The organism is Rhodoferax sp. (assembly GCF_044236835.1).
Classification (GTDB): domain Bacteria; phylum Pseudomonadota; class Gammaproteobacteria; order Burkholderiales; family Burkholderiaceae_C; genus Allorhodoferax.
Genome location: NZ_JBIIGC010000006.1, coordinates 1 through 162,790 on the forward strand (window position 1 = coordinate 1; position 162,790 = coordinate 162,790).

The following is a 162,790-nucleotide window of genomic DNA, read 5'->3' on the forward strand; positions in this document are numbered from 1 at the left end:
ACTGCTAGGGTGTCCGCCTTCAAAATGGAATGCTGTCCGCCATCATCGTGGAAGGGTGTCCGCGATGACGGTGGAACGCTGTCCGCCATCAGCATGGAATCGTGTCCGCCATCGCGTGGAATACGCACCATGCCCATCCCCGAGACCTGTCCTTGCCAGCCGACCAACCCCTATGGTCGCAGCAAGCTCAGGGTGGAGGACCTGCTGCGCGATCTGTGTGCCTCTGACCCGCGCTGGAGTGTTGCGCTACTGCGCTACTTCAATGCCGTGGGCGCGCACGAAAGTGGCCTGATCGGCGAGGACCCGACCGGCGCCCCCAACAATCTTTTGCCCTACATCGCCCAAGTGGCAGTGGGCAGGCGGGTGGAGCTTTCGGTGTTTGGCGACGACTACCCGACGCCCGATGGCACCGGCGTGCGGGACTACATCCATGTGATGGACTTGGCCGAGGGCCATTTGCGTGCCTTGGGCGCACTGTACGACCGCGTTGGTGCGCGCGTGTGGAACCTGGGCACCGGCAAAGGCCACAGCGTGCTCGAGATGATCCAGGCCTTCGAGGCTGCCAGTGGCAAGCCTATTGCGTACCGCATATCGCCCCGGCGCCCCGGCGACATCGCCACCAGCTTCGCCGACCCCGCCAAGGCGCAACGCGATTTGGACTGGAAGACCATCCGCGGGTTGCAGGAGATGGTGCGCGATGCATGGCGCTGGCAGTCCTTGAACCCGAATGGGTTCAAGGGGTAGGGCGGCGCGGCGTGCGCACGGGGGCAGGGCTTGCCTCAAAGCGTGAGCCCTCATAAACTCCTTACCTCAAAGTAAGGAAATGGAGTGTTAGATGTCAACTGCCACAATCACATCCAAAGGTCAGATAACCATTCCCGTGAGCGTCCGTGACGACCTCAAGCTCGATGCGGGCGATAAGGTGGAGTTTGTGCACATCGCGCCAGGCCGCTACGAGCTGGTGGCATCAACCCATGAGGTCACCGCCTTGAAAGGCATGTTCGGGCGGACCAGCAAGCCAGTTTCTATTGAGGACATGAACGCGGCCATCGCTCTGCGTGCGGGGGCGGCAAGGTGATTGGCCTCGATACCAACGTCCTGGTGCGCTACATCATGCAGGACGACCCCGAGCAGTCCGCAAAGGCCAGTCTGCTCATTGAATCGCTGGATCGAGACCGGCCTGGTTTTATCTCGACGGTTGCCGTGGTGGAGTTGTACTGGGTGCTTACCGCGTCGTACGCACTGACTGGCCAGCAGGTGGCGCAGGCCTTGGACGCCATTTTGCGAACCAAGCAATTCGTGGTGGAGCGGGCTGATCAGGTCACGCGCGCTTTGCGGCTGTTTAACCAAGGCGGAGCAGATTTCGCGGATTGCTTGATTGGCAGCGCCGCCACCGCCGCTGGGTGCGACAGCACGATGACCTTTGATGTCAAGGCGTCCAAGCACGCCGGCATGACGCTCATCTCCTGACTTGGTTCTGCCACATACCTGGGGCACACTGCCGATTTTTCTCAGGCTCAATTTCACGGAGATGACATGAAGGTTTTTCACACAGTAGCGCGCCGCACGGTGCTCTTGGGTGCTGTACTGGCTGCGGCGGGTCACGGTTTGGCGTGGGCGCAGGCGGGTGCAGCGGCGTATCCGGAGCGGCCGGTCAAGATCGTGGTGCCGTTTGCGCCCGGCGCTGGCACCGATGCCATGGGGCGGCTGATGGCGCAGAAGCTGGGCGAGGCGCTGGGTGCCAGCTTCGTGGTGGAGAACCGCACCGGCGCCTCGGGCGCGATTGGCACACAGCACGTGGCGCAGCAGCCCGCCGATGGCTACACCCTGCTGTTGGTCGCGTCGCCGTTCACCACCGTGGCGGCGTCCTTGCCAAATGCGGGCTATGACCCGCTCAAAAGCTTCACCCCGGTGGGCATGATCGCCAGCGGTCCACTGGTGTGGGCCGCAAACAAAGACCTGCCCGCCAACACCATGCAAGAGTTGGTGGCCCTGGCCCGCCAAAAGCCCGGCGCGCTCAACTACGGCTCCGCCGGCGCGGGTGGCGTCAACCACTTGGTGTTGGAGTTGCTCAAGGTGAAAACCGGCACCTTCATCACCCACATTCCCTACCGCGGCGTGGCTCCGGCGGCGGTCGACATGGTGGCCGGCCAGGTGCAGTTGGTCACCGGCACCATCCCCGCGCTGCTGCCGCTGATCAAAGATGGCCGCATCAAACCTTTGGCCGTCACCAGCGCGCGGCGCTCACCAGCCTTGCCCGAGGTGCCCAGCATGTCGGAGGCGGGCTTCCAGGGCTTTGACGTACTCAACTACTTTGCACTCGCCGCACCTGCAGGCACGCCGCCCGCTGTCATCGAGAAACTCAACGCAGCGCTCAACAAAGTGGTGGCGCTGCCTGATGTGGTGGCGCGCTTCAAGGTCGACGCTGTCGAGGCCATGCCTGGCACACCTGCCACACAAGCCCGCTTTATCGAGGCCGACTACCAAGCTTGGCGTGAGGTGGTGCGCACCCAAAAGTTGGTGCTGGAGTAAAGCAGCGCCGCGACACTGGGCCAATGCGTGGCCCATGCAGCACGCGCGGCACAAAGCAGTACCGCGGGAGTGGCAAAAAAGCGACGGCGGGCGCAGATTCTTGCGGCAAAATGCCCGCAAACGAACGAGCTACGAGGTAGACGCACCGCTTGTAGTGTTCCGACCAGCTCGTATTGGCTTTTGCGTACTGCACCGGATGTGGGATAGGGATTGAACAGATGAAAACCTGTGTTGTTCGACTGGCTCTTGCTTTGCCAGCGCTCTTGTGGTGTGGAGCGACATTTGCACAAGTTCCAACAGATACGAACGTGGTTGTTCCGGATGTATGGGACTTGGTATCCACAACAGGTCCCGACGCCTCCGATTTCGCTGCGAGGTGCACGGGCATGCCTCCAGCTGAATTGCAGAAAATGATCAAAGAAGCGGGAAGCGATTCAAACGTTACACACCGGGGGGCAAATCGCATCAACCCCTATTTGATTATCAACTCAAAAAGTATAGTGTGTGTGAAAACGTCAGCCAAAGGTTTTCCAATTCTTCCCATTGAAGTTTTTCGAAATACGGTTCGATTCAATGACATGACCCCTGACCAAGAAAAGGGCTTGTGGACATTTATATCGACCGAACTCTCGCTAAAGGGAGCTGCAGTTGCTTTGGTAAAGAACAGCGCCGGAAATGCTGTGCAGGTTGTTTATCTTTTTTCTAGCCATAACCCATCGCGCGTCTATTATCAAGGGACATTCCTTCGTGCCACGGAGTTCAATGAGTCAAACTACCAAGCCGTTTTCTATTCACCCGGCAATGTGACCACAACATCTCGCGGTAGGTATTCTGAGAATTACAAGTTTATTCACGACATCGATTAATTTTTCACTCGGAGATACTGATGCCTTCAATTCAAAGATTTGTTTCCATTGTCCTCGCAGCGGTGGCTTTAGGTGCATTGGTTGGCTGCGCTAACGATGTCAAGAAGCGTACTGACGGGTACATTCGGCCTGCGTCCAGTGCAAGCGTAAAGTTTTACGTTCCGGCGACTTTGCCTCTTTCTATCAGGAGTTCTAGCCCAATCAATGAACTCGATCGTGTGCTTGCAAGAGAGCAAACTCGTTCGATGCTCAGGCTGATCGAAACTGAGTTGAATTCGCGGTTTGCTGCAGCTGTGAGTCAAGGAGGTATCAAGTCCGGCGATGACTTGGTTATTGCCGTTGACGTCGAAAGCCTGGAATATCGCTTTGGACCGGGTGGAGTATTCAATGTGCGGGCCATATACAAGAATCCACCTGCTGGTTCCGCGGTGTGGTCATTTGAGCTCACGCCGGGCGTCTTTCCATCGCCTCAGCAGGCCGCATCGGAGATTTCTAGCAGGATCATGCGCGAGATCCAATCCACCAGCATGATCGGCCCGCCAGTAAAGAAGTGACTTTTTATTCCTCGCATTTGTGCGCCAGCCGAGCTGCAACCGCGGGAACAGCGTGGTGCGCTGAAGGTGCTCGCAGGCGTATTGGCTTTGCAGTCGCTGCCCTGGATGGAAGCTGTTCAGGGGCGCTAAAGCTGATCGATGCCGTTACCCGCCGCAGCCGATCCACCAGCCTCGCTGGGAAGTGAAAACCGGTCGGTCGTGCGGGTATAGAAGCTGGCACCAAAGCGTGCCACTGGTGCGTATTCGCGCAGGTTGACGCGCCAGGCATGGGTGTCGATCAAGCCATCGCGTGCAACCAGCCAGCGCACACGCCCAATGAAGACGTAGCGGCTTTCGGTTGCCAGGGTTTCATGCAACACACATTCAAAGGCGACCGGCGCCTCCTGGATGCGCGGTGGCGCCACCGTGCGCGAGGGCACTGGCGTTAAGCCCACGGCGCTGAGTTCGCTCACATTGGATGGAAACGCATGTCCGCAGGCATGCATTTTTTCTGCCATGGGCTCGTCCGACATATGCACCACAAACTCTTGGTTGTGCAAGATGTTGGCGGCGGTGTCTTTCATCCGGCCATCGCTGAGCCGGTTGATGCTGATCATCAGGATGGGCGGGTCTTCCCCCACCATGTTGAACATGGAAAACGGTGCGGCGTTGGCCACGCCGTTTTCCCCGATCGTGGTGACCAAAGCAATCGGTCTGGGGACGATCAGACTGGCCATCAGCTTGTAGCGCTGGTAGCCGGTGATTTCCTCAAAGTTAACTTCGGTCATGGTGCTTGGCGACTATACGATCACCTCCACCTTGGCGCGCTTGGCCACTGCAGTCCAGGTCGAAATTTGTGACCGAATGAGTTTGACGAACTCGTCGCCCGTCACAGGGTCTTTGCGTGGCAGGGTTTGCAAGTCCGACAAGCGGGCAGCGATGTCGGGCTTGGCCAGTATCTCTGGCACCAAGGCGGTCAGGCGTTGCACGATGGGCGCAGGCAGGCCGCTGGGCCCCGACAGACCCAGCCATTGCGAGCCAGCCAGCGAAGGAAAGCCTTGCTCCGCAAACGTAGGAATGTTGGGGAATGCTGGCAAGCGCGCTGGCGTCGACACACCCAAGGCGCGCAGGGAGCCTGCTTTGAGCTGCGTCACGTTGGTGGTTACGGGGTCGAACACGCTGTCGATCAGGCCGCCCATCAAGTCTTGCATGGCGGGTGCACTGCCTTGGTAGGGCACGTGGTCGTGCTCTTTGGCCTGACCATCAATCTTGAGCAACTCGCCAAACAAGTGGTTGGCCGAACCGATGCCAGACGAGCCATAGCGCACCGGTTTGGTCTTGGCCGCTTCGACATACTGCGCCAGCGTTTGGTAGGGCGAGTTGCCGCGCACGATGAGCATCATCGGTGCCTCGACCAGCATGGCCATGTGGGTGAAATCGTCTACTGGATTGAACGGCATGGTTTTGCGCGTGGCCGTCGCGTAGATGTGGACCGAGGCGTGGCTGACCAGCAGCGTGTAGCCATCTGCGGGCTGCTTGGATGCCCAGTCGGTGCCAATCAATCCACCGGCACCGGCGCGGTTGTCGACCACCACCGATTGGCCCAGGGCCTGCTGTAGATGCGGGGCCATCAATCGCGCCACCGTATCGACCAGACCGCCCGGCGGGTACTGCACAGCCAAGCGGATCGGGCCGCGGGTGGGCCACGCGGGGCTTTGGGCCGCAACCCAAGAAGGCACGGCGAGGCTGCTGGCAGCGGCACTGGCGATCAGTAAATCGCGACGTTTCATACAACACTCCAAATAAGTTGAATACACTGATTCATGCTTGCGCGTTGGCGACATGCCCACGCAAGTTGCACAGAGCAATATCAATGCCAGATCTGGTCGCAGCAAGTTGGTTCGAGTTGCACCTGCATTTGTACCCAAGACGCCGCTTGGCTTGACGACGATGGAAACCACACAAAAGCGCCTGCTCCTCATCAACCCGAACACCACGGTCGCGGTGACACAACGCCTGACTGCGTTCCTGCAAGATGCATTCCCCAATTCGATGCATCTGGATGCGGTGACGGCCAACTTTGGTGCCCGCTACATTGCCTGTGAAGCCAGCCACGCGGTGGCGGCGCATGCCGCGCTCGACAGTTGGGCGCAATACGTGGCCAGCGCCGGCGCGCCCGATGGCGTGCTGATTGGGTGCTTTGGCGACCCGGGCCTCTTTGCGCTGAGGCAATCGAGCGCCTGCCCAGTCACTGGCTTGGCCGAGGCGTCATTCATGGAGGCTGCTGCCCATGGAGCGTTTGCAGTGGTGACCGGTGGGCAGCGCTGGAAGCCCATGCTCAGCCGCCTGGCGCACAACCTGGGCTTTGGACAGCAGCTCCACCACATTGAAATCGTGCAGCCCACTGGCGCACAGCTGATGGCCGACCCCACGATGGCCTTGGCATGCCTGGGCGCTGCCTGTGATGCTGCTCAGGCGAAGGGCGTGCAGGCCATCATCATCGGCGGGGCAGGCCTGGCAGGTTACGCGCAATTACTGCAAGCCCGCAGCGCGGTGCCCTTGATCGACAGCGCGGCAGCGGGCGTGCGCGTCTTGCTAGGCGGTGGTCTGCCAGAGGCTACGGGCCGCAACGGCTTCGATGCGGACTGGGGTACGGTGTCAGCGCCTATGCAGGCGCTGAAAATTCGCTGATTCGCCGCACCGCCAGCGCGTATTGCGCAAGGCGGCACAAGGCGTCGCAAGGTCAGGCCTTCGGGTCCTGCTCCAACGGCACCTCGGGCGTGAGCACCGGACCGGTTCCGCTGAAGCGGTCTAGCAGCAGGTAGAGCACCGGGGTGATGAACAAGGTGATGGCCTGCGAAAACACCAGTCCACCCACCACCGCCAGGCCCAAGGGCTGACGCAGTTCGGCGCCAGCGCCGATGCCCATCGCAATGGGAAGCGCACCCATCAGCGCGGCCATGCTGGTCATCATGATGGGGCGAAAGCGCAGCACGCAGGCTTCGCGGATAGCTTCGCGCGGCGTCATGCCGTGGTGGCGCTGGGCGTCCAGCGCAAAGTCGATCATCATGATGGCGTTCTTCTTGACGATGCCGATGAGCAGCACAATGCCGATGGTGGCAATCAGCGTCAGGTCCTGGCCAAACAGCATCAGCGTGGCCAGCGCGCCCACCGCCGCCGAGGGCAGGCCGGCAAGAATCGTCAGCGGGTGGATGTAGCTTTCGTACAAAACCCCCAGCAGCACATAGATGACCAAAATGGCCGAGATGATCAAGATGGCCTGGCTGCCTTGTGAGTCTTTGAACACCGCCGCGTCACCGCCGTAGCTGGTGATGACCGAGGCGGGCAAGCCGATGGCGTCCCGCGCGGCGTCGATGCGGGCGGTGGCATCGCCCAGGGCTGCGCCGGGTGCGAGGTTGAAGGACACGGTGACCGCCTGCAGCTGCCCCACGTGGTTGATGGCGGTGGGGCCCACGCTGCGCTCCACCGTGGTGAAGGCAGACAAGGGAACCAGCGTGCCGGTGGAGGAGCGCACATAAACAGACCCCAAAGCAGCTTCGTCTTGCTTGGCGTCCGGTGCGACTTCCATGATCACTTGGTAGCTGTCGATGGGCAGGTAGATGGTGGACACCTGGCGCTCGCCAAACGCGCTAAACAGGGCGCTGCGAATCGCCTCGATGGACACGCCCAGCGCATTGGCGCGGTCGCGGTCGATCTTGAGCTGGGCTTGCAGACCGCGCAGCTGGGCGTCGCTGGTCACGTCCCTGAAGAGCGGGTCGGCGCGCAGCTGTTCTTGCAACTTGGTGGCCCAGACGTTGAGCTCATCGGCTTTGACGCTTTGCAAGATGTACTGAAACTGCGCCTTGCTCTGGCGCCCGCCGAGCTGCAGGTTTTGGGTGGCACGCATGAACACGTTGAGGCCGACGATGCCACGCAGTTTTTTGCGCAGGCCTTCAATCACTTTTTTGGCCGGTTCGCGCTCGCTGGCGGGCTTGAGGGTGACGAACATGCGGCCGGTGTTTTGGCTGCTGCCACCCACCGCAGCGACCACCGTGGCCACATTGGGATCGGCGCGAATGACGTTGGCCGCGAGCTCTTGCAGGCGCACCATTTCGGTAAACGACACGTCTTCGGCGGCCTCGGTTTGCACCTGGATCTGGCCAATGTCTTCCTCGGGGAAAAAGCCCTTGGGAATGACGATAAACAACCAGGCGGTGGCCACAAAAGTCGCTGCGGCTACGGCCAGCACGGTGTTGCGGTGGCGCAAGGCCCAGTCGAGCATGTGGGTGTAGCCCGCCAGCAATGCGTTGAAGCCCGTCTCAAAACTGCGCACCACGGCACCGGGCGGCTTTTTGTGGCCTTCATCGGTCAAAAACTTGCTGGCCAGCATGGGCACCAAGGTGAGCGACACAAAGGCCGACACCACAATCGCCAGCCCCACCACTACCGCGAACTCATGGAACAGCAGTCCGATGACGCCGGGCATGAAAAAGATGGGGATGAAGACCGCAATCAGCGAGGTCGAAATCGAGATGATGGTGAAGCTCACCTCGCGCGCGCCACGCAGCGCCGCCTGGAACGGCGGCTCACCGCGCTCCACGTGGCGGATGATGTTTTCCAGCACCACGATCGCATCGTCCACCACCAAGCCGACCGCCAGCGTCAGGCCCAGAAGCGAGATGTTGTCCAGGCTGTAGGACAGTCCCCACAGCAGCGCCACCGCCCCCACCAGCGACACCGGCAGCGACAGCGCCGGAATGACGGTGGCCACAAATCGGCGCAAAAACAAAAAGATGACCAGCACTACCAGCACGATGGTGCCAATCAGCGTCAGGCCCACGTCGTGCAGCGCCTCACGGATGGACAGCGAGCGGTCGTTCAAAGGAGTGAGCGACACCGATTGCGGCAACTGGCTTTGCAAAGCGGGCAGGGCGGCGCGGATCAGGTCCACCACCTGCACCGTGTTGGCGCCAGGCTGGCGCAGCACCGCCAGGGTGATGGAGGGTTCACCGTTGAAGGTGGCCCAGCTCTTGAGCGACTCCACACTGTCTTCCACCTTGGCCACATCGCGCAGCCGCACCGGGTTGCCGCCCCGGTTGCTGATGATGAGGCCCTCAAACTCTTCTGCATTGCGCAGTTGCCGGTTGGCTTGCAGCACCAGCGTTTGGCGGGGGCCCTCGAGCGTACCCACCGGGGTGTTGACGTTGGCCGCGCGCAGGGCTGCAGACACTTCGTCCAGCCCAATGTTGCGCACCGCCAGCGCTTGTGGGTCGATGCGCACCCGCACCGCATAGCGCCGCGAGCCAAAGGTGGTGACTTGGGCCACGCCCGTCACGGTGGACAGCGTGGGTGCAATCAGGTGGTCCGCATATTCCTGTAGGTCGGAGGGTGACAGCGAGGGCGAGCGCAGCGAGATCAACAGAATGGGTGCATCGGCCGGATTGACCTTGCGGTAGGACGGCGGGTTGGTCATGTCCTGCGGCAGCGCGCGCTGGGCCCGCAACAAGGCGGCCTGCACATCGACCGCCGCAGCGTCGATGCTGCGCGACTCTTCGAACTCCAGCGTCAGCGAGGTGCTGCCCAGCGTGCTGGTGGAGCTGATGGTTTTGAGCCCGGGCACCGTCTGGAACTGCTTTTCTAGCGGCAGCGCCACCGAGCTGGCCATGGTCTCCGGGCTGGCACCGGCCAGCGAGGCCGAGACGTTGATGACGGGCGTGTCGTAACTGGGAAGCGCCGCCACCGGGATGTTCAAGTAGCCGATGACGCCCGCGGCCACGATGGCCAGGTTGAGCAGCACCGTCATCACCGGACGGCGGATAAACAGTTCGGAGATGTTCATGGCGCGCTGGCCTTGCTGGCGGTGCCAGTTGCAGCCGCTGGCGCTGCGCCAGAGGAGGGCGATGCAGCACCTGTCGAACTGCCGCTCGGGGCACCGGCCGGTGCATCCGCCGAGGCGCCCGGCGACGGGGCAGACGCTCCCGCCGCAGGTTTGCCGCCTTTGCCGTCTTGCGCCTCACGCGGGCGCTCTACCACGGGCGAGTTAGGCCGCAGGTTTTGCTTGCCTTCCAGCACAACAACCTCTCCCGGCTTGAGGCCCGTGACGGCTGCATTGCCGCCCTCCGAATACACCACTTTGATGGGGCGCAGCACCGCCTTGCCGTCTTGCACCGCGTACACGATGGTGCCACGCGCGCTCTGAATGACCGCCGTTTGGGGCAGCACCACCGCGTCTTTGAGCAGGCCCACCGTCTGGCTGACCTGCACGAAGGCGCCGGGCCACAGCGCGAAGTTTTTGTTGGCGAACTCCGCCTTGGCCTTGACGGTGCCGGAGTTCGGGTCCACTTGGTTGTCCACAAACTGCAGCCGGCCCTTGAAGCTGCCGCCGTTGTCGGCCAGCGTGGCGTTCACCTCAGAGCCACCGCCCTTAAGGGCGGACAGCGCGTCGGGTAGGTTGCGCTGGGGAATGCTGTAGGCCACTGCGATCGGATCGAGCTGGGTGATGGTGACCAGCGGCGTGGTGTTGGCCTGCACCGCGCTGCCCGCCGACACATTGACGGCACCTGCGCGACCCGATTGCGGCGCGTTGATACGGCCATAGGACAACGTCACCCGCACTGCATCGATGGCCGCCTGGTCGGCTGCCACGGTCGCGGTCTGGGCATCCACCTGCGCTTGGGCGGTGTCGACCGCGCCTTGCGAGACAAAGTTCTGGGCAAACAATTGGCGCGCGCGCTCGAGCTGGCGCCGGGCATCGGCCAGCGCGGCGCTGTCTTTGGCAAGCTGGGCGCGGGCTTTGGCGAGGTTGGCTTCGTCCACCCGGGTGTCCAAGGTGAATAGCAATTGGCCCGACTTGACGAACTGGCCTTCAGTGAAATGCACTTTGCTGACGGTGCTGCTGAGCTGAGCCCGCACGTCCACGCTGCGGATGGGGGCCACCGTGCCGCTCGCTTTGAGGGTCACGGGCATATCGCGCTTTTGCGCCTTGACGGTAGTAATGGACACCGGTGGCTGGGGTGCCGAAGCGCCAGCGGCGGGTGCGCTAGCGGCAGCGCCGCTCGATGCGCCGCCGGGAGCGCTGGCTGAAGCTGCGGGGCCCGCCGATGCATTCGGTTTGTCTGAGCAAGCCGCCAGCAGGGTGGCGATGAGAAGGGTCCAGGGTAACAAGCGGCGTGCAGTGGTCATGGTGCTCCAGCGATGTGGGGGGTCTAGTCTTTGGCGCCCAGTGCCAACGCCCGTTCGCGTGAGGCAGTCCGAGCGGTGTCGTCGGGTGGTTGGGTGGGCCAACCTTGCAAGTGGTTCTGGCTGATGGCCCCCAGTGCGGCTATCCAATCCGGCGCGTCGTTGAGGCAGGCGATGTAGTGAAACGCTTTGCCACCGGCGTTCAGAAACGCGTGGCGGCCTTCCATGTTGATTTCTTCCAAGGTTTCCAGGCAGTCGCTGGTAAAGCCAGGGCAAACCACATCCACCCGCGCGACACCGGCTTGACCTAAGGCGATCAGCGTGGGTTCGGTGTAGGGTTCGAGCCACTTGGCGCGGCCCAGGCGCGATTGGAAGGTCACCTTGAACTGGTCGGCAGCCAGGCCGAGCTGCTGCGCCAACAGCCGCGCGGTTTTGAAGCACTCGCAGTGGTAGGGGTCGCCCAGGTGCAGGGTGCGCTCAGGCACGCCATGGAAACTCATCACCAACTGGTCGGGGCGCCCGTGCTCCTGCCAGTGCGCCTGGATGCGCCCGGCCAATGCGGCGATGTAGCCTGCATCGTCGTGGTAGTGGTTGACGAACCGCAGCTCCGGGATGGTGCGGGTGCGCTTGGCCCAGTCGTACACCGCGTCGAACACGCTGGCGGTGGTGGTGGCCGAGTACTGCGGGTAGGCCGGCACCACCAGAATGCGGGTGACGCCGTCGGCCTTCATGGCGTCAAGCTGGGTGGAAATTGCGTTGCTGCCGTAGCGCATGGCCGATCGCACCCGCACCGCGTGGCCTTGCGCCTGCAGCCGGTCTTGCAGCAGCGCGGCCTGCTTGTCGGTCCATAGTCGTAGCGGGGAACCCTCGGGGGTCCAGATGCTGGCGTACTTGGCAGCCGACTTGGCCGGTCGCACCCGCAAGATGATGCCGTGCAGGATGGCCAGCCACACCAGCCGGGGAATCTCGACCACCCGGTCGTCGCTCAAGAACTCGGCCAGATAGCGCCGCACCGCCTTCGGCGTGGGCTCGTCCGGCGTGCCCAGATTGCACAGCAGCACCTCGGTGCGCGCTGGCTGGCCGTGGGAGTAGGGGGGCTCTTTGGAAACGGGCATGCGGTATTCTCCCGCACATATGCTGGATATTTCGCGAATCAGGGCGATTAGCCTGGACCTGGATGACACCCTGTGGCCGATTTGGCCCACCATCGCCCGGGCCGAAGAGCGTCTGCAACAGTGGCTGAGCCAGCATGCACCCCCTACCGCCACCTTGTTTGCCGACCCGGATCTGCGACTTGGTCTGCGCGAGGTGGCTTTAGAGCGTCTGCCGCACTTGGCGCACGATCTCAGCGCCATTCGCCAGGAGATGATTCGTCTTGGGCTAGAACGCAGCGGCGCCGACCCCAGCTTGGCCTGCGACGCATTTGCGGTGTTTTTTGCAGCCCGTATGGAAGTGGACTTGTTCGACGACGCACTGCCCGCGCTGGCGTGGCTGAGCCAGCGCTACCCCGTGGTAGCCCTAACCAATGGCAACGCGGATGTACACCGGGTGGGTATTGGCCACTTCTTTACAGCCAGCCTCAGCGCACGTGAGGTGGGTGTGGGCAAGCCCGATGCACAGATTTTTTTGGCTGCAGCCCAAAGATTGGGACTCTTGCCCGAGCAGATATTGCATGTGGGCGACGACGCGGTGCTCGATGTGGTGGGTGCCCAAGGCGTCGGCATGCAAACGGTGTGGATCAACCGCGACGAAGCCCCTTGGGGCCAGCACCCGCCACCGGACGCCACCGTCAGCAGCATGTCTGTGTTGTGCGATTTGCTTTCCGACCCTGGCCGCGGACCGGCGCTATAGATCGGCGGGTTGCAGCGGCTCTTTACAGCGGTGGCTGCAGTGTGAGCGTGCTTCGGGTGTGTTTGGAAATGTCTTGCGGCGCCAGCCACATGGGTGCATAGCCGCCCGTCAGGTAGCGTTTGGACTGGTCTGCGTGGTGCCGGTCCATGGGCACACCGCTTTGTCCCAGCGGTCCCATGGCCTCGCCTTGGCCGGGGTTGCCAAAGTCGACGAGTTTGCGGGCTGCGGGCCCGGCCGTGGCGGCCCAAGGACCGGGCCCCAGCGGGCCCCACACGGTGTTCGGGGCCTCGCGCCCGCCGGGCAGCGCAAAGGGTCCCACATTCAGCATCCAAGCCAGCGGCGTCTGTCGACCTAAGGGGTGGCGGTGGGTCAAGCTGTGGTTGTGGCCCCAGGTCCACTCCGTCAGGTGGGTTCCGTACAGCGCTTGCAGGTGGCTAAAGGTGCGCGACCAAGCGATGCGCACGATCTCGAACCGGTTTTCTTGCTGGGGCGTGCGCACATCGTCCCACCACGCCGACTGGACTTGCGTTAGAAGGGCAGGTAGCGCGTGGTCCAGCGCTGGGCTGGCCAGCAGGTTGGCAAACTGCATCGCACCAAGCTCATCGGCGAACGCAGCATTTGCCAGCTCGAAACTGAACTGCCTAAACAGCGTGGGCGCGATGCCGTTGGTGGTGTAGCAACCATCCCACTTTTGTAGCGGCTCCAAGAAAGCTCGCTCGTTGTCATCGGTCACTACGGCCTCCAACAACGGCAAGGCCGAACGCAGTACGCGCTCGGGGTAGCCTGTGCACACGTCGAGCTGCAACTTCTTTGCGGTGTCGAGGGTCCAGACGGTGGCGGGGTCGCTAAGAAGCTGATCGAGCCATGCAAAGCGGTCACCCAGTAGGTAGTCGCCTGGCACTGGCACGCCCGTGCCGCTTTGCGGCAGGTTGTCGGCTGCCACCAGGTAGCCGCGGGCGGGGTTCTCCTCGTGCGGGTTGAAGCTGAAGTGGTAGTCACCCGCCTTCTCCGCCTCGCCTCGGCCTGCATCCAGCACAAACATCGGGTTGACGCCGCCTGGGCGCTGGGTAATGCGGCCCACCGCCCACCAAGCGATGTCGCCTTTGGCGCCGGCCCAGACAAGGTTCATGCCCGGTGAATGCATCTGGCTGGCGGCGTCGCGGGCGCGTTCCAAGGTGTTGGCCCGGTTGAGCGCATACCAAGCACTAAAGAGGGTGTCGGACTGGTAGAAGTTCCACCACAGCGCCAGCGGCGTGCGTCCTGCGGCATCTTGAAACGCGTCGCTGATGACCGGCCCGTGCGGCGCGGTGCGCAAGCGCAAGTGGATGCTAGGCGCATTCTTGACCGCAATCGTTTCGTTGCGCACCTTCAGGTCCACCCATTGCTCTTGGTGCCAGACCTGGTTGGGGTTGCTGGGGTTGGGCTTTTCCGCGACAAGGTCGATCTCGTCGTTGTGCAACATGGTCAGTGTCCAGCCGAAGTCCTGGTTGTGGCCCAACAGGGCAAAAGGCATCAGCGCCTGAAAATGCCCGTACAGCGTAAATCCCGGCGCGCTGAGGTGGGCTTCGTACAGCGAGGCAGGCACCGAGAAGCCCATGTGCGGGTCGCCTGCCAGCAGCGGTTTACCGCTCGCGGTACGTCGACCAGAGACCGCCCAGGCGTTGCCGCTCTGAAAGCGCGGCGCACCCCAGACGGTGCTGGCTTCGCGATTGACCCGCGCCCACTGGTTGAGGCTGCGCCAGTCGCCTTCTGTTAGCGCCACACCTGGGTGCGCGCCTGCTGCGCTGGCTGCAAGGCGGGGTGCCGCCGCGATGCCCTGCGAGCTCCAGTCGGTGCTGAACGCTTCCAGATAACGCACACCGAGTTGGTCGCGAATAAAGGTCATGACCGGTTCGGTCTGAAACGCCGAGCTTGCGCTGTAGGCCCAGTAGCCTGCTATGGCCAAGCTGTCTTCGGGTGTGAAGGGTCGCGGGGCGATGCGCAGCAGGTTGAACTCGACCGGTAGTGGCTGGGTGGCCTGGTATTGATTGACACCGTCTAAGTAGGCCAGCAGCGCCAAGGTCTCTGGGCTGCGCGGGTCCATGGCGGTTGCCATGCGCTTTGCGTGGTGGCGCAGCCCGAGGGCGCGCATCAGGCGGTCGGTGGGGAGTAGGTCGGCACCGAAAATCTCCGCCAGCTCGCCGTTGGCTAAGCGGCGCATCGCCTCCATTTGAAACAAGCGGTCTTGCGCATGCACATAGCCCAAGGCGCGGTAGAGGTCTGCCTCATAGCGGGCTTCGATGTGGGGCACGCCGCGGGCGTCGTACTGTACGGTGACTGGCGCTTGGAGTCTGACCAGTTCGAAGGCGCCATCGCGCACCGGCTGCTTTTTGTGCAGCGTCCAAGCTAAAGACGCCACCATAAACAGCAGCAGCAGGGCCAGCAAACCGACCAAAAGCTTGAGTGTTGTCTTCATGGCGAAGCGGGGTTGCGGCGCAGCGGCGCGCCGTGGGCGCAGTCTAGCTGCGCCGCGGCCACGCCCGCGCGCACCGCACCCTCCAGCGTCGCGGGATAGGGGCCAGCGGTGTAGTCGCCGCAGGCCACCAGGCCAGGTGCGACGGCTTGCATCGGGCGGCGCAGTGCGGGCGTGCAGGCAAATGTGGCCTGCTTTTCCACCACGGTTTGCACTGGCATGAGCGTGTTGCCGTTCAAATGATCCGCAAGCTGCGCCTGGGCTTGCGCCAAAACCTGCTGTTGCACCGTAGCGCGGTCGGCCCGGCTGGCGCTGACTACCAAGGCCAGCAGACCCTCTGGGCCACCGAGTTGGCCGCGGTCGAATACGAACTGGGCCGGGTGCTCTGCGTTGCAGCGCAGTGCCAGCATCGGGGCGGGCAGGCGTACGCCGTTGGCGTGGGCGTACACCGTGGTGATGGCCTCGTACTGCAAAGCCTGGGTGCAGGTGGCCCAGTCGCCCAGTGCGGCTGCCAGCGCAGAGGGGCTGCGGGCTGCGGCAACGGCCAAGGCTTGCGCTGCCGACCTGGGGCCAGTGGCCCAAATGACCGCATCAAATGGCGCACCATCAACCTGCCAGCCCGGCGTGCTGGGCCTGGGCCAGTCTGGCGCGCTGGGCTTTGTGGCGGCATCTGCGTGGGTGGCCGCGGGGGGCAACGCCCATCGAAGATCCGAAACACGGTGCCCTAGGTGCAGCACCGCACCCCGGTGCAACAACCAGCGGGAAGCTGCGTCTGGGAACAACGCACACAGGTCGACTTGAGGCAGCAACAGATTCGAGCTTGCGGGGCCGCCCAGTAGCGCGTCTCGGAGCACCCGGAGAAACACGGCACCACTGGCTTGGTGACTGGGCGTGTTCAGCGCCGAAACGCACAGAGGTTCGATCAGCGTCTCCATGGCACGTGGGCTTACCGTTTGGCAAAGCAGGGCCACGGTGTGTGTGGGGGGGCAGGAAAAACCTTGCAGTTGCCAGCGGGTGGCCGCGCGCAGAAGTGTCCATTTGTCGTATGCCGACCAGCCTGGCAGGGTAAGTAGACCCCACAGCAGGTTGAGTGGATACCCCCGCGCTCCCAGGCGCAGGCCCTGGCCGTCTGGGAATTGCATTCTCAGCGGCATGCGGTACAGCGCCTGCGCGAGGTCCACGCCGACCAAGCGCAGCAGCGCCAGCGTCTGCGTGTAGGCGCCGATCAGAATGTGCTGGCCGTTGTCCAGCACGACAGGGCTGCCATCGGGCAATTGGCAGTGCAAGGCCCGGGCGCGTCCACCCAAGGTGCGCGCGGACTCAAAGACATGGACTTGGTGGCCGGCTTGCGTGGCAGTGACCGCCGCCGCCAGCCCGGCCCAGCCAGCCCCGATTACCGCGACCCGCACGGTGCAAGGGCTTTCACATGCGCCCCAGCGCCTGGACTTTCCAAGCGAGCCAGAGTTTGCGCAGCGGTGTCAGGCGCACCCGTTGGTGTAGCACCTGGAAGTCGTCGGCTTCGATCTCGCGCAACAGAGTGCGGTAGATGCTGGCCATCATCAGCCCGGGCTTTTGGGCACGGCGGTCCTCGGCGGGCAGCAAGGCCAGTGCCTGGTCGTATAAGCCGTGCGCCCGGCGGGCCTGGAACTGCATCAGCGCGCTGAACTCGGCGCTGTGGCGACGCTGTAGCAGGTCGTTGGCCTTCACTCCGAACTGTTGCAGTTCATTGACTGGCAGGTAGATGCGGCCACGCATGGCATCCTCCCCGACGTCGCGAATGATGTTGGTGAGTTGCAGTGCCTGGCCCAGGGTGTGCGCGTAGGCCGTGGTTTGGGGCTGGGTCTGGCCAAAAATTTGGGCAGCCACCTCGCCAACCACGCCGGCCACTAAGTGGCAGTAGCGGCTCAGATTGGGATAGTCGAGGTAGCGTGTCTGGGTCAAGTCCATTTGGCAGCCTTCAATGACGGCGTGCAGATGCCCGGCGGAGATTCCAAACGGCGCGGCATGGGGCATGAGCGCCAGCAGAACCGGGTGGCTGGCTTGGCCCGCGAAGGCCTTGGTGACTTCGCTGTGCCACCAGGCAAGCTTGGTGGCGGCAACTCCAGCGTCGACCATGTCGTCCACTACATCGTCGACCTCGCGGCAGAAGGCATAAAACGCGGTGATGGCGGCGCGGCGCGGTGGCGGCAAAAACAGAAACGCGTAGTAAAAGCTGCTACCCGAGGAGGCCGCTTTTTGCTGAACATAGTCTTGTGGCGTCATGCCCGGATTGTCACATCCACAAAGCGCGCCACAGCATCGTGGGGTAGTCGCTAGCGTGCAGGCGCGGGCGCTGGCGCAGGGTGTCAAAGCCTAGAGCTTCTATCTTTTCGAGGATGCGCAGCCCGCCTTGCACCACCAGCCGCAACTCCCAGCCTGCGCGCCCGCCAATGTGGTGCACCAGCGGCGCACCTTGGAGCATGGTGCTGCGCGCCTGCTGTACGCAATGGGCCACCATGCCCCGCACAGTTTTTTGGGTGGGAGGGTTCCGCAAATGGTCGGGCCGCACCCCAAACCGGTCCTGCAGTTCACGGGGGAAGTAGTTGCGTCCGCGCGCCAAGTCGATGCGGGCGTCCTGCAAGAAGTTAATCAACTGCAACGCGGTGCAAATAGCGTCGCTCTGCGCCAGTGCTTGCGGGCTACTGACGCCGTACAGGGCCAGCAGAAGTCGGCCCACCGGGTTGGCAGAGCGGCGGCAGTAGTCCAGCAGCTCGGCGTGAGTCGCATAGTCGCTGGCTTCGTAGGTCTTGCGAACATCTTGCTCAAATGCGTCCAGTAGGTCGTGCAGCAGTGCCGGCTCCAGGGGCCAGCGCGCGAGCGTCTGTCGCAAGGCTTGCATCTGCGGTGCCCAACGCGGATCCCATTCGGCGCCATCGGGGCTTTGGGGCTGGCAGGCCAGATGCAGCTGCGCCCGGTAGTCGGAGAGTTGTGCAAGCCGCCGGGCTGGCGTGGCGTCGCCCTCGTCGGCGATATCGTCGGCGGTGCGGGCGAAGTGGTACAGCGCGGCAATGGGTGGTCGCAAGTGCGCTGGACACAGCAGCGACGCTACCGGAAAGTTCTCGTAGTGGCCGATGGTGGTGGTGCTGGAGATCTGCGGGCTTGGCTTCATGGGCTGGGATTCTGCCTGCCTGCGGGCCCGGCTTGACAGTCAGAATCGATTCTTCTAAATTACTAACCCGTCGGTCATTAATAAAATGCGAGGCCGAGCACATTCCCCTTGTTTTACAGGCCTGACCATGCCCAAGACCCTACCCGCCGCGATTGCGCTTGCTGTTTCTGTTGTGCTGCTTGCAGCATGTTCCAAACCCGCGCCAGCGCCCGAACCGGTGCGCGCGGTGAAGTTGCTCACTGTCGGTGTGGGTGCGCTGCAAGGCGGCGGCGAGTTCGCCGGCGAGGTGCGGGCCCGTGTGGAGTCGCGGCTGGCATTTCGAGTCGCTGGCAAGGTGGTGCAGCGTCAAGTGGAGCTGGGCCAACGGGTTCGCGCCGGGCAGGTGTTGGCTCAGTTGGACGCCCAGGACTACCGCCTGTCGGTCGACGCCTCTCGCGCTCAGCTCGCTGGCGCTGCAACCAACCGCGACTTGGCGCAGGCGGACTTCAAGCGCTTCAAGGAGCTGCGTGAGCAAAACTTCATCAGCAGCGCCGAGTTAGAGCGCCGTGAGGCCACGCTGAAGTCAGCACAAGCACAGTTCGATGCCGCACAGGCGCAGCTTGCCGGATTGAGTAACCAAGCTGCTTACACCAGTCTGGTGGCCGATGTCGCCGGGGTGGTGACCGCTGTGGAAGTCGAGGTAGGCCAAGTGGTGGCTGCGGGCACTCCAGTGTTTCGCATTGCCAAGGACGGTCCGCGCGACGTGATGTTTTCGGTCCCTGAAGACAAGGTAGCGATGATCCGCGTTGGCTCTGGCGCCAGCGTGATGCCTTGGTCTAGCGCCGAGAGCTTGCCCGCCACGGTGCGGGAGGTGGCGTCCAGTGCTGACCCAGTGACACGTACCTTCGCGGTCAAGTTGGCCATGGACCCCAAATACAGTCTGCCTTTGGGCACCACCGTGACCGTGCGTGCCAATAATTTTGACCATAGTGGTACCCAGGCAATACGCATTCCAACCAGCGCGCTACTTCGCGAGGCCGATTCCACCGCTGTGTGGGTGCTTGACGCCGCCTCGATGGTCGTGAATTTGCAGCGCATCGAGGTGCTGACCGCTGACGGCAATATGGCGGTGGTGGGTGCCGGGTTGAAGCCGGGCATGCAAATTGTGGCTGCCGGAGTGCATGTGCTCTCACCGGGCCAAAAAGTGACTGTGTACCAGGACCAAAATACAGCCGCCACGCCGGCAGCCCAGGCAGGTAAGTGATATGAACGAGACGCAAGAGGCGCACAGCGCAGCCAAGGGCTTTAACCTTTCGAAGTGGGCCCTCGACCACGGTCCCTTGACCCGCTACCTGATGGTGGTGTTGATGGTCTTGGGATGCACAGCCTATTTTCAGCTAGGGCAAGACGAAGATCCGCCATTTACCTTTCGAGCGATGGTGGTGCGCACCTACTGGCCTGGTGCTACCGCGCAGCAGGTGGCCGAGCAGGTGACCGACAAGCTCGAGCGCACCCTGCAAGAGGTGCCCTATGCCGACAAGATTCGCAGCTATTCCAAGCCGGGTGAGTCGCAGATTTTTCTGGAGCTTCGAGACAACTCTACGCCCAGTGAGGTGTCCAACGTTTGGTATACGGTGCGCAAAAAAGTGGGCGATATGCGCACGCAACTTCCGCAAGGTGTAGTGGGTCCGTTTTTCAATGACGATTTCGGCGATGTCTATGGCGTGATTTACGCCATGGAGTCCGACGGCTACAGCTACGCCGAGCTCAAGGTTTTTGCCGACCGAGTGCGCCAAGCACTTTTGAGGGTGCCCAACGTGGCCAAGGTGGAGCTATTTGGCGCCCAGGATGAGAAGGTCTACATCGAGATTTCTCAAAAGCGGCTGTCGCAAATGGGGCTGGACATGGGCCAGGTGTTGTCCCAGCTTAACCAGCAAAACGCGGTGGAAAGCGCGGGCGTGGTGCAGACGCCACTGGACGTTTTTCAAGTGCGGGTGGCGGGGCAGTTCAAGGGCTTGGATGCGTTGCGGGCCATGCCGATTCGCGGCGCGTCGGGCAATCAGTTGCGCTTGGGTGATATTGCAGAGATCAAGCAAGGCTACCTTGATCCCCCTGCGGTGAAGGTGCGCCATCAAGGCCAAGAGGTGATTGGCCTGGGCGTTTCAATGGCTAAGGGCGGGGACATTATTGCCTTGGGAAAAGCGCTCAACGCAGCTTCCTCACGTTTGGAAAGTGAGCTGCCCGCAGGCATTCGTCTGGTGAAGGTGCAAGACCAGCCAAAAGCGGTGTCGACCTCGGTGGGTGAGTTCGTTACCACCCTGATCGAAGCGGTGGTGATTGTTTTGGGCGTGAGCTTTGTGGCGCTGGGATTCCACCGTCGGCATGGCGAACACCCACTGTGGAGGCGTTACTACATCGACATGCGCCCAGGCTTGGTGGTGGGGATCACGATTCCTTTGGTGTTGGCAGTAACGTTTTTGGCGATGTACTACTTTGGCATCGGGCTGCACAAGATTTCGCTGGGATCGCTCATCATTGCGTTGGGCCTGCTGGTGGACGACGCGATCATTGCGGTGGAGATGATGGTGCACAAGATGGAGCAGGGCTATGACAAGGTCCGCGCTGCCACCTTCGCCTACGAGCTCACAGCCATGCCAATGCTGACCGGAACACTGATCACGGCGGTCGGCTTTTTGCCGATCGGCATTGCCAAGTCGGTGACCGGCGAATACACCTTTGCTATCTTTGCGGTCACTGTGATCGCCTTGGTGCTCAGTTGGATAGTTTCGGTGTACTTTGTGCCCTACCTCGGCACCGTGCTTTTGAAAACCAAGCCGCGCCACGCAGTGGAACCGGGTGACGGGATCGATGCTGACGCCCGCGAGCCCAACGAGGGCTACAACTCGGCGTTTTACGTGGGCTTTCGGCGGGTGCTCAACTGGTGTCTGGAGCACCGCTGGACCACGATCGGCGCAACTCTGCTGGTGTTTGCCTTAGGCATTGTGGGCATGGGCAAGGTGCAGCAGCAGTTTTTCCCCGACTCCAGTCGTCTGGAAATTTTGGTCGACATCTGGTTCCCGGAGGGCACCTCTTTTGCTGCCAATGAGGAGGTCACCAAGCGGGTGGAGCAACGCCTGCTCAAGGAGGAGGGCGTGCAGGCAGTGACCACTTGGGTGGGTTCGGGCTTGCCACGCTTTTACCTGAGTTTGGACCAGGTGTTCCCGCAAACCAACGTGTCGCAGTTCATGATCATGTCCAAGGACTTGAAGGTGCGCGAGACCTTGCGAGTGCGGCTGCCCGCCTTGCTGGCCACCGAATTTCCCGAGATTCGCGGGCGCGTGAAGCTGCTGCCCAATGGGCCACCTGTGCCTTACCCAGTGCAGTTTCGGGTGATGGGCCCCGATCCGGTGGTACTGCGTGGCTATGCGGATAGCGTCAAGTCCGCCATGCGTGAGAACCCCAGCACGCGTGGGGTGAACGACAACTGGAACGAGTCGGTGAAGGTGATTCGGCTTGAAGTTGACCAGGCCAAGGCACGTGCCCTGGGTGTGACCAGCCAGTCGATTGCACAAGCGTCCAAGGCCATTTTGTCTGGCACCACCGTGGGCCAGTACCAGGAGGGCGACAAGCTCATCGACATCGTGTTGCGCCAGCCGCTCGAAGAGCGTGATGCGATCACCGATATTGCCAACGCCTACCTGCCCACGGCCTCCGGCAAGTCCATTCCGTTAACCCAGATCGCCAAGCCGGTGTTCAGTTGGGAGCCGGGCGTGATGTGGCGCGAAAACCGCGATTACGCGATGACGGTTCAAAGCGATATCGTCGAAGGCAAGCAGGGCGCAACCGTGAGCGCCGAGCTAATGCCGCGGTTAACAGAAATCAGCAGCCAGTGGCGTCCGGGCTACCGGGTTGAAGTGGCCGGCGCTGTGGAGCAAAGTTCCAAGGGCTCGAGTTCGATCGTGGCGGGGGTGCCCATCATGTTGTTCATCACCTTCACTTTGTTGATGCTTCAGCTGCAAAGCTTTAGCCGGGCGCTCTTGGTCTTTCTTACCGGGCCGCTGGGCATTGCGGGCGTGGCCGGTGCCTTGCTGGTGCTGGATCGACCCTTTGGTTTTGTGGCCTTGCTGGGGGTGATTGCACTGATGGGAATGATCCAGCGCAACTCGGTGATCTTGATTGACCAAATCGAGCATGACCGCAAGGCTGGCATACCGGCCTGGGAGGCCATCGTCGGCTCCACCGTGCGTCGCTTGCGGCCGATTGTGTTGACGGCCGCAGCGGCGGTGTTGGCCATGATCCCGCTTTCGCGCTCGGTGTTTTGGGGGCCGATGGCGGTGGCCATTATGGGCGGCCTGATCGTCGCCACTGTGCTGACGCTGCTGGCCTTGCCAGCCATGTACGCGGCTTGGTTTCGGGTGCGCAAGGACACGCCGGCCGCAGGGTAAACTGCAGCAGTGCGAGCGCGGGTGGCGAAATTGGTAGACGCACCAGGTTTAGGTCCTGACGGTGGCAACACTGTGGGGGTTCGAGTCCCCCCCCGCGCACCACCTTAGTGTGGTCTGACCCAGTGCCTCTATGCAATTCAAGCCACCCAACGCAGACCAGCCGAAGCGAACATCCACCACCGACCGGATTGCGCGGGTTTACTTGAACGCGCTGGGGGACACAGTGGCAGACACGGTGGGCCACAGCAACCGGGAGCGACTGGTGTGGTTAGGTTTGCTGGCAACACCTTTGCTTTTTCCGGTGGCATTGCCTGGTATGGCGTCTGCCGTTGGCCTGTTGTGTGTCGTCGTGTCTGTTGGTGTGTGCCTGGGGCACCCGATAGACCTTCCCGCATGGTTGGGCCAACGTGCCTTGCATCCTCGCGCCAAGAGCTTGCTTACCAGCGCGAGCCGAAAGGCGTTGCACCTGGTGGGCCGGTTTGCTCGACCTCGATTGCTCAGGCTAAGTGACCGCCCCATGCGGTTGGTCAACGGCTTGGTGCTTGCCACAGCCGGCCTGTCGATGGCAGTTCCGGTGCCAATGATCACTTTCGACAACGTGCTGCCAGCCTTGGGCATTGTCCTGATGGCCTGGGGTTTGCGTCTGCGCGATGGCCTGATGGTGCTGGCGGCTTACTTGGCAACTTTGGCCGCGGTGGCGTCTATTGTGTTGTTTTGGTGGGGCGGGACGGTACTGGTCGGCGCCCTGATTGCGTGGGTCACCCGCTGACTGCGTTGGGGAAGTCCAGTGGGCCTTTTTCAAAGCAGGCCTCAGATACAATGCCGGGTTGCTTTGACCAGCTACTTTGCCCAACTGGGCGCGGGCCGAGTCACCGCCATACACCACCCCATTTGTGTGAAATTCTCTGTGTCCGGCGCCCGTGTGCTGGTGCCTAACCCATAACTTCTTTAGGAGACTGACCGTGGCTGTAACTGTTGAAACATTGGAAAAACTAGAACGCAAAATCAAGTTAACGCTCCCAGCCACCGCCATTCAGTCCGAGGTCGAATCGCGCCTGCGCAAGCTCGCCCGAACGGTCAAGATGGACGGTTTTCGCCCAGGCAAAGTGCCGATGAATGTGGTGGCACAGCGCTACGGCTATTCGGTGCACTACGAAGTCATGAATGACAAAGTGGGACAGGCCTTTGCCAGCGCTGCCAACGAAGCCAAATTGCGTGTAGCAGGCCAGCCACGCATCACAGAGAGCGACGCATCGCCCGAGGGGCACATGGCTTTTGACGCGGTGTTTGAGGTGTTTCCCGAGGTAAAGATCGGCGACCTTAGCACCGCTGAAATCGAGAAGGTTTCCACCGAAGTGACAGACGCAGCGATTGACAAGACAGTAGAAATTCTGCGCAAGCAGCGCCGCTCGTTTGCACAGCGCGCCCAGGACGCAGCCGTCCAAGATGGCGACCGTGTGACAGTGGACTTTGAAGGCAAGGTCGATGGCGAGCCCTTCGAAGGCGGGAAGGCGTCGGACTTCCAGTTCATCGTTGGCGACGGCCAGATGCTTAAGGAATTTGAAGATGCGACTCGCGGCATGAAAGCGGGTGAGAGCAAGACTTTCCCTCTCGCGTTCCCCGCCGAGTACCACGGCAAAGACGTCGCAGGAAAGACGGCAGACTTCATGGTGACTTTGAAGAAGGTCGAGGCGGCCCATCTGCCCGAAGTCGACGGCGCTTTGGCCAAGTCGCTGGGCATTGCAGATTCGAGTGTCGACGGCTTGCGCGCCGACATTCGCAAGAACCTGGAGCGCGAGGTCAAGTACCGTTTGCTCAGTCGCAACAAGCAGGCGGTCATGGACGCGTTGGTTTCTAAGGCTGAACTCGAACTGCCCAAGTCCAGTGTGCAGGCGGAGGTCGAGCGTTTGGTTGAGGGCGCCCGCGCAGACCTAAAGCAGCGCGGTATCAAAGACGCCGAAAAGGCACCTATTCCCGAGGACATCTTCCGCCCCCAAGCTGAGCGGCGTGTGCGTTTGGGGCTGGTGGTGGCCGAACTGGTACGTGCCAACAACTTGTCCGCCAAGCCCGAGCAGATCAAGGCCCACGTTGACGAACTGTCTGCCAGCTACGAAAAGCCCGCCGAAGTGGTGCGTTGGTATTACAGCGACAACCGCCGCATGGCCGAGGTGGAGGCTATCGTTGTTGAAAACAACGTCACCGAGTTTGTCTTGGCACAAGCCAAGGTCAGCGAAAAGTCGGTGTCCTTTGACGAGTTGATGGCGCAGAACTGATTTTGATGCGTCGGTTCCGGGTTGGCCGATTGGCCGCCAACAGTGGGGCTTGCAGCAGACTTGCAGTCTGATGCATTGGCCCCACTTGCGTTTTCGGCTGATGGTTTTTGGGTAAAGTCGGCCTTAACCGGCCCTTTTTGGAGTTGCTATGAACTTGAATAATGGTGCGCTTGGCGCAATGGAAATCCAAGCATTGGGCATGGTGCCGATGGTGATTGAGCAGTCCGGTCGCGGCGAGCGGTCGTACGACATCTACTCTCGTTTGCTCAAAGAGCGCGTCATTTTTTTGGTCGGCCCGGTCAATGACCAGACTGCCAACTTGGTAGTCGCCCAGCTCTTGTTTCTGGAGAGCGAGAACCCGGACAAGGACGTTTCATTTTACATCAACTCGCCTGGCGGTTCAGTCAGTGCTGGCATGGCGATTTTCGACACCATGAACTTCATCAAACCGGATGTGTCCACACTGTGTGCTGGAATGGCTGCCAGCATGGGTGCGTTCTTGCTTGCCGCGGGCGCGAAGGGCAAGCGGTTTTCTTTGCCCAATTCCAAGGTCATGATCCACCAGCCCTCTGGCGGTAGTCAGGGGCAGGCCACAGAGATCGAGATCGCCGCCCGGGAAATTCTGAAGACCAGAGAGCAGCTCAACAAGATACTGGCAGAGCGCACAGGGCAATCGTTAGAGCGTATTGCCCGTGATACCGAGCGCGATTACTACATGTCGGCCGAAGAGGCCAAAGAGTATGGTGTGGTCGACCAAGTGATCTCTAAGCGCCCCTGAGTCTCTGGCTGTTCGGCACCTGGCCACAGGTGCCCGTGCGCAAGCTGCGAAGTTGCCGCTCGCGTTTGGTTATCATCAAACTCCCATCTGGATAGAGGCACCGAAGACATGGCCGAAAAAAAAGGCGCGACTGGCGAGAAGACTCTGTACTGCTCGTTTTGCGGCAAGAGCCAGCATGAGGTCAAGAAGCTAATAGCGGGCCCTTCGGTGTTCGTTTGCGACGAATGTATTGAGCTGTGTAACGAGATCATTCGCGATGAGTTGCCTGCGTCGACCATGGGCAAGGAAGGCAAGAGTGACTTGCCAACGCCTGCCGACATCAAGGCCAACCTGGACAACTACGTTATCGGGCAGGAGCCTGCAAAGCGCAGTTTGGCGGTGGCGGTCTATAACCATTACAAACGACTGCGCCACAAAGAGAAAGCCAAAAAAGACGATGTTGAGTTGTCCAAGAGCAATATCTTGCTGATTGGCCCCACTGGCTCTGGCAAAACTCTATTGGCGCAAACCCTGGCGCGCATGCTGGATGTGCCGTTTGTCATGGCCGATGCGACCACGCTGACCGAAGCGGGCTACGTCGGGGAGGATGTAGAAAACATCGTTCTCAAGCTCTTGCAAAGCTGCAATTACGATGTTGAACGCGCCCAACGTGGCATCGTTTACATTGACGAAATTGACAAGATTTCCCGCAAGTCAGACAACCCTTCCATTACCAGGGACGTATCCGGGGAGGGTGTGCAACAGGCCTTGCTGAAGCTAATCGAGGGCACCATGGCGAGCGTGCCGCCACAGGGCGGGCGCAAGCACCCCAATCAAGACTTTGTGCAAATTGACACCACCAACATTTTGTTCATTTGCGGTGGCGCGTTTGCCGGCCTTGAAAAAGTGATTGAAAGCCGCACCCAGTCCTCGGGCATCGGCTTCGGTGCGGTGGTTCAAAGCAAGCAGCAACGCAGCCTCACCGAGGTGTTCAAAGAGGTCGAGCCTGAAGACCTGATTAAGTTCGGGCTGATTCCCGAATTGGTAGGCCGCATGCCTGTGGTGGCCACCTTGGCTGAACTCACCGAGGATGCGCTGGTGCAGATCTTGACCGAACCCAAGAACGCCTTGGTCAAACAGTACGCCAAGTTGCTGGCAATGGAGGGCGCGGAGTTGGAGATTCGGCCCAATGCGCTTAAGGCGATTGCCCGACGCGCCTTGGCCCGAAAGACCGGTGCGCGCGGGTTGCGGTCCATTCTTGAGCAGTCTTTGATTGACACCATGTTCGATCTTCCAAACGCCACCAACATCGAACGCGTGGTGGTCGATGAGTCGACGATCGAAGAAAACAAAGCGCCTCTGCTCGTTTACCGCGAAGCAGCAAGAAAGGCTTGATGCACGCTGTTCGAGTCGTTCGAATTGCGGGGTCTTTCTCTCGATTTACGCCATTTGTGTGGCCTGTGCATCGCGTGACAATGGCCTCGCACTTGAATTTCATGATTAGTCATCCATCTCCCTTGGGTCCATAAAGGTTACGTATGTCCGGTCAAACACCACTTCCCGCAGTCCCGATTGATTTGCCCTTGCTGCCCTTGCGTGATGTGGTGGTGTTTCCCCACATGGTGATTCCCTTGTTTGTCGGGCGGCCCAAAAGCATCAAGGCGCTTGAGGCGGCCATGGAGGCCGAACGCCGAATCATGTTGGTGGCGCAAAAGGCTGCCGCCAAGGACGATCCGGTGGTATCAGACATGTTTGACGTTGGATGTGTCTCGACCATCTTGCAAATGCTCAAGCTACCAGACGGCACCGTGAAAGTTTTGGTGGAGGGCCACCAGCGTGCAACGGTCAACAAGATTGAGGAGGGCAGTTCGCACTTCTTGGCCAGTGTGACGCCCATCGTGACCGCGCTCGAACAACCGGATGCAGTTCGAACCAAAAGCAGTGAGGTTGAGGCATTGCGCCGCGCGGTCATGCAGCAGTTTGACCAGTACGTGAAGCTCAACAAAAAGATACCGCCCGAAATCCTTACGTCCATTTCCAGTATCGATGACGCAGGTCGGTTGGCAGACACCATTGCCGCACACCTTCCATTGAAGCTGGACGCAAAGCAGATGGTACTGACACTCTCGGTGGTGCGTGAGCGACTCGAGAACCTGTTCGAGCAGATTGAGCGCGAGGTCGATATTCTCAATGTCGACAAGAAAATTCGTGGTCGTGTGAAGCGACAGATGGAGAAGAACCAGCGCGACTTTTACCTGAACGAGCAAGTCAAGGCGATTCAAAAGGAGCTTGGCGAAGGCGAGGACGGCGCTGACATCGAAGAGATCGAGAAGAAGATCAAGTCGGCAAAGATGCCCAAAGAGGCATTCAAGAAGGCCGAAGCCGAACTCAAAAAACTCAAGCTGATGTCGCCGATGTCGGCAGAGGCTACAGTGGTTCGCAACTATATCGACGTGCTGTCTGGTCTTCCGTGGGCCACCAAGACCAAGATCAAGCACAACCTCACCAATGCTGAGAACGTGCTCAACCAAGACCACTATGGCTTGGACAAAGTGAAGGACCGCATCCTAGAGTACTTGGCTGTGCAGCAGCGGGTGGACAAGGTAAAGGCACCCATTCTTTGCTTGGTTGGGCCACCCGGTGTGGGAAAAACCTCCCTTGGGCAGTCGATTGCCAAGGCCACGGGTCGAAAGTACGTACGCATGGCCTTGGGTGGGATGCGCGATGAGGCGGAGATTCGTGGCCACCGGCGTACCTACATCGGAGCCATGCCCGGTAAGGTGCTGCAGAGCTTGTCAAAAGTCGGTACCCGCAATCCCCTGTTCTTGCTTGACGAGATTGACAAGCTCGGCACCGACTTCCGTGGCGACCCCAGCAGTGCGTTGCTGGAGGTGCTCGACCCTGAGCAAAACCACAAGTTCGGTGACCACTACGTGGAGGTGGATTTCGATTTGAGCGATGTCATGTTCGTTGCAACGTCCAACTCCATGAACATCCCGCCGGCCTTGCTAGACCGCATGGAGGTGATTCGTCTGTCGGGCTATACCGAAGACGAGAAGACGAATATCGCCACCACTTATCTGCTACCTAAGCAAATGAAGAACAACGGCGTCAAAGAGTCTGAGTTGGCGGTGTCCGAAGATGCGGTGCGCGATATCGTGCGCTACTACACACGCGAGGCCGGCGTGCGTTCCTTGGAGCGCGAGCTGTCCAAGATCTGCAGAAAAGTGGTGAAGGGACTTTTGCTCAAAAAGATGGAGCCCCAAGTGCAGGTGACCGCAGACACCTTGAAGGACTACCTCGGTGTTCGCAAATACACGTATGGACGCGCGGAGCAGCAAAACCAAGTGGGACAGGTGGTTGGCTTGGCATGGACTGAAGTCGGCGGTGACTTGCTCACAATCGAGGCGGCGCTGACGCCTGGAAAAGGTGTTATCACACGCACGGGTTCGCTCGGAGATGTGATGAAGGAGTCAGTGGAGGCAGCCAGAACTGTGGTGCGCAGCCGCTCCCGCCGATTGGGTATCAAAGATGAAGTGTTCGAGAAAAAGGACATTCACATTCATGTGCCCGACGGTGCGACCCCTAAAGACGGTCCGAGCGCTGGAGCAGCCATGGCCACCGCGTTTGTGTCTGCTCTGACTGGGATTGCGGTTCGTGGTGATGTTGCAATGACCGGTGAAATCACCCTGCGAGGAGAGATAACCGCCATCGGCGGCCTTAAGGAAAAGCTATTGGCTGCTTTGCGGGGCGGCATCAAGACGGTGTTGATACCCGAAGAAAATGCCAAGGATCTGCAAGACATTCCGGAAAACGTGAAGAACGGGCTGGAAATCGTTCCTGTGAAGTGGATCGACAAAGTGCTGGAGTTGGCGCTGGAGTCGTTGCCTGTTCCCCTGCCGGAGGATGACATTTTGGCGCCCGTGGAACCCGTGCCCGCAACCGTTCAGCCCCAGGATGCCCCGGGCTCGATCAAGCACTGATGGTCAGGCACCAAAAAAAGCTTCAACAAGCGCGGAGATGCAAAAATCCGCGCTATACTACAGGGCTTGAAACGCGGGAATAGCTCAGTTGGTAGAGCGCAACCTTGCCAAGGTTGAGGTCGAGAGTTCGAGACTCTTTTCCCGCTCCAGATTCCATAAGAAGGGAAGCAACCGCTTCCCTTTTTCGTTGGGTTCTGCGGCGCGGTAGCAAAGCGGTTATGCCCCGGATTGCAAATCCGGTTAGTCCGGTTCGACTCCGGACCGCGCCTCCAAGATTTCTGGTCATCCAAGCCCTGTTCTCATGCAAGTGCAGGGCTTTTTTGTTTGACAATCTAAGCGACAGCCTGAGTGGTGAAATAGGTAGACACATCGGACTTAAAATCCGCCGCTTCGTGAATAACGGGCGTACCGGTTCGATTCCGGTCTCAGGCACCAAACTACACCACCTCCGACCTCAAGCCACCATGACACGATATAACGCACCCTATGAAATTCATGTCCATGGTCAGGTGCAGTTACGCTCGGATGTCAATTTAGACCAGTTGCAGGATGCGCTAAGGCCTCTGTGGCGCTACGCCGGTTCCACCTCTATGGCCGAAGGTGCTGCCAGCACGTACGAGGACGAGCCGGGCATTCAGTTCGACGCGCAAGACCACACGCTGCAGATCTGCTGGACCGTTCATGGCGACGATGACTTTCGACAGACCTTGGACGAGGTGTGTATGAATCTCAACGACATCGCCGACACAGGCGCTGCGGTTGAGGTGACCTTCTACGACGCAGAGTTCGACGAAGAAGCCGAGAGCAGCACAGCGCAATCGCGCGATGACTTTTTGATGTTGTTTGTTGGTCCGAATCCAGCCGCCATCATGCAAGTACAAAGGGATTTGCTGGTGCAGGACTTAGTGAATTTGATGGAGCGTCACTTTGACGGATCTGAGCTTGGCGGCGTGGTTGCAGAGGTTGATCGCTTGTTCTCCCAGCGCTTCGATGCCTTGGTAAGCTCCCTCGAGATTGGTAAGCCTCCCAGAGGTTTTGGCGGAGGCTCTGGCGGGCATGGCGGAGGCAGAAAACCGCGACATTTGCACTGAAGCCGGCGTTGGCCGCCAGCGTCAGCTGGTCTATACTGGTCCGGCCGTTCGGGGCCAAAGGCAATACACATGGATAGCGACCGTTCCGGTCCAATGCACTAGCAAACATGCTAAAGAAAATCAACGTGAGCCAGATCACGGTAGGCATGTACCTCAAGGAGTTCTGTGGCTCTTGGATGGAGCATCCGTTTTGGCGCAGCAGCTTTGTCATCACGGACCCCAAAGACATCGAGTCCATCTTTTCTAGCAGCATCAAGGAAGTATGGATTGATACATCCAAAGGTTTGGATGTTCCGACTGGTGGGTCGGCCATTTCCGAAGCCGAAGCAGATGCGCAAATTGATGCAGAGCTTGAGCGTGCCGCCGAGCAGACGCGCGATGTGGCGCCAGTGTCGGCTGCTGAGGAGTTTGAGCGCGCTGCCAGGATTTGCGCTCAGTCCAAGCGTGCGGTCATTTCGATGTTCGAAGAGGCTCGGATGGGCAACGCGGTGGACGCCGGCAATGCGATGCAAGTCGTGGAAGAGATATCGGATTCGGTTGCCCGCAATCCGGGAGCGCTCATCAGTCTGGCCCGACTCAAGACTGCCGACGATTACACCTACATGCACTCGGTCGCGGTGTGCGCCATGATGGTTGCCTTGGCCAAGCAACTCGGATTGGACGAAAAGCAGACCCGGTTGGCCGGGATCGCCGGCCTGATGCACGACTTGGGTAAGGCGGCAATGCCCAACGATGTTTTGAATAAGCCTGGCAAGTTGACCGATGGGGAGTTCGCCATCATCAAGGGGCATCCCCAGGCTGGCTACGAACTGTTGTTGACCGGGACCAATGTTGATCCCGTCACCTTGGATGTGTGTTTGCATCACCATGAGAAGGTCGATGGTTCTGGCTATCCAAAGGGCCTCAAGGGTGATCAGATCAGCTTGATGGCGAAAATGGGTGCCGTATGCGATGTGTACGACGCCATCACATCCAACCGTCCTTACAAGGCAGGTTGGGATCCCGCGGAGTCTATGCGGCGTATGGCAGAGTGGACCAACGGGCATTTCGACGCGCGAGTTTTTCAAGCCTTCGTCAAGAGCTTGGGTATCTACCCAATCGGCTCACTGGTGAAGCTAAGCTCGGGATACTTGGCCGTGGTGGTCGAGCAAACTGGCAAGTCGCTAACAATGCCCTTGGTCAAGGTGTTCTACTCGACCCAGTCGGAACTCAGGATCACCCCGCGTATCGTGGACCTGTCACTTGCAGGAACCAACGAGAAGATACTCAGTCGCGAAGATCCCAGCAAATGGAACTTTCCCGACCTGAAGGAGTTGTGGTCGGGATTGTTGGGCTCCTAGGCTGCGTTCCTGGTCACCGCGTCGCTAGCAGCCCCGAGTAATCGGCATGTTCACTGGCTTCGAGTCGGTTGAGTACTTTCCCAACTCAAGTTTGGCAACCGCATTGCGGTGCACCTCGTCCGGTCCATCGGCAAACCGCAGCGTTCTGGCGCAAGCATAGCTGTATGCCAGAGGAAAGTCCTCGCACATACCGCCGCCACCGTGGGCCTGCATGGCCCAATCGATGACGTCGCACGCCATGTTGGGCGCCACCACCTTGATCATCGCGATTTCGTTGCGGGCAAACTTGTTGCCGGCTACATCCATCATCCAGGCCGCCTTCAGGGTCAGCAGGCGCGCCATATCGATCTTGCACCGCGCCTCTGCAATGCGTTCTTGGGTCACTGTCTGTGCAGCCACTGATTTGCCGAAGGCGATGCGCGCGGATGCGCGGCGGCACATGAGCTCTAGAGCGCGCTCAGCCAGCCCGATCAAGCGCATGCAATGGTGGATGCGGCCGGGTCCCAATCGGCCTTGTGCGATCTCGAAACCCCGGCCCTCGCCAAGCAGAATATTCTCGAAAGGTATTCGGACGTTGTCGAAGAGGACCTCCATGTGGCCGTGTGGCGCGTCGTCGTAGCCAAACACGCTGAGAGGCCGCACCACCGTTAAGCCTGGCGTATCCGCTGGCACCAACACCATGCTTTGCTGCGCATGACGTGCCGCTTCGGGGTCGGTTTTTCCCATGGTGATGTAGATGGCGCAGCGCGGATCCCCCGCGCCGGAAATCCACCACTTGCGGCCGTTGATCAGGTACCCGTCGGCTTGGCGCTCGATGCGGGTGGAAATATTGGTAGCGTCGCTCGACGCCACTGCAGGCTCGGTCATGGCAAATGCTGACCTGATCGTGCCTTCTAGAAGGGGCTTGAGCCACTGGGTTTTGCTCTCGGGCGACCCGTAGCGAGCGATGGTTTCCATGTTCCCGGTGTCGGGGGCTGAGCAGTTGAACACCTCACTGGACCACGGTACCCGCCCCATGATTTCTGCCAGGGGAGCGTACTCTTGGTTGGTCAGACCGGCTCCGGGAAAACCCGCCGCTTGCGCACTGTCGACTGGCAAAAACAGGTTCCACAGCGCCTCGGATTGTGCTCTGCGCTTGAGGTCTTCGATGAGATTGAGTGGGGTCCAGCGCTTGCCAGCCGCAGTGTTGGTCGCAATTTCTGCGTGGTACGCAGCCTCAGCGGGGTAGATGTGGTCCTCCATGAAACGCTGCAGCTTGCTCTGTAGTGCTTTGGTTTTTGGAGAGTAGTCAAAATCCATGGTGTGTCCTTATGGGGTGGTTTGGGGCGGTGCGCGCGTCGCAACGATGCGCCGTATGCAGGTTCGCGGGTCAGGCCCTTTGTGCCAATTGCCAGGCCATCCATGCCAACGGCCTTGCACCGGCCGCTGACTCGATCGCCTGGGCACTGGATGCGGTACCCGTTTCCACGCGTTTGGCGATGCCTTGCAAAATCGCCGCCAGCCGGAAAAGGTTGTAGGCGAGAAAAAAGTTCCAGTCGGTCTTCAGGTCCTGGGGCTGAGCCAAGCCACTTAGGTCACAGTATTGGCGAATGTACGTGTCCTCGCTGGGGATGCCTAAGTCCGCCAGGTTCAAGCCTCCAATGCCCCGAAATGCCCCCGGTGCGATGTGCCAGGTCATGCAGTGGTAGCTGAAGTCCGCAAATGGGTGGCCCAAGGTGGAGAGTTCCCAGTCCAGTACCGCGCACACTTTTGGGGCCTCGTGTTCGAACATCAGATTGTCCATGCGGTAGTCGCCATGCACGATGCCCACCAGCCGATCGTCCCGCGCCAGGCTGGGGATGTGGGCCGGCAGCCACTCCATGAGACGTTCCATCTCCTCGATTGGTTGGGTCATGGACGCCAGGTATTGTTGGCTCCAGCGCTTGATTTGACGCTCGAAGTAATTGCCGGGCTTGCCATAGTTCACTAGGCCCTGCCGGACATAGTCGACTGTATGCAACGCGGCAATGACGCGGTTCATTTCTTGGTAGATGGCAGTGCGTTCCTGGGGCGACATGCCTGGCAAGGCTTGGTTCCACAGCACCCGGCCCTCACGGTATTCCATGATGTAGAAGGCGCGGCCCAGTACCGACTCGTCCTCGCATAAAGCGAGCATTTCTGGCACCGGGACTGCGGTCGAACGCAGAGCGCGCATGACGGCAAACTCACGCTCAATGGCGTGAGCGGATGGCAGCAATTGGGCTATGGGGCCGGGCTTCATGCGCATGACATAGCGTGCGCTTGGCGTGACCAGTTTGTATGTAGGGTTGGACTGCCCCCCTTTGAAAATCTCAACCGTCACCGGTCCCCGAAAGTTTTCTATATGGGCTTGCAGCCAAGCTTGCAGCGCCTCGAGGTTCAGGGCATGTTTGCCCAACGCAGCCTGGGTGCCAATGAAGTGATCAAAGTCGGTCATGGTCGATCTCATTAGGGCGAGCGGTCGGATTCTGCAATTCTCATGAGCGCGTGGCGGTCACGCACGACCAGACCGCCCGGCTCGATACGGATGATCTCTTCGCGTTCGATCGACTTGAGCTCTTGGTTCACGCGTTGCCTAGATGCGCCAAGCAGTTGCGCGAGTTCTTCTTGTGCCAAATGCAGACCAATGCGGATGTCCGCGCCCTCGCTCAATGAGGGAACCCCGTAGGAACGCACCAAGTGGAGCAGCTGTTTGGCCAGGCGAGCGCGCAGTGGCAGCGTGTTGAGATCTTCCACCAGTCCATAGAGCTGGCGGATGCGCCGCGCGTGCAAGCGCAGCAGCGCCTCATACAGTTCCACATGGTTCGCCAGAATTTTTCGGAAGTCCGCTTTGGCCACGCACAGTACCGTGCTTTCTCCATGCGCATAGGCATCATGCGTGCGCCGGTCGCCATCAAAAATGGAAACATCGCCGAACCAGATGCCAGGTTCAACGTAGGTCAGCGTAATGAGTTTGCCCGAAATGGAAGTAGAACTCACCCGTACTGCGCCTTTAGCGCAGGCGATCCATTCCTCTGGAGGTTCGCCCCGGGCTGCGATCAGTTCGCCATCGCGGTAACGCTTTGCATAAGCACAGCGCAAGATGTCATGGCGCAGCGAAGGCGATAGCGTGCTAAACCAGCGACCTGCGTTGATCGCCGATCTCTCATCAACGGTGAGTATGGGTTCATCCATCGCTGGGGTAACTGCAACAACACGTAGGTCCGAACATCAGTAGCCTATTGTCACTGCCGAGTCCCGGTGGGTATCCGCTGCATGTCGCCAGGGTGTCAGGGGCGAGCTGCTGCGGCCTGGGACTGCTGACACTGTCGTCCACCCGAAGGCCTGTGCAGGTAAGCCAAGCGCCACCCGCAAGCCTGCACCACAGGCCGGGCCTATAAATGTTCGAATGCAATCAATGTACGCTGGCGTGTGCCAGAATGTTGACACCTTATGAGCCGATTTTGCAATCTTGGCAAGCCAATCGCAGCCGCTGCTGTGTTGTTCGCGGCACTGGATGCTTCGTCTTTGACCTTGGGGCGGATGCAGGGCGCAGCAGTTCTGGGCCGGCCGCTTGACGTGTCCGTGGTGGTGCAGCCGGGCTCCTCGGGTGACGCCGCTGTTGCGTGTTTGGATGCCACCGTGAGCTATGGTGACGCAAGACAGCCCGCTAGCACCATCAGCCTGGGAGTGGACCCACGGCCGGACCAGAGCCTACTCGTTAACGTCTATGCGCATACATCGGTGAGCGAGCCGGTGGTGACCGTGGAGCTGCATGCAGGTTGTGGGACCAAGATCAGCCGCCAGTACATTCTCTTTGCCGACCCGGTGGGTACCGCATCTGTGCCGGTCACCCCATTGACCCAGGCGCCAATACCGGGGGCGAGGTTGGGGTTTGAGGTCACGGCCAGCACACCGACGGTAGCAACAGGCAAGCCGCAACCGACGCAATGGCCAGCTAGCGTGGCTTCGTCAGTGCCACCGCCTGCATCCAAGGTGCAGACACCAGCTGTCGTGAAGGCGCCCGCACCGAAAGCTGAGCGCGCACCGGCCGTTGCAGCCAAAGCGTCAGTAGACAGTGTTTCTGCCGTGGTGGAAGATCTGCGACGTCGATTGGATGCCTTGGAGCAATCGAGCAACCCTTCAAGCACTGTTCCCGAGCCCAGTGGCCCCGCATTGCAAGCGCTGGAGACCAATTTGAAGGCGCTGCAGGTTGCCACCGCCAAGAATCAGGAGAATGTTCAGCGCCTGAAAGATTCCATCGGCACGGCGGATCCCCCAGCCCACACAAGCCAACTTATTGCCTTGGCGGTTGGTGGCCTGGCGATTGCAGCTTTGCTGGCGCTGCGGTGGCGAAAGCAGCGTGCTACCTCGCCCCCGTGGTGGGAGCCAGCCGAGGCCCCGTCAGAGGAACAGGTGCTGTTGCACGGCTTAGCCGATACGCCGGTGAACGCACCTGCTGCAGAGTCTGTGCCTGCTGCGCCCGCGCAAATCTCTTCCCACCGCGACAGTCCGACAGGCTTGGAAGTGGATATCGTGTTGGGGGACTCAGATTTTCAAGGCTTGGTCGTATCGACGCCGCAGACAACCCAAGGCCCTGCAGCCGCTGCAACCTCCGATGCAGGACTCTTTGGTGAGCGCGATGCGCCGCCGACGGACGCCCGTTCTGGCCAGATGAAAGAAATGCCTGACGTTCGCCAACAAGCCGAGTTTTTTGTCGCCCTGGGGCAGCATGAGGAAGCCACCAAAGTGCTAGAGGCGGGGATCAAGGAAAGCAAAGACCCGATCCCCGTGGTGTACCTCGACTTGCTCAGCTTGTTGCACACCCTCAGCCGCCGCGAGGAGTTCGAACGCTACCGTCATCAGTTCCAGCAGCAGTTCACCGGCTTGCTACCGGACTACAGCAACTTCTTGGCGGAAGGCAATGGTTTGGAGGTCTACACAGAGACTTGCGGACAGATTGAGTCTCTGTGGCCTTCCCGCGATGCGCTTGTCTACATTGAATCTTGCCTACTACGTCAACCTGATGACCAGCCCGAACAAGGGTTTGATTTGCAGGCATTCAGAGATTTATTGATGTTGCATGGCGTGCTACGCCATCTCGGTTCGGCTCCCGATTCACAACCTGTTGCAATTACTACATCTGACCGAAAGGGGTCGATGCCAAAAGGCACTGAGCTGGAGCGGGACTCTCAGTTAAACCTCACCGAACCGTTTCCGCCAATTGGAGATACTGAACAAGTTGCTCCTAGCACGTCAGACTTTGAGCTGACTGCACCGCCCAACAACTTGATCGAATTCGACATGGGCGAGTTGGGTAACGCCAAAAAAACCAGCGGCCCACAGAGTTAATGCTCTCGGTCAGCGGCGCACCTGCAGTGCCCCAGGGTTGATGATGTTTGTGGGAGTTCCCTTAATGAAGTTCACCACGTTATCAAAGGCTGCGCTGAACAGCAGTTCATAGTTGTTTTGCTCAACGTAGCCAATGTGGGGTGTGCAAATGCAGTTCTCGAGTCGCAACAGCGCGTGCCCTTGCAATATGGGTTCGTTCTCAAACACATCCACTGCGGCCATGCCTGGTCGACCACGGTTAAGCCCTGCAATCAGGGCTTCGGGTTGTATCAGCTCCGCGCGCGACGTGTTGATCAAGATTGCAGTGGGTTGCATCAGTGCCAAGTCTTCTGCAGTCACTATGTGCAAGGTCTCGGGGCACAACCTCAGGTGCAGGCTGAGTACATCGGATTGCGCGAAAAAATCAGCACGGTTGGGTGCCGAAACGTGGCCATCCTGGGTTGCCGCAGCGCGGGACGACTCGCTGCCCCAAACAATGACCTGCATTCCGAATGCCTTGCCGTAGTTGGCGACCCGCTTGCCGACCCGGCCGTATCCCCACACACCCAAGGTCTTGCCTTCAAGCACACTGCCGAGCCCGAAGTTGGAAGGCATAGCACTTGCCTTCAGCCCCGATTGCTGCCAAGCGCCATGCTTTAAGTGGCCGATGTAGTGGGGCAAACGCCGCATGCTTGCCATTACCAGCGCCCACGTCAACTCGGCAGGTGCTACTGGGGAACTGGTACCTTCAGACACCGCAATGCCGCGCGCTGTACAAGCTTGCAGGTCAATATGGCTACCGACTCTGCCGGTTTGAGAAATCAACTTCAGCTTAGGCAGCTTCTCGATCAACTGCCGTGTCATCTGGCTGCGCTCACGAATCAGGACCACGATATCCGCGTCCTTGAGGCGCACGGAGAGTTGCCCTTGTCCCTTGACTGTGTTGGTGTACACCTTGGCTTGGTACGCTTCAAGCTTGCCAGCGCATTGGAGCTTGCGCACCGCATCCTGGTAGTCATCTAGGATCACAATGTTCATGCCCACGATTGTGCCCTGAGACCTGACTGCGGCGGCGGCCCTGCCATGCGCTCACTAAGTCACTGGACGGAGCTCACCCATGACTGACGCCGCTGGCCCTTCGCCGATGCCTAGCGCAGCGAAGCCTCGTGAGCGACTAGCCGGTCAAGTTCTGCGCACACATCTGCCATGCGGCCTGAAATCACCATTCTGCCGACGCTGCAGCGTGTTTGCCCAGACTCTACAACCCGAACCACGCGCAATGGTCTGATCGGGACTCTTGGGCGAAAGTTGCATGGATTGGGCCGCACAATCGCGACCTGTTGTACAGCCAGTGGCATGGTGTGACCCCTGCCATCAGAGAAAAAAGTAGGGGGATGTGAGCGGACGCTTGGCAACTTTGCAGCGAAGGCTAGGCGGGCAGAGGTGTACAACTTGTGCAGGATAAGCATGGTCGGGTGCATTGAAGGGGGCTCCTTGTTGGACTTACATCAACATCGTGTTGCGAATCAGGCCAACTGCCAGTCCTTCTACCTCAAATGCTTCACCAGGCTCTACAACGATGGTCTGGAAGTCTGGGTTTTCGGGGTGCAGTTCGATTAGATGTTTGTTGCGGCGAAATCGCTTGACAGTGACCTCGTCCCCCAGCCGCGCAACGATGATTTGCCCGTTTTTTGCGTCCTTGGTGGCTTGCACCGCTAACAAGTCCCCGTCCATGATGCCAGCGTCTCGCATCGACATGCCGCGCACCTTCAGCAGGTAATCAGGTTTGCGCTGAAACAAACTGCTTTCAACGTAGTAGGTTTGGTCAATGTGTTCTTGGGCCAAAATCGGTGAGCCAGCAGCCACACGCCCTACCAGGGGCAACGAGAGCTGTGCCAAACCTGGCAAAGGCAAGGAAAACTGCTTGTTTCTTGACTCATTGATGGAGCGTAGTGCATCGCTACGGAGCCTGATGCCGCGCGATGTGCCGCTGACCAGTTCAATAACGCCTTTGCGGGCTAGCGCTTGCAGGTGCTCTTCAGCAGCGTTGGCTGACTTGAAACCCAACTCGTTGGCGATTTCTGCGCGGGTTGGCGGCGCCCCGGTGCGGGCGATTGCGCTTTGGATGAGATCCAAAATTTGTTGCTGTCGTGCAGTAAGTTTGGGGCTTTCGAGCATGGCGTCTCCTGGTGGGAATATGGGAAACTAACTGGTGCTATCAACATACTGGTTTCTTAACCAGTAACTGTATTTTCAGACAGTTTTTGTCTTTTTGCAAGCAAAGGATTCGCATGTCGAAGAAAGTGGTGTTTTTGGGGACGGGTGGAACGATTGCGGGGTCTGCTGCGTCGTCCAGCGACAACGTGAGCTACAAGGCGGCCCAGCTTGGGATTCAAGATTTGCTGGATACCTCTCAAGACTTGCAGCGCTCACTTGTCGGCTGTATTGCGCAGGCCGAGCAGGTCTTTCAGATCAATAGCAAAGACCTAGGATTTGGGCATTGGTCGCTGCTGCTGGGGCGTTTGCAGTTCCATTTGGTGCGCCCCGATGTCGTCGGTGTCGTCGTCACGCACGGGACCGACACACTGGAGGAGACAGCTTACTTTCTTCACCGGGTCCTACCGATGGAGCAGCTGACGCACAAGCCGATTGTGCTGACTTGCGCGATGCGCCCGGCGAGTTCCAGCCAGGCCGATGGGCCGGCCAATTTGGCCGATGCTACTGCCGTGGCGACCTCTGGTAAGGTCAGCGGCGTGGTGGTCGTTTGCGCAGGAAAAGTTCACGCTGGCGCTCTTGTACGCAAAGTGCAGCCATACCGAGTAGATGCTTTTGACTCGGGTGAGGCTGCTCCAGTTGCGTACGTCGAGGAAGGACGGGTGCGGTTGGTGTCGCAATCCGAGCCACTTGGGCTGCAACCAATCCCGGGGGCTGCCTTGCATGGCACATTGATACCTCGCGTTGAAATTGTCACCAGCCACAGCGGTGCAGGCGGCGCTATGGTGCTTGATATGGTCCGAGCGATGGATACGTCAACAGATCCTTTGCGCGGCATTGTGGTTGCAGGCACCGGCAACGGCAGCATTCATTTTGAGATGGAACGGGCTTTGCGTGTGGCCGTTGGACGCGGTGTTTGGGTCTGGCGCACCAGCCGCTGCGCTGGCGGCGTGGTGGTGGATGCGTCCGCCGGTATCCCTGAGGAGTTTCCGTCGGTGGGCTTATCTCCGGTCAAGGCGCGCATTGAGATGCAGCTTCAGCTTATGTCAACGGCGCCATGAGCACCGTGCCAATCTCGGGAGTATCCGGGCGCAGTCTCAGGAGGTGAGCGCCTTAAATACCCGCTCAGTGATTGCGTCCACCGATCCTTCTCCGCTGATTGAGCGGTACTTTGGCGCGGCCGCCGAATTTTTGCGGGCCCATTCAGAATAGTAGGCCACCAAGGGTCGGGTAAGTGCGCTGTAAACCTCTAGTCGCTTTTTGACGGTTTCCTCTTTGTCGTCCTCGCGCTGAAGGAGCGGCTCGCCGGTAATGTCATCGATGCCTTCTATTTTGGGCGGATTGAATTTGATGTGGTAGGTGCGACCTGAAATCGGGTGAGATCGGCGGCCACTCATGCGTTCGATGATGGCGTCAAAAGGAACATCAATTTCAAGCACATAGTCCAAACGCACACCGGCAGCTTTCATCGCATCGGCCTGCGGTATGGTGCGCGGAAACCCGTCAAACAAGAAGCCGTTGGCGCAGTCGGCCTGTGCAAGGCGCTCCTTGACGAGGTTGATGATCAAATCATCGCTTACGAGTCCCCCAGCGTCCATCACGGCCTTTGCCTGTACACCCAGCGGGGTTCCTGCCTTGACGGCTGCACGCAGCATGTCCCCCGTCGAGATCTGGGGGATACCATATTTGCGGCAAATAAAGGTGGCCTGTGTACCCTTACCAGCGCCAGGTGCGCCCAACAAAATCAGTTTCATGGAGACCCTCGAATTGAACCTAAGCCCGGCCAGTCAGTTGACAAGATTGACGGTGCAAGTTGACCGGCAAATGCTTGCGAGAATAGCACGCCCAGACTGTGGGCAACCTTACAGCACGCCAGCTTGTGCTGCGTAGATTTGTCGCACCCGCACCAGGTCTTCGGGCGTGTCCACACCGCCCTCTGGCGCCTGTTCGCAAAGGTGCACCGCAATTCGGTGACCGTGCCAAAGTGCTCGCAGTTGTTCAAGCGCCTCCGTGGTCTCAATGGGCGCTGGAGCCAATGCCGTGAATGTGCGAAGAAAGCCTACCCGATAGGCATATATTCCGATATGGCGCAAGGGCGCAGGTACGGGTAGCGCATCCTCACTTCGGGCGAATAGGTCGCGTGGCCAAGCAATCGGTGCCCGGCTGAAATACAGTGCAAAACCCTTTGCGTCGGTGACCACCTTGACGATGTTTGGGTTGACAAAGTCTCGTGCTGACACGATGGGGTGCGCAGCGGTGCCCATGCTGGGCGCGTGCACTCCCCAGACCAACTGCGCCACTGCGCTCACCAGTTGGGGGTCAATCAGGGGCTCATCGCCTTGGACATTGACAACAACTTGCTCGTCTTGCAGACCGAGCAATTCGCAGGCCTGAGCCAGCCTATCGGTTCCGCACACATGGTCTATGGCGGTGACCACCGACTCGATACCGTGCCGGGCACAGGCTTGCACAATGCTGGTGTGGTCTGCGGCAACCACGACACGGGTGCCTTGCGGCACGCCGCTTTGCACCCTTTGCGCCACGCGCACCACCATCGGAATGCCGCCAATGTCGGCCAAAGGCTTGTTGGGTAACCGGGTGGATGCCAGCCGCGCGGGGATCAAAACCGTGTACTGCATCAAGCGCCTACTGTTCCAGCTCGGCGTCGGTGAGCGTGCGTGCCTCTTCTTCAAGCAAGATGGGTATACCGTCCCGAACGGGATAGGCCAAACGCGCGCTGCGCGACACCAGCTCGGCGCGTTCGCTGTGGTATTCCAAACGGCCCTTGGTTACCGGGCAAACGATCAACTCAAGCAGTTTTTTGTCCATGCTGTGATGATAACTTTGCAGCCCATAGCGGTTCCAGCAGCCGATCCAAGTCGTCCCAAAACGGGGGGTCCATCGTCTGCTGTAGTGGCACTGCCCATGCGTGGGGTGCGACCTGCCAGAGTTTTGCGGCGTCCTTCTCGGTACACAGCAGTGTGAAGCTTTGCGCAAGCTGCACATCGAATCCGGAAAAGTCAGCATGGTCACGTAGACCCAGCGTACCTGCCAGCGGAAGTTGGAGCGCCCGAAGCATCGAAAAAAAGGCCTCTGGCTGGGCAATACCTGCGACTGCGAAGAGCGGTTTCTCAATCTGCAAGGCAAGTTCCTGCAAGGCGCGTTGGGCGCCGCTTGCACCCACGGCGTACGGACCCAAGCCGCGGTGCGCACGGTGGCCGTTGAACACGGGGCGCGTGCCGGTATGAAGCACCAAGGTGGTTTGTGGCGACTGGCCAGCCGCGGCCAGCAGCGTACGCGGCCAGGGCTCGCGCAAGGGGCCGGCAGGCAAAAGCTTACCGTTGCCACAACCTCGGTTGTCAAACACGCAGATCTCTGCGTCCCGGTACAGGCCGTAATGCTGCAGCCCGTCGTCACAAATCACGAGTTCAACATCCGGATGCATTTGCAGCAGGTGCTTCGCTGCAAGATAGCGGCTTGGACCTACCCACACTGGTGCTTGGGTCGCCCGAAAAACCAGCAAAGGCTCGTCGCCGACATCTTGCACTCTGGATGCGGCATCCACCCGGGCATAGCGTCGCGTGCCACGCCCGTGCCCCCGCGACACCACGCCAACACGCCTGCCTTGGCCTTGCAGGTGTTGGACGATGGCAATGGTCGTGGGTGTTTTTCCAGCGCCACCGACGATGACGTTGCCCACCACCAACACCGGCACGGCTGCCTTGTGGCAGTGAACCATTCCCGTGCGGTAAAGCATCTGTCGCAACCCAAAGACGGCACGGTACAGCCATGCCAAAGGCAACAGAGCCAGGGAAAGCCTGCCGTCGTGCTGCCAGCTGGTTTCCAGCCAGAGGGCGATTGCATCGGTCCAGCGTTTGCTGAGGAAATTCGCAAACCTAATCTGCTTAGGAGCCGGCTGCGGCATGACCTTCAACGCGCTGTTCCACCTTGGGCGGACTGGGTTGCGAAGGTGATCTGGTGGAGTCCGGCGCTGCGGGCAGCTTCCATCACTGTTACCACGGACTGGTGCTTCGCCTGTGCATCCGCGCTGATCACCAAAACAGTGTCCTTGCCCGCTGTGGCAGCTTGGGATATCGCTGCTGCTAGCGACTGCACGCCACGGCCCAAAACAGGCTTGTTATCCACGCTGATGGCGCCCTCAGCACCCACTGCAACCACGAGCTCATTGGGGCGTTGGCGCATGGGCTCGACATCGGCAGTTGGCACGCGCACCTGCAACTGTGTGAATCGGCTGTAGGTGGTCGAGAGCATCAAGAAAATCAAGATCACGAGCAACACGTCGATGAACGCGATCAAGTTGATCTCTGGTTCCTCTATGCGGCGCCGTCGGAAATTCATGGTCTTGGAGAGCTTATCGACGGGGTTGCCGCAGGTGACGAGCCAAATGCTGCGCTGCGAGCTCGAGGGTCAACACATAGGCGTCCACCCGGGCGCGAAAGTAGCGCCAAAAAATCAAGGAAGGAATGGCCACTACCAGACCGAATGCGGTGTTGTAGAGCGCAATTGAAATGCCCTGTGCCAGCTGCGCAGGATTGCCGCCACTTAAATCGCCAGGCGTCTGCGAGCCAAAGATTTCGATCATTCCCACTAAGGTACCAAACAAGCCCATCAAGGGCGCTGCCGATGCAATTGTGGCCAAGGCGGTGAGGTGCAATTCAAGCCGTTGCACTACTGCGCGACCAGTCGACTCCATCTGTTCGCGCAGTTCTTCCGAACTGCAAAGTGGGTCGGCTTTAAGGGCACGAAAGCCGCTGGCCAGCACCTCTCCCAATGCCGAATCATTCTCCAGTTGTGCGACGACTTCGGGGCTAGGCAGTCCATTGCGCGCCACACCCAAGACCTCGCTTAGCAGATGCGGCGGCGCAACTTTGCTGGTCTTGAGGCTGATGAAGCGCTCAAAAATGATCGCCATTGCCAGCACGGAGCTCGCAATCAGGGGCCAGATCGGCCAACCAGCGGCTTGTATGATGGAAAGCAAAAGTGGGCTCCGAGCAAAGATGGGCTTACGAATTATGGCCCACTGCACATCGCGCGCTTGTTCCGTTTTATTGGCAACCTACAAGCGGTGTGGACGACGTATATGGGCGCACTAAAGAAGTCTGTCAATCGATCTATGGCGTGTTCCATTGAACTCCAATGCTGCAAATGCGGCCCTCTATGAGCAGACCGGAACCCTCTGAATCCGGCACGTTGCCGCGCATTTGGCAGGTGGGCGCTCTGTGTCGCGCGATTGCAGATGCGTTGAACAGCCGCTTCAATCCGGTGCGCGTGGTCGGCGAGGTGTCTGGTTTCGCGCGTGCAGTCAGTGGCCACTGCTACTTCTCCCTGAAGGATTCATCCGGGCAACTGCGCTGCGCAATGTTTCGTCGCGCCGCCGAACGCATGGCCTGGGTACCGCGTGATGGGGACTTGGTTGAAGTGACTGGTACCGTAGGTGTATACGAGCCGAGAGGCGAACTTCAACTGGTGGTGGATAGCTTGGCACGGGCTGGGCAAGGAACTTTTTTCGAGCGCTTTGCCCAACTCAAGGAGCAGCTGAGCAAAGAGGGTTTGTTCGATGCCCGGCGCAAGCGTTCGTTGCCCCCCATGCCGCGCGGCATCGGTGTGGTCACATCGACCGGGGCTGCGGCGTGGCACGACTTGGTGACCGCTCTGCAGCGTCGCGTGCCCCATATTCCGGTGGTGCTCGTCCCCTCTTTGGTGCAGGGCGCGGGTGCCGCCCAAGACATCATCCGCGCCTTAGAAAGTTTGTATCTTCTAAGCCAAGGTGGAAGAGCTCCTGAGGTGGACCTGATACTGCTGGTGCGGGGCGGCGGATCACTGGAGGATCTGTGGGCATTCAACGATGAGCAACTGGCCCGCGCCATTGCGCGCAGCCCGGTGCCGCTGGTGTCTGGCATCGGGCATGAAACCGACTTCACGATTGCGGACTTCGTGGCCGATTTGCGCGCACCTACGCCCACTGCCGCGGCAGAGTTGGCCAGTTTGCCCACTGCGGCCATACTGGCCGACCTTGGCGAGTTCCAGCGCCGATTGCAATCCGTCATGCAGCATGGGGTAGACCGCGAAGCGCAGCATGCCGATCGCCTGGCCGCCCGCTTGGGCCGCCCCTCCGGCTTCATTGCTCGCCAGGCGGTGTTTCTGACTGGCTACGCGCATCGGCTGCGTTCGGGCCTGCAAGCGCAAATGCATTCGCTGATGACCAAGCCGCAGCAGCACAGGCGGACGCTACCTGCAGCCGCTTTGCAGGCGACGCGCCTGCGGCGTGAGGCACTTGGTGCTTTGGCTGTGCGCTTGGAAGCGCAGAACCCATTGCGCGTTCTAGAGCGAGGCTACGCCTGGATCGTTCAAGAGGATGGGAGGTCCGTCACCACGGTCCGTCAGGCTCAGGTGGGCTTGCGCTTGATGGCAACCCTGGCAGACGGAGCGGTTGATCTGGAGGTGCTGCGTGTGCACTCAGATTAGTTTCTACAATCGGCGCATTTGCAACCAACTTTGAGGCTCCCAATGGAACATACCCTGCCTGCATTGCCATACGCCATTGACGCATTGGCTCCCGCCTACTCCAAGGAAACCCTGGAGTTCCACCACGGCAAGCACCACAACGCCTATGTGGTCAACCTGAACAACCTGCAAAAGGGAACCGAGTTTGAGAGCATGGCGTTAGAAGACATCATCAAGAAGTCCAGCGGCGGCATCTACAACAACGCGGCGCAGATTTGGAACCACACCTTTTTCTGGAGCTGCATGAAGCCCCAGGGTGGTGGTGAGCCGACGGGCGCACTGGCTGCGGCCATTGCCGCAAAGTGGGGAAGCTATTCGGCTTTCAAGGAAGCGTTTGTCAAGTCAGCAGTGGGTAATTTCGGGTCGGGTTGGACCTGGCTTGTGAAGAAACCTGACGGTTCGGTAGATATCGTCAACACCGGTGCTGCCGGAACACCTTTGACATCCGCAGACAAGGCGTTGTTGACGGTGGATGTCTGGGAGCATGCCTACTACATCGACTATCGGAATATGCGCCCGAAGTTTGTCGAGACTTTCCTTGACAAACTGGTCAACTGGGAGTTTGCCCAGGCCAACTTCGCGTAAGTGCGCAGAGCCCCTCCAGAGCCGACGCTTGCGTCGGCTTTTTTGTTGAAGCGCTACTTTTTGAAGGGCGCGCCGGATATCTTTGAGCCCACCTGCAGGCCCTTTTTACCAAACCATCCTTGGTTCATTTCCAGCACAAAACGCACTGGCCGCGCAGAGCAATGAGATTCAGTGGTTTGCGGTTTCATATTCGCCAAGTTCACGATGGTGCCGTCGTCTGCCAAAAAGGCGGCGGTCAGCGCAATGAATGTGTTTTTCATCCAAAAGCACTGCGTGCTCGCTTGAGGAAAAACAAAAAGCATGCCCTCATGCGGCGGCATGTCTTGACGGTGCATCAGCCCAATGGCCCGTTGCTCAGGGGTGACAGCCAGTTGTGCATCGATCTGGTGGAACCCGGCAAGCAGCGTCGTTCGCTCAAGCGCAAGCTGGGGTTTGTCCTGGGCGATGGCCGAGAACGCCAGGAACAAAAACACCACGCATGTGGAACGGAGGAAGATTTTCATGGGCGCATTGTCTAACAAGAGGTATCCAGCGCAAGTCGGTGGGTCCCGAATGACTTCTGTGTCCACCCACCGACTGGTTTGCTGGATATCGATGTCCTCGCTTGACGGGACTAAAATTTAACTGCCTAAGCGCACCTTGCGGGTGAACTCAACGCTGCAATGTCGGCAATTGACCCTTGATCTTTTCTTCCCATGTCCGAATACCAACACATCAAGATCCCTTCCGAGGGGCAGCCCATTACCGTGAATGCGGACATGTCGCTGAACGTGCCTAGTAACCCTGTCGTTGCCTACATCGAAGGCGATGGCGTCGGTTTGGATGTGACCCCAGTCATGCTCAAAGTGGTCGACGCTGCGGTCCATAAGGTGTATCTGGGTCAACGAAAGATCCACTGGATGGAGGTGTTTGCTGGTGATAAGGCCACCCGGGTCTATGGACCAGATGTCTGGTTGCCTGACGAAACGCTGCATGCCTTGCGGAGGTACATCGTGTCCATCAAGGGGCCATTGGCGGCCCCCGCCCGCGGTGACATCCGGTCGCTGAACGTTGCGTTGCGGCAGGAACTGGATTTGTATGTGTGCTTGCGACCAGTGCAATACGTCCAGGGCGTTCCCTCACCGCTCAAAGAGCCAGAAAAAACCAATATGGTTGTTTTCCGGGAGAACTCGGAAGACATTTACGCGGGCATTGAGTTTGAAGCGGGTAGCACAAGGGCCCAGCGAGTTATCGCGTTCTTGCATGATGAGATGGGGGTCAAAAAGATTCGATTTCCCCAGACCTCTGGCATCGGCATTAAGCCGATGTCAATAGAGGGCACTGAGCGGCTGGTGCGCCGTGCGATTTTGTATGCGATCGACAATGACAAGCCCAATGTGACCATCGTCCACAAGGGCAACATCATGAAGTTCACCGAGGGCGGTTTTCGGGATTGGTCCTACCAACTGGCCCAGCGCGAGTTCGGTGCGCAGTTGATCGATGGTGGACCTTGGTGTGTGTTGAAGAACCCCAAGAGCGGCAAAAAGATCATCGTCAAGGACGTGATTGCAGATGCGTTTTTGCAGCAAATTTTGCTGCGCCCGGCCGAGTACTCAGTGGTTGTCGCGCCCAACCTGAACGGAGACTACATCTCCGATGCCTTAGCCGCGCAGGTGGGCGGTATCGGCATCGCTCCCGGCGCTAACTTGTCGGACACAGTGGCATGCTTCGAGGCCACCCATGGCACAGCGTCAAAGTACGCTGGCAAGGACTACGTGAACCCAGGGTCCCTGATTTTGTCCGCCGAGATGATGCTGCGCCACATGGGCTGGCGAGAAGCTGCCGATTGCATTTTGAGGTCTATGGAAAAGGCGATTCTGAGCAAAAAGGTCACCTACGACTTCGCCCGCCTCATGGATGGCGCCACCCAGGTGAGCTGCTCAGGCTTCGGCCAAGTGATGATTGACCAAATGTAATCACTCCAAGTCGCTGGGGTGGCTACTATGCGGGGGCGCTGCCACGAAGAACGGCCAAGCCGGAGTCGCCAAAGCGGTTCAAGACTAGGAATTGGCTTGATTCCCAGACTTGTGTCTCCACATCGCGTGGGTGAGTCACCATTGTGCAGTGACCGATAGAATCGTTTGCATGGCCTCAGACAAACCGAAAGCCCCTCCCACCGTTCCCCTGCGCGAGCCGGACCGCGAAGGCGGATTTTCGGTCGTTTTGGAGCGCCGCACCGAGAAAGTCAAGCCGCCGCACATGTACCAAGTGGTGATGCTCAACGATGACTACACCCCTATGGAATTCGTGGTGGTAGTGATCCAAGAGTTTTTTGGCAAGGACCTGGAGCAGGCAACCCAGATCATGCTGAAGATTCACCTCGATGGGAAAGGGGTGTGTGGTGTCTATTCCAAGGATGTGGCGGCCACCAAGGTGGACCAAGTGCTTGAGGCCGCCCACAAAGCAGGGCACCCATTGAAATGTGTTAGCGAACCCGTGGAATTTTGAACACAGATCCGCCCCTTGCGCCTCCATGCTTCGAAAACGGATTACAGTCAATTACCAACGCTAGGCAGAAGGAACTCACATGATTGCCCAAGAACTCGAAGTCAGCTTGCATATGGCGTTCGTCGAGGCGCGCCAGCAACGCCACGAATTCATCACAGTTGAGCACCTGCTACTGGCGTTGTTGGACAACCCCAGCGCCGCCGAGGTACTGCGTGCATGTTCGGCCAACATGGACGATCTGCGCAAGTCGCTCTCGAACTTCATCAAGGACAACACCCCCCAGGTTGCGGGTACTGAAGATGTGGATACGCAGCCCACCTTGGGTTTTCAGCGAGTGATCCAACGCGCCATCATGCATGTGCAGTCCACCGGAAGCGGCAAGAAAGAAGTGACCGGTGCTAATGTGTTGGTTGCCATTTTTGGCGAGAAGGATTCGCACGCGGTCTACTACTTGCACCAGCAGGGCGTCACTCGCTTGGATGTCGTTAACTTCATCGCGCACGGCATCAAAAAGAGCGACCCGCCCGAGGCCTCCAAGTCGTCCGAGTCACCCCCTGAAGCGGAGGAGGGTGGTGCGGAAAAGGGCGAAAAGACATCCCCGCTGGAGCAATACACCGTCAACCTCAACCAGCTGGCCAAAGACGGCAAGATGGACCCCTTGATTGGCCGCGAGTATGAGGTAGAGCGCGTCATTCAAATTCTGTGCCGCCGCCGCAAGAACAACCCCCTGTTGGTTGGCGAAGCCGGTGTGGGCAAAACGGCCATTGCGGAAGGATTGGCCTGGCGCATCACGCAGAGCGATGTGCCCGAGATATTGGCAGAGGCGGTGGTGTACTCCCTTGATATGGGCGCGCTTCTCGCTGGCACCAAATATCGTGGTGATTTTGAGCAGCGTCTAAAAGGCGTTTTGAAGGCACTCAAGGACCGGCCCAATGCGGTTCTCTTCATCGATGAAATTCACACCCTGATCGGCGCCGGGGCCGCCTCTGGCGGGACGCTAGATGCATCGAACTTGCTCAAGCCGGGCCTGAGTTCCGGGCAGCTCAAGTGCATCGGCGCGACCACCTTCACCGAGTACCGCGGTATCTTTGAGAAGGACGCCGCACTGTCTCGACGGTTCCAAAAGGTGGATGTGGTCGAGCCTTCGGTTGAGCAAACTGTGGAGATTCTCAAGGGCCTCAAATCGCGGTTTGAAGAGCACCATAACGTTAAGTACGCGGTAGCGGCTCTACAGGCTGCTGCCGAATTGAGCGCCAAATACATCAACGATCGTCATCTGCCCGACAAGGCGATTGACGTCATCGACGAGGCAGGCGCCGCGCAGCGCATCTTGCCGCCTAGCCGGCGCAAGAAAACCATCAGCAAATCCGAGGTGGAGGAGATCGTCGCGAAGATCGCCCGCATCCCCCCGGCTAACGTGTCCAACGACGACCGAGACAAGCTCAAGACCTTGGAGCGCGATCTCAAGAGCGTGGTGTTCGGACAGGACAAAGCGCTCGATGTGTTGGCCTCAGCGGTCAAGATGGCTCGCTCAGGTCTGGGTCGGGCCGACAAACCCATCGGGTCTTTTTTGTTCTCGGGTCCCACAGGCGTGGGCAAGACCGAGGCAGCTAAGCAGTTGGCGTACATCATGGGTATTGACCTGATTCGCTTTGATATGAGCGAGTACATGGAGCGCCATGCAGTGAGTCGTCTGATTGGCGCCCCCCCGGGCTACGTGGGATTTGACCAAGGTGGTTTGTTGACCGAGGCGGTGACCAAAAAGCCTCACTGCGTTTTGCTGCTTGATGAAATTGAAAAGGCCCATCCGGACATCTTCAATGTGCTGCTGCAGGTGATGGACCACGGCACCTTGACCGATAACAACGGGCGCAAGGCAGACTTTCGCAATGTCATCATCATCATGACAACCAATGCGGGCGCCGAGACCATGAACAAGGCCACCATCGGCTTTACCAACCCACGTGAGGCGGGTGACGAAATGGCGGACATCAAACGCCTTTTCACACCCGAATTCCGCAACCGGTTGGATGCGACAGTGAGCTTCAAGGCGCTTGACGAAAACGTCATCCTGCGGGTGGTGGACAAGTTCTTGTTGCAGCTAGAGACCCAGCTTGCCGAGAAGAAGGTGGACGTGACTTTCACCGATGCCTTGCGCAAGCACCTTGGCAAGAAGGGTTTCGATCCGCTGATGGGTGCCCGGCCAATGCAACGCCTGATTCAAGACACCATTCGCCGCGCTTTGGCGGACGAACTTTTGTTTGGTCGGCTCACGGACGGTGGCAGATTGACCGTCGACTTGGACGGTACTGATGAGAGCAAAACCGAGGTCTTGCTCGACATCCAGCCGCTACCCAAGAAAGAAGGCAAGTCCAAGCCGGAAGAAGCTACTGCGAGTTGAGGCGCTGTGGTTATTCATCGGCTTGATCGCTGAAAGTGTCCAGTGAAATGAGTCTGCTTAAGGGATCAGGTACGCCGCCCGTATCTGCTCCACCCGCTTGCGGTTGACGCCAAAGTCACGCCGGCCTAGGCGGCTGGCCGAGCGAACGTGGATGGTATTGCTGGCACGGTCAAGCCAAAATTCCACATCGTCTGTGAAGCGCAGTAGCGGCGTTTGGCACTGTGCGTAGAAATAGTCGGTTTGGCGCTCCACGATGCGCACCCCGTCCATGGATTGCAAAATCTGCTCAATTTTTTTGACTGACGCCTGTGCGTCCTGGCCAGCCTCGAAGGAGGCGATGCTTGCGTAGCGTTGTTGGGGGTGGTCCGGGTACAGATCCGCTTGGCTGCTCACACTGTTGGGCGACAATGACGGCGGCTTAAGGCGGCCCTCCTTGACACCTAGATTACGGGGCGGTTTGCCCTCGAGCAGCCCAAACCGGCCTGCGATGACGGTGACCATGCTGGCACCCAAAATGACCAATACAACGATCCCAATGACATTCATCGTGCTTGCTCCTGATGTAGAACCGACGCCCGAAATGTCGGGCCATCGCTCCACGCAGAATACCGCATGCCCACACCCGGCCTCTGTTCGCTGGATGCTACGTGGGGTGGCTGTGATTCTCGCTCTAGTTCTCTCCGCTTGCTCGACTACGCCGGTTACAGAACCTGCGCCACCCACGACTGCCGTGCCTGTGCCAGCGGCCAAAGTACCTCCACGTATTGGATTGGCGCTCGGCGGCGGCGCCGCCCGTGGTTTTGCCCACGTGGGCGTCATTCAGGTGCTGGAGGAGGCCGGCATCAAGCCTGTGGTGGTGTCTGGAACCTCTGCCGGTAGCTTGGTTGCCGCCCTGTACGCCAGTGGCAAGTCTGGTGGGCAATTGCAGCAAGTTGCCGAGGCCATGGAGGAGGCTACGTTTGCTGACTGGACGTTGCCCATCTTCAACCGCGGCGTCCTGCGCGGCGACGCCTTGGCCCGCTATGTCAACGCACAAGTTGGATCGCGGCTCATTGAGGACATGGTGATACCGTTGGGCATTGTGGCGACCGACCTGCAGTCCGGTCAGGACGCTGTCTTCCAGCGGGGCGACACCGGAACTGCAGTACGCGCTTCGAGCGCGGTGCCGGCTCTTTTTCAGCCGGTGCGAATATCGGGGCGAGAGTACGTGGATGGTGGCCTCGTGTCGCCAGTGCCAGTCCGCGCGGCCCGACGGATGGGCGCCGAGTTGGTGATTGCGGTCGACATTTCCAGCGCACCAGAAGGCAATCTGGCAAGCGGCACCTTGGAGATTTTGCTGCAGACCTTTGCCATCATGGGGAAAAGCATCAACACATTCGAGCTGCGAGACGCCGACATCGTTGTTCGACCCTTGTTAGTCGGTGTATCCAGCGCAGATTTTGGCGCCCGCAAGCGCTCGATCGAAGCGGGGCGACAGGCCATGCTGCAGGCGCTACCTCAACTGCGCGCCGCCATCCTCGCCAAGACTCGTTAGCGCCGGCTTGAGGACCGGGGGAATGACAAGGCTACTGGCGCCGCAGGTCCCGTGTGAAGGGGAATTCTTTGCTGGCCGCCACATGGATCGTTGCAGGTGGCACCACCAGCTCGCCGGGCGTGTGCCCCATTGGCAAGAACCGCGACAGTCGGCGGCTCTCGGCTTCGTAGGCATTGACGGGAAAGCTCGCGTAATTCACTCCGCCGGGGTGTGACACACAGTACTGGCAGCCGCCCAATGAGCGATTCATCCAAGTGTCTACGATGTCGAAGGTCAATGGCGCGTGGATGCCGATGCTGGGATGCAGGCTGCTGGGCGGGTTCCAAGCCTTGTAACGCACACCGGCGACAAACTCGCCTACGGTGCCGCTGTTTTGCATCGGTAATGCGGCGCCGTTGCAGGTGATGGCGTAGCGGCTCTCGTTGAGGCCGGTCACCCGCACCTCGATGCGCTCCAGCGACGAGTCCACATAGCGCGCTGTGCCACCACCGCCACTTTCCTCGCCCATAACGTGCCAAGGTTCCAGCGCGTTGCGCAGCGTCATTTCGATACCGGCGGTTTGCACTGTACCCACTACGGGGAAGCGGAACTCGTAGTGCGGCGCAAACCAGTGCGCATCGAAGGCATAGCCCGCCAAATTCATTTCGGAAATGACGTCTTCAAAGTCCATCTTGATGAAAGTCGGCAGCATGAAGCGGTCGTGCAGTTCGGTGCCCCAGCGGGTGGCTGGAGCCTTGTAGGGCGTCTTCCAAAAGCGTGCCACCAAAGCGCGCAGCAGAAGCTGCTGCGCACTGCTCATGTGCGGGTGCGGCGGCATTTCAAAGGCGCGCAACTCCAGCAGACCCAAGCGGCCGGTGGCGGAGTCGGGCGAATACATCTTGTCAATCGAAAACTCGCTGCGGTGTGTGTTGCCGGTGGCGTCGATCAGGATGTTGCGCAGCGTGCGGTCCACCAACCACGGGGGCATGCTTTGGCCGTACAGCGCGCGGTTCTTATAGATTTGCTCAACGGCGATCTCCAACTCGTACAGCTGGTCATTGCGGGCTTCGTCCACGCGCGGTGCCTGGCTGGTTGGGCCGACAAACATGCCACTGAACAGGTAGCTCAGTGAAGGGTGGTTGTGCCAGTAGAGCAGCAGGCTGGCTAGCAGCTCCGGTCTGCGCAGAAACGGGCTGTCGGCGGGTGTCGCACCGCCCATCACGAAGTGGTTGCCTCCACCGGTTCCGGTGTGGCGGCCATCGGTCATGAACTTTTCGGCAGACAGCCGGCATTCGAAGGCAGCGTTATAAAGAAACTCGGTGTTGTAGACCAGATCTTTCCAGCTGCTCACCGGATGGATGTTGACCTCGATCACGCCCGGGTCAGGGGTGACCTGCAGGAGTTTGAGGCGTGGGTCGCGCGGCGGTGGGTAGCCCTCGAGCACGATCTTGACCTTGAGTTCGGTCGCCGTGGCTTCAATGGCGGCGAGCAAATCGAGGTAGTCCTCCAGCAACTCCAGCGGTGGCATGAAAACGTACAACACGCCGGACTTGCTGCCCACGGCTTCGGCCTTGGGACCGTTGGCGCGCCGCGGGTCGCGCACTTCAACACAAAGCGCAGTGCGGGTGATCCAGTGGGCGCTCTCCCCTAGTTGCGGTGCGCGCGCAAAGTTTGCAGGCTCAGGCTGGCTGCCACTGCGGGCGTTGGCCGCCACGCTGCTACCCGTGCCGCCCGCATTGCCGGCATTCTTAGCGCCTATGCTGCTTTGCATTTTTCGCACCGCTTCGCTTGGTGCTGCGTGACCAGCCAAGTACGGCGTAGCACGTGTTGTAGACGCCGCAGCAATTGCGCTGGCCGGTGACGCAGCGGGTCCGTTTGCCGCCGAACCCTCACCAGCGGCGCCGCCCGCAGCTTGTGTCCTCTGGGCGCCCATGGCACCGGGCGCATAGCGTGCCGCGAAGCTGGAATGCGTCGGCAATGCGCCTCGCTCGGTGGCCGGGTCGCGCTCAATCAGGTACGGGTAGTCGCCCTCGCTGACCCACGGAAGCGAGTCCAGCGGCAGACGCAGTCCCATCGGCGAATCACCGGGCACCAAGTACATGCGCTCGTCCCTGAAGAACCAGGGACCGGTAGTCCACTCGGGGCCGGTCAGGCGTGGGCCTGCGCTTGGCTTGACCGGCAGCACATAACCGACCACCGAATCGAGCTTTTGCTCGAACACTCGGCGCAGGCGCGAGCGCTCCATCTCATCCTCGAGTTTGGAGTTAAAGGGGTCGACGTTTACCGGCAAGCGGCGTTCGCGCCAAAGGTAGTACCAAGTGTCTTCGTAGGCCGGTTGCACGTACTGGTCAGTAAGACCGAGCTTCGATGCCAGTGTACGGACGAAGCGCCCCGCTTCTTCGCTGCGGTATTGGGTGGGGTCCCGCTCGTCGGTGAACAGATCGGGATTCTTCCAAACCGGTTGTTTGTCGGTACGCCAATAAATGTTAAGCGCCCAGCGGGGCAGTTGTTCGCCGGGGTACCACTTGCCTTGGCCGAAGTGCAAAAAGCCGCCTTGACCGTACTCGTCGCGCAGCTTGTGTACCAGGCTGGTGGCGTAGCCACGCTTGGTGGGGCCCAGTGCGTCGGTGTTCCATTCGGCGGCGTCACGGTCGGCCATGGCCACGAACGTGGGCTCGCCTCCCATGGTCAATCGCACATCCCCTGCGACCAGGTCTTGATCGACCGTGTCGCCCAGCGCCATGATGGCCTGCCACTGCTCGGGCGTGTAGGGTTTGGTGACCCGGGGCGATTCGAAAATGCGGGTGACCTGCATGTGGTGGCCAAACTCCACCTCGCACTCGTCAACACCGCCTTCAATCGGCGCAGCGCCTGAAGGCAGTGGTGTGCACGCCAGCGGAATGTGGCCTTCGCCTGCCAAAAGACCAGAGGTCGCATCCAGACCGACCCAGCCCGCGCCGGGCAGGTAGACCTCGCACCAGGCGTGCAGGTCGGTGAAGTCCACTTGGGTTCCGCTGGGGCCATCCAGCGATTTGACATCCGGGGTGAGCTGAATGAGGTAGCCCGACACAAAACGCGCCGCCAGCCCGCAGTTACGCAAGAGCTGCACCATCAGCCAAGCCGAGTCCCGGCAGGAGCCCGAACCCTTGGCCAGCGTTTCTTCCGGGGTTTGCACGCCAGGCTCCATGCGGATGGTGTAGGCGATGTCGGTGTGCACCATCTGGTTGAGGTCCACCAGAAACAGCACGCTGCGGCGCTTGGTGGTGTCGATCTTCTTAAGGCAGTTGGCTACCAACGGGGTGAGCGGATCGGCGTGCAAGTAAGGCCCAAGCTCTTGCTTGAGTTTGGCCTCGTACTGGAATGGAAACTCCTCGGCATCAGGCTCCAGAAAAAAGTCGAACGGGTTGTACACCGCCATTTCGACGACCAAGTCCACCGTGACCTTGAACTCCTTGGTTTTTTGTGGGAACACCAAGCGCGCTTGGTAGTTGGCAAACGGGTCTTGCTGCCAGTTCATGAAGTGGGTCGTAGGCTCGATCTTGAGTGAGTACGACAAAACCTTGCTGCGGCAGTGCGGCGCTGGACGCAGGCGCACGACCTGGGGCCCCAGTTGAACCAGCCGGTCGTAGCGGTAGTGGGTGACGTGGTTGAGTGCGACGTGAGTGGACATGTGCGGGGCTCGGTGGGTAGTGCCAAAGGCTGACGGCTTGCGGTCGATGGTAGCAACAGTGCGTGTTCGGGCGTCTGCTGGGCCTGGGTTGAATTAGCAAGAGCCGCGCCACGCCGCAGGGCAGCCGCCCGAGTTCGATTGCGAATGCGGAGCATTTGCCCAAGGGGCGTGCTGTTGCCAACGCTACATTGCCGCGGCCGCAGTGATGCCGGTGTGCCTTCCACGCCGGCGCTCGCTGCGCTCCAACCGAAAGCCCACCGCGTGCCTGATCGAGCGACTTCTGCGATCTCTGACCGTGCGGCCACCCCGCGCCATCTGCCCTTGTTCGCCGCTGGCTTGGCCTGGCTATTGGGCGTTGCGCTGCAGTTGCAACAAACTGCACTCTGGGCCACTTGGGCTTATGGCGCCATGCTGTTTGGCGCAGCGACGGCCTGGGGACTGGGCACGCAGCGCCAGCTGCACGGTGCTCTGCGAAACGTGCTCATCTTGTTGGCGTGGCTGACGGTGGGCTTTGCAGCCACAGGTGTGCGCGCTGGGTGGTACGCATGGGGTGCATTGGACCCGGCGCTGGAGGGGCGCGATCTGCTGGTCACTGGCGTAGTCGAAGACCTGCCCCAACGCAGTGACGTGGGCTTGCGTTTTCGCCTGCGGGTGCTGCAGGCCACACTCCAAGGCGAAGCTGTACAGCTGCCTAACAAGCTGGATTTGGGCTGGTACGCAGGGGTCTACGCGCGGGGCAGCGATTCGGTGGGGCTGCAGCGCCAGCCTTTGCCGCTGCAGCCGGGTGAACGGTGGCGCATGGTGGTGCGGATCAAGGCGCCGCACGGCGGGGCAAATCCGCACGGTTTTGACTACGAGCTGTGGCTGTGGGAACAAGGCGTGGGCGCAACCGGCTATGTGCGCGCCGGGCCTGCAGATCCAGCGCCACAGCGCATGGCGCAGACCTGGCGGCAACCTGTGGACCAGTTACGCCAGCGCGTGCGAGAGGCGATTTTTGCATCCGTTGAGCCAGCGTCCACTGCGGGGCTGTTGGCGGCGCTGGTCGTGGGTGACCAGCGTTCGGTTGAGCCGCAGGATTGGGACGTGTTTCGCAGCACGGGCATTACCCATCTGATGAGCATTTCAGGCCTGCACATCACCATGTTTGCCTGGGCAGCCGCGCTGTTGGTGGGCTCCCTCTGGCGGCGCTCCGTCACGCTGTGCGGCTGGTTCCCCGCGCCCAGCGCGGCGGTACTGGGTGGCATGGCGCTGGCGGTGGCGTACGCCGTGTTTTCAGGCTGGGGTTTGCCCGCACAACGAACTTGCCTGATGTTGGCCATGTTCGGCGCGTTGCGTTTGCGGGGGCTGCGCTGGCCCTGGCCCCACGTGTGGTTGCTGGCGGGTGTGGTGGTCGTGGCGTGGGACCCGTGGGCTTTGCTGCAGCCCGGTTTTTGGCTGAGTTTCGTGGCGGTGGGTGTTCTGTTTGCGAGCAGCGCGCCCGTGGTGGCGTTGGAGGCAGCACCGCAGCGGGTGGCGCTGCGGATTGCGGCTTGGTTGGCGGAGCTGGCGCGGGTGCAGGGGCGACTGACGGTGGCCTTGGCTCCGCTGACCTTGTTGTTTTTTGGTCAGGCATCGGTGGTCGGCTTATTGGCCAATCTGTTTGCCATTCCATGGGTAACGCTGGTTGTGACGCCGTTGGCCCTGCTTGGGGTGGCGGTGCCCGGCGTGTGGGGTGTGGCCGCGGTGGCGATGGACCTATTGGTTACGGTGCTGCGCGGGATGGCGACTTGGCCATTGGCCAGCGTCGTGCTGGCCATCGCACCTGCCTGGGCAGGCGGCTTGGGCACACTGGGCGCGGTGATTTTGGTGCTGGCCTTGCCCTGGCATCTGCGGGTGTGTGGCCTGGCGATGTTGCTGCCCCTGCTGCTTTGGCAATGGCCCGCGCCCGCGCCTAGCCACTTTGCGTTGTTGGCAGCGGATGTGGGGCAGGGTAATGCGGTGCTGGTGCGTACTGCTCGGCATGCGCTGCTGTACGACGCCGGCCCCCGCTACAGCTTGGAAAGCGATGCGGGCGACCGGGTGCTGGTGCCCTTGCTGCAGGCGCTGCAAGTTCCGTTGGATGTACTGCTGCTCAGCCACCGTGACGCTGACCACACCGGCGGCGCGGCGGCGGTGTTGGCCGTGCAGCCCGATGCCCGCGTGCTGAGTTCCATCGAGCGGGACCACCCGTTGCAGGCTGTGCGCACCGTGCAGCGCTGCGAGGCGGGCCTGGCTTGGAGGTGGGACGGTGTGCTTTTTGAAATCTTGCACCCGCGCTCCCAAGACTACCCCGGGCCTGGCGCAGCGCTGCCGCGACCGAACACCTTGTCGTGCGTGTTGCGCATTTCAGGTGGACAGCATGCTGCCCTGCTGGTGGGCGACATTGAAGCTGCCCAGGAGGCCGCCCTGGTACACCGTGGTGCACCGCTGCGCGCCGATGTGCTGTTGGTGCCGCATCACGGAAGCAAAACTTCCAGCACGGCGGCGTTTCTGGATGCGGTGCAGCCCCGGTTTGCTTGGGTGCAAGCGGGCTACAGAAACCGCTTCGGACACCCGGCAGCGTCGGTTCTTGGCCGCTACACCGAGCGTGGCATTGCGGTGCACGACTCGCCCCACTGCGGGGCTATGGCGTGGTCCACGGAGGTGCCTGCAGAGGTGTTATGCACCCGCTTGGTGCAACAACGCTATTGGAACCACAGGGTGCCGTGATGCCGTGGCCGCGCGGCCCTGACCTCGTGCCGGTGGGGTTTGGTATGCTGGTGTAAAGCTTGCTTGACCCAGCGCAGCGACCGAGGAAACTGAGGCCCTATGCATAAATTCGACGAGATGTACACCCAGCTCCCCTACGAGTTTTTTACGAAAGGGGCACAGATTCGGGACCACTACAAGATCTACGACGAATGGCTCGCGAGGCAGCCTGGCGACATGATGGCCAAGCGACGCGAAGAGGCAGAGATGATCTTCCGTCGCGTCGGAATCACCTTTGCGGTATACGGCGAGAAGGACGAAAGCGGCGCCGGCACCGAGCGCTTGATCCCGTTTGACCTCATCCCACGCATCATTCCCGCTCACGAATGGCAGACCATGGAGCGTGGACTGGTACAGCGTGTCAATGCACTCAACCGGTTCATTCACGACATCTACCACGACCAGGAGATCATCAAGGCGGGTATCGTGCCGCGCGAGCAGATCGAAGGCAACGCCCAGTTTCGCCCGGAGATGGTCGGCGTGGATGTGCCGCACGGCATCTATTCCCACATCTCCGGCATCGACATCGTGCGTGCACCCGACGCGCAGGGCAAGGGCGAGTACTACGTGCTGGAGGACAACCTGCGGGTGCCCAGCGGCGTCAGCTACATGCTGGAAAACCGCAAGATGATGATGCGTCTGTTTCCCGACCTCTTCAGTGCCCACCGCGTCGCTCCAGTGGCGCACTACCCGGACTTGCTGCTGGAGACTTTGCGCGCCAGCAGCCCGGCGACCACCGCCGAGCCCACCGTGGTGGTGCTGACGCCGGGCATGTACAACAGCGCCTACTTTGAACACGCGTTCTTGGCCCAACAAATGGGCGTGGAGCTGGTGGAAGGCCAGGATTTGTTTGTCAAAGACAACTTTGTCTATATGCGTACCACCCGTGGTCCACGCCGCGTCGATGTGATTTACCGCCGGGTCGACGACGACTTCCTCGACCCGACGGTGTTTCGCCCCACTTCCACGCTGGGCTGCGCTGGTCTGATTGGTGCGTACAGGGCGGGTAACGTGAGCATTTGCAACGCGGTGGGCACGGGCATTGCGGATGACAAATCCATCTACCCCTACGTGCCGCGCATGATTGATTTCTACCTGGGCGAGAAGCCCATTTTGAACAACGTGCCCACTTACATGTGCCGTAATCCGGACGATTTGGCATACACCTTGGACAACTTAAAGGACTTGGTGGTCAAGGAGGTGCATGGCGCCGGCGGCTACGGCATGCTGGTGGGGCCTGCGGCCACTCGGGCCGAGATTGAGGACTTTCGCAAGGCCGTGCAGGCCAATCCCAGCGGCTACATTGCACAACCCACTTTGAGTCTGTCGAGCTGCCCCACCTTCGTGGAGACTGGCATCGCACCGCGCCACATCGATTTGCGGCCTTATGTGCTCTCTGGAAAAACCGTGCAGATGGTCCCCGGCGGGTTGACCCGCGTGGCCTTGAAGGACGGCTCATTGGTAGTCAACTCCTCCCAAGGAGGAGGTACCAAAGACACATGGATCTTGGAGGCAGATGCGTCGCCCGCGGTTGCCTCTGCTTCATCCGCTTCGCAGTCCCAAAAGCAATAAATCTCAGGCGCAAGGAACTTCGTATGCTGTCAAGAACCGCTGACCACCTCTTTTGGATGTCCCGCTACACCGAGCGGGCTGAAAACACCGCACGCATGTTGGATGTCAACTATCAGACCTCCCTGCTGCCACAGTCGGACGCGGTGGCCCAGGTGGGCTGGCAGGGCCTGCTCTCTATCAGCGAGCTGACTGGCGCCTACACCGAGCGCTATGGCGCAGTGACCGCCCGTAACGTCATGAACTTCATGGTCAAGGACGAGCAAAACCCCTCGTCTATCGTGTCGTGCCTGGGTGCCGCGCGTGAGAACGCGCGTGCCGTGCGCGGGGCTCTCACTACCGAGGTTTGGGAGACACAGAACCAGACTTGGCTGGAGGTCAAACGCATGATCAACAGCGATGTGTTTGCCGCCGACCCGTCGCAGTTTTTTGAGTGGGTTAAGTTTCGCTCTCACCTATCGCGCGGTGTAACGGTGGGCACCATGCTCATGGACGAGGCGCTGCATTTCATGCGCTTGGGTACTTTTTTGGAACGTGCCGACAACACCGCGCGTTTGGTGGATGTGAAGTTTCACGCGGTTCAGAGCGATTTCTATGGCGCGGCCAACGAGCGCGACCAAGAGTATGACTTCTACCACTGGAGCGCGATACTGCGCAGCGTCTCGGCCTTCGAGGTGTACCGCAAGGTGTACCGCGATGTCATTCGCCCTGAGCGGGTGGCCGAGCTGCTGATGCTCAAATCCGACATGCCGCGCTCGCTGCATGCCAGCCTCAACGAGGTGGTCAACAACCTCGTGCTGGTCAGCAGCAATCCTGAGGGTGAAACGCTGCGCCGTGCCGGCAAGCTGCGCGCTGAACTCAAGTACGGTCGTATCGATGAAATCCTGGCCACCGGACTCCATGCTTACCTGACCCAGTTTCTCGACCGGGTCAATGACCTAGGTTCTCACATTAGTCGCGAGTTTCTGGTCTCTAACGACGGCTAAGCTCAGGACAAGGTGCAAATCCCGAGATAATGCGGCCCCACAGGAGCCCCAATGTCTGTCGCACAAATCGACCAAGAGCTTGAGCTCGCACGAACCCACGGCCCGGTCAAGGACATCGTTATCCCGCCGTGCCCGGATTTGCTGCTGGAGTTGCGCAAGGAGTTCGATCAAAAGGACCCCAACCCCGTTGAGATCGCCCGTATTGCGAACAGCGACGTGGCCATGGCAGCCGCGTTGATTCGGGTCGCCAACAGCCCGATCTACGCGCGGTCCCGCGGCGCTGCCACCGTGGGCGAAGCTGTTGCCATGCTCGGTGTCTCGCGGACCGTGCAAATCCTCACCGGTTTTTTGCTGCGCAACACGATTCGCACCAATTCGCCGTTGATTGAGCATTTTTGGGAAACTTCCACGCGGCGCGCGTTGGCCATGGGGTTCATTGCCCGCCAGCTGTACGGCGTAGACGCCGATGTGGCCCACACCTGCGGCTTGTTTTGCCACGTCGGAATTCCGATTCTCTTGCAGGGCCTCAAGGGCTACTCAGGAACCCTGGCTGAGGCGATGGCGCGGCAAGACCGATCCTTCACCCAGACGGAGAACGCATCCCATCGCACCGACCACGCGGTCGTTGGAGCCATCGTAGCCAAGACCTGGCGCTTACCGCCAGTCATCGCCATGGCGGTGCGCCTGCACCATGACTTCACGATCTTTGCCAATGGGCAACTCCCATTGCAAGCGCGCACTTTGGTGGCTATTGCCTTGGTCGCTGAGCACTTGGTGGTGGGCCACGAGGGTGTTCCTGCCTTGCAAGAGTGGGAGCAACACGGCGCAAGCTGCCTGGAATTCATCAATGTCACCCAAGCGGAGGTGGAGTCCTGGGTTGACGCCCTGCACCCACTTTTTGAAAGCGTGGCACTCGCCTAAGCCGGAGTTGCTCTCGCTAGGGCAACACCTGCGGCACCACCACCGCGTCGAGTTCAAGCGAACGAATGGTTTGCGCTGCCTTGTCGGCCTGCGCCTGCGAGTTGAACGGACCGACACGAACGCGGTTGAGCAAGCCCTTGCTGGAACGAACCTTGTCACGCAGCACTGGTTGCCCGGCTTTGCGTAGAACATCGGCGGCCCGACGCGCGTTTTTCTCGTCCGCAAATAAGCCTATATTGACCAAGTAGCGCGTCTCTGGCACCACGGCGCGCTGCGACGCCGGCGCTGCCGGTGCGTCACTTTGGAGCGGCACAGTGGATGGCAAAGTAATCGGTGCCGGTGGTGGTGTTGCGTACGGAGATGGCTTTACGGGAACAGGTGGCGGCTCGGATGGCGTGGTTGGTGGTGGCGGCTCTGGTGATGGCTGCGCCGCGGCGGCGATGGGTGGCACGGTGGAGTCGCGCACCGCACCAGCGCTCGCATTGCCGCTGCTGGTTGGTTCCACCGTGCTGGGTTTTGCGTTCGTCCCCTCGACCGCGCTGTGGGGTAGGGCCAGATAGATCGCCAGCAAGGCACCCACCAAGACCAGGTTGCCAGCAATCACTGACAGCAATCGGCGGCGCGCAGTGCCTTCGCGGCGCAGCATGTCACATGCGTCCTCCAAACGGTCATGACGTTCCAACGCCAGCCCAATCTTTCTAAAGCAATACTGGTATAGCAGAGCATTACCGTAGAGCCCGGGAACACCTACTGCAATGGCCGCCACCACCGCCAGTAGGCCAAGTTGCTCCGCCATCGACAGCTTGAGCACAAGCTGCCCCAAGCCGACCGCCAGCAGCACCAGCGCAACCAAGCCACCCGTGTAGGCGAGTGCAGCGCCCCAAAGCTGGCGCAGCACCATCCAGTTCACCGTGCACAGACCGGCCGCCCAGTTCCAGCGGGGGCCGGTGCGACCCGCCGCATCAAAACTTGCGAAGGCACGCAAGTAGTAGTCTGTGTTCAGTGGGCCCAGTGCCGCGCGGTACAACTCGAGCGTCGCGCTCTTGTCGGACTGGTCCAAGGTGGTGGCGTTCGGGGCGTCGGCAAGCGGTGGCATGACAGCGACCTATTTTTGCATGGCCTGCGCCACTTCCTGACCCAGAGTAATCACCGCCATGGCGTAGTAGCTGCTCCAGTTGTAGCGAGTGATGGCGTAAAAGTTGTCGGTGCCCGCAACATAGTCGGGTGCCTGCGCTCCATTCTGTAGTTCTATCAAGGCCAACTTGCCAGCGTGCTGCAGGCCCACACCCAAGGGGGTTGTGCCTTTGGCGACCATCTCGGCGGGTGTCCAAGTGGGGCGGATGTCAGGCTCAAGCAGTGTCGGCAGGTCCAACTGGGGCGGGTGAAACTCCACCGGGTAGTGTGTGGGCATGCCTGCTTGCCAATGGAAGGCTTTGAGGTAATTGGCTACCGAGCCGATCACATCGGCGGGGCTGTGGAACAGGTCGACGCGGCCGTCGCTGTCGAAATCGATCGCATATTGGGTCCAGCTCGAGGGCATGAATTGGGGCATACCCAATGCGCCGGCGTAGCTGCCGCGCAGCGCCTGGGGGTCGGTTTGGGTGCGGTGGGCCAGTACCAAAAAGGCTTCCAGTTCGGCCTTGAAAAACGCGGTGCGTGCAGCCGCTCTGGGGTGGGCCGTAGGAAAGTCGAGCGCCAAGGTAGTGAGCGCGTCCATCACACGGTGGGTGCCCGTGTGGCGCCCATAAATGGACTCCACTCCCACAATACCCACCACGATGGCAGGCGGAACACCAGTGACTGCTTCGGCACGCTCCAGGCTTTCGCGGTTGGCTTGCCAAAAGCGCACGCCTGCTTGGATGCGGATGGGTTCGATGAACCGGCTTCGGTACAGGTTCCAGTTTTTGGGGGTGCCCACTGCAGGCGCGGCAATTGCTCGGACCACACTGGCGGAGAAGCGTGCTTGCCCGATATGGTGTTGTACCCAGGCGCTGTCGAGGCCGCGTCGCTGTGCAATCTCGTTGGCCAAGGCCATGGCGTCTGCGCGATCTGCGTAGCTCGGCCCAAGCGCTTGCCCTTGGGCAGCTGTCTGCGATGTCTTTTTGGCGGCGGGCTGACCCTTTGCATTAGCTGCCAGCGAGGCGGTGTACAGGCTGGCCGCCAGCACCAATGTGCTCGCACGCAGTACGAAAGTGAGAGTGAGATTCAGCAGCATGGCGGTGGTTTCATCGGGGTGCTGGGTAGGGTGGCCACTCCAGTTGCTTGAATTCTCGCCGCAAGCGGGCCAAAGCCGAGCCGCTGGGCTGGACCGTGCCGTTTTGCGATGCCATGGGCGCAGCGTCCGGACCGTATCGGCTTGCCTCCATGCGCAGGCACCAGGCGCTTACCGCTGCAACGCGAAGTGCGATCGGGTCGGCCGCGCCGCTGGTGGCTGGGGTGGCATGCACCCCTTGCACGATCTCGGCGAGTGTGCGCGGCGTGGGCTGTGCTGGCACCGGATAGCCAGCTTGGCGCATGCGTTGGTGTGCCGCATGCAGCAAACGCAACCACGGGTCCTGGGTACGTTGGGACATCCGTGCCCACACCAAACCTGCCAGGCTGCTGGCCACCATTACCGAGAGCAAGAGGTACGCCAGGTCTTCCCAGGTGGGGGACGCAAACCCGAACTGGCGCAGAAGCTGCAATTGCTGGGACTGGGTGTAGTTCAGCACCCATTGGTTCCAGCGGCTGTTAGCCGCATCCCACAGATTGCGCAGGTTCAGCGCGAACGCAGGGTTCACGTTGACGAGTGCTTCTGCCAGCACGCCCCGGTTGGCCTCGAGGCGCTGTGCAGTGCCAGTTCGTCCGGGGGCGACGGCGGCAGTGGGGTCTACACGTACCCAACCCTGTGTGGCAATCCACACCTCGGCCCAGGCGTGGGCATCGCTTTGGCGCACGGTCCATAGTCCGTCGACGGGGTTGACCTCGCCGCCCTGGTAGCCGGTGACCACCCGCGCTGGCACATCGAGTGCGCGCATCAGGACCACGAAGGCCGACGCGATGTGCTCACAAAAGCCCTGTTTGCGGTCAAACCAAAACTCGTCAGCGGTATGTTCGCCAAACACACCAGGCTCTAAGGTGTACTGGTAACCGCCGCTGCGCAGCCGCGCCAGCACCGCCTCCACCAGCACCGCGCCGGTGGCCTGCGTATAGCGCGGATCGCGCCGCAGGTCGGCGGCCAGCTGCAGGGTGCGCGGGTTGTACCCCGGGGGGAGCGTGAGTTCGTCTTGCAGCGCTGTCACCGCCTGCATGGGCCCGTACTGAAACTCCACATGGCTGCTTGCCCGGTAACGCACCACGCCGGCCAAGGGCTGTTCAGTACTCCACTGCAAGGCGGGCGACATGCGCACGCTTTGTCCGCGCAACTGAGGCGCTTGTGGCGTAGCGTCCAGCGTGAGCAACCAGGGGCGGTTGTTGCCCTCCAGTGTGACTTCATAGTCCACCGGAGCACCGCGCGCCTGCAAGTTGGTTGCAGGTTGCATGGAGGCGGCAAACGCAGAACGCAGGGGCCGCCACTGGCGTCCGTCAAAGTCCGACAGCACCGGCCCGCGAAAATACAGGTCTTTGCGCTGTGGTGGCGCACCATCAAACTGGATGCGCATGGCCACGCTGCTGTCGAGCGCCAAGCTGGCGACACTGCCCACCTGCATGCTGCCTGACAAGCCGCTGCGCCCCTGCATGGCGTCTTCGGGCATGCCCCACAGCGGCGCAATGCGCGGAAAAAGCAGGAACAGCACCAGCATGATGGGTGCGCCTAGTAGCGTCATGCGCGCCGCCATGCTGGCAGCTTGCCGCAAGGGTGGTTTGCCCACCGGCATGTGGCTGTTGACCAGAGCCGTCAACAGCCCAAGCAGGCCGACCACCATGCTCACTGCGATCGGCAAGCTCTGCGAATAAAAGAAGTTCGAGAGCAGGGTGAAGAAGCCCAAAAAAAACACCACAAAGGCGTCGCGCTGCGCGCGCAGCTCCAGGGTTTTGAGCGCCAGCAGCACCACCACAAAGGTGGTTCCAGCATCGCGGCCCAAAAGGGTGCGGTGGCTGACGTAAGTGGCTGCGGCGGTGCCAACCAGCAGGCACAGCAACCACCAGCGCGAGGGCAGGGGCTGGCCCTGCCACGCGATCATGCCGCGCCACAACAGAATCAGCGCGGCCAGCGTGCTGCACCACATGGGCAAATGGCCGGCGTGCGGCGCGATGACCCAGGCGATGACCGCAAGCAGAAACAAGGTGTCGCGGGCTTCCCGTGGCAGATTGTGGAGGCGCTGCATTCACTTGCCCCTGGTTCCCTTGGGGTAGAGCGCCAGCGTCCTCAGACAGGTCCTCAGGTGCTCTTCGCCGCTGCCCGGTGCAACTTCTTGGAGGCCCAGCCGCAACCCGAAGTTGCGTTGCTGGGCATGCGCCGCCAATGTCCACGCACACAGTCTGGCCAGGCGCTGCTCAAGGCCACCCGGCAGTCCGGCAAAGCTACCGGTGTGCGCCATGTCCAGCCACAAAATCCCACCGTGCAGTGGTTCACGGTCCCTGCTCACCAGCGTGTCTGACTTGGCAGCCTTTTTCCAAAGAATGGTCTTGGGTGGATCGCCGCGGCGGTAGGCGCGTACGCCGTCGAAATCTCCATCCTGTTGCAGGGGGCTGCGCGCTGTGGGGGTGTCCTTTGCTTTGTCCAGCGGCAGCGCAGGGGCATGCGGCTCCGGCTCCGGATAGACCAGCACCTGGGCGGCGGGTCGCCACACCGTCCACACTCGAAACGTACCCAGCGGGAACCGGGTTTCGATACACAGCGGCGGCAGCGCCTGCAGGCCACGCCGTTCGGTGCGAAAGCTGATCTGCGCGGTGGCCGAGCCCTGTGCCGGCACATCGTTCCAGCTCCAGTGCGTCGTGCCCCATACGGCAGCGCCCACGCCGTAGCGCATTCGTTTGCCTTGGCTGATCAACTGGACCTGCAATGTGACGGAGCGTCCGGCATACGTGGCCGGCGGTGCAAGCAGGTTCAAGCGCAGCCCACGCAGGTTGGAATGGCCTAAGTGCATGCCTACCAAGGCGCTGCCTGCCAGCAGGAACGTCAACAGGTAGCCTAGGTTGAGCTGGTAGTTGATGCTAGCAACCAGCAAAACCAGCAACGTCAATCCCAACGCCCAGCCCGGGCCGCTGGGAACGATGTAAACATTGCGCTGTGTGAGCGTGACAGTGTCGCGCGGCGCGATGCGGCGCAATAAAAAGCGCCGCATGCGGCCTCGGACCCCTGACGTCAGCAGGTCTCTGAAAAGCGGCACGTGAACCTGGGCGTCCATGACGAGGTGGGCGTTCTAGCGGGTGTGCAGTTGGGCGCGCAAACTCATGTGCAATCAAGTGCGAGTGGGCGGTGGCAAATGCGCTTATCTGGATGTGCTGCAGGGCATGCAGTGGGGTGAGCGTCGCGGCTAGGGAAGCGGCACCGCGCGCAGCATGGCCTGAACTTGCGCCAGCGCACCCAGCCCAGCATCCACGGTGGGGATGAGGCGGTGGCCCATCGTTTGCGGCGCGATGGCCAGTACGTCGTCGGGGGCGACGTAGTCGCGCCCACACAGCAAAGCCTGCGCCTTGGCGGCACGCAACAAGGCAATGCCGGCGCGCGGGCTCAAGCCCTGCACGAACCATTGCCCATTGCGGGTGGCAGCCACCAGGTCTTGTAGGTAGTCCAAGAAGGGCTCCGCGACGTGCACCTGCGCCACCAGGGCCTGCAGTTGTGCCAGCGCGCTTTGGTCGAGCAGATTGGGTAGACGCTCGACCATGTGGCGGCGGTCCAGGCCCGCCAGCAGCTCGCGCTCTGCGCGACGCTCGGGGTAGCCCAGTGATATGCGCATCAAGAAGCGGTCAAGCTGGGACTCCGGCAGCGGGTGTGTGCCGACCTGGTCCAGCGGATTTTGGGTGGCGATGACAAAGAACGGGCTGGGGAGCAGTCGGGTTTGCCCCTCCGTGCTGACTTGCCTTTCTTCCATAGCTTCGAGCAGCGCGCTTTGGGTTTTGGGGCTGGCGCGGTTGATCTCGTCGGCCAGCAGCACCTGGGAAAAAATCGGCCCAGGATGGAAAACAAATGCCTCTTTGGCGCGCTCGTATACCGACACACCCGACAAGTCGCTGGGCAACAGGTCCGATGTGAATTGCACCCGCGAAAACTGCAATCCAAAGGTGCGTGCCAAGGCATGCGCCAAGGTGGTTTTGCCTACACCCGGAACATCCTCAATAAGAAGGTGTCCACCGGCAAGTAAACAGACCATGCAGCCCTGAATCTGCGCCTGTTTGCCAACAATCACCGTGTTAAGCTGATCGCGTATTTTCTTTAGCGTAAGTGGAGCGTCCATTGCATGACCTTACCCGAAAATCCATCGCCACCAATCGAAACTGTGAACAAGACCGGCTACTTCTACCACCCCGCGTGCCGCAAACACGAGATGGGGCAAGGGCACCCGGAGTGCCCTCAGCGGCTTGACGCCATCGAAGATCGTTTGCTGGTGAGCGGCGTGGGTGATTTCCTGGACCGACGCGAGGCTCCGCCAGCGCCTATCGCAGATTTGGAGCTCGCACATGGGCGCATGCACATTGCAGCACTGCGGGGCTTGACCGACCAGCTTCGCGAGGACGCAATGGCTGGCGGGCCTACCCATTCGCAAATCGATCCGGATACCTCAATCAATGCATTCACTTGGGACGCCGCCCTACGTTCCGCTGGTGCCGCCATTGCAGCAACCGACGCGGTGATCGCCGGTGAGATGGAGAACGCCTTTTGTGCGGTGCGCCCCCCGGGTCACCATGCGTGCCGGGACCGGGCCATGGGTTTTTGCTTCTTTAACAACGTAGCCGTCGCTGCCCGCTACGCGTTAGAACGCCATGGCCTGCAGCGCGTGGCCATCGTGGACTTTGATGTGCACCATGGCAACGGTACCGAAGACATCGTCGCTGGTGATTCGCGCATTTTGATGGTGGGCTTTTTTCAGCACCCGCTCTATCCGTACGAGGGTGCAGAGTCATCGGCAGCGAACGTGCTCAATGTACCGGTGCCCGCCTACACCCGGGGCGACGCGGTGCGTGCGCTTGTCAATGCGCAGTGGCTCCCCAGACTGGACGACTTTGCGCCAGAAATGGTTTTTGTCAGTGCCGGTTTCGATGCCCATCGCGAGGACGACCTAGGGCAACTGGGTTTGGTCGAAGCGGATTACGCGTGGATTACCCAACGTCTCAAAGAGGTCGCCCATCGGCACAGCAAGGGGCGCCTGGTGTCTTGCTTGGAGGGTGGGTACCACCTGGGCGCGCTGGCACGCAGTGTCGAAGCCCACATTCGTGTGTTGGCAGATATTTGATTTTTTATGGCACTGGTTCAGAAGGTTCCGGCACCGCAGCCGATCGACGATTTCGAAGGTTGGTTGGCCGCGTTCTCGCAGCCCACTGTGCTGCTCGAGTTGCTGTTATTGGGTTTAGCCGCCTTGCTTGCTTGGGGTGCTGTTGCAGGGCTGCGCCGGGCGTTGGGCGCAATGGATCCGCGTTCGATTTGGTTGGGTCGCAACAACGTAGATGGCGTGTTGTTCCCCTTGTTGTGGCTTTTGCTCGCCTTTTTCGTGCGCCATGTGTTGGGGCATTTTGTCTCGGTGGCGCTGCTAAAAGTCGCAATTCCCGTGTTGCTCTCGTTGTTGGCGATTCGCTTGGGTGTCAAGGTGTTGCAGGCGGCGTTTTCAGACAAACCCTGGGTGCGTTTGTTGGAGCAGACCATCTCTTGGGCGGCCTGGCTAACGATGGTGCTGTGGGTGACCGGCCTGCTGCCAATAGCGCTCAATGAGCTCGACCAAATCAGCTGGAAGGTGGGCGACTCCTCCTTGTCCGTTCGCAGCATGCTGGAGGGCTTGCTCACAGCCAGTGTGGTCCTGATCGCAACCTTGTGGCTGTCCGCGGGCATTGAGACACGCCTGCTGCGCAATGCCAGCGGCGGCGAGCTCTCCTTGCGCAAAGCGGTGAGCAACGCCACGCGTGCCCTGCTCATGTTTGTCGGGCTTTTGGTTGCGCTCTCGGTGGTGGGCATTGACCTCACAGCGCTGTCGGTGCTAGGCGGCGCCATCGGTGTTGGCATTGGCTTTGGTTTGCAAAAGCTCGCCGCCAACTACGTCAGCGGCTTTGTGATCCTTGCCGAGCGAAGTATGCGTATCGGCGACAACGTGCGGGTGGATCAGTTTGAGGGCGTGATCACCGAGATCAATGCACGCTACACGGTTGTGCGCTCCCTCACCGGACGCGAGTCGATTGTTCCCAATGAGATGCTGATCACGAGCCGGGTGGAGAACCTCTCGTTAGCCGACACCAAGGTGTATCAAAGCACCTCTGTGTCAGTGGGTTATGAAAGCGATGTGGCACAGGTATCTGAATTGCTGCTGCAAGCCGCCTTGGCCCAGGCCCGGGTGCTGCGCGATCCGGGCCCGGTGGTGCAGCTGTCGAACTTCGGCACCGATGGCCTGGAGTTCACGGTGGGCTACTGGATTAACGACCCGCAAGCCGGTCAGGGGAATTTGCGTTCCGACATCAACGTCGCAGTTCTTGCGGCCTTGCGCGCCCACGGCGTCACCATCCCGTATCCGCAGCGGGTGGTGCACCAGCGCTGAGCGTGCGCGAGTCTATGCCCGGTGCCGGGCCTGCTCGGTGGCTGCAGACCGCTCGCTATAATAAAAAGCACGGTCGTTCTTTTTTCTGGTTTGGGCCTTGTGCGCGCTGGGCGCCGAGTTGCAGACCGACAGCGACCTCTAGAATCAGTCGATTGACGTAAACGTCAATTCAGTGTCCCTTTTTAACGTCTGGAGCGGTATTCATGAAAGTCCTGGTCAGCGTCAAACGCGTGGTTGACTACAACGTCAAAGTGCGAGTCAAGTCCGATGGCAGCGGCGTCGACACCGCCAACGTCAAGATGAGCATGAACCCCTTTGACGAAATCGCGGTGGAAGAGGCGGTGCGCCTCAAAGAAAAAGGCGTGGTCACCGAAATCGTTGCCATCTCCTGCGGCCCCGCAGCCTGCGCCGAAACCTTGCGCACTGCGCTGGCCATCGGCGCCGACCGCGCCATCTTGGTCGAGAGTTCTGAAGAACTCCAACCCCTGGCCGTGGCCAAGCTCCTCCAGGCCCTGGTCGCCAAAGAACAACCCGGCCTGGTCATCCTGGGCAAGCAAGCCATCGACGACGACTGCAACCAAACCGGCCAAATGCTCGCCGCCCTGGGCGACTGGCCCCAGGCCACCTTTGCCAGCAAAGTCGAAGTGGCTGACGGAAAACTCCTGGCCACCCGCGAAGTCGATGGCGGCTCCGAAACCCTGAGCTTGAGCCTGCCCGCCATCATCACCACCGATTTGCGCTTGAACGAGCCCCGGTATGTGACCCTGCCCAACATCATGAAGGCCAAGAAGAAGCAGCTCGACACCGTCAAGCCCGAAGATTTGGGTGTAGACGTCGCCCCGCGCATCAAAACCCTCAAAGTCTCTGAGCCGCCCCAGCGCAGCGCCGGTATCAAGGTGGCCGATGTGGCCGCTTTGGTAGACAAACTCAAGAACGAAGCAAAGGTGATCTAAATGGCATCCCTCGTCATCGCCGAACACGACAACGCCACCCTCAAAGGCGCCACCCTCAACACCGTGACCGCTGCCCTGCAGTGCGGTGGGGACGTGCACCTGCTGGTAGCAGGCCACCAGGCCCAAGGCGCTGCCGCCCAGGGCGCGCAGATCGCTGGTGTGGCCAAAGTCATCCACATCGACGACGCCGGCTTGGCGCACGGCCTGGCCGAGAACGTCGCAGCCCAGGTGCTGGCCTTGGCTGGCAACTACAGCCACATCGTCTTTGCTGCCACCGCTTCGGGCAAGAACATCGCACCACGCGTGGCCGCCAAGCTCGATGTGGGCCAAGTCTCGGACATCACCAAAGTGGTCAGCCCCGACACCTTTGAGCGCCCCATCTATGCGGGCAACGCCATCGCCACGGTACAAGCCAGCGACGCCACCAAGGTGCTCACCGTGCGCACCACCGGCTTTGACCCGGCAGCCGCCAGCGGTGGCAGTGCCACCGTCGAGGTGCAAGCGGCCGCAGCGGCTGCCAGCAGCGTGCAGTTTGTGCGCAGCGAGATCGCCAAGATGGACCGCCCCGAACTCACTGCGGCCAAGATCATCGTCTCGGGCGGGCGCGCACTGGGCTCCAACGAGAAGTTCATGGAGGTGATGACGCCGCTGGCCGACAAGCTCGGTGCGGCCATGGGTGCGAGCCGCGCTGCGGTGGATGCGGGCTACGCGCCCAACGACTGGCAGGTGGGCCAGACCGGCAAGATCGTGGCGCCCCAGCTGTACGTGGCTTGCGGCATCAGCGGTGCGATCCAGCACCTGGCGGGCATGAAAGACAGCAAGGTGATTGTGGCCATCAACAAGGATGGCGAGGCCCCGATCTTCAGCGTGGCCGACTACGGGCTGGAGGCGGACTTGTTTACCGCGGTGCCGGCTTTGGTGGCGGCGTTGTAAGCCTAGACCATCTTCAAGAAGCGCATCCGCAACGGTGCCCTTTTTTTCAAGCAGACAGGAGACACCCATGAGCTACACCGCACCCGTCAAAGACATGCTGTTCAACATGGCGCACATCGCGCAGTTGGACCAGATCGCGCAGATTCCCGGGTTTGAAGATGCAGGGTTGGATACAGCCCAAGCCGTGCTGGAAGAATGCGCCAAATTCAACCAAGACGTCTTGTCGCCGCTGAATTGGGAAGGCGACAAAAACCCCTCCAGCTGGAAAGACGGTGTAGTCACCGCCACCCCCGGTTTCAAGCAAGCGTTTAAGCAGTTTGTGGATGGGGGCTGGCAGGGTTTGCAGCACCCGGCAGATTTTGGCGGACAAGGTTTGCCCAAGACGATTGGCGCGGCGTGCATCGAAATGGTCAACAGCGCCAACCTCAGTTTTGCTTTGTGCCCCTTGCTCAGCGATGGGGCCATTGAAGCCTTGTTGACTGCCGGGTCGGACGCACTCAAATCGGTGTATCTGGAAAAACTGGTGAGCGGGCAATGGACCGGCACAATGAACCTCACCGAACCCCAGGCCGGCAGCGACCTGGCTCTGGTGCGCACCCGCGCTGAGCCGCAGGCCGATGGCACGTACAAGGTGTTTGGCACCAAGATTTACATCACCTGGGGCGAGCACGACATGGCCGAGAACATCGTCCATCTGGTGCTGGCGCGGGTCCAGGGCGCGCCCGAGGGTGTCAAAGGAATTTCACTGTTTGTGGTGCCCAAGTTTTTGGTTCAGGCCGATGGCTCTGTGGGCGCGCGCAACGATGTGCAGTGCGTGAGTATTGAACACAAGATGGGCATCAAGGCCAGCCCGACCGCGGTGTTGCAGTACGGCGATGCTTTGGCTGGCAGCGTTGCCGACCAGCAGGGCGCGGGCGCCATAGGTTATCTGGTGGGCCAGGAGAATCGGGGCCTGGAGTACATGTTCATCATGATGAACGCGGCCCGCTATGCCGTGGGCGTGCAGGGCATTGCGATTGCCGAACGCGCCTACCAAAAGGCAGTGCAGTTCGCCAAAGACCGCGTGCAAAGCCGCCCGGTGGATGGTTCGGTAGCAGGCAGCGCACCCATCATTTACCACCCCGATGTGCGCCGCATGCTGATGACCATGCGCGCCTACACCGAGGGCTGCCGCGCGATGGCCAGCGCCGCCGCCAGCGCGTTCGACGCCGCGCACCACCACCCGGATGCCGAGGTGCGCAAGGTCAACCAATCGTTCTACGAGTTCATGGTGCCGCTGGTCAAAGGCTTTAGCACCGAGATGAGCCTGGAGGTCACCTCCTTGGCGGTGCAGGTGCACGGCGGCATGGGCTTTATCGAAGAAACCGGTGTGGCGCAGTACTACCGCGACGCCAAAATTTTGACCATTTACGAAGGCACCACCGCCATCCAGGCCAACGATTTGGTGGGTCGCAAAACCGCCCGCGACGGTGGCCAGACCGCGCGCGGTATCGCTTCTCAGATCGAGGCGACCGAAGCTGCCCTGGCCGCAAGTGGCACACCGCACGCGCTGGCCCTGCTGCGTCGCCTCAAGGCTGCGCGTGAGGCCTTTTTGGACGTTGTCGGCTTTGTCGCCGGAAATACCAAAGCCAGCCCGAACGCGGTGTTTGCCGGCAGCGTGCCCTACCTTATGCTCTCGGGCAACCTGGTGGCGGGCTGGCAGATGGCGCGTGGTTTGCTCGCCGCCCAGACCCAGCGCGAAGCGGGGCAGGACGCCGCCTTCATGCAGGCCAAAGTGGAGACGGCGCGCTTTTACGCCGACCACATTTTGAGCAAGGTGCCCGGTCTGCGTGACAGCATCGTTGAAGGTGCGGACAGCGTCACGGCCTTGGCGCTTGACGCGTTTTGAGGCCCTGGCTGGCCGCACTGATTTCTACCAACCCTGGAGCCCGCATGTCGAAACTTCCCGCCGCATTGGCCAACCTGCCGTTCCCGGTGATCGGCTCGCCGCTGTTCATCATCAGCAACCCCAAGCTCGTGATCGCCCAGTGCGTTGCCGGCGTGGTGGGCTCCATGCCCGCGCTCAATGCGCGCCCGGCCGAGCAGTTGGAGGAGTGGTTGATTGAAATCACCGAGGCCTTGGCCGCCCACGATGCGGCCCATCCCGAATCGCCCGCGGCGCCGTTTGCGGTTAACCAGATCGTGCACAAAAGCAACGAGCGCTTGCAGCACGATATGGAGCTGTGCGTGAAGTACAAGGTGCCCATCATCATCACCTCGCTGGGCGCGCGCGAAGACATCAATGCCGCCGCCCACAGCTACGGCGGCGTGGTCCTGCATGACATCATCAACAACAAGCATGCGCATAAAGCCATCGAAAAGGGCGCCGATGGCCTGATCGCAGTGGCCGCAGGTGCCGGCGGCCATGCCGGTGTGAAGAGCCCATTTGCTTTGGTGCAGGAAATTCGCCAGTGGTTTGATGGCCCTCTGGCCTTGAGCGGCTCCATTGCCACCGGTGATGCGGTGCTGGCGGCGCTGGCCATGGGCGCGGACTTTGCGTACATCGGTTCAGCCTTTATTGCCACCGACGAGGCCCGCGCTGCACCGGCTTACAAGGAGTGCATTGTTGCCAGCGACTCCGACGATATCGTCTACAGCAACCTGTTCACCGGCGTGCACGGCAACTACCTCGCGCCGAGCATCCGCAATGTCGGTATGGACCCGGACAACCTGCCAGTGAGCGACCCCAGTGCGATGAACTTTGCGGGTGACAAGACCAAGGCTTGGAAAGACATCTGGGGCTGCGGCCAGGGCATTGGCGCGGTAAGCAAAGTGCAACCGGCCGCCGACTACATCGCCCAACTCAAGCGCGAGTTCGCTGCCGCCAAGGCGCGCATCCTCTAGCGCGCTTTGCCAAGTTCCCATTGCCGTTGTCGCTCGCGTGCGCCGTTTTTCTGCGCGTCGCTGGTCGTGGCGTAACAGCGCGGGCAGCTGACGCCAACCTCAAAGTAGGGCGAGCTTTGCGCACCCTCTGGCAAGGGTTGGCGGCAGGCCCGGCACAGCTGGTGCGGGCCGGGCACCAGGCCGTGTTTTACAGACACCCGCTCGTCAAACACGAAGCACGCGCCTTGCCACAGGCTTTGCTCCGCCGGAACCTGCTCCAGGTATTTCAGAATGCCGCCCTCCAAGTGGTACACCGACTCGTAGCCCAGGCTGCGCAGGTAGGCGGTGGACTTCTCGCAGCGGATGCCGCCGGTGCAAAACATCGCCACTTTGGGCTGGGATGGCGGATCGGCAGCGGTGCTGCGCCGCTGCGCTTGCCAACGCGCGATCCAGGCTGGAAGGTCAGAAAAGGTGTTGATCTGGGGATTGATGGCGCCTGCAAAGGTGCCAAGCTCGACCTCGTAGTGATTGCGGGTGTCGATCACCACCACATCGGGGTCCGAGATCAGTGCGTTCCAGGCCTCGGGTTTCACATAGGTACCGGCCATGCGGCTGGGGCTGATGCCGGGTACCTGCATGGTCACGATCTCCTTTTTGAGTCGCACCTTCATGCGGTGGAAGGGCGCCCGTTCGGAAAACGACTCTTTGTGCTGCAGGTCGGCCAAAGGTGGGTGGTCGCGCAGGCGCGCGAGCACCGCATGCACGTCGTCTGGACGGCCTGCGATCGTGCCGTTGATGCCTTCTGGTGCCAGCAGCACCAAGCCCTTGACGGCCCGGGCTTCACAGGTTGCGAGCACCGGTGCACGCAGTTCCTGACAGTGGGGCAGGTCGACAAACTTGTAGAACGCTGCGGTCAGGAACGCATCCATGGTGGGTGTCCTGTCAAGGGTTGTCGGTCTGCCACCGCTTGGATTGCGCGCCAACAACCCTTTGCCGCCTAGCTAAAAAAGCTCCGAAGCCGGTCGGTCCAACTGTCACCCGTGGGCGAATGTTTGCTTCCGCCGCGCTTGAAGGACTCGTCGAGCTCTCGCAGCAGCTTGCGCTGGTGTTCGCTAAGTTTGACCGGTGTTTCCACCACGATGTGGCAATACAGATCCCCGGGGTAGCTCGCACGCACACCCTTGATGCCTTTGCCGCGCAGGCGGAATTGTTTGCCGGTTTGGGTGCCTTCCGGAATGTCGATGGCTGCTTTACCAGCCAGGGTAGGCACATCGATTTCACCGCCCAAGGTCGCGGTGATCATGCTGATGGGCACAGAGCAATGGATGTCGTCGCCATCGCGCTCGAAGATGTCGTGCTTCTTGAGCCGGATTTCGATGTACAGGTCACCGGGCGGGCCGCCGTTGGTGCCTGGCTCGCCGTTGCCCGCGCTGCGGATGCGCATGCCGCCGTCAATGCCAGCGGGGATTTTCACCTCGAGTGTTTTCTGGCGTTTGACCCGGCCCTGGCCTTGGCAGGCGATGCAAGGCTCTGGAATGACTTTGCCCACGCCGCGGCAGGTGGGGCAAGTTTGCTGCACGCTGAAAAAGCCCTGGCGCATTTGGACCGAACCTGAGCCACTGCAGGTGCCGCAGGTTTTGACCTGGGTGCCGGGCTTGGCGCCGGTGCCTTTGCACACCTCACAGTGGTCCCAGCTGGGGATGCGAATTTGGGCGTCTTTGCCGCGCGCAGCCTCTTCCAGGGTGATTTCCATGGCGTAGCTGAGATCGCTACCGCGGTAGACCTGGCGGCCACCGGCGCGTCCTCGCTGCTGCCCAAACATGTCGCCAAAGATGTCACCAAAGGCCTCGGCAAAACCACCGTAGCCTTCAGCGCCACCGCCAGCTCCCCGGTTGGGGTCCACGCCCGCATGGCCGTACTGGTCGTAGGCGGCGCGCTTTTGGGCATCCGATAGCATCTCATAGGCTTCTTTTGCCTCCTTGAAGCGCTCCTCCGCCACCTTGGACGCGTCGCCCTGGTTGCGGTCCGGGTGGTGCTTCATGGCCAGCTTGCGGTAGGCCTTTTTGATGTCTTCTTCCGAGGCGTTTTTGGCGACGCCCAGAATCTCGTAATAGTCTCGTTTCGCCATGTTTTTCTTGCGCCCATCTACAACACAAAAGCCGCGTTGAGCCACCCAAGGTGTTCAACGCGGCGCGCTTTGGCGGGCCTCGCCAGGAGGCAAATCAGCCTTTTTTGACTTCCTTGACTTCCGCGTCCACAACGTTGTCATCGTTGGGCTTGGACGACTGCGACGCCTGCTCGGGGCCAGCATCTTGCGTGCCAGCCTCTGCGTCTTGCTTGGCCTGCATGTCGGCGTACATTTTTTCACCCAACTTTTGGCTGGCGGCCATGAGCGCAGAACTTTTTTCTTGAATAGAAGTTTTGTCCTCGCTCTTGAGGGCGTCTTCCAAGTCTTTGATGGCGGCCTCGATCTTTTCCTTTTCGCCAGCGTCGAGCTTGTCACCGTACTCGGTCAGGCTCTTTCGCACGCTGTGTACGTTGGCGTCCGCTTCGTTTTTGGCCTGAACCAGTTCGAGCTTCTTCTTGTCGTCTGCGGCATTGAGTTCGGCATCTTTCACCATTTGCTGGATCTCGGCCTCAGACAGCCCAGAGTTGGCTTTGATGGTGATCTTGTTTTCCTTGCCGGTTCCCTTGTCCTTGGCGCCCACATGCAAGATGCCGTTGGCGTCGATGTCAAACGACACTTCGATTTGCGGCGTGCCGCGCGCGGACGGCGGGATGCCTTCGAGGTTGAACTCGCCCAGCATTTTGTTGGCGCTAGCGATTTCGCGCTCGCCCTGGAACACCTTGATGGTCACGGCGGGCTGGTTGTCTTCGGCGGTAGAGAAGGTCTGCGCGAACTTAGTCGGAATCGTGGTGTTTTTCGTGATCATCTTGGTCATCACGCCACCAAGCGTTTCGATGCCCAGTGACAGCGGCGTCACATCCAGCAGCAGCACGTCCTTGCGGTCGCCCGACAGCACCTGGCCTTGGATAGCTGCGCCCACTGCCACCGCTTCATCGGGGTTCACATCTTTGCGCGGTTCGCGACCAAAGAGTTCCTTGACCTTTTCTTGCACCTTGGGCATGCGCGTCATGCCACCGACCAGAATCACGTCGTGGATATCGGCCACCGAAACGCCTGCGTCCTTGATGGCGGTGCGGCAGGGCGCGATAGTGCGTTCGATTAGCTCTTCGACCAGGCTCTCGAGCTTGGCGCGGGTGAGCTTGATGTTGAGGTGCTTCGGTCCGGTCGCATCGGCAGTGATGTAGGGCAGGTTCACATCGGTTTGCGAGCTGCTGGACAGCTCTATTTTGGCCTTCTCAGCCGCTTCTTTGAGGCGCTGCAATGCCAGAACGTCCTTACCCAGGTCCACGCCTTGCTCTTTCTTGAACTCAGCAATGATGAAGTCGATGATGCGTTGGTCGAAATCTTCGCCGCCCAAGAACGTGTCGCCGTTGGTCGACAACACTTCGAACTGCTTCTCACCGTCTACATCAGCGATTTCAATGATAGACACGTCAAAAGTGCCGCCGCCCAGGTCATACACCGCGATCTTGCGGTCGCCTTTTTCACTCTTGTCCAAGCCGAAGGCCAGCGCTGCCGCAGTGGGTTCGTTGATGATGCGTTTGACATCCAGGCCAGCGATGCGACCAGCGTCTTTGGTGGCCTGGCGTTGCGCGTCGTTGAAGTACGCTGGAACGGTGATGACTGCTTCAGTGACGGCTTCACCCAAGTAATCCTCGGCGGTCTTTTTCATCTTGCGCAGCACATCGGCGCTCACCTGCTGGGGGGCCATGCGGTTGCCGCGCACCTCCACCCAGGCGTCGCCGTTGTCGGCGGCGGCGATGGTGTAAGGCATCAGGTCGATGTCTTTCTGCACTTCCTTCTCGGAAAATTTGCGTCCGATGAGACGCTTGACGGCATACAAGGTGTTCTTGGGGTTGGTCACCGACTGGCGTTTGGCAGAGGCGCCGACCAGCACCTCGCCGTCTTCTTGGTAGGCGATGATGGACGGCGTGGTGCGCGCGCCCTCGGCGTTTTCGATCACTTTGGGGGTGTTCCCTTCCATGATGGCCACGCAGCTGTTGGTGGTGCCGAGGTCAATTCCGATGATTCTTCCCATGGGGTACTCCTGCATTTATTGAATTCAGATGAAAGGGATGTGCGGGCGAATTTGCGGGTTTCAAGTTGTATTTGTCCCTGAAATCCGCAGCGCCCGCACCCGCAAGCGACGGTGCGAGCCGCTATTTGGGCGCTGACACCGTGACCAAGGCGGGTCGCAAGGTGCGCTCGGCGATGGAATAGCCTTTTTGGAGCACACCCACCACCGTGTTGGCCTCCAGCTCGGATGGCACAACGCTGATAGCTTGGTGCAGCCGCGGGTCAAACCTGGTTCCCGGGGCAGGCGCAATCGCGACGACTTTGTTGCGCTCCAGCGCTGCGATCAGTTGGCGCAGCGTGGCCTGCGCGCCCTCGCGAATTTGCTCAGCCGTGGCGTCCTTCACGACCAGCCCGGCTTCCAAGCTGTCTGCTACGGGCAGCAGACTTTCAGCAAAGCTTTCGAGTGCGAACTTGCGGGCTTTGGAAATCTCGTCTTCGGCACGGCGGCGTGCGTTTTCGACGTCTGCTTTGGCCCTCAGGTATTGATCGGCGAGCTCGGCACTTTTGGCTTGTAGGTTGGCCAACTCGGCCTGTACTTTGGCGAGGGTGTCTGCTTCGTGCATGGCCATGGCGGCGGCGAGATCCTGCGCACTGGGAGCGATAGATGCGGTGGCTTCAGATTGTTGCTGGGGGGTGGGTTCGGTCATACGCTGCGATGGCTGTTGATCGGTTGGGCACATCTGGGGTCCATGCGCCCGAATTCAAGAGGGCATCCGCCGGGGAGGTAGCAGACGCCATATCGTCTGGCTTAGTCGGACAAGCCCAGCAGTTCAACCTCAAATTTGAGAGTGGCGTTGGGTGGGATCACGCCACCGGCGCCACGGGCGCCGTAGCCTAGGTCGGCAGGGATGAGCAAGGTACGTGTGCCCCCCACTTTCATACCTGCCACGCCCTCGTCCCAGCCGCGGATCACCATGCCCGCGCCTAAACTGAATACAAAGGGGTCGTTGCGGTCTTTGCTGGAGTCGAACTTGGCGCCTTGCAGGCCTTGGTTGTAAAGCCAACCGGTGTAGTGCACCGTCACGTCGTGGCCAGGCGCCGCAACCGGGCCGCTGCCCTCAGTGGTGTCTTCGTATTGGAGTCCGCTGGCAGTGGTGTGCATTTTTTGTGTGAAATTGGAGTGGCTTGGAAGGGTGCTGTGCGGATTGCACGGCAACGGTCAGGACCAGCGTTCATTGGAAGGCTGGCGCGGGAATTATGCCGCAGCGCTTAGGGCGTATCGTGGTGCGCAATTGGAGCTGACCCGCAGGGCGACCAAGGTGTGTGTTGGGTGTGAGCCAACTCGGGTTTTCGCCTTGTCAGGTGCACGGTCCGGTGATAAGGTGGATCACCCCTACAAAGCACGCTGCGGAGAACTTCATGGAATACAACTTTGACCAAGTTCACAACTACTACGAACGGCTTGTGTTCGAGGAGGTTGCACGCTGGTCGCAGGCGCCGGTGTACCACGCGTTCAGTGCTGACATGTTGGCCGATGTGGCCTGTTTGGCGCTCAACCGCCTGCCGGTGCGCTACGTGCGCCACGATGTGGACATGATGTTCTACCTAACAGAGCAGGAGCGTCAGGTGATCGAAGACTCGATGCAAAAGGTGCTGACATTTGCTTTTGCATTTGTGCAAGAGCGATCGGCCAGATCCTCACGCTTGGGAGAGTGAACGCAGTTGGGGTTAGGGTAGCCCCAGCGGATGCGCCGTCAACAATCCGCGCAGCGAGTTGCAAACCACTAGCTGCTCCGCCCGCGCCACGTCATCGACACCCAGAACCGTCTGCGCAACCGACGAAAACCGATGCAGCACCCGTTGGCGCATCACGCCCGGCAGCACGCCACAGGCCAGTGCCGGTGTACACCAGCGCCCATCGATACGCACCAGCAGATTGCTGCGCGCGCCTTCGGTAACCTGCCCGGCAGAGTTCACAAACACTGCATCAAACGCACCTTTCGCCATTGCAGCCGCCATGGCGCGGTCATAGCTGCCGCGCAAAGAGGTCTTGTGCTGTAACAAGGCGACCTCGGTTGGATCAACCGGGTGGTCGGCCCACACCAGCCGCACCGGCACATTGGGCAGGGGATCGAGCGCTGCGTGGGCGATGCGCATGCTGCCGTCGTGCGACAGATCGACCCGAACCCGGTGGTCGGTGTTTGCGCATAGCAGGCCGGCATATTGGATCAGCTGATGCGCGAACTGCGCTGGGTCCAATCGAAAGCCCAGGGCACGTGCGCTGGCGGCGATACGGGCTTGGTGCAATGCCAACTTGCATGGTTTGCCTTTGCGCACCAGCACCGTCTCGAAAAGCGTGAAGCCTGGATCGACTTGGGTCAGAAAGCGCGCTTTCACTCGGGTCTCATCGAACTCGCTGTGCTGCTCAGAGTCCAGCACAATGCCGCCGCCTACGCCCAAGGTGGCGGGGCGGGTGGCGTGGTCGAGATTGCCCAGCGTCAGCGTTCTGATTGCAACCGAGAGACAAAAGTCTCCGCAGTGCGCTCCGGCCGCGGGGGCGTTGACCCAGCCGATCGCTCCGCAGTACAGGCCACGTGGAGTGGACTCGAGCGCGGCGATGCAGTTCATGGTGTGGATCTTGGGAGTGCCTGTGATCGAGCCGCAGGGAAACAGCGCACGCAGAACGTCGGGGAACCGCAGATCGGCGCGCAACTCGGACTCCACGGTGGAGGTCATCTGGTGCACGGTGGCGTATGTTTCCACTGAGAACAGACGCGGTACCCGCACCGAGCCCGTGGTGGATATGCGCCCCAAGTCGTTACGCAACAGGTCCACAATCATCACGTTCTCGGCCCGGTTCTTCGGGTCGGTGCCCAGCCAGTAGCTCATCTGCGCATCGGCCGGCGCCGTGGCAGCCCGTGGCGCGGTGCCTTTCATCGGGCGGGTGGTCAAGTGGCCTTGGTCATTACGCACAAACAGCTCTGGCGAGCACGACAGCACCCAGCGCAGATTGGCGCTTGAGGTTCCGAAATCCGAAACAGGTAGTGCCGCCAGGGCACCAAACGCAACAGGCTGCAGCGCGCGCAACCGCCGGTACAGACCGATGGGGCTGCCGTATTGGGCGCCGTGCATGCGATAGCTGTAATTCACCTGGTAGGTCTCGCCTGCACGGATGAGGTCGAGAATCTTTGCGACACCGCAGTCGAACTCGGTTTGGGTCACGCTGGGCATCCAATCGACGACACCGGCGCAGCTCGGCGCCCCACCGCCGTCCTGCTCGGCGAGCCAGTCGTCCACCGCCGCAGCCGCCAGTTGCGTGCATTGGTTGAACAGCAGCACTCGCAAGGCGCTGGAATCTCCCTCAGTCAAACTGCGGGTTCCCGCGCCCAACAGTTTTGCGCCCCACTCGTAGTCCACAAGTACCGCAGCATGTAGCCCTTGGGCCTGGTCAGTCTCCACCTGGCTCCAAAACGCGTCTAAGGTCGTGGGGTCGGTGCACATGTGCTGCTTTACCAAGCCGGTAAAGAGCCTGCTGCTGGGGCGCGACTCCGTCGCATGACAGTCGTCCAGCAGCACGAAGCAGTTGTCCAAACAAGCCCCCTGTGTCATGCACATGTGCGGCGCGTGCCCCCCGACAAGATGGCTGGCGGCATGCACCTGCGTGCAAATTACAGCGTGTCGGTGAAGCTGCGCAGTTTGTCCGAGCGGCTGGGGTGCTTCAATTTGCGAAGGGCTTTGGCCTCAATCTGGCGGATTCGCTCGCGTGTCACATCAAACTGCTTGCCCACCTCTTCAAGGGTGTGGTCGCTGGTCATCTCGATTCCGAAGCGCATGCGCAAGACCTTGGCTTCGCGCGGGGTCAGGCTGTCCAAGATGTCTTTGACCACGTCGCGCAAACCGGCTTGCATGGCGGCTTCCATGGGCGCGGTGTTGGCGCTGTCCTCGATGAAGTCGCCCAGGTGGCTGTCGTCGTCATCGCCGATGGGTGTTTCCATCGAGATCGGCTCCTTGGCAATCTTCATAATTTTTCGGATCTTGTCTTCCGGAATTTCCATGCGTTCGGCAAGCACCGAGGCGTCTGGCTCGAAACCGAACTCTTGAAGGTGCTGGCGGCTGATGCGGTTCATCTTGTTGATGGTTTCGATCATGTGTACCGGAATGCGAATCGTGCGTGCCTGGTCCGCAATGGAGCGGGTGATCGCCTGGCGGATCCACCAGGTGGCATAGGTCGAGAACTTGTAGCCCCGGCGGTATTCGAACTTGTCCACCGCCTTCATCAATCCAATATTGCCTTCCTGGATCAGGTCCAGGAACTGCAGGCCGCGGTTGGTGTACTTTTTGGCAATCGAAATCACCAGCCGTAGGTTGGCCTCGATCATTTCCTTCTTGGCCGCGCGGCTGGAGGACTCGCCCTCGTTCATGCGTTTGTTGATGTCTTTGAGCTGGTCCAAAGGCACCACCACCCGCGCTTGCAGGTCGGTGAGCTTTTGCTGCAAGTCCTGCACTGGTGGGATGTTGCGCGCCATGATGGCGCTCCAAGGTTTGCCGCTGGCGGCCTGCTTTTCAATCCACTTGAGGTTGAGCAGTTGGCTGGGCACCTTATTGCCGTTTTTGTCGCGGCCACTGAAGTCGGCGATGAAGCTCTCTTGCGGGTAGCCACATTTGTCCACAATGATGCGGCGCAGCTCGCGTTCCTTTTTACGCACATCGTCGACTTGGGCGCGCACCATGTCACATAACTTTTCGATGGCCTTGGCGGTGAAACGAATCGTCATGAGTTCGTCGCTCAGCGCCCTTTGCGCCTTTACGTAGGCGGGTGTGCCGTAGCCCTCTTTGTCATAGATTTTGTGCACCTTTTCGAACAGCTCGCGCATGCGGTCGAAGCGTTCGAGGGCTTGTTTTTTGAGTTCTTCCAGTTTTTTGGTGAGCGCTTTGGAGCCGCCCTTGCCGTCGTCGTCATCAGCCTCGTCAAACTCGTCAAAGTCTTCCTCGGCCACATAGTCGTCGGCTTCGTTGGGGTTGGAGAAGCCGTCCACGATGGTGGTGATCACCACCTTGTCTTCCCGGATTTCCTCCCCCAAGCGCAAGATTTCTGCAATCGTTGCTGGTGAGGCACTGATGGCTTCCATCATCGCCATCAGACCGCCCTCAATGCGCTTGGCAATTTCGATCTCGCCTTCGCGGGTGAGCAGCTCGACGGTGCCCATTTCGCGCATATACATGCGCACCGGGTCGGTGGTACGGCCGAACTCGCTGTCCACGGTGGACAGGGCCGCCTCGGCCTCTTCTTCGGCCTCCTCGACGGTGGCGGCGGTGGATACGTTGTTGTTGAGAAGAAGCGTTTCTGCGTCCGGGGTTTGCTCGTAAACCGCCACGCCCATGTCGTTGAGCATGGAAATCACCACTTCGAGGGTCTCTGCGTCCACCAGCTTGTCGGGTAGGTGGTCGGAGATTTCGCCGTGCGTCAGGTAGCCACGGGTTTTGCCGAGTGTGATCAGCGCCTTGAGCCGCGCCCGACGCTTTGCCATGTCCTCCTCGGAAAGCACCGTCTCATCCAAGCCAAACTCTTTCATCAAGGCTCGCTCTTTGGCCTTGCTGATCTTCATGCGCAGCGGCTTAGCCTTCTCGTCGCCAGTGACGACTTCAGGTTCACCCACCAAGTCGGCTTCAATGTCAGACAGGTCTTCATCATCGGCCGACGGCGCCGCCGCAGTCGCAGCCTTGGGCTTACGGCCACGCTTGGCGCCAGTTTGCGGTGGTGGGCTGGACTCCGCCGCAACGGTTTTTGCAGGACGTGCTGGTGTCTTTTTGGCAAGCTGTTCCTGCGCTGCAACGGCAGTGGCGGCCTTGGTTCTCGCAGCGCTTGGCTTGGCTTTGGATTCCGGCACGGCGGCTGGCAACGGCTTTTTGGTGGCTTTGGCCGCGGTGGTCTTGGGGCTGGCTTTGGTATTGGTATTGGCTTTGGGGCTAGCTTTGGGGCTGGACTTGGCGGGCTTTTGGGCGGGCATGCGAAAACCTTAAGACAAAAAACGGTACGAGGGCTGGGTCCGACACAGCACCCAAAGGGGCGGGTCAGGTTGCGGGGAAATCGACATTTCCTGACGGCAAGATGGGCGGGCGATCATTTGGTGTGCAGTCCTTGCGGAAGGGTGGCCGGTGCGACATGTGGTCGGTGCGTGGCCTGGCCCGGAGGTGCTGCTGTCGCTCTTGCGCGAGTCAGCCGAGGATTATACGTTCGGATTGGGCTTGGATGAGTTGGAGGCGGCGGTCGCGCAGCATGCGGTAGCGTTGCAGGGCCTGTGGATCCGTGTTTGCAGCGTCAATCGCCTCGGTTTCTTGCGTTTTGAGTCGGTCGATCAGCATGCGATTGAGCAGATCGCGCAACTCTTGCGCCGATTCGTGCCCTTGCGAAGCGGCGTCAGCGCCTTGCGCCATCAGCCGCAACGCCATCGACTTGTGCGCGTGGCCTTCTAACTCGACTTGCAATGCGTCCCAAACCAAAGGACCATGTTCGTGCAGTTGGCTATCGAGCCAGGACAGCAGCGGCCCATGAGGCTCGGGCAAGCTGCACAGCAGGCTGTGGTCCTCGTTGGTCAGCGTCGCCCAAAGTGCAGAATTGCCCAGCAAGATACGTACGGCGTGGTCGGCGCGACTTGCCGGCGCCACTCTGCCGCCCAACCGCAGTCGCGCGCCCACTGTGCCGTTGCTGTCGTTGCCCCTGGCGTAGCTGCTTGCGGCGCCGAATCGGGCCTCGCCTTGGCCGGCGCGCGGCGGGCCACCGCCGCGCGCGCCGGCCGACGCTGGCAACCACAGCGCCGATAGTTCAGCAGTGCTGAGTTGCACCCGTTCGGCGATCTCGGCGAGCAGCTGCAGCTTGAGGGCACCTTCGGGCAATTGCATCCACATGGGCTTGGCATTGCTTGCCACGTGCGCACGTCCCTCGGCCGTGTGCAAGTCGCAGGCCTCGCTGGCCGACTCGACCAAGAATCGGCTCAACGGCATTGCATCTGCCACGTACTTGGCGAACGCGTCTGCACCGTGTGCGCGGATGAAGCTGTCTGGATCGTGCTCTGGCGGCAAGAACAAGAACTTGATGCTGCGCACATCACTGGCGTAAGGCAGCGACACCTCCAAGGCCTTTCGAGCAGCGCGCCGTCCTGCCGCATCACCGTCGAAGCCAAACACCACTGCGTCGGTGAACCGAAAAAGTTTCATCACATGGTCTGGCGTACAGGCCGTGCCCAAGGTGGCTACGCTGTTGGGAAAGCCGAGTTGTGCCAGGGCCACCACATCCATGTAGCCCTCGGTGACCAGCACAAAGCCAAACTCGCGCAGTGCGCCGCGCGCCTCAAACAAACCGTAGAGTTCGCGGCCTTTGCTAAACACTGGCGTCTCGGGGGAGTTGAGGTACTTGGGCTTTTCGTCGCCCAGCACCCGGCCACCAAAACCTATGCATTCGCCCTTGATGTTGCGAATCGGGAACATGATTCGGTCGCGGAAGCGGTCGTAGCGTTTTTCTTCGCCGCCGGTGTCTTCGGTGTTGCTGATGACCAGCCCGCTGTCCACCAGCAGCGGATCGTCGTAGTGGGGAAACACGCCCGCCAGGGTGCGCCAGCCCTCGGGCGCAAAGCCCAGTGCATAGCGCTTGGCCACGTCGCCGGAGAGGCCGCGGCTCTTGAGGTAGGCCACTGGACGCGGCGCGTCCTTGAGAAACCTGCGGTAAGCGTCGCTGGCTTGCTGCAGCACCGAGTTCAAGGTGGTCTGGCGCTCGCGCAGCGCCTGCTCGCGGGCGCGGTCTTGTGGCGACACATCGTCTTGGGGTACTTGCATGCCAACATCTTTCGCTAGGTCGTGCACCGCCTCGACAAAGGTCATCCCCGCGTAGTCCATCAAGAAGCTGATCACGTTGCCGTTCTTGCCGCAGCCAAAGCAATGGTAGAACTGCTTGGTAGGGCTGACCGAGAAAGAGGGTGACTTCTCACCATGAAACGGGCACAGGCCCATCAGGTTGGCGCCACCTTTTTTCAGCTGCACCGAGCGACCCACGACATCCACGATGTCGGCGCGGGCAATCAGGTCTTGCAAGAAGGTGGTGGGAATGGCCATGGGACGTGGCCGCTGTCAGGCTTTGGCTTTAGGGGTACGGCCCAGGCTGTAGAACTCGGGGTTAGGCTCCATGCCAGTGACATTGGCCACCCGGTTGGAGAGGCCAAAAAACGCGGTGATGCCGGCGATGTCCCAGATGTCTTCGTCGTCAAAGCCGTGCGCATGCAGGGCCAGGAAATCGTCGTCGTCAACGGTGTGGCTGGCCTGGCACACCTTCATGGCGAAATCCAGCATCGCCCGCTGGCGGGGGGGGATGTCGGCTTTTCGGTAGTTGATGGCGACTTGGTCAGCCACCAGCGGCTTCTTTTCGTAGATGCGCAAGATCGCTCCGTGGGCTACGACGCAGTACAAGCAATGGTTTGCCGCACTGGTGACGGTGACAACCATCTCGCGCTCACCGGCCGTGAGGCTGGAGCCTTCGCGCAGCATGAGTGCGTCGTGGTAGGCAAAAAAAGCCCGCCATTCAGCAGGCCGGCGCGCCAAAGTAAGAAACACATTGGGAATGAAGCCCGCCTTGTGCTGCACCTCCAGAATCTTGGCCTGGATGTCTTCGGGCAGGGTGTTGAGGTCCGGTAGGGGGTAGCGCACAAAGCTCTCCAGTGGTGGGCGCTGATTATGCGGTGCTGTCCCCGGGCAGCGGGCTTGGTATCGCGCCAGGCCCAGCGGTTGCTGGCGTCGTTGGGGGGTGCAGGTACATGGATTCAAACTCGGCCGCTGACATCGGGCGCGCAAAGCAGAAGCCTTGCCCGAAGTCGCAACCTGCAGCCCGTAGCAGGTCGCGCTGCTCTTCGGTCTCCACGCCCTCGGCAACGACGCGCATGCCGAGTTCGTGCGCCATGACGATGATGGCTTTGCACAGCGCAAAGTTAGTCGATCCCTCGACCAAGTGCCGTACGAACGACTGGTCAATTTTGATGTAGTCGATGTCGAACTTTTGCAAATAGGCCAATGAAGAGTAGCCGGTACCAAAGTCATCTAGCGAAACTTGGATGCCTGCAAGGCTGAGCTCCAGCAGCTTGTCGCCCACGGTGGGGCTGCTGTCGAGCAGCAAGCCTTCGGTGATCTCCACCACCAGGCAATTGCCGGGCAAGCCCATCGCTTGCAATTGCATCGCCCAAGACGCTTGGCCTGTGTGGTGCTGTTGAAACTGAACCGGCGAGCGGTTGATGCTGATCTGAAAGTCGGGATGCAAGCGCTCGCGCCACCGCTGTACCTGCCGTGCTGCTTGCTGGAACACCCATTCGCCAATGTCGACAATGAGTCCGCTCGACTCGGCAATCGGTATGAAGTGGCTGGGGCTGACCGGCCCGCGTTGGGGATGCTCCCAGCGTATGAGCGCCTCGGCTTTGTGGATGTTGCCAGTGGCGAGTTCCACAATGGGTTGGAACACCACCTGGAATTGGGATTGCGCGAGCGCGATGCGCAAATCGCTGGCCAGACGTACCCGGGTTTGGGCCGCCTGTTGGAGCGCCGGGGTAAAAAAACTGAAACGGTTTCGACCTTCGCCCTTGGCGACATAGAGCGCTTGGTCCGCATTCTTAAACAGGTTTTCAATTTCGGTGGCGTCCAGCGGGTACAGCGTGACGCCGACACTGGCCGAAACAAAGACCTGCTCGACCCCCAGCTGGAACATGCCGTTCATCGCGATCAGAATCTTTTGCAGCAGGGGCTCCAGGTGTTCGGGGCTGCTGATGTCGCTGAGGATCACTGTGAACTCGTCGCCGCCCATGCGCGCGACCGTGTCCGAACCTCGCACACACTGCTGGAGGCGGCGCGCAGCTTCCACCAGCAAGCGGTCGCCGTGGTCGTGCCCCAGGCTGTCGTTGACTTCCTTGAAATGATCCAGGTCGATGAACAGGATGGCAAGCTGCTGATTGTCCCGTTTGCACTTCTTGATTTCCTGCTCTAAGCGGTCACGAAACATGCGACGGTTGGGCAGGCCGGTCAGCGTGTCAAAAAAGGCCTGCTGCCGGATCAGCGCTTCGGTGTTTTTGCGTTCGGTGATGTCGGTGTGGGTGCCGATCATTCGCAAGGGACGCCCTTGCGCGTCGCGGCTGATCACCATGCCACGGGTCAGCACCCATTTCCAGCTTCCATCCTTGCACTGGATGCGATGCTCGTTGGAATAAGTCGGGGCGCGGCCGTCAAAGTGGGCACGCCGATCGGCCTCCATTTGCTCAAGATCGTCCGGGTGCGTTCGATTGTCGAGCTCAATGGCCTGATTGGGCACTTCTCCTTCTCTGTAGCCGTACATCTCAAGCAGGCGGCGGGAATAGAACTCCACACCGGTAGGGATATGCCAGTCCCACACGCCATCGCCGGTACTCTCCAACGCCAGCTTCCAGCGGTTTTCAGTGTCTTGCAGCACCGCATGGGCTTGCTTGCGCTCGGTGATGTTCTGGAGCACAGAGGTTCTTGACAATAAACGGCCGTCGCTCCAGCGGGACTCACCCACTGCATGCAACCAAATGCGTCTGCCGGTCGCGGTGATCGCTTCAAGCTCCAGGTCGTGTGCGCTGGGCCTTTCTCGGTCGAGAATGTGGGACGCCACCAGTTTGCGCATGGAATCCGGGGTGAAGAATCGCCCGGCTGTGGCCAAGGCCCCAGTAGGTTGGTAGGCGTCGGGACTGACTTCCAAAATTCGGTAGACGCCTTCGGTCCAGAAAACCTGGTCATGTGCGACATCGACCTCCCATCCACCAATTTGGCCCAATGCCTGGGTGGACGCCAGCAAGCGGTCCAAGCGCTCCCGCGCCGCCTGGGTCTGCACATGCTCAGAAACGTCGGCAAAGGTGCGCACGGCGCCACCATGCGGTAGCAGGTGGGTCTTGACTTCCAAGGTCCGGCCATCGCGCGTGGTGCGCACGTACTGCCCGGGGGCGGTGCTCACGCCCATGGTCAGCGCGTGGGGGCGGGCGCCTTTTTCCACCCACTGCGCCTGGGGTCCAAAGTCGCCGCGCTCCAACTGCAGTTGCACAATGTCTTGCAGCACAGGGCGGCGCCCCAGGTAGTCGGCGGACAGATCGAGTAACTCACAAGCCCGTGGGTTGAACGACACCAGTTGCATATGCGCATCGAACACAAAAATGCCTTGGCTGATGTTGCCCAGGGTGTCATGCAGCAGCTGGGCCTGCTCGGTGATTTTGGCCTCGACCAGCTTTCGGTCGTTGATGTCGGTGTGGGTCCCGATCATGGTGACCGGTGTGTTCTGGGCATCGCGTTCCACCACCATGCCTTGGGTCAATATCCAAGTCCAATGCCCGTTCTTGTGCTGCATCCGGATATCGGCTGAGAAGCTCGTTGCACCGTGCCGCAGATGTTGCTCGACCGCGGCCCTGTGGATCTCTCGGTCGTCGGGATGGATGCGGTCGCTGAAGTCTTGGTAGCTCTTGCAAAGTTCGCCAGGCTCGTAGCCCAGGAGCTTCTCCCATTGGGCCGAGTGGGTCTGCCGATTAGAGGGGATATGCCATTCCCAGACACCAGCGCCCGTGGCCTCAAGCGCAAGCTGCCACAGCGGGCCGCTTGCATCCGACTTCCGGAGCTCGGTTGCCTCAGTCAGCGGGGTGCTTGGGGCCGACATCGGTCGCAGCTACGAGGGGCATTGTCGCGTTCGGATGGGCGGCTTCGGTTGCGCGCTTACTCCGTCGAAACAGGCGCAACATCCACTGCGAAAAGTCATCCACGTAGGTGAACACTGCAGGGATGACCAGCAGACTCAGGAATGTGGACGTGATCAGTCCTCCGATCACCGCAATCGCCATGGGCGAGCGAAAGCTCGAGTCCGCCGCGCCAAAGCCGATGGCAATCGGCACCATCCCCGCACCCATGGCCACCGTGGTCATGATGATGGGCCGGGCGCGCTTGTGGCAGGCGTCCATCAAGGCATCCCAACGGCTCATGCCGGGGACGGCTGGATGTCCCTCTTTTGCAGGGCTGCCGCGCCGCGCGAGGATCGCGTACTCCACCAGCAAGATCGAGTTTTTGGTGGCTACGCCCATGAGCATGATCAGGCCGATCAACGAAGGCATGGAGAAGCTCTTGTCCGCCAGCAGTAGCCCGACAAAGGCCCCGCCCAGCGACAGCGGCAGCGCCGCCAAAATCGTGATGGGGTGCAGCACACTCTTGAACAGCAGCACCAGCACCACATAGATGCACAGCACGCCAGTGAGCATAGCCAGCCCGAAGCTGGCAAACAACTCGCCCATGACCTCGGCATCACCGATTTCGAGTACCGACACGCCTGCGGGCAGGTTCTTGATGGAGGGTAGTTCCTGCACCTTGGCCGTCACCTCACCCAAGGGAACGCCAGAGAGTTCGATCTCAAAGTTGATGTTGCGCGAGCGGTCGTAGCGGTCGATCACGGCGGGGCCACCCGCAACCTCCAAGGTGGCTACTTGGCTGAGCAGCACAGGCCCATGCGTGCCGGGCACGGTGAGTCGACCCAGCAACTCCAGGTCGGTACGGGCCGCGCTATCGAGCTTGACCACAATCGGAACCTGGCGCTGGCCGAGGTTGAGTTTGGAAAGCGCTTCGTCAAAGTCCCCCACCGTGGCGATGCGCAGCGTGTCGCCGATGGCCTGGCTGCTGACACCCAAGTCGGCAGCGGCGGCAAAGTTGGGCCGCACAGCAATTTCCGGCCGCACCAGGCTGGCGCTGGAGGCCACGCTACCCAAACCCGGTATGGTGCGCAAGTCGCGTTCCACCGCCTGCGCTGCAGCACCCAAGGCGTTGGCATCTTCGCCGGTCAGCACCAACACATACTTCTCGCCCGAACCACCCAAGCCCACCTTGCTGCGCACGCCGGGGATCGGCTCCATCGCGGCACGCATTTGTTGTTCGATGCCTTGTTTGCGAGGGCGCTCGCCCCGCGGCTCTAGTAGCACGGTCAGCGTGGCTTTGCGAGCTTCTGCGGCACCTTGTGGCGCAAATGGATCGCTGCCAGCCGCGCCGCCGCCAATCGTGGTGTAGATGCTCTGAACATGGGGCACCTGCATCAGCCGCAAGCGGGCGTCTTCGGCGACCGCCATGGTTTGCTTCAACGTGGCGCCAGGAGGCAACTCCAAGTACACCTGGGTTTGCGAGTTGTCGTCGGGCGGTATGAAGCCTTTGGGTAAGTAGGGGATCAGCGCCAGCGAGCCCGAAAAAAACGCCGCCGCCGCGAGCGCTGTGAGCCCTCGGTGCTTGACGCACCAGGCGGCCCAGCGCATGTACACCCGCATCCAACCCGGCTCGCGCTCGGCAGTGACCAGCGGCTTGAGCATGTAGGCCGCCATCATTGGCGTCAGCGCCCGCGCCACCAGCAGTGAGGCGGCCACTGCCAGAGCCGCAGTCCAGCCGAATTGTTTGAAGAACTTGCCAGGGATGCCCGCCATGAACGCGGTGGGCAAGAACACGGCGATTAGCGTGAAGGTGGTGGCGATCACGGCCAGCCCGATCTCGTCGGCCGCCTCCATCGCTGCTTGGTATGGCGTTTTGCCCATGCGCAAATGGCGCACGATGTTTTCTACCTCGACGATGGCGTCATCCACCAAAATGCCGATCACCAAGGACAGCGCCAGCAGCGTCACCACATTGAGCGTGAACCCCAGATAGTGCATGCCAATAAAGGCGGGAATGGCAGACAGCGGCAAGGCCACGGCCGACACAAACGTGGCGCGCCAGTCCCGCAGGAAAAACCACACCACCAGCACCGCCAGCGCCGCGCCTTCGTAGAGCAGGTGCATCGAGCCGTCGTACTCCTCCTGCACCGGCGTCACGAAGTCAAAGGCCTCGTTGAGCACGATGTCCGGGTGCTGTGCGCGAAGCTCGTCGAGTGCCTTTCGTACACCGGCACCCACCTCGGTTTCGCCCGCGCCCTTGCTGCGCGCCACTTCAAAGCCCACGACGGACTTGCCGTTGAGCAAAGCGGCCGATCGGGGCTCGGCCACGGTATCGCGGATGGTCGCCACTTCATCGAGGCGGATGCGCCGGCCGTCGGCCAACGAGATTTGCAGTGACTCAAGCTCGCGCGCTGAAGCCACGGTAGCCAGCATGCGCACAGGCTGTTCGGTGCCGCCCAAGTCGGTGCGGCCGCCCGCAGACTCCATTTGCACCGTCTTGAGTTGGCGCGAGATCTCGGATGCGCTGGCCCCCAGTGCCTGGAGTCGGGCTGGGTCCAGTGCCACTTCGATCTGCCGATCGGCACCACCTACCCGGTTGATGGCGCCCACGCCCCGCACGGAGAGCAATTGGCGGGCGATGGTGTTGTCTACAAACCAGCTCAGTGCCTCCACGTCCATGTTGGGCGAGCTCACCGTGTAAGCCAGCACCGGCGAGCCCGCCAGATTCACTTTGTTGATCACGGGGTCGCGCACATCGGCCGGCAGGCTTGAGCGCACTTGCGTCACGGCAGAGCGCACATCGTCGAGCGCCTCCTGGCCCGACTTCTCCAGGCGGAATTCGGCGGTGATGGTGACGCCGCCGTCTTGCACCCGGGTGGTGATGTGCTTGAGTCCCTGGGTGGTCGCGATGGCGTTTTCCAGCTTGCGCGCTACTTCGGTTTCGAGTTGCGCAGGCGCAGCGCCTGGCAAGGAAGCGCTGACGGTAATGGTGGGAAGGTCCAGGTCAGGAAAGTTCTGCACCTTCATGGCGTTGAAGGACAGTAAGCCCGCGAACGTGAGCATCACGAACAGCATCAAAGACGCCACCGGATTTTTGATGGACCAAGCCGAGACATTCATGGACTTGACTCCTTACTTCGGGCTGGCTGCGTTATTGACCCGCACCGTGTCACCGTCATTCAAGAATCCGGCCCCTGTCACGGCAATCGTTGCGTCAGGGCCAATGCCGTCAGTGATTTCCACTGACTCGTTGATGCGCCGGCCAATCTGCACTTTTCGCTGTGCCACTTTGTTGCTGGCATCGATCCTGAACAGGTAGTTGAAGCCATCCCGCACCACCACCGCCTGCTGTGGTACCACCAAGGCGTTGGAGTTGCCCAACTCGAACTCGCCCCGCGCAAACATACCCGCCTTGACGCCGGAAAGCGCCCGCACTGGGGTGCTGAGGTCCACATACACCAGCGCCGCGCGGGTCTGCGGGTCCACCGTCGGTCCGACTTTGCGCACCTTGCCAGCGACGGCGGTGCCGGCCGCTGTGGTAACGCTCACTTTGCCCCCGGTTTGGATGCGCGCCAGCTCGGTGGCAGTCACCTCGGCGCGCCACTCTAGGCGGCCCTGGCGGATCAGTCGAAACAACTCGCTGCCGGGGTTGGCCACCGCGCCGACGGTGGCGCTGCGTGCCACCACCATGCCGCTGTCCGGGGCCAGCACCTGGGTCTGCTGCAGCCGCAGCTCTTGCTGCTGAAGGTTGGCACGGGCGCTCTCCAGCCGCGCTTGCGCGGTGAGTTCGCCGGTGAGGTATTGGCCGGTCTGCTGGCCACTGAGCGCACCAGTGTTCGCTAGTGAGCGGGCGCGTTCGGCGTTGGCGCTGGCGTCGGCAAGGTTGGCCGATGCCTCGGCTGCGGCTGCGCGGGCCTGCGCCAAATCAGCACGTACGCTCTCCGATGCGAACACGGCCAGCACCTGGCCCTTGGTCACCCAATCGCCCACATCGACACGCACGTCGGCCAGGCGCAGGCCGCCCACCTCAGCGGCGACACTGGCCTCCTGCCATGCGGCAACGTTGCCATTGGCGGACAACTTCAACGGCCAGTTGGTCTGCGCTGGCCGGGCGGTTGTCACTGTCAAAGAGGGTCTGGCCTGGGCCTGTGCTGCTGGCGCATTTTGCGCTTGGCTCGTCGAGTGCAGCGCCAGGCTCACGCCGGCAGCCGCTAGGGCCAGGGTGGCTGCGCCTGCTACGGCGGTGCGGTGAAGTGCAATAGTTTTCATAGTCTCGTGGAAACAGATCGATGGGTATGAACAGAGGTGGGGGGCTGGGTTGTGGCGGTCTAAGTTAGGGCGTGGTTGGCGCCAGATCGGCGCCCAGTGTCCAGCCCCCGCCCAAGGCGCGGTACAGGCCAATCCATGCCTCGGTGCGTTCGAACGCCAAGGCGTGCCATGCCGATTGGGCAGCTAGGGTCGCACGGCGTGATTCCTCCAAGTCCAGCAGGCTCAAAGCGCCTGCGCGGTAGCCTGCCTCGTTGGCTTGCAAAGCGGTGGCATACGCGGCACTCGCCCGCTGGGCATCGGTCATGCGGCTTTCGGTGCTGGCGAGCGCAAGGAGCGCGTCTTCCACCTCACGCACCGCTTGCCGGGCTTTGGCACGGTACAGCGCAGCGGCCTCGTCGTAGCGGGCCTGCGCAGCGGCTTGGTTGGCGCTACGGCGGCCGCCATCAAGCAAGGGGATGGTCAAGCTGACCGGCCCGACGGACCAGGTGCTGAGATCCGAATCGCCCAGCGCGCTGCGGCTGCTGGCCGAGCCCACCGAGCCGGTGAGCACCAAACGTGGGTAGCGTGCGGCGAGCGCTGCGCCCACTTCGGCACTGGCTGCAGCGACTTCGCGTTGGGCTGCGTATACGTCGGGCCGCTGGGTCAGTACCTCAGCGGGCACGCGGGCCACGCTGATCATGGCGTTTTGTGAGGTTTGGGCCCGCGCTGCGTGGAGCTTCGTCTGCAATGCTTCTTCGGACATGGCGGTAAGTGCCACCAGCCCCTTGCGTGTGCTCTCGCATATTGCTTGCTGGTGGGTGGCGCGGGTGTTGCTTTCGGCTGCGCTGGCCTGTGCCAAGGCGGCTGCGCCACTGGCCATCAACCCAGCGCGGGAAGCCAGCTCCTGCAGCCTGGCGGTCTGGGCGCGCGAGGCGGCATCGCTGCGCAGTGTTGCCAGAATTTGCTGACAGGTGGTCCAGTTGAAGTACAGGGTGGCCACTTCGGCCGCAACGGATACTCGTGCCTCATGCCATTGTGCATGGGCGCCTTGCAGCCTGGCGCCGGCTGCAGCACTGGCCTGGCGGTTGCCGCCAAACAGGTCCACCTCCCAAGAGGCTTGCAGTGCCGCTTGGGCGGTGGTCGCGGGCGCGGGGTTGGCAGCAGACACACCACGCAGCCCAGTCAGCGAAGCCTCGAGATTGGGTTGGCTGGCTGCGTCGGTGCCACGCACCGTCGAGCGCGCCTGCAGCACACGGGATTGCGCGCTGGCCACCGAGGGGCTGGCAGCCTGGGCCGCTGTGATGAGCTCAACCAACACGGGGTCGCCCAAGCTTTGCCACCAGTTGCGCAAGTCGGTGACGCTGGCGCCGTGCGGCAGCGTCGCGTGCCATTGCGCCGGCGTGGGCAGGGAGGCGGCCGATGCCGCCGTGTCAGCGTTGGGTGCCGTTGCGCAGCCGGTCAGTGCGCACACGGCAAGCAGTGAAACGAGGCGAGTGGGGAGTTTCATCGGTCAATGGTGCGGGCAAAAAACGGCGCGGTCACCACGCTTGGGCATCGAGCGGGCGGACAGTGATGCATCCAGAGTGGGCGCAGTTGCTTTAGCAAGTTCGAAAGCCGGGTACGACGGGTCCGCAATGGTTTGCATCGGTTGAGTGTACAAAACGTGACATTTTGGATTGGCGTAGCAGGCGGTATCCGAAGAGGCGTGCAATTCCCGTGCATGGTGCACGGTTGGCCCGGGGATTGCTTGGGGTTCTCTTGGGCTTGGGGCCCCGCAGGATTTTGTACCGGTTCGGCCAGTGCCAAGCCCCATGGCTAGGGTGCGGCATGGCTTGGGTAGTATGGGTGGCCGCGGGCGAGAAGGTACAGTTGGTTTTTTTGGAGCACCACGCAGTGAACAAAATTTATCCCAGCGCCGCAGAGGCGCTTAAAGGCATCGTGCGAGACGGTCAGTTGCTGGCGGTAGGCGGCTTTGGCTTGTGTGGCATTCCAGAGGCCTTGATCGACGCGCTGCGCGACAGCGGCGCCAAGAACCTGACCGCGATCTCCAACAACGCTGGGGTGGACGGCTTCGGGTTGGGCAAGCTGCTGGAGACGCGCCAGATCAAGAAGATGATTTCCAGCTACGTGGGCGAGAACAAGGAGTTCGAGCGCCAGTACCTGGCCGGTGAGTTGGAGCTGGAGTTCACACCGCAGGGCACCTTGGCCGAGAAGCTGCGGGCTGGCGGCGCGGGCATTCCGGCGTTTTTCACCAAGACCGGAGTGGGCACCATCGTGGCCGAGGGCAAAGAGTTGCGTGAGTTCGATGGGGAAACCTATGTGATGGAGCGCTCGCTGGTGCCCGATGTGGCCCTGGTCAAGGCCTTTCGCGCCGATCAATCGGGCAACTTGCAGTTCCGCTATACCGCGCGCAATTTCAACCCGGCAGCGGCCATGGCCGGCAAGGTGACGGTGGTCGAGGTCGAAGAGATTGTGGAGACCGGTGCCATTGAGCCTGACCAAGTGCATCTCCCTGGCATTTATGTCCACCGTATCGTGCTCAACGCCCGGCCTGAAAAGCGCATCGAGAAGCGCACGATATCTGAAAAAGCAGCCGCGTAGTGCGCGTGCTAACCCCCCAAACAGGAGTCTGATATGAGCTGGAGCCAAGACCAAATGGCCGCGCGCGCTGCCCAAGAGCTGGAAGATGGTTTTTACGTCAACCTGGGCATCGGTATCCCCACCTTGGTGGCCAACCACGTGCCATCCGACAAGGAGGTGTGGTTGCAGAGTGAAAACGGCATGCTGGGCATTGGCCCGTTTCCAACCGAGGACGCCGTCGACGCCGACCTCATCAACGCCGGCAAACAGACGGTCACCACCATCAAGGGATCGAGCATTTTTGGCTCAGACCAAAGCTTTGCCATGATCCGTGGCGGCAAGATCAACCTGAGCATTCTGGGCGCAATGCAGGTCAGCGAGAAGGGCGATCTGGCCAACTGGATGATCCCAGGCAAGATGGTCAAGGGCATGGGCGGCGCGATGGATTTGGTCGCCGGCGTCAAGCGTGTAATCGTTCTGATGGAGCACGTCGCCAAGAAGAAAGACGGCACCGAGGACCTCAAAATCTTGCCCCAATGCAACCTGCCGCTTACTGGAGTCGGTGTGGTGGACCGCATCATCACCGACCTGGCTGTGATGGACGTCAGCCCCCAAGGCCTCAAGCTTGTCGAGCTTGCTCCGGGAGTCAGCAGGGATCAGGTGCAGGCCAAAACCGGAGTGACGTTGCTGTAGCAGCCTACGGACGCACGAATCGGGGCTGGTCTCGCCATGTCCTGGCCTGAACCACGTGTGAGGGCGTGTTCGGCGGGTAAGATGCCACAGCGCCCGCGGAGCGCTACCGGGTACGAAACCACCCATCCAACAACTGCACGCAAGTCATGTCCAAATCTTTGAAGTTGCTGTCTTTTTTGTACCTGATCGCGTTTTTGGGCACCGGCTCGCTGATGGTGGTGATCGTCAACGCAGACGAGTCGTCCGCGCCCTGGATTGCCACGCTGGTACGCAACCATGGCATTGTGTTTGCCTGGCATCTGGTGTGCTGGATGATTCTTGGGATGTTCACCAACTACTACTGGGACCTGTTCAACATCGGTAAGGGCGTTGCCGCCATGCAGGCGCCGCGCATCCTGTTGCCGCTGATGGTTTCGCCATTCGTTTTTTTGCCGACCTACCACCTTTGGTTGGCCTCAAGCTCCCAAAGCTATTTGTTGTTCGCGGTAATCGCCATCCAGAGTGGATTTTTCTGGCAAGCCTTGTTTACCAAGCTGTCGCCCTTGGAGCGTGCGACGAACATCCCATGGACTGCGGGAGGTGGCGGCCGCTCGGCCGCCAAAGCAACGGCGGCGTCAGCCCAGGACGCAGGCTAACAAGCGCGGGGCTTGCAAACTTTCGAGGAAGTGGTCGGGGTGCGGGCTTGTGGGCTTCCAGCAGCCGGATAGCTGTGTCGGCCGCTGTGGGAGTTGACGAGCCTTGACCCCGGCACTGGCTCCACAGTTAGGGCTGCTTGGTTCCCCACCTGACCCGGTTGGCCGCTTCACCATGCGGGAAGGCCCGTCGTCGCGGATTGTAGCCCCCTTAGAATCCAACCATGTCCTACCTCGTGCTCGCCCGCAAGTACCGCCCGCGTGGCTTTCCCGAAATGGTGGGGCAAGACCATGTGGTGCAGGCGCTGGTCAATGCATTGACTACGCAGCGGTTGCACCATGCCTACCTTTTCACCGGCACCCGGGGCGTTGGCAAGACCACGGTTTCGCGGATATTGGCGAAGTCGCTCAATTGCCAGGGCACAGATGGCACCGGTGGCATTACCGCCAACCCCTGCGGCGTGTGCCAGGCCTGTACCGATATCGACGCGGGGCGCTTCGTGGACTACACCGAGTTGGACGCGGCCTCCAACCGCGGCGTCGACGAAGTGCAAGCCCTGCTGGAGCAAGCTGTCTACAAGCCAGTGCAGGGGCGCTTCAAGGTGTTCATGATCGATGAGGTTCATATGCTCACGAACACGGCGTTCAATGCCATGTTGAAAACCTTGGAAGAGCCTCCTGAGTACCTGAAGTTCGTTCTTGCGACCACCGACCCGCAAAAGGTGCCGGTCACTGTTCTTTCGCGTTGCCTGCAATTCAACCTGCGTCCTATGGCGCCCGAAACCATTTCTGAGCACTTGCAGCGGGTGCTCAGCTTAGAGCAGGTGGCGTGCGAGTCCGTAGCGTTGCGCTTGCTCGCCCGAGCCGCTCGCGGTTCCATGCGTGACGCACTGAGTCTGACCGACCAGGCGATTGCTTTTGGCTCCGGGCGCATCGACGAAGTGACGGTGCGCCAGATGCTAGGCAGCGTGGACTCGACGTTTGTTTTTCAGCTGATTGGCGCGTTGGCCGATGGGGATGGCAAGGCAGTGGTGGATGTCTGCGAGTCGGTGCGTCTGCACGGCTTGAGCGCTGCAACGACTTTGGAGGAAATGTGTACGGTGTTGCAGCGCATGGCGGTGCTACAGGTCCTGGGGGAGTCGGCCAGCCAGATTACTGATCCTGAGTTCTCCGAAGTGGCGGGCCTAGCTGATCGCATGCCGGCCGATGAAACCCAGTTGCTCTACAGCATGTGCCTGCAGGGGCGTGCCGAGCTCGGACTCGCCCCCGATGAGTACGCCGCCCTGACCATGGTCTTGCTGCGGCTACTGGCCTTTAAACCTCGGGCGGCTCAAAAAAAAACTCTAGCGAATCCTGAAGTTACTGCCAATGTGCGTTTACCCGTTGGCCAACGACTGCCGGTTCGTGACAGCGGCAACGCTGCAGCCGCAGCTGCGGATGTTGATATGGATGTTGGTGTGGCCACTGGCATGCGTGTGGGTAGGGGTGACACAGCCCATATTGCAACCCCCAAAGCCAAGGTTGCCGCACCATTGGATGCGGCGTCCAGTGTGGTCGCGGTGCCGGTACGGGTGCAGACCGAAGGCCGCGCAGCTGTCCTACTAGCGCACCAGCCTCCTGCTTTTGTGCCCACCGAGGAGGGTGACTTCTGGTTCTGCAGCGTGCAGCAGCTGGTGGCCCAAGGCGCGGTTTCGGCCATGGTGCGGGAGTTGGCCTTGCAGTCCCAACTCGTTGCCCGGGACACGGACCAATGGGTGCTGCGGGTAGAACGTGAATCGCTGAACCAGCCGGTGGCCCGAGAGCGGTTGACAAGCGCCTTGCGCAGCATCGGTTTTGAGGTGGCCCTTGCTGTGGAAGTGGGGCGTGTGACCGACTGTCCGGCGCGCCGGATCTCGGATGCATCGGCTGAGCGCCAACTGGCCGCCGAAAAAATCATCATTGAAGACCCCTTCGTCCAAGGCATGATGCGCGACTTTGGCGCGAAAATCGTGCCCGGCTCCATTAAGCCGCTCTAGTACCACCACTATCCAAGGAAATCCATGTTCAACAAAGGACAACTCGCTGGCCTCATGAAGCAGGCACAGGCCATGCAAGACAACATGAAAAAGGCCCAAGATGAGCTCGGCAGTATGGAGGTCACTGGCGAGTCGGGTGCCGGTCTGGTAAAGGTCACCATGACCTGCAAACACGACGTCAAACGTGTCGCAATCGACCCTAGCCTTTTGGCCGACGACAAAGACATGTTGGAAGACCTCGTTGCAGCCGCATTCAATGCCGCGGTGCGCAAGGCCGAGGAAGTCTCTGCCGAGAAGCTGGGCAAGGTCACCGCAGGCATGCCTGGGTTGCCAGGCGGTATGAAGCTCCCCTTTTGATTCCCCTGAGCACTGCCCCTGGGCTGTATGTCTGACTCCAACGCCGTCGAGGCACTGGTGCAGGCGCTCAAGCGCTTGCCGGGGGTGGGTATCCGTTCGGCCCAGCGCATGGCGTTTCATTTGCTGCAGCACGACCGTGCTGGCGCACAAGTGTTGGCAACTGCTCTGCAGGCGGCAGCGACCGAGGTACAACATTGCGAACGCTGCCACACCTTCACTGAGCATGCGATATGCGCCATTTGCAGTGACCCTAGGCGGGATTCCGGATTGTTGTGTGTGGTGGAAACTCCGGCAGATCAGTCCGCGATGGAGCGCACGGGCGCTTATCGAGGTCTGTACTTTGTACTGATGGGCAAGCTCAGCCCGCTAGATGGTCTGGGTCCGGCGGAGCTGGGCCTGAACAAGTTGTTTGACCGCGCGGCGGATGGCCTTGTTCGGGAAGTCATTCTTGCTACCAATTTCACCGCCGAAGGCGAAGCTACCGCACATGTCATCAGCGAAGGCTTGCGCCAGCGCGGCATCAAACCGACGCGCCTCGCGCGCGGCGTTCCCGTTGGCAGCGAGCTGGAATATGTGGACTTGGGCACCATCGCGCACGCGCTGGTAGACCGGCGTTAGCGCTGCGAGTGCAGCCCACTGCGGTTTTCTCTTTGTTTGAAAGGTTCTGTTGCTATGCCCGCCTACTTCACTCTCGCCCATTGGTGCATTTTTGCAATCGCCATGTTGCCCATTGCATGTGCTGGCATTGCCAAAAGCGGCACGTTTGGCAAGCCGCGCAGCCAAGGCGGTTATGACAACAACAACCCTCGAGCTTGGTTGGCCAACCAGGTCGACTGGCGTGCCCGGGCCAACGCGGCGCAGGCCAACACCTTTGAGGCGATGCCGTTTTTCTTTGGCGCCGTACTGGTGGCCCATCAACTCGGTGCGCACCAAGGCCGGCTCGATCTGCTAGCCTTTGTATTCGTGGTACTGCGAGTTGTCTATGTCGCGATGTACATCGCCGGCTATGCCAATGTGCGCAGCCTGGTCTGGACGGCTGGGATGGTGGTCAACATCGCGATCCTTTTTGTGGGTTATCGCTAGGGCTTTTTCAGCGGCTGTTTGGGCTTGGCCTGGGCCTTGACTTTGGGCTTCGCCTTTGCCCTTGCCTGGGCCTTGGCAGTTGGCGCCTTCTTTCTTGCCGAGGGCGCTGTCACATAAACCACCACCGCTTGCTTGGGTTTGAATACGGTGGTGCTGGCGACTTGGTTCCACTGCGCGACATTGGCAGGCGTGGTTTTGTAGCGGCGTGCAATGGAGGCGACCGTATCGCCCTTGGCCGCCCGTACTGTGATGCGCTTGAGGCTGACCTCGGGAGCCAATGAGAGTTGGCCATTGTCCGCGACGTGGCCCGACACGTCCTGGTCCAAGTGGGCGGCTCTGGGGACCAGCAGGCTCGATCCGGGTCGAATCAACATGCGTGCAGGGATGTTGTTCACTGCCCGAAACTCAGCCTCGCCCATGCCAAACTTTTTGGCGACATCGGCGGCACGCAAGGTGCTCGGCGCCACCCAAACTGTCCAACTTGCCAAGCGTCCACCGGCATAAGCATCGAGGTTGGTTTGAAAGATGGCGGCGTTGTCCCAGGGGAGCAAGATTAGCGGCGTGCCCGAGGCCAAGATGACAGGCTTGTTCACAGAAGGGTTCAGGGCCCTGAAATCATCCAAAGGCACCTCAGCGAGCTTGGCGGCTAAATTGACGTCAATGTCCCTGCGGATCGTCACGGTTTGAAAGTAGGGGTGGTTCTCAATCAGCGGAAGGGTGGAGTTGAACGCTGCGGGGTTGGCCACGATGTTCTTGATCGCCTGCAACTTGGGCACATAAAACCGGGTCTCCATGGGCATGTTGATGTCGGTGTAGCCCGTGGGCAGGCCAGCCTTTTTGTTTTTGCCGATGGCCCGGCCCACGCTGCCTTCGCCCCAGTTATAGGCGGCCAGCGCCAAGTGCCAGTCACCAAACATGCCGTAGAGCCGCTGCAGGTAGTCCAGCGCCGCGCGTGTGGAAGCCAGCACATCGCGCCGGTCATCCCGAAATGCGTTTTGCTTGAGCTCAAAGTGCTTGCCGGTGGCCGGCATGAACTGCCACATCCCAGCCGCTTTGGCACTGGACACCGCTTGCGGATTGAAGGCACTCTCCACGAAAGGCAGGAGCGCAAGCTCCGTTGGCATGCCGCGCAGTTCCAACTCTTCAACGATGTGGAATAGATATTTGCGCGAGCGCTCGGTCATGCGAAACAAGTAGTCGGGTCGGGCGCTGTACCACTGCTCCCGATCCCGTACCAAGTTGCTCTCTAGGTCGGGCATGGCATAGCCACGCCGAATGCGATCCCACAGATCCACCGGTGGGGACATGGCAGTTACGCTATCCGACGTGGTCCGAAACTCCGACATGGCAGTAAGCGGACCGGTGTAGCGGCGCTCCGGCAAGGGCGCTGCGCTGGGGCGTGCTGTCAGATTGGGAGTTGTTGGTGATGCTGCACTTGCGCTGCGAGCCAAAGGCCCCACCGTGCGCTCCTGAGGGGGGGGTGCAGGGCTTGGGCTCTGGCTTGCGCAAGCTGTCAGCAGCAGGACGGCCAAGAGGGCAAAAAGTTTGAAGGGGTTCATGCGTCAGCAAGGGTGGTGAGCGCGGGCTCCCTGACTACAATCCAGCCGCCCCAATACAAGGACCGTCGCCGACATGTTTGCCTTGTATTGGATGGCCAACTTCCCCGCGATTGCCAACTTTTTTTGTTGCAGGGCTGCGGGATCTTCGGAACAGAGCTAGCAGCACATTGGACATCATGGGCGCTGTGATTATAGGTTTGCACGACTGGTACCAGACGCCTGCCGGACGCTATATGCATGCATGGGAGAGCCGCCAAGTCGATCACTTGGTTGCCGACATCTTTGGCTACCACGCGCTGCAAATTGGTGCGCCCGAGCTGCATGCGTTGCGGGCGAATCGCATGCCCCACCAGTGGTTGGCCTGTGGCCAGTATCCGGAGCCCGACTTGGTAGAGGTATCCGACGCTCCAGGCAGCGCACAACGCGCGGCGCTGGTGACGGACTGCACCGCCTTGCCGTTTGCCGCCAGCAGCCTGGACCTGGTGGTTTTACCCCACACGCTGGAGTTCAGCCGCGATCCCCACGCCACGTTGCGCGAGGCGCAGCGGGTCTTGGTGCCAGAAGGGAAAGTCGTCATTGTCGGTCTGAACCCCACTAGCCTGTGGGGCGCCAAGCAGAGTCGTCAGCGCTTGTGGAGGCGCTTCGGAATGGGCGCAGACTTTTTGCCCGAGCAGGGCGAGCGCATCGGTTACTGGCGTTTGCGCGATTGGTTGCGGCTGCTGGACTTCGAGCTGGAGCGCGCCGAGTTCGGTTGTTACCGCCCCGGCTGCACGTCCGACCGGTGGTTGCAGCGCTTTGCCTGGATGGACCGTGCCGGTGCCCGCTGGTGGCCTATTCTTGGTGCGGTGTACTGCGTGGTGGCGGTCAAGCGTGTGCGAGGCATGCGCTTGCTGGAGCCAGCCTGGAAGTCCCAACCTGCAGGCGCGCGCAAGCGCGTACCGGTGGCCAACCGCGCAACCGATTTCCGTGGCCAAGAGCAATGCAAATGAACCAGGTGGTGATTTACACCGACGGTGCCTGCAAGGGCAACCCGGGTCCGGGCGGTTGGGGCGTCGTATTGCGCGCACCTGATGGCTCCGAAAAGGAGTTGTTTGGTGGCGAACTGAACACCACCAACAACCGTATGGAGATGACCGCAGTCATCGAGGCCCTGGCTGCCCTCAGGTACCCCTGCGCAGTTACCTTGCATCTGGACAGCCAGTACGTGCTCAAGGGCGTGACCGAGTGGTTGGAGGGCTGGAAGGCCAAAGGCTGGAGAACGGCAAGCAAGCAGCCGGTCAAGAATGTGGACCTGTGGCAGGCGCTGGATACGTTGGTGTCTACATCCGGTCACCGTATCGACTGGCGGTGGGTCCGCGGCCACTCGGGCGACCCGGGCAACGAGCGTGCCGACGCCTTGGCTAACCGGGGTGTTGAGTCGGCGCTGAGTGGGCGCTAGCGCCTTGTGCACAGCGCTGGGTGGCAACTGAATTGAACTAGAGATATCCCTCGAACATCATCACGCGGACCGTTTCACCAACGGCCACATTGCCCTGGTGGTGCTCCAGCACGATCAAACCGTTGGCCTGTGCCATGGAGCTCAATACGCCAGAGCCTTGCTGGCCGGTGGTTTGTACCTGCAGGATTCCGTCTGGGCCAGTGCTTACCCAGGCTCGCTGGAACTCGGTGCGGCCTGGCTTTTTGCGAATTGGCTCTACGGTGCGAGCTTGCAGCAACGGCAGTGGTTCGGCCTTGCAGCCCATCATTCGTAGCAGGGCAGGGCGCACAAAGGCGAGGAAGGTCACCATCACTGCCACCGGGTTGCCAGGCAGGCCAAACAGTACTGCGTTTCCAATGCGTCCCACCGCCATCGGACGGCCCGGGCGCATGGCAATCTTCCAGAATACGACACCGGCATCGCCACCTGCCAGCAGCCGCATGACGGCCTTGGTATGGTCAGCCTCGCCTACGCTGACGCCGCCGCTGGTGATGATCGCGTCGGCCTGCTGCGCCGCTGATTCAAAGGCCGCGCGCAAGGCGTTGGGTTCGTCTTTAACCACGCCCATGTCCAAAAAGTCGACGCCACCAAGACCAGACAGTAATCCGAAAAGCGTGTATCGGTTGCTGTCGTACACCGCGCCCTCGCGCTGCGCTTCGCCTAGGCTCAGTATCTCGTCGCCAGTAGAAAAGTAGGCAACCTTGGGCCGGCGCACGACCGTCACTTCGGCGATGCCTAGGCTTGCGATCAAGCCCAGATCTGCTGGACCCAGGTGCCGCCCGGCCGACAATGCGACACGGCCTTTCGGTAGGTCTTCCCCACGCAGCCGGCGGTTGTCCCCTTGTTTAACTGTGCCTGCGGCGATATGGATACAACCGTTGGCGGTTTCCACCAGCTCCTGCGGCACCACGGTGTCAACGCCGGCAGGCAGAACTGCCCCCGTCATGATCTTGAGGCACTGGCCCGGTCCGAGATGGGCGCTCCAAGCAGTGCCCGCCAAGGCGGTTCCCACCACAGTCAGTCGCAGGGTGCCGCCGCGTAGTTGGGCACCATCGAAGGCGTAACCGTCCATGGCGGAGTTGTTGTGCGCTGGCACATCGATGGGCGAGACCAGGTCGACGGCGAGTACGCGCCCCAGGGCGGATTTGATAGTGACCTGTTCGCAAGCCTGCACAGGCTGAACCAGCGCCGCTAAGAACTGCAGAGCCGCGTCGGCATGCAGTGCGTGGGGGTCGTAGCCTTGCAGTGCGGCTGCGATGTCGGAGATCGATTTCATGGTTGGTGGGTTGGTACACCGGGTGCGGTGTCCAGTGCGTGCAGCTCGTCGAGTGAGTTTGCGTTGGCAAAGGCCTCTTCTTGGTCGTGCGGCTGGTCAAAGCGCACTTGGGCGCAGGCATGGCTTGCCAGCCAGGCGCCGATTTTGCGACCACCAGCTTCCAGAAACGCCTGCAGGCTGTCGCCCACCTGCGGCAAGGTTCGCATGAGGCAAAACACTGGCTGGGGGCGCAGCGCAGTGCTGCTGCCCGCGGGGGCGCCGGCCTGCGCCTGCGGCCCAATAGCCACGGCCAGGGTGGCACCTTGGTCCTCCAGCGCCGCTCGCATGCGCGCTAGCAGGTCCAGCGGGAAAAACGGCGAGTCGCACGGCACGGTCAGCAACAGTTCATGCGAGCCCTGCGCTTGGCGCAGGCCCGCCAGAAAGCCCAACAAGGGGCCAGCAAATGCTGGCAGCCCCACGCCGGTCTGGTCGGGCCACAACGGCAGGCCCCATGCGGCGTAGAGGCTGGTGTTGCGGTTGGCATTGATGGCGATCTGGTCCGGCGCAACAGGCACTTGCTGGCGCAGCCGTTGGACTGCGTGCTGCGCCAGCGGCAGGCCACGAAATGGTTGCAAACCCTTGTCTGCGCCACCCATGCGGCTACCGAGTCCGCCGGCCACGACGAGGGCACACACGCTGCCTTGCAAAAGTGCAACTTTCCGCATGGGTCAGCCGCCGATATAACTCATTTCAACCCGCCGTGGTCCGCTCGCTGATCCCTGTGCAGGCTGCGCAGCGCGCAACTCGGAGTAACGGTCGTTGCGAGCGGCCCAAATGTGGCCGATTGCGGATGCCAAGTCGGCGTCAGAGCCGCCGCTGCGCAGGATGCTGCGCAGGTCGTGGCCTTGGTTGGCAAATAGACAAAGGTACAACTGCCCCTCGGTGGACAGGCGGGCGCGGTTGCAGTCCGAACAAAACGCCTGGGTCACGCTGCTGATGAAGCCAACTTCGCCGGCGTGCACGTCGTGCTGGCCCGAGCCATCTGCATGGCCCCAACGCTGCGCGGTTTCGCCAGCGGTGGTGGGCGCCAGCGCCACCAAGGGAAACTCGGTTTGCAAACGCGAGAGCAGGTCAGCCGAAGGAACGACATCACCCATGCGCCAGCCGTTGGTCGTGCCCACATCCATGTACTCGATGAACCGCAGAACCACGCCGCTGCCCTTGAAGTGCCGCGCCATGGGGATCACTTCGTGGTCGTTGGTGCCGCGCTTGACCACCATGTTGACTTTGATGGGCCCCAGCCCCGCAGCGCGCGCAGCCTCGATGCCTTCGAGCACCTTGGCTACTGGAAAATCCACATCGTTCATTGTGCGAAAAACGGTGTCATCGAGCCCGTCCAAACTGACAGTGAGCCGTTGCAAGCCGGCTGCCTTGAGCACCTTGGCCTTGTGCTTGAGCAGGGCACCGTTCGTGGTCAATGTGAGATCTACCGTCGTGCCGTCTGGCGTGCGCAGGGCCGCCAGTTGTTCAATCAACACTTCGATGTCTTTGCGCAGCAGGGGTTCGCCTCCAGTGAGGCGGATCTTGCGCACGCCGTGGGCCACGCATTGACGGGCAATGCGGGTGATTTCCTCGAAACTCAGCAGCGATCGCTGTGGCAAGTACGGATAGTCCTTGTCAAACACTTCCTTGGGCATGCAATAGCTGCAGCGGAAGTTGCAGCGGTCGGTCACGCTAATTCGCAAATCCCGCAGAGGTCGACCCCGGGCGTCCTGCAACAGGCCGTTTGTCGCCATTGGGTTGGCGCGTATCCAGGCCACGGCGGGCGGGGGCGGCACTTGGAGCCGCTGGTCAATCAACGCAATCGTGCGGGGAGGAATTATTTCTGCCATCGCATGATTGTCTACGCGCCAGCGACTAAGCGGAGCCACTGCGGGTGCAAAATCCTAAGGATTTCCACCATGTAATGCCCCGTGCCCACCCCCTCAAACGGCGATGAAGCGACTGTTGCTGCCCAAAGCGCATTTGTGCTGCGTGCGGTAGGCCGGTCCGACTTCGGTTGCGCTCGGCGTTGGCATGGTTGTTACGCCGCAGCACAGATGATCTGCCGGCTGCTTGTGGCTCTATGCGTGGGATTTGGCGGCAGCGTCTATGCGATGCACACGGTATATCTGGTGCAAAGTGACCGTGGCGAAGCAGTCGGCTTGGCTGCTCAGGCTTTGGTGAGCCACTTGGTAGAAAAGGGTACGGCTGCCTCGGAAATCCGCAGTGTGTTTGCTGACGACCCGGAGTTGTCTGTTCTGCCACACGAGGGTGTGCGGGTGGTGGTTACCGTGGGCAGTGCGGCGTTGCGCGCGGTGTTGGCGCGGCCGGGACGCACCCCAGTGGTAATCGCAACCCTTGTTCCTAAGCATACCTACGAGCGGGAGCTGGCCCTGTCTCCTAGACGAGGGGTCTTTTCCTCGGCGGCGCTGTACCTGGACCAACCCATAGGCCGCCAGCTTGATTTGCTCGCCTTGGCGCTGCCCAAAGCGCGCCGCGTCGGTGTGGTGTGGGGCGAGGAGTCAATGTCACAGCAGCAGGTCTTTGCGGTGACTGCCCAGCAGCGTGGTTTGGAGCCAGTGGTTGGCATGGCGACGGGTGCCACCGCGCTAGGCGCCGCGCTTCGAACAGCGCTGCAAGACGCCGATGCCTTTGTCGCGCTACCAGATGGGCAGGTCTTTAACGCCAGCACGGTGGCCAGCGTGTTGATCACCAGCTATCGCAGTCGTGTGCCGGTGCTCGCCTTTTCGCCTGCGTGGGTCCGCTCGGGTGCATTGTTGTCCTTGCACACCAGTGCACCACAGGCGGGTACGCTGGCCGCTAGCATGGTGCGCGCCTACTTGCAAAGTGGTGTGCTGCCGCCCAGCCAATACCCCCAAGAGTTCGAGGTTACCGTCAACGATTTGGTGGCCCGCTCCTTGGGTTTATCGCTCAACGCAGCTGACTTGCACGCACGTTTGCGTGCACTGGAGAAGCGCCCATGATCGCGCACCGCATCCGCTGGCGCATGGTCTGGGTGGCTGTCCTGCCGATCGCCCTGGTGGTGGTGTGCATCGCCGTTGCATTTTGGTTGGGGCGATCCAAAGATCTGAACGATGCGCACCGCCAGCGCATTGATCTGCTCGTGCGCCAAGTGGCGCTCTTTGGCGGCTATGGTTTGTTTTCGGGCGACCGTGCCAGTCTGCAAAGCGTGGTCAACGCGGTTCAGAGCGAGCCTGACGTCGTGGCGGTGCATGTGTATGGAATCGATGGCCAACTGGTTGCAAGCGCAGGCACACCGCCTGTGGACTCTTTGGCAGCCATGGGCCTGCCAAGTTACCAGCGGCAGCGCCAGGCAGAGGGCATTGACAGCCTGCGCGAGCTGATCTTTGCCGCGCGGCTTCCAGTGGATGACTTTTTTCTCGGTGATATGTCCAAGTCATCCACCGAGCCCTTGGTGTTGGGTTCGGTGGTACTGGAGGTCTCGCGCGCCAGTCTGCAGTCGCGCAAGTCCGATGCACTGCTTACCACCACCTGGCTTGGGCTGTTGGCGATCTTGCTGGGAACCTTGCTGGCGGTCCGCCTGGGCAATGGCGTGGTCGGACCTATTGTGCGCGTTTCGCACATGGTTCGCCGCATCGCGCACGGGGACTTTGCGGTCCATGGCGACGTGCCCGGGTCTGACCCCTTGCATGAACTCCAGAGCTCACTCAACCAGATGGCGATTCGCCTCGCCTGGGGCCGCGACGAACTTGAGCATCGTGTGGCGGTGGTGACTGAGGCCCTGCGCATCAAAAAGGAGCAGGCCGAAAAGGCCACTTTGGCCAAGTCGCGCTTTCTGGCCAGCGCCAGCCATGACTTGCGCCAGCCCACACACGCGCTGGGGCTGTTTGTTGCCCGGTTGCAGCAGTTCCCCATGGAGCCCGAGCAGCGGAATGTGGTTGATAGCCTAGATGCTTCGGTGCGCTCTCTGCAGGATTTGTTGGACGGCTTTTTGGACTTGTCCCGTCTGGAGTCCGGCAGCGTTTCGGCACTCTTCAAGCCCGTGTCAGTAGGTGCTTTGCTGGAGTCTTTGCGGCCGATTCTGGAGCCGATCGCACGGGCCAAGGGTCTGCGCTTGCGCATCCGACCTTGTCCATGGTGGGTGCGAAGCGACCCGGTGCTGTTGCATCGGATGGTCATGAATCTGGCGCTCAACGCGGTGCGGTATACCGAACGCGGAACGGTGTTGATTGCCGGTCGACTTGCCGCCGGTGGCCTCGGCGTTCGTGTGGAGGTTTGGGACAGCGGCATCGGGATTGCCCCAGACCACCAACAAGACATCTTTCGGGAGTTTTTTCAGGTCGACGCCAAGCCCGCGGGTCGCGGCCGCGCTGTGGGGTTGGGTCTGGGGCTGGGGCTCAGCATCGTGGAGCGCACCGCCAAACTGCTGGGCTGCCACATGGAGTTGCGATCAGCCGCCGGCTGTGGCACCCGTTTTTCGATCGTACTTGAGCAGCGCATTGCCGCGGTGCAGGAGCAAGTTGGACCAGTAGAACGCAGGGCAGAGGTCTTTGCTGATCTGGCCGATGTGCGTGTGCTGCTCCTCGAAGATGACAGCGCTGCGCGCTTGGCTGCGGTGACGCTGTTGGAGTCCTGGGGATGTGCAGTGTTTTCCGCCTCGACGACCCAACAGGCCTGTGCGGTGGTGCATACCGAGGGGGTTCCAGACATTATCGTGAGCGACTACCACCTCGGCGGTGGTGACAGCGGATTGCAGGCGATCGCTGCGGTACGCGGGTTGGCCCAGCGCCGCGTGCATGCCTGTCTCATGAGCGGCGACACCGACATCGTGTTGCAGCAAAACGCAAAAAGTGCGGGCCTCACGCTGTTGCAAAAGCCGGTACGACCTGCCAAGTTGCGCAGTCTGCTGCGGCGCTTTGCGGCCTCACCAAGTCCGGGTGGTTCAGCTGCTTCCGAATAGACATTTCTCAGACGACCGGGTCGTATCCCATTCGGGCAGCAGCGACCACCGCTTGCGTTCGGTTTTGAACGTCGAAGTAGCGAAGAATCGCCGCAACGTGGCTCTTGACGGTTTCCTCGGACAGGTGGAGGAGTTCGGCGATTTCGCGGTTGGAAAGACCATCAAGGAGGCCGCGTAGCACCCGCTCCTGGCGTTGGGTGAGTGGCGTCCGTGTGCCTCCCAGAGCAGGTGGCAGGCTACGCAAGTTGCCTTGGAGCTCGTAAGGAAAGTAGATCTCGCCACGTAGCACCTGCTGCACCGCGGAAAGCAACTCTTCGCAAAGGCTGGACTTGCTAACAAAGCCTGCCGCGCCAGCATCTAGCGAGCGGCGCACATTTTGCGCACTGGCAATGCCAGACATCACGATCACTGGCACCTCGGGGTGGCGCTGGCCTAAAGCTACCATCGCATCAAGCCCCTGACAGTCGGGCAAATGGTAGTCCAGCAATATGAGGTCAAGGTCGGGTTCAGAATTGAGCTGCTCCAGCGCTTGCCCACAGCTGGCCGCCTGCAATACATCGATGCCTTCGCCGAGGCCCTTGAGAACTTGGCGCAGTCCCTCGCGCACCAGGGCGTGGTCGTCTACTACAAGGATTTTCACGGCGGAGGGGGCAGTGCTCGCTGCTTGCTTAAGTGGCGCAATGGTAGTGCAAATTGTGGCTGCTTGGCGCGAGATAAGTCGGGTCAATTAGATTCAAGAAGTCGCTTCGCAATTCTTCAAAAAACCCCTACAAAAAAGCCCGCATGAGCGGGCCTTTAGAGAGCGCTTGGTGTGCGTTAGCCGCCGTGCACCTTCATCATCAGCGGCACGATCAGCAAGGCCACGATGTTGATGATTTTAATCAGCGGGTTCACCGCAGGCCCGGCCGTGTCTTTGTACGGGTCGCCCACGGTATCGCCGGTCACGGCGGCCTTGTGGGTCTCGGAGCCCTTGCCGCCATGGTGGCCGTCTTCGATGTACTTCTTGGCGTTATCCCAAGCGCCACCGCCGGTGCACATCGATATTGCGACGAACAAGCCGGTCACGATGGTACCCATCAACAAGCCGCCCAAGGCCTGTGGACCCAGGGCCAAGCCCACCACAATGGGTACCACCACCGGCAGGAGGCTGGGCACCAGCATTTCCTTGATGGCCGCAGTGGTGAGCATGTCCACGGCGGTGTCGTACTCGGGCTTGCCGGTTCCGTCCATGATGCCCTTGATGTCGCGGAACTGGCGCCGTACCTCAACCACCACCGCTCCCGCAGCGCGGCCCACGGCCTCCATCGCCATGGCGCCAAACAGGTAGGGAATCAGGCCACCAATGAACAGCCCGATGATCACCATGGGGTTGCTTAAGTCAAAGGTAATGGCCTTTCCGTAGGCCTCTAACTTGTGGGTGTAGTCGGCAAACAGCACCAGTGCTGCGAGGCCGGCCGAGCCAATGGCGTAGCCTTTGGTTACTGCCTTGGTCGTATTGCCTACGGCATCTAGCGGGTCAGTGATGTCACGTACGCTGGCGGGCAACTCGGCCATTTCGGCGATGCCACCGGCGTTGTCGGTGATGGGGCCATACGCGTCGAGCGCAACAACGATGCCAGCCATGCTCAACATCGACGTCGCGGCCACGGCGATGCCGTACAGACCTGCGAGCGCATAGGACGCATAAATCGCTGCGCAAACGAACATCACTGGCCAGGCGGTTGAACGCATCGACACACCCAGGCCGGCAATGATGTTGGTGCCATGCCCGGTGGTCGAGGCCTGTGCAATGTGGCGCACCGGCGCATACTGGGTGCCGGTGTAGTACTCGGTAATCCACACCAAGGCAGCGGTCAGGCCCAGTCCAACGGCACAGGCGCCAAACAGCCGCATCTGGCTACCACTTTCGGCGATGGCATTGTCCGGTATCAACCAGCCTGTGACGAAGTAAAACGCAATTAGCGACAGGCCACCAGCAACGGCCAAACCTTTGTACAAAGCTGGCATTACGTTCTTCATGCCAGGCGATGCCTTGACAAAGGCGCAACCAACAATGGACGCGAGGATGGATACAGCGCCTAGGGCGAGTGGGTAAAGCACAGCGGCAGTGCTGGCGCCAGTCACCAACAGGGCGCCAAGCACCATGGTCGCAATCAGCGTCACCGCGTAGGTTTCGAACAGGTCGGCTGCCATACCGGCGCAGTCGCCCACGTTATCGCCCACGTTGTCTGCAATCACAGCCGGGTTGCGTGGGTCGTCTTCAGGGATGCCTGCCTCCACCTTGCCCACCAGGTCCGCACCTACGTCAGCGCCCTTGGTAAAGATGCCGCCACCCAGGCGTGCAAATATCGAAATCAAGGACGAACCAAATGCGAAACCGATCAAGGGGTTGAGCAAACTGGCCAGGCTTTTCTCGGGCGTCACGCTGCCAGTGCTCATCAAGAACCAGTAAAAGCCGGTCACGCCAAGCAGCCCCAGCCCAACCACCAGCATGCCCGTGATGGCGCCGCCCCGGAAGGCGACGTCCAGCGCTGGTCCAATGCCGCGAGTGGCGGCCTGTGCGGTGCGCACATTGGCGCGCACTGAAACATTCATTCCGATGAAGCCGCAAGCACCTGAAAGCACCGCGCCCACCACAAACCCGATGGCACTCAGGCCGTCAAGAAATAGGCCAATCAAAATAGCGAGCACCGCGCCCACCACGGCGATCGTTTTGTATTGCCGCGAGAGGTACGCTGCAGCACCCGTCTGGATGGCGGCTGCAATCTCCTGCATCCGCGCGTTGCCTGCGTCTTGGGAAAGAATCCAACTGCGTGCCCAGATGCCGTATCCCACGGCAACCAGCCCGCATGCGAGCGCCAAAATCAGCGCCGAATTGCCAACCATAAGTTCATCTCCTTGTGTTGTGTCGCAAAAGGGGGAGCAACGCTAGCGTGTCCCCGCTGCGTTGCTTCCTCTTCGCTCCGTTTCGCCCAGCAGGGTAGGAGGAGATTGGCCAACACTTGGACTGTACCGTGAAAAATTAGGGCATCTGCCTGGTAGCAAGGGGCCCGTCAGTAAAATCAGGGTTAATCCTTAGCTCCGATTTCATCACCTTAAACAAAGAGACCCACATGTCCCTCGACAACGTCACTCCCGGAAGCAACGCACCCGAGTCTTTCAACGTGATCATCGAAATTCCGATGAACGCCGATCCAGTGAAGTACGAGGTCGACAAGGCCAGCGGTGCAATCTTTGTCGATCGCTTTATGAGCACGGCCATGCACTACCCCACCAACTACGGCTACGTTCCCAAAACGATCTCGGGTGACGGCGATCCGGTCGATGTGCTGGTGATCACCCCGGTGCCCCTCATTCCTGGCGTGGTGGTGACATGCCGTGCCTTGGGGATCTTGAAGATGGAGGACGAAGCCGGTCAGGACGGCAAGGTACTAGCGGTGCCCACCAACAAAATTCTCTCCTTGTATACACAGTGGAAAAAGCCCGAAGATCTCAACCCGCTGCGCTTGAAAACGATCGCGCACTTCTTTGAGCACTACAAGGACTTGGAAGAGGGCAAATGGGTCAAGATTTTGGGCTGGGAAGGGCCTGATTCGGCACACAAAGAAATCGTCGACGGAATTGAGAACTACAAAAGGCAGCATGTTTGAGCCCTGCGCGCGTAGGTTCTAGCACGATGGCCTGGCCTATGGTTCGACCGTATTGAAGCGCTCAGACATGGCAGATCAATTCCTCTCTGGCGACACCACAGGCCAGTACCTGACACTGAGGCTCGGCAGTCAGGAATACGCAATTGCAATTCTTCAGGTGCGCGAAATTCGCTCCTATGAAGAGCCCACCCGCATGGTCAATACGCCACCATTTGTCAAGGGCGTCATCAATCTGCGTGGCGTAATTGTTCCCGTGGCGGACCTGCGGCTGCTGTTGGGTGGCTTGGACGCGAGCTACGACGCGTCCACCGTGGTGGTTGTTCTTATGGTGCAGGGAACGCTAGTGGGAGCGGTTGTCGACGCGGTGTCCGATGTGCTCACCATCGAAGCACAAGAGATCAAGCCAGCCCCGCAGTTCGAGTCGCGTCTGGACCCCCGCTGCGTGATCGGCTTGGTCACGCAAGGTGAGCGAACTTTGCTGGTACTGCGAGTCGACGCGCTCTTAGGCGCGGCCGAGTTGGGTATCGCGGCTTAGGGACCGGTCAATCCGGGTTACGAAATGGTGCGCGCGCCTGCAATTCGTCCATATAGTTGCTAACTCCCTCGTCCTCACGCTGCAGGTAGCGCGCCACTGCATCAGCAAAGTCCGGGTGGGCGAGCCAATGCGCACTGCTGGTTTTCACTGGCATGAGCGCGCGTGCCATTTTGTGTTCGCCCTGTGCGCCACCCTCGAACCGCTCCACACCGTTAGCAATGCACCAAAGCAGCGGTTGGTAGTAGCACGCTTCGAAATGGAGGCAGTCCACCCTCTCCAACGCACCCCAGTAGCGCCCGTACGCTACCCGGGCAGCGCCGCTTGCGTCCCGTCCCAACCCGATCAAGCTGGAGGCGATGGGCGCTCCATCGCGCTCGGCGGTGAACATCAGCCAGGCCTCTGGCAAGTCGACTGCGATGCGGCGAAAAAAATCTCGGTTGAGGTAAGGGGCATTACCGTGCTCTAGGTAGGTGCGTTCGTAGCACCGGTAGAAAAAGTCCCAGTCCGCGGGTTGGATACCGGAGCCCAGTGCATGCCGAAAGCACACGCCAGCTTGCGACACCTTGCGCCGCTCCTGCCGAATCTTTTTGCGTTTTTCTTGTGACAACGAAGCGAGAAACTCTTCGAAACTGGCGTACGCCGGATTTGCGTTGGTCCAATGGAATTGCACGGTGTGGCGCAGCATTAGCCCTCGTGCCGCGCAGGTGGCAATGTCTTCTTTGGCGCCAAACAACAGGTGCAAAGAGGACATGCCAGAGGATTTGCACCAGGACAGCAGCGCTTGCAAAAGCGCGTTGCGCGATGCACTGTCTTTCGCTAACAGACGGGTCCCGGGCACGGGTGTGAACGGCACCGCAACCACCGCCTTGGGGTAGTAGGCCACGCCGTGCTGGGCGTACGCGTTGGCCCATGCCCAGTCAAAAACATACTCCCCAAATGAATGGCCTTTTGTGTACACAGCGCATGCGGCGACCAGAGAATCTGCCTGGTAAAGGCAAATCAGGTTTGTATCCCAACCGGTGGCGGATCTGGCGCAGCCACTGTCATGCAAAGCAGCAAGGTAGGCGTGCTTCATAAACGGGGTGGCGTGGTCTTGGGCGGCTAGCAGCGTGTCCCAGGCGTGTGGGTCCACTGCACGTGGGGAGTCACCAACCCGGATGACATAATCATTCACGGCCTGCGTCCCCTGCCGCAGCGTTGTGGTTCGGTCGGTGTTTGGATATTCGCATTGGGCTTCATGACTCTCAAAATTTGCATCGCGCAACTCAATCTTCTGGTCGGTGATTTGGCAGGTAATTCAGAGAAGATTGTGGCCGCAGCCCAGCAGTCGCATGCGCAGGGGGCAGCGCTTCTGTTAACGCCGGAACTTTCCTTGTGTGGGTATGCCGCCGAGGACCTGTTCCTGCGCCCTGCCTTCATTGCTGCCTGCGATGATGCACTGAATGCGCTGGCCCAGCAGCTAGCGCTGTTTGATGGCTTGACGGTGGTGGTGGGCCATCCCACCGGTGACGACCAGCGCACCAAGTCTGTCGCGACCCAAAACCGGTTCAACGCAGCGAGCGTGTTGCAAGGAGGGCAAATTGTTGCGACCTACCGCAAACGCGAGTTGCCCAACTACCAAGTGTTTGATGAGCGTCGCTACTTCGCGCCTGGCGACGGTGTCTGCGTGTTTTCGGTGGGCCAAGGTGACAGCGTGGTGCGGGTCGGATTGTTGATTTGTGAAGACGCGTGGTTTGAGGCTCCGGCTCGGTTGGCAAAGCAGGCGGGCGCGCAGTTGTTGGCGGTGATCAACGCTTCACCATTCCACGTGGGTAAGGGTTACGAGCGCGAGGAGGTCATGGGTAAGCGCGCCCGCTGCGAGCAACTGCCCTTGGTTTACGCCCATCTGGTGGGTGGGCAAGATGAGGTTGTATTCGAAGGCCACTCGTTTGCCGTCAATGCGGACGCAAGCTTGGGTGGGCGGGCGCCGAGTTTCGTGGAAGACTTGTTTACGGTGACGGTGGACATGACGGAGCTTCCCATGCGGTTGTCTGCATCGGTGGCCCCGCTGCGATCTGAAGAGGCTGACTTGTGGGATGCGTTGGTGCTGGGTGTACGGGACTACATTGCCAAAAACCGCTTCCCCGGTGCGCTGCTGGGACTTTCCGGCGGTATAGATTCCGCCCTGGTGCTCGCTATTGCGGTGGATGCGTTGGGGCCCGAGAAGGTACGCGCCGTGATGATGCCCTCGCCCTATACCGCCGATATCAGTTGGCTGGATGCACGTGAAATGGCTCGACGCTTGGGTGTGCGTTACAACGAAATCTCTATTCTTCCGGAGTTTGAGGCCTTCAAGGCGTCACTCGCGGCAGAGTTCAGTGGGTTGGCGCCCGACACGACCGAGGAAAACATCCAGGCCCGCATCCGCGGAACCTTGCTGATGGCGTTGAGCAACAAGTTCGGCAGCATCGTCTTGACCACCGGCAACAAGTCTGAGATGGCCACCGGCTATTGCACTTTGTACGGCGATATGGCTGGCGGTTTTGCAGTGATCAAAGACTTGACCAAAAGCCAGGTATTCCGTTTGGCACGGTGGCGCAACGCGCACGACCCGTATGGCATGGGTGCTACGCCCATTCCTGAGCGCATCATCACGCGACCGCCGAGTGCGGAATTGCGTGCTGACCAAACCGATCAAGACAGCTTGCCGCCGTACGATGTGTTGGACGCCATATTGGAGCGTTACATGGAAAACGACGAGAGTATTGAGACCCTGATTGCGGCAGGATTTGCGCCATCAGATGTTGAGAAAGTCACCCGTCTGATACAGCTCAACGAGTACAAGCGCCGCCAGGCGCCGGTTGGGATTCGCTTGACCCACCGCAGCTTTGGTAAAGATTGGCGTTATCCTATTACCAACCGTTTTCGAGCTTGACCTGCTGGACTCCCCATGAAACACATCACCGCCATCATCAAACCTTTCAAACTCGAAGAAGTCCGCGAGGCCCTCGCTGCCTGCGGTGCCAGCGGCTTGACCGTCACCGAGGTGAAAGGCTTTGGTCGACAAAAAGGCCACACCGAGTTGTACCGGGGCGCCGAGTACGTCGTGGATTTTTTGCCCAAGGTCAAGGTGGAAGTGGTGGTCAACACCGAGGACGTAGACCGCTGCATCGAGGCCATCGTGAAAGCGGCCCACACAGGCAAGATTGGCGACGGAAAGATTTTTGTGACCAGCGTGGAGCGCGTCATTCGCATCCGGACCGGTGAACAAGACGAGCAGGCCGTCTAGTCGCCAGACCTTGGTGGGTACTTAGGGTTTGCGTAGGCCGGTGCCCACCAGCCGGGTGCCCGCCCAGACATCGTGCAAAAACTGGCCATCGCGGCGGAATCGCGCCAGCGTGGCCCAGACCGCAACCCAGCCTAAGGTCAGTACCGTCATCTCCGGGCCACTCAATGCGAAGAGAGAAACCACCAGCAGCGGCGGCAAGAACCAGACCCAACTGAGCACATAGCGCCCCAGGGCGCGCAGTTGGCTGGCCGGTAGACCGTGGGCGTCCACCAGACGGATGTCCCAGGTCTTCATGGCCAGCGTTTGGCCTTTGGACCAAAACCACACGAAGTAAATCCCAAACACCAAAAACAGGAACGCTTGCAAAGGGTGGCGGTTGTCCATGGCATTTCGGGTTTGGCTCAGGGTTCCGAACAGGTATCCCGCCAAAAACACCACGCCGAAAAGCAAAATGCCCTCATACGTCCAGCACGCCATGCGCCGCCAAATCGGTGGGGCAACCAAGGCCGTTGTGTTCATGAATAGATGCGGGGCAGTGCGTGCCGTGTCATTTGGAGCGGAGCATTATTGCACCGGGGCTACTGCGTCTGGCAGACCACTGCAAAGAGCCCTCGCTACAGGATGCCATAATGCCCGCTGCAAATCTAAACGCAAACGGGTCCTGATCCGACGCAGTTATTGAGTGCGTCCATGGTCTGGGCCCTAAGTCCCGCCGCGACACCACAAGTGTTTGCGAAGGGGCACCCAAGGTCTTTCGTTAGAGAAATTCGCAAAGGTTCATCATGGAAATATCCAAAGCTGAAATCCATTCCGCTGCCGCTGTGGCGGCAAACAAGCCTTCTGGCACGCCTATCGAGTTGCGCGGCGCCGAAATCCTGGTCAAGGCCATGCAGGCCGAGAACGTCAAATACGTGTGGGGGTATCCCGGTGGAGCCGTGCTGCACATTTACGACGCGTTCTACAAGCAAAACACTATCCAGCACGTGCTGGTACGCCATGAGCAAGCGGCGGTGCATGCTGCTGACGGCTATGCGCGCGCCACGGGCGAGGTGGGCGTCGCTCTGGTGACTTCAGGCCCTGGTGTGACCAACGCGGTGACGGGTATCGCCACGGCCTACATGGACAGCATCCCGATGGTGATCATCACCGGTCAGGTGCCTACCCACGCGATCGGTTTGGACGCGTTCCAAGAGTGCGATACGGTGGGCATCACGCGCCCTATCGTGAAGCACAACTTCCTCGTCAAGGATGCCAACGATTTGGCAGACACCCTCAAGAAGGCTTTTCACATTGCCCGCAGCGGCCGGCCCGGCCCCGTGGTGGTGGACATTCCCAAGGACGTGTCTTTCAAAAAGGTGCCCTACGCGGGCTACCCAGAGTCGATTGAGATGCGCTCTTACAACCCGGTGCGCAAGGGGCATGGCGGGCAAATTCGCAAGGCCCTGCAGTTGCTCCTCAACGCCAAGCGCCCCTATATCTACACCGGTGGAGGCGTGTTGCTGAGCAACGCTTCGGCGGAGCTACGCACGCTGGTGGATATGTTGGGCTACCCGTGCACCAACACGCTGATGGGTTTAGGTGCCTATCCGGCAAGCGATCGCAAGTTTTTGGGTATGCTGGGCATGCACGGAACGGTGGAGGCCAACAACGCGATGCAAAACTGTGATGTTTTGTTGGCCGTTGGCGCGCGTTTTGACGACCGGGTGATTGGCAACCCTAAGCACTTTGCGCAAAACGAGCGCAAGATCATCCACATTGACATCGACCCCTCGAGCATCTCCAAACGGGTCAAAGTGGATATTCCGATTGTGGGCGACGTCAAAGACGTGCTCACTGAAATGATCGCCATGGTCAAGGAGTCCGCCGCCAAACCTGACGCCAACGCTTTGGGTGCGTGGTGGGAGACGATCGACGGCTGGCGCCAGCGCGATTGCCTTAAGTACGACCGTAGCAAGTCCGACGTGATCAAACCGCAGTACGTGGTTGAAACCCTGTGGAATATGACCAAGGACACGGAGACCTACATCACCTCTGATGTCGGGCAACATCAAATGTGGGCGGCCCAGTACTACCGCTTCGATGAGCCGCGCCGCTGGATTAACTCGGGCGGCTTGGGCACCATGGGTGTGGGCATTCCTTACGCCATGGGCATCAAGTTGGCCAAGCCGGACAGCGAGGTGTTCTGTATCACCGGTGAGGGTTCGGTGCAGATGTGCATCCAGGAACTGTCGACCTGTCTGCAGTACAACACGCCGATCAAGATTTGCGCACTCAACAACCGGTTTTTGGGGATGGTGCGCCAGTGGCAGGAGATCGACTACGAAGGCCGCTATAGCCACAGCTACATGGACGCGTTGCCCAATTTTGTGAAGCTCGCAGAAGCGTATGGCCACGTTGGTATGCTCATCGAGCGTCCCGAGGATGTGGAGCCCGCTTTGCGCGAAGCGCGCAGGCTCAAGGACCGCACCGTGTTCATGGACTTCCGCACCGACCCCACGGAAAACGTGTTCCCCATGGTCAAGGCTGGCATGGGCATCACCGAGATGCTGCTGGGCTCGGAAGACCTCTGAAGCTTTTATCTTTAACCCATTGACGAATCTATTGTTCGCCAAGCCCGCTGGTTACCGCCACTGGGGGAGGGCGACGAAAAGAGGAGTTCAGATCTATGAAACATATCATTGCAGTGTTAGTTGAGAACGAAGCTGGTGCCTTGTCGCGCGTGGTGGGCCTGTTCTCTGCCCGCGGTTACAACATCGAGTCGTTGACGGTTGCACCGACCGAGGACGCCAGCCTGTCGCGCATGACCATCCAGACTACAGGCTCAGACGATGTGATTGAGCAAATCACCAAGCACCTCAACCGTTTGATCGAGGTCGTCAAGGTGGTGGACCTCACAGAAGGCGCCTACATCGAGCGCGAGCTGATGATGGTGAAGGTACGCGCGGTGGGCAAGGAGCGCGAAGAGATGAAGCGGCTGGCCGATATTTTTCGCGGCCGCATCATCGACGTTACGGAGAAGAGCTACACCATCGAGCTGACCGGAGTCCAGTCCAAAAACGACGCGTTTCTTGAGGCGATCGAGCGCTCGGCCATTCTGGAAACGGTGCGCACGGGATCGAGCGGTATTGGTCGTGGCGAACGGATTTTGCGAGTTTAGTTTTTTACAACGGAGAGACGATATGAAGGTGTTTTACGACAAGGATTGTGATTTGAGCCTGATCAAAGGCAAGACGGTTGCGATCATCGGCTACGGCAGCCAAGGCCACGCACACGCACAGAACTTGAACGACAGCGGCGTGAAGGTGGTGGTGGGTTTGCGCAAAGGTGGCGCCTCCTGGGACAAGGTTGGCAAGGCCGGGCTGACGGTCATGGAAGTCAACGACGCAGTGGGTCTGGCCGATGTGGTCATGATCTTGCTGCCCGATGAGCAAATCGCTGAGGTGTACAACAACAACGTGGCGCCCTACATGAAGCAAGGTGCTTCGCTGGCCTTCGCCCATGGTTTCAATGTGCATTACAACCAAGTCGTGCCCCGCGCCGACTTGGACGTCTGGATGGTGGCTCCCAAGGCACCAGGACACACGGTGCGCAGCACCTACACCCAAGGCGGCGGTGTGCCCCATTTGATCGCGGTGCACCAAGACAAGTCGGGCAAAGCCCGTGACCTCGCTCTGAGCTATGCAATGGCCAACGGTGGCGGCAAGGCCGGCATCATCGAAACCAACTTCAAAGAAGAGACCGAAACCGACTTGTTCGGTGAGCAAGCCGTGCTGTGTGGTGGCGCAGTCGAGTTGGTGAAGATGGGCTACGAGACTTTGGTGGAAGCTGGCTACGCACCCGAGATGGCGTACTTCGAATGCCTGCATGAACTCAAGCTCATCGTGGATCTGATCTACGAGGGCGGCATCGCCAACATGAACTACTCCATCTCCAACAACGCCGAGTACGGTGAGTACGTCACTGGCCCGGAGGTCATCAACGCCCAAAGCCGCGAGGCGATGCGCGCCGCGCTCAAGCGCATCCAGACCGGTGAGTACGCCAAGATGTTCATTCTGGAAGGCCGCACCGGCTACCCCAGCATGACGGCGCGCCGTCGACTCACGGCAGAGCACCAGATTGAGGTGGTTGGAGCCAAGCTGCGCGCGATGATGCCCTGGATCGCGAAAAACAAGCTGGTGGACCAGACGCGCAACTGATCGGTTTCCAGCGGCTTGACGGGGCCACTTCGGTGGCCCCGCTGGTTTGGGTGAAGCCCTTTGGGCTCGGGGTCGCGCTGCCTTACACTGCCCACCCGTGCCATGCGCGCCGCTTCACATTGAAGCGGTAGCGGACCGCGCATGCACCCGTTGCCCGGAGACCTTATGCAAGATGGTGAAGAGAAAAGTATGTTGGATAGCGAACTGCCTGCTCCGCGGCGACCCCGAAAAGGCATATATGTCCTGCCCAATTTGTTTACCCTTGCGGCATTGTTTGGTGGGTTTTATGCCATCGTGATGGCAATCGGCGGGCGCTTTGACATGGCTGCCGTTGGCATTTTTTGCGCGATGGTGTTAGACAGCCTTGACGGCCGAGTTGCGCGAATGACCAACACCCAAAGCGCGTTCGGTGAGCAAATGGACTCGCTGTCTGACATGGTCTCTTTCGGCGCCGCCCCAGCACTGGTCGCCTTTGTCTGGTCTCTCCATGGCTTGGGTAAGTGGGGCTGGTTTGCGGCCTTTGTGTATTGCGCCTGCGCAGCACTGCGTTTGGCTCGTTTCAATGTGAACACCAGTGTTGTAGACAAGCGCTATTTCCAGGGCCTGCCATCGCCTGCGGCGGCTGCCTTGGTAGCAGGCTTTATCTGGTTGACTAATGATCTGGGCTATTCAGGCGCGGACTTGCGTTGGCCTATGTTTGCCGTGGCGCTGTATGCCGGGTTGACAATGGTCACCAATGTGCCGTTTTACAGCTTCAAGGATGTGGGTATGAAGCGCAGCGTGCCGTTCGCAGTGGTTGTGTTGCTGGCACTGGGTATTGCATTGATCAACATTGACCCGCCCACCATGGTGTTTTCTTTGTTCGTGGTGTATGGTTTGAGTGGCTATGTGGTGTATGGCGTGCGCAAGGCGCGCGGACTACAGACCAGCGTCATCAGCACCTCCACGGAAGAGCCTGAAGAACGTGGCTTGCACAAGTAATCGCAATTTCACAGTAGTGAAACCTTTTGAGAAGTAATACCCATGGCAGACAAGCTGATTATTTTTGACACGACGCTGCGCGATGGTGAGCAGTCCCCGGGCGCATCCATGACGCGCGATGAAAAGCTGCGCATCGCACGCCAACTCGAGCGCCTCAAAGTTGATGTGATCGAAGCCGGATTCGCAGCTAGTTCCAATGGCGACTTTGAGGCGGTCGCGTTGATTGCCAAGACGATCAAAGAGTCCACCGTTTGCTCGCTTTCGCGTGCTAATGACCGCGATATTGCGCGTTCGGCAGAGGCTCTCAAGGGCGCTGCCAGCGCACGTATTCACACCTTCATTGCGACGTCCGCGTTGCACATGGAGAAAAAGCTGCGGATGACCCCTGATCAGGTGTTTGAACAGGCAAAACAGTCGGTTCGGTTCGCGCGCAATCTCGTGGGCGACGTCGAATTCAGCCCCGAAGATGGCTACCGCAGCGACATGGATTTCTTGTGCAGGGTGCTTGAGGCAGTCATTGCCGAGGGTGCCTCCACGATCAATGTCCCGGACACCGTGGGCTACGCCATTCCTGAGCTATACGGCAACTTCATCAAGACCTTGCGGGAGCGCATTCCCAACTCGGACAAGGCGGTGTGGTCAGTCCATTGTCACAACGATCTGGGGATGGCCGTGGCCAACTCCTTGGCCGGTGTGATGGTCGGCGGCGCCCGCCAGGTGGAGTGCACCATCAACGGTTTGGGTGAACGCGCAGGCAACTGCAGCCTGGAAGAGATCGTTATGGCGATAAAAACCCGCAAAGACTATTTTGGTTTGGAGATGGGTGTGGACGCCCGCCAAATTCTGGCCGCCAGCCGCATGGTGAGCCAGACCACCGGCTTCGTGGTGCAGCCCAATAAAGCAGTGGTAGGTGCCAATGCCTTCGCCCACGCTTCCGGCATTCACCAGGACGGCGTGCTCAAGGCGCGCGACACCTACGAAATCATGCGCGCGGAGGACGTGGGCTGGAGCGCCAACAAAATCGTGCTTGGCAAACTCAGTGGTCGCAATGCCTTCAAGCAGCGGTTGCAAGAATTGGGCGTGCAGCTCGACAGCGAGTCCGAAATCAATGCGGCATTTGCGCGCTTCAAGGAGCTTGCCGACCGCAAAAGCGAGATTTTTGATGAAGACATCCTCGCGCTGATCAGCGAGGAATCCGTCTTGCATGGCAGCGACCAGTACGGCTTTGTGTCCCTGTCCCAGCACAGTGAAACGGGTGAACGTCCGCATGCCAGCATTGTGTTCACCGTGGCAGGTAAAGAGGTTGCAAGCACGTCGAGTGGCAATGGGCCAGTGGACGCGTCACTCAAAGCTATCGAAGCCCATGTGCAAAGCGGCGCAGAGATGGTGCTTTATTCGGTCAATGCCATCAGTGGCTCCACCGAAAGTCAGGGCGAGGTCACGGTGCGCCTGCAAAACAGCGGGCGCGTGGTCAACGGCGTGGGCGCCGACCCCGACATCGTGGTCGCCTCTGCCAAGGCGTACTTGAGCGCGCTCAACAAACTACAAACGCAGTCGGAGCGGGTCGCAGCCCAGGGCTAGCGCCCGTGCATGGGTCGCGGTTTCTTTAAGTTTCTTTCGCAAGTGCTTGATCTTGCGAAGGTTTCCTGTTTACACTCGGCTCGTTTGAATGCTGTGGGTCGCTTGGTTTGCCCTGGCTGAATCCCTTAAGGAGCTGTGACGCGGTGAATATGCATAGAGCGTTTCTTTTTGTTGTGCTGGCCTGGATCGGCTTGGCGCCTGCGCTTTCTGTCGCGGCCAGTCGAGACGGGCAAAAGTCAACAGCAAGCGCGAAGCAGCCTGCGCCCAAAGCAGCCGTTGCCAAAAAGTCTGCCGCTGCAAAAAAGGAGCGGGTGGTTAGCAAGAAGACCCAAGCGAAATCGCGCGTTCAAGCCAGCACCGGGTCGCGCAAGAAGAAGTCGCCGGTGCGCGCTGCCAGCAAACCCGCCAAGCCCTCGTACGGCCAGTTGGCGGGCTTGCGAGCGAGCAGCGACCAACTCAATCTCAAGTCCAGTGTTGCGTTTGTTGTGGACCAAGAGACCAATGAGGTCCTGCTGAGCAAGAACGACCAAGCCGTGTTGCCCATTGCCTCCTTGACCAAGCTGATGACCGGTCTGCTCGTTAGCGAGGCGCATTTGCCGATGGACGAGAAGATCGAGATTACGCAAGAGGATGTCGACACTGAAAAGGGCAGTTCTTCACGTTTGGCAGTCGGTACCGTCTTGCCCCGTGGCGAACTTTTGCACTTGGCACTGATGGCCAGTGAAAACCGTGCAGCCCATGCACTCGGGCGGACGTATCCCGGAGGCCTGAGCAGCTTTGTGAGTTCGATGAACGCACGCGCCAAGCTGCTGGGTATGCATGACACGCGCTATGTGGAACCCACTGGCCTATCGAGTAAGAACCAGTCTAGCGCGAGGGACCTGGCTACTTTGGTTAGTGTCGCGCACGGCGACCCGACGCTCAGAGCGCTGTCTACATCCACCGGTCACCAGGTCGAGGTGGGGCGGCGCACACTCCAGTACAACAACACCAACCGGCTGGTGAAGAGCCCATCTTGGGACATTGGACTGCAAAAGACAGGCTATATCTCCGAAGCGGGCCAGTGCCTCGTGATGCAGGCGCGGGTAGCGGGTCGTAAGTTGATCTTTGTCTTTCTGGACTCCGCCGGGAAGCTCAGCCGTATTGGTGATGCTGAACGCGTACGGCGGTGGTTGGAGAGCGGCGCCGCCGCACCCACGTTGGCCACCCCATTGGCAAGCCATTCAGCTGGTGGGCTTCAAACCAGCAACTAGGGCCGGATTGTGGTTTGCCGATTGTGACGGCGGGTTTGCCTTACGGTTTGTGTCCCAAGGTTACCGAGATTTCCTTGGCAGTCTGCTTGAGCTTTGACATCCAAGCATCATCCAAACGGCTCGATGGTGCAGAAATAGATAGGCCCGCGACGAGTTTGTCCTGGTCATCGTAGATGCCAGCTGCAATGCAGCGCACACCAATTTCGAGTTCTTCGTTGTCGTTAGCTTGTCCGTACTGGCGCACCCGCGAGAGTTCGCGTTCCAGCACTTCCAGCGAAGTGATGCTGTTCTTGGTATTCCCCTGCAAGCCGGTTCGCGCAGCATAAGCGCGCGTGCGGAGGGGATCGTCTGCCGCCAAAAAAAGCTTCCCGACCGAAGTAAGGTGCAAAGGCGCACGGCCGCCGATGGCCCGCACGACCTGCATGCCGGAGCGCTCGCTATACGCCCGCTCCACGTAGATGATTTCGTCGCCCTGGCGCATGCTCAGGTTCACGGGTTGCTGTATGTGTTGGTGCAGTTCGCGCATTGGGCCGAGGGCGGCATCGCGTACGTTGAGCCGACCTTTGACCAGATTGCCAAGTTCCAAGAGCCGCATGCCCAGGCGGTAGCTGCCGGGCTGAGAACGGTCCACAAAGCGGCCCGTTGCCAAGTCATTGAGGATGCGGTGCGCAGTCGAAGGGTGCAGGCCCGACTTTTCGCTGATTTCCTTCAGCGAAATCGCCTCTTCGCGAGAGGCGAGTACGTCAATCAGCGTGAACATTCGCTCAATGACCTGCACCACCGGGGTGCTGGTTGGATCGAGGTCGTTCTTGTTCTTCATGGTGTTACGACTTTCATCTTACCCGGTGCGGGGCACGTCCTGCCAATGGCCGTCTCGTAGCAGTTGGGCTGCGGAAAAGTGCATTTTGTAGCGCATTTTGGGGCTCTCCTGGATCCAGTAGCCTAGGTAAACATGCGCCAGTCCCAGCACGCGGGCCTGCTCGATTTGCCAAAGGACGCCGTAGGTTCCAAAGCTCGAAGCGGCTTGGGGTTCAAAGAAGGTGTACACCGCAGACAAGCCGTCGTCGAGGACGTCCAGAATCGACACCATTTTCAAAGTCCCCAATGTGCCGTCGTCGGTCGGTTCTCGAAACTCCACCAAGCGCGAGTTCACCCGACTTTGCAGCAGGAACTGCGTGTACTGGTCCACGCTGTCCTCGTGCATGCCACCTCCCGCGTGTCGGCTGTTCTGGTAGCGCAGGTACAGCGCATAGTGCTCAGCATCAAATCCTAGTTCCTTCACGTGGGCTTGTAGTCCGCCATGTAGTGCGCGTGCGCGGCGTTGGCTGCGGTTGGGCAGAAACTTTTCCGCCACGATACGCAGAGGTGTGCAAGCCTGACAACCATCACAGTAAGGGCGGTAGGTGAACATGCCGCTGCGTCTGAACCCTTGGGCCACCAAGCCGGAGTAGGCCGCACTGTTGATCAAGTGGCTCGGTGTTGCTACCAGGGACCTTGCAGCGCGGTCGGGCAAGTAACTGCACTCGTACGGTGCTGTGGCGTAGAACTGTAACGATTGGAGCGGAAGGTCTCTGAGGCCCGTCACTTCAAATTGCCTCCTGCTGTAACACGTGGGCCCATAACGATGGCGAAAACTGCCAGGCACAGGGCGCCAGTTCCGCTGCGCGGCACACATGCTGCAAAAAAACCGGTCGTGGTAGGGTGCGTGCGCCCATGGTTGCGAGGTGCGGGGTGTCTTGCTGGCAGTCGATCCACTCAATGCCATGACTGTGGGACATACACACCAAAGCAGCCAAAGCAATTTTGGATGCGTCGGTCTGGCGGGAAAACATGGACTCGCCAAAAACAGCCCGTCCTATTGCGACGAAGTACAGGCCGCCCACCAAGCGGCCGTCGATCCATGTCTCTACGCTGTGCGCATAGCCCGCATGGTGGAGTGCCGTATAGGCGTTCACCATAGGCGCAACAATCCACGTACCCGAGCGGCCCTCTCTAGGTTGTGCGCACGCGCTAATGACCTCTTGGAACGCGGAGTCGACCCGGATAGCGCACTGCGCTGACGATGAGAACTTACGCAGGGTTTTTCGCAACGAGCGGTGTAATCGAAAGTTCTGCGGTGCCAGCACCATGCGGGGGTCCGTGCTCCACCACAAAATGGGATCGCCGTGGTTGAACCAGGGAAAAATGCCGCGTGAGTACGCGCGTACCAAGCGCTTAACCGTCAGGTCGCCCCCGGCAGCGAGCAGGCCCGGAGCGCCCGAACCTTGCGGCCATGCGGCTTCGATCGGCGGGAAATCTTCGCCTTCGGCTAACCAGTGCAATGGGGGACTGCTGCGCATCGTGTCGTGATTGTGCCTAAGCATGGCATCGCGCATCGCGCGTGGGGTAGGCGTGCGCTGGCAGGTTAGAATGCCATGGTCGGGGTGTAGCGCAGCCTGGTAGCGCATCTGGTTTGGGACCAGAGGGTCGAAGGTTCGAATCCTTTCGCCCCGACCATATGTCTCCATGTATCTTCTTCTCGCGATCTCTGCCCGTAGCTCAGTTGGATAGAGCAACAGCCTTCTAAGCTGTGGGTCGGGGGTTCGATCCCCTCCGGGCAGGCCACCTCCGCATGCCCGCACTGTCCCGTGACTTCCTTGTGAACATACCGTGCGCTAGTTCTATCTGCCGATTGGGCTAGGCATACGCGCGACCAAAAAAAGGCCCCGTCTTGCGACGAGGCCTTGAAGGGATCCCTGAACCTGAAGGTTTCGAAAGGACCCGAGGAGACAAGGGTGCGGAACTGGTGGTTCGCGTTGCGGTGATTATCTCAGGGTTATCCCTCAGATCTATCCAGCCCCAGTGATTTTGTGTGATCCGTGCACTCAGTCGCGATTCAGCGCTTTTTTGCAGCCGGCTTGGCCGCAGTCGTGGCGTGCGCTGCTACGGCGCTGAAGTTGGATTCGGCCACTTCGGTGGCTTGCTTGACAGCCTTTTGCACCGACTCCAATGCGTTGTTGGCCGCGGCGACCGAACTCTTCATGATGGCGACCATCGATTCGGAGCCGGCAGGTGCGTTTTTGGCAGCACTGTCGATCATGCCCACGAATTGCTTTTGCGCTTGTGCAGCCTGACCTTCAAAGGTCTTGCTGAACTCGGCGCCCGTGCCGGAGGCGATTTCGTACAGGTGGCGGCTGTAGGCGGCGGTCTTCTCGGCCAGGGGCTGGAACAGGCCAGACTGCAGGGCCATGAGTTCTTGCACGTCTTTGGCGCTGAGCACAGATTGGGCGTGGCCAGAGGCCTCAGCCAATGCGGCTTTGGATGCGGTGAGGTTGAGTTCGACGATCTTCTCAACACCCTCGAACGCCTTGCTGGTCAGCCCAAACAGGGTTTCCAGGTTAGCTTTGTGGGATGCGACGATTTGCTCTACGGTCAGTGTGGTCATGGCGGTACTCCGATGGTTACTGTGTGGGTTCACTTGTTGCCACACGACCTAGAGCCTGTTACTGGGCTCATGTTGCGGTGCAGCATGGGCGGAATTATAGGCGTGCTGGCAGGTGGAGCAAGACTTTTTTGTTGCGCTGCATCAAATTAGAGCGGCATTTCTAGAACCGATGGTTTGGGGCCTCTGGCTTGTTGGTATCGGGTGCCAACCCACCACGCGCATGGTGGGGCTCCCGGGCGGGCTGGCAGAATCGGGCGCTTACGGTGCCGCCGTGCTGCGTGCCACCCGACACAACATGACATTGGAGACATTTGTATGCACGCTTCGCCGGTTGACACTGCCATTGAATCCCGCATGTCTACGCGCGCTTTCAAAGCGCAGCCCGTAGAGCGGGCCGTTTTGGAGCAAATTTTGTCGGTGGCTAGCCGCGCACCCTCGGGCACGAATTGCCAGCCTTGGCGCGTTTATGTGCTCACCGGCGCCAGCCGGGACCGCTTGGTGGAGCAGGTGTGTGCTGCGCACGACGCCATGCGCGACGACCCTGCCATCGCGGCCCAGTATGTGGAAGAGTACGACTACTACCCTCAAAAATGGGTGAGCCCCTACATTGATCGGCGGCGCGAGAACGGCTGGGGCTTGTATGGCTTGTTGGGTATCGGCAAAACCGACAAGGACAAGATGCACGCCCAGCAGCAACGCAACTTCCGCTTCTTCGACGCGCCGGTGGGTCTCATGTTCACCGTGGACCGGGTGATGGGGCGGGGCTCGCTAGTGGACTACGGTGCGTTTCTGCAGAGCATCATGGTGGCTGCCCGTGGCCATGGCTTGCACACCTGCCCGCAGGCGGCTTGGAATGGCTTTTCCAAAATCATCTTGCCGCACATTGGCGCGCAGCCCCATGAAATGCTGGTCTGTGGGATGTCGCTGGGCTATGCAGATACGGACGCCTTGGTTAACACATTCCGCACCCCGCGCGTGCCAGTGAAAGACTTCACCACCTGGCTGGACTAAGAGACCGACTGGGTCAGCCGGTCGGTACACTGTCTTTCGGACTGAACGCCCACGCTACAACAACATGATCATTACCAGCCTGCTGGACACCGACCTGTACAAGTTCACCATGATGCAGGTGGTGCTGCACCAGTTTCCGGGTGCGCAGGTGGAGTACCGATTCAAGTGCCGTAACGGTGGCGCCAACCTCGCCGCCCATGTAGAGGAGATTCGCGAGGAAGTGCGCTCGCTTTGCAACCTCCACTTTCAGGAAAGCGAGCTCGCCTATCTGCGCTCCCTGCGGTTCATCAAAAGTGACTTTGTGGATTTCCTGGGGCTGTTCAAGCTCAACGAAAAGTACATCCGCATCACACCGTTGCCCAGTGGCGAGATCGACATCACCATCGAAGGCCCTTGGTTGCACACGATTCTGTTTGAGATCCCGGTGTTGGCCATTGTTAACGAGGTGCACTTTCGCAATACCCAGTCGGTGCCTGATTTCGTGGAAGGACGCAAACGCCTGGATACCAAGATTGGCCAGCTGCGCACAGACGGATTAGGCGAACTCAAGATCGCGGACTACGGCACCCGCCGGCGCTTCTCTCGGGCTTGGCACGAAGAGGTGGTTCGCGTGCTTTCGGCGCGTTTGGGTACCTCGCACAGCCCCGGTGCCGTCCAGTCCGCGCCGGGTCAGTTGGCTGGCACCAGCAACGTGTGGCTTGCAATGAAGTTGGGCTTGACGCCGCTGGGGACGATGGCGCACGAGTACTTGCAGGCCAGCCAAGCGTTGGGCCCCAGGCTGCGCGACAGCCAGACTTTCGCTTTTGAATCCTGGGCACGTGAGTACCGTGGCGACTTGGGCATTGCGCTGAGCGACGTCTACGGCATGAGCGCGTTCTTGCGCGACTTTGACATGTATTTTTGCAAGTTGTTCGATGGCGCCCGCCACGACAGTGGTGACCCCTTCGAGTGGGGCGAACGCATGCTGGAACACTATCTGCACAATCGGGTCGACCCGCTGACGAAGACCTTGATCTTCAGCGACGGGCTGACCGTCCCGCGCACTGTGGAGTTGTACCAGCGATTCAAAGACCGTTGCCGCTTGGCATTCGGCATTGGCACCAACCTGACCAACGACCTCGGCTATGAGCCGCTGCAAATTGTGATCAAGATGGTGCGTTGCAACGGCCAGCCTGTGGCCAAACTATCGGACACGCCGTCCAAGAACATGTGCGAGGATGAAAAGTACCTGGCCTACCTGCGCCAAGTTTTTGATATTGCCCAACCCAGTTGAGCAGCGCGCTGCGCCGGCTGACGCCAACGAAACACATTCACCATGATCCATCCCACGTCAACGACCGCTCTGCCAGCACGCCCATCCGTGCTGGTGACCCGCGCCATTTTTCCTGAAGTGCTCTCGCAGCTGCGTGTGCATTTTGAGGTGGACGCGAACCAGGACGATGTCCTGTGGTCGCCGCAGGAGCTGGTCCAGCGCTTGCAGGGCAAGGCGGGCGCGTTCATGACCGGCACCGAGAAAGTCCATGCAGATTTGCTCGCGCAATGTCCGGAACTCCGGATTTGCGCCAACATGACCGTGGGCTACAACAACTTCGACCTGCCCGCCATGACAGCCGCAGGCGTGCTGGGCACCAACGCGCCTGATGTGCTGACCGAAACCACCGCCGATTTTGGTTTTGCCTTGCTCTTGGCCACGGCCCGCCGGGTGACTGAGAGCGAGCATTTCTTGCGCGCAGGCCAGTGGAACCGCTGGCGCTACGACATGTTCGCGGGTGCCGAGGTCCATGGCAGCACGCTGGGGATCATCGGTATGGGGCGCATTGGCCAGGCCATCGCCAAGCGCGCAGCCTTCGGGTTTGGCATGCAGGTCCTGTACCACAACCGCTCACGCCTGGACGTCGCCACCGAGGCGCAATGCCAGGCCCGGTACGTGGACAAGGACACGCTACTGCGCGGCGCCGACCACGTGATGTTGGTGCTGCCCTATTCGCCTCAAGCGCACCACACCATCGCAGCGCCCGAGTTGGCACGCATGAAGCCCACGGCCACCCTGATCAACATCGCGCGCGGCGGCATCGTGGACGACGCGGCGCTGGCGCAGGCCTTGCGCACTCGCCAGATCGCAGCAGCAGGGCTGGACGTGTTTGAGGGCGAACCTGCGGTCCACCCCGATTTGTTGTCGGTTGCCAACGTGGTGCTCACCCCCCACATTGCCAGCGCGACAGACGGAACCCGCCGCGCGATGGCCAGCCTTGCGGTGAACAACCTCGTCGACTACTTGGTGCACGGGCGCGCCCGCACGCCTTTGAACCAGCCCGTGGCGCGGGCATGAACGACCTGCTTGTCTGGGCTCTATGGACCCTGGTCGTGGTCAATACCTGCGTGGTGCTGGCGCTGCTGCTGCGCATGCGTAGCAGCAGCTACACCCAGCAAGCGCAAGACCAGGAGGCAGAGAAGGAAGCCCAGCGCGCGGCCCAGCAGGCTTTGCTGGGCCAGATCAAGCTCAGTGCCGAGCACACCGAGCGGGTGATGCGCCAAGACATAGGCGATTCCTCACGCAACGTGCGCCAGGAATTGACGCAGTACCTCGCCACCTTCCAGCAAACGCTGGTCCAACAAAGCGCCGAGGCCACCCGCACGCAGAACGCGCAGATCGACGCTTTTGGCCAGCAGCTCGCCCTGCTGCAAAAGTCGGTGTCCGACACCTTGAGCGTGCAACTCAGCCAGGTGTCGGAGTCCAACGCCCGGCGCATGGCGGAGATCCGCCAAACCCTGGAAGCGCAGCTCACCCAGCTGCAAAGCACCAATGCCGCCAAGCTCGACGAAATGCGTGCCACCGTGGACGAAAAGCTGCAGTCCACCTTGCAAGCACGCCTGGGGGAGAGCTTCAAGCAGGTGGCCGAGCGGCTCGAGCAGGTGCACAAAGGCCTGGGCGAAATGCAAACACTGGCGCAGGGCGTGGGTGACCTCAAGCACCTGCTGACCAACGTCAAGACCCGCGGCATGTTCGGCGAGGCGCAGCTAGCGGCTTTACTGGAGCAGGTGTTCGTACCCGATCAGTACGCAGCACAGGTCGCCACCCGCCCGGGCAGCAAAAACGTGGTGGACTTTGCGATCAAGCTGCCGGGCCGCTCGGACAGTGGTGCACCGCTTTGGTTGCCGATCGATGCCAAGTTCCCCAATGAGGACTACGAGCGCCTGCTCGATGCGCAGGGCAGGGCGGACGGCCCGGCCTCGGAGGCGGCGGCCAAGGCGCTGGAAATGCGCATCCGGCTGGAGGCGAAGTCCATCGCCGAAAAATATGTGGAGCCGCCGCACACCACCGACTTCGCCATTCTGTTTTTGCCCACCGAGGGCTTGTACGCCGAGGTGTTGCGCCGCCCTGGCTTGATGGAGCATTTGCAGCGCGACCACCGCGTTACCCTGGCGGGCCCGACCACCTTGCTGGCCATGCTGAGTTCCTTGCAAATGGGCTTTCGCACCCTCGCGCTGGAGAAGCGCAGCAGCGAGGTGTGGCAGGTGTTGGGGGCGGTGAAAACCGAGTTTGGCAAGTTTGGCGATGTGCTGGCCAAGGTGAAGTCGCAAACCGAGTCGGTGCTCAAAACCTTGGACAACGCCGAAGTGCGCAGCCGTGCCATGGGCCGCGCTTTGAAAAATGTGGAGGCGCTGCCCGATGGCCCCGCGCAGCAGCTGATTGCAGTGGACAGAGACCTCGACAGCGAGGGCAGCGCGGGCGCATGACAGAGGCCCACCCCGACGAGGGACCCGGCGCGTGGCCGCTGGTGCGGTTGGTGCTGGGGCAGGTGTGCGTGCATGCCGCCATGACCGGCATGCGCATGGCAGCGCCCCTGTTGGCGCTCAGCCAAGGGCGCAGTGCGCTTTCGGTGGGCATGTTGCTCGCTTTGTTTTCTTTGACCCAAGTGTTCCTGGCCATACCCGCAGGCCGGTTCGCCGACCGCCACGGACTCAAGCGCCCGGTTGGCTGGGCAGTGGCCGCCGCGGTGCTGGGTGCGGTACTGGCGGCGCTGTGGCCGCGCTTTGAGGTTTTGTGTGTCAGTGCCTTGCTGATGGGCAGTGCCACTGGCGCGGCCTCGATTGCACTGCAGCGCCAGGTCGGACGCGCGGCGCGGGATGCGCTTGAACTCAAGCGGGTCTTCAGCTGGCTGGCCATTGGTCCGGCAGTGTCGAACTTCATCGGACCGGTGCTGGCCGGGCTGGTGATCGACTACGCGGGCGTCTGGATGGGAGGCGCAGCCGGAGATACCAACGGCTTCCGCGCGGCGTTTGCTTTGCTGGCCGTGTTTCCCTTGATGACCTGGTTTTGGATCCGCCACGCGCAGGAATTGCCGCCCGCGCCCGTGCAGCCAGGCACTGCCTTGCGTCAGGTGCTCGATTTGCTCAAGCAGCGGCAGATGCGGCGCCTGCTGGTGGTCAACTGGTTGCTAGCTTCATGTTGGGATGTGCACACCTTTGTGGTTCCGGTGCTGGGCCACGAGCGGGCGTACAGCGCCTCGGTGATTGGCACCGTGCTGGGTAGCTTCGCCATTGCCGCCGCCTGCGTGCGCCTGCTGATGCCGTTGGTTGCGGCCCACTTGCGTGAGTGGGTGGTGTTGTCGGTGGCCATGGCGGTCACTGCTGCCGTGTTTTTGGTGTACCCGCTGATGCCTTCGGCCTGGGCCATGGGGCTGTGCTCTGTGGTGCTGGGTTTGGCGCTGGGTTCGGTGCAGCCCATGGTGATGAGTACCTTGCACCAGATCACGCCGCATGCGCAGCACGGGCAGGCCTTGGGACTGCGGTTGATGAGCATTAACCTCTCCAGCGTCGTGATGCCTGTGCTCTTTGGCACGGCGGCAGGCACAGTGGTCGGCGTGACGATGGTCTTCTGGACGGTGGGTGCCGCAGTCGGTCTGGGCGCGCATTTGGCCTGGAAGATCAGGCCTTGAGCTGGGGCCCTGCGCATTGGCGCTCGCATGCCACGCGGCATGCACCGCGTGGCCGCGTCAGTCTTCGGGCAGTTGGTAAAAGTTCTGGATGAAGCGCCAGGCTTCTTCCGGGCTGTCGGTGTAGTGCAACAAGTCTAGGTCTTGCGGCGATACAGCGCCTTCTTCGACCAATACCTCAAAGTTGATCAGGCGTTTCCAGTAGTTGGTGCCAAACAAAATGATGGGTACTGGCTTAGCTTTTTGGGTTTGCACCAGGGTGATGACCTCAAACAGCTCATCGAGTGTTCCGAACCCCCCAGGAAACGCCACCAACGCCTTGGCCCGCATCATGAAGTGCATTTTGCGGATCGCGAAGTAGTGGAACTTGAAGCTCAGTGACGGCGTGACATAGGGGTTGGCCCGTTGCTCGTGGGGCAATGTGATGTTCAGGCCCGGCGTCGGTGCACCCAGCTCGAACGCACCGCGGTTGGCCGCTTCCATGATGCCTGGGCCACCGCCAGTGCAAATGAACAGCCGGTCCTTGAGTGGTCTGCGTGCGCTGTAGCCCGCCACCAGGCGCGCAAACAGCCGTGCGTTCTCGTAATGCACTGCATTGCGCACATGGCGCTGCGCCACCGCAAGTTTCTGTGCATCGTTCGACGCTTGGGCGCGTTCCAACGCTTCTTGGGCCAATTCGGGCGAAAGAAAGCGGGCACTGCCAAACACCACCACCGTGTGCTCTACGCCTTGCTCGGCCTGGTCTAGGTCGGGCTTGAGCATCTCCAACTGGATGCGTATGCCGCGAGTTTCTCTGCGCAGCAAAAACTCGGGGTCGGCGAATGCGAGCCGGTAGGCGTCGGACTCGAGCGCGTGACCACGGTCTGCGTGGGCATGCAACTCGGCCCAGGCGTTAGCCAGCCGGGCCTCTGAGAGGTTTTGGGTGTTTTCCATGGGCGTAATTGTGCTTGTCGGGGGCGGTGCGTGCTCAGGCTGGGTGCACTACGACGAGCCACGCCGTGGCAGTGGTTTTGCCTGGGTTGCGAATGGCGTGGGAGCGGTCGGCTTGGTAGCGCACTGTCTCGCCGACTTTGACACGCTGCTGCGCCTCGCCCGAACGCACCTCCATGCTGCCCGCCATCACGCTCAAGTGTTCAACCGTACCCGGCTCGTGCGCGCCGGATTCCAGCGCACCACCGGCCTGCACTTTGAGCTCGTACCACTCGAACTGGCCCGCCAAGTCGATCGGACCCAAGATACGGAGTTCGCACAAGCCATCCGGGCTGTGCAGCGAGGGTGTGGCGTGGGAGGCCACCACCGCGATGGCGGGTGCGCTCGGTGCCTCGGCCGTTCCCAGTAGGTCCGCCATCGACACCCCGAGTGCGTTGGCCAGACGCCACACCACAGCGACTGTGGGGTTGGCTTGTGCGCGCTCGATCTGCGAGAGCATGGACTTGGAAACACCGGCCATGCGCGACAGCTCGTCCAGCGACAGAGCGCGTGTCTGGCGCAGGGCCGCAAGGGTGTCACCCACGCGGGGCGGCTCTAAGGCAGGGGATGGTTTTTTGCGAGGGGGCATGTTGTTCGTTATATTGGAATAAATTTCGATATACTGAATTTGACGAAGCAATCAAATTCTGCCAGATAAGCTGCCACCTCCGTTGCAAACGCAATTCTTTCGCATGAAGACCACACCATGAGCACTACTGACGCTTTTTATGCCCACCTAGAGTCCGAGCTGGAGGCGACCCGCCAAGCCGGTCTTTTCAAGGCTGAGCGCACCATTTGCACCGCGCAGGGCGCGCACATCGGTATCGTCGGCGCGGGTGGCACGCATCGCGAGGTGATCAACCTGTGTGCGAACAACTACCTGGGTCTGGCCAACCACCCGCAGGTCGTAGCCGCTGCGCAGCAGGCGCTGCAAACGCATGGCTATGGAATGGGTTCAGTTCGCTTCATCTGCGGCACCCAAGACCTGCACAAAACCTTAGAGCAACGCCTCTCGCGTTTCCTCGGTACCGAAGACACCATCCTTTATGCCGCGGCATTCGATGCCAATGGCGGCTTGTTCGAGCCGCTGCTCGATGCGCAAGACGCGGTCATCAGCGACGCGCTCAACCACGCGTCCATCATCGACGGCATTCGGCTGTGCAAGGCGCAAAAGTACCGCTATGCCCACAACGACATGGCCGATTTGGAACGCTGCCTGCAGGAAGCCCGTGCGGGCGGCGCGCGCCATGTGTTGGTCTTCACCGACGGCGTGTTCTCCATGGACGGCACGGTGGCCCAGCTCGATGCCATGCGCGACTTGTGTGATCGCTACGGCGCTTTGCTGGGCATCGACGAATGCCATGCCAGTGGCTTCATGGGCGCAAGGGGGCGGGGCACGCACGAATACCGGGGTGTGTTTGGCAAGGTGGACATCATCACCGGCACCTTGGGCAAGGCGCTGGGTGGCGCATCCGGCGGCTTTACCAGTGCGCGCCGCCCGGTGGTGGAGCTGCTGCGGCAGCGCTCGCGCCCTTACTTGTTTTCCAACACCTTGGCGCCCAGCATCGTGGGTGGTTCCTTGGCGGTGCTCGATATGTTGGAGGCCTCCACCGCCTTGCGCGACAGGTTGGATGAGAACACGCGTTTCTTTCGCAGCGCGATGGCGGGTCTGGGTTTTGACATCAAGCCGGGTACGCACCCGATTGTTCCCATCATGGTGTACGACGCGGTGCTGGCCCAGAAGCTGGCTGCGCGCATGCTGGAGCTGGGTATCTACGTAGTGGGCTTTTTCTTTCCCGTGGTGCCCAAAGGGCAGGCGCGCATCCGGGTGCAAATGGGCGCGCAGCATTCCCGCCAGGACCTAGAGCAGGCCGTAGCCGCGTTTGCTCAGGCCGGGCGCGAACTCAGCCTCATCCCTGAGCAGGTGGCCCGATGACAACGCGCATCTTGATTGTGGGTGCCAACGGCCAAATTGGCACCGAGCTGACACATGCATTGGTTGCCCGCCATGGCAGCGACGCGGTGGTGACCAGCGATCTTGCGCCGGAGGGCCGGGTGCTGGGCTTGCGCCACGAAGTGCTCGACGCCACCGAGGCCACTGCGCTCACCGAGATTGTCGAGCGCCACGGCATTACCCAGATTTACCTGTTGGCTGCGGCCTTGTCTGCGCGCGGCGAACAGCATCCCAAGTGGGCTTGGGACTTGAACATGAAAGGCCTGCTGAATGTGCTGGAGCTGGCGCGCACCCATGGATTGCAGAGGGTGTTTTGGCCCAGCTCGATCGCCGCCTTTGGTCCTTCCACGCCGCGCGACCACACGCCGCAAAAAACCGTGATGGACCCCAGCACCATCTACGGCATCTCCAAGCTGGCTGGGGAAGGGTGGTGCGCTTGGTACCACCGCACGCACGGCGTCGATGTGCGCAGCCTGCGCTACCCCGGCTTGGTCAGTTGGAAAACCCTGCCTGGCGGCGGCACCACCGACTATGCGGTTGACATCTTCCATGCGGCGCTGACCACCGGGCGCTACACCTGCTTCCTGGCACCCGACACACGCCTGCCGATGATGTACATGCCCGACGCCATTCGCGCCACTTTGGAGTTGATGGAGGCGCCCGGGAACTGCGTGCGCGAGCGAGGCTCCTACAACTTGGCGGGTGCCAGCTTCACACCACACGAGATTGCTGCAGCGATACGCCGCCAGCTACCGCTCTTTCAGATCGACTACCAAATTGACTATCGTCAGGCCATTGCAGACAGTTGGCCACGCTCGATCGACGACCAAGTCGCATACAGCGATTGGGGCTGGCGTGCCCAGTACGGACTAGATGACATCGTGGCCGACATGCTGGACAACCTCAGACGGACCTTGTGAGCGTTTTGGCGCAGCCTGGTGGGCTGGCAATGCTTACACGCGCTTGCGGTATTCGCCGGTGCGGGTGTCGATCTCGACCTTGTCGCCTTGCGCGACAAATATCGGCACACCGATCTCAAAGCCGGTGGCAATCTTTGCTGGCTTGAGCACCTTGCCCGAGGTGTCGCCCTTGACTGCAGGCTCAGTCCAGGTGATTTCGCGCACCACGCTGGTAGGCAGTTCCACCGAGATGGCCTTGCCGTCATAGAACACCACTTCGACCGCCATGCCGTCTTCTAGGTAGTTCAGCGAGTCGCCCATGTTTTCGGCTTCGACTTCGTACTGGTTGTATTCCTGGTCCATGCACACGTACATCGGGTCGGCGAAGTAGGAATAGGTGCATTCCTTTTTGTCCAAGATGACTTGGTCCATCTTGTCGTCGGCCTTGAAAACCACTTCGGTGCCGAAGTTTGCGATCAGGCTCTTGAGTTTCATGCGCACCGTGGCGGAGTTGCGGCCACCGCGGCTGTATTCGGTTTTGAGGACGACCATGGGGTCTTTGCCGTGCATGATGACGTTGCCGGCGCGGATTTCTTGAGCGATTTTCATAGGTAACTTGGAGCAGTTGTCACCACTAGTCGGGGCTACTGGCGTGGTTATGCCGCAGTTTGCGGCGGGGCGCGAGAGGCCAAAAAACGAAACCAGGCCAACTCGGCAAAGCCCCAGATTTTAGCGGTTTTTGTGCACCCAACCGAGCAGTTGGCTAGCCAGTTCGTCCTGTTCCATCAGCCTGCTGCGCAGGTCCAGCACGCTCTCGGTCCAGAGTCCAAGATCGCCCAATGGAAGCGGGCAGGGTGGCGCGTGGGACGGCGCATCCATGTGGCGTTGATTCCACGCTTGGTGAAAAAGTCGCACCGAGTGGGGCGGGTTCAACAGGTCCAAGAACGCTTCGAGCTTGGCCAGGTGCGCTCCGTCGTGCTGCGGGTAAATGTTCCAAACAAAGGGCTTGCCGGCCCACACGGCGCGCACCAGCGAATCCTCGCCGCGTACGAAGTTCAGATCGGCGTGCATCAGAAGCGCGTCGTAGTCGTTCTGCGTCAGACTGGGCAGGTAGTGCAATCGCAGCTTCTTGTGCTCGTGCATGGTCCCCCACAAGGCGCGTACCGCCGCCGCGGCGCGTCCAGCCGTCACCAGCAGCAAGGTCGGGCGTTCGCCATGCTCCAGTTGATGAAACAGTTGCGCCAATGCCGGTGGTTCATAACAAAACAGCGAGACTAGGCGCTCGTCCCGCCATGCCACGCCGAGCGCGGCCAATCGCTCTTGGGTTGCGCTGGGTGTGGGCAGTTTGGCAGGCACGTCCAGGCCGCGAAGCACCCCACCGGTTCGGTCGCCAAAGCCGGGGTAGAAGAAGGTCTTGGTCCAACCCTTGGCTGGCCCTTGCATCACCGGAGACGCGAGCAGATGCGAACGCTCCACATAGGCTTCAGCGCTAAGGTATTCCAGGTTGATCCACACTGGCGGCTTGGTCATGCCCAAAGGCTCGGTGTGGGTCCTGGTTCGGATGAATTCGGTGGGGACCTCGCAGCCAAACATCTCCACCCAAACGTCCGCAGCAGGCTGGGCCGCCTCGACCGGGTGCGACCGCGCCAACTCCCAAGGCAGCACGGTGATGCCGTGCCAGCGGCCTTGCAAAGCGCCGGGTGCCATCCAATCCAACGCGCTGGCGTCGTCCACCCAAAGCCGAACTAACTCGCCCCGGCGCGCCAGCTGGGCGCTCAGTCTCCAAGTGACGCCGATGTCGCCATAGTTGTCGATGACGCGGCAAAAGATGTCCCACAGCATGCGCCGCATTGTCCATGGACAATACCGGCCATGAGCCAGGAGCATTCTGAAGAGCTGTTGCGCGAGGTTGCCGCGCTGCCCGCCTTGCCGGGCGTGTACCGCTACTTCGATGCCGAGGGCACCGTGCTGTATGTGGGCAAGGCAATCCACCTCAAAAAGCGGGTGTCAAGCTACTTCCAGAAGAACCACGGTGGCACCCGCATCGGCCACATGGTGGGAAAAATCGCCCGCATCGAGACCACTGTGGTGCGCTCTGAGGCAGAAGCGTTGCTGCTAGAAAACAACCTCATCAAGACGCTCAACCCCAAGTACAACATTTTGTTTCGGGATGACAAGAGCTACCCGTACTTGAAGATGTCGGGGCAAGCCCCTCACGCCAAGGGTGGGCGCGTCGATGCAGCCAACGCAGGGCCGGCCCAGACCCACGCCGGACCCGGCGCCTACGCTCGCGTGTCCTACTACCGTGGTGGAGTGGAAAAAAGGCACCGCTACTTCGGACCCTATCCCAGCGCATGGGCGGTCAAAGAGGCGATTTTGCTGATGCAAAAGGTGTTTCGGCTGCGCACCTGCGAGGACCCGGTGTTTAGCAACCGCACACGACCGTGTTTGCTCTACCAAATCAAGCGCTGCTCGGCGCCCTGTGTGGGTCATATTTCGGTGGCGGACTATGCCCAAGACGTTGCCAATGCCGAACGCTTTCTGCGCGGCGACGCGCAAGAGGTGCTGCACGAGCTGGAGGCGCGCATGCTGGCGCATGCCGACAAGCTCGAGTTTGAGCAAGCCGCTGAGTTGCGCAACCAGGTCGCTGCGTTGTCCAATGTGCTGCACCAGCAGTCGGTGGACAACGTCTCGGACCGGGATGTGGACATCTTGGCCGTCAAGGTGCAAGGCGGCAAAGCCTGCGTCAACCTCGCGATGGTGCGTGGTGGGCGGCACCTGGGTGATCGGCCTTACTTTCCCGCACAGTTGGACGATGCGGCGGCGTTCGAAGTGTTGCAAGAGTCGCAGCAGGCGCCGCCCAAATCGATCGAGTTGCAGGTGCTGGAGGCCTTTTTGGCCCAGCATTACTTGGACATTCCTTTGCCATCGGTCCTGGTGGTGAGCGAGCCGGTCGACAAAGATTTGGTGCATGCTTTGTCAGAGCGCAGTGGCACCAAGGTGATGGCAGTGCACCAGCCGCGTGGGCAACGTCGCGCTTGGCTGGACATGGCGCAGACCAACGCGCAGCTGCAACTTGCACGCTTGCTGGCAGAGGAGGGCTCGCAGCAGGCCCGCACCCGCGCGCTGGCCGAGGCGCTGGACCTGGCGATGGACAACCTCGACGAGCTGCGCATCGAATGCTTTGACATTTCCCATACGGCGGGCGAGGCAACGCAGGCGTCCTGTGTGGTGTTCCAGCGCCACAAAATGCAAAACGCAGAGTACCGCCGCTACAACATTGAGGGCATTACTGGCGGAGACGACTACGCCGCCATGCGCCAAGTTCTGATGCGCCGCTACGCCAAGGTCGCGCAGGCCTTGAACGAGGCCAAACACACAGGCCAAACCCCTACAGGCACAGCACGGCTGCCCGATCTGGTGTTGATCGACGGTGGCAAGGGCCAGGTGTCCATGGCACGTGAGGTGTTTGTGGAGCTCGCGCTGGATGTGTCTTTGCTTGTCGGTGTCGAAAAGGGCGAGGGCCGCAAAGTGGGCTTGGAAGAACTTGTTTTTGCCGATGGGCGTGACAAGGTCTATCTGGGTGCCGACTCTGCCGCCTTGATGCTGGTGGCCCAGATTCGCGACGAAGCGCATCGCTTCGCCATCACCGGCATGCGCGCCAAGCGCGCCAAGGTGCGTATGGGCGGGGGCCAACTCGAGGACATTCCCGGTGTTGGTCCCAAGCGTCGCGCGCGCTTGCTGCAGCGCTTCGGTGGAGTGCGTGGCGTGGCGCTGGCCAGCGCGGAGGACCTCTCCACCGTCGAGGGCATCTCACGCGAGTTGGCTCTGGAAATCTACCGGGCATTGCATTAGCCGTGCCACAATCCCCGCATGTTTTTGACCTTGCCGACCCTCATGACGTGGACGCGGATCTTCGCGATCCCGCTGATCGTCGGCGTGTTTTATTTGCCGGAGTCGGTGGCCAACCCAGCGGAAAAAAACTTGGTGGCCACGTTGATGTTTGTGGTGTTCGCGTTCACCGATTGGCTTGACGGATACCTGGCGCGCAAGCTCAACCAGACTTCCTCTTTTGGCGCATTCCTTGACCCAGTGGCCGACAAGTTTTTGGTCTGTGCGTGCGTGTTGGTGCTGGTGCACTTGCAGCGCGCCGACGTGTTTGTTGCGCTGATCATCATTGGGCGCGAGATCGCAATTTCGGCCTTGCGTGAGTGGATGGCCCAGATTGGCGCGTCCAAAAGCGTCTCAGTGCACTTCATCGGCAAACTCAAGACCACCGCTCAGATGGTGGCCATTCCTTTTCTTTTGTTTGATGGTCAGCTGTTCGGTGTGGTGGACACCCATGCCTGGGGCGTGGTCTTGATTTGGGTGTCTGCTGGCTTTACTGTCGCGTCTATGGCGTACTACCTGCAAAAGGCGCTGCCGGAGATTCGGTCCAAGACCAAGTAGCGCTCACTGGTGTGACGAGTCGGCGACAGCGCTCCGGTGTGCGCCAGAAAATGCCACTAGAATTCGCGTCCGCTTGGCAAGAGCAACGCGATTTGGTCGGGGTCCGCTCTGCCGATTGGGGCCCACCGAAGCACGCCAAAGGGTGTGCGGACGTAGTTTTTTTGCTTGTGTGTTGGGAGCATGCGTGAACAAAAATGAATTGGTAGAACACATCGCCAAGCAGGCCGATATGTCCAAAGCGTCCGCCGCCCGGGCGTTGGAATCCATGACCGATGCGGTGCAGATGACCTTGAAGAATGGCGGATCGGTTTCCTTGGTTGGTTTTGGTACATTCGAGGTCACCGAGCGTGCGGCGCGTGTCGGGCGTAATCCACGCACCAATGCCGCGATTAAAATCGCGGCTACAAAGGTTCCCAAGTTCCGTCCAGGCAAGGCGCTCAAAGACGCCTTGAACTGAGCAAGAGTTTCCGGTGGGGTGATTAGCTCAGTTGGTAGAGCGGCGCCCTTACAAGGCGTAGGTCGGCGGTTCGAGCCCGTCATCACCCACCACCCACCCAAACCAAGGCGAACACGGTTGTTCGCCTTTTTTGTTTTTTTTGAGAGTGAAGCGTATGTTTGATTTCGTCCGCAAGCACACGAAGATCATGATGTTCGTCATGTTCTTGCTGATCATTCCCGCCTTCGTTCTGGTGGGCGTCGACGGGTTTCAGGGTGGCAACTCTTCGGGGGCCACCGTAGCCAAGGTGGGCAGCATCTCGATCTCGCAGCTCGAGTGGGACAACGCGCACAAGGACGAGGTCGACCGCATGCGCGCCGCGATGCCCACGCTGGACTCCAGCTTGCTCGACTCCCCCCAAGCGCGGTTCGCCACCCTGGAGCGTTTGGTGCGCGACAAGGTGCTGATGCTGGCTGCACAAGACCGCCACCTCAATGCCACCGATGCGCAAGTCGCGCGGGAACTCGGCGCCAACCCGACGATTGCGTCACTACGCAAACCCGATGGCTCGCTTGACATGGAGCGTTATACCCAGCTCTTGGCTAACCAAGGTTTGACACCCGTGGGCTTTGAGGCTCGGGTACGCAGCGACTTGTCGGTGCGCCAGGTGGAAGCTGCGATCAACGCCAGTGCGTTCGCATCCGCAGCGCAGGCTGGCATGGCCTTGAACCCGTTTTTCGAGCGGCGCGAGGCGCAGATTGTGAGGTTCTTGCCCAAAGACTATGCGGCCAAGGTGACGCTCAGCGATGCCGATCTGGAGACGTTCTACCAAGCCAATCAGGCGCTGTTCAAGGAAGCTGAGTCGGCCGATGTGGAGTACCTGGTGCTGGATCTCGACAGCGTCAAAAAGTCCATCACCCTCAATGAGCAAGACCTCAAAACCTACTACGTGCAAAACGTGGAGCGATTCAGTGGCAAAGAAGAACGCCGCGCCAGCCACATTTTGATCACCGCGTCCAAAGAGGCACCTCTTGCCGAGCGCCAGAATGCCAAAGACCGGGCTGTGGCCTTGCTTGAGCAATTGCGCAAGCGCCCCGACAGCTTCGCCGAATTGGCCCGTCAGAATTCACAAGACCCCGGGTCTGCAAAAGCCGGCGGGGATCTGGACTTTTTCGCCCGTGGTGCGATGGTCAAACCGTTTGAGGACGCCGCGTTTGCGTTGAAGAAGGGCGAACTCAGCGACGTGGTGGAGTCCGACTTCGGTTTCCACATCATCAAACTCACCGACATCAAGGCACCCCAGCGCAAGCCCTTTGAAGAGGTGCGCGCCGCCATGGAGGCGGACATCAAGGCACAGCAGGCCCAGCGAAAGTACGCTGAGGCGGCAGAGGCATTCACCAACGGGGTGTACGAGCAATCAGATACGCTCAAAGGCGTTGCCGACAAGCTCAGGCTCGCGGTGCAGACGGCCACCAAGGTGGCACGTCAACCTGCGGCCGGCGCGCAAGGACCATTGGCCAACCCCAAACTCTTGGCCGCGCTGTTTGCCACCGACACCCTGGAAAAGCAACGCAACACGGAGGCGATCGAGACCGCGCCCAGCACCCTGGTGTCGGCGCGGGTCACCAAGCACCATCCGCAAAGGACACTTCCTTTTGCTGAGGTGAAGAGCGTGGTGCGCGAGCGATTGTTAGCCGACCGGGCGCAGGCCTTGGCGCGGGCCGATGGCGCGGATAAATTGCTGGCTTGGAAGACCAAATCGGAGGGCGCGCCGTTCCTGCCTCCCCTAGTCGTCTCGCGCGAGCAGGCGCCCACGCTTCCGCCGACCCTTACCGACGCTGTATTGCGCGCTGATCTGACGACGCTGCCCGCCTTGGTTGGCGTTGACCTCGGTGCCGATGGCTACGTCGTAGTGCGCGTCAACAAGCGCATGGACCGCACGCCACCCGAGCCTGCAGTTGCCCAGCAAGAGCTTGCACAGTACGCCCAATGGTTGGCGCGCGCTGAGGGCGCTGCTTACTTGGAAATGCTCAAGAGCGAGTTCAAAGTGCAGTTCAAGGTGTCTCGTCCCGCTGACGGACTGACAGCGCCGAAGTAGTCTACTTTGCGCCCCAGTCGGCGCGTTATAATTCTCCCCACGGTGGCTGTAGCTCAGTTGGTAGAGTCCAGGATTGTGATTCCTGTTGTCGTGGGTTCGAGCCCCATCAGCCACCCCAATCAATGCATTCGAGCCTGCTACCTTCTGGGTAGCAGGCTTTTTTTGTGCGCTTTGCCGGTGTGAGAGCACCAGCACCGTTTGGCAGTTACCTCGGCTTATCCACACCGCTGCACAGCCAGTCCACAACTTTTGGCCAGGTTATCCCCAGCCATTCACTCGACGGTTCTACGTTCGCCGCGTAGCATCCAAGCTTGCAAGGAACCTACATGGCAGCCGTTTTTTCCACAGCCGATGACTTAAGCCGGGACCACCAAGTCGCGCAGCTCCGCGTCCCGCCCCATTCCATTGAGGGCGAGTCCAGTGTCCTGGGTGGCCTGTTACTCGACAACACCGCCTGGGATCGCGTGGCCGATCTCTTGGTTGACAGTGACTTTTACCGCTACGAGCACCGCTTGGTCTACGGCGCCATTGGCATGCTGGTCAATGCGAACAAGCCGGCCGACGTGATCACGGTGTTCGAACACTTGCAAAGCCAGGGCCATGCGCAGGATGTGGGTGGTTTGGCGTACCTGAACTCGCTCGCGCAATACGTACCTAGCGCAAGCAACATCCGGCGCTACGCGGAGATCGTTCGAGACCGCTCGATCTTGCGCAAGCTGGTAAGCGTCAGCGACGAGATCGCGACCCACGCGTTCAACCCGCAAGGCCGTCCTGTCTCCCAGATCGTTGACGAGTCCGAGCAAAAAATATTCAACATCGGCGAGCAGGGCAAACGCAACAAGGAAGGCTTCCAGGCGATGGAATCACTGGTTGTCAAGCTCCTCGACCGGGTGCAGGAGATGGCCGACAACCCCAACGATGTCACAGGCGTGCGGACTGGGTTCTACGACCTTGACCGGCTTACCGCAGGTCTGCAGGCGGGTGACTTGATTGTGCTGGCCGCGCGCCCCTCTATGGGTAAGACCGCGCTGGCCATCAACATCGCCGAGCACGTCGCCTTGAACGAAGGCCTGCCAGTGGCGGTTTTTTCCATGGAAATGGGCGCAGCGCAGTTGGCGGTGCGTATCGTCGGTTCCATAGGCCGCATCGACCAGGGCCACTTGCGTACAGGCCGGTTGACCGATGAAGAATGGCCGCGTTTGACCGAAGCGATTGAGAAGCTGCGCAGCATTTCTCTGCACATCGATGAAAGCCCTGGCTTGAACTCCAGCGAGGTCCGGGCTAACGCGCGGCGGCTGTCACGCCAGTATGGGCAGCTCGGCTTGATTGTCGTGGACTACCTGCAGCTCATGAGCGCAAGCAGCTCTGACGGCGAGAACCGCGCTACCGAACTCGGCGAAATCTCGCGCGGCCTCAAGATGTTGGCACGCGAGCTCAAATGTCCTGTGATTGCACTCTCCCAGCTCAACCGCAGTGTGGAGCAGCGCCCGGACAAGCGGCCGATGATGAGCGACCTGCGGGAGTCTGGCGCGATCGAACAAGATGCCGACATCATTATGTTCATCTACCGCGATGAGTACTACACCAAGGACGCTTGCAAAGAGCCCGGCGTGGCCGAGGTCATCATTGCCAAGCAGCGCAACGGTCCCACCGGCACGGTGAAGCTGGCCTTTTTGCGCAACATCACCAAGTTCGAGAGCCTGGCCAGCGGCGGAGCAGGGGATTACTGAGCGCCGCCGCGCTAGGCGTTCGGTGTTACAGCACCTCGCTGGCGAAATCTGCCAACCGTGAGCGCTCGCCACGGGCCAGCGTGATATGCCCACCGTGGGGCCAGCCCTTGAATTTGTCCACCGCGAAGGTCAAGCCCGACGAACCTTCGGTGAGGTAAGGCGTGTCAATCTGGGCCAGGTTGCCCATGCAGATGATTTTGGTGCCGGGTCCTGCGCGAGTGATCAGCGTTTTCATTTGCTTGGGCGTCAGGTTTTGCGCCTCATCGATGATCACGTACTTGTTGAGGAAGGTGCGCCCGCGCATGAAGTTCATGCTCTTGATCTTGATGCGGCTGCGAATTAGCTCGTTGGTTGCCGCGCGCCCCCACTCGCCTGCGTTGGTATCGGTTTTGCCCAGCACCTCAAGGTTGTCGTCCAGAGCACCCATCCAGGGCCCCATCTTTTCTTCCTCTGTGCCGGGCAAGAAGCCAATGTCTTCGCCCACACTCACGGTGGCACGGGTCACGATGATCTCGGTGTACCTGCGGTCGTCGAGCACTTGGGTGAGGCCTGCAGCCAGCGCCATCAAGGTCTTGCCGGTTCCTGCAGTGCCAGTTAGCGTCACGAAGTCCACTTCCGGGTCAGTGAGCAGGTTCATAGCAAAGTTCTGCTCCCGGTTGCGGGTGGTCACGCCCCAAACCGCATTCTTGAGATGGTTGAAGTCTTTAAGGGTTTTGATCACTGCTGTACTGCCACGGATCTCGATCACCCGCGCATACAGGCTCGGTTCGCCCGGAGACTCGTAATATACAAACTGGTTGATCATCATGCTCGGCACGATGGGGCCATCCACCTTGTAGAAGGTGTGCTGGCCTTGTTGCCAGCTCTCTACGCTGTGTCCGTGCGTGGCCCAAAAGTCGCCTGGCAGCGCCAGCGCGCCGGAGTACAGCAAATCGCCGTCTTCCAAGGTTTTGTCGTTTTGGTAGTCGTCGGTAGCCAGACCGAGCGCGCGCGCCTTGACGCGCATATTGATGTCTTTGGACACCAGCACCACTTCACGTGGCGCATATTTTTTGCGCAGCGCCTCCACCACGCCCAAGATCTGGTTGTCGGCCTTACCCTGGGGTAGGCTGGTGGGCAAGGAGTATTCGAGGGGCTGGGTTTGAAACAGCAACTTGCCTCCGGCGTCGCGGTGGCCGGTGCTGTTGAGTAGAAATCCTGCAGTGATGTCGGCGCCGGGCGTGGCCGCCAGCAGGTCGAGGGTGCGGCTCGTCTGGCGCGCGTTACGGGCCACCTCTGTCATCCCTTTTTTGTGGCCGTCGAGTTCCTCCAGGACGATCATTGGCAGGTAAATGTCATGCTCTTCAAATCGGAACAGGCACATCGGATCATGCAATAGCACATTGGTGTCGAGTACAAACAACTTGGCCGGGCCACTGGGCATACGTTTGGCCTGGCGTTCGGTCGTTGGTATGCCGCGCGCTGAGCCACGCGAAACGCTGGGCGGCAATACCGTTGCGTCGGATACTTCCTTTGCCTTATTCACTTCCTTGGTGCTTGTCTTTTTCAGCTCCACCACAACTGCCGGATTGCGAGTTAATGCGGGTTCCTGTTGTTTGCGTGCTGGCCGGCTGATGCCCGTTGTGCCAAAGGCGCTGGCAGGGAGGCGGTCGGCACGTTTGTTGGGAGCGGGTGGCAGTGGCATGGGGCGTGGCTTTGGCTAAGTGTGGGTTGGGGGAGGTCAGACGTACGCTGGGTGGTAGAAAAGAAAATGCCGCCTGGATTCAAGGCGGCATTTTTGGAGTTGGCTGCTGCGGCATTCAAGAGCATGTGCACCATTATGCACAAGCTGCGTGGCAGCAATATGGCGGGTGGCGGCTTGGCCCCCGCCACTGGATCAGGCCGCCTTTTTCAGCGCCTTGACGGACTTCAAAACCTCGTCCACATGGCCGGGCACCTTTAGCCCACGCCACTCTTCTTTGAGCAATCCGTCGGCGCCAATGAGAAAGGTGCTGCGCTCGATCCCTTTAACCTTCTTGCCGTACATGATTTTGTTTTTGACGACACCAAACATGTGGCACATCTTTTCTTCGGTATCCGCAATCAGTTCAAAGGGAAGCTCCAACTTGGCCTTGAATTCATCGTGCGACTTCATGTTGTCGCGCGACACCCCGAACACGGTTGCACCAGCTTTGACAAAGTCTTTGTACTTGTCGCGAAACTGCATCGCCTCGGTAGTGCAGCCAGGCGTGTTGTCCTTTGGATAAAAGTACAAAACCATGGTCTTTCCCACGTGGCTGGTGTTGCTGACCTTGACGCCGCCGGTTGCGTTGGCTTCGAATTCGGGTAGGGGTTTGTTGACAACGATCGCCATAGGGTATTGATTCTCGCGTGCAGGTGTCAGTCAAAGGGCGCAGGTGCCAGGGCGAAAACGCCGGACACCCAAAACCGCAACCGGCTATTTTAACCGCAATTGAAACTGCAGCCCCGCGCCGGCTTGCCCGTCAAACCAGCAATGCGGCAACAACTCTGCGGCCTTCGCCAGCAAGAAAGTTGTAAGTTCTGCACGCGGCTTGGGTGTCCATGGCCTCCACACCAATGCGTTGCGCATACAGGGTTTGCAGCCATTGGGGTTTAGGAAAGCGCGTGGTCTCGCCACTGCCAAAAAGAACCAACTCCGGTGCCATGGCCACTAGCATTTCAAAGTGCTGTTCACCCAGATCCTCAAAGCGGCTGCATGGCCAAGGCGCAGCGCCGCTCTGCGCATTCACCACCAGACTGTGCCCGTAGCGCACGCCGTTGACCGCCACCCAGCCGGACCCGTAGGCAGTGATCGTTGGGCCTTTGGCGGCGTCGGGCAGAAGCTTCATGGTGGGGTGGTCTTTGCGGCGCGTTGGTGGCGCCAAAGTGGGTGGGTAAGTGTGGTCAAATTATAGGTTTCGCCCCCCAACACGCTGCTGGAGACGCTTTGAAAACCATTCAGAAATCCGCCAAGCTGGCCAATGTCTGTTACGACATTCGAGGTCCCATCATGGACCGAGCGCGGCAGATGGAAGAGGAAGGGCAAAAGATCATTAAGCTCAACATCGGCAACCTCGCCGTGTTCGGTTTCGATTCGCCCGAAGAAATCCAGCAAGACATGATCCGCAACCTGCCGAACTCGGCCGGTTACTCCGACAGCAAAGGCATCTTTGCGGCGCGCAAAGCGGTGATGCACGAGACCCAGCGCCAGGGCATCCGTGGCGTCAACCTGGAAGACATTTACCTCGGCAATGGCGCAAGCGAGCTGATTGTGATGGCGACAAACGGTCTGCTCAATGACGGCGATGAATTGCTGCTGCCTGCGCCCGACTATCCCCTGTGGACCGCTGCGGCGAGCCTTTCGGGTGGTTCGCCTGTGCATTACCGCTGCGAAGAGTCCAACGGATGGATGCCTGACCTGGACGACATCCGCGCCAAGATCACCCCGCGCACCCGAGGCATCGTGGTCATCAACCCCAACAATCCGACGGGTGCGCTCTACTCAGACGCTCTGCTGCATGCCATTGTGGACATCGCCCGACAGCACGGTCTGGTGATTTTTGCCGATGAGGTCTACGACAAAGTCTTGTACGACGGTGCCACGCACACCGCCATCGGTTCGCTGAGTGATGATGTGCTGACGCTGACCTTCAATTCGCTCTCCAAAAGCTACCGTTCGTGCGGCTACCGCGCTGGTTGGTTGGTGGTCTCGGGCGATAAGCGCGCGGCGCGCGACTACATTGAGGGCCTCAATATGCTCTCCAACATGCGCTTGTGCGCCAATGTACCGGGGCAGTGGGCGATTCAAACTGCGCTGGGCGGGCACCAAAGCATCAACGAACTGGTGGGCGAGGGCGGCCGCTTGCGCCGCCAGCGCGACTTGGCATACGAACTAATCACCCAGATTCCAGGGGTGAGCTGCGTCAAGCCCAGTGCGGCCTTGTACATGTTTCCCAAGCTCGACCCTGCTGTGTACCCGATCACAGACGACCAGCATTTCTTCATGGAGCTGCTGCAAGAAACACGGGTCATGTTAGTGCAAGGTACAGGGTTCAACTGGGACCAACCAGACCACTTCCGCATTGTGTTTTTGCCCCACGAGGACGACCTGCGTGAAGCCATCGGCCGGGTCGCACGGTTTCTGGAGACCTACCGCAAACGACACGGCACCTGAGCGACTGATTTTTTCACTGAAGAACTGTATGAAACCAATTCAAGTAGGCCTGTTGGGCATTGGCGTTGTAGGAAGTGGCACATTCAATGTGCTCAAGAGAAACCAAGCCGAGATCCACCGCCGTGCCGGTCGCGGCATCGCAATCACTATGGTGGCTGATTTGGACACTGCACGTGCCCAGGCCGCCGTCGGGCCGGATGTCCGGGTGGTCAGCGACGCGCGTGCCGTGATTGCCAACCCTGATATCGATATCGTTATTGAGCTGATCGGTGGCTACGGCATTGCCAAGACGCTGGTGCTTGAAGCGATTGCCGCCGGCAAGCATGTGGTGACCGCCAACAAGGCTTTGCTTGCGGTACATGGGACAGAAATTTTCGCCGCCGCGTCGGCCAAGGGTGTGATGGTGGCGTTTGAGGCGGCAGTCGCCGGTGGCATTCCCATCATCAAGGCCCTGCGCGAGGGCCTGACCGCCAACCGCATCCAGTGGATTGCCGGCATCATCAACGGAACCACCAACTTCATCCTCTCAGAGATGCGTAGCAAAGGGCTAGACTTTGGTGCGGTGCTCAAGGAAGCGCAGCGCTTGGGTTACGCTGAGGCTGATCCTACTTTCGATATCGAGGGTGTGGATGCAGCCCATAAAGCGACCATCATGTCAGCAATTGCATTTGGCATACCAGTGCAGTTTGACAAAGCGTATGTCGAGGGCATCACCAAGCTGTCCAGCCAGGACATCAAGTACGCCGAGCAACTCGGCTACCGCATCAAGCTCCTCGGCATCGCCAAGCGCCGCCCCGAGGGAATCGAGCTGCGCGTGCATCCAAGCTTGGTGCCTAGCAAACGGCTGATTGCCAATGTGGAAGGCGCCATGAATGCCGTGGTGGTGCAGGCCGACGCCGTGGGCACCACGCTGTACTACGGTAAAGGTGCGGGTTCCGAACCGACCGCCAGTGCGGTGATCGCCGACCTCGTCGACATCACTCGCCTGCACACTGCCGACTCCGCCCAGCGGGTGCCGCACTTGGCCTTCCAGCCCGATGCCATGAGCGATACGCCCATCTTGCCCATGGCTGAGGTGGTCACCAGTTACTACCTGCGGCTGCGGGTGGCTGACCAAGCCGGGGTGCTAGCCAAAGTGACCGGCATTCTTGCGGACGCCGGCATCAGCATCGACGCGGTGTTGCAGCGCGAGGCCGACGAGGTCAGTGGCGGCGACGGCACACAAACCGACCTCATCATCCTGACACACGATTGTGTAGAGGCCAAGATGAACGCCGCTTTGGCCCAGATGCAGGCCCTGCCCACGGTGTTGGAACCCATCACCCGCATCCGCAAGGAAGAGTTGGCCTGATGCGCTACATCTCCACCCGCGCAGCCGGCCCCGCGACCGAAGGCAAACGTTTTTGCGAAATCTTGCTCGAAGGCCTGGCACCTGACGGCGGCTTGTACCTGCCGCAGTCTTACCCGCAGGTCAGCAGCACAACGCTGTCGGCGTGGCGCAAGGTCTATCACGAGCAAGGCTACGCCGCGCTGGCTTTTGAGGTCCTGTCGCTGTACATCGACGACATCCCCGCTAAGGACCTGCGCGCGCTTTGTGAGAAAACCTACACCGCCGAGGTGTTCGGCACCGGCGAGATCGTGCCGCTGCGCCACGTCGAAGACGGCCTGTGGATCGAGGCGCTCTCCAACGGCCCCACTTTGGCTTTCAAAGACATGGCTATGCAGTTGCTGGGCAACCTGTTCGAGTACGAACTGGCGCGCCGCGGCGAAGAGCTCAACATCCTAGGTGCCACCAGCGGTGACACCGGCAGCGCCGCCGAGTACGCCATGCGCGGCAAAAAGGGTGTGCGGGTCTTCATGACCAGCCCCCACGGCCGCATGAGTCCTTTTCAGCAGGCACAGATGTTCAGCCTGATGGACGACAACATCCACAACATCGCCATCCACGGTGTGTTCGACGACTGCCAGGACATCGTCAAAGCAGTCAGTGGCGACCTGGACTTCAAGCGCACACACCGCATAGGCACCGTCAACTCCATCAACTGGGCGCGCTTGTTGGCCCAAGTGGTGTACTACTTTGCCGGGTACATCCAGGCGACGGAGGGTGCCCCAACGCACGGTATTGGCGTGTCCACGCTACCCGCCGAGGCGGACGGAGTCCAAAAGGTCTCTTTCGCAGTCCCCAGCGGTAACTTCGGCAACGTCTGTGCCGGCCATGTGGCGCGGATGATGGGCTTGCCCATTGACAAGCTGGTCGTGGCCACCAACGAGAACGATGTGTTGGATGAGTTCTTTCGCACTGGCACCTACCGCGTTCGGGCCGCGGCGAACACGCATGAGACGTCCAGTCCGTCGATGGATATCTCCAAAGCCAGCAACTTCGAGCGCTTTGTGTTCGACCTGCTCGGGCGCGATGGCCAGCGCACGCAAGCACTGTTTGGCAACGCCGTTCCCAAGCTGGGCTATTTCCAGCTCGGGTCCGATCCGCTGTTCGCACAGGCCGCTACGCGTTATGGCTTTGCCAGTGGGAAGAGCACCCATGCGGACCGTCTACAGACGATCCGCGACACATGGTCGCGCCACGGCATCCTGGTCGATCCGCACACGGCGGATGGCTTGAAGGTTGCCGCTGAGCAGCGCACGGTGGGTGTTCCCATGGTGGTACTGGAGACCGCCTTGCCCATCAAGTTCGCCTCCACCATAGTGGAAGCGCTCGGGCGTGAGCCCGAGCGTCCTGCCAAGTTCGACGGTATCGAGGCCTTACCCAAACGGGTGGTGGAGATGGATGCAGATGTGGACGCCATCAAGGCGTTGATCGCCACCATCTGCCAGCGCTGACGCCATGGTCACCACGCCCCGCGCAACCTTGATGCCGCTAGCAGGGGCGCTTGCGCAGTTGTTGGACGCCGTGGTGCCCGTTGCCAACACCGAACAGATCGACACACTGGAGGCCGACGGCCGGGTGCTGGCGCAGGATGTGGTGTCGGCGCTGCAGGTGCCGCCCCAGGACAACAGTTCGATGGACGGCTACGCGGTGCGCACGCAGGAGGTGTTGCAAGGTGCCCCGCTGCCAGTGTCGCAGCGCATTGCGGCAGGCACGGCCGGTATGCCGCTACAGACAGGCACGGTGGCCCGCATTTTCACCGGGGCGCCCGTTCCCGAAGGCGCTGATGCGGTGGTTGCGCAAGAGGACTGCATTGCGCTGGACGCGTCCGACGACCCGGCCCAGATTCAGATCCATTCCACGCCACTTCCGGGCCAGTGGATTCGCCGCGCAGGCGAGGATGTGCAGCGCGGCGCGGTGGTGCTTGCGCGCGGCCAACGGCTTGGCCCGGCTGAAGTTGGGTTGGCCGCGAGCGTGGGCATGGCATCGCTTGCGGTGCTGCGCCGTCCGCGGGTGGCGCTGTTTTCCACCGGCGATGAACTGGTGATGCCCGGCGCGGTGGCGCCACAGGACATGCCCGTAGGTGCCATTTACAACTCCAACCGGTTTTTCTTGCACCATCTGCTTCGCCGCTTGGGCTGTGTGGTGACCGACTACGGGATCGTGCCCGACCAGCGCCAGGCCACAGTGGAGGCCCTGCGCAGCGCAGCGCAGAGCCACGACCTGATTCTGACCAGCGGCGGTGTGTCCGTTGGCGAAGAAGACCACATCAAACCTGCAGTGCAATCGCTAGGCAGCCTCGACTTGTGGCAAATCGCCATCAAGCCGGGCAAGCCGTTTGCACATGGCCGTGTGGGTGCTGCCCACTTCATCGGTCTGCCTGGCAACCCGGTGTCGAGTTTCGTCACGTTTTTGCTGCTGGTACGGCCCTTCTTGCTGCGCCTGCAAGGTGTGCAGGACGTGGCACCGAAAAGCGTCGCGATGCGCGCCGATTTCGATTGGCCCAGGGCCGACAAGCGGCAAGAGTTTTTGCGCGTGCGCCGTAACGCCCAAGGTGGCTTGAACTTGTTTCCCAACCAAAGCTCGGGCGTTCTAACCTCCCTGGTGTGGGGCGACGGCCTGGTGGACACGCCTGCTGGGCAACCCATTGTCTGCGGCGACACAGTTCGCTTTCTGTCCTTTGCGGAGCTGCTGGCGTGAAGGTGCGCATCATGTACTTTGCCTCGGTGCGCGAGGCCATTGGCCACGCCAGTGAAGAGATGGAAACCCAAGCCACCAACTTGGCCGCGCTGCGTGCCGAACTGGTAGCGCGCGGCGGTGCCTATGCCGAAAGCCTGGCCAATGGACGCGCCTTGCGCATGGCCCAAAACCAGGTCATGGCCGACGAGGCCTCCGCCTTGGTAGATGGTGCAGAAATCGCATTTTTTCCACCTGTGACCGGCGGCTGAGTACCACACCGTGGCCACGTCCCGCGTTGTCATCCAGACCCAGGACTTTGATCTGTCCGCCGAAGTGGCCGCGCTGCGCGCCCAAGATCCCCGCGTCGGTGCTGTGTGCACCTTTGTGGGTACGGTCCGTGACCGCAACGCGGGTGATGCGGGTTCGGTACGCTCGCTGGAGTTGGAGCATTACCCGGGCATGACCGAGAAGTCGATCGAGGCCATGGTCGACGACGCGCACCGGCGCTTCGACATCTTCGGCGCGCGCGTCGTGCACCGCGTGGGCCTGCTGCAGCCCATGGACCAGATCGTTTTGGTTGCGGTGACGTCGGCACACCGGGGTGAGAGTTTCAAGGCCTGTGAGTTTTTAATGGACTATCTCAAAACCCAGGCACCCTTTTGGAAGAAAGAGCAAACCCTCGAGGGCGCGCAGTGGGTGGACGCACGGGTGGCTGACGACGCTGCCCTGGCACGTTGGGGCATCGCGACCAGCAACGCGCTCTGATCTCTTGGCCCCTGTGTGCGCCAGCGCACTTGAAAAGCGGCCCGCTTGCCCCCAAGCTATGGCGCAATCCAAGAACCAGCAAGGGACCTCGCCATGCGTATCGACAAGCTCACCACCAAGTTCCAAGAGGCGCTTAGCGCTGCGCAAACCATCGCGTTGGGCAACGACCATGCGTACATCGAGCCGGTGCATGTGCTGGTCGCGATGATTCGCGAGGACGACGGCCCCAAGGCGCTCATGCGCCGTGCTGGCGTGAATGTGGCGGGCTTGCTCGCCAGTGCCGAAGCGGCGGTGAAAAAGCTGCCGCAGGTGCAAGGCCAAGAGCAAGTCACCGTCGGCCGCGACTTGGTCTCTTTGCTGCAGGCGTCAGAGAAAGAGGCCATTAAACGGGGCGACCAGTTTGTGGCGGGCGAGCTGTTTTTGCTGGCGGTCAGCGACAGCAAACTCGAAGTCGGCAACCTGGCACGTGCCAACGGCCTGACCCGCAAAAGCCTGGAAGCCGCCATCGAGGCGGTGCGCGGCGGCCAGAACGTGGACAACGCCGACGCCGAAGAGCAGCGTGAGTCACTCAAGAAGTACTGCATCGACCTCACCGAGCGTGCACGCATGGGCAAGCTCGACCCTGTGATCGGCCGGGACGACGAGATCCGTCGCGCCATCCAGGTGCTGCAGCGGCGCACCAAAAACAACCCCGTGCTCATCGGTGAACCCGGCGTGGGCAAGACGGCCATTGTCGAAGGCCTGGCGCAGCGCATCGTGGCCGGTGAGGTGCCGGATTCGCTCAAGGGCAAGCGCGTCTTGTCGCTGGACATGGCGGCGCTTTTGGCCGGCGCCAAGTTCCGAGGCGAGTTTGAAGAGCGGCTCAAAAACGTGCTCAAGGACCTGGCCAAAGACGAGGGTCAGACCATTGTGTTCATTGACGAACTGCACACTATGGTGGGTGCGGGCAAGGCCGAGGGCGCAATGGACGCGGGCAACATGCTCAAGCCCGCCTTGGCGCGCGGCGAACTGCATTGCGTGGGTGCTACCACCTTGGACGAGTACCGCAAGTACATTGAGAAAGACGCGGCGCTGGAACGCCGCTTCCAGAAGATTTTGGTGGGCGAGCCCACGGTGGAGGCCACCATTGCGATCCTGCGCGGCCTGCAAGCCAGGTACGAGACGCACCACGGCGTGCAGATCACCGACCCGGCCATCGTGGCCGCCGCCGAGCTCAGCCACCGCTATATCACCGACCGGTTTTTGCCCGACAAGGCCATCGACCTGATTGACGAGGCGGCCTCCAAGATCAAGATCGAGCTGGACTCCAAGCCCGAGATCATGGACAAGAAAGACCGGCGCTTGATCCAGCTGCAAATCGAGCGCGAAGCGGTCAAGCGCGAGAAAGACGAGGCCTCGCAAAAGCGATTGGAGCTGATCAACGAGGAGATCGGCACCTTGCAAAAAGAGATCGCCGACCTCGATGAAATCTGGAAAGCCGAGAAGGCGCAGGCCCAAGGCTCCAAAGCGATCATGGAAGAGGTCGAAAAGCTGCGCTTCCAGATCGACGAGCTGACCCGCAAGGGCGACTTCAACAAAGCCGGTGAACTGCGCTACGGTACCTTGCCCGCACTCGAAAAGCAGCTCAAGGACGCGCAGGCGCTTGAGGCTGGTAAGGCTAAGAACGCCAAAGACGGTGGTCGCCCGCAACTGCTACGCACCATGGTGGGGGCCGAAGAAATCGCCGAGGTGGTCAGCCGGGCCACAGGCATTCCGGTGTCCAAAATGCTGCAGGGCGAGCGCGAAAAGTTGCTGCAGATGGAAGGCAAATTGCACCAGCGCGTGGTGGGCCAGGACGAGGCGATTGCCGCGGTGTCCAACGCCATCCGCCGCTCGCGCTCGGGCCTGTCCGACCCGAACCGCCCCACCGGATCGTTCCTGTTCTTGGGGCCCACGGGCGTGGGCAAGACCGAGCTGTGCAAGGCCCTCGCAGGTTTCTTGTTTGACAGCGAAGAGCACCTGGTGCGCATCGACATGAGCGAGTTCATGGAGAAGCACTCCGTGGCCCGTCTCATTGGCGCCCCCCCGGGCTACGTGGGTTACGAGGAGGGCGGCTACCTCACCGAGGCGGTGCGACGCAAGCCCTACAGCGTGCTGCTGCTCGACGAAGTGGAAAAGGCCCACCCGGATGTGTTCAACGTGCTCTTGCAAGTGCTGGACGACGGCCGCCTGACCGACGGCCAAGGGCGCACGGTGGACTTCAAGAACACGGTCATCGTGATGACCAGCAACATCGGCTCGCACCTGATTCAGAGCATGGTGGGCAAGGATTCCGACGACATCAAAGAGGCGGTGACCGGCGAATTGAAGAACCATTTCCGTCCGGAGTTTTTGAACCGCATTGACGAGACGGTGGTGTTCCACGCGCTCGATGCAGCCAATATCGCTTCGATTGCCAAGATCCAGCTGCAGGTGCTGCTGGCGCGCTTGGCCAAGTTGGACCTGACCCTGCAGGTCTCGGACGCTGCGGTGGCCGAGCTGGCCAAGGTGGGCTTCGATCCGGTGTTTGGTGCGCGGCCTTTGAAGCGCGCCATTCAGCAGCGCATTGAGAATCCGCTTTCCAAGCTGCTGCTCGAAGGCAAGTTCAGCCCCAAAGACACCATCCGGGTGGATGTGGATCCGATCCGCTCGCCGGGGCAGTTCAGCTTCCAGTAACGCGCCGCCCGGGTTGGCGCTGGCGCTAACATCGGGCGATGGTGCGACTCGAAGTCGCGTCTGTAGCTGAACTAATCAGCCTTACAAAGTGCAGTCTCCTCTGGGAGTCTGCGGTTTTCTCCTCTGGAGAGAGCCGACCGAAGGTCGCGGTTTGCTTGCAAACTGTGACCGTGAGCCCGTCTTTGC

135 protein-coding genes, 8 tRNA genes, 1 other RNA gene and 1 pseudogene are annotated in these 162,790 nt (G+C 60.6%); 84 read left to right on the forward strand and 61 right to left on the reverse strand.

From position 1 onward, the window contains the following. Positions 1-123: 123 nt before the first annotated feature. From galE to ACILRC_RS05720, 6 genes and pseudogenes are all read left to right on the forward strand, one after another. Positions 124-744, forward strand: a pseudogene (gene galE, locus ACILRC_RS05695) (UDP-glucose 4-epimerase GalE); the annotation flags it as partial. 91 nt (positions 745-835) lie between these two features. After that, positions 836-1,078, forward strand: a complete 243-nt coding sequence (locus tag ACILRC_RS05700) for an AbrB/MazE/SpoVT family DNA-binding domain-containing protein (protein ID WP_395668393.1) — start codon at positions 836-838, stop codon at positions 1,076-1,078. Then, positions 1,075-1,470 carry a PIN domain-containing protein gene (locus ACILRC_RS05705; protein ID WP_395668394.1) on the forward strand — a complete coding sequence of 132 codons (396 nt, stop codon included), beginning with the start codon at positions 1,075-1,077 and terminating at the stop codon, positions 1,468-1,470. The genes ACILRC_RS05700 and ACILRC_RS05705 overlap by 4 nt, the downstream gene beginning before the upstream one ends. 66 nt (positions 1,471-1,536) lie before the next feature. Next, the gene (locus ACILRC_RS05710) at positions 1,537-2,532 is read left to right on the forward strand and encodes a tripartite tricarboxylate transporter substrate binding protein (RefSeq protein WP_395668395.1); all 996 of its coding nucleotides are present in this window, start codon (positions 1,537-1,539) and stop codon (positions 2,530-2,532) included. Positions 2,533-2,750: 218 nt separating this feature from the next. Next, positions 2,751-3,398: a hypothetical protein gene (locus ACILRC_RS05715; RefSeq protein WP_395668396.1), complete on the forward strand. Its 648-nt coding sequence runs from the start codon at positions 2,751-2,753 to the stop codon at positions 3,396-3,398. Between the two features lie 20 nt (positions 3,399-3,418). Further along, positions 3,419-3,952 (forward strand): hypothetical protein, encoded by a 534-nt coding sequence (locus ACILRC_RS05720; RefSeq protein WP_395668397.1) that lies wholly within the window; start codon positions 3,419-3,421, stop codon positions 3,950-3,952. 125 nt (positions 3,953-4,077) lie between these two features. Here ACILRC_RS05720 and ACILRC_RS05725 read toward each other — a convergent pair whose 3' ends face one another. Further along, a complete protein-coding gene (locus tag ACILRC_RS05725; protein ID WP_395668398.1) occupies positions 4,078-4,719 on the reverse strand; it encodes a flavin reductase family protein in 642 nt (213 codons plus the stop codon). A 12-nt stretch (positions 4,720-4,731) separates the two neighbouring features. Continuing rightward, a complete protein-coding gene (locus tag ACILRC_RS05730) occupies positions 4,732-5,721 on the reverse strand; it encodes a Bug family tripartite tricarboxylate transporter substrate binding protein (RefSeq protein ID WP_395668399.1) in 990 nt (329 codons plus the stop codon). 160 nt (positions 5,722-5,881) lie between these two features. On the opposite strand from ACILRC_RS05730, the gene ACILRC_RS05735 reads away from it, so the two are divergent. Then, a complete protein-coding gene (locus ACILRC_RS05735; RefSeq protein WP_395668400.1) occupies positions 5,882-6,622 on the forward strand; it encodes an aspartate/glutamate racemase family protein in 741 nt (246 codons plus the stop codon). 52 nt (positions 6,623-6,674) lie between these two features. Here ACILRC_RS05735 and ACILRC_RS05740 read toward each other — a convergent pair whose 3' ends face one another. Genes ACILRC_RS05740 through hemH form a run of 3 tightly spaced genes read right to left on the reverse strand, consistent with a single transcriptional unit; the run spans position 6,675 to position 12,225 of the window. Then, positions 6,675-9,770 carry an efflux RND transporter permease subunit gene (locus ACILRC_RS05740; protein ID WP_395668401.1) on the reverse strand — a complete coding sequence of 1,032 codons (3,096 nt, stop codon included), beginning with the start codon at positions 9,768-9,770 and terminating at the stop codon, positions 6,675-6,677. Beyond that, positions 9,767-11,113 carry an efflux RND transporter periplasmic adaptor subunit gene (locus ACILRC_RS05745; protein ID WP_395668402.1) on the reverse strand — a complete coding sequence of 449 codons (1,347 nt, stop codon included), beginning with the start codon at positions 11,111-11,113 and terminating at the stop codon, positions 9,767-9,769. The genes ACILRC_RS05740 and ACILRC_RS05745 overlap by 4 nt, the downstream gene beginning before the upstream one ends. Positions 11,114-11,136: 23 nt before the next feature. Further along, positions 11,137-12,225: a ferrochelatase gene (gene hemH / locus ACILRC_RS05750; RefSeq protein ID WP_395668403.1), complete on the reverse strand. Its 1,089-nt coding sequence runs from the start codon at positions 12,223-12,225 to the stop codon at positions 11,137-11,139. On the opposite strand from hemH, the gene ACILRC_RS05755 reads away from it, so the two are divergent. Then, positions 12,224-12,961 (forward strand): HAD family hydrolase, encoded by a 738-nt coding sequence (locus ACILRC_RS05755; RefSeq protein ID WP_395668404.1) that lies wholly within the window; start codon positions 12,224-12,226, stop codon positions 12,959-12,961. The two genes, hemH and ACILRC_RS05755, sit on opposite strands and share 2 nt — an antisense overlap. 22 nt (positions 12,962-12,983) lie before the next feature. Here the strand turns inward: ACILRC_RS05755 and ACILRC_RS05760 are convergent, their stop codons facing one another. Genes ACILRC_RS05760 through hpnC form a run of 4 tightly spaced genes read right to left on the reverse strand, consistent with a single transcriptional unit; the run spans position 12,984 to position 18,561 of the window. After that, positions 12,984-15,416 carry a penicillin acylase family protein gene (locus tag ACILRC_RS05760; RefSeq protein WP_395668405.1) on the reverse strand — a complete coding sequence of 811 codons (2,433 nt, stop codon included), beginning with the start codon at positions 15,414-15,416 and terminating at the stop codon, positions 12,984-12,986. After that, the gene (hpnE, locus tag ACILRC_RS05765) at positions 15,413-16,822 is read right to left on the reverse strand and encodes a hydroxysqualene dehydroxylase HpnE (protein WP_395668406.1); all 1,410 of its coding nucleotides are present in this window, start codon (positions 16,820-16,822) and stop codon (positions 15,413-15,415) included. Before hpnE ends, ACILRC_RS05760 begins: the two co-directional genes overlap by 4 nt. 13 nt (positions 16,823-16,835) lie before the next feature. Then, the gene (gene hpnD, locus ACILRC_RS05770) at positions 16,836-17,675 is read right to left on the reverse strand and encodes a presqualene diphosphate synthase HpnD (RefSeq protein ID WP_395668407.1); all 840 of its coding nucleotides are present in this window, start codon (positions 17,673-17,675) and stop codon (positions 16,836-16,838) included. A 10-nt stretch (positions 17,676-17,685) separates the two neighbouring features. Continuing rightward, on the reverse strand, positions 17,686-18,561 hold the full coding sequence (gene hpnC / locus ACILRC_RS05775) for a squalene synthase HpnC (protein WP_395668408.1): 876 nt from the start codon (positions 18,559-18,561) through the stop codon (positions 17,686-17,688). A gap of 127 nt (positions 18,562-18,688) precedes the next feature. Here hpnC and ACILRC_RS05780 point away from each other — a divergent pair, with 127 nt between their 5' ends. The 13 genes from ACILRC_RS05780 to ACILRC_RS05840 all read left to right on the forward strand — a co-directional run bounded on the left by ACILRC_RS05780 (position 18,689) and on the right by ACILRC_RS05840 (position 32,429). Continuing rightward, positions 18,689-19,804, forward strand: coding sequence for an efflux RND transporter periplasmic adaptor subunit (locus ACILRC_RS05780; RefSeq protein ID WP_395668409.1), 1,116 nt, complete (start codon positions 18,689-18,691; stop codon positions 19,802-19,804). Between the two features lies 1 nt (position 19,805). Next, positions 19,806-22,985 (forward strand): efflux RND transporter permease subunit, encoded by a 3,180-nt coding sequence (locus ACILRC_RS05785; protein ID WP_395668410.1) that lies wholly within the window; start codon positions 19,806-19,808, stop codon positions 22,983-22,985. A 15-nt stretch (positions 22,986-23,000) separates the two neighbouring features. Next, positions 23,001-23,087, forward strand: a tRNA-Leu gene (locus ACILRC_RS05790). Between the two features lie 28 nt (positions 23,088-23,115). After that, positions 23,116-23,754, forward strand: coding sequence for an exopolysaccharide biosynthesis protein (locus ACILRC_RS05795; RefSeq protein ID WP_395668411.1), 639 nt, complete (start codon positions 23,116-23,118; stop codon positions 23,752-23,754). 193 nt (positions 23,755-23,947) lie between these two features. Next, positions 23,948-25,258, forward strand: a complete 1,311-nt coding sequence (gene tig / locus ACILRC_RS05800; protein ID WP_395668412.1) for a trigger factor — start codon at positions 23,948-23,950, stop codon at positions 25,256-25,258. Between the two features lie 148 nt (positions 25,259-25,406). Continuing rightward, positions 25,407-26,036 (forward strand): ATP-dependent Clp endopeptidase proteolytic subunit ClpP, encoded by a 630-nt coding sequence (clpP, locus tag ACILRC_RS05805; RefSeq protein ID WP_395668413.1) that lies wholly within the window; start codon positions 25,407-25,409, stop codon positions 26,034-26,036. Between the two features lie 108 nt (positions 26,037-26,144). Next, a complete protein-coding gene (gene clpX, locus ACILRC_RS05810) occupies positions 26,145-27,410 on the forward strand; it encodes an ATP-dependent Clp protease ATP-binding subunit ClpX (protein WP_395668414.1) in 1,266 nt (421 codons plus the stop codon). A 143-nt stretch (positions 27,411-27,553) separates the two neighbouring features. Beyond that, positions 27,554-29,998, forward strand: coding sequence for an endopeptidase La (gene lon / locus ACILRC_RS05815; RefSeq protein ID WP_395668415.1), 2,445 nt, complete (start codon positions 27,554-27,556; stop codon positions 29,996-29,998). A gap of 73 nt (positions 29,999-30,071) precedes the next feature. Continuing rightward, positions 30,072-30,147, forward strand: a tRNA-Gly gene (locus ACILRC_RS05820). Positions 30,148-30,196: 49 nt separating this feature from the next. After that, positions 30,197-30,270: transfer RNA gene (locus tag ACILRC_RS05825), tRNA-Cys, on the forward strand. A 70-nt stretch (positions 30,271-30,340) separates the two neighbouring features. Further along, positions 30,341-30,433: transfer RNA gene (locus ACILRC_RS05830), tRNA-Leu, on the forward strand. Between the two features lie 29 nt (positions 30,434-30,462). Continuing rightward, on the forward strand, positions 30,463-31,089 hold the full coding sequence (locus ACILRC_RS05835) for a DUF6806 family protein (protein ID WP_395668416.1): 627 nt from the start codon (positions 30,463-30,465) through the stop codon (positions 31,087-31,089). 107 nt (positions 31,090-31,196) lie between these two features. Continuing rightward, positions 31,197-32,429, forward strand: a complete 1,233-nt coding sequence (locus ACILRC_RS05840) for an HD-GYP domain-containing protein (RefSeq protein ID WP_395668417.1) — start codon at positions 31,197-31,199, stop codon at positions 32,427-32,429. Between the two features lie 24 nt (positions 32,430-32,453). Here ACILRC_RS05840 and ACILRC_RS05845 read toward each other — a convergent pair whose 3' ends face one another. The 3 genes from ACILRC_RS05845 to ACILRC_RS05855 form a co-directional block, all read right to left on the reverse strand. Next, positions 32,454-33,728 carry an acyl-CoA dehydrogenase family protein gene (locus tag ACILRC_RS05845; RefSeq protein WP_395668418.1) on the reverse strand — a complete coding sequence of 425 codons (1,275 nt, stop codon included), beginning with the start codon at positions 33,726-33,728 and terminating at the stop codon, positions 32,454-32,456. 70 nt (positions 33,729-33,798) lie between these two features. Beyond that, complete coding sequence (locus tag ACILRC_RS05850; protein WP_395668419.1) at positions 33,799-34,884, reverse strand: phosphotransferase family protein; 1,086 nt, start codon at positions 34,882-34,884, stop codon at positions 33,799-33,801. An 11-nt stretch (positions 34,885-34,895) separates the two neighbouring features. Beyond that, positions 34,896-35,621 carry a Crp/Fnr family transcriptional regulator gene (locus ACILRC_RS05855; RefSeq protein WP_395668420.1) on the reverse strand — a complete coding sequence of 242 codons (726 nt, stop codon included), beginning with the start codon at positions 35,619-35,621 and terminating at the stop codon, positions 34,896-34,898. An 894-nt stretch (positions 35,622-36,515) separates the two neighbouring features. On the opposite strand from ACILRC_RS05855, the gene ACILRC_RS05860 reads away from it, so the two are divergent. Next, positions 36,516-37,778 (forward strand): hypothetical protein, encoded by a 1,263-nt coding sequence (locus ACILRC_RS05860; RefSeq protein ID WP_395668421.1) that lies wholly within the window; start codon positions 36,516-36,518, stop codon positions 37,776-37,778. A 9-nt stretch (positions 37,779-37,787) separates the two neighbouring features. Here ACILRC_RS05860 and ACILRC_RS05865 read toward each other — a convergent pair whose 3' ends face one another. After that, positions 37,788-38,795 (reverse strand): D-2-hydroxyacid dehydrogenase family protein, encoded by a 1,008-nt coding sequence (locus ACILRC_RS05865; RefSeq protein WP_395668422.1) that lies wholly within the window; start codon positions 38,793-38,795, stop codon positions 37,788-37,790. Between the two features lie 465 nt (positions 38,796-39,260). After that, positions 39,261-39,935, reverse strand: coding sequence for a transcriptional repressor LexA (gene lexA / locus ACILRC_RS05870; RefSeq protein ID WP_395668423.1), 675 nt, complete (start codon positions 39,933-39,935; stop codon positions 39,261-39,263). An 11-nt stretch (positions 39,936-39,946) separates the two neighbouring features. On the opposite strand from lexA, the gene ACILRC_RS05875 reads away from it, so the two are divergent. Further along, the gene (locus tag ACILRC_RS05875; protein ID WP_395668424.1) at positions 39,947-41,032 is read left to right on the forward strand and encodes an asparaginase; all 1,086 of its coding nucleotides are present in this window, start codon (positions 39,947-39,949) and stop codon (positions 41,030-41,032) included. A 36-nt stretch (positions 41,033-41,068) separates the two neighbouring features. On the opposite strand, the gene adk is transcribed toward ACILRC_RS05875, so the two are convergent. The 6 genes from adk to ACILRC_RS05905 form a co-directional block, all read right to left on the reverse strand. Beyond that, positions 41,069-41,725: an adenylate kinase gene (adk, locus tag ACILRC_RS05880; protein ID WP_395668425.1), complete on the reverse strand. Its 657-nt coding sequence runs from the start codon at positions 41,723-41,725 to the stop codon at positions 41,069-41,071. Positions 41,726-41,833: 108 nt separating this feature from the next. After that, entirely contained in the window at positions 41,834-42,610 is a 777-nt protein-coding gene (gene kdsB, locus ACILRC_RS05885) for a 3-deoxy-manno-octulosonate cytidylyltransferase (RefSeq protein ID WP_395668426.1), read from the reverse strand. A gap of 7 nt (positions 42,611-42,617) precedes the next feature. Next, complete coding sequence (locus ACILRC_RS05890; protein ID WP_395668427.1) at positions 42,618-42,800, reverse strand: Trm112 family protein; 183 nt, start codon at positions 42,798-42,800, stop codon at positions 42,618-42,620. Further along, positions 42,781-43,896 (reverse strand): tetraacyldisaccharide 4'-kinase, encoded by a 1,116-nt coding sequence (gene lpxK / locus ACILRC_RS05895; RefSeq protein ID WP_395668428.1) that lies wholly within the window; start codon positions 43,894-43,896, stop codon positions 42,781-42,783. Before lpxK ends, ACILRC_RS05890 begins: the two co-directional genes overlap by 20 nt. 5 nt (positions 43,897-43,901) lie before the next feature. Next, positions 43,902-44,330: an ExbD/TolR family protein gene (locus ACILRC_RS05900; protein WP_395668429.1), complete on the reverse strand. Its 429-nt coding sequence runs from the start codon at positions 44,328-44,330 to the stop codon at positions 43,902-43,904. Positions 44,331-44,343: 13 nt separating this feature from the next. Beyond that, on the reverse strand, positions 44,344-44,970 hold the full coding sequence (locus ACILRC_RS05905; protein WP_395668430.1) for a MotA/TolQ/ExbB proton channel family protein: 627 nt from the start codon (positions 44,968-44,970) through the stop codon (positions 44,344-44,346). Between the two features lie 179 nt (positions 44,971-45,149). On the opposite strand from ACILRC_RS05905, the gene xseA reads away from it, so the two are divergent. Together xseA and ACILRC_RS05915 are read left to right on the forward strand one after the other, a co-directional pair. Next, the gene (gene xseA / locus ACILRC_RS05910; RefSeq protein WP_395668431.1) at positions 45,150-46,457 is read left to right on the forward strand and encodes an exodeoxyribonuclease VII large subunit; all 1,308 of its coding nucleotides are present in this window, start codon (positions 45,150-45,152) and stop codon (positions 46,455-46,457) included. Between the two features lie 42 nt (positions 46,458-46,499). Continuing rightward, on the forward strand, positions 46,500-47,081 hold the full coding sequence (locus ACILRC_RS05915; RefSeq protein ID WP_395668432.1) for a Fe-Mn family superoxide dismutase: 582 nt from the start codon (positions 46,500-46,502) through the stop codon (positions 47,079-47,081). 53 nt (positions 47,082-47,134) lie between these two features. Here the strand turns inward: ACILRC_RS05915 and ACILRC_RS05920 are convergent, their stop codons facing one another. Next, positions 47,135-47,584 (reverse strand): DUF192 domain-containing protein, encoded by a 450-nt coding sequence (locus ACILRC_RS05920; protein WP_395668433.1) that lies wholly within the window; start codon positions 47,582-47,584, stop codon positions 47,135-47,137. Positions 47,585-47,776: 192 nt separating this feature from the next. Between ACILRC_RS05920 and icd the strand changes: the two genes are divergently transcribed. The 3 genes from icd (at position 47,777) to clpA (ending at position 51,969) form a co-directional block, all read left to right on the forward strand. Then, entirely contained in the window at positions 47,777-49,036 is a 1,260-nt protein-coding gene (icd, locus tag ACILRC_RS05925) for an NADP-dependent isocitrate dehydrogenase (protein ID WP_395668434.1), read from the forward strand. A 169-nt stretch (positions 49,037-49,205) separates the two neighbouring features. Further along, on the forward strand, positions 49,206-49,568 hold the full coding sequence (gene clpS, locus ACILRC_RS05930; protein WP_395668435.1) for an ATP-dependent Clp protease adapter ClpS: 363 nt from the start codon (positions 49,206-49,208) through the stop codon (positions 49,566-49,568). A 79-nt stretch (positions 49,569-49,647) separates the two neighbouring features. Further along, positions 49,648-51,969: an ATP-dependent Clp protease ATP-binding subunit ClpA gene (clpA, locus tag ACILRC_RS05935; RefSeq protein ID WP_395668436.1), complete on the forward strand. Its 2,322-nt coding sequence runs from the start codon at positions 49,648-49,650 to the stop codon at positions 51,967-51,969. Between the two features lie 57 nt (positions 51,970-52,026). On the opposite strand, the gene ACILRC_RS05940 is transcribed toward clpA, so the two are convergent. After that, positions 52,027-52,515 carry a DUF1499 domain-containing protein gene (locus ACILRC_RS05940; protein ID WP_395668437.1) on the reverse strand — a complete coding sequence of 163 codons (489 nt, stop codon included), beginning with the start codon at positions 52,513-52,515 and terminating at the stop codon, positions 52,027-52,029. Between the two features lie 94 nt (positions 52,516-52,609). On the opposite strand from ACILRC_RS05940, the gene ACILRC_RS05945 reads away from it, so the two are divergent. Further along, on the forward strand, positions 52,610-53,503 hold the full coding sequence (locus ACILRC_RS05945) for a patatin-like phospholipase family protein (RefSeq protein ID WP_395668438.1): 894 nt from the start codon (positions 52,610-52,612) through the stop codon (positions 53,501-53,503). 31 nt (positions 53,504-53,534) lie between these two features. On the opposite strand, the gene ACILRC_RS05950 is transcribed toward ACILRC_RS05945, so the two are convergent. Then, positions 53,535-57,152: a DUF2126 domain-containing protein gene (locus ACILRC_RS05950; RefSeq protein WP_395668439.1), complete on the reverse strand. Its 3,618-nt coding sequence runs from the start codon at positions 57,150-57,152 to the stop codon at positions 53,535-53,537. Positions 57,153-57,413: 261 nt separating this feature from the next. Between ACILRC_RS05950 and ACILRC_RS05955 the strand changes: the two genes are divergently transcribed. The 4 genes from ACILRC_RS05955 (at position 57,414) to ACILRC_RS05970 (ending at position 63,394) form a co-directional block, all read left to right on the forward strand. Further along, complete coding sequence (locus ACILRC_RS05955; RefSeq protein ID WP_395668440.1) at positions 57,414-59,879, forward strand: DNA internalization-related competence protein ComEC/Rec2; 2,466 nt, start codon at positions 57,414-57,416, stop codon at positions 59,877-59,879. 99 nt (positions 59,880-59,978) lie between these two features. Continuing rightward, on the forward strand, positions 59,979-61,490 hold the full coding sequence (locus tag ACILRC_RS05960) for a circularly permuted type 2 ATP-grasp protein (protein WP_395668441.1): 1,512 nt from the start codon (positions 59,979-59,981) through the stop codon (positions 61,488-61,490). Positions 61,491-61,513: 23 nt separating this feature from the next. Next, positions 61,514-62,473: an alpha-E domain-containing protein gene (locus ACILRC_RS05965; RefSeq protein WP_395668442.1), complete on the forward strand. Its 960-nt coding sequence runs from the start codon at positions 61,514-61,516 to the stop codon at positions 62,471-62,473. A 51-nt stretch (positions 62,474-62,524) separates the two neighbouring features. Then, positions 62,525-63,394: an HDOD domain-containing protein gene (locus ACILRC_RS05970; RefSeq protein WP_395668443.1), complete on the forward strand. Its 870-nt coding sequence runs from the start codon at positions 62,525-62,527 to the stop codon at positions 63,392-63,394. Positions 63,395-63,410: 16 nt separating this feature from the next. Here the strand turns inward: ACILRC_RS05970 and ACILRC_RS05975 are convergent, their stop codons facing one another. From ACILRC_RS05975 to ACILRC_RS05995, 5 genes are all read right to left on the reverse strand, one after another. Then, entirely contained in the window at positions 63,411-64,490 is a 1,080-nt protein-coding gene (locus tag ACILRC_RS05975) for an SPOR domain-containing protein (RefSeq protein WP_395668444.1), read from the reverse strand. A 9-nt stretch (positions 64,491-64,499) separates the two neighbouring features. Continuing rightward, entirely contained in the window at positions 64,500-65,609 is a 1,110-nt protein-coding gene (mltB, locus tag ACILRC_RS05980) for a lytic murein transglycosylase B (protein WP_395668445.1), read from the reverse strand. A gap of 10 nt (positions 65,610-65,619) precedes the next feature. Further along, positions 65,620-67,701 carry a transglutaminaseTgpA domain-containing protein gene (locus ACILRC_RS05985; RefSeq protein ID WP_395668446.1) on the reverse strand — a complete coding sequence of 694 codons (2,082 nt, stop codon included), beginning with the start codon at positions 67,699-67,701 and terminating at the stop codon, positions 65,620-65,622. Then, positions 67,702-68,724 carry a DUF58 domain-containing protein gene (locus tag ACILRC_RS05990; RefSeq protein WP_395668447.1) on the reverse strand — a complete coding sequence of 341 codons (1,023 nt, stop codon included), beginning with the start codon at positions 68,722-68,724 and terminating at the stop codon, positions 67,702-67,704. A 129-nt stretch (positions 68,725-68,853) separates the two neighbouring features. After that, a complete protein-coding gene (locus tag ACILRC_RS05995) occupies positions 68,854-69,774 on the reverse strand; it encodes an AAA family ATPase (protein WP_395668448.1) in 921 nt (306 codons plus the stop codon). A gap of 42 nt (positions 69,775-69,816) precedes the next feature. Here ACILRC_RS05995 and ACILRC_RS06000 point away from each other — a divergent pair, with 42 nt between their 5' ends. From ACILRC_RS06000 to ACILRC_RS06025, 6 genes are all read left to right on the forward strand, one after another. Then, the gene (locus tag ACILRC_RS06000) at positions 69,817-70,770 is read left to right on the forward strand and encodes a histone deacetylase family protein (RefSeq protein WP_395668525.1); all 954 of its coding nucleotides are present in this window, start codon (positions 69,817-69,819) and stop codon (positions 70,768-70,770) included. 6 nt (positions 70,771-70,776) lie between these two features. After that, a complete protein-coding gene (locus ACILRC_RS06005) occupies positions 70,777-72,057 on the forward strand; it encodes a mechanosensitive ion channel family protein (RefSeq protein ID WP_395668449.1) in 1,281 nt (426 codons plus the stop codon). A 203-nt stretch (positions 72,058-72,260) separates the two neighbouring features. Continuing rightward, complete coding sequence (locus tag ACILRC_RS06010; RefSeq protein ID WP_395668450.1) at positions 72,261-73,010, forward strand: electron transfer flavoprotein subunit beta/FixA family protein; 750 nt, start codon at positions 72,261-72,263, stop codon at positions 73,008-73,010. Continuing rightward, the gene (locus tag ACILRC_RS06015; protein ID WP_395668451.1) at positions 73,011-73,943 is read left to right on the forward strand and encodes an electron transfer flavoprotein subunit alpha/FixB family protein; all 933 of its coding nucleotides are present in this window, start codon (positions 73,011-73,013) and stop codon (positions 73,941-73,943) included. It abuts the gene before it with no gap. A gap of 67 nt (positions 73,944-74,010) precedes the next feature. After that, the gene (locus tag ACILRC_RS06020) at positions 74,011-75,831 is read left to right on the forward strand and encodes an acyl-CoA dehydrogenase (RefSeq protein WP_395668452.1); all 1,821 of its coding nucleotides are present in this window, start codon (positions 74,011-74,013) and stop codon (positions 75,829-75,831) included. A 44-nt stretch (positions 75,832-75,875) separates the two neighbouring features. Next, entirely contained in the window at positions 75,876-76,826 is a 951-nt protein-coding gene (locus ACILRC_RS06025; RefSeq protein ID WP_395668453.1) for an NAD(P)H-dependent flavin oxidoreductase, read from the forward strand. Here ACILRC_RS06025 and ACILRC_RS06030 read toward each other — a convergent pair. The 5 genes from ACILRC_RS06030 to ACILRC_RS06050 all read right to left on the reverse strand — a co-directional run bounded on the left by ACILRC_RS06030 (position 76,823) and on the right by ACILRC_RS06050 (position 82,111). Continuing rightward, positions 76,823-77,734, reverse strand: a complete 912-nt coding sequence (locus ACILRC_RS06030) for a rhodanese-related sulfurtransferase (RefSeq protein ID WP_395668454.1) — start codon at positions 77,732-77,734, stop codon at positions 76,823-76,825. The two genes, ACILRC_RS06025 and ACILRC_RS06030, sit on opposite strands and share 4 nt — an antisense overlap. 68 nt (positions 77,735-77,802) lie before the next feature. Further along, positions 77,803-78,933, reverse strand: coding sequence for a molecular chaperone DnaJ (gene dnaJ / locus ACILRC_RS06035; protein ID WP_395668455.1), 1,131 nt, complete (start codon positions 78,931-78,933; stop codon positions 77,803-77,805). Positions 78,934-79,027: 94 nt separating this feature from the next. Further along, positions 79,028-80,971, reverse strand: coding sequence for a molecular chaperone DnaK (gene dnaK, locus ACILRC_RS06040; protein ID WP_395668456.1), 1,944 nt, complete (start codon positions 80,969-80,971; stop codon positions 79,028-79,030). 121 nt (positions 80,972-81,092) lie between these two features. Next, positions 81,093-81,656, reverse strand: a complete 564-nt coding sequence (grpE, locus tag ACILRC_RS06045; protein ID WP_395668457.1) for a nucleotide exchange factor GrpE — start codon at positions 81,654-81,656, stop codon at positions 81,093-81,095. A gap of 101 nt (positions 81,657-81,757) precedes the next feature. Further along, positions 81,758-82,111 (reverse strand): FKBP-type peptidyl-prolyl cis-trans isomerase, encoded by a 354-nt coding sequence (locus ACILRC_RS06050; protein ID WP_395668458.1) that lies wholly within the window; start codon positions 82,109-82,111, stop codon positions 81,758-81,760. A 257-nt stretch (positions 82,112-82,368) separates the two neighbouring features. Between ACILRC_RS06050 and ACILRC_RS06055 the strand changes: the two genes are divergently transcribed. Then, positions 82,369-82,665 carry a late competence development ComFB family protein gene (locus ACILRC_RS06055; protein ID WP_395668459.1) on the forward strand — a complete coding sequence of 99 codons (297 nt, stop codon included), beginning with the start codon at positions 82,369-82,371 and terminating at the stop codon, positions 82,663-82,665. 12 nt (positions 82,666-82,677) lie between these two features. On the opposite strand, the gene ACILRC_RS06060 is transcribed toward ACILRC_RS06055, so the two are convergent. The 8 genes from ACILRC_RS06060 to ACILRC_RS06095 form a co-directional block, all read right to left on the reverse strand. Further along, a complete protein-coding gene (locus tag ACILRC_RS06060; RefSeq protein ID WP_395668460.1) occupies positions 82,678-84,540 on the reverse strand; it encodes a chorismate-binding protein in 1,863 nt (620 codons plus the stop codon). A 77-nt stretch (positions 84,541-84,617) separates the two neighbouring features. Further along, positions 84,618-86,957 carry an RNA polymerase sigma factor RpoD gene (gene rpoD, locus ACILRC_RS06065; RefSeq protein ID WP_395668461.1) on the reverse strand — a complete coding sequence of 780 codons (2,340 nt, stop codon included), beginning with the start codon at positions 86,955-86,957 and terminating at the stop codon, positions 84,618-84,620. 208 nt (positions 86,958-87,165) lie between these two features. After that, a complete protein-coding gene (gene dnaG / locus ACILRC_RS06070; RefSeq protein ID WP_395668462.1) occupies positions 87,166-89,055 on the reverse strand; it encodes a DNA primase in 1,890 nt (629 codons plus the stop codon). Between the two features lie 15 nt (positions 89,056-89,070). Continuing rightward, positions 89,071-89,643, reverse strand: coding sequence for a peroxidase-related enzyme (locus tag ACILRC_RS06075; RefSeq protein ID WP_395668463.1), 573 nt, complete (start codon positions 89,641-89,643; stop codon positions 89,071-89,073). Between the two features lie 25 nt (positions 89,644-89,668). After that, on the reverse strand, positions 89,669-92,635 hold the full coding sequence (locus ACILRC_RS06080; protein ID WP_395668464.1) for an EAL domain-containing protein: 2,967 nt from the start codon (positions 92,633-92,635) through the stop codon (positions 89,669-89,671). Continuing rightward, positions 92,607-95,774, reverse strand: coding sequence for an efflux RND transporter permease subunit (locus ACILRC_RS06085; RefSeq protein WP_395668465.1), 3,168 nt, complete (start codon positions 95,772-95,774; stop codon positions 92,607-92,609). The genes ACILRC_RS06080 and ACILRC_RS06085 overlap by 29 nt, the downstream gene beginning before the upstream one ends. 12 nt (positions 95,775-95,786) lie before the next feature. Further along, the gene (locus ACILRC_RS06090) at positions 95,787-96,923 is read right to left on the reverse strand and encodes an efflux RND transporter periplasmic adaptor subunit (RefSeq protein ID WP_395668466.1); all 1,137 of its coding nucleotides are present in this window, start codon (positions 96,921-96,923) and stop codon (positions 95,787-95,789) included. Between the two features lie 64 nt (positions 96,924-96,987). Next, positions 96,988-98,409, reverse strand: a complete 1,422-nt coding sequence (locus ACILRC_RS06095) for an efflux transporter outer membrane subunit (RefSeq protein WP_395668467.1) — start codon at positions 98,407-98,409, stop codon at positions 96,988-96,990. A 386-nt stretch (positions 98,410-98,795) separates the two neighbouring features. Between ACILRC_RS06095 and ACILRC_RS06100 the strand changes: the two genes are divergently transcribed. The 3 genes from ACILRC_RS06100 (at position 98,796) to ACILRC_RS06110 (ending at position 100,810) form a co-directional block, all read left to right on the forward strand. After that, positions 98,796-99,503, forward strand: a complete 708-nt coding sequence (locus ACILRC_RS06100; protein ID WP_395668468.1) for a CoA transferase subunit A — start codon at positions 98,796-98,798, stop codon at positions 99,501-99,503. A gap of 33 nt (positions 99,504-99,536) precedes the next feature. Beyond that, positions 99,537-100,175, forward strand: coding sequence for a 3-oxoacid CoA-transferase subunit B (locus tag ACILRC_RS06105; RefSeq protein WP_395668469.1), 639 nt, complete (start codon positions 99,537-99,539; stop codon positions 100,173-100,175). A 146-nt stretch (positions 100,176-100,321) separates the two neighbouring features. Then, entirely contained in the window at positions 100,322-100,810 is a 489-nt protein-coding gene (locus ACILRC_RS06110; RefSeq protein ID WP_395668470.1) for a hypothetical protein, read from the forward strand. 92 nt (positions 100,811-100,902) lie between these two features. Here the strand turns inward: ACILRC_RS06110 and ffs are convergent. Next, positions 100,903-100,999: signal recognition particle sRNA small type (gene ffs, locus ACILRC_RS06115), an RNA gene on the reverse strand. Positions 101,000-101,031: 32 nt separating this feature from the next. Here ffs and dnaX point away from each other — a divergent pair. Genes dnaX through ACILRC_RS06135 form a run of 4 tightly spaced genes read left to right on the forward strand, consistent with a single transcriptional unit; the run spans position 101,032 to position 104,262 of the window. Further along, positions 101,032-102,822 carry a DNA polymerase III subunit gamma/tau gene (dnaX, locus tag ACILRC_RS06120; protein WP_395668471.1) on the forward strand — a complete coding sequence of 597 codons (1,791 nt, stop codon included), beginning with the start codon at positions 101,032-101,034 and terminating at the stop codon, positions 102,820-102,822. Positions 102,823-102,846: 24 nt separating this feature from the next. Further along, positions 102,847-103,179, forward strand: coding sequence for a YbaB/EbfC family nucleoid-associated protein (locus ACILRC_RS06125; protein ID WP_395668472.1), 333 nt, complete (start codon positions 102,847-102,849; stop codon positions 103,177-103,179). A 27-nt stretch (positions 103,180-103,206) separates the two neighbouring features. Then, complete coding sequence (gene recR, locus ACILRC_RS06130) at positions 103,207-103,797, forward strand: recombination mediator RecR (RefSeq protein ID WP_395668473.1); 591 nt, start codon at positions 103,207-103,209, stop codon at positions 103,795-103,797. Between the two features lie 54 nt (positions 103,798-103,851). Beyond that, a complete protein-coding gene (locus ACILRC_RS06135) occupies positions 103,852-104,262 on the forward strand; it encodes an MAPEG family protein (protein WP_395668474.1) in 411 nt (136 codons plus the stop codon). Here the strand turns inward: ACILRC_RS06135 and ACILRC_RS06140 are convergent. After that, positions 104,259-105,821: a transglycosylase SLT domain-containing protein gene (locus ACILRC_RS06140; protein ID WP_395668475.1), complete on the reverse strand. Its 1,563-nt coding sequence runs from the start codon at positions 105,819-105,821 to the stop codon at positions 104,259-104,261. The two genes, ACILRC_RS06135 and ACILRC_RS06140, sit on opposite strands and share 4 nt — an antisense overlap. A gap of 176 nt (positions 105,822-105,997) precedes the next feature. Between ACILRC_RS06140 and ACILRC_RS06145 the strand changes: the two genes are divergently transcribed. Together ACILRC_RS06145 and rnhA are read left to right on the forward strand one after the other, a co-directional pair. Next, complete coding sequence (locus ACILRC_RS06145; protein WP_395668476.1) at positions 105,998-106,810, forward strand: class I SAM-dependent methyltransferase; 813 nt, start codon at positions 105,998-106,000, stop codon at positions 106,808-106,810. Beyond that, the gene (rnhA, locus tag ACILRC_RS06150; protein ID WP_395668526.1) at positions 106,807-107,259 is read left to right on the forward strand and encodes a ribonuclease HI; all 453 of its coding nucleotides are present in this window, start codon (positions 106,807-106,809) and stop codon (positions 107,257-107,259) included. The genes ACILRC_RS06145 and rnhA overlap by 4 nt, the downstream gene beginning before the upstream one ends. 37 nt (positions 107,260-107,296) lie before the next feature. Here the strand turns inward: rnhA and glp (ACILRC_RS06155) are convergent, their stop codons facing one another. Genes glp (ACILRC_RS06155) through moaA form a run of 3 tightly spaced genes read right to left on the reverse strand, consistent with a single transcriptional unit; the run spans position 107,297 to position 110,445 of the window. After that, positions 107,297-108,574 (reverse strand): gephyrin-like molybdotransferase Glp, encoded by a 1,278-nt coding sequence (glp, locus tag ACILRC_RS06155; RefSeq protein WP_395668477.1) that lies wholly within the window; start codon positions 108,572-108,574, stop codon positions 107,297-107,299. Further along, the gene (mobA, locus tag ACILRC_RS06160) at positions 108,571-109,278 is read right to left on the reverse strand and encodes a molybdenum cofactor guanylyltransferase MobA (protein WP_395668478.1); all 708 of its coding nucleotides are present in this window, start codon (positions 109,276-109,278) and stop codon (positions 108,571-108,573) included. The genes glp (ACILRC_RS06155) and mobA overlap by 4 nt, the downstream gene beginning before the upstream one ends. Before the next feature lie 3 nt (positions 109,279-109,281). Then, positions 109,282-110,445: a GTP 3',8-cyclase MoaA gene (moaA, locus tag ACILRC_RS06165; protein ID WP_395668479.1), complete on the reverse strand. Its 1,164-nt coding sequence runs from the start codon at positions 110,443-110,445 to the stop codon at positions 109,282-109,284. Positions 110,446-110,526: 81 nt separating this feature from the next. Here moaA and ACILRC_RS06170 point away from each other — a divergent pair, with 81 nt between their 5' ends. Together ACILRC_RS06170 and ACILRC_RS06175 are read left to right on the forward strand one after the other, a co-directional pair. Then, positions 110,527-111,579 carry an ABC transporter substrate-binding protein gene (locus ACILRC_RS06170; RefSeq protein ID WP_395668480.1) on the forward strand — a complete coding sequence of 351 codons (1,053 nt, stop codon included), beginning with the start codon at positions 110,527-110,529 and terminating at the stop codon, positions 111,577-111,579. After that, positions 111,576-113,537, forward strand: a complete 1,962-nt coding sequence (locus ACILRC_RS06175; RefSeq protein WP_395668481.1) for an ATP-binding protein — start codon at positions 111,576-111,578, stop codon at positions 113,535-113,537. The genes ACILRC_RS06170 and ACILRC_RS06175 overlap by 4 nt, the downstream gene beginning before the upstream one ends. A gap of 7 nt (positions 113,538-113,544) precedes the next feature. Here ACILRC_RS06175 and ACILRC_RS06180 read toward each other — a convergent pair whose 3' ends face one another. Next, positions 113,545-114,177: a response regulator gene (locus tag ACILRC_RS06180; RefSeq protein ID WP_395668482.1), complete on the reverse strand. Its 633-nt coding sequence runs from the start codon at positions 114,175-114,177 to the stop codon at positions 113,545-113,547. Between the two features lie 176 nt (positions 114,178-114,353). After that, the gene (locus ACILRC_RS06185) at positions 114,354-116,423 is read right to left on the reverse strand and encodes a sodium-translocating pyrophosphatase (protein WP_395668483.1); all 2,070 of its coding nucleotides are present in this window, start codon (positions 116,421-116,423) and stop codon (positions 114,354-114,356) included. 227 nt (positions 116,424-116,650) lie between these two features. On the opposite strand from ACILRC_RS06185, the gene ppa reads away from it, so the two are divergent. Both ppa and ACILRC_RS06195 read left to right on the forward strand, forming a co-directional pair. After that, positions 116,651-117,187, forward strand: coding sequence for an inorganic diphosphatase (gene ppa, locus ACILRC_RS06190; RefSeq protein WP_395668484.1), 537 nt, complete (start codon positions 116,651-116,653; stop codon positions 117,185-117,187). Positions 117,188-117,254: 67 nt separating this feature from the next. Then, positions 117,255-117,722: a chemotaxis protein CheW gene (locus ACILRC_RS06195; protein WP_395668485.1), complete on the forward strand. Its 468-nt coding sequence runs from the start codon at positions 117,255-117,257 to the stop codon at positions 117,720-117,722. Between the two features lie 7 nt (positions 117,723-117,729). Here ACILRC_RS06195 and ACILRC_RS06200 read toward each other — a convergent pair whose 3' ends face one another. Further along, positions 117,730-118,896: a GNAT family N-acetyltransferase gene (locus tag ACILRC_RS06200; protein WP_395668486.1), complete on the reverse strand. Its 1,167-nt coding sequence runs from the start codon at positions 118,894-118,896 to the stop codon at positions 117,730-117,732. Positions 118,897-118,959: 63 nt separating this feature from the next. Here ACILRC_RS06200 and ACILRC_RS06205 point away from each other — a divergent pair, with 63 nt between their 5' ends. Further along, positions 118,960-120,636, forward strand: coding sequence for an NAD+ synthase (locus ACILRC_RS06205; protein ID WP_395668487.1), 1,677 nt, complete (start codon positions 118,960-118,962; stop codon positions 120,634-120,636). A gap of 15 nt (positions 120,637-120,651) precedes the next feature. Further along, the gene (locus ACILRC_RS06210) at positions 120,652-120,990 is read left to right on the forward strand and encodes a P-II family nitrogen regulator (RefSeq protein ID WP_395668488.1); all 339 of its coding nucleotides are present in this window, start codon (positions 120,652-120,654) and stop codon (positions 120,988-120,990) included. A 21-nt stretch (positions 120,991-121,011) separates the two neighbouring features. Here the strand turns inward: ACILRC_RS06210 and ACILRC_RS06215 are convergent, their stop codons facing one another. Next, the gene (locus tag ACILRC_RS06215) at positions 121,012-121,509 is read right to left on the reverse strand and encodes an RDD family protein (protein ID WP_395668489.1); all 498 of its coding nucleotides are present in this window, start codon (positions 121,507-121,509) and stop codon (positions 121,012-121,014) included. Between the two features lie 263 nt (positions 121,510-121,772). On the opposite strand from ACILRC_RS06215, the gene ACILRC_RS06220 reads away from it, so the two are divergent. The 6 genes from ACILRC_RS06220 to ACILRC_RS06245 all read left to right on the forward strand — a co-directional run bounded on the left by ACILRC_RS06220 (position 121,773) and on the right by ACILRC_RS06245 (position 129,001). Further along, positions 121,773-123,560, forward strand: coding sequence for an acetolactate synthase 3 catalytic subunit (locus ACILRC_RS06220; RefSeq protein ID WP_395668490.1), 1,788 nt, complete (start codon positions 121,773-121,775; stop codon positions 123,558-123,560). A gap of 95 nt (positions 123,561-123,655) precedes the next feature. Beyond that, positions 123,656-124,147, forward strand: coding sequence for an acetolactate synthase small subunit (ilvN, locus tag ACILRC_RS06225; protein ID WP_395668491.1), 492 nt, complete (start codon positions 123,656-123,658; stop codon positions 124,145-124,147). Between the two features lie 22 nt (positions 124,148-124,169). Continuing rightward, positions 124,170-125,186, forward strand: coding sequence for a ketol-acid reductoisomerase (ilvC, locus tag ACILRC_RS06230; protein ID WP_395668492.1), 1,017 nt, complete (start codon positions 124,170-124,172; stop codon positions 125,184-125,186). Between the two features lie 165 nt (positions 125,187-125,351). After that, the gene (pssA, locus tag ACILRC_RS06235) at positions 125,352-126,167 is read left to right on the forward strand and encodes a CDP-diacylglycerol--serine O-phosphatidyltransferase (RefSeq protein WP_395668493.1); all 816 of its coding nucleotides are present in this window, start codon (positions 125,352-125,354) and stop codon (positions 126,165-126,167) included. Between the two features lie 42 nt (positions 126,168-126,209). After that, the gene (locus ACILRC_RS06240; RefSeq protein WP_395668494.1) at positions 126,210-127,748 is read left to right on the forward strand and encodes a 2-isopropylmalate synthase; all 1,539 of its coding nucleotides are present in this window, start codon (positions 126,210-126,212) and stop codon (positions 127,746-127,748) included. Between the two features lie 149 nt (positions 127,749-127,897). Further along, positions 127,898-129,001 (forward strand): serine hydrolase, encoded by a 1,104-nt coding sequence (locus ACILRC_RS06245; protein WP_395668527.1) that lies wholly within the window; start codon positions 127,898-127,900, stop codon positions 128,999-129,001. Between the two features lie 40 nt (positions 129,002-129,041). Here the strand turns inward: ACILRC_RS06245 and ACILRC_RS06250 are convergent, their stop codons facing one another. From ACILRC_RS06250 to aat, 3 genes are all read right to left on the reverse strand, one after another. Continuing rightward, complete coding sequence (locus ACILRC_RS06250; RefSeq protein ID WP_395668495.1) at positions 129,042-129,761, reverse strand: IclR family transcriptional regulator; 720 nt, start codon at positions 129,759-129,761, stop codon at positions 129,042-129,044. Between the two features lie 78 nt (positions 129,762-129,839). After that, positions 129,840-130,586: an arginyltransferase gene (locus ACILRC_RS06255; RefSeq protein WP_395668496.1), complete on the reverse strand. Its 747-nt coding sequence runs from the start codon at positions 130,584-130,586 to the stop codon at positions 129,840-129,842. 1 nt (position 130,587) lies between these two features. Further along, positions 130,588-131,340, reverse strand: a complete 753-nt coding sequence (aat, locus tag ACILRC_RS06260; protein ID WP_395668497.1) for a leucyl/phenylalanyl-tRNA--protein transferase — start codon at positions 131,338-131,340, stop codon at positions 130,588-130,590. 80 nt (positions 131,341-131,420) lie between these two features. Between aat and ACILRC_RS06265 the strand changes: the two genes are divergently transcribed. Together ACILRC_RS06265 and ACILRC_RS06270 are read left to right on the forward strand one after the other, a co-directional pair. After that, positions 131,421-131,497 (forward strand) — tRNA-Pro (locus tag ACILRC_RS06265). Between the two features lie 31 nt (positions 131,498-131,528). Further along, positions 131,529-131,605: transfer RNA gene (locus tag ACILRC_RS06270), tRNA-Arg, on the forward strand. Positions 131,606-131,876: 271 nt separating this feature from the next. On the opposite strand, the gene ACILRC_RS06275 is transcribed toward ACILRC_RS06270, so the two are convergent. Beyond that, positions 131,877-132,425, reverse strand: coding sequence for a phasin family protein (locus ACILRC_RS06275; protein ID WP_395668498.1), 549 nt, complete (start codon positions 132,423-132,425; stop codon positions 131,877-131,879). A gap of 315 nt (positions 132,426-132,740) precedes the next feature. Between ACILRC_RS06275 and ACILRC_RS06280 the strand changes: the two genes are divergently transcribed. From ACILRC_RS06280 to ACILRC_RS06300, 5 genes are all read left to right on the forward strand, one after another. Beyond that, positions 132,741-133,436, forward strand: coding sequence for a nitroreductase (locus ACILRC_RS06280; RefSeq protein WP_395668499.1), 696 nt, complete (start codon positions 132,741-132,743; stop codon positions 133,434-133,436). A gap of 64 nt (positions 133,437-133,500) precedes the next feature. Further along, positions 133,501-134,709 carry a nicotinate phosphoribosyltransferase gene (gene pncB / locus ACILRC_RS06285; protein WP_395668500.1) on the forward strand — a complete coding sequence of 403 codons (1,209 nt, stop codon included), beginning with the start codon at positions 133,501-133,503 and terminating at the stop codon, positions 134,707-134,709. 42 nt (positions 134,710-134,751) lie between these two features. Beyond that, a complete protein-coding gene (locus ACILRC_RS06290) occupies positions 134,752-135,765 on the forward strand; it encodes a 2-hydroxyacid dehydrogenase (RefSeq protein ID WP_395668501.1) in 1,014 nt (337 codons plus the stop codon). Further along, entirely contained in the window at positions 135,762-137,174 is a 1,413-nt protein-coding gene (gene rmuC, locus ACILRC_RS06295; RefSeq protein WP_395668502.1) for a DNA recombination protein RmuC, read from the forward strand. Before ACILRC_RS06290 ends, rmuC begins: the two co-directional genes overlap by 4 nt. Further along, positions 137,171-138,376, forward strand: coding sequence for an MFS transporter (locus tag ACILRC_RS06300; protein WP_395668503.1), 1,206 nt, complete (start codon positions 137,171-137,173; stop codon positions 138,374-138,376). The genes rmuC and ACILRC_RS06300 overlap by 4 nt, the downstream gene beginning before the upstream one ends. 57 nt (positions 138,377-138,433) lie before the next feature. Here ACILRC_RS06300 and ACILRC_RS06305 read toward each other — a convergent pair whose 3' ends face one another. Together ACILRC_RS06305 and ACILRC_RS06310 are read right to left on the reverse strand one after the other, a co-directional pair. Next, positions 138,434-139,306, reverse strand: a complete 873-nt coding sequence (locus tag ACILRC_RS06305; RefSeq protein ID WP_395668504.1) for a TIGR00730 family Rossman fold protein — start codon at positions 139,304-139,306, stop codon at positions 138,434-138,436. Between the two features lie 34 nt (positions 139,307-139,340). Further along, positions 139,341-139,931, reverse strand: coding sequence for a helix-turn-helix domain-containing protein (locus ACILRC_RS06310; RefSeq protein ID WP_395668505.1), 591 nt, complete (start codon positions 139,929-139,931; stop codon positions 139,341-139,343). Positions 139,932-140,048: 117 nt separating this feature from the next. Here ACILRC_RS06310 and kbl point away from each other — a divergent pair, with 117 nt between their 5' ends. Both kbl and ACILRC_RS06320 read left to right on the forward strand, forming a co-directional pair. Next, positions 140,049-141,278: a glycine C-acetyltransferase gene (gene kbl / locus ACILRC_RS06315; protein WP_395668506.1), complete on the forward strand. Its 1,230-nt coding sequence runs from the start codon at positions 140,049-140,051 to the stop codon at positions 141,276-141,278. Next, positions 141,275-142,216 carry an NAD-dependent epimerase/dehydratase family protein gene (locus tag ACILRC_RS06320; protein ID WP_395668507.1) on the forward strand — a complete coding sequence of 314 codons (942 nt, stop codon included), beginning with the start codon at positions 141,275-141,277 and terminating at the stop codon, positions 142,214-142,216. The genes kbl and ACILRC_RS06320 overlap by 4 nt, the downstream gene beginning before the upstream one ends. 33 nt (positions 142,217-142,249) lie before the next feature. Here ACILRC_RS06320 and efp read toward each other — a convergent pair whose 3' ends face one another. Then, on the reverse strand, positions 142,250-142,804 hold the full coding sequence (efp, locus tag ACILRC_RS06325; RefSeq protein ID WP_395668508.1) for an elongation factor P: 555 nt from the start codon (positions 142,802-142,804) through the stop codon (positions 142,250-142,252). 120 nt (positions 142,805-142,924) lie between these two features. After that, the gene (earP, locus tag ACILRC_RS06330; protein WP_395668509.1) at positions 142,925-144,037 is read right to left on the reverse strand and encodes an elongation factor P maturation arginine rhamnosyltransferase EarP; all 1,113 of its coding nucleotides are present in this window, start codon (positions 144,035-144,037) and stop codon (positions 142,925-142,927) included. A gap of 30 nt (positions 144,038-144,067) precedes the next feature. Between earP and uvrC the strand changes: the two genes are divergently transcribed. The 7 genes from uvrC to dnaB all read left to right on the forward strand — a co-directional run bounded on the left by uvrC (position 144,068) and on the right by dnaB (position 150,908). Then, positions 144,068-146,050: an excinuclease ABC subunit UvrC gene (gene uvrC / locus ACILRC_RS06335; RefSeq protein ID WP_395668510.1), complete on the forward strand. Its 1,983-nt coding sequence runs from the start codon at positions 144,068-144,070 to the stop codon at positions 146,048-146,050. Between the two features lie 18 nt (positions 146,051-146,068). Next, positions 146,069-146,644: a CDP-diacylglycerol--glycerol-3-phosphate 3-phosphatidyltransferase gene (pgsA, locus tag ACILRC_RS06340; protein ID WP_395668511.1), complete on the forward strand. Its 576-nt coding sequence runs from the start codon at positions 146,069-146,071 to the stop codon at positions 146,642-146,644. A 184-nt stretch (positions 146,645-146,828) separates the two neighbouring features. After that, positions 146,829-147,101: an HU family DNA-binding protein gene (locus ACILRC_RS06345; RefSeq protein WP_395668512.1), complete on the forward strand. Its 273-nt coding sequence runs from the start codon at positions 146,829-146,831 to the stop codon at positions 147,099-147,101. 16 nt (positions 147,102-147,117) lie between these two features. Beyond that, a tRNA-Val gene (locus tag ACILRC_RS06350) sits at positions 147,118-147,193 on the forward strand. Between the two features lie 62 nt (positions 147,194-147,255). Next, positions 147,256-149,178, forward strand: a complete 1,923-nt coding sequence (locus tag ACILRC_RS06355) for a SurA N-terminal domain-containing protein (protein WP_395668513.1) — start codon at positions 147,256-147,258, stop codon at positions 149,176-149,178. A 42-nt stretch (positions 149,179-149,220) separates the two neighbouring features. After that, a tRNA-His gene (locus tag ACILRC_RS06360) sits at positions 149,221-149,296 on the forward strand. Between the two features lie 208 nt (positions 149,297-149,504). Beyond that, on the forward strand, positions 149,505-150,908 hold the full coding sequence (gene dnaB, locus ACILRC_RS06365; RefSeq protein WP_395668514.1) for a replicative DNA helicase: 1,404 nt from the start codon (positions 149,505-149,507) through the stop codon (positions 150,906-150,908). Positions 150,909-150,933: 25 nt separating this feature from the next. On the opposite strand, the gene ACILRC_RS06370 is transcribed toward dnaB, so the two are convergent. From ACILRC_RS06370 to ACILRC_RS06380, 3 genes are all read right to left on the reverse strand, one after another. Next, positions 150,934-152,592, reverse strand: a complete 1,659-nt coding sequence (locus tag ACILRC_RS06370; RefSeq protein WP_395668515.1) for a PhoH family protein — start codon at positions 152,590-152,592, stop codon at positions 150,934-150,936. Positions 152,593-152,784: 192 nt separating this feature from the next. After that, positions 152,785-153,261 carry a peroxiredoxin gene (locus ACILRC_RS06375; protein ID WP_395668516.1) on the reverse strand — a complete coding sequence of 159 codons (477 nt, stop codon included), beginning with the start codon at positions 153,259-153,261 and terminating at the stop codon, positions 152,785-152,787. Positions 153,262-153,391: 130 nt separating this feature from the next. After that, entirely contained in the window at positions 153,392-153,757 is a 366-nt protein-coding gene (locus ACILRC_RS06380) for an Mth938-like domain-containing protein (protein WP_395668517.1), read from the reverse strand. A 98-nt stretch (positions 153,758-153,855) separates the two neighbouring features. Here ACILRC_RS06380 and ACILRC_RS06385 point away from each other — a divergent pair, with 98 nt between their 5' ends. The 7 genes from ACILRC_RS06385 to clpB all read left to right on the forward strand — a co-directional run bounded on the left by ACILRC_RS06385 (position 153,856) and on the right by clpB (position 162,604). After that, a complete protein-coding gene (locus ACILRC_RS06385) occupies positions 153,856-155,082 on the forward strand; it encodes a pyridoxal phosphate-dependent aminotransferase (RefSeq protein ID WP_395668518.1) in 1,227 nt (408 codons plus the stop codon). A gap of 28 nt (positions 155,083-155,110) precedes the next feature. Beyond that, positions 155,111-156,433 (forward strand): homoserine dehydrogenase, encoded by a 1,323-nt coding sequence (locus tag ACILRC_RS06390; protein ID WP_395668519.1) that lies wholly within the window; start codon positions 155,111-155,113, stop codon positions 156,431-156,433. Beyond that, positions 156,433-157,920 carry a threonine synthase gene (thrC, locus tag ACILRC_RS06395; protein ID WP_395668520.1) on the forward strand — a complete coding sequence of 496 codons (1,488 nt, stop codon included), beginning with the start codon at positions 156,433-156,435 and terminating at the stop codon, positions 157,918-157,920. Before ACILRC_RS06390 ends, thrC begins: the two co-directional genes overlap by 1 nt. Before the next feature lie 4 nt (positions 157,921-157,924). Further along, positions 157,925-159,166: a gephyrin-like molybdotransferase Glp gene (gene glp / locus ACILRC_RS06400; RefSeq protein WP_395668521.1), complete on the forward strand. Its 1,242-nt coding sequence runs from the start codon at positions 157,925-157,927 to the stop codon at positions 159,164-159,166. Next, on the forward strand, positions 159,163-159,414 hold the full coding sequence (locus ACILRC_RS06405) for a MoaD/ThiS family protein (RefSeq protein ID WP_395668522.1): 252 nt from the start codon (positions 159,163-159,165) through the stop codon (positions 159,412-159,414). Before glp (ACILRC_RS06400) ends, ACILRC_RS06405 begins: the two co-directional genes overlap by 4 nt. Positions 159,415-159,424: 10 nt before the next feature. Next, positions 159,425-159,910, forward strand: coding sequence for a molybdenum cofactor biosynthesis protein MoaE (locus ACILRC_RS06410; RefSeq protein WP_395668523.1), 486 nt, complete (start codon positions 159,425-159,427; stop codon positions 159,908-159,910). Between the two features lie 93 nt (positions 159,911-160,003). Then, entirely contained in the window at positions 160,004-162,604 is a 2,601-nt protein-coding gene (gene clpB, locus ACILRC_RS06415; RefSeq protein ID WP_395668524.1) for an ATP-dependent chaperone ClpB, read from the forward strand. The last annotated feature ends 186 nt before the right edge of the window (positions 162,605-162,790 follow it).

Bases quoted from the DNA above. Each gene is read 5' to 3' on its own strand.
- ACILRC_RS05700 (WP_395668393.1), top strand. From the start codon at position 836: ATGTCAACTGCCACAATCACATCCAAAGGTCAGATAACCATTCCCGTG.
- ACILRC_RS05710 (WP_395668395.1), top strand. From the start codon at position 1,537: ATGAAGGTTTTTCACACAGTAGCGCGCCGCACGGTGCTCTTGGGTGCT.
- ACILRC_RS05715 (WP_395668396.1), top strand. From the start codon at position 2,751: ATGAAAACCTGTGTTGTTCGACTGGCTCTTGCTTTGCCAGCGCTCTTG.
- ACILRC_RS05720 (WP_395668397.1), top strand. From the start codon at position 3,419: ATGCCTTCAATTCAAAGATTTGTTTCCATTGTCCTCGCAGCGGTGGCT.
- ACILRC_RS05725 (WP_395668398.1), bottom strand. From the start codon at position 4,719: ATGACCGAAGTTAACTTTGAGGAAATCACCGGCTACCAGCGCTACAAG.
- ACILRC_RS05730 (WP_395668399.1), bottom strand. From the start codon at position 5,721: ATGAAACGTCGCGATTTACTGATCGCCAGTGCCGCTGCCAGCAGCCTC.
- ACILRC_RS05735 (WP_395668400.1), top strand. From the start codon at position 5,882: ATGGAAACCACACAAAAGCGCCTGCTCCTCATCAACCCGAACACCACG.
- ACILRC_RS05740 (WP_395668401.1), bottom strand. From the start codon at position 9,770: ATGAACATCTCCGAACTGTTTATCCGCCGTCCGGTGATGACGGTGCTG.
- ACILRC_RS05745 (WP_395668402.1), bottom strand. From the start codon at position 11,113: ATGACCACTGCACGCCGCTTGTTACCCTGGACCCTTCTCATCGCCACC.
- ACILRC_RS05755 (WP_395668404.1), top strand. From the start codon at position 12,224: ATGCGGTATTCTCCCGCACATATGCTGGATATTTCGCGAATCAGGGCG.
- hemH (WP_395668403.1), bottom strand. From the start codon at position 12,225: ATGCCCGTTTCCAAAGAGCCCCCCTACTCCCACGGCCAGCCAGCGCGC.
- ACILRC_RS05760 (WP_395668405.1), bottom strand. From the start codon at position 15,416: ATGAAGACAACACTCAAGCTTTTGGTCGGTTTGCTGGCCCTGCTGCTG.
- hpnD (WP_395668407.1), bottom strand. From the start codon at position 17,675: ATGACGCCACAAGACTATGTTCAGCAAAAAGCGGCCTCCTCGGGTAGC.
- hpnC (WP_395668408.1), bottom strand. From the start codon at position 18,561: ATGAAGCCAAGCCCGCAGATCTCCAGCACCACCACCATCGGCCACTAC.
- ACILRC_RS05780 (WP_395668409.1), top strand. From the start codon at position 18,689: ATGCCCAAGACCCTACCCGCCGCGATTGCGCTTGCTGTTTCTGTTGTG.
- ACILRC_RS05785 (WP_395668410.1), top strand. From the start codon at position 19,806: ATGAACGAGACGCAAGAGGCGCACAGCGCAGCCAAGGGCTTTAACCTT.
- ACILRC_RS05795 (WP_395668411.1), top strand. From the start codon at position 23,116: ATGCAATTCAAGCCACCCAACGCAGACCAGCCGAAGCGAACATCCACC.
- clpP (WP_395668413.1), top strand. From the start codon at position 25,407: ATGAACTTGAATAATGGTGCGCTTGGCGCAATGGAAATCCAAGCATTG.
- clpX (WP_395668414.1), top strand. From the start codon at position 26,145: ATGGCCGAAAAAAAAGGCGCGACTGGCGAGAAGACTCTGTACTGCTCG.
- lon (WP_395668415.1), top strand. From the start codon at position 27,554: ATGTCCGGTCAAACACCACTTCCCGCAGTCCCGATTGATTTGCCCTTG.
- ACILRC_RS05835 (WP_395668416.1), top strand. From the start codon at position 30,463: ATGACACGATATAACGCACCCTATGAAATTCATGTCCATGGTCAGGTG.
- ACILRC_RS05840 (WP_395668417.1), top strand. From the start codon at position 31,197: ATGCTAAAGAAAATCAACGTGAGCCAGATCACGGTAGGCATGTACCTC.
- ACILRC_RS05845 (WP_395668418.1), bottom strand. From the start codon at position 33,728: ATGGATTTTGACTACTCTCCAAAAACCAAAGCACTACAGAGCAAGCTG.
- ACILRC_RS05850 (WP_395668419.1), bottom strand. From the start codon at position 34,884: ATGACCGACTTTGATCACTTCATTGGCACCCAGGCTGCGTTGGGCAAA.
- ACILRC_RS05855 (WP_395668420.1), bottom strand. From the start codon at position 35,621: ATGGATGAACCCATACTCACCGTTGATGAGAGATCGGCGATCAACGCA.
- ACILRC_RS05865 (WP_395668422.1), bottom strand. From the start codon at position 38,795: ATGAACATTGTGATCCTAGATGACTACCAGGATGCGGTGCGCAAGCTC.
- lexA (WP_395668423.1), bottom strand. From the start codon at position 39,935: ATGCTCGAAAGCCCCAAACTTACTGCACGACAGCAACAAATTTTGGAT.
- adk (WP_395668425.1), bottom strand. From the start codon at position 41,725: ATGAAACTGATTTTGTTGGGCGCACCTGGCGCTGGTAAGGGTACACAG.
- kdsB (WP_395668426.1), bottom strand. From the start codon at position 42,610: ATGCAGTACACGGTTTTGATCCCCGCGCGGCTGGCATCCACCCGGTTA.
- ACILRC_RS05890 (WP_395668427.1), bottom strand. From the start codon at position 42,800: ATGGACAAAAAACTGCTTGAGTTGATCGTTTGCCCGGTAACCAAGGGC.
- lpxK (WP_395668428.1), bottom strand. From the start codon at position 43,896: ATGCCGCAGCCGGCTCCTAAGCAGATTAGGTTTGCGAATTTCCTCAGC.
- ACILRC_RS05900 (WP_395668429.1), bottom strand. From the start codon at position 44,330: ATGAATTTCCGACGGCGCCGCATAGAGGAACCAGAGATCAACTTGATC.
- xseA (WP_395668431.1), top strand. From the start codon at position 45,150: ATGAGCAGACCGGAACCCTCTGAATCCGGCACGTTGCCGCGCATTTGG.
- ACILRC_RS05915 (WP_395668432.1), top strand. From the start codon at position 46,500: ATGGAACATACCCTGCCTGCATTGCCATACGCCATTGACGCATTGGCT.
- ACILRC_RS05920 (WP_395668433.1), bottom strand. From the start codon at position 47,584: ATGAAAATCTTCCTCCGTTCCACATGCGTGGTGTTTTTGTTCCTGGCG.
- icd (WP_395668434.1), top strand. From the start codon at position 47,777: ATGTCCGAATACCAACACATCAAGATCCCTTCCGAGGGGCAGCCCATT.
- clpS (WP_395668435.1), top strand. From the start codon at position 49,206: ATGGCCTCAGACAAACCGAAAGCCCCTCCCACCGTTCCCCTGCGCGAG.
- clpA (WP_395668436.1), top strand. From the start codon at position 49,648: ATGATTGCCCAAGAACTCGAAGTCAGCTTGCATATGGCGTTCGTCGAG.
- ACILRC_RS05940 (WP_395668437.1), bottom strand. From the start codon at position 52,515: ATGAATGTCATTGGGATCGTTGTATTGGTCATTTTGGGTGCCAGCATG.
- ACILRC_RS05945 (WP_395668438.1), top strand. From the start codon at position 52,610: ATGCTACGTGGGGTGGCTGTGATTCTCGCTCTAGTTCTCTCCGCTTGC.
- ACILRC_RS05950 (WP_395668439.1), bottom strand. From the start codon at position 57,152: ATGTCCACTCACGTCGCACTCAACCACGTCACCCACTACCGCTACGAC.
- ACILRC_RS05960 (WP_395668441.1), top strand. From the start codon at position 59,979: ATGCATAAATTCGACGAGATGTACACCCAGCTCCCCTACGAGTTTTTT.
- ACILRC_RS05965 (WP_395668442.1), top strand. From the start codon at position 61,514: ATGCTGTCAAGAACCGCTGACCACCTCTTTTGGATGTCCCGCTACACC.
- ACILRC_RS05970 (WP_395668443.1), top strand. From the start codon at position 62,525: ATGTCTGTCGCACAAATCGACCAAGAGCTTGAGCTCGCACGAACCCAC.
- ACILRC_RS05975 (WP_395668444.1), bottom strand. From the start codon at position 64,490: ATGCCACCGCTTGCCGACGCCCCGAACGCCACCACCTTGGACCAGTCC.
- mltB (WP_395668445.1), bottom strand. From the start codon at position 65,609: ATGCTGCTGAATCTCACTCTCACTTTCGTACTGCGTGCGAGCACATTG.
- ACILRC_RS05985 (WP_395668446.1), bottom strand. From the start codon at position 67,701: ATGCAGCGCCTCCACAATCTGCCACGGGAAGCCCGCGACACCTTGTTT.
- ACILRC_RS05990 (WP_395668447.1), bottom strand. From the start codon at position 68,724: ATGGACGCCCAGGTTCACGTGCCGCTTTTCAGAGACCTGCTGACGTCA.
- ACILRC_RS05995 (WP_395668448.1), bottom strand. From the start codon at position 69,774: ATGGACGCTCCACTTACGCTAAAGAAAATACGCGATCAGCTTAACACG.
- ACILRC_RS06005 (WP_395668449.1), top strand. From the start codon at position 70,777: ATGGCACTGGTTCAGAAGGTTCCGGCACCGCAGCCGATCGACGATTTC.
- ACILRC_RS06010 (WP_395668450.1), top strand. From the start codon at position 72,261: ATGAAAGTCCTGGTCAGCGTCAAACGCGTGGTTGACTACAACGTCAAA.
- ACILRC_RS06015 (WP_395668451.1), top strand. From the start codon at position 73,011: ATGGCATCCCTCGTCATCGCCGAACACGACAACGCCACCCTCAAAGGC.
- ACILRC_RS06020 (WP_395668452.1), top strand. From the start codon at position 74,011: ATGAGCTACACCGCACCCGTCAAAGACATGCTGTTCAACATGGCGCAC.
- ACILRC_RS06025 (WP_395668453.1), top strand. From the start codon at position 75,876: ATGTCGAAACTTCCCGCCGCATTGGCCAACCTGCCGTTCCCGGTGATC.
- ACILRC_RS06030 (WP_395668454.1), bottom strand. From the start codon at position 77,734: ATGGATGCGTTCCTGACCGCAGCGTTCTACAAGTTTGTCGACCTGCCC.
- dnaJ (WP_395668455.1), bottom strand. From the start codon at position 78,933: ATGGCGAAACGAGACTATTACGAGATTCTGGGCGTCGCCAAAAACGCC.
- dnaK (WP_395668456.1), bottom strand. From the start codon at position 80,971: ATGGGAAGAATCATCGGAATTGACCTCGGCACCACCAACAGCTGCGTG.
- grpE (WP_395668457.1), bottom strand. From the start codon at position 81,656: ATGACCGAACCCACCCCCCAGCAACAATCTGAAGCCACCGCATCTATC.
- ACILRC_RS06050 (WP_395668458.1), bottom strand. From the start codon at position 82,111: ATGCACACCACTGCCAGCGGACTCCAATACGAAGACACCACTGAGGGC.
- ACILRC_RS06055 (WP_395668459.1), top strand. From the start codon at position 82,369: ATGGAATACAACTTTGACCAAGTTCACAACTACTACGAACGGCTTGTG.
- rpoD (WP_395668461.1), bottom strand. From the start codon at position 86,957: ATGCCCGCCCAAAAGCCCGCCAAGTCCAGCCCCAAAGCTAGCCCCAAA.
- dnaG (WP_395668462.1), bottom strand. From the start codon at position 89,055: ATGGCCATTCCCACCACCTTCTTGCAAGACCTGATTGCCCGCGCCGAC.
- ACILRC_RS06080 (WP_395668464.1), bottom strand. From the start codon at position 92,635: ATGTCGGCCCCAAGCACCCCGCTGACTGAGGCAACCGAGCTCCGGAAG.
- ACILRC_RS06085 (WP_395668465.1), bottom strand. From the start codon at position 95,774: ATGAATGTCTCGGCTTGGTCCATCAAAAATCCGGTGGCGTCTTTGATG.
- ACILRC_RS06090 (WP_395668466.1), bottom strand. From the start codon at position 96,923: ATGAAAACTATTGCACTTCACCGCACCGCCGTAGCAGGCGCAGCCACC.
- ACILRC_RS06095 (WP_395668467.1), bottom strand. From the start codon at position 98,409: ATGAAACTCCCCACTCGCCTCGTTTCACTGCTTGCCGTGTGCGCACTG.
- ACILRC_RS06105 (WP_395668469.1), top strand. From the start codon at position 99,537: ATGAGCTGGAGCCAAGACCAAATGGCCGCGCGCGCTGCCCAAGAGCTG.
- ACILRC_RS06110 (WP_395668470.1), top strand. From the start codon at position 100,322: ATGTCCAAATCTTTGAAGTTGCTGTCTTTTTTGTACCTGATCGCGTTT.
- dnaX (WP_395668471.1), top strand. From the start codon at position 101,032: ATGTCCTACCTCGTGCTCGCCCGCAAGTACCGCCCGCGTGGCTTTCCC.
- ACILRC_RS06125 (WP_395668472.1), top strand. From the start codon at position 102,847: ATGTTCAACAAAGGACAACTCGCTGGCCTCATGAAGCAGGCACAGGCC.
- recR (WP_395668473.1), top strand. From the start codon at position 103,207: ATGTCTGACTCCAACGCCGTCGAGGCACTGGTGCAGGCGCTCAAGCGC.
- ACILRC_RS06135 (WP_395668474.1), top strand. From the start codon at position 103,852: ATGCCCGCCTACTTCACTCTCGCCCATTGGTGCATTTTTGCAATCGCC.
- ACILRC_RS06140 (WP_395668475.1), bottom strand. From the start codon at position 105,821: ATGAACCCCTTCAAACTTTTTGCCCTCTTGGCCGTCCTGCTGCTGACA.
- ACILRC_RS06145 (WP_395668476.1), top strand. From the start codon at position 105,998: ATGGGCGCTGTGATTATAGGTTTGCACGACTGGTACCAGACGCCTGCC.
- rnhA (WP_395668526.1), top strand. From the start codon at position 106,807: ATGAACCAGGTGGTGATTTACACCGACGGTGCCTGCAAGGGCAACCCG.
- glp (WP_395668477.1), bottom strand. From the start codon at position 108,574: ATGAAATCGATCTCCGACATCGCAGCCGCACTGCAAGGCTACGACCCC.
- mobA (WP_395668478.1), bottom strand. From the start codon at position 109,278: ATGCGGAAAGTTGCACTTTTGCAAGGCAGCGTGTGTGCCCTCGTCGTG.
- moaA (WP_395668479.1), bottom strand. From the start codon at position 110,445: ATGGCAGAAATAATTCCTCCCCGCACGATTGCGTTGATTGACCAGCGG.
- ACILRC_RS06175 (WP_395668481.1), top strand. From the start codon at position 111,576: ATGATCGCGCACCGCATCCGCTGGCGCATGGTCTGGGTGGCTGTCCTG.
- ACILRC_RS06185 (WP_395668483.1), bottom strand. From the start codon at position 116,423: ATGGTTGGCAATTCGGCGCTGATTTTGGCGCTCGCATGCGGGCTGGTT.
- ppa (WP_395668484.1), top strand. From the start codon at position 116,651: ATGTCCCTCGACAACGTCACTCCCGGAAGCAACGCACCCGAGTCTTTC.
- ACILRC_RS06195 (WP_395668485.1), top strand. From the start codon at position 117,255: ATGGCAGATCAATTCCTCTCTGGCGACACCACAGGCCAGTACCTGACA.
- ACILRC_RS06205 (WP_395668487.1), top strand. From the start codon at position 118,960: ATGACTCTCAAAATTTGCATCGCGCAACTCAATCTTCTGGTCGGTGAT.
- ACILRC_RS06210 (WP_395668488.1), top strand. From the start codon at position 120,652: ATGAAACACATCACCGCCATCATCAAACCTTTCAAACTCGAAGAAGTC.
- ACILRC_RS06215 (WP_395668489.1), bottom strand. From the start codon at position 121,509: ATGAACACAACGGCCTTGGTTGCCCCACCGATTTGGCGGCGCATGGCG.
- ACILRC_RS06220 (WP_395668490.1), top strand. From the start codon at position 121,773: ATGGAAATATCCAAAGCTGAAATCCATTCCGCTGCCGCTGTGGCGGCA.
- ilvN (WP_395668491.1), top strand. From the start codon at position 123,656: ATGAAACATATCATTGCAGTGTTAGTTGAGAACGAAGCTGGTGCCTTG.
- ilvC (WP_395668492.1), top strand. From the start codon at position 124,170: ATGAAGGTGTTTTACGACAAGGATTGTGATTTGAGCCTGATCAAAGGC.
- pssA (WP_395668493.1), top strand. From the start codon at position 125,352: ATGCAAGATGGTGAAGAGAAAAGTATGTTGGATAGCGAACTGCCTGCT.
- ACILRC_RS06240 (WP_395668494.1), top strand. From the start codon at position 126,210: ATGGCAGACAAGCTGATTATTTTTGACACGACGCTGCGCGATGGTGAG.
- ACILRC_RS06245 (WP_395668527.1), top strand. From the start codon at position 127,898: ATGCATAGAGCGTTTCTTTTTGTTGTGCTGGCCTGGATCGGCTTGGCG.
- ACILRC_RS06250 (WP_395668495.1), bottom strand. From the start codon at position 129,761: ATGTTCACGCTGATTGACGTACTCGCCTCTCGCGAAGAGGCGATTTCG.
- aat (WP_395668497.1), bottom strand. From the start codon at position 131,340: ATGCGCAGCAGTCCCCCATTGCACTGGTTAGCCGAAGGCGAAGATTTC.
- ACILRC_RS06275 (WP_395668498.1), bottom strand. From the start codon at position 132,425: ATGACCACACTGACCGTAGAGCAAATCGTCGCATCCCACAAAGCTAAC.
- ACILRC_RS06280 (WP_395668499.1), top strand. From the start codon at position 132,741: ATGCACGCTTCGCCGGTTGACACTGCCATTGAATCCCGCATGTCTACG.
- pncB (WP_395668500.1), top strand. From the start codon at position 133,501: ATGATCATTACCAGCCTGCTGGACACCGACCTGTACAAGTTCACCATG.
- ACILRC_RS06290 (WP_395668501.1), top strand. From the start codon at position 134,752: ATGATCCATCCCACGTCAACGACCGCTCTGCCAGCACGCCCATCCGTG.
- rmuC (WP_395668502.1), top strand. From the start codon at position 135,762: ATGAACGACCTGCTTGTCTGGGCTCTATGGACCCTGGTCGTGGTCAAT.
- ACILRC_RS06300 (WP_395668503.1), top strand. From the start codon at position 137,171: ATGACAGAGGCCCACCCCGACGAGGGACCCGGCGCGTGGCCGCTGGTG.
- ACILRC_RS06305 (WP_395668504.1), bottom strand. From the start codon at position 139,306: ATGGAAAACACCCAAAACCTCTCAGAGGCCCGGCTGGCTAACGCCTGG.
- ACILRC_RS06310 (WP_395668505.1), bottom strand. From the start codon at position 139,931: ATGCCCCCTCGCAAAAAACCATCCCCTGCCTTAGAGCCGCCCCGCGTG.
- kbl (WP_395668506.1), top strand. From the start codon at position 140,049: ATGAGCACTACTGACGCTTTTTATGCCCACCTAGAGTCCGAGCTGGAG.
- ACILRC_RS06320 (WP_395668507.1), top strand. From the start codon at position 141,275: ATGACAACGCGCATCTTGATTGTGGGTGCCAACGGCCAAATTGGCACC.
- efp (WP_395668508.1), bottom strand. From the start codon at position 142,804: ATGAAAATCGCTCAAGAAATCCGCGCCGGCAACGTCATCATGCACGGC.
- earP (WP_395668509.1), bottom strand. From the start codon at position 144,037: ATGCTGTGGGACATCTTTTGCCGCGTCATCGACAACTATGGCGACATC.
- uvrC (WP_395668510.1), top strand. From the start codon at position 144,068: ATGAGCCAGGAGCATTCTGAAGAGCTGTTGCGCGAGGTTGCCGCGCTG.
- pgsA (WP_395668511.1), top strand. From the start codon at position 146,069: ATGTTTTTGACCTTGCCGACCCTCATGACGTGGACGCGGATCTTCGCG.
- ACILRC_RS06355 (WP_395668513.1), top strand. From the start codon at position 147,256: ATGTTTGATTTCGTCCGCAAGCACACGAAGATCATGATGTTCGTCATG.
- dnaB (WP_395668514.1), top strand. From the start codon at position 149,505: ATGGCAGCCGTTTTTTCCACAGCCGATGACTTAAGCCGGGACCACCAA.
- ACILRC_RS06370 (WP_395668515.1), bottom strand. From the start codon at position 152,592: ATGCCACTGCCACCCGCTCCCAACAAACGTGCCGACCGCCTCCCTGCC.
- ACILRC_RS06375 (WP_395668516.1), bottom strand. From the start codon at position 153,261: ATGGCGATCGTTGTCAACAAACCCCTACCCGAATTCGAAGCCAACGCA.
- ACILRC_RS06380 (WP_395668517.1), bottom strand. From the start codon at position 153,757: ATGAAGCTTCTGCCCGACGCCGCCAAAGGCCCAACGATCACTGCCTAC.
- ACILRC_RS06390 (WP_395668519.1), top strand. From the start codon at position 155,111: ATGAAACCAATTCAAGTAGGCCTGTTGGGCATTGGCGTTGTAGGAAGT.
- thrC (WP_395668520.1), top strand. From the start codon at position 156,433: ATGCGCTACATCTCCACCCGCGCAGCCGGCCCCGCGACCGAAGGCAAA.
- glp (WP_395668521.1), top strand. From the start codon at position 157,925: ATGGTCACCACGCCCCGCGCAACCTTGATGCCGCTAGCAGGGGCGCTT.
- clpB (WP_395668524.1), top strand. From the start codon at position 160,004: ATGCGTATCGACAAGCTCACCACCAAGTTCCAAGAGGCGCTTAGCGCT.